This is a genomic window from Sutcliffiella halmapala (assembly GCF_050107295.1).
Lineage (GTDB): Bacteria > Bacillota > Bacilli > Bacillales > Bacillaceae_I > Sutcliffiella_A > Sutcliffiella_A halmapala_A.
On the sequence record NZ_JBNIKR010000007.1, the window covers coordinates 57,672 to 288,357 of the forward strand.

At 41.9% G+C, this 230,686-nt stretch carries 237 protein-coding genes and 1 other annotated feature (1 of these 238 running past the window's edge); of the genes, 190 read left to right on the plus strand and 47 right to left on the minus strand.

Annotated features, from left to right (window positions below; translation table 11 throughout):
• The first annotated feature begins 274 nt into the window (after positions 1 to 274).
• The gene (locus ACQCT5_RS12835; protein ID WP_499642425.1) at positions 275 to 1,219 is read left to right on the plus strand and encodes a DUF6612 family protein; all 945 of its coding nucleotides are present in this window, start codon (positions 275 to 277) and stop codon (positions 1,217 to 1,219) included.
• A 58-nt stretch (positions 1,220 to 1,277) separates the two neighbouring features.
• Here ACQCT5_RS12835 and ACQCT5_RS12840 read toward each other — a convergent pair whose 3' ends face one another.
• On the minus strand, positions 1,278 to 1,832 hold the full coding sequence (locus ACQCT5_RS12840; RefSeq protein ID WP_499642426.1) for a hypothetical protein: 555 nt from the start codon (positions 1,830 to 1,832) through the stop codon (positions 1,278 to 1,280).
• Between the two features lie 115 nt (positions 1,833 to 1,947).
• Here ACQCT5_RS12840 and ACQCT5_RS12845 point away from each other — a divergent pair, with 115 nt between their 5' ends.
• From ACQCT5_RS12845 to ACQCT5_RS12855, 3 genes are all read left to right on the plus strand, one after another.
• Positions 1,948 to 2,868, plus strand: coding sequence for a phosphatidate cytidylyltransferase (locus ACQCT5_RS12845; protein ID WP_499642427.1), 921 nt, complete (start codon positions 1,948 to 1,950; stop codon positions 2,866 to 2,868).
• Positions 2,869 to 2,927: 59 nt separating this feature from the next.
• Positions 2,928 to 3,494, plus strand: a complete 567-nt coding sequence (locus tag ACQCT5_RS12850) for a maltose acetyltransferase domain-containing protein (protein ID WP_499642428.1) — start codon at positions 2,928 to 2,930, stop codon at positions 3,492 to 3,494.
• Between the two features lie 137 nt (positions 3,495 to 3,631).
• Positions 3,632 to 4,030 carry a hypothetical protein gene (locus tag ACQCT5_RS12855; protein WP_499642429.1) on the plus strand — a complete coding sequence of 133 codons (399 nt, stop codon included), beginning with the start codon at positions 3,632 to 3,634 and terminating at the stop codon, positions 4,028 to 4,030.
• A gap of 67 nt (positions 4,031 to 4,097) precedes the next feature.
• Here the strand turns inward: ACQCT5_RS12855 and ACQCT5_RS12860 are convergent, their stop codons facing one another.
• On the minus strand, positions 4,098 to 5,240 hold the full coding sequence (locus ACQCT5_RS12860; protein WP_499642430.1) for a glycosyltransferase family 2 protein: 1,143 nt from the start codon (positions 5,238 to 5,240) through the stop codon (positions 4,098 to 4,100).
• A gap of 172 nt (positions 5,241 to 5,412) precedes the next feature.
• A complete protein-coding gene (locus ACQCT5_RS12865; RefSeq protein WP_499642431.1) occupies positions 5,413 to 5,850 on the minus strand; it encodes a cell wall hydrolase in 438 nt (145 codons plus the stop codon).
• A 210-nt stretch (positions 5,851 to 6,060) separates the two neighbouring features.
• Here ACQCT5_RS12865 and ACQCT5_RS12870 point away from each other — a divergent pair, with 210 nt between their 5' ends.
• The 11 genes from ACQCT5_RS12870 to ACQCT5_RS12920 all read left to right on the plus strand — a co-directional run bounded on the left by ACQCT5_RS12870 (position 6,061) and on the right by ACQCT5_RS12920 (position 15,061).
• Positions 6,061 to 6,978 carry an ABC transporter permease subunit gene (locus ACQCT5_RS12870; RefSeq protein ID WP_499642432.1) on the plus strand — a complete coding sequence of 306 codons (918 nt, stop codon included), beginning with the start codon at positions 6,061 to 6,063 and terminating at the stop codon, positions 6,976 to 6,978.
• Between the two features lie 8 nt (positions 6,979 to 6,986).
• Positions 6,987 to 7,880, plus strand: a complete 894-nt coding sequence (locus ACQCT5_RS12875) for an ABC transporter permease (protein ID WP_499642433.1) — start codon at positions 6,987 to 6,989, stop codon at positions 7,878 to 7,880.
• 44 nt (positions 7,881 to 7,924) lie between these two features.
• Positions 7,925 to 8,386 (plus strand): NUDIX domain-containing protein, encoded by a 462-nt coding sequence (locus ACQCT5_RS12880; RefSeq protein ID WP_499642434.1) that lies wholly within the window; start codon positions 7,925 to 7,927, stop codon positions 8,384 to 8,386.
• Positions 8,387 to 8,544: 158 nt separating this feature from the next.
• Positions 8,545 to 9,192, plus strand: a complete 648-nt coding sequence (locus tag ACQCT5_RS12885) for an SDR family oxidoreductase (RefSeq protein WP_499642435.1) — start codon at positions 8,545 to 8,547, stop codon at positions 9,190 to 9,192.
• Positions 9,193 to 9,259: 67 nt separating this feature from the next.
• The gene (locus tag ACQCT5_RS12890; protein WP_499642436.1) at positions 9,260 to 9,835 is read left to right on the plus strand and encodes a YdcF family protein; all 576 of its coding nucleotides are present in this window, start codon (positions 9,260 to 9,262) and stop codon (positions 9,833 to 9,835) included.
• Positions 9,836 to 9,926: 91 nt separating this feature from the next.
• Positions 9,927 to 10,607 carry a nuclease-related domain-containing protein gene (locus ACQCT5_RS12895; protein WP_499642437.1) on the plus strand — a complete coding sequence of 227 codons (681 nt, stop codon included), beginning with the start codon at positions 9,927 to 9,929 and terminating at the stop codon, positions 10,605 to 10,607.
• A gap of 53 nt (positions 10,608 to 10,660) precedes the next feature.
• Positions 10,661 to 11,173, plus strand: coding sequence for a threonine/serine exporter family protein (locus ACQCT5_RS12900; RefSeq protein WP_499642438.1), 513 nt, complete (start codon positions 10,661 to 10,663; stop codon positions 11,171 to 11,173).
• Positions 11,170 to 11,922, plus strand: a complete 753-nt coding sequence (locus ACQCT5_RS12905; protein ID WP_499642439.1) for a threonine/serine exporter family protein — start codon at positions 11,170 to 11,172, stop codon at positions 11,920 to 11,922. Before ACQCT5_RS12900 ends, ACQCT5_RS12905 begins: the two co-directional genes overlap by 4 nt.
• 286 nt (positions 11,923 to 12,208) lie before the next feature.
• Complete coding sequence (locus ACQCT5_RS12910) at positions 12,209 to 12,628, plus strand: nuclease-related domain-containing protein (RefSeq protein WP_499642630.1); 420 nt, start codon at positions 12,209 to 12,211, stop codon at positions 12,626 to 12,628.
• A gap of 583 nt (positions 12,629 to 13,211) precedes the next feature.
• Positions 13,212 to 13,832: a SafA/ExsA family spore coat assembly protein gene (safA, locus tag ACQCT5_RS12915; RefSeq protein WP_499642440.1), complete on the plus strand. Its 621-nt coding sequence runs from the start codon at positions 13,212 to 13,214 to the stop codon at positions 13,830 to 13,832.
• A gap of 227 nt (positions 13,833 to 14,059) precedes the next feature.
• Entirely contained in the window at positions 14,060 to 15,061 is a 1,002-nt protein-coding gene (locus ACQCT5_RS12920) for a phosphotransferase enzyme family protein (protein WP_499642441.1), read from the plus strand.
• 82 nt (positions 15,062 to 15,143) lie between these two features.
• Here ACQCT5_RS12920 and ACQCT5_RS12925 read toward each other — a convergent pair whose 3' ends face one another.
• The 4 genes from ACQCT5_RS12925 to nagA are packed head-to-tail and all read right to left on the minus strand — an operon-like array spanning position 15,144 to position 18,576.
• The gene (locus ACQCT5_RS12925; protein ID WP_499642442.1) at positions 15,144 to 15,878 is read right to left on the minus strand and encodes a sugar isomerase domain-containing protein; all 735 of its coding nucleotides are present in this window, start codon (positions 15,876 to 15,878) and stop codon (positions 15,144 to 15,146) included.
• A 15-nt stretch (positions 15,879 to 15,893) separates the two neighbouring features.
• Positions 15,894 to 16,622 (minus strand): GntR family transcriptional regulator, encoded by a 729-nt coding sequence (locus tag ACQCT5_RS12930; protein WP_499642443.1) that lies wholly within the window; start codon positions 16,620 to 16,622, stop codon positions 15,894 to 15,896.
• Between the two features lie 19 nt (positions 16,623 to 16,641).
• Complete coding sequence (gene nagB, locus ACQCT5_RS12935) at positions 16,642 to 17,379, minus strand: glucosamine-6-phosphate deaminase (protein WP_499642444.1); 738 nt, start codon at positions 17,377 to 17,379, stop codon at positions 16,642 to 16,644.
• 6 nt (positions 17,380 to 17,385) lie between these two features.
• Positions 17,386 to 18,576: an N-acetylglucosamine-6-phosphate deacetylase gene (gene nagA, locus ACQCT5_RS12940; RefSeq protein ID WP_499642445.1), complete on the minus strand. Its 1,191-nt coding sequence runs from the start codon at positions 18,574 to 18,576 to the stop codon at positions 17,386 to 17,388.
• A gap of 201 nt (positions 18,577 to 18,777) precedes the next feature.
• On the opposite strand from nagA, the gene nagE reads away from it, so the two are divergent.
• From nagE to ACQCT5_RS12960, 4 genes are all read left to right on the plus strand, one after another.
• Entirely contained in the window at positions 18,778 to 20,133 is a 1,356-nt protein-coding gene (gene nagE / locus ACQCT5_RS12945) for an N-acetylglucosamine-specific PTS transporter subunit IIBC (protein WP_499642446.1), read from the plus strand.
• Between the two features lie 104 nt (positions 20,134 to 20,237).
• Positions 20,238 to 20,747, plus strand: a complete 510-nt coding sequence (locus ACQCT5_RS12950; RefSeq protein WP_499642447.1) for a GNAT family N-acetyltransferase — start codon at positions 20,238 to 20,240, stop codon at positions 20,745 to 20,747.
• 17 nt (positions 20,748 to 20,764) lie between these two features.
• Positions 20,765 to 21,103, plus strand: a complete 339-nt coding sequence (locus ACQCT5_RS12955; RefSeq protein WP_499642448.1) for a hypothetical protein — start codon at positions 20,765 to 20,767, stop codon at positions 21,101 to 21,103.
• Between the two features lie 10 nt (positions 21,104 to 21,113).
• Entirely contained in the window at positions 21,114 to 21,665 is a 552-nt protein-coding gene (locus ACQCT5_RS12960; RefSeq protein ID WP_499642449.1) for a GNAT family N-acetyltransferase, read from the plus strand.
• Positions 21,666 to 21,761: 96 nt separating this feature from the next.
• Here the strand turns inward: ACQCT5_RS12960 and map are convergent, their stop codons facing one another.
• Positions 21,762 to 22,514, minus strand: a complete 753-nt coding sequence (map, locus tag ACQCT5_RS12965; protein WP_499642450.1) for a type I methionyl aminopeptidase — start codon at positions 22,512 to 22,514, stop codon at positions 21,762 to 21,764.
• Positions 22,515 to 22,692: 178 nt separating this feature from the next.
• Between map and ACQCT5_RS12970 the strand changes: the two genes are divergently transcribed.
• The 8 genes from ACQCT5_RS12970 to ACQCT5_RS13005 all read left to right on the plus strand — a co-directional run bounded on the left by ACQCT5_RS12970 (position 22,693) and on the right by ACQCT5_RS13005 (position 31,204).
• Positions 22,693 to 23,316, plus strand: coding sequence for a TetR/AcrR family transcriptional regulator (locus tag ACQCT5_RS12970; RefSeq protein ID WP_499642451.1), 624 nt, complete (start codon positions 22,693 to 22,695; stop codon positions 23,314 to 23,316).
• A gap of 278 nt (positions 23,317 to 23,594) precedes the next feature.
• On the plus strand, positions 23,595 to 24,485 hold the full coding sequence (locus ACQCT5_RS12975) for a GNAT family N-acetyltransferase (RefSeq protein ID WP_499642452.1): 891 nt from the start codon (positions 23,595 to 23,597) through the stop codon (positions 24,483 to 24,485).
• Position 24,486: 1 nt separating this feature from the next.
• Positions 24,487 to 25,734: a GNAT family N-acetyltransferase gene (locus tag ACQCT5_RS12980; RefSeq protein ID WP_499642453.1), complete on the plus strand. Its 1,248-nt coding sequence runs from the start codon at positions 24,487 to 24,489 to the stop codon at positions 25,732 to 25,734.
• Positions 25,735 to 25,749: 15 nt separating this feature from the next.
• A complete protein-coding gene (locus ACQCT5_RS12985) occupies positions 25,750 to 27,342 on the plus strand; it encodes a M2 family metallopeptidase (RefSeq protein WP_499642454.1) in 1,593 nt (530 codons plus the stop codon).
• Positions 27,343 to 27,547: 205 nt separating this feature from the next.
• Positions 27,548 to 28,786 carry a D-alanyl-D-alanine carboxypeptidase family protein gene (locus ACQCT5_RS12990; protein WP_499642455.1) on the plus strand — a complete coding sequence of 413 codons (1,239 nt, stop codon included), beginning with the start codon at positions 27,548 to 27,550 and terminating at the stop codon, positions 28,784 to 28,786.
• Positions 28,787 to 28,955: 169 nt separating this feature from the next.
• Entirely contained in the window at positions 28,956 to 29,402 is a 447-nt protein-coding gene (locus ACQCT5_RS12995; protein WP_499642456.1) for a PNPOx family protein, read from the plus strand.
• A 149-nt stretch (positions 29,403 to 29,551) separates the two neighbouring features.
• Positions 29,552 to 30,424: a GNAT family N-acetyltransferase gene (locus tag ACQCT5_RS13000; protein WP_499642457.1), complete on the plus strand. Its 873-nt coding sequence runs from the start codon at positions 29,552 to 29,554 to the stop codon at positions 30,422 to 30,424.
• 30 nt (positions 30,425 to 30,454) lie between these two features.
• Positions 30,455 to 31,204 (plus strand): hypothetical protein, encoded by a 750-nt coding sequence (locus ACQCT5_RS13005; protein WP_499642458.1) that lies wholly within the window; start codon positions 30,455 to 30,457, stop codon positions 31,202 to 31,204.
• A gap of 414 nt (positions 31,205 to 31,618) precedes the next feature.
• Here the strand turns inward: ACQCT5_RS13005 and ACQCT5_RS13010 are convergent, their stop codons facing one another.
• The 5 genes from ACQCT5_RS13010 to ACQCT5_RS13030 all read right to left on the minus strand — a co-directional run bounded on the left by ACQCT5_RS13010 (position 31,619) and on the right by ACQCT5_RS13030 (position 37,427).
• On the minus strand, positions 31,619 to 32,572 hold the full coding sequence (locus ACQCT5_RS13010) for an ABC transporter ATP-binding protein (RefSeq protein WP_499642459.1): 954 nt from the start codon (positions 32,570 to 32,572) through the stop codon (positions 31,619 to 31,621).
• A gap of 11 nt (positions 32,573 to 32,583) precedes the next feature.
• On the minus strand, positions 32,584 to 33,582 hold the full coding sequence (locus ACQCT5_RS13015) for an ABC transporter ATP-binding protein (protein ID WP_499642460.1): 999 nt from the start codon (positions 33,580 to 33,582) through the stop codon (positions 32,584 to 32,586).
• 14 nt (positions 33,583 to 33,596) lie between these two features.
• Positions 33,597 to 34,532 carry an ABC transporter permease gene (locus tag ACQCT5_RS13020; protein WP_499642461.1) on the minus strand — a complete coding sequence of 312 codons (936 nt, stop codon included), beginning with the start codon at positions 34,530 to 34,532 and terminating at the stop codon, positions 33,597 to 33,599.
• Positions 34,532 to 35,464 (minus strand): ABC transporter permease, encoded by a 933-nt coding sequence (locus tag ACQCT5_RS13025; protein ID WP_499642462.1) that lies wholly within the window; start codon positions 35,462 to 35,464, stop codon positions 34,532 to 34,534. The genes ACQCT5_RS13020 and ACQCT5_RS13025 overlap by 1 nt, the downstream gene beginning before the upstream one ends.
• Before the next feature lie 271 nt (positions 35,465 to 35,735).
• Complete coding sequence (locus tag ACQCT5_RS13030) at positions 35,736 to 37,427, minus strand: peptide ABC transporter substrate-binding protein (protein WP_499642463.1); 1,692 nt, start codon at positions 37,425 to 37,427, stop codon at positions 35,736 to 35,738.
• Between the two features lie 255 nt (positions 37,428 to 37,682).
• On the opposite strand from ACQCT5_RS13030, the gene ACQCT5_RS13035 reads away from it, so the two are divergent.
• The 13 genes from ACQCT5_RS13035 to treR all read left to right on the plus strand — a co-directional run bounded on the left by ACQCT5_RS13035 (position 37,683) and on the right by treR (position 53,156).
• Positions 37,683 to 38,858 carry an acyl-CoA dehydrogenase family protein gene (locus ACQCT5_RS13035; protein WP_499642464.1) on the plus strand — a complete coding sequence of 392 codons (1,176 nt, stop codon included), beginning with the start codon at positions 37,683 to 37,685 and terminating at the stop codon, positions 38,856 to 38,858.
• 21 nt (positions 38,859 to 38,879) lie between these two features.
• Positions 38,880 to 39,923 carry a GGDEF domain-containing protein gene (locus ACQCT5_RS13040; RefSeq protein ID WP_499642465.1) on the plus strand — a complete coding sequence of 348 codons (1,044 nt, stop codon included), beginning with the start codon at positions 38,880 to 38,882 and terminating at the stop codon, positions 39,921 to 39,923.
• A 75-nt stretch (positions 39,924 to 39,998) separates the two neighbouring features.
• Positions 39,999 to 40,271, plus strand: a complete 273-nt coding sequence (locus ACQCT5_RS13045) for a YhdT family protein (protein WP_499642631.1) — start codon at positions 39,999 to 40,001, stop codon at positions 40,269 to 40,271.
• The gene (panF, locus tag ACQCT5_RS13050; RefSeq protein ID WP_499642466.1) at positions 40,268 to 41,731 is read left to right on the plus strand and encodes a sodium/pantothenate symporter; all 1,464 of its coding nucleotides are present in this window, start codon (positions 40,268 to 40,270) and stop codon (positions 41,729 to 41,731) included. Before ACQCT5_RS13045 ends, panF begins: the two co-directional genes overlap by 4 nt.
• Positions 41,732 to 41,765: 34 nt before the next feature.
• Positions 41,766 to 43,997: a hypothetical protein gene (locus ACQCT5_RS13055; protein WP_499642467.1), complete on the plus strand. Its 2,232-nt coding sequence runs from the start codon at positions 41,766 to 41,768 to the stop codon at positions 43,995 to 43,997.
• Positions 43,998 to 44,092: 95 nt separating this feature from the next.
• Positions 44,093 to 45,376 carry an MBL fold metallo-hydrolase gene (locus ACQCT5_RS13060; RefSeq protein WP_499642468.1) on the plus strand — a complete coding sequence of 428 codons (1,284 nt, stop codon included), beginning with the start codon at positions 44,093 to 44,095 and terminating at the stop codon, positions 45,374 to 45,376.
• Between the two features lie 85 nt (positions 45,377 to 45,461).
• Complete coding sequence (locus ACQCT5_RS13065; protein ID WP_499642469.1) at positions 45,462 to 45,941, plus strand: hypothetical protein; 480 nt, start codon at positions 45,462 to 45,464, stop codon at positions 45,939 to 45,941.
• Between the two features lie 158 nt (positions 45,942 to 46,099).
• A complete protein-coding gene (locus ACQCT5_RS13070; protein WP_499642470.1) occupies positions 46,100 to 46,633 on the plus strand; it encodes a CBO0543 family protein in 534 nt (177 codons plus the stop codon).
• Between the two features lie 99 nt (positions 46,634 to 46,732).
• Positions 46,733 to 47,242, plus strand: a complete 510-nt coding sequence (locus ACQCT5_RS13075; RefSeq protein ID WP_499642471.1) for a PTS sugar transporter subunit IIA — start codon at positions 46,733 to 46,735, stop codon at positions 47,240 to 47,242.
• A gap of 26 nt (positions 47,243 to 47,268) precedes the next feature.
• Entirely contained in the window at positions 47,269 to 48,687 is a 1,419-nt protein-coding gene (gene treP, locus ACQCT5_RS13080) for a PTS system trehalose-specific EIIBC component (protein WP_499642472.1), read from the plus strand.
• Between the two features lie 112 nt (positions 48,688 to 48,799).
• On the plus strand, positions 48,800 to 50,482 hold the full coding sequence (locus ACQCT5_RS13085) for a glycoside hydrolase family 13 protein (RefSeq protein ID WP_499642473.1): 1,683 nt from the start codon (positions 48,800 to 48,802) through the stop codon (positions 50,480 to 50,482).
• A 47-nt stretch (positions 50,483 to 50,529) separates the two neighbouring features.
• Positions 50,530 to 52,230 (plus strand): alpha,alpha-phosphotrehalase, encoded by a 1,701-nt coding sequence (gene treC, locus ACQCT5_RS13090; protein ID WP_499642474.1) that lies wholly within the window; start codon positions 50,530 to 50,532, stop codon positions 52,228 to 52,230.
• A gap of 218 nt (positions 52,231 to 52,448) precedes the next feature.
• The gene (treR, locus tag ACQCT5_RS13095) at positions 52,449 to 53,156 is read left to right on the plus strand and encodes a trehalose operon repressor (RefSeq protein ID WP_499642475.1); all 708 of its coding nucleotides are present in this window, start codon (positions 52,449 to 52,451) and stop codon (positions 53,154 to 53,156) included.
• Positions 53,157 to 53,206: 50 nt separating this feature from the next.
• Here the strand turns inward: treR and ACQCT5_RS13100 are convergent, their stop codons facing one another.
• Entirely contained in the window at positions 53,207 to 53,863 is a 657-nt protein-coding gene (locus ACQCT5_RS13100) for an HAD family hydrolase (protein ID WP_499642632.1), read from the minus strand.
• A gap of 185 nt (positions 53,864 to 54,048) precedes the next feature.
• On the opposite strand from ACQCT5_RS13100, the gene ACQCT5_RS13105 reads away from it, so the two are divergent.
• Positions 54,049 to 54,951 carry a chemotaxis protein gene (locus ACQCT5_RS13105; protein ID WP_499642476.1) on the plus strand — a complete coding sequence of 301 codons (903 nt, stop codon included), beginning with the start codon at positions 54,049 to 54,051 and terminating at the stop codon, positions 54,949 to 54,951.
• Between the two features lie 12 nt (positions 54,952 to 54,963).
• A complete protein-coding gene (locus ACQCT5_RS13110) occupies positions 54,964 to 55,677 on the plus strand; it encodes an alpha/beta fold hydrolase (protein ID WP_499642477.1) in 714 nt (237 codons plus the stop codon).
• 38 nt (positions 55,678 to 55,715) lie between these two features.
• Here ACQCT5_RS13110 and ACQCT5_RS13115 read toward each other — a convergent pair whose 3' ends face one another.
• From ACQCT5_RS13115 to ACQCT5_RS13125, 3 genes are all read right to left on the minus strand, one after another.
• Positions 55,716 to 56,195, minus strand: coding sequence for a YkyB family protein (locus ACQCT5_RS13115; protein WP_499642478.1), 480 nt, complete (start codon positions 56,193 to 56,195; stop codon positions 55,716 to 55,718).
• A 74-nt stretch (positions 56,196 to 56,269) separates the two neighbouring features.
• Positions 56,270 to 57,793, minus strand: coding sequence for an HD-GYP domain-containing protein (locus ACQCT5_RS13120; protein ID WP_499642479.1), 1,524 nt, complete (start codon positions 57,791 to 57,793; stop codon positions 56,270 to 56,272).
• Between the two features lie 89 nt (positions 57,794 to 57,882).
• A complete protein-coding gene (locus tag ACQCT5_RS13125) occupies positions 57,883 to 58,332 on the minus strand; it encodes a L,D-transpeptidase (protein ID WP_499642633.1) in 450 nt (149 codons plus the stop codon).
• Between the two features lie 148 nt (positions 58,333 to 58,480).
• Here ACQCT5_RS13125 and ACQCT5_RS13130 point away from each other — a divergent pair, with 148 nt between their 5' ends.
• Entirely contained in the window at positions 58,481 to 59,995 is a 1,515-nt protein-coding gene (locus tag ACQCT5_RS13130) for a Ppx/GppA phosphatase family protein (protein ID WP_499642480.1), read from the plus strand.
• A 61-nt stretch (positions 59,996 to 60,056) separates the two neighbouring features.
• A complete protein-coding gene (locus tag ACQCT5_RS13135; protein ID WP_499642481.1) occupies positions 60,057 to 62,162 on the plus strand; it encodes an RNA degradosome polyphosphate kinase in 2,106 nt (701 codons plus the stop codon).
• 68 nt (positions 62,163 to 62,230) lie between these two features.
• Here ACQCT5_RS13135 and ACQCT5_RS13140 read toward each other — a convergent pair whose 3' ends face one another.
• Together ACQCT5_RS13140 and ACQCT5_RS13145 are read right to left on the minus strand one after the other, a co-directional pair.
• Entirely contained in the window at positions 62,231 to 62,422 is a 192-nt protein-coding gene (locus tag ACQCT5_RS13140; protein WP_499642482.1) for a hypothetical protein, read from the minus strand.
• 91 nt (positions 62,423 to 62,513) lie between these two features.
• Entirely contained in the window at positions 62,514 to 63,377 is an 864-nt protein-coding gene (locus ACQCT5_RS13145) for a metallophosphoesterase (RefSeq protein WP_499642483.1), read from the minus strand.
• Between the two features lie 222 nt (positions 63,378 to 63,599).
• Between ACQCT5_RS13145 and fadH the strand changes: the two genes are divergently transcribed.
• From fadH to ACQCT5_RS13170, 5 genes are all read left to right on the plus strand, one after another.
• Complete coding sequence (gene fadH / locus ACQCT5_RS13150; protein ID WP_499642484.1) at positions 63,600 to 64,370, plus strand: 2,4-dienoyl-CoA reductase; 771 nt, start codon at positions 63,600 to 63,602, stop codon at positions 64,368 to 64,370.
• A gap of 87 nt (positions 64,371 to 64,457) precedes the next feature.
• Positions 64,458 to 65,027: a LysM peptidoglycan-binding domain-containing protein gene (locus ACQCT5_RS13155; protein ID WP_499642485.1), complete on the plus strand. Its 570-nt coding sequence runs from the start codon at positions 64,458 to 64,460 to the stop codon at positions 65,025 to 65,027.
• A 113-nt stretch (positions 65,028 to 65,140) separates the two neighbouring features.
• Positions 65,141 to 66,358, plus strand: coding sequence for an EAL domain-containing protein (locus ACQCT5_RS13160; RefSeq protein WP_499642486.1), 1,218 nt, complete (start codon positions 65,141 to 65,143; stop codon positions 66,356 to 66,358).
• A 65-nt stretch (positions 66,359 to 66,423) separates the two neighbouring features.
• Positions 66,424 to 66,660: a hypothetical protein gene (locus ACQCT5_RS13165; RefSeq protein ID WP_499642487.1), complete on the plus strand. Its 237-nt coding sequence runs from the start codon at positions 66,424 to 66,426 to the stop codon at positions 66,658 to 66,660.
• Between the two features lie 263 nt (positions 66,661 to 66,923).
• Entirely contained in the window at positions 66,924 to 67,673 is a 750-nt protein-coding gene (locus tag ACQCT5_RS13170; RefSeq protein WP_499642488.1) for a DUF3993 domain-containing protein, read from the plus strand.
• A gap of 103 nt (positions 67,674 to 67,776) precedes the next feature.
• Here ACQCT5_RS13170 and ACQCT5_RS13175 read toward each other — a convergent pair whose 3' ends face one another.
• Positions 67,777 to 68,013 carry a glutaredoxin domain-containing protein gene (locus tag ACQCT5_RS13175; protein WP_499642489.1) on the minus strand — a complete coding sequence of 79 codons (237 nt, stop codon included), beginning with the start codon at positions 68,011 to 68,013 and terminating at the stop codon, positions 67,777 to 67,779.
• A gap of 194 nt (positions 68,014 to 68,207) precedes the next feature.
• Between ACQCT5_RS13175 and ACQCT5_RS13180 the strand changes: the two genes are divergently transcribed.
• The 6 genes from ACQCT5_RS13180 to ACQCT5_RS13205 all read left to right on the plus strand — a co-directional run bounded on the left by ACQCT5_RS13180 (position 68,208) and on the right by ACQCT5_RS13205 (position 72,181).
• Entirely contained in the window at positions 68,208 to 68,447 is a 240-nt protein-coding gene (locus ACQCT5_RS13180) for a YkuJ family protein (protein WP_204418601.1), read from the plus strand.
• A 62-nt stretch (positions 68,448 to 68,509) separates the two neighbouring features.
• On the plus strand, positions 68,510 to 68,899 hold the full coding sequence (locus ACQCT5_RS13185; protein WP_499642490.1) for a YueI family protein: 390 nt from the start codon (positions 68,510 to 68,512) through the stop codon (positions 68,897 to 68,899).
• Between the two features lie 305 nt (positions 68,900 to 69,204).
• On the plus strand, positions 69,205 to 69,723 hold the full coding sequence (locus ACQCT5_RS13190; RefSeq protein WP_499642491.1) for a ribonuclease H-like YkuK family protein: 519 nt from the start codon (positions 69,205 to 69,207) through the stop codon (positions 69,721 to 69,723).
• Between the two features lie 27 nt (positions 69,724 to 69,750).
• Positions 69,751 to 69,921 carry an antirepressor AbbA gene (gene abbA / locus ACQCT5_RS13195; protein ID WP_417900712.1) on the plus strand — a complete coding sequence of 57 codons (171 nt, stop codon included), beginning with the start codon at positions 69,751 to 69,753 and terminating at the stop codon, positions 69,919 to 69,921.
• A 168-nt stretch (positions 69,922 to 70,089) separates the two neighbouring features.
• Complete coding sequence (cbpB, locus tag ACQCT5_RS13200) at positions 70,090 to 70,536, plus strand: cyclic-di-AMP-binding protein CbpB (protein WP_499642492.1); 447 nt, start codon at positions 70,090 to 70,092, stop codon at positions 70,534 to 70,536.
• Positions 70,537 to 70,672: 136 nt separating this feature from the next.
• Positions 70,673 to 72,181: an MDR family MFS transporter gene (locus tag ACQCT5_RS13205; RefSeq protein WP_499642493.1), complete on the plus strand. Its 1,509-nt coding sequence runs from the start codon at positions 70,673 to 70,675 to the stop codon at positions 72,179 to 72,181.
• A 57-nt stretch (positions 72,182 to 72,238) separates the two neighbouring features.
• Here the strand turns inward: ACQCT5_RS13205 and ACQCT5_RS13210 are convergent, their stop codons facing one another.
• Positions 72,239 to 72,979, minus strand: a complete 741-nt coding sequence (locus tag ACQCT5_RS13210; RefSeq protein ID WP_499642494.1) for a sulfite exporter TauE/SafE family protein — start codon at positions 72,977 to 72,979, stop codon at positions 72,239 to 72,241.
• A gap of 130 nt (positions 72,980 to 73,109) precedes the next feature.
• Here ACQCT5_RS13210 and ccpC point away from each other — a divergent pair, with 130 nt between their 5' ends.
• The 5 genes from ccpC (at position 73,110) to ACQCT5_RS13235 (ending at position 77,330) form a co-directional block, all read left to right on the plus strand.
• Positions 73,110 to 74,003: a transcriptional regulator CcpC gene (ccpC, locus tag ACQCT5_RS13215; protein WP_499642495.1), complete on the plus strand. Its 894-nt coding sequence runs from the start codon at positions 73,110 to 73,112 to the stop codon at positions 74,001 to 74,003.
• A gap of 84 nt (positions 74,004 to 74,087) precedes the next feature.
• Entirely contained in the window at positions 74,088 to 74,918 is an 831-nt protein-coding gene (locus tag ACQCT5_RS13220; RefSeq protein WP_499642496.1) for a DUF368 domain-containing protein, read from the plus strand.
• A gap of 143 nt (positions 74,919 to 75,061) precedes the next feature.
• Positions 75,062 to 75,772 carry a 2,3,4,5-tetrahydropyridine-2,6-dicarboxylate N-acetyltransferase gene (gene dapD / locus ACQCT5_RS13225; RefSeq protein ID WP_499642497.1) on the plus strand — a complete coding sequence of 237 codons (711 nt, stop codon included), beginning with the start codon at positions 75,062 to 75,064 and terminating at the stop codon, positions 75,770 to 75,772.
• Between the two features lie 73 nt (positions 75,773 to 75,845).
• Positions 75,846 to 77,015: an N-acetyldiaminopimelate deacetylase gene (locus tag ACQCT5_RS13230; protein ID WP_499642498.1), complete on the plus strand. Its 1,170-nt coding sequence runs from the start codon at positions 75,846 to 75,848 to the stop codon at positions 77,013 to 77,015.
• 69 nt (positions 77,016 to 77,084) lie between these two features.
• Positions 77,085 to 77,330: a YkuS family protein gene (locus ACQCT5_RS13235; protein WP_204418565.1), complete on the plus strand. Its 246-nt coding sequence runs from the start codon at positions 77,085 to 77,087 to the stop codon at positions 77,328 to 77,330.
• A gap of 329 nt (positions 77,331 to 77,659) precedes the next feature.
• Here ACQCT5_RS13235 and ACQCT5_RS13240 read toward each other — a convergent pair whose 3' ends face one another.
• Positions 77,660 to 78,502, minus strand: coding sequence for a mechanosensitive ion channel family protein (locus ACQCT5_RS13240; protein WP_499642499.1), 843 nt, complete (start codon positions 78,500 to 78,502; stop codon positions 77,660 to 77,662).
• A 376-nt stretch (positions 78,503 to 78,878) separates the two neighbouring features.
• On the opposite strand from ACQCT5_RS13240, the gene ACQCT5_RS13245 reads away from it, so the two are divergent.
• The 8 genes from ACQCT5_RS13245 to ACQCT5_RS13280 all read left to right on the plus strand — a co-directional run bounded on the left by ACQCT5_RS13245 (position 78,879) and on the right by ACQCT5_RS13280 (position 87,210).
• Positions 78,879 to 79,421, plus strand: a complete 543-nt coding sequence (locus tag ACQCT5_RS13245; protein WP_499642500.1) for a peroxiredoxin — start codon at positions 78,879 to 78,881, stop codon at positions 79,419 to 79,421.
• A gap of 241 nt (positions 79,422 to 79,662) precedes the next feature.
• Positions 79,663 to 80,112 (plus strand): redoxin domain-containing protein, encoded by a 450-nt coding sequence (locus ACQCT5_RS13250; RefSeq protein WP_499642501.1) that lies wholly within the window; start codon positions 79,663 to 79,665, stop codon positions 80,110 to 80,112.
• 569 nt (positions 80,113 to 80,681) lie between these two features.
• Positions 80,682 to 82,436 carry an ABC transporter ATP-binding protein gene (locus tag ACQCT5_RS13255; protein ID WP_499642502.1) on the plus strand — a complete coding sequence of 585 codons (1,755 nt, stop codon included), beginning with the start codon at positions 80,682 to 80,684 and terminating at the stop codon, positions 82,434 to 82,436.
• 40 nt (positions 82,437 to 82,476) lie between these two features.
• Positions 82,477 to 84,300 (plus strand): ABC transporter ATP-binding protein, encoded by a 1,824-nt coding sequence (locus ACQCT5_RS13260; RefSeq protein WP_499642634.1) that lies wholly within the window; start codon positions 82,477 to 82,479, stop codon positions 84,298 to 84,300.
• Between the two features lie 93 nt (positions 84,301 to 84,393).
• Positions 84,394 to 85,332 (plus strand): DMT family transporter, encoded by a 939-nt coding sequence (locus ACQCT5_RS13265; RefSeq protein ID WP_499642503.1) that lies wholly within the window; start codon positions 84,394 to 84,396, stop codon positions 85,330 to 85,332.
• A gap of 17 nt (positions 85,333 to 85,349) precedes the next feature.
• Entirely contained in the window at positions 85,350 to 85,847 is a 498-nt protein-coding gene (locus ACQCT5_RS13270; RefSeq protein ID WP_499642504.1) for a GNAT family N-acetyltransferase, read from the plus strand.
• 88 nt (positions 85,848 to 85,935) lie between these two features.
• Positions 85,936 to 86,649 (plus strand): potassium channel family protein, encoded by a 714-nt coding sequence (locus ACQCT5_RS13275; protein WP_499642505.1) that lies wholly within the window; start codon positions 85,936 to 85,938, stop codon positions 86,647 to 86,649.
• 153 nt (positions 86,650 to 86,802) lie between these two features.
• Complete coding sequence (locus ACQCT5_RS13280; RefSeq protein WP_499642506.1) at positions 86,803 to 87,210, plus strand: hypothetical protein; 408 nt, start codon at positions 86,803 to 86,805, stop codon at positions 87,208 to 87,210.
• Positions 87,211 to 87,246: 36 nt separating this feature from the next.
• On the opposite strand, the gene rnjA is transcribed toward ACQCT5_RS13280, so the two are convergent.
• Both rnjA and ACQCT5_RS13290 read right to left on the minus strand, forming a co-directional pair.
• A complete protein-coding gene (gene rnjA, locus ACQCT5_RS13285; RefSeq protein WP_499642507.1) occupies positions 87,247 to 88,914 on the minus strand; it encodes a ribonuclease J1 in 1,668 nt (555 codons plus the stop codon).
• 6 nt (positions 88,915 to 88,920) lie between these two features.
• A complete protein-coding gene (locus tag ACQCT5_RS13290; protein ID WP_499642508.1) occupies positions 88,921 to 89,130 on the minus strand; it encodes a DNA-dependent RNA polymerase subunit epsilon in 210 nt (69 codons plus the stop codon).
• Positions 89,131 to 90,041: 911 nt separating this feature from the next.
• Here ACQCT5_RS13290 and ACQCT5_RS13295 point away from each other — a divergent pair.
• Positions 90,042 to 90,941, plus strand: coding sequence for a DMT family transporter (locus ACQCT5_RS13295; RefSeq protein WP_499642509.1), 900 nt, complete (start codon positions 90,042 to 90,044; stop codon positions 90,939 to 90,941).
• A 182-nt stretch (positions 90,942 to 91,123) separates the two neighbouring features.
• Positions 91,124 to 91,903: a Cof-type HAD-IIB family hydrolase gene (locus ACQCT5_RS13300; protein WP_499642510.1), complete on the plus strand. Its 780-nt coding sequence runs from the start codon at positions 91,124 to 91,126 to the stop codon at positions 91,901 to 91,903.
• A 34-nt stretch (positions 91,904 to 91,937) separates the two neighbouring features.
• Here the strand turns inward: ACQCT5_RS13300 and def (ACQCT5_RS13305) are convergent, their stop codons facing one another.
• Positions 91,938 to 92,492, minus strand: a complete 555-nt coding sequence (gene def, locus ACQCT5_RS13305; protein ID WP_499642511.1) for a peptide deformylase — start codon at positions 92,490 to 92,492, stop codon at positions 91,938 to 91,940.
• A gap of 250 nt (positions 92,493 to 92,742) precedes the next feature.
• On the opposite strand from def (ACQCT5_RS13305), the gene ACQCT5_RS13310 reads away from it, so the two are divergent.
• From ACQCT5_RS13310 to lpdA, 5 genes are all read left to right on the plus strand, one after another.
• A complete protein-coding gene (locus ACQCT5_RS13310; RefSeq protein ID WP_499642512.1) occupies positions 92,743 to 93,408 on the plus strand; it encodes a YkyA family protein in 666 nt (221 codons plus the stop codon).
• Between the two features lie 565 nt (positions 93,409 to 93,973).
• Entirely contained in the window at positions 93,974 to 95,089 is a 1,116-nt protein-coding gene (gene pdhA, locus ACQCT5_RS13315; RefSeq protein ID WP_417900692.1) for a pyruvate dehydrogenase (acetyl-transferring) E1 component subunit alpha, read from the plus strand.
• A 3-nt stretch (positions 95,090 to 95,092) separates the two neighbouring features.
• Positions 95,093 to 96,070: an alpha-ketoacid dehydrogenase subunit beta gene (locus ACQCT5_RS13320; RefSeq protein WP_499642513.1), complete on the plus strand. Its 978-nt coding sequence runs from the start codon at positions 95,093 to 95,095 to the stop codon at positions 96,068 to 96,070.
• Between the two features lie 162 nt (positions 96,071 to 96,232).
• On the plus strand, positions 96,233 to 97,597 hold the full coding sequence (locus ACQCT5_RS13325; RefSeq protein WP_499642514.1) for a dihydrolipoamide acetyltransferase family protein: 1,365 nt from the start codon (positions 96,233 to 96,235) through the stop codon (positions 97,595 to 97,597).
• A gap of 5 nt (positions 97,598 to 97,602) precedes the next feature.
• Complete coding sequence (gene lpdA, locus ACQCT5_RS13330) at positions 97,603 to 99,015, plus strand: dihydrolipoyl dehydrogenase (protein WP_499642515.1); 1,413 nt, start codon at positions 97,603 to 97,605, stop codon at positions 99,013 to 99,015.
• A 73-nt stretch (positions 99,016 to 99,088) separates the two neighbouring features.
• Here the strand turns inward: lpdA and ACQCT5_RS13335 are convergent, their stop codons facing one another.
• Positions 99,089 to 99,481, minus strand: a complete 393-nt coding sequence (locus ACQCT5_RS13335; RefSeq protein ID WP_499642516.1) for a YbbN family protein — start codon at positions 99,479 to 99,481, stop codon at positions 99,089 to 99,091.
• Between the two features lie 267 nt (positions 99,482 to 99,748).
• Here ACQCT5_RS13335 and ACQCT5_RS13340 point away from each other — a divergent pair, with 267 nt between their 5' ends.
• The 3 genes from ACQCT5_RS13340 to ACQCT5_RS13350 all read left to right on the plus strand — a co-directional run bounded on the left by ACQCT5_RS13340 (position 99,749) and on the right by ACQCT5_RS13350 (position 101,557).
• Positions 99,749 to 99,991 (plus strand): hypothetical protein, encoded by a 243-nt coding sequence (locus ACQCT5_RS13340; RefSeq protein WP_499642517.1) that lies wholly within the window; start codon positions 99,749 to 99,751, stop codon positions 99,989 to 99,991.
• Between the two features lie 130 nt (positions 99,992 to 100,121).
• Complete coding sequence (locus ACQCT5_RS13345; protein WP_499642518.1) at positions 100,122 to 101,024, plus strand: polysaccharide deacetylase family protein; 903 nt, start codon at positions 100,122 to 100,124, stop codon at positions 101,022 to 101,024.
• 23 nt (positions 101,025 to 101,047) lie between these two features.
• Positions 101,048 to 101,557 carry a GNAT family N-acetyltransferase gene (locus ACQCT5_RS13350; RefSeq protein WP_499642635.1) on the plus strand — a complete coding sequence of 170 codons (510 nt, stop codon included), beginning with the start codon at positions 101,048 to 101,050 and terminating at the stop codon, positions 101,555 to 101,557.
• Positions 101,558 to 101,620: 63 nt separating this feature from the next.
• Here ACQCT5_RS13350 and ACQCT5_RS13355 read toward each other — a convergent pair whose 3' ends face one another.
• Positions 101,621 to 102,046: a DUF1885 family protein gene (locus ACQCT5_RS13355; RefSeq protein WP_499642519.1), complete on the minus strand. Its 426-nt coding sequence runs from the start codon at positions 102,044 to 102,046 to the stop codon at positions 101,621 to 101,623.
• Positions 102,047 to 102,201: 155 nt separating this feature from the next.
• Here ACQCT5_RS13355 and ACQCT5_RS13360 point away from each other — a divergent pair, with 155 nt between their 5' ends.
• The gene (locus ACQCT5_RS13360; protein ID WP_386644299.1) at positions 102,202 to 102,501 is read left to right on the plus strand and encodes a DUF3055 domain-containing protein; all 300 of its coding nucleotides are present in this window, start codon (positions 102,202 to 102,204) and stop codon (positions 102,499 to 102,501) included.
• A gap of 245 nt (positions 102,502 to 102,746) precedes the next feature.
• Positions 102,747 to 102,872: a GapA-binding peptide SR1P gene (locus ACQCT5_RS13365; RefSeq protein WP_499642520.1), complete on the plus strand. Its 126-nt coding sequence runs from the start codon at positions 102,747 to 102,749 to the stop codon at positions 102,870 to 102,872.
• Positions 102,873 to 102,940: 68 nt separating this feature from the next.
• On the opposite strand, the gene ACQCT5_RS13370 is transcribed toward ACQCT5_RS13365, so the two are convergent.
• Positions 102,941 to 104,422, minus strand: coding sequence for an aminotransferase class I/II-fold pyridoxal phosphate-dependent enzyme (locus tag ACQCT5_RS13370; RefSeq protein WP_499642521.1), 1,482 nt, complete (start codon positions 104,420 to 104,422; stop codon positions 102,941 to 102,943).
• Positions 104,423 to 104,652: 230 nt separating this feature from the next.
• Here ACQCT5_RS13370 and ACQCT5_RS13375 point away from each other — a divergent pair, with 230 nt between their 5' ends.
• Entirely contained in the window at positions 104,653 to 105,612 is a 960-nt protein-coding gene (locus tag ACQCT5_RS13375) for an NAD(P)H-dependent flavin oxidoreductase (protein ID WP_499642522.1), read from the plus strand.
• Between the two features lie 55 nt (positions 105,613 to 105,667).
• On the plus strand, positions 105,668 to 105,937 hold the full coding sequence (locus ACQCT5_RS13380) for a UPF0223 family protein (protein WP_499642523.1): 270 nt from the start codon (positions 105,668 to 105,670) through the stop codon (positions 105,935 to 105,937).
• A 226-nt stretch (positions 105,938 to 106,163) separates the two neighbouring features.
• Here the strand turns inward: ACQCT5_RS13380 and ACQCT5_RS13385 are convergent, their stop codons facing one another.
• Complete coding sequence (locus ACQCT5_RS13385) at positions 106,164 to 106,811, minus strand: YktB family protein (protein ID WP_499642524.1); 648 nt, start codon at positions 106,809 to 106,811, stop codon at positions 106,164 to 106,166.
• A 257-nt stretch (positions 106,812 to 107,068) separates the two neighbouring features.
• Here ACQCT5_RS13385 and ACQCT5_RS13390 point away from each other — a divergent pair, with 257 nt between their 5' ends.
• Both ACQCT5_RS13390 and ACQCT5_RS13395 read left to right on the plus strand, forming a co-directional pair.
• The gene (locus ACQCT5_RS13390) at positions 107,069 to 107,257 is read left to right on the plus strand and encodes a YkzI domain-containing protein (protein WP_499642525.1); all 189 of its coding nucleotides are present in this window, start codon (positions 107,069 to 107,071) and stop codon (positions 107,255 to 107,257) included.
• 146 nt (positions 107,258 to 107,403) lie between these two features.
• Complete coding sequence (locus ACQCT5_RS13395; protein WP_499642526.1) at positions 107,404 to 108,210, plus strand: inositol monophosphatase family protein; 807 nt, start codon at positions 107,404 to 107,406, stop codon at positions 108,208 to 108,210.
• A gap of 392 nt (positions 108,211 to 108,602) precedes the next feature.
• Here ACQCT5_RS13395 and ACQCT5_RS13400 read toward each other — a convergent pair whose 3' ends face one another.
• On the minus strand, positions 108,603 to 108,785 hold the full coding sequence (locus tag ACQCT5_RS13400) for a YlaF family protein (protein WP_499642527.1): 183 nt from the start codon (positions 108,783 to 108,785) through the stop codon (positions 108,603 to 108,605).
• Positions 108,786 to 108,913: 128 nt separating this feature from the next.
• Here ACQCT5_RS13400 and typA point away from each other — a divergent pair, with 128 nt between their 5' ends.
• The 3 genes from typA (at position 108,914) to ACQCT5_RS13415 (ending at position 111,462) form a co-directional block, all read left to right on the plus strand.
• The gene (typA, locus tag ACQCT5_RS13405; RefSeq protein WP_499642528.1) at positions 108,914 to 110,749 is read left to right on the plus strand and encodes a translational GTPase TypA; all 1,836 of its coding nucleotides are present in this window, start codon (positions 108,914 to 108,916) and stop codon (positions 110,747 to 110,749) included.
• A 90-nt stretch (positions 110,750 to 110,839) separates the two neighbouring features.
• The gene (locus tag ACQCT5_RS13410) at positions 110,840 to 111,163 is read left to right on the plus strand and encodes a YlaH-like family protein (protein WP_204418516.1); all 324 of its coding nucleotides are present in this window, start codon (positions 110,840 to 110,842) and stop codon (positions 111,161 to 111,163) included.
• Positions 111,164 to 111,177: 14 nt separating this feature from the next.
• Positions 111,178 to 111,462, plus strand: a complete 285-nt coding sequence (locus tag ACQCT5_RS13415) for a hypothetical protein (RefSeq protein ID WP_499642529.1) — start codon at positions 111,178 to 111,180, stop codon at positions 111,460 to 111,462.
• Between the two features lie 44 nt (positions 111,463 to 111,506).
• Here ACQCT5_RS13415 and ACQCT5_RS13420 read toward each other — a convergent pair whose 3' ends face one another.
• Together ACQCT5_RS13420 and ACQCT5_RS13425 are read right to left on the minus strand one after the other, a co-directional pair.
• Positions 111,507 to 111,941, minus strand: a complete 435-nt coding sequence (locus ACQCT5_RS13420; RefSeq protein WP_499642530.1) for a hypothetical protein — start codon at positions 111,939 to 111,941, stop codon at positions 111,507 to 111,509.
• Positions 111,942 to 111,944: 3 nt separating this feature from the next.
• Positions 111,945 to 112,145 (minus strand): YlaI family protein, encoded by a 201-nt coding sequence (locus ACQCT5_RS13425; RefSeq protein WP_204418513.1) that lies wholly within the window; start codon positions 112,143 to 112,145, stop codon positions 111,945 to 111,947.
• 159 nt (positions 112,146 to 112,304) lie between these two features.
• Between ACQCT5_RS13425 and ACQCT5_RS13430 the strand changes: the two genes are divergently transcribed.
• Positions 112,305 to 112,763 (plus strand): pyridoxamine 5'-phosphate oxidase family protein, encoded by a 459-nt coding sequence (locus ACQCT5_RS13430; RefSeq protein ID WP_499642531.1) that lies wholly within the window; start codon positions 112,305 to 112,307, stop codon positions 112,761 to 112,763.
• A gap of 57 nt (positions 112,764 to 112,820) precedes the next feature.
• Here the strand turns inward: ACQCT5_RS13430 and ACQCT5_RS13435 are convergent, their stop codons facing one another.
• Positions 112,821 to 113,450: a YhcN/YlaJ family sporulation lipoprotein gene (locus ACQCT5_RS13435; protein ID WP_499642532.1), complete on the minus strand. Its 630-nt coding sequence runs from the start codon at positions 113,448 to 113,450 to the stop codon at positions 112,821 to 112,823.
• Between the two features lie 236 nt (positions 113,451 to 113,686).
• Between ACQCT5_RS13435 and ACQCT5_RS13440 the strand changes: the two genes are divergently transcribed.
• Positions 113,687 to 115,015, plus strand: a complete 1,329-nt coding sequence (locus ACQCT5_RS13440; RefSeq protein WP_499642533.1) for a PhoH family protein — start codon at positions 113,687 to 113,689, stop codon at positions 115,013 to 115,015.
• Between the two features lie 69 nt (positions 115,016 to 115,084).
• Here the strand turns inward: ACQCT5_RS13440 and ACQCT5_RS13445 are convergent, their stop codons facing one another.
• Positions 115,085 to 115,585 carry a peptidyl-prolyl cis-trans isomerase gene (locus tag ACQCT5_RS13445; RefSeq protein ID WP_499642534.1) on the minus strand — a complete coding sequence of 167 codons (501 nt, stop codon included), beginning with the start codon at positions 115,583 to 115,585 and terminating at the stop codon, positions 115,085 to 115,087.
• A gap of 205 nt (positions 115,586 to 115,790) precedes the next feature.
• On the opposite strand from ACQCT5_RS13445, the gene ACQCT5_RS13450 reads away from it, so the two are divergent.
• On the plus strand, positions 115,791 to 116,072 hold the full coding sequence (locus ACQCT5_RS13450) for an Fpa/YlaN family protein (RefSeq protein WP_204418508.1): 282 nt from the start codon (positions 115,791 to 115,793) through the stop codon (positions 116,070 to 116,072).
• Positions 116,073 to 116,272: 200 nt separating this feature from the next.
• Positions 116,273 to 119,716: a pyruvate carboxylase gene (gene pyc, locus ACQCT5_RS13455; RefSeq protein WP_499642535.1), complete on the plus strand. Its 3,444-nt coding sequence runs from the start codon at positions 116,273 to 116,275 to the stop codon at positions 119,714 to 119,716.
• A gap of 313 nt (positions 119,717 to 120,029) precedes the next feature.
• On the opposite strand, the gene ACQCT5_RS13460 is transcribed toward pyc, so the two are convergent.
• Positions 120,030 to 120,947: a COX15/CtaA family protein gene (locus tag ACQCT5_RS13460; protein WP_499642536.1), complete on the minus strand. Its 918-nt coding sequence runs from the start codon at positions 120,945 to 120,947 to the stop codon at positions 120,030 to 120,032.
• Between the two features lie 501 nt (positions 120,948 to 121,448).
• Here ACQCT5_RS13460 and cyoE point away from each other — a divergent pair.
• From cyoE to ACQCT5_RS13495, 7 genes are all read left to right on the plus strand, one after another.
• Positions 121,449 to 122,384 carry a heme o synthase gene (gene cyoE / locus ACQCT5_RS13465; RefSeq protein ID WP_499642537.1) on the plus strand — a complete coding sequence of 312 codons (936 nt, stop codon included), beginning with the start codon at positions 121,449 to 121,451 and terminating at the stop codon, positions 122,382 to 122,384.
• A gap of 404 nt (positions 122,385 to 122,788) precedes the next feature.
• The gene (coxB, locus tag ACQCT5_RS13470; RefSeq protein ID WP_499642538.1) at positions 122,789 to 123,838 is read left to right on the plus strand and encodes a cytochrome c oxidase subunit II; all 1,050 of its coding nucleotides are present in this window, start codon (positions 122,789 to 122,791) and stop codon (positions 123,836 to 123,838) included.
• 25 nt (positions 123,839 to 123,863) lie between these two features.
• Positions 123,864 to 125,735: a cytochrome c oxidase subunit I gene (gene ctaD, locus ACQCT5_RS13475; RefSeq protein WP_499642539.1), complete on the plus strand. Its 1,872-nt coding sequence runs from the start codon at positions 123,864 to 123,866 to the stop codon at positions 125,733 to 125,735.
• Positions 125,735 to 126,352 carry a cytochrome c oxidase subunit III gene (gene ctaE, locus ACQCT5_RS13480; RefSeq protein WP_499642540.1) on the plus strand — a complete coding sequence of 206 codons (618 nt, stop codon included), beginning with the start codon at positions 125,735 to 125,737 and terminating at the stop codon, positions 126,350 to 126,352. The genes ctaD and ctaE overlap by 1 nt, the downstream gene beginning before the upstream one ends.
• Positions 126,353 to 126,358: 6 nt before the next feature.
• Positions 126,359 to 126,688, plus strand: coding sequence for a cytochrome c oxidase subunit IVB (gene ctaF, locus ACQCT5_RS13485; RefSeq protein WP_204418502.1), 330 nt, complete (start codon positions 126,359 to 126,361; stop codon positions 126,686 to 126,688).
• Between the two features lie 240 nt (positions 126,689 to 126,928).
• Positions 126,929 to 127,837, plus strand: coding sequence for a cytochrome c oxidase assembly factor CtaG (ctaG, locus tag ACQCT5_RS13490; protein ID WP_499642541.1), 909 nt, complete (start codon positions 126,929 to 126,931; stop codon positions 127,835 to 127,837).
• A 154-nt stretch (positions 127,838 to 127,991) separates the two neighbouring features.
• Complete coding sequence (locus ACQCT5_RS13495; protein ID WP_499642542.1) at positions 127,992 to 128,459, plus strand: DUF420 domain-containing protein; 468 nt, start codon at positions 127,992 to 127,994, stop codon at positions 128,457 to 128,459.
• Between the two features lie 71 nt (positions 128,460 to 128,530).
• On the opposite strand, the gene ytvI is transcribed toward ACQCT5_RS13495, so the two are convergent.
• On the minus strand, positions 128,531 to 129,589 hold the full coding sequence (gene ytvI, locus ACQCT5_RS13500) for a sporulation integral membrane protein YtvI (RefSeq protein ID WP_499642543.1): 1,059 nt from the start codon (positions 129,587 to 129,589) through the stop codon (positions 128,531 to 128,533).
• A gap of 214 nt (positions 129,590 to 129,803) precedes the next feature.
• Here ytvI and ACQCT5_RS13505 point away from each other — a divergent pair, with 214 nt between their 5' ends.
• Positions 129,804 to 130,142 carry an Asp23/Gls24 family envelope stress response protein gene (locus tag ACQCT5_RS13505; protein WP_499642544.1) on the plus strand — a complete coding sequence of 113 codons (339 nt, stop codon included), beginning with the start codon at positions 129,804 to 129,806 and terminating at the stop codon, positions 130,140 to 130,142.
• 55 nt (positions 130,143 to 130,197) lie between these two features.
• Here ACQCT5_RS13505 and ACQCT5_RS13510 read toward each other — a convergent pair whose 3' ends face one another.
• On the minus strand, positions 130,198 to 130,554 hold the full coding sequence (locus ACQCT5_RS13510) for a YugN family protein (protein ID WP_499642545.1): 357 nt from the start codon (positions 130,552 to 130,554) through the stop codon (positions 130,198 to 130,200).
• A gap of 230 nt (positions 130,555 to 130,784) precedes the next feature.
• Here ACQCT5_RS13510 and ACQCT5_RS13515 point away from each other — a divergent pair, with 230 nt between their 5' ends.
• Both ACQCT5_RS13515 and ACQCT5_RS13520 read left to right on the plus strand, forming a co-directional pair.
• Positions 130,785 to 131,198, plus strand: coding sequence for a CBS domain-containing protein (locus ACQCT5_RS13515; protein ID WP_499642546.1), 414 nt, complete (start codon positions 130,785 to 130,787; stop codon positions 131,196 to 131,198).
• A gap of 208 nt (positions 131,199 to 131,406) precedes the next feature.
• Positions 131,407 to 132,483 carry a CAP domain-containing protein gene (locus tag ACQCT5_RS13520; RefSeq protein ID WP_499642636.1) on the plus strand — a complete coding sequence of 359 codons (1,077 nt, stop codon included), beginning with the start codon at positions 131,407 to 131,409 and terminating at the stop codon, positions 132,481 to 132,483.
• A gap of 33 nt (positions 132,484 to 132,516) precedes the next feature.
• Here ACQCT5_RS13520 and ACQCT5_RS13525 read toward each other — a convergent pair whose 3' ends face one another.
• Both ACQCT5_RS13525 and ACQCT5_RS13530 read right to left on the minus strand, forming a co-directional pair.
• Entirely contained in the window at positions 132,517 to 132,873 is a 357-nt protein-coding gene (locus ACQCT5_RS13525) for a hypothetical protein (RefSeq protein ID WP_499642547.1), read from the minus strand.
• Positions 132,874 to 132,886: 13 nt separating this feature from the next.
• Positions 132,887 to 133,372: a PaaI family thioesterase gene (locus tag ACQCT5_RS13530; RefSeq protein WP_499642548.1), complete on the minus strand. Its 486-nt coding sequence runs from the start codon at positions 133,370 to 133,372 to the stop codon at positions 132,887 to 132,889.
• Positions 133,373 to 133,505: 133 nt separating this feature from the next.
• On the opposite strand from ACQCT5_RS13530, the gene ACQCT5_RS13535 reads away from it, so the two are divergent.
• From ACQCT5_RS13535 to ACQCT5_RS13550, 4 genes are all read left to right on the plus strand, one after another.
• Positions 133,506 to 133,907 carry a YlbD family protein gene (locus tag ACQCT5_RS13535; RefSeq protein ID WP_499642549.1) on the plus strand — a complete coding sequence of 134 codons (402 nt, stop codon included), beginning with the start codon at positions 133,506 to 133,508 and terminating at the stop codon, positions 133,905 to 133,907.
• A 65-nt stretch (positions 133,908 to 133,972) separates the two neighbouring features.
• Entirely contained in the window at positions 133,973 to 134,212 is a 240-nt protein-coding gene (locus tag ACQCT5_RS13540; RefSeq protein WP_386644204.1) for a YlbE-like family protein, read from the plus strand.
• Positions 134,213 to 134,320: 108 nt separating this feature from the next.
• Positions 134,321 to 134,770 (plus strand): hypothetical protein, encoded by a 450-nt coding sequence (locus tag ACQCT5_RS13545; protein ID WP_499642550.1) that lies wholly within the window; start codon positions 134,321 to 134,323, stop codon positions 134,768 to 134,770.
• Between the two features lie 55 nt (positions 134,771 to 134,825).
• A complete protein-coding gene (locus tag ACQCT5_RS13550; RefSeq protein WP_499642551.1) occupies positions 134,826 to 135,275 on the plus strand; it encodes a YlbF/YmcA family competence regulator in 450 nt (149 codons plus the stop codon).
• A gap of 45 nt (positions 135,276 to 135,320) precedes the next feature.
• On the opposite strand, the gene ACQCT5_RS13555 is transcribed toward ACQCT5_RS13550, so the two are convergent.
• On the minus strand, positions 135,321 to 135,656 hold the full coding sequence (locus ACQCT5_RS13555; protein ID WP_499642552.1) for a hypothetical protein: 336 nt from the start codon (positions 135,654 to 135,656) through the stop codon (positions 135,321 to 135,323).
• A 367-nt stretch (positions 135,657 to 136,023) separates the two neighbouring features.
• Here ACQCT5_RS13555 and ACQCT5_RS13560 point away from each other — a divergent pair, with 367 nt between their 5' ends.
• Entirely contained in the window at positions 136,024 to 136,299 is a 276-nt protein-coding gene (locus ACQCT5_RS13560; RefSeq protein ID WP_386644195.1) for a YlbG family protein, read from the plus strand.
• 104 nt (positions 136,300 to 136,403) lie between these two features.
• On the opposite strand, the gene ACQCT5_RS13565 is transcribed toward ACQCT5_RS13560, so the two are convergent.
• A complete protein-coding gene (locus tag ACQCT5_RS13565) occupies positions 136,404 to 136,793 on the minus strand; it encodes a DUF7147 family protein (protein ID WP_499642553.1) in 390 nt (129 codons plus the stop codon).
• 125 nt (positions 136,794 to 136,918) lie between these two features.
• Between ACQCT5_RS13565 and ACQCT5_RS13570 the strand changes: the two genes are divergently transcribed.
• From ACQCT5_RS13570 to coaD, 3 genes are all read left to right on the plus strand, one after another.
• Entirely contained in the window at positions 136,919 to 137,242 is a 324-nt protein-coding gene (locus ACQCT5_RS13570; RefSeq protein WP_499642554.1) for a hypothetical protein, read from the plus strand.
• A gap of 303 nt (positions 137,243 to 137,545) precedes the next feature.
• A complete protein-coding gene (gene rsmD / locus ACQCT5_RS13575; protein ID WP_499642555.1) occupies positions 137,546 to 138,118 on the plus strand; it encodes a 16S rRNA (guanine(966)-N(2))-methyltransferase RsmD in 573 nt (190 codons plus the stop codon).
• Position 138,119: 1 nt separating this feature from the next.
• Complete coding sequence (coaD, locus tag ACQCT5_RS13580; RefSeq protein WP_499642556.1) at positions 138,120 to 138,605, plus strand: pantetheine-phosphate adenylyltransferase; 486 nt, start codon at positions 138,120 to 138,122, stop codon at positions 138,603 to 138,605.
• A 60-nt stretch (positions 138,606 to 138,665) separates the two neighbouring features.
• Here coaD and ylbJ read toward each other — a convergent pair whose 3' ends face one another.
• Positions 138,666 to 139,901 carry a sporulation integral membrane protein YlbJ gene (gene ylbJ / locus ACQCT5_RS13585; RefSeq protein WP_499642557.1) on the minus strand — a complete coding sequence of 412 codons (1,236 nt, stop codon included), beginning with the start codon at positions 139,899 to 139,901 and terminating at the stop codon, positions 138,666 to 138,668.
• A gap of 577 nt (positions 139,902 to 140,478) precedes the next feature.
• Here ylbJ and ACQCT5_RS13590 point away from each other — a divergent pair.
• Together ACQCT5_RS13590 and ACQCT5_RS13595 are read left to right on the plus strand one after the other, a co-directional pair.
• Entirely contained in the window at positions 140,479 to 141,273 is a 795-nt protein-coding gene (locus ACQCT5_RS13590) for a patatin-like phospholipase family protein (RefSeq protein WP_499642558.1), read from the plus strand.
• Positions 141,263 to 142,285 (plus strand): SepM family pheromone-processing serine protease, encoded by a 1,023-nt coding sequence (locus tag ACQCT5_RS13595; RefSeq protein WP_499642559.1) that lies wholly within the window; start codon positions 141,263 to 141,265, stop codon positions 142,283 to 142,285. The genes ACQCT5_RS13590 and ACQCT5_RS13595 overlap by 11 nt, the downstream gene beginning before the upstream one ends.
• Before the next feature lie 238 nt (positions 142,286 to 142,523).
• On the opposite strand, the gene ACQCT5_RS13600 is transcribed toward ACQCT5_RS13595, so the two are convergent.
• A complete protein-coding gene (locus ACQCT5_RS13600; RefSeq protein WP_499642560.1) occupies positions 142,524 to 143,768 on the minus strand; it encodes a nucleotidyltransferase in 1,245 nt (414 codons plus the stop codon).
• Between the two features lie 207 nt (positions 143,769 to 143,975).
• On the opposite strand from ACQCT5_RS13600, the gene ACQCT5_RS13605 reads away from it, so the two are divergent.
• The 5 genes from ACQCT5_RS13605 to ACQCT5_RS13625 all read left to right on the plus strand — a co-directional run bounded on the left by ACQCT5_RS13605 (position 143,976) and on the right by ACQCT5_RS13625 (position 146,853).
• Positions 143,976 to 144,491, plus strand: a complete 516-nt coding sequence (locus ACQCT5_RS13605) for a YceD family protein (RefSeq protein ID WP_204418479.1) — start codon at positions 143,976 to 143,978, stop codon at positions 144,489 to 144,491.
• A 45-nt stretch (positions 144,492 to 144,536) separates the two neighbouring features.
• Positions 144,537 to 144,710 carry a 50S ribosomal protein L32 gene (gene rpmF / locus ACQCT5_RS13610; protein WP_010193033.1) on the plus strand — a complete coding sequence of 58 codons (174 nt, stop codon included), beginning with the start codon at positions 144,537 to 144,539 and terminating at the stop codon, positions 144,708 to 144,710.
• A gap of 137 nt (positions 144,711 to 144,847) precedes the next feature.
• Positions 144,848 to 145,609, plus strand: coding sequence for an enoyl-CoA hydratase/isomerase family protein (locus ACQCT5_RS13615; protein ID WP_499642561.1), 762 nt, complete (start codon positions 144,848 to 144,850; stop codon positions 145,607 to 145,609).
• Positions 145,610 to 145,703: 94 nt separating this feature from the next.
• Positions 145,704 to 146,321, plus strand: coding sequence for an RsfA family transcriptional regulator (locus ACQCT5_RS13620; RefSeq protein ID WP_499642562.1), 618 nt, complete (start codon positions 145,704 to 145,706; stop codon positions 146,319 to 146,321).
• Between the two features lie 115 nt (positions 146,322 to 146,436).
• Positions 146,437 to 146,853, plus strand: coding sequence for a thiol-disulfide oxidoreductase DCC family protein (locus tag ACQCT5_RS13625; protein WP_499642563.1), 417 nt, complete (start codon positions 146,437 to 146,439; stop codon positions 146,851 to 146,853).
• Between the two features lie 84 nt (positions 146,854 to 146,937).
• On the opposite strand, the gene ACQCT5_RS13630 is transcribed toward ACQCT5_RS13625, so the two are convergent.
• The gene (locus ACQCT5_RS13630; RefSeq protein ID WP_499642564.1) at positions 146,938 to 147,435 is read right to left on the minus strand and encodes an N-acetyltransferase; all 498 of its coding nucleotides are present in this window, start codon (positions 147,433 to 147,435) and stop codon (positions 146,938 to 146,940) included.
• Positions 147,436 to 147,676: 241 nt separating this feature from the next.
• Here ACQCT5_RS13630 and ACQCT5_RS13635 point away from each other — a divergent pair, with 241 nt between their 5' ends.
• From ACQCT5_RS13635 to pyrE, 45 genes are all read left to right on the plus strand, one after another.
• Positions 147,677 to 149,020 (plus strand): acetyl-CoA carboxylase biotin carboxylase subunit, encoded by a 1,344-nt coding sequence (locus tag ACQCT5_RS13635; protein WP_499642565.1) that lies wholly within the window; start codon positions 147,677 to 147,679, stop codon positions 149,018 to 149,020.
• Between the two features lie 36 nt (positions 149,021 to 149,056).
• Positions 149,057 to 149,269, plus strand: a complete 213-nt coding sequence (locus ACQCT5_RS13640; RefSeq protein WP_499642566.1) for an acetyl-CoA carboxylase biotin carboxyl carrier protein subunit — start codon at positions 149,057 to 149,059, stop codon at positions 149,267 to 149,269.
• Positions 149,270 to 149,308: 39 nt separating this feature from the next.
• A complete protein-coding gene (locus tag ACQCT5_RS13645; protein ID WP_499642567.1) occupies positions 149,309 to 150,850 on the plus strand; it encodes an acyl-CoA carboxylase subunit beta in 1,542 nt (513 codons plus the stop codon).
• A 141-nt stretch (positions 150,851 to 150,991) separates the two neighbouring features.
• Entirely contained in the window at positions 150,992 to 151,912 is a 921-nt protein-coding gene (locus ACQCT5_RS13650) for a 2-dehydropantoate 2-reductase (protein ID WP_499642568.1), read from the plus strand.
• A gap of 55 nt (positions 151,913 to 151,967) precedes the next feature.
• Complete coding sequence (locus tag ACQCT5_RS13655) at positions 151,968 to 152,357, plus strand: DUF3397 domain-containing protein (protein WP_499642569.1); 390 nt, start codon at positions 151,968 to 151,970, stop codon at positions 152,355 to 152,357.
• Positions 152,358 to 152,448: 91 nt separating this feature from the next.
• Positions 152,449 to 154,077, plus strand: a complete 1,629-nt coding sequence (gene bshC / locus ACQCT5_RS13660) for a bacillithiol biosynthesis cysteine-adding enzyme BshC (RefSeq protein ID WP_499642570.1) — start codon at positions 152,449 to 152,451, stop codon at positions 154,075 to 154,077.
• A gap of 310 nt (positions 154,078 to 154,387) precedes the next feature.
• Entirely contained in the window at positions 154,388 to 154,819 is a 432-nt protein-coding gene (gene mraZ / locus ACQCT5_RS13665; RefSeq protein WP_204413469.1) for a division/cell wall cluster transcriptional repressor MraZ, read from the plus strand.
• Between the two features lie 125 nt (positions 154,820 to 154,944).
• Positions 154,945 to 155,883 carry a 16S rRNA (cytosine(1402)-N(4))-methyltransferase RsmH gene (gene rsmH, locus ACQCT5_RS13670; protein ID WP_499642571.1) on the plus strand — a complete coding sequence of 313 codons (939 nt, stop codon included), beginning with the start codon at positions 154,945 to 154,947 and terminating at the stop codon, positions 155,881 to 155,883.
• Positions 155,884 to 155,923: 40 nt separating this feature from the next.
• Complete coding sequence (ftsL, locus tag ACQCT5_RS13675; RefSeq protein WP_499642572.1) at positions 155,924 to 156,283, plus strand: cell division protein FtsL; 360 nt, start codon at positions 155,924 to 155,926, stop codon at positions 156,281 to 156,283.
• 5 nt (positions 156,284 to 156,288) lie between these two features.
• Entirely contained in the window at positions 156,289 to 158,505 is a 2,217-nt protein-coding gene (locus ACQCT5_RS13680) for a penicillin-binding transpeptidase domain-containing protein (RefSeq protein WP_499642573.1), read from the plus strand.
• 169 nt (positions 158,506 to 158,674) lie between these two features.
• Entirely contained in the window at positions 158,675 to 160,612 is a 1,938-nt protein-coding gene (locus ACQCT5_RS13685) for a stage V sporulation protein D (protein ID WP_499642574.1), read from the plus strand.
• Between the two features lie 334 nt (positions 160,613 to 160,946).
• Positions 160,947 to 162,416 (plus strand): UDP-N-acetylmuramoyl-L-alanyl-D-glutamate--2,6-diaminopimelate ligase, encoded by a 1,470-nt coding sequence (locus ACQCT5_RS13690; RefSeq protein ID WP_499642575.1) that lies wholly within the window; start codon positions 160,947 to 160,949, stop codon positions 162,414 to 162,416.
• Between the two features lie 400 nt (positions 162,417 to 162,816).
• Complete coding sequence (gene mraY, locus ACQCT5_RS13695) at positions 162,817 to 163,791, plus strand: phospho-N-acetylmuramoyl-pentapeptide-transferase (protein ID WP_499642576.1); 975 nt, start codon at positions 162,817 to 162,819, stop codon at positions 163,789 to 163,791.
• 1 nt (position 163,792) lies between these two features.
• Positions 163,793 to 165,142: a UDP-N-acetylmuramoyl-L-alanine--D-glutamate ligase gene (gene murD / locus ACQCT5_RS13700; protein ID WP_499642577.1), complete on the plus strand. Its 1,350-nt coding sequence runs from the start codon at positions 163,793 to 163,795 to the stop codon at positions 165,140 to 165,142.
• 165 nt (positions 165,143 to 165,307) lie between these two features.
• Positions 165,308 to 166,408 (plus strand): stage V sporulation protein E, encoded by a 1,101-nt coding sequence (gene spoVE, locus ACQCT5_RS13705; RefSeq protein WP_499642578.1) that lies wholly within the window; start codon positions 165,308 to 165,310, stop codon positions 166,406 to 166,408.
• A gap of 946 nt (positions 166,409 to 167,354) precedes the next feature.
• Entirely contained in the window at positions 167,355 to 168,269 is a 915-nt protein-coding gene (murB, locus tag ACQCT5_RS13710) for a UDP-N-acetylmuramate dehydrogenase (RefSeq protein ID WP_499642579.1), read from the plus strand.
• A 106-nt stretch (positions 168,270 to 168,375) separates the two neighbouring features.
• Positions 168,376 to 169,158: a cell division protein FtsQ/DivIB gene (locus tag ACQCT5_RS13715; RefSeq protein WP_499642580.1), complete on the plus strand. Its 783-nt coding sequence runs from the start codon at positions 168,376 to 168,378 to the stop codon at positions 169,156 to 169,158.
• Entirely contained in the window at positions 169,142 to 169,828 is a 687-nt protein-coding gene (locus ACQCT5_RS13720) for a DUF881 domain-containing protein (RefSeq protein ID WP_499642581.1), read from the plus strand. The genes ACQCT5_RS13715 and ACQCT5_RS13720 overlap by 17 nt, the downstream gene beginning before the upstream one ends.
• A gap of 40 nt (positions 169,829 to 169,868) precedes the next feature.
• Positions 169,869 to 170,585: a DUF881 domain-containing protein gene (locus ACQCT5_RS13725; protein WP_499642582.1), complete on the plus strand. Its 717-nt coding sequence runs from the start codon at positions 169,869 to 169,871 to the stop codon at positions 170,583 to 170,585.
• A 1-nt stretch (position 170,586) separates the two neighbouring features.
• Positions 170,587 to 170,949: a small basic family protein gene (locus tag ACQCT5_RS13730; protein WP_010193065.1), complete on the plus strand. Its 363-nt coding sequence runs from the start codon at positions 170,587 to 170,589 to the stop codon at positions 170,947 to 170,949.
• A 114-nt stretch (positions 170,950 to 171,063) separates the two neighbouring features.
• Positions 171,064 to 172,353 carry a cell division protein FtsA gene (ftsA, locus tag ACQCT5_RS13735; RefSeq protein ID WP_499642583.1) on the plus strand — a complete coding sequence of 430 codons (1,290 nt, stop codon included), beginning with the start codon at positions 171,064 to 171,066 and terminating at the stop codon, positions 172,351 to 172,353.
• A 48-nt stretch (positions 172,354 to 172,401) separates the two neighbouring features.
• Positions 172,402 to 173,559 carry a cell division protein FtsZ gene (gene ftsZ, locus ACQCT5_RS13740; RefSeq protein ID WP_499642584.1) on the plus strand — a complete coding sequence of 386 codons (1,158 nt, stop codon included), beginning with the start codon at positions 172,402 to 172,404 and terminating at the stop codon, positions 173,557 to 173,559.
• Between the two features lie 225 nt (positions 173,560 to 173,784).
• The gene (spoIIGA, locus tag ACQCT5_RS13745; RefSeq protein WP_499642585.1) at positions 173,785 to 174,717 is read left to right on the plus strand and encodes a sigma-E processing peptidase SpoIIGA; all 933 of its coding nucleotides are present in this window, start codon (positions 173,785 to 173,787) and stop codon (positions 174,715 to 174,717) included.
• A gap of 92 nt (positions 174,718 to 174,809) precedes the next feature.
• On the plus strand, positions 174,810 to 175,529 hold the full coding sequence (gene sigE / locus ACQCT5_RS13750) for an RNA polymerase sporulation sigma factor SigE (protein ID WP_386637675.1): 720 nt from the start codon (positions 174,810 to 174,812) through the stop codon (positions 175,527 to 175,529).
• 141 nt (positions 175,530 to 175,670) lie between these two features.
• Positions 175,671 to 176,450, plus strand: coding sequence for an RNA polymerase sporulation sigma factor SigG (gene sigG / locus ACQCT5_RS13755; RefSeq protein ID WP_204413496.1), 780 nt, complete (start codon positions 175,671 to 175,673; stop codon positions 176,448 to 176,450).
• Between the two features lie 669 nt (positions 176,451 to 177,119).
• Positions 177,120 to 177,380 carry a YlmC/YmxH family sporulation protein gene (locus ACQCT5_RS13760; protein ID WP_499642586.1) on the plus strand — a complete coding sequence of 87 codons (261 nt, stop codon included), beginning with the start codon at positions 177,120 to 177,122 and terminating at the stop codon, positions 177,378 to 177,380.
• Between the two features lie 109 nt (positions 177,381 to 177,489).
• The gene (gene pgeF, locus ACQCT5_RS13765) at positions 177,490 to 178,326 is read left to right on the plus strand and encodes a peptidoglycan editing factor PgeF (RefSeq protein WP_499642587.1); all 837 of its coding nucleotides are present in this window, start codon (positions 177,490 to 177,492) and stop codon (positions 178,324 to 178,326) included.
• Complete coding sequence (locus tag ACQCT5_RS13770) at positions 178,319 to 179,008, plus strand: YggS family pyridoxal phosphate-dependent enzyme (RefSeq protein WP_499642588.1); 690 nt, start codon at positions 178,319 to 178,321, stop codon at positions 179,006 to 179,008. The genes pgeF and ACQCT5_RS13770 overlap by 8 nt, the downstream gene beginning before the upstream one ends.
• A 16-nt stretch (positions 179,009 to 179,024) precedes the next feature.
• Positions 179,025 to 179,483: a cell division protein SepF gene (locus tag ACQCT5_RS13775; RefSeq protein WP_499642589.1), complete on the plus strand. Its 459-nt coding sequence runs from the start codon at positions 179,025 to 179,027 to the stop codon at positions 179,481 to 179,483.
• Between the two features lie 6 nt (positions 179,484 to 179,489).
• Positions 179,490 to 179,759 (plus strand): YggT family protein, encoded by a 270-nt coding sequence (locus tag ACQCT5_RS13780; RefSeq protein ID WP_499642590.1) that lies wholly within the window; start codon positions 179,490 to 179,492, stop codon positions 179,757 to 179,759.
• Positions 179,760 to 179,842: 83 nt separating this feature from the next.
• On the plus strand, positions 179,843 to 180,616 hold the full coding sequence (locus ACQCT5_RS13785; protein WP_499642591.1) for a YlmH family RNA-binding protein: 774 nt from the start codon (positions 179,843 to 179,845) through the stop codon (positions 180,614 to 180,616).
• Between the two features lie 79 nt (positions 180,617 to 180,695).
• Complete coding sequence (locus ACQCT5_RS13790) at positions 180,696 to 181,196, plus strand: DivIVA domain-containing protein (protein WP_204413513.1); 501 nt, start codon at positions 180,696 to 180,698, stop codon at positions 181,194 to 181,196.
• Between the two features lie 95 nt (positions 181,197 to 181,291).
• Positions 181,292 to 181,518 (plus strand) — a binding site (T-box leader).
• 56 nt (positions 181,519 to 181,574) lie between these two features.
• The gene (ileS, locus tag ACQCT5_RS13795; RefSeq protein WP_499642592.1) at positions 181,575 to 184,343 is read left to right on the plus strand and encodes an isoleucine--tRNA ligase; all 2,769 of its coding nucleotides are present in this window, start codon (positions 181,575 to 181,577) and stop codon (positions 184,341 to 184,343) included.
• Positions 184,344 to 184,917: 574 nt separating this feature from the next.
• A complete protein-coding gene (lspA, locus tag ACQCT5_RS13800) occupies positions 184,918 to 185,385 on the plus strand; it encodes a signal peptidase II (RefSeq protein ID WP_499642593.1) in 468 nt (155 codons plus the stop codon).
• Positions 185,385 to 186,299 (plus strand): RluA family pseudouridine synthase, encoded by a 915-nt coding sequence (locus ACQCT5_RS13805; protein ID WP_499642594.1) that lies wholly within the window; start codon positions 185,385 to 185,387, stop codon positions 186,297 to 186,299. Before lspA ends, ACQCT5_RS13805 begins: the two co-directional genes overlap by 1 nt.
• A 208-nt stretch (positions 186,300 to 186,507) precedes the next feature.
• Positions 186,508 to 187,050 carry a bifunctional pyr operon transcriptional regulator/uracil phosphoribosyltransferase PyrR gene (gene pyrR, locus ACQCT5_RS13810; protein WP_499642595.1) on the plus strand — a complete coding sequence of 181 codons (543 nt, stop codon included), beginning with the start codon at positions 186,508 to 186,510 and terminating at the stop codon, positions 187,048 to 187,050.
• A gap of 152 nt (positions 187,051 to 187,202) precedes the next feature.
• Positions 187,203 to 188,510 (plus strand): solute carrier family 23 protein, encoded by a 1,308-nt coding sequence (locus ACQCT5_RS13815; RefSeq protein WP_499642596.1) that lies wholly within the window; start codon positions 187,203 to 187,205, stop codon positions 188,508 to 188,510.
• A 160-nt stretch (positions 188,511 to 188,670) separates the two neighbouring features.
• The gene (locus ACQCT5_RS13820) at positions 188,671 to 189,597 is read left to right on the plus strand and encodes an aspartate carbamoyltransferase catalytic subunit (protein WP_499642597.1); all 927 of its coding nucleotides are present in this window, start codon (positions 188,671 to 188,673) and stop codon (positions 189,595 to 189,597) included.
• Positions 189,563 to 190,852 (plus strand): dihydroorotase, encoded by a 1,290-nt coding sequence (gene pyrC, locus ACQCT5_RS13825; protein ID WP_499642598.1) that lies wholly within the window; start codon positions 189,563 to 189,565, stop codon positions 190,850 to 190,852. The genes ACQCT5_RS13820 and pyrC overlap by 35 nt, the downstream gene beginning before the upstream one ends.
• Positions 190,849 to 191,946: a carbamoyl phosphate synthase small subunit gene (locus ACQCT5_RS13830; protein WP_499642599.1), complete on the plus strand. Its 1,098-nt coding sequence runs from the start codon at positions 190,849 to 190,851 to the stop codon at positions 191,944 to 191,946. Before pyrC ends, ACQCT5_RS13830 begins: the two co-directional genes overlap by 4 nt.
• Positions 191,931 to 195,146: a carbamoyl-phosphate synthase large subunit gene (carB, locus tag ACQCT5_RS13835; RefSeq protein ID WP_499642600.1), complete on the plus strand. Its 3,216-nt coding sequence runs from the start codon at positions 191,931 to 191,933 to the stop codon at positions 195,144 to 195,146. The genes ACQCT5_RS13830 and carB overlap by 16 nt, the downstream gene beginning before the upstream one ends.
• The gene (locus ACQCT5_RS13840; protein WP_499642601.1) at positions 195,146 to 195,922 is read left to right on the plus strand and encodes a dihydroorotate dehydrogenase electron transfer subunit; all 777 of its coding nucleotides are present in this window, start codon (positions 195,146 to 195,148) and stop codon (positions 195,920 to 195,922) included. The genes carB and ACQCT5_RS13840 overlap by 1 nt, the downstream gene beginning before the upstream one ends.
• Positions 195,919 to 196,860 carry a dihydroorotate dehydrogenase gene (locus ACQCT5_RS13845; protein ID WP_499642602.1) on the plus strand — a complete coding sequence of 314 codons (942 nt, stop codon included), beginning with the start codon at positions 195,919 to 195,921 and terminating at the stop codon, positions 196,858 to 196,860. The genes ACQCT5_RS13840 and ACQCT5_RS13845 overlap by 4 nt, the downstream gene beginning before the upstream one ends.
• A complete protein-coding gene (pyrF, locus tag ACQCT5_RS13850; protein ID WP_499642603.1) occupies positions 196,832 to 197,548 on the plus strand; it encodes an orotidine-5'-phosphate decarboxylase in 717 nt (238 codons plus the stop codon). Before ACQCT5_RS13845 ends, pyrF begins: the two co-directional genes overlap by 29 nt.
• Positions 197,545 to 198,177 carry an orotate phosphoribosyltransferase gene (gene pyrE / locus ACQCT5_RS13855; RefSeq protein ID WP_499642604.1) on the plus strand — a complete coding sequence of 211 codons (633 nt, stop codon included), beginning with the start codon at positions 197,545 to 197,547 and terminating at the stop codon, positions 198,175 to 198,177. Before pyrF ends, pyrE begins: the two co-directional genes overlap by 4 nt.
• 371 nt (positions 198,178 to 198,548) lie before the next feature.
• On the opposite strand, the gene ACQCT5_RS13860 is transcribed toward pyrE, so the two are convergent.
• Both ACQCT5_RS13860 and ACQCT5_RS13865 read right to left on the minus strand, forming a co-directional pair.
• A complete protein-coding gene (locus ACQCT5_RS13860) occupies positions 198,549 to 199,298 on the minus strand; it encodes a SurA N-terminal domain-containing protein (RefSeq protein ID WP_499642605.1) in 750 nt (249 codons plus the stop codon).
• A 366-nt stretch (positions 199,299 to 199,664) separates the two neighbouring features.
• Positions 199,665 to 201,374 carry an Rqc2 family fibronectin-binding protein gene (locus tag ACQCT5_RS13865; protein WP_499642606.1) on the minus strand — a complete coding sequence of 570 codons (1,710 nt, stop codon included), beginning with the start codon at positions 201,372 to 201,374 and terminating at the stop codon, positions 199,665 to 199,667.
• A 159-nt stretch (positions 201,375 to 201,533) separates the two neighbouring features.
• On the opposite strand from ACQCT5_RS13865, the gene ACQCT5_RS13870 reads away from it, so the two are divergent.
• From ACQCT5_RS13870 to spoVM, 18 genes are all read left to right on the plus strand, one after another.
• A complete protein-coding gene (locus tag ACQCT5_RS13870) occupies positions 201,534 to 204,221 on the plus strand; it encodes a cation-translocating P-type ATPase (protein ID WP_499642607.1) in 2,688 nt (895 codons plus the stop codon).
• Between the two features lie 203 nt (positions 204,222 to 204,424).
• The gene (locus tag ACQCT5_RS13875) at positions 204,425 to 205,300 is read left to right on the plus strand and encodes a YicC/YloC family endoribonuclease (protein WP_499642637.1); all 876 of its coding nucleotides are present in this window, start codon (positions 204,425 to 204,427) and stop codon (positions 205,298 to 205,300) included.
• Positions 205,301 to 205,360: 60 nt separating this feature from the next.
• On the plus strand, positions 205,361 to 205,624 hold the full coding sequence (gene remA / locus ACQCT5_RS13880; protein ID WP_204413556.1) for an extracellular matrix/biofilm regulator RemA: 264 nt from the start codon (positions 205,361 to 205,363) through the stop codon (positions 205,622 to 205,624).
• A 14-nt stretch (positions 205,625 to 205,638) separates the two neighbouring features.
• On the plus strand, positions 205,639 to 206,253 hold the full coding sequence (gene gmk / locus ACQCT5_RS13885) for a guanylate kinase (protein ID WP_499642608.1): 615 nt from the start codon (positions 205,639 to 205,641) through the stop codon (positions 206,251 to 206,253).
• 2 nt (positions 206,254 to 206,255) lie between these two features.
• Positions 206,256 to 206,489 carry a DNA-directed RNA polymerase subunit omega gene (gene rpoZ, locus ACQCT5_RS13890; RefSeq protein WP_060665844.1) on the plus strand — a complete coding sequence of 78 codons (234 nt, stop codon included), beginning with the start codon at positions 206,256 to 206,258 and terminating at the stop codon, positions 206,487 to 206,489.
• A gap of 95 nt (positions 206,490 to 206,584) precedes the next feature.
• Positions 206,585 to 207,799 carry a bifunctional phosphopantothenoylcysteine decarboxylase/phosphopantothenate--cysteine ligase CoaBC gene (gene coaBC / locus ACQCT5_RS13895; RefSeq protein WP_499642638.1) on the plus strand — a complete coding sequence of 405 codons (1,215 nt, stop codon included), beginning with the start codon at positions 206,585 to 206,587 and terminating at the stop codon, positions 207,797 to 207,799.
• Complete coding sequence (priA, locus tag ACQCT5_RS13900) at positions 207,796 to 210,204, plus strand: primosomal protein N' (RefSeq protein ID WP_499642609.1); 2,409 nt, start codon at positions 207,796 to 207,798, stop codon at positions 210,202 to 210,204. Before coaBC ends, priA begins: the two co-directional genes overlap by 4 nt.
• A gap of 20 nt (positions 210,205 to 210,224) precedes the next feature.
• Complete coding sequence (def, locus tag ACQCT5_RS13905) at positions 210,225 to 210,698, plus strand: peptide deformylase (protein ID WP_499642610.1); 474 nt, start codon at positions 210,225 to 210,227, stop codon at positions 210,696 to 210,698.
• A gap of 4 nt (positions 210,699 to 210,702) precedes the next feature.
• Positions 210,703 to 211,647: a methionyl-tRNA formyltransferase gene (gene fmt, locus ACQCT5_RS13910; protein WP_499642611.1), complete on the plus strand. Its 945-nt coding sequence runs from the start codon at positions 210,703 to 210,705 to the stop codon at positions 211,645 to 211,647.
• 1 nt (position 211,648) lies between these two features.
• A complete protein-coding gene (gene rsmB / locus ACQCT5_RS13915) occupies positions 211,649 to 212,986 on the plus strand; it encodes a 16S rRNA (cytosine(967)-C(5))-methyltransferase RsmB (protein WP_499642612.1) in 1,338 nt (445 codons plus the stop codon).
• Positions 212,987 to 212,991: 5 nt separating this feature from the next.
• The gene (rlmN, locus tag ACQCT5_RS13920) at positions 212,992 to 214,083 is read left to right on the plus strand and encodes a dual-specificity RNA methyltransferase RlmN (RefSeq protein ID WP_499642613.1); all 1,092 of its coding nucleotides are present in this window, start codon (positions 212,992 to 212,994) and stop codon (positions 214,081 to 214,083) included.
• A gap of 9 nt (positions 214,084 to 214,092) precedes the next feature.
• The gene (locus ACQCT5_RS13925) at positions 214,093 to 214,842 is read left to right on the plus strand and encodes a Stp1/IreP family PP2C-type Ser/Thr phosphatase (protein ID WP_499642614.1); all 750 of its coding nucleotides are present in this window, start codon (positions 214,093 to 214,095) and stop codon (positions 214,840 to 214,842) included.
• Positions 214,839 to 216,821 carry a Stk1 family PASTA domain-containing Ser/Thr kinase gene (gene pknB, locus ACQCT5_RS13930; RefSeq protein ID WP_499642615.1) on the plus strand — a complete coding sequence of 661 codons (1,983 nt, stop codon included), beginning with the start codon at positions 214,839 to 214,841 and terminating at the stop codon, positions 216,819 to 216,821. The genes ACQCT5_RS13925 and pknB overlap by 4 nt, the downstream gene beginning before the upstream one ends.
• Positions 216,822 to 216,839: 18 nt before the next feature.
• Positions 216,840 to 217,718, plus strand: coding sequence for a ribosome small subunit-dependent GTPase A (gene rsgA, locus ACQCT5_RS13935; protein ID WP_499642616.1), 879 nt, complete (start codon positions 216,840 to 216,842; stop codon positions 217,716 to 217,718).
• A 2-nt stretch (positions 217,719 to 217,720) separates the two neighbouring features.
• A complete protein-coding gene (gene rpe / locus ACQCT5_RS13940) occupies positions 217,721 to 218,374 on the plus strand; it encodes a ribulose-phosphate 3-epimerase (RefSeq protein WP_499642617.1) in 654 nt (217 codons plus the stop codon).
• 49 nt (positions 218,375 to 218,423) lie between these two features.
• On the plus strand, positions 218,424 to 218,600 hold the full coding sequence (locus ACQCT5_RS13945; RefSeq protein ID WP_499642618.1) for a hypothetical protein: 177 nt from the start codon (positions 218,424 to 218,426) through the stop codon (positions 218,598 to 218,600).
• Positions 218,601 to 218,794: 194 nt separating this feature from the next.
• A complete protein-coding gene (locus ACQCT5_RS13950) occupies positions 218,795 to 219,451 on the plus strand; it encodes a thiamine diphosphokinase (RefSeq protein ID WP_499642619.1) in 657 nt (218 codons plus the stop codon).
• Positions 219,452 to 219,520: 69 nt separating this feature from the next.
• Entirely contained in the window at positions 219,521 to 219,601 is an 81-nt protein-coding gene (spoVM, locus tag ACQCT5_RS13955; protein WP_060665857.1) for a stage V sporulation protein SpoVM, read from the plus strand.
• A 121-nt stretch (positions 219,602 to 219,722) separates the two neighbouring features.
• Here spoVM and rpmB read toward each other — a convergent pair whose 3' ends face one another.
• Entirely contained in the window at positions 219,723 to 219,911 is a 189-nt protein-coding gene (gene rpmB, locus ACQCT5_RS13960) for a 50S ribosomal protein L28 (RefSeq protein WP_204413591.1), read from the minus strand.
• Positions 219,912 to 220,253: 342 nt separating this feature from the next.
• Between rpmB and ACQCT5_RS13965 the strand changes: the two genes are divergently transcribed.
• From ACQCT5_RS13965 to rnc, 11 genes are all read left to right on the plus strand, one after another.
• A complete protein-coding gene (locus ACQCT5_RS13965; protein WP_386637596.1) occupies positions 220,254 to 220,616 on the plus strand; it encodes an Asp23/Gls24 family envelope stress response protein in 363 nt (120 codons plus the stop codon).
• A 16-nt stretch (positions 220,617 to 220,632) separates the two neighbouring features.
• On the plus strand, positions 220,633 to 222,315 hold the full coding sequence (locus ACQCT5_RS13970) for a DAK2 domain-containing protein (protein ID WP_499642620.1): 1,683 nt from the start codon (positions 220,633 to 220,635) through the stop codon (positions 222,313 to 222,315).
• 184 nt (positions 222,316 to 222,499) lie between these two features.
• Entirely contained in the window at positions 222,500 to 223,162 is a 663-nt protein-coding gene (gene sdaAB / locus ACQCT5_RS13975) for an L-serine ammonia-lyase, iron-sulfur-dependent subunit beta (RefSeq protein WP_499642621.1), read from the plus strand.
• 53 nt (positions 223,163 to 223,215) lie between these two features.
• The gene (gene sdaAA / locus ACQCT5_RS13980) at positions 223,216 to 224,103 is read left to right on the plus strand and encodes an L-serine ammonia-lyase, iron-sulfur-dependent, subunit alpha (protein WP_499642622.1); all 888 of its coding nucleotides are present in this window, start codon (positions 223,216 to 223,218) and stop codon (positions 224,101 to 224,103) included.
• Positions 224,096 to 226,144 carry an ATP-dependent DNA helicase RecG gene (gene recG / locus ACQCT5_RS13985; protein WP_499642623.1) on the plus strand — a complete coding sequence of 683 codons (2,049 nt, stop codon included), beginning with the start codon at positions 224,096 to 224,098 and terminating at the stop codon, positions 226,142 to 226,144. Before sdaAA ends, recG begins: the two co-directional genes overlap by 8 nt.
• A 172-nt stretch (positions 226,145 to 226,316) precedes the next feature.
• Positions 226,317 to 226,883 (plus strand): transcription factor FapR, encoded by a 567-nt coding sequence (gene fapR, locus ACQCT5_RS13990; RefSeq protein ID WP_386637585.1) that lies wholly within the window; start codon positions 226,317 to 226,319, stop codon positions 226,881 to 226,883.
• Between the two features lie 24 nt (positions 226,884 to 226,907).
• Positions 226,908 to 227,927, plus strand: coding sequence for a phosphate acyltransferase PlsX (gene plsX, locus ACQCT5_RS13995; RefSeq protein ID WP_499642624.1), 1,020 nt, complete (start codon positions 226,908 to 226,910; stop codon positions 227,925 to 227,927).
• A complete protein-coding gene (gene fabD / locus ACQCT5_RS14000; RefSeq protein ID WP_499642625.1) occupies positions 227,927 to 228,883 on the plus strand; it encodes an ACP S-malonyltransferase in 957 nt (318 codons plus the stop codon). Before plsX ends, fabD begins: the two co-directional genes overlap by 1 nt.
• Positions 228,876 to 229,616 carry a 3-oxoacyl-[acyl-carrier-protein] reductase gene (gene fabG, locus ACQCT5_RS14005; RefSeq protein ID WP_499642626.1) on the plus strand — a complete coding sequence of 247 codons (741 nt, stop codon included), beginning with the start codon at positions 228,876 to 228,878 and terminating at the stop codon, positions 229,614 to 229,616. The genes fabD and fabG overlap by 8 nt, the downstream gene beginning before the upstream one ends.
• 116 nt (positions 229,617 to 229,732) lie before the next feature.
• Positions 229,733 to 229,966 carry an acyl carrier protein gene (acpP, locus tag ACQCT5_RS14010; RefSeq protein ID WP_204413619.1) on the plus strand — a complete coding sequence of 78 codons (234 nt, stop codon included), beginning with the start codon at positions 229,733 to 229,735 and terminating at the stop codon, positions 229,964 to 229,966.
• A 266-nt stretch (positions 229,967 to 230,232) separates the two neighbouring features.
• On the plus strand, positions 230,233 to 230,686 hold the 5' portion of the coding sequence (gene rnc, locus ACQCT5_RS14015; protein WP_386637576.1) for a ribonuclease III. 287 nt of this gene lie beyond the right edge of the window; only the first 454 of its 741 coding nucleotides appear in the window; the start codon lies at positions 230,233 to 230,235; its stop codon lies beyond the right edge, outside the window.

A 230,686-nucleotide genomic window follows, 5' to 3' on the forward strand; every position in this document is an offset into this window, starting at 1 on the left:
GGTCATTTTCAAATTCGAAATTAAAACGATCAAAGCAACCATCCCTTCTAGTAATATTGTTTCCTAATATATGTCCATTTCCTACCACCTCTACCCTTTACCTTAACATAGTTCCATTTTACTAAAAATTACATTTTATGAAACCTTAGTCAAGAAGAATCGTAGATATAGTTGAATCCCTATCAATAATTATTTTGAAAAAATGTATTATTTACCCTTTTTAGGGGTAAGAAGTAGGGTGGATAAAAAAGAAATGTGAACAGGAGAGGATCAAGTGAGAGTGTTAAAGATGTGGTTGGCGGGTATTCTGTCCGTAATGATGTTGGCTGCTTGTGGAAATTCAACAACCGGAAATGGTGAACAGAATAATGCGTCATCAAACAATAAGGAAGTCAACGGTGTAACAGAGGCAGAAGAGCAGGATAATACGGAGAACGAATCCCTGACGGCGGACCAGGTTCTACAAAAATCAATAGCAGCAATGTCATCATTAAAGAGCTATTCCATGGAGATGGCTTCCGAGCAGGAAATCACGATGGAAGGGGAAGAGCCAATCAATATGGTCACCTCCACCAAGACGGACATGACACTTGATCCTGTTTCGATGTATCAAGTAAACTCCATGGAAGATGCAGAAAGCATGATGGAAGGAATGGAGACGGAGTCTTACTTTACTGCAGATGGCTTTTTTATCCTTGACCAGATGGCAGGGAAATGGTTTAAGATGCCTGATGAGTTTACTTCGGAATTGAATTCCTTATCTGACATGCAGACCAATCCTGCCCAGCAGCTTGAGATGTTGAAAGGGTATTCCGATGAAATGAAGCTGTCGGAAGAGGGGGATGTATACATACTTAACTTCTCTGGTTCCGGTGAGCAATACAATGAAATGATCTCAATGTTCGGCAGTATGATGGGCGAGGAGATGGGTGGCATGATGGAGGAGATGATGTCCATGATGTCTATCAATCAGCTGGACTATGAACTTCATATTGACAAGGAAACCTTTTACCAAATGAATATTGTCATGATGATGGATATGGAAATGGACATCGAAGGGGAAAATATAACAAGCATCCAGAACATGAATTCAACTCTATCGAACTTTGATGAGGTTGGCGATATCACCGTTCCACAGGAAGTATTGGATAGTGCTGAAGAAATGTCCCTTGAAGATATGCAACAGATGGAAAATAGCAATCAAGATGGTGGTGTGTAAGGAAAATGTATAAAGGACGAAAGCAGAAAATGGCTTTTCGTCCTTTATAATGGACCATTCATTTTAAACGTGATTTAACAGGCTCATAATCATATAGCTTTCCTTCATATATCCATTCCAATCTATCGCTTTTGCGGAAGTCATCCGGCGTGACAAGGGAAGGGAGCTTATCCCAGAGCTTGATTCCGGATCTATGCAGGACATCGGAGACAAATTGCGAACAGAAATAAGTGGAGTCGATTTCAACCGGTTCATTGATGGAAACGCCTAGTACACCTAAAAGGTTATAGAACCATTTCTTCTCCTTCTTCTGAAAGACCCCGATGATGCGCCTCATCTTCTCAACTTCCCTTCCTGTAACAGGCAGTTTATAAATAACACATGTGGTGCCGGGATAATTACGATAGGTGCCGAACTCGACATCCTCTTTTACAAATCCGCCATTCAGCGGGTTACTCGGTTTCTTGCGACCAAAACTATATAGTTCCATCAGGTCTGAATCGAAAGACAAAGAAACGTGGTTGTAGGGTGCCTTTGTGTATTTTTTTATGGAACGGGTAAACAGTGTACCGGTATCTGTCAGTAATATATAGACGTATGCTTGGTCCATCATTAATCAAACCCCAGACTTATAGAATAATAGAAAGAATTCCCTCTTTTATTATACAATTTCCCTTGACCAAAATTAACCATTAATTTCATAATAAAGGAGAGATAGGGGGAAAAACATGTTTGAAATAGAAGCGGTCATTACCTTGCTGGTCATTGCTTTAGGGCTTATTGTTTTCAGCCTTGCTTTATTGATTGTTAAAAAGAAAAATCCATCAAAGGATTTTTCGGATCTATCTGTCCGGTCCAAAACCTGGTGGGGGATGCTTGTGGTCTTCAGTATTGCCACACTCTTTCATCCTATGGTCTCATTATTTGCACTTATGTTTTTATGTTTCTTTTCACTAAAAGAGTATTTTTCCATATTAAAAACCCGTAAGGTGGATCGACAGCTTTTTCTTTGGGCATACCTTTCGATTCCCCTGCAGTTTTATTGGATTTATATTGGCTGGTATGGCATGTTTATTGTGTTTATCCCGGTATATGTTTTTCTCTTTTTGCCCCTGCCGCGAATCCTAGGGAATGGAACGGTCGGTTTTCTTCGCTCTGTAAGTTCCACGCAATGGGGATTGATGCTGATGGTGTTTGGATTGAGTCATCTTGCGTTCTATCAGACTGCATCACCAGAATACGGTGCCAACCTTGTACTCTATTTGGTGGTCCTTACACAGCTGCATGACGTGGTACAGTTCCTCGTATCCGTCTTTATTGGAAAAAGGAAGGTCGTCCCATCCTCCAACCCGAATATTACCTGGGAAGGATTTATCATTTCCACATTTGTGACGACAGGTGTCTCCTATAACCTGTATGCCTACCTGACACCTTTGGATGAGCTTTTCGGGATTTTATCCGGTTTGATTATTAGTGTTGCCTGCTTTGGAGGAAGCTTAGCAATTTCCGTATTAAAACGGGACCTTCTGATCGGAGATAACGAAAAATCCGCTGTAATAAAAAAAAGCTATCTAACGCGTGTGGACAGCCTGGCATATTCAGCACCGATCTTCTTCCATGTGATCCGATATTATTTTGACTTTATGTAGGAATCAATCATGGTATGATAGATGCATCAATTTAAGAGAGATTGAAAGGTGGGACAGGAATGTTGTTTAGTGAAAAGGAAAAAATGCTTGCGGGGGAGTTATATGAGCCATGGGATGAGCAGCTTCAGGCCGAAAGAATCGAGGCCAGAAGACTTGTAAGATTAATAAATGGAACAACGGAAACTGAAGCGGACAAAAGGGTCCAGCTATTGAAGGAGCTTTTCGGCTCCACAGGGGAACATGTATTTCTTGAGCCGAATTTCCGTTGTGATTACGGCTACAACATCCATGTTGGGGAGAACTTCTTTGCCAACTTTGACTGTTGCATACTGGATGTCTGCAAAGTCGAGTTCGGTGACAATTGCATGCTGGCGCCAGGTGTCCATATCTATACAGCTACCCATCCAATCGACCCAGTGGAAAGAAGCAAGGGACCTGAATACGGGAAGCCCGTTAAGATTGGAAACAATGTCTGGCTGGGAGGCTCTTCTGTCATCAATCCAGGTGTAACAATAGGGGACAATGTAGTGGTAGCGTCAGGTGCAGTGGTAACAAAGGACGTTCCACCAAATGTGATTGTTGGAGGGAATCCTGCAAGAATCATTAAAGAGATTGAAGTTAAATAATAGAATGTATCATGAAGCAGGGGAATCGCTGCATATAATGTAACGATTCTTCTTTTTTATGCCATTATTAGCAAAAGGATTTTCATTCCTTTTTATCGAAACATACATACTAGGAGATTTGGAGCGGGAGGGACGAGTTGTTGGAAAAAGAGGAGCATTCATTATTTGATCAGCCGATTATTGCCTTCGGTTTACCCATACTCATCATGCTTTTCGGCGTTTTTCTGCTTGTGGAAGCCCATAACTCCGGAAAGCTCAAATACATACCCGTCGTGTTCATTCTGCTTGGGCTGTCAGAAATCATTAGGGCCGTCATGAGACGCCACTACCGTCCTACGAAAAGAAAGCGTGCTGAAATCAACCAGAAAAGTGGACATGTCGCCTATATCCTGATGGCCACAAGCGTGGTTTTTTCTGTGCTTCTGTTGATCATGGAAAAGATATCGGTGGAAATGGTCCTATATGTACAGCTTTCCATGGCGATTGTAGTGTACCCGCTGTTGAAGCTGATTCTTCTTGTTCGGCATTTTGACTGAAAAAAAGAAATCCATTATGTCTGTGGGATGACTAATGGGTTTCCTTTTGTGGAAAGGGAGGCATCCTTTATTTTTTCAATTCTTTCAATGAATAAAAGGTGCCCCGCCAGACGATTCCACCCCGTATGGCTGTCAGAATCGTAGCTCTGATAATACTGTATATGAATAGGATTGCTGTGATTGGGAGGGCGATAAAGTACTTGTTGGCGCCTCTCGTCATTTTATCAGCAGTCTGGTTATAGGAAAGAAACAACAATATAATGCTAATTGCGTATAAAACTCTTGTAGAACCAATTGTCAAGAACAAGGCCAGATACGGCCAAATCTGTGATGCAAAAAGTCCGGTAATGGCGACCATGACCATCAAGTAGCTATAGAATAGGCCAGCAAATGTATTCTTTTCAAGTCCAATTAATGCGGACTTCAAGGAAGGGTACCATTCCACGGACAGGTTCTTCTGTGCCAACACAAGGTGCTGTCTTTTACCTGCCAGCTTTACCTTTTGTCCAAGAATAAGGTCATCATCCGGCCGCATTTTCAACTGTTCATGTGTACCTGCATGAAGATAGGCTTCACGAGTCAGGAGGTTGAAAGCACCGATTCCGATAGCCGTTTTACTTTTTTGATCATTGGATTTCCATGGCCTCTTGAAATAGGAAAAACCGAAAAGGAAAAAGGAGACAAAAGCGTTTGTCCAAAAGCCTTTCCCTTTAAGATTTGGAGCCATCGTCAAATGATCAAGCTTTTCTTGATACAGATATGAAAGCGCTTTGGCAATCGTATCCTTTTCATAATAGATATCCGCATCGGTAAAAAGGATGAGCTCTCCTTTGCTTGCTGAAAATCCCTGCTGAAGGGCGTGATTCTTACCAAGCCAGCCTGAAGGAAGAGAGGAAAGGTGGATCACATTCATTCTCGGTTCCGTTTCTGCTATCTGATCCAGTATGACTCCTGTTAGATCTGTTGAACGGTCATTGACGACTATCCATTCAATGTGGGGGTATGACTGTGAGAACTGGGACTGAAGACTGCCCTTAATATGTTCCTGCTCATTTCTTGCAGCAACAATGATGGAGAGCAGAGGACCATTTTTGACCGTTTTTTGGTTTATTGGAATCTGTTCCAGCTTGGTTATTTTTTTCATGCCTTTGGCCGCATCAATCCATACAACGAACCAGAATATGCAGGTGAAAGCCGCTAAGTAGATCATCCATTCACGCCCCCTTGTATACCAATCATAACAAATGAAGGAGGTGAGGAACAAAATATCAGGGTCACGATACTTCATTCTTGATCAATTTAAAAATGGGAACACCTGATGTAAACAGGACATTCCCCTTTTATATATCGCTAAAAATATATTCAAAAAAGTAAACTTAATCTCAAGAATAAACGCTGGCACACGTTCCTGGTTTTGGTTCATAAAAACAATGTAGTTTAAATTGACCAGTAAAAGGTTGATCATACCATGTTGGAGGACATGGTGCATAGGGATTAAAATACCAAAGTGCAAATTTTGCTGGATGCTGTCTCCAAGAGTCCAAATTCTTTTTTGCTAATCTTTTTTCAACCCCTCTCGCTCTGTTATAAAATACATTACCCTTTTGAACAGCTTCAAAAGAATAATTCCCTCCTTGTACATGAAAAATTACTTGTGGAATGGTTCTGATAGTTTTAAAGTCTAAACAATCAGCTACTGCACGATTAACAATTACATTTCCAACATACAACATTCCTTGCTTTCCTTCGCCTTCTGCTTCCGCACGCATCATTCTTGCCATTAAAGCCACGTCTGAATCGGTATATTTTACTCTTGCCATTTATCTCACCCCACCCATATTGTATGAAAAAAGCCTAAATTGATGTCACATTATAAAAGTGTTTTTACAATATATGCATCCAAACGGAACCGGTTAAAATAGAAACCTTATATAATGAATTGTATGCAATAAGAATTTTTTGACAATTAACGTATAATGTATAGTACAATATTCATAAAAATGGATGGATATTTCTAATGGAGGGGAATTATGGAATTAAAAAAAGAAGCCTTAAGACTGATGGCAGCCGTCCTGATTGCCATTGTGTTTTTAATTTTAATGGTGTTCTTTCCCAGAACCCAGGAAGTAATGGTATATGGATCTGCTGGGACGTTGGACTTCGGATATAGACTGGACACCAACCAGTATAAAGCGGACATCATTCAATATTTTCAACAAATTTGGAAGGAGAGAAGCTTGGGTGGGACGATGTTTCAAACGGTTAGTGTGGAAGAGGAAATTGCACGCTACTATCCTAAAAGTCTCCTTATAATAGGTATCTCCTTTCTATTAAGCATAGGTTTGGGAGTATGGAAGGGGATATTCGATTACCGGTACATGAATACGAAAAAAAATCTTCTGGGGAATGGTACTACATGGGCGTTCCAATCCATTCCTGATTTCTTTGTTGTGTTCGTATTCTTTTGTATATCCTTTTATTTTCTTCCGCATGAAAGAATTTTCAGCAATAGCAACTGGTACAGCTTTCTGGCACCCGCAATTCTTGTTTCCATCTACCCGACCATGTATGTGGCAAGGCTGACCTGTGTATCCTTGCTTAACCAGGATGGACAAGATTACATTCGGACCGCATTTTCAAAAGGGTACAAAACCAAACAGGTCATCTATAAACATATACTTAAAAATAGTTCCATAGATTTGGTGGGCAATCTGCCTACTATCATGATCGTCATCATCTCCAATCTTTTGATGGTGGAGTACCTCACAGGTTTTGAAGGAGCGGCAAACCGGCTATTTGTAGCCATGGGAGGCAGGCAGATTTCCGGCTTTACAGCTCCTATAGAAGCAGAGCTTGTTCTTGGACTGGCTTTCTGTTTTATGATCACGGTCCTAACTGTACATATTCTGAAACTGGCATTATTAGCAAAACTGGTTAAAAAGGGGTGAGGGGTACGATGCTACATAATAGATATTTAATCATAGGTACATTTTTATTGTTTATTTTACTTCTCATGGCAGTGGCCGGCCCTTTTATTCCTTATGTCAAGGAAGGTATTGAAGGCTCTAGGGTGCTTTTCCCTGAGCGCGGTGTGATTGAGACTGCACCATTCCCGCCATCTGCAGATTTTCCAACCGGTTCGGACCGTGAAGGCAGAAATCTTATCAGTGTGCTTGTTATGGGGGCAAAGGACACGCTGGTTGTCATCTTCTGCATCGCCTTTATCCGATACACCTTTGGAATATTACTAGGAACGATCGCTTCTTTCAGAGGGAAGTTCCTCTCAAATCTCCTGAATATTTGGGACCAGACATTTTCAAGCCTGCCGGTCATTTTTTTCACGATCCTGTTTCTCAATCTTCCTTTTTTGATATTTTTAGAAACAAGATTCTGGATAGTGATTACCAGTATTGCATTGGTGGAGGTTGGAAGGGTGGGAGTGCTGATCAGGGACCAGCTCATGCAGATAAAAGGAACTCCATATGTGGAGGCGGGCATAGTAGTTGGGCTCACGCCTATTGGCTTGGCGAAAAACTATTACCTTCCTAATCTGCTGCCGACACTTATCGTCAACTTCTGTTTTGATGTGGGCAGGGTTGCCTTGATTATCGGTCAGCTTGGGATTTTCTCGATATTCGTGACCCAGGAATTCGTTCAACTTGGATATGGCTCAGGAGAAATCAGGAATACAAGCTTCAATTGGCCAACCATTCTGGGAGAAGCAAGAAAGGACATCTACACAGCGATCTGGATTCCCATAAATGCCGCAGTAGCTATCATGTTTGTTGTGTTTACTTTCAACATCCTGGGTGAAGGACTGAGAAAATATTTCCATCGACTGGGTGCATAATATTAAATCTGCGTTCCCATTGGAATGTAAAAGGAGGATTGTAAATGGGGCATATCAGGGTAAGAGCGGCATCCATCATAATAAAAAATGATGCGATTTTAATGGTTGAATTTGATGATGAAAACGGTCTGCACTATAACTTACCTGGTGGCGGCGTTGAGCAGGGGGAATCGGTGAGGGATGCAGTAATTCGCGAGGCAAAGGAAGAGGCGGATGTTGATGTGGAGGTAGGGCCGTTGGCATTTGTCTATGAATATGTGCCTCTACGAGATAATTTCAAGTACGGGGAAAGATATAATCTGACCCTGTTTTTCGAATGTCAACTATTAAAAGGCACCATTGCAAAAATGCCTGAAAAAGGGGATGACCATCAAACCGGCGTCAGATGGGTCCCATTTGAGAACTTGGATGGAATTGTTCTTTATCCAAAAATGAAAAAACAGCTGGTAGAATTTGTGAAATCGAGAAATATGGAGTTTATTGAAGAAAGCCAGTTAGATCAATGAAGTTCACAAAGTATTCTCCTAGTATACACTCATGTTATTGAATGATTTCCTTCTATAGAGTAAGTATTAGAAAAGGAAAGGATCTTAAGCAGTTTTTTTGCATCTGGTTGAAATGTCTGAAATAATGGCTAATAAGTCTTGCAAGGAGTGTGATAGGGATGAGAATACTAGTAGTTGGTGCAAATGGACAGATAGGATCCAAGCTGGTAAGTATGCTTCAAGAGGATGATAGATATACCCCTGTTGCGATGGTTAGAAAAGAGGAGCAGTCGGAGAAATTCCAAAGTGAAGGCATTGACACCGTTCTTGCCGATCTGGAAGGGCCGGTTAAGGATCTCGAAAATGCAGTGAAAGGGAATGATGCCATCATATTCACCGCAGGATCGGGCGGCAGTACAGGACTCGACAAAACCTTGCTAATAGACCTTGATGGGGCAGTGAAGGTGATGGAGGCCGCAGAAAATACACATGTTAACCGGTTTATCCTCGTAAGTGCCCTGCAGGCCCACAATCGGAAAAACTGGAACGAAGAATTAAAACCATATTATGTGGCAAAGCATTATGCGGACAAAATGCTTGAAGCGAGCAATCTGGATTATACAATCGTCCGACCTGGAGGGCTTTTGAATGAACCGGGTACCGATAATATACAACTGGGATTGAACCTTGAAAGAGGCTCCATTCCACGTGAAGATGTTGCAAGGACGTTATTGGAGGTCATATCGGCTCAAAATAGCTATCGTAAAGCTTTCGATGTCATCTCAGGTGAAGTTGCCATTGAAAAAGCTGTAAAAGAAATTAATTAGAAATTTTTTGAAACCAAAGCCCCTATTCATTCGTTTAAGTAATAGACAGATGAATAGGGGTTTTTGTATGAAAAAGAAAAAATGGATAAAGTGGCTATTACCATTTGGCATTATTTTAGCCCTGTATATTTTGATTGTTCACATCTTCATCTATCAGGCTGCAAAAGAACAGCCTCCAAGCGACCTTGATTATTTGATTGTACTTGGTGCGAGGGTGAGAGGGGAACAAATGACATTGGCATTACGTTATAGAGTGGAAGCGGCTCTAAAATACCTCGAAGAAAATCCCGACACGAAGGTCATTGTCTCCGGCGGACAGGGACCAGGAGAAGATATCACAGAGGCCGAAGCAATGGAGCGATTTCTTCTGAAGAAGGGTGTAAGTCAGGAGCGGATCATCAAAGAGGGTCTTTCCACGACCACCTATGAAAACCTGAGTTATTCCAAGCAGTTTATGGAGGAAGGTTCTTCTGTTGCTATAGTAAGCAACGACTTCCATCTATTCAGGGCATCCATTATAGCCGAGCGCCTAGGTTTCCATGAGGTATATACACTTCCTGGGAAAACCCCGAAAATAGCTATTTTCAAGCTTTGGACACGGGAGTATTTTGCAGTTGCGAAGACATGGTTGGTGGATCGATAGAAGGGTGGAGTTGGGATCAGTATGATTAAATTGCTTGAGAGTTTCATGGAAAGAACTTTATCAGGTTTCGGCAATGCGAACTTGAAGGGAAATGCTGGGGAGAGAGAGGATTGTAGCAAATAGGCTGCAAAAATTAGATCCACAGCAATATGCCGTGTTTAATGATGTGCTTTTGAAAATGGAAGACGGAAAATCGTCTCAGGTGGATCATGTTGTATTATCTAGATTCGGAATAGTTGTCATAGAAACGAAAAATTATAAAGGCTGGATATATGGCAATGAGAACAGTGCATTTTGGACTCAGGTAAACTATCAAAGGAAAGACAAATTCTATAATCCTATTTGGCAGAATAAGGGGCATATAAAAGCATTACAGGAATTGTTGGGAGAAAGAGATTCACAGAAATTCCTTTCCATTATCAGTTTTACTGAACGAGCAAACCTAAAGAAAATAGATGCTAGATCAGTTACGGTGAGGATTTTATATTCCTCCCAAGTGTTGAATGAAATAGAAGCTATGAAAGAAGAAAAACTGACAAAAGCAGAGGTATTCCGCTATAGTCAGTTATTGGTGGGCAAACAATTGATGGGTAAAGAGAAAAGGGTCGAGCATGTGGAATCTGTTAAATCAAGAATCGATGAAAGCAATGCCCGGGTTTCAAAAAACATTTGCCCTAAATGTGGTTCTGCACTAAAGGAAAGAAACGGGAAGTATGGCAGGTTTCTGGGCTGCAGCGGGTACCCTTCTTGCCGATTCATACATAAAAACTAGTAGAATAGACATCAGGAGCTGTCACCTGATGTTTTTTTGGGTCTTTGCCTGATTTGCTTTATAATAGTCTTTATCAAATACGAAGAGGTGAAGCAATGGAGTATCTTCTTTCGCAGATCATTTTCAGTTTTATTGCTTCGACCGGTTTCGGAGTAATCTTTAATGCACCTAGAAATTCCTTGATTCATTGCGGGTTTGTAGGAATGGTCGGGTGGATTTCTTACATACTTTTAGCAGATTACGGAGTGGATCCTGTTATCGCTTCTTTTGTAGGGGCTTTTGCCGTTGCTTTGGTAGGCCATATCATGGCGAAAAGATTCCGGATGCCCATGATCATTTTCAGCGTGGCAGGCATCATCCCACTAGTCCCAGGAGGATTGGCTTATAATGCGATGCGACAAGTGGCGGAAAATGACTATCTTGCTTCGATTCCACTCGCTGCAAAAGCATTTATGATCTCAGGTGCAATTGCCATGGGGCTAGTGTTTGCCGAGGTTATTGTGCAAATTGTAATAAAGGCATTCAGAAAACCAAGTGTGCCTGCTGGTAATGAGGTGGGAAAATGAAAGAAATGGATGGATATAACGAAGAAAAGATACTGAAGGTATGCCTTCTAGCAGGCAGAATCATGATGGAAAGCGGCGCAGAGACATACAGGGTGGAAGATACGATGACACGTATTGCTGCAGCGTATGGCATAACTGAAGCACATAGCTTTGTTACTCCTACTGGAATAATCGTTTCCTTACAGGGGGTAAGCCCGACTCAACTGGTGAGAATCAGTAACCGGACCACAGATTTGGAAAAGGTGGCTAGAGTAAATGGAATATCGAGACAGATAGCTGGTGGAAGCCTGGACGTGGAAGAAGCTTATGATTTGTTGAAAGAATTGGAATCCGCACAGCTGTTTTTTTCGAATTGGCTTCAAATAGCGGCTGCTTCAATCGTAAGTGCATCTTTTCTTATCATGTTCAAAGGTATCTGGACAGATTTTTTTCCCGCTTTGCTTATTGGTGGAGTAGGCTACACCAGCTTATTGATCATTCAGCATTATACAAAGGTCAAATTCTTCGCAGAGTTTATTTCCTCCTTGATCATTGGACTCCTGGCGTTTCAGCTGGTCACCATTGGTGTGGGGCAAGAACTCGATAAAATCATCATAGCCTCCGTCATGCCACTTGTTCCCGGTCTACTTATCACCAATGCAGTCCGTGACCTGATGGTGGGTCACTTTGTATCAGGCCTTTCGAAGGGAGCGGAAGCATTTCTTACCGCGTTTGCGATTGGTGCGGGAGTGGCGGTTGTGTTTTTGTGAGAGGTTGTTTGGAAGGAAGCGGGAGTGCTTCCTTCTTTTGATGCGTTTTTTAATTGCTGAGTGGTGCGGAAGTTGTTGATATTTGTAAACGGCTGATAAGGCCACAATTTTGGCCGATATATGAAAAAAACAGCTAAGGAGGACTTTCCATGAAATATGAAGAAATAATCCTGTAAATCCCGGAAGGAGTGAGCAAATGATAAAAAAAGCAAGGAAAAATCAGTAAAATTACAAACGTTTGAGTCTGGATTAAAGAGAGCACCCGAAGTTCCCCAGATACGCCCATATTGTAGCGGAACCTGGTAAACAAACAGCAGGCTTCCATGGTGAAAATGCTTTAGACTACTATTTAACCTTTCTCCCACATGAAAACTACCAGGTATTCCACCGACTTCGTTTAAAAGACCACAAAAGCCGTTATTTCCAGATTGAAACTCTCCTGATAACAATATCCCATTGGCTGAGTCTGGAGTCGAAAAATATAACAGGATCATTGGAATTCAATGAAAAAACACATCAGCTTACAAGAGAGACCGATAATGCCAAAGAACCATTAGGTAATCCCATATCACAATTGGAGCGACAAAAAGCTCAACTAGAAAAATTGCTGGAACAAATAATAGGAAAAACGGTTCCTATTATTGGTCAAGTGGTTCTAACCAATAAACAGGCAACCCTTGTTAATATCACTTCATCACTCATGTAAAAAGTGAATTTTATGAACAACCTCCCCAAAAAGATCCATTCCATGAATGAAAATTTCCAAACCAATATTTTATCGAAAAAAGAACTTAAAAAAGTAGCCAGGGCGCTCATTAGCAAACACACTCCTGATACCTTCGATTTGTTGAATTATTACAACATACCGTTAACTGAAATAAAGAAAGGTGTAATCTGTCCGCAATTTTCACGCTATCCCATGATCAGGAGAAGCGCTAACTGGCATTGTATAAACTGTTGCTGCAAATCCAAAACTGCTCATATCGAAGCACTAAGAGACTATGCACTTCTAATAGGGAACACCATTACCAACAAACAAGCTAGAGAGTTTTTGGTGATTACTTCAGATTCAATCGCAAGGAAATTACTCCAATCCATGAACCTCCGCCATATAAGCACAAAAAAAGGAAGGGTTTACTTCTTAGATTAAACAGAACGGAAAATGAACCGACTATTTCACCTAGTCCAAAAATTCCCATGACAAATTAGACGCACATTTTATAAGCGTTTTCACTATTTTACAATAATTTCTTGTTTATCTTTTAGGTGTTTCATATTACTGTAAGGGTATGAAAACTTTACAGAAAGTCCTCATAACTTTGTCGATTGTCGCTATAGTCTTAGGTGGAAATACTGCAGCACTTGCCGCAACTACTCATACGGTTCAGTCCGGTGAAACGATGTGGAAGATTGCAGTTAAGTATCAGGTAGGAGTTTCGGAAGTGATCGAGGCTAATCCTGCGGTTAAAAATCCGAATCTTATCTACCCAGGTCAGAAGCTTAACATTCCAGAAATAGGAGAGGTGAAATCAGTAGAGGAACAGGTTGCAGCTCTAGTGAATCAGGAGCGCAGCAAGCATGGACTTCAGCCTTTGAAGTTGAACTGGGAGTTATCTAGAGTAGCAAGATACAAGTCTCAAGATATGATAGACAAGAATTATTTCAGCCACACATCACCAACATACGGATCTCCGTTTACGATGATTAAGAACTTTGGTATTTCTTACCGAGCAGCAGGAGAAAACATTGCTGCTGGGCAAAAAACACCACAAGAGGTCATGAATGCTTGGATGAACAGTGAAGGACATAGAAAAAATATCCTTTCTAGCCAATACACTGAAATTGGTGTAGGTTATGCGAAAGGCGGCTCTTACGGCCATTACTGGACACAGATGTTTATCTCAAAATAATTGGTCAGCCAGCGAAGCGAATGGAGCTTCGCTGCTTTTTTGTTTTGGAAAAAATTCTATGATTCTTCCAAAATATACTATAAAATAGGATTATCTTATTTGGAAGGGGTGATGACAGGATGGCAAGTTGTTTCAAAAAGCAGGGTCATGCCTTGTCCCACCAACTGTTAATTATCAGTTAGAAGCAAGTGTAAGTCCCCGCATATAACAATAAGGGGCTGTTTTTGATGATGAATTTGAGCACGATGAAAAAGGTTTTGGATACTGTAGGGGAGGATTGGCGCAGTCCTTTAGCTGAGCAGATAATGTGTAATTGGGAATATGATGCTGACGAACTGTACTACTTTCGTGCAAGTGCAAATTTTGTTTTTATTTTTCGAAAAGATGGAAAAGCACATTATTTACGTATTAATGAAACAACTGAGAAACCAGTCAGCCAACTTCAAACAGAACTGAACATTCTTCTCTACCTTAAAGATAGTCCTGTAAAGGTCGCTCAACCATTATTATCTAAGAACCATCAATATATTGAAGTGGTTGATACGGAAGTCGGGGAGTTTTCGGCAATGGTTTTTGAAGGAATTCCCGGGAAACAGATGGAAACAGCGGAATTAAAAAAGGAGCAATTTTTTTTATGGGGAAGGTCACTTGGGATGCTGCATAAAAAATTCAAGATGATTCCCGAGGGGTATATGTCCCAAAGACCCACTTATGTCGATCATCTACAATGGATCGACTCTCATCTTCCAATTGATGATCTACCTGCAAGGGAGGAGATGTTCAGAATAAAAGAATGGACCGGTTCTTTACGGAAAACTCCTGAGAATTTCGGTATCATCCATTTTGATTTTGAAGTTGACAATCTGCGCTGGAATGAGGATTTGATTGGGGCCTTTGACTTTGACGAAAGTGCAGGGTATTGGTATGTGGGAGATATTGTTTTTGCGTTACGAGATGTTCTTGCGAATAAAGAAGATATCAAGAAACCACAAGTGAAAAACTTCATAAGAGGTTATACGACGGTAACCAATCTGGATGAAAATTACGTTCAACAAATCGATGGGTTTCTAAGAATGCATCAACTGTATTCGTATACGAGAATCCTTCGTTCAATCGATATTCTTGAATCAGAAAAGCATCCTGAATGGCTGAGAAACCTTCGGGAGAAATTTGTTAAGAAGTTATCCTACTACCGTTCAATTTTTAGAACGCTTGATGATTTAGGGTAAGTTTTTCTGAATAGTTATATGAAAAAGAGCCGGAGCATGACAGTCCGGCTCTTTTCCTATTGCACCCGAAGTGGTGGTACTTTTAAAAGAATTCAATTCTCTTTCCATACTTATTTATCAATTCGTTATTGTGCTCCTCAGAACCGTCAACATTCCCGCTTTTAAATATAGGAATCTCCATTCCTTTTTTAATAAGAAGTTCAACGGAATTTACAATTATTTGATTCAGGATGGCTGCATTTATGATAGTGGAGCCTGGCCCTATACTATTGGTTGAATTAATATTATGTAATGTTATCAAGGCATCTCCTACAGGGATAAGGTTATCAAGTGCAATATCAGCTGTAGCCGCTAAATGTAAATTGGTAGAATGACGAGAAGAAAGGGAGTGGTAGGCATGAGATGATATTGTCATGACCTTCATTCCTATCTTTTTCCCAAACTGTGCAACATCTATCGGAACAGAATTTCTTCCAGATGTGGAGACAACCAATAAAACATCCTTTGGTTGGAATGGTTGGGAGGGGAGAAAAGTTTTTGCGAACAAGGGATCTTTCTCTAAATCAGAGGAACGTAGAGCGCCCTTATGCAGCATGAGATCATCCACAAATAAAGGTCTGATAGGGACAATTCCACCTGCCCTATAAAATACTTCTTCGGCGATCATGTGGGAGTGGCCGCATCCAAAAACATGCAGAATACCTTCATTTCCAAAGCAGTCAGCAAGGAGAGAGGATGCCTGCTCTATCTCCATACTGTTTTTTTGCTCCACTTTAGTCAGGAGTTGTTGAACAGCTGATAAATAACTCGTATCCATGATACCTCTCCCTTACTATTCGAATCTCTTCATTTTGATGTAGAATTTATATCGGTCTCCCCTATAGTGGGATTTTACTAGTTCTAGAGGAGTCCCGTCTTGTAGAAAAGTATTTCGCTTAATGTATAACATTGGATGATCTTTATTGATTTTTAAAAGTCTGGCATCTTCACTGGAAGCTTGTACGGATTCAATCATCTGATCTGCATGGGCAATTTCAAGGTTCAGCTTCTCTTCGATATAAGCATAGATGGAAGTGTTTACTACTTCTTCCGTTAGTCCTTTTACTAAATTGGCAGAGAGGTAATTTGTCTCAAGTGCCATCGGTTCACCATCAGCCAAACGTATCCTTTTTATCTCATATACAGGTGCATGTTCCTTGATATGAAGTTCATCAGCTATATTAATGGAGGCTGGCACTATTTCAAAATGAATCAATTCACTTGTCGGGTTCATCCCTCGTTTTTTCATATCCTCTGTAAAGGAGGTCAAGCCTTGAAGTGGCTGCTCGATTTTTTTATTTGCTACAAAAGTGCCGCTTCCTTTTTTACGATAGAGAAGCCCTTCGGTCACCAATGAATTAATGGCTTGCCTGACGGTCATCCTGCTTATTCCGTAAGCTTCGGCATATTCTCTCTCTGAAGGTATAGTATCTCCAGGAACAAGATTACCTGAGTTTATTTGATCCTTAATGAAAGATTCTAGCTGGTAATAAAATGGTATGGGGGAACTTTTATCAATCATTTACCCTGTTTATCTCCTTTCAAGCAATAATACTGGAGTTTTGAAGAACCGTATTGTCTGCAATAATTCTAACACAAGGATGCTTTTTTAGGATAGATGCAGGAAAGGAGTCTGTAAGGCTGCCATTCATTAGTTGTTCATAAGCTTTGGCTTTGTTTTTTCCAGAAACTAAAAGTAGTATTTCCTTCGCATTCATAATGGAATCTATACCCATTGTGATAGCGTGAGAGGGAACATCTTCCATCGTTTCAAAAAAACGTGCATTCGCTTTTCTAGTCGATTCTGTAAGTTTTACAACATGAGTTCTGCTGTCAAAACGGGTTCCAGGTTCATTAAAACCAATATGTCCATTTTCTCCTAGACCCAAAATCTGGATATCCATCGGACCTTTGTTATGGAGTTTTTGTTCATAATTTCTGCATTCTTTTTCAAGATCTTCTGCTTTTCCGTTCGGAATATGAGTATTTTCTATACTGACGTTGATATGTTTGAATAAGTTTCTATTCATATATTCGTAATAACTGTTTGAATCATTTTTATCTAAACCAACATATTCATCAAGATTAAAAGTAGTTATACCTTGATAGGAGGTGCCGTTTTCCTTATAGTCTTTTATCAAATATTCGTAGAGTTTTGATGGTGTGCTACCTGTTGCCATTCCTATTACAAGGTTAGGATTTTGTTTAACTTTCTTTATTATTATTTCAGCAGCTACTTGACTTAGGTCGTCATAGGTATTAGCGGTGATTATATCCATTTGGGCCTACTCTCCTTTATAAACTAATTGACCCTTACAAAAGGTCATCTTGACTTCGCAATTTTGATTCATGATTACAATATCAGCATCTTTACCAACTTCGATACTTCCTTTTCTTTCCCAAACATTGAGTCTTTTTGCAGGGGTGGTAGAAGCCATTCTGACGGCTTCTACTAGAGTACAGCCTGTAAATTCTTTCATATTTCTTAATGCTTCATTCATTTTTAGAACACTTCCTGCAAGTGTGCCATTTTCAAGTAGTGCAGTATTGTTTGCCACTGAGACTTTCTGGCCACCCAATTCATATTCTCCATCTTCCAGCCACTTTGCTCTCATGGAATCTGTTATTAAAATAATTCTATCTGCTCCCTTGGCAAGATAGGTTGCTTTTACAACAGTAGGGTGAACGTGAATACCGTCAGCTATCATTTCGACCAACAGGTCATCATGGGCAAGTCCGGCACCTACAACACCCGGTTCACGATGGTGGCTGCCGCGCATCCCGTTGTAAAAATGTGTAACGTGCTCTGCACCTGCTTCCATAGCGTCGAGCATTTCATGATAAACAGCATCAGAATGTCCGATGGATGTGATGACCTTATTTTTCGATAAATGATGGACAAATTCTATTCCGTTTGGCTGCTCGGGTGCCATGGTAACCACTTTAATTTGGTTTCCGGACTCAACCTGCCAGCTTTCAAATAGTTGGATATCTGGATTCACAATATGTTCTAATGGCTGTGCACCTGCGCGCTTTGGGGATATAAATGGACCCTCCAAATGTATTCCAAGTAATTCACTGCCTATTGATTCATTCTTCTCTATTTTTAAATAGTTATTTACTGTGCGTAAAGCTGCTTCAATATCAGACCGCTCTTGCGTAATGGTTGTAGGTAAATAGCTAGTTGTACCTTCCTGGGGCAATGTTGCTGCCATTGTTTTCAATGACTCTTCAGAAGCATCCATCGTGTCAGCTCCGTTTAAACCGTGTATATGGATGTCTATGAAGCCTGGGGCAGCATACAGATCGGAGGAAAATCGAATTTCCTGCAGATTTTCATTATTTTGATAGTGATCCATAGCTCCGATTTCGAAAATTTTTCCTTCTTTAACTTTAATAAATCCAGTTTGTTGAATTGTTTTCTCTTTTATTAGATTGACGGAAAGCAGGGAATAACTATTTAAGAAAGTACTCATGTAAGTCTCCTTTCACGATTATTATATGTTAATTCTAACAGAATAATGTATAGTTGTATATACCACTTTTGCTTTATAGATTGTTTAATATTAGATAATTTAAGTGTTTTCCAGAAATATTGGTATAGACAACTATTTGTAAGATGTGCTAGTATTACTTCGTTGCAAGCACTTACAAAAGATTAAGGAGAATTGATAAAAATGATTGGGTTTTTACAAAAAATCGGAAAGTCACTAATGTTGCCGATTGCTGTGCTTCCCGCTGCAGCAATATTATTAAGAATTGGACAAGAGGACTTATTGGATATTGAGTTTATTGCAAACGCAGGGAACGCAGTATTTGCTAATCTTGCGCTTATATTTGCTATTGGGATAGCGATCGGTTTCGCCAAAGACAATAATGGATCTGCGGCCTTGGCTGCTGCAATTGGTTACCTGGTATTAGTAAGTGGTACCCAAGCAATTAATGAAGAGATTGATATGGCCATACTAGGCGGGATAATATCAGGGGTTGTAGCAGGAGTGCTTTATAACAGGTTTCATGATATTAAAATGCCTGATTGGCTTGGTTTTTTCGCAGGAAGACGTTTTGTTCCTATTATTACCGCTACTGTGATGGTAATCTTAGCGGGAATATTTGGAGTCATTTGGGCTCCAATCCAAGAATTTATTAACAACATCGGTCAATGGATAATAGATGCAGGAGCAGTAGGAGTTGGTATCTTCGGATTCTTGAACCGTCTTCTTATTCCAATAGGTTTGCACCATGTACTCAATAGTTTAGTATGGTTTGTATTTGGAGAATATAATGGTGCAACTGGGGATTTAAATCGATTCTTTGCTGGTGACCCGACAGCTGGTATATTTATGGCCGGTTTCTTCCCTGTCATGATGTTCGGTTTGCCTGCTGCAGCGCTAGCGATGGTTGCAACAGCAAAAAAACATCGCCGTAAAGCTGTATCAGGAATGCTGATTGGTATCGCCTTTACTTCATTTTTAACTGGTATTACAGAGCCGATTGAGTTTACTTTCATGTTCCTGGCTCCGTTTTTATACGTCATACATGCATTATTAACAGCAAGTTCCATGGTTATTGTTTACTTATTGGATATTAAGCATGGTTTCGGCTTCTCTGCCGGTGCCATCGACTTTTTCCTGAATTGGGGGATAGCACAACAGCCGTTGTTACTTTTAATCATCGGTTTAGCTTATGGTGCAGTCTATTTCTTTGTTTTCTATTTTCTTATTAGGACCTTTAATTTAAAAACACCAGGTCGGGAAGATGAAGAGGATATAATAGAAGAAAAAGGAACAGGTGAAGATAAATATTCTGTAATGGCTCGCAATTTTATTGATGATATAGGTGGTAAGGAAAATATTGCTGCTGTTGATTACTGTACAACAAGACTCAGATTGACGATCAAGGATATGAGTAAAGTACAAGAAAATTCATTAAAACAACATGGGGCCAAAGGGGTTATAAAAGTAAATCAAACAAATCTGCAAATAATTGTTGGAACAGATGTCCAATTTGTAGGGGATAAAATGAAAGAATAAGACCAGTCTAGTATGGCTGGTTTTTTTTTATCTATTCAGATTTGAAATGAAATTATATACTAAATAAAAGTAGAAAGCATAGAATACTAGAAAGGTGAATCATCATGGAAAACCTACAATTAGAAATCAGAAATGCAGAGGAAAAAGACCTTCCTGCCATTGTTGCCATTTACAACTCGACCATTGGTAGCAAAATGGTTACAGCGGACACAAATGCAGTTGCAGTGGAGGACAGGCTTGCCTGGTTCCACGATCACAATGAGGTGAACAGACCATTATGGGTGGTTGTAGACAAGGAGAAGAATGAAATATGTGCATGGCTGAGTTTTCAATCCTTTTATGGGAGGCCTGCCTATCAGGCGACAGCTGAAGTCAGCATCTATCTGCATGAAAACACCAGAGGTAAAGGTCTTGGCGCATATCTGCTGAAATACGCATTGGAGGCATGCCCTGGACTTGGGATTGAAAATCTGCTAGGCTTCATTTTTGCTCACAACCTGCCAAGTATCGGCCTGTTCCAAAAATTCGGTTTTGAGAAATGGGGCAATTTACCGAATGTGGCAGAACTCGAAGGAGTAAAAAGGGATTTGGTAATCTTGGGTAGAAAAATATAGGTGTAAAGGTGATGTGAATGAAATTTAAATGGCCATTATTGATCGTTGCGGGTGTATTATTGGTGACAGGTGTGCTTCTCTCTTTTAATGAAAATGTTCGAGGTGCTGTCAAGCTTGCACTTTTGGGAAAGGAAGTTGTGACCATCTCCACTGAAAACGAGACTATGACAGTAATGGCCAGGATGGAAGAAGGGTCGGGTTTTCAGGAGGTCCTTTCCCTCATTGAAACAGATGGCTGGCTTCTGACAGATCAACTGGGCTCCACTTTCGTTTTTACCAGAGGGGATGAGAGCCTCGTTCTGATGTTGAAGATGTGGACAAACCAATATATTGTAGCGGAGATGACAGAAGGGTAGGGGAGATTAGTTGAAACCAGTACCAATGCTCAGGACAGAGCGCTTGCAGTTGCGCAGCTTATCTTTAAAGGATGCTGATATAATATACAGCTATTTTTCAAATCCGGAAATGACAAAATACTATGGGATGGAACCATTCCAATCCAGGTTGGAAGCGGATAAGTTTATCAAAGATTTCCTGGATGATTATAATATGCTATTTCGATGGGGCATTGTGGAGAAAAGCACTAATAAACTAATAGGTACTTGTGGATTCCATGCCATTTCCGAAAAGCACCTCCGGGCAGAGATCGGCTATGAAATAGAGGTGGATCACTGGGGGAAGGGATATGCGACCGAGGCAATCCATGCACTTGTGCATTATGGGTTCGACTCCATGAAGTTTCAGCGAATCGGTGCCAATGTATATCCGGAAAACGTAGGTTCCAGAAAAGTATTGGAAAAAGTGGGTTTCACCCATGAAGGAATGCTTCGCAGCTACCTGTTTCAAGGTGGAAACTTTCATGATGCAAATGTTTTCTCGATTTTGAAAAAGGAAGTGCTGGGGAATAAGGAACAGTAATCCTAGGGTTACTGTTTTTTTCATATATATATTTCGATGGAAATACAAAAGCTAGCGGCCAATAAAGATTGGCCGCTAGTATAAGCCTGAAATCTATCAATCATCCTGAGAAGTCAGAATCAATGGTCCATCCTTCGTGATGGCGATGGTATGTTCATATTGTGCTGAGAGCTTGCCATCGACGGTTCTGGCGGTCCAGCCGTTATCGTCCAACATGGAAAACCATGTTCCGATGTTGACCATGGGCTCAATCGTAATTACCATCCCCTCCTTAAGGCGAATACCCCTGCCTTTTGTTCCATAATGAAAGATTTGTGGCTCCTCATGTATGTTCCTTCCGATACCATGTCCGGTGAAGTCTCGAACAACTGAAAAGTTCCTCTCTTCTACATATTCCTGAATGGCATGCCCGATATCACCAGTCCTATTGCCAGCAATCGCTTGAGAAATGCCTATATAGAGAGCTTCCTTTGTAACACCCAGTAAGTTCTTAGCTTCTGTACTTATTTTTCCTACGGGATAGGACCAGGCAGAGTCTGCCAGCGCCCCATTCAAATTGACCACACAATCAATGCTTACGATATCCCCATCCTTTAGTGGCTCGCTTCGTGGGAATCCGTGACATATTTCATCATTTATGGAAGCGCAGGTTGAATACTTATAGCCTCTGTATCCCTTTTGCTCCGGAGTTGCCCCGTGTGCAACTAGATATTCTTCCACAAATCGATCTATCTCAAGAGTAGTAACCCCAGGTTTTATTTTTTTTCTCAGGAGCTTGTGGCACGAGGCCAGCAGTTTGCCCGCTTCGTGCATCCTTGTAATTTCACGTTCACTTTTAATCGTTATCAACCGGTTTCCTCCTCTCCTTCTTTCATTATAGATAAAAATTATTCCATAGGTTCGAATAATGAATTTGAAAAGAAAAAAGTTTTCTTTTTCTTTAGAATTTACTGTTATTTTTAAAAAGATGATGTATCATTGGAATAATAAACCGACTAGTCGTTTATATATAAGGGGGGGAATGGAAATGCCACCTACAGTTTCCGAAGAGTATAAGGAAAAGAAAAGAAAGATGATTCTCGAAAGTGCCCTGGCATGTTTTGCAGAGAAAGGTTTCCAGGTTGCGACCATTGATGATATTGTGAAACACTCCGGTATGAGTAAAGGAGCCATTTACAATTATTTCAAAAGTAAAGACGAAATTTATATAGAATTAATGAATGTTAATTCCAACCAAAGCTTTAAGGTGCTTCGGGGGAAGCTTGAAAAGCTACCGACTGCCAAGGAAAGACTCGACCATTTTTTTGAAGTGTTCCGCTCACAGGTAAAAGTGAATCCTTTCTGGGAAAATACAAGCAGGGTCCATATCGAATTTTGGCTTAGCTCGGTACGGAATGAGCTGACAAAGGATTTCATGTACAATCGATACCAGATGGTATACAAAAAGATTTTAACGGATATTATTCAATTCGGTGTCGATAAAGGAGAATTCCCAGAAAAGATTGACGTAGATTTTATTGGTAATGTGTTTTGGAGCTCCTTCGATGGAATCTGTTTCTATCAATGTGTGATGGAAAATGATGAGCTCTATGAGAGGCTGGTCAACCAGTTGGAAAGTGTCATCAACTCCATGGTTACATCCTTAGAATAGTTGGATAAAGGGAAAGGAATTTGTCGAAAAGATTAGATTGAACTTTTTGAAAATTCGTGCTTAAATGGAAATAAACTGAGTGGTCGGTTTACTCATGCCTTTTTTTACTCTCAAAATAGACTGTCTGGTCAGTTTTAAACAGAATAAAAAGGCGGGGATTGCCCATGTGGATTATCCGTATAAAAAGCTATCTAATCATTATTGAGTAACGAATAAAGCAGGCGTATGAAGAAATAAAATAGAAAATTAGCGCCTGACTGACAAAAGGGGGAAAAACATTGTTTACCATCAAAAAATTGAGTGAGTGCAAATTGGAAGAAGCGGTTGCTGCATGGAACACCGGCTTTGAAGGCTATTTTTTTGATGCGACAATGGATGTGGATCGTTTTACAACTAGACTTGGGCTTGAAAACCTATCAGCCTCATTATCCATAGTGGCATTCAACCAACAAAAGCCGATTGGGATCCTGTTAAGTGGAGTCAAAACCATCGAAGGGAAAAAAGTGGCCTGGAACGGTGGAACAGGAGTAGCAACCGATTACCGAAGTAAAGGTGTAGGGAAATTATTAATTGATAAGGCTCTGGATATTTATGAAGAAGCAAATGTGGAAGTAAGCACCCTTGAAGCAATAATAGAAAACACAAAGGCCATCAGCTTGTATGAAAAAAAGGGATATAAAATTGTGGACGAAGTGGTGCATGTACGGTGTGAGGAGGTCCCTGAATTTTATGGAGCACTGGACTACCAGGCTGTTTTCACTTCTGCACACGATGTACAGTATCTGCCCATCTATAGGCATGACACCCCATGGCAAAGCCAGTGGTTTTCCATGAGGGAGGGGCAGGCACTGCAGTTGGTGAATAACGATGGGGAAACAGTTGCATACGGGCTTTTCAAAAGAGAGTATGACGGGGACGGAACTCTGAAAGCCGTCACTGTCACACATTGTTATGTAAATGAGGGTAAAGGGAATCCGGAATACTTGATCGATTCCTTATTTTCCTATTTGTTTCCACCTTCCTCTGTCAACTATGTTTGTACCGTGGCATTCTTCGCCATCTCCAATAGAAGGGTGTATCAATTCCTGCTTGATAAGGGATTTACAAGAAGGATAGGCCAGGTCTGGATGAAAAAAGGAATAAAAGAAGGTGTTCAAGGAGGAGTCTAGCGTGGGAGGAATCAGGTCATTATCAAGGGTTGATATTCCTTCCTTTGTAGAGGTTGCCAGGAACGCCTATCCCGGTATGGGAGTGAATACCCCGGAAGATAAACAGAAACTGGTGGAAAGGTTGGAGAAGCAGACAGAATCTGATGCAAAAAATCTTTTTGGGGCATATTCGGGAAATACCCTTGTGGGGGGCATGCTTTTACATGACTTTACCATTAACTTTCTCTCTCATCAAATTGATCTGGGTGGAGTTGGTTTTGTCTGTGTCGATCTGCTTCACAAGAAAGAAAAAATCGCCAAGGAACTTATCACTTATTTTGAACAGTACTATCGAGAGAATGGAACGGCCATTGCTGCTTTATACCCTTTCCGTCCGGATTTCTACAAGAGGATGGGTTACGGCTATGGGAGCAAGATGAATCAATACCGTTTCGCACCGAAAGAATTGCCTAAAGGCCTATCAAAACAGAACATGAGGAAACTTACTGAAGAAAACGTAGTGGAGTTTCATGAATGCTATTCTCGGTTTGCTTTAAAAAACCATGGCATGATTGCCCGGTCCGCGGAAGATATGAAGAAGTTTTTCCAGAATCCCAAGAATAGGATTTTTGGCTTTTGGCAGGAAGATGAATGCAAGGGGTATTGTGTATTTTCTTTTGAAAATAGTAAGTCTGGAAATTTCATCTCCAATCATATCCTAATGAAAGAATTCGTTTGGGAAACACGGGAAGCATTATTGGAGCTTTGCACGTTTTTACACTCGCAGCAGGATCAGATTCACCAGATTATCTGGAATACTCAGCAGGAGGCAATTCATTTCCTGCTGATTGACCCAAGAAACGGCTCCGATAATCTGATGCCACATGTTTATCACGAAAGCAATGCAGCTGGTGTGGGGCTCATGTATAAGGTATTGGATGTTCGTGCATTGTTCGAGCAGACTACTGCAAATTCTTTTGGTTCGGCAAACTTGAATGTCAAATGGTGTGTGACGGATTCTTTTGCGAATCTTACACATGAAGTAATGGTCCACTTCCACGATGGGTATGCGGTTGTAAGGGAAGATAGAGAACCGGACGTTACTGTAAAGCTATCCATCAGTGAATTTTCTTCATTAATCATGGGTTCAATTAGTTTCACAAGTTTATTTCAATTTGGATTGGTACAGCTTTCTGATGAAAAATATCTCAAAGAATTACACCTGATTTTTTCAGCATTACCAAAACCAATGTGTATGACAGGCTTTTAAACGGGAGGGAATTATATGACAGTAGAGCAATTTTTAAAAGAACAGAATGAACAATTTCAGATTCTATTGAAAAAATCATCCTATGCAGGCTGGATGGCACAGACTACAGGGGAGAAAAAGTGGGCAGAGGAAGCAGGAAAAGCATCAAGTGAGTTCAGCCTTTATTACTCAGATGGTGAACGTTTTGAAAAAGTGAAGGAATTACTTTCTAAAGAAGACCTCACTGCAGAGCAGAAGCGCCAATTGGAGCTATTGGAAACGGAAATGAAAGAGAATCAAATGTCCAAGGAGACGATTGAAGAACTTGCTTCCATGTCTTCGGAGCTGAATTATCTATTTAATACGTATATGCCCGAAGTGGATGGCAGGAAGCTTTCAGCTAATGACATCCGTGATATTCTGGTGAACAGCACAAATAATGAAGAACGCGAAAAGGCGTGGAAAGCAAGCAAGGAGGTTGGGGCGGAAGTATCGACCAAACTGCTTGAGCTTGTAAAAAAGCGCAATGAAGCGGCTCGGAGCCTCGGGTATGAAAACTATTATAAGATGGCATTCGCGAATCAGGAGCTGGATTTGGAAGAGATTTTCACCATTTTCACCAATCTTGTGGAGCAGTCGGATGAAACCTTCCGTGCATTAAAAAGTGAACTGGATGCCTCCCTTGCTGAGAAATTCCAGGTGAAAGTATCTGAACTGCGTCCATGGCATTATTCCGATCCATTCTTCCAGGAAGCTCCTGCCAACAAGGAAGCAAACCTTGATCCTTTCTTCAAAGGTAAAAACTTGGAGACACTTACAGCTGAAACATTCAATTCGATGGATATGCCAATTGAGGGACTTTATGCGTCCTCAGACTTGAATCCTCGTGATGGGAAAAATCCAACTGCGTTCTGCATGGATATGGACCGTGAAGGGGACATCCGGGTATTATGCAATAATGTGGATAATACATATTGGATGGGAACGATGCTTCATGAATTCGGGCATGCCGCCTACAATAAATATACCAATCGTGATTTGCCGGCATTGCTTCGAAGTCCTGCACACATCCTGACAACCGAAGCTATTGCAATGCTCTTTGGTAAGATGACGGAGAACCGCGAATGGCTATCGAAGTTTTTGAAGCTGGATGATGCTACTTTGGATAAATTAGCTCCGAGTCTAGAAAAGCATGAACAATTAAAAATGCTTATTTCTGCAAGGTGGATCATCACTTTCGTATTCTTTGAGAGAGCGCTTTATGAAAATCCGGATCAGGACTTAAATGCATTATGGTGGGAAACGGTGGAAAAGATTCAGCTTGTCAATCCTCCAGAAAATAGCAGTAACCCTGATTGGGCAGCAAAGATTCACTTTACATTGGCACCGGTCTACTATCAGAATTACTTGCTTGGGGAGCTTACTTCCGCTCAGCTTCATCAATATATATTAACCAATATTTCGGATGAGTTCTTCACTCCGCAAGTTGGAGCCTATATCCGTGATGAATTCCTTGCGCCTGGCAGCTCCCATCATTGGAACAAGAAAATAGAAATGGTAACAGGAGAACCATTAAATCCGGCATTTTTTGTGAAGGCTTATTGTGAAAAAACACCTGTTAAAAAATAGATTAATAATGGAGAAGAAAACCAAATTCATCATTGGTTTTCTTTTTTTTTTGCATTAATATTATATTACATTTTTTACAAATGTGAAATTTACTATGAAAATAGTCATGTTTTACGTTAAACTATCCAATATGGAGTTTTTTCGAGTTTTTTTGACAAATAATAATGAAGAATACTAGACTTCTATAAGAAAGGTATGTCTTTTCATGATAAATAAATGTATAAATATAATGCTTATAGGCATTGTGCTAGTTTTAGGCTTTCCTATTCAACATACAAATGCGAAACAAAATATAGAACTATTTAGTGAATCTGCCATACTGATAGACATGGAAACTGGAGATGTTCTCTATGAGAAAGACAGAGACAGAATCATGTATCCGGCAAGTATCACCAAGATTGTGACGGCTATTATCGCCATAGAGGAAGGGAATCTGGAGGATATTGTAACAGTCAGTGAGAAGGCACGTAATCAGGATGGCTCGAGAGTTTATCTCTTGGAGGGTGAAAAGGTTACACTTCATAAACTCGTACAAGGTCTATTGATCAATTCAGGGAATGATGCAGGAACTGCCATAGCAGAGCATTTGAACGGCAGTGAAAAAGAGTTTGCCAAACGAATGACAGAGTTTGTGGAAAAAGAAATAGGTACTGAAAATACTACTTTCAAAAATCCTCATGGACTTTTTGATCCAGAACATGTCACGACAGCAGAGGATATGGGGAAAATTGCCCAATATGCCATGAAAAACGAAACGTTCCGCGAAATTGTAGGAACGAAAGAAATGGAGTGGATTGGCGAAGGCTGGGAAACTACCCTATACAACCATCATCGACTGTTATGGGATTATGAAGGTACAACCGGAGTGAAAAATGGATATGTGCCAGAATCAGGCCATACACTAGTCACAACCGCTGAGCGTAATGGAAAGGAACTGCTTGTGGTTACATTAAAAGCAGCTTCAAAATACTATTCCTATAAGGACACAATGAACCTCCTGGATTATGGATTTCACAATTTTGAAACGGTCAAAGTGCAAAAAGGTAAGATAATCAGTGATGCTGCCGGGAGAGAATTTATGCTGGCAAAGGATATACATGTTTCCAAACAGGCTGATGAAGTAATCAGGTTTGAAGTGAATGCTGCAGACCAGCTTATAGTGAAAACAGGTGAGCGGGAAAATATTAAAGAAGATGTAATTGTGGAGCATGTGAAGAATGAAATAAGTCCATTGGCGTCTACAGAAAAGCATGACAACACTGCAGCTTCCTCCCAGCCTGAAAACCAAAAAACCAGCTTCTTTTCTGTGGGCATTTTTTTAGTCATCCTTTTTGTCTTTTTATGGCTACTTGGCTGGAATCAAAAGCGCCGCAGAAGAAAAAGGAATCAGGGAAGATTTTCCGAATCCGTAAGCTATGCAAGAAGAAGTAAATACTATCATTAAATCCCAAAGGGACAGGAAAAGTCATATTTTCCTGCCCTTTTCCTTATTAGGAATATATGAGGGAGTATCCGTTTGTAAATTTCAATAATTGGGTAAGGAAAGTAATATTTGGATTCGTACCCATTCCATGTATATAATATGAATATGTAATTTAGAGGAGGTTTTCAAAATGGCAAGAGTAGAAGCAACGCTTAAACAGGAACTTATCGACTTACTTCAGGGTGAAAAAATTATATCGTTGATCACGACGGATAAGAAAACGAAGAAACCGAACCTGAGTATTGTTTCTTGGCTGGTCGCCCATCAGGATGGAAAGACCATTAAATTTGCATTGGGACATAAAGCCGAAAGTGCTTTTAACATTGATGAGAATCCTGATCTGTTATTGGGAGTAGTTGGAGCAGGAAGCTGCTATTCCATTAGCGGAAAAGGGACTGTATCTGATGTAATTGATAAAACAATGAAATATCGCATTGTCACTGTGGATGTGGAGTCTGTGGAAGATGTCATCTTCTATGGTGGACAAATCACGCAAGAGCCGGATTATGTAAAAACATATGATGCAGAGCTAGCTAAGAAATTAGATGAAGAAGTATATGAAATGTTGAAGAACTAGTTGTAGAAGGGACGTACCTTAATTGGTACGTCCCATTTTTTGTGCGGTCGAAAATTAACAAAAGCTTCTAATAATTCCCTCATTAATGATAAAATAAAGCATAGTAAAACTTGACTATATGAAGACATTGTAGAGGAGTGTTAGTTGGAATGGACATCGTTTTCACCGACCGAGTAAATCGAATTCTGAAATTGGCAACGGATAAAGTGGAGGACCAACAAGTTCTTACTCCATTTCACTTGTTTCTCGCTATGTGTGAAGAGAATAGCGGAGTATGTGAAGAATTATCCTCCTATTTAGTAAAAGGGTATGGATATCGTTTTTTGCAAGAGTTTTCTAAAAGGCTTAAACCTTTTCACTCATCTCCTATAACTCTACCGCTTTGTACAGTACCTGTCTCTCCTGAAGTGGAGAGTGTATTCAAATATGCGACAGGCAGGATGCGGCGATACAATCAGACCCGATTGAATGAAGGACATCTTATGCAGGCTCTACTTAAATTGGATCCCACTATCCACTCGATTCTAACCGAAAAGGATAGAGCTTTCGTGGAAAAAGCAGTCTGCGCATCTCGGGATTTACTGGTAGCTATGGATGACTACCAGGTGCCGAACAGTGTCGGGACATCAACCTTCATTAGAAGAGCAAACAGTACAGACCAAGCAGGTTTAATGGAGTTGGTGGAGAAGCAGTTTGGTTCAGGATGGATAGAGTCCATTAAAAATGGGTTTCAAAAAAATGAAATATCCATCTTTCTAGCTTTAGAGAAAGATAGAATTGTAGGATTTGCATGCTATGAGTCCTTTGAAAATAAAAAAGGAACCTTTGGACCAATGGGGGTTGTTGAGGGTGAGAGAAGCAAGGGACTTGGAGCACAATTGCTGCAGCATTGCTTGTCTGAGTTGAAGAAAATGAATTATCGATACGCCGTGATTGAGGGAGCCGGACCCATAGAGTTTTATGAAAAAGAGTGTCGTGCAGTCTTAATTCCAATCTATGAAACTTATAGAAACAATGGGTAGTATAAAATATTTCTGAGGGGACGAATGAATGTGGAGGCGCCAAAGAACATCCTAAAGGTTTGGAGAAAATTTGATGGTGTGGGAATGGATACCATCACCAAAGCCTATTTTTATGATAAGAGGGACAAGAAGCAGCGGTCTGTCATGGAAATGAAGGAGCATTATGAAAGATTTGGAGCAAGTGGAAACTGCTTTGATTTGGCAATCTGGCTCCTTGCTGAATTGAAGGAGGCTGGCATTGAGGCATATCCAATCGGTCATGATTTTTTTGATGAGAAGGCACATATAGCTGTGATTGCATTAGGAGAAAATGGTGAAAAGTACTATTGCGATCTTGGCGACCAATGGATCCAACCCATCCTTGTAGAGAGAAATCATGATAGATTTAGCGAAGAGAGGTTGGAGGGCTTTTTTCCAGGGGCATGTGTAAAAGTTGAAGCGGAAAAAGGGGAATTCACTATATCTTATATAAGAAATAATGGTAAAATTTCCAAACAGATATTTCCTTTAACGCCATATACCATTGAAGATTTACACATGGCAGGTGAATTGTCCCAAGCTAGGATCTGGAAAGCCTTATGTGAAAAAAGGGTTAGAAGGAAAGGGACCGATGAAATTACCCACTGGGAATTTTATAACTGGAAAAGCTTTGAAAGCAGTCTTTCCGGACTGAAGGTCGAGCAAGCGCTCTCTTCAAAAGAGGAATGGGCGGAGCGGATAGCCTTGAATATGGGGATGGATCTAGATTTTGTAAAAGAAGCACTTTCCAAGTTTGAGTAGGTAAATAGAATGTAACTAATACATATTACAAAAGTGACCATTCCTAACAGCTTTGTCCTACAAACTGAAAAGGGCTCTCTATAGTAAGCATCATTATCACCTCACATGTTATCTATTTCTATCTTAATAAACACGTGGTTATCCTTTAATAATAAATTCAGAGAACTCAGTTGATTGGAGTGGAAGGCACGGAGACTCCGGCGGGTGTTGCGTTTAGTGGAGACCCCACAGGCGCAGCCGAGGAGGCTCTCGGAAGCCCCGCGTAAAGCGCAGTGCCTGGAACGGAAATCAACGGGCTATATTATACAAGTACACAAAAACGGTAGACACCGCGTATTACCTCGACGTTGTCTACCGATTGAAAGAGCCTTATTAAAAGGTTCTTTTGCACTATAATAATAGGGTAATAAAAGTCTATTCATACAAATGGCATGCAACAAAATGTGCTGGCTTGACCTCCTGCCATTTGGGCTTCTCCACTCTGCATGTTTCCATGGCTTGCGGACATCTTGTATGGAACACACAGCCGGAAGGAGGATTCATCGGACTTGGGACATCTCCTGCCAGTACAATTCTTTCACGTCTTCCATTGGGTGAAGGAGTCGGTACTGCTGATAACAAAGCTTGTGTATAGGGATGCAATGGCTCTTTGCATAGCTCATCGCTATCTGCAAGCTCGACCATCTGACCCAGATACATAACAAGAATTCGGTCTGATATGTAGCGCACCATGGAGAGGTCATGAGCTATGAATAAATAGGTTAAATTAAATCGATCCTGTAATTCTTTTAGTAGATTGACGACCTGAGCCTGGATGGATACATCAAGAGCGGAAATAGGCTCGTCACATACAATGAATTTTGGTTGAAGGGCAAGTGCTCTTGCTATTCCGATACGCTGTCTTTGTCCTCCAGAAAATTCATGTGGAAACCTTTGCATGTGATCCTCGTTCAATCCTACAAGTCTCAGTAATTCTTTGATCCGATCCTTTCTTTCCTTGCCTTTCAATGTTTGATGGATATCAAGTGGTTCACCAATAATCGCTTCAATGGTCATCCTTGGATTGAGGGATGCATAAGGATCCTGGAATATGATTTGTACATCTTTACGTAACGCCTTCATTTCCCTCGGTGATAAAGAGAAGATATTCTTTCCTTCAAAAAGAACTTCCCCTGCAGTAGCCTCAAGTAATCGAATCGCTGTTTTACCGATGGTCGACTTCCCACAGCCGCTTTCCCCTACAAGACCCACAGTTTCCCCCTGGTGGATGGTGAGATCTACCCCATCCACCGCTTTGACGGTTCCGCCACTGATAGAAAAGTATTTTTGTAAATTCTTAATCTCTACTAAAGCATTGCTTCCTGCCATTCTCCGACCTCCTAGCTTTCCTGGTACATACGTTTGGCAATAGGGTGGTGTAACCAGCATCTGGCCAGTTGTTTGTTTTCTATTTCCAAAAGTTCCGGTGTCTCTGATTGACATATTTTCATGGCATAAGGACAACGGGCGAAGAATGCACACCCTTTTGGTGGATCCAAAAGGTCAGGAGGAGTCCCGGGTATCGGCTCCAAGGTTTGCTTTCTGTCCCGATCGATCCTTGGTATCGTTTTCAAGAGGCCTTGTGTATAAGGGTGAAGGGGATTGTTGAAAATATCCTTCACTTTCCCTGTTTCCACCACTTGTCCTGCATACATGACAACTACACGTTCACATGTTTCTGCAACAACTCCAAGGTCATGAGTAATTAGAACAAGGGAGGTCCCCAGCTTCTGCTGCAATTCTTTCAATAGCTCCAGTATTTGAGCTTGAATCGTAACATCCAACGCAGTGGTGGGTTCATCGGCAAGTAAAAGCTTGGGTTGGCAGGCTAGGGCTATTGCAATCATGGCACGCTGCCTCATTCCACCTGAAAATTCATGAGGATACTGTCTGACCCTTCTCTCCGGTTCCGGTATACCTACCATCCTCAACAGTTCAACAGCCTGTACTTCTGCTTTTTTGGATGAGATTTTGTTATGCTTCATCAGCCCTTCAGCTATCTGCTCCCCGATTTTCATGGTAGGATTCAAGGAAGTCATTGGATCCTGGAAAATCATACTCATCTCTTTTCCCCTGAATAATTGCATTTTTCTCTCAGGTAAATCTAGCAGGTTAGAGGAAGCAAAGGTTATGTTGCCTTCCTTAATATCGGTAATACCAGGGGGGAGCAGCCGCATAATCGCTTTGGCTGTCACACTTTTCCCACAGCCCGATTCACCTACTATCGCTACCGCTTCCCCTTCCTTTACAGTAAAGGAAACGCCTCTTACGGCTTGAACCTCTCCAGCGTATGTGTGAAAGGATACGTGTAAATTTTCCACCTCTAATAGGTTTGCCAAAAAAGATTCCTCCTTTATTTTCGTAAGCGAGGATCTAGCGCGTCCCGTAGACCATCTCCGAATACATTAAAAGCAAACATGGTTAAAGATATGAGGATGGCAGGGACAAGAAGCTGATAAAAATTACCTATCAGAATGCTTCCCAGTGCATCACTTGCCATTGTACCCCAGCTTGCTTTTGGTGCAGGAATACCTAAACCAAGAAAGCTGAGTGTAGCTTCAGCAAAAATGGCAGTAGGGACAGTTAATGTCATGTTGACCAATATAGGTCCCAAAGTATTAGGTATCATATGCTTTCGCAATTTCCATCCTGTTGTTGCTCCCATGGCGTTTGCAGCTTGGACGAATTCATATTCCTTCAGTTGCAGCATCTGACCCCTTACAAGCCGGGCCATCGGTATCCATCCAGTAATAGTTAAAGCGATGATGATGGATAGAAGACCCCGGTCCAAGACGACCATCATGAGAATCGCCATCAATAAAAAGGGAATTGCATAAAGGACTTCAGCTACCCTCATCATGATGTTGTCCATTTTGCCACCCTTCAAGGCGGATATCCCACCGTATAATACCCCAAATACAAAGTCGATAAGGGCAGCCATCAATCCGATAAGCAGGGAATAGCGTGCTCCGTACCACGCTCTTGTAAATAGATCACGTCCAGAAGAATCGGTGCCAAACCAATGCTCACTGTTAGGGCGGAGATTCTTTTTGGTGAAATCCTGTTCAAAATAGGAATAGCCGCTCAAGTAAGGGCCGATTATTGCCATTACAATCATCGAGATAATCAAGATAAATCCGACCATAGCCAATTTATTGTCTTTTAATCGGATCCAGGCATCCTTCCAATAGGATATACTTGGGCCGGCTATTTTTTCCTGCTCGGAGGAGGAATGTTCGACCCTTTCAAACATAGCCTCAAAATCTTTCGAATATTGTTTTTCTCCCATCACCCATTGCCTCCTGTCACCTTAATTCTTGGATCAATCCAGGTATAAGCAACATCCACAATAAATATGAGGAAAATCAAAATGGCGCTGTAGAAGATGGTGGATCCGAGAATGACAGGATAGTCACGATTAAAGATACCATTTACAAACATGTCACCCATGCCGGGAATGCCGAAGATGCTTTCCACGATGAAGCTTCCTGTTACGAGATTGGCTGCAATGATACCAATTACTGTGACGACTGGCAGAATCGCATTTCTAATAGCGTGCTTTATGACAATAGTACTCTTGGATAATCCTTTTGCAGTGGCTGTCAGTATATAGTCCTGCCCCATTACTTCGAGCATGCTCGAACGCATCAGTCTTGCTATATAGGCCATAGGCAACATCGCAAGAGATATGGAAGGAAGAATGGTATGGGCCCAGGATTTCCATGTGGCAACAGGGAGAAGTCTCCACTCCACCGCAAAATAGTTGATGAGGATGGTGGCAAGAATAAAACTTGGAACCGATACGCCAATAATGGCAAGAATCATGGCAATGTAATCCGGCCACCTGTTTCGGTTAAGGGAGGCGATAATGCCTAATATCAGACCGAAAGAAATGGCGATGATAAGAGATTGTATACCTAGATGGAAAGATACGGGAAAGCCTTTACTGATATAATCATTGACCGTCAGTGTAGAAGATTTTAAGGATGGACCAAAATCCAGGTCAATCACAACACTTTTTAAATAAAGTCCATATTGAACGATCTTCGGTTTGTCCAGATTATAATAACGATTTAGATTTTCCCTAACGGATTCAGGCATGGTGCCCTCTCTTGCAAATGGATCTCCAGGAACACTATGCATCAGGATGAAGGTAAGTGTAATGATGGCCCATAAAGTCAGGATTGCCCATCCTAATCGCTTTAACGTGTATTTCAGCATGAATCGTGACCCCCGATAACTAGCATTTTTCAGGCCTTTTTCGCATACATTGTTGCTTTTTGACGTATCCAACGTAAACACGTAAAATTACTTGCTTTCGAGCTCTTTTCCCGTGTAATAGATTTATTTTCCTTTGAATAATACAAGGATAGATGCTGTAAAAAATCCAAAAGCCGATTTTTTACGGACATAAACAACAAACGTAACGAAAAGAGCCTTTTTAAAAAAAGAAGGGAGGGACCCGAAATGGCCCTCTCTCTTCCACACATCATTACTTTATGTCAGCATACTTGAACTGTGGATAGCTGTTGATTGGGTCATAAATGCCTGTTACGGATGGCTTTAATACATACGGTTTTGTGTAGAAATAGATTGGGATGATTGGCATTTCATCCATAAGGATCTTTTCTGCCGCGTGCATTGCTTCCATGCGTTCCGCTTGATCAAGAGTAGATTTCGCTTTCGAGATAAGCCCGTCATACTCGCTGTTTTTAAAGCGGGCATCATTGTATGGTCCATCACTTACCCAAAGATCCAGGAATGTCATCGGATCTACATAATCTCCAACCCAGCCTGCACGGGAAACAGTATAGTCACCGGCTTGCTCACTGTCCAATTTGACTTGGAACTCAGCATTTTCAAGCGTAGTTTCCACACCAAGGTTTTTACGCCACATTTCCTGTACTGCCTCAGCGATGGCTTTATGTCCTTCGGATGTGTTATACAAATATACAAAGGAAGGAAGCTCATCCATACCTTCTTCTTCAAGACCTTCTGCAAGAAGCTTCTTCGCTTCCTCTGCATTTTCCTCAAATAATTTCCCTGTATTTTCCTGATAGTCACCGTTCACATCAGGAATTCCAGGAGGTACGATGGAGTATGCAGGTGTCTGGCCACCTTGTGCAACATGTTCTACAATCGTCTGACGATCGATAGCCAGGGAAAGTGCTTTTCTTATTTTAGCGTTGTTAAACGGCTTCTCTGTATTATTGATATTGAAGTAATAAACTGCCAGGTCAGGTCCGATATGGAATTCAGCGTCATCGCTCGCCATCAATTGACCCTGAACATCCTGTGGCAACGGATATACTAGATCCAGTTCATCTGCCTGGTACATTTGCCACGCTGTGTTCTCATCATCAATGATGACAAATTGAACTTCATCAAGCTTTATCATGTCTTTTTCATAATATTCATCATTCTTCTTGATTGCGATGCTTTCTTTGTGCTTCCAGTCAGCCAAGTAGAACGGACCGTTTGAAACATGCGTTTCTGCTTCCAAAGCCCAATCCTTATTCGCTTCCTGAACTTTTTTGTTTACTGGATAGTAAGTATAGAAAGATGTTAGATCCAAGAAATATGGTGTCGGTTGCGCAAGCGTTACTTCCAAAGTCTTGCTGTCAACAGCCTTTACCCCTACTTCAGCTTCCAATGCCGCAAGGTCGGCACCTTCCTCAGCAGAGTTGTATGCTTCTGCGCCTTTTAAGTAGTAGAGCTGATAGGAATACTGGGCTGCAGTAGCAGGATTCAATACATGCTTCCAAGCGTACTCGAAATCCTCTGCAGTAACAGGGTCACCGTTGGACCAGTAAACATCATCCTTCAGAGTAAACGTCCAGGTTACGCCGTCCTCCGTATTCCATTCCTTTGCCATACCGGGTTGAATATCCCCTTCTGCATTCTTCTTGGTCAATCCCTCGAATGTATGCTCAAGAATCCATGAATCGTGCGTGCCTTGAGCCAATGCTGGATGAAGGGATCCGGGCTCTGATCCATTGTTAAGTCGAAGGACCTTTGGAGATGAATCCTCTTCATCGGTGGTACCCTCTTTATCCGAATCAGTCGGACTCTCTGTTTCGTTGTTGTTATTACTATTGCTCGTGCTTTCGCTAAAGCTGCAAGCAGACAATAAAAGTGCAACAACTAACAGTAAAGCGGAAAAAAGATAAAACTTACTCTTCACAAAATTACCCCCTTGTATTTTACAAAAATAGAAATCTATGAAGATTTCATTTTTTATTGTACTACTGCAAATTGAAAAAAAACATAGCAATTAAAAAATAATTCTTTATATTTTAAATATTTGATATCTTTCGATCTTTTTCTACAAAAATCTTTTTTATAAATGATAGGGTGTATAGTGATAATGCTAAATTATGAAAGGATTTTATTGTCTTTGTGATAAAATAATAGAAATACTGGAAAAGGGGAATAAAGCATGAATAACCTTCCTACTTTTGAAACGAATGAGTCTCAGAAGGATCTACTTGAAGCTGCCAAACATCTTTCTGCCTCTTTTGCAACTCGTGCTGCAAACTATGATCAACAAGCAAAGTTTCCTTTTGAAAATTTCGATGAGATAAAGAAAGCTGGCCTTCTGGATGCCACCATACCTGAGCAATATGGCGGCAAGGGGTTTGGACTGTACGACTTTATTCTTCTTCAAGAGACGATCGCTCAAGGCGATGGTCCTACAGCTCTTTGCTTGGGCTGGCATCTGGGGATTATGATGAATGTATCAACATACCTAGCTTGGCCGGAAGAAACTTTTAAAAAGATATGCACTTCCATTATTCAAGATAAAAAGACCATCAACTCGGCTCATTCAGAGGCAGGTACAGGGAGCCCGGCAAGAGGGGGGCTTCCAGAGACGAGTGCGATTAAAACGGATGCAGGAGAATGGGTTCTTAATGGAAGGAAAACTTTCACTTCCATGGCACCAATCCTTGATTATATCATTGTCTCTGCCACCATTGCAGGTACCCATGAAGTAGGGGAGTTCCTTTTATCCAGGAATTTGAAAGGTCTCTCGATTCGCGAAACGTGGAACTCTATGAGTATGCGTGCCACAAGAAGCGATGATTTGGTCTTGGAAAATGTTAAAATTGATTCAGAAGGCCTCCTTTATATTAAGAAAGGCACAATGGAGCCAAAACCTCAAGGTTGGCTGCTGCATATACCTGCCTGCTATCTAGGGATTGCAATAGCAGCGCGAAACGAAGCTGTCCAGTTTGCGGAATCCTATCAGCCAAACAGTCTTCCACATCCGATTAGCCAGGTCGCGAAAGTTCGGGAGCGGATTGGCATCATCGATATAGAGTTAACTGCTGCGAGGCATTTTATATATAGTGTAGCCAAGAAGTGGGACGATTCATCGGCCACTCGGAATGAACTGGTGGAAGAGCTTGCAGCTGCAAAATATATCGCAACAAATACTGCATTATCCATAGTGGATGAAGCGATGAGGGTGGTAGGTGCCCAAAGCCTGCATTCGGATCATCCTCTTCAAAGGCATTATCGGGACGTCCGATCAGGCTTGCATAATCCTCCTGCAGACGACCTGACTGTAGAAATGATGGCTACAAGGGCGTTTGGTACAAATAAAGGCAAATGATATTAGTGAGGCGTGGAAAAGGTGAACCATACTATCAGAAAATCGGATCATCATTTAGAAATTAGCTTTTTTCTCTTGCGCTGGCTATTTTTAATAGTGGCGCCAATTGTTTTCTATTTTTTATATCAGGAAGCACCTTTATCCTATGATTGGCTTGGGTTTTTGGTGTTATGGGTTTTCGGATTTCTTTATATGGCAGTCACACAGGTCATTCTGCATACATCAAAGCAAGGTACTTCTCTCTATTTTTGGAATACAAAAGGAGGAGTGATCTTTGACTATGTGGCATTCATTTGGCTGATTGCCATTACAGGCGGGGTCTACTCTCCACTATTTCCCATCTCCTATCTCATCATATTGCATGTTGCAATCTACTGGGAGCTGAAGGGTGCGGTGTTGTTTTCTTTCCTATTAAGTATAGGAACGACTCTTATCACGATAACCTCAGGAACACCTTTCTCCACTAACTATTGGTTGGTGTACTCCATGAATCAATTATTCATGCTGCTTATGGGGCTATTAGGGGGCTTTCTGGTAACGAGAGAAAGAAAGCATTATTTTGAAAAGAGGGCTTTGGAAAGAGTGGCTAAAATGGACTATTTAACAAATTTGGAAAACCATCGCTCCTTTCAGGAAACCTTGCAGGATTATATACATATGAAACAGCATTTTTGGTTGGTACTTGCTGATTTGGATAGGTTCAAATGCGTCAATGATAAATACGGTCATGAAATGGGAGACCAGGTATTGGCAAAAGTAGGTTCCGTTATGGAGTATGTAGTGGAAGCAAATTCAGGTATTGCCTACCGATATGGTGGGGAAGAATTCTCGATACTTTTCAGATTGACCGATCGCGAAAATGTAGCATCTACCTTGATTGAATTAAAAGAAAAAATTAAAAATCTCCGCTTTCAGGCAAATGAAAAAGAATTCACCATAAGCATGAGTTTCGGATGTGTGGAATGTACGGAAACTGAATCTTCCAATTTAGTGAAAATGGCGGATGATAGATTGTATGAGGCAAAACGTGCCGGGCGAAACACAATAATAATGAACAGTAAATGAACAGAGACGGAGCAAAGTCCATCATAATAGAAATTGAGAAAGGAGGATCTCGTTTTGGAAAAAAATAGAGATAGAATGATAAAAAAAGACTGGCGTTATCCCATTGCGCATAAAGAGGCATGGATAGGCGTCGGGTTGGCTATATTTCATTTTATTTGGTGGTATGGTTTCGGCTATGGATTCGGATCAAGACCGGTGGATTCCTATTCCTATATCCTGGGTTTTCCGGAATGGTTTTTTTATAGCTGTATCCTCGGCTTTATCCTAATAGTTGTTATTGTGATAGTTGTTGTGAGAAATCTCTTTCAAGATCTTCCCCTTGAATCGGAGAAAGGGGACGAACGATGAAAATAGGTGTGATTCTTCCGCTTATCGTTTTTTTAATCCTTATATTTCTTATAGGAATTGCTGCATCTAGAAGTCTTTCCCGTTCCAACTCCTTCGTGCAGGACTATTTTCTTGGAGGGAGGGAGCTCGGTGGTCTGCTCTTGGCCATGACAATGGTTGCAACATATGGAAGCGCATCAAGCTTCATTGGTGGGCCGGGGATTGCTTATCATACGGGACTGGGCTGGGTCATGCTTGCGATGATCCAAGTGGTGACAGGGTATTTTGTACTGACTATTCTGGGGAAGAAGTTTGCCATCATGTCACGTAAAATGAAAGCAATCACCCTGATCGATTTCCTGAAGGAACGTTATCAGAACAAGTGGGTTGTCATTCTGTCCGCTGCAAGTATCATCATTTTTCTATTTTCCGCCATGACAGCACAGTGGATAGGCGGGGCAATCCTCATTGAATCGATTACAGGCCTTTCTTATACAACTGCGCTATTCATTTTTGCGGTCTCTGTCTTAGTCTACGTCATTATCGGAGGTTTTCGTGCGGTGGCGATAACAGATGGAATACAGGGTGTGGTGATGGTGATAGGGACGGTGATCATTTTAGCCGGGACAATCGTCGCAGGCGGGGGAGTCCCTGCCATAATGGGAGAGCTATCTGCTGAAAATCCGAACCTGATTACTCCTTTTGGGGCGGACGGCACGCTCACACCGCTTTATGTTTCCTCCTTTTGGATTTTGGTGGGAGTGGGGGTAGTGGGATTGCCTCAAGTGGCAGTAAGGGCAATGTCCTACAAGAATTCAAAGGCCATGCATACAGCTTTGATCATCGGTACTATTGTTGTCGGATTCATTATGCTAGGGATGCATTTGACAGGTGTTTTTGGGAGAGCGGTGCTCCCGGGACTTACGACACCGGACACTGTGATGCCCCTGCTGGCAATGGAGGTACTTCCTCCCTGGCTGGCTGGTATCGTATTGGCTGCTCCGATGGCTGCCATCATGTCTACAGTAGATTCCCTTCTTTTGATAGTAAGCTCATCCATTGTGAAAGACATCTACTTGAATTATGTGAGTCCCGATGCTCCGGAAAAGAAGATTCGTCAAATGAGCCTGGGAGTAACAGGAATAGTCGGTATACTTGTATTTTTTATGGCAATCAGCCCTCCTGACTTCCTCATTACTTTAAATTTATTTGCTTTTGGCGGACTTGAGGCTGCATTCATTTGGCCTGTTGTACTTGGATTGTATTGGAAAAAAGGAAATGCTTATGGGGCTCTGGGCTCGATCCTCGTAGGAGTACTATCCTACATAGTGATTGTAACATTTACGGATGGAGTGTTTGGGATGCACAGTGTAGTGCTTCCAGTCGTATTTTCTCTTTTTGCCTATATCATTTTAAGTGTACTAGGAAGAACAAGAAATAGAGAAATGCAAAAAAGGATAATAGAAAAGTATATGATTTAAAGGATTTTATACATTTTAATTTAGGGGACTATAAATGAACGCAATAAAAAGGGCACTTTTATTAGTTGGAAAAACGGTGGTTGGTTTTATCGAGCGCAATTGGAAAGCAAGTATTCTTGGATTATTTGTTTATATTCTGATGTTGGTTTTTATCATGGGCTTTTTCTTCTATACCGGAGCTGGAAAATGGTTTGATTTTTCGTTTACTCTATTTACTGCATTCCTCAGCATCGTAATAGGAACATTTATTAGTTGGATTGCTCTAAAAATATTGGTAAAATTGCCCAATTTACTGGTCGCATGCATTTTGGGTGCTGTTGCAGGGATTATTACGCTTGGGGCATACTTGGGACCGTTCTTTACGATGATGGGCTATTTTCTACTGATATTGGGTGCATGGACAGGATTTTCTATTAAACTGGTAAGAAGTGCAAGAAAACGGAGAGGCTTCACTTTAGTCGCTTTAGGGTCTGTAACTGTATTACTGCATGGTCTGTTTTTCTTTTCCATCTTTTCTGAAGGGAGAGAGGGGGCATGGAGTCTGGAGGTAGCAGACAAAGCGATGAATCCTTCTCTTGCCAATCCTGCTGTGAATGGTGATTACGACATTACTAATTTTACTTATGGTAGCGGAGAGGATCAGAGACGAGAGGAATACCGAGACGTTACATATCAGACGAACACAGTCAATATGTCTTCATTTATCGTTCATCCAAAAGGCTTCAACAAATGGTACCGTGAGTGGTTCTGGGGTTTTAATCTAAACAAAGCTCCTTTAAATGGGAGAGTATGGATGCCGGATGAATCCTCTGAAGAGCCCTTTCCTTTAGTACTCATAGTTCATGGGAATCATAATATGGCGGATTTTTCGGATGGGGGATATGAGTATCTTGGCGAACTTCTGGCGAGTAAGGGATTTATTGCCGTTTCCATAGATCAAAACTTCCTTAACTCCGGAAAGTCGGGACATATTGGCTGGGATAATGCAGGAAGGGCATGGATGTTCCTTAAGCATTTGGATCAGTGGGGGAAGTGGAATAATGATAAACAGCATCCCTTATACGGAAAAGTGGATATGGATAATATTGGGTTAATCGGTCATTCCCGTGGTGGGGAGGCTGTCAGTTTGGCTGCGCTGATGAATGATCTGGACCGATTGCCAAATAATGCGAAGGTAACCATGAATTTCGATTTTTCCATCAAAGCATTAATCGGACTTTCCCCAGGGGACGGAAGATTCAAGCTTGGTGACCAGCCCGTTGAATTGAAAGATATCAACTATTTGACTATTCAAGGGGCAAACGATACCGATCATACCAATTATTACGGTATTAGACAGTATGAAAGGGTCAGTTTCTCGGATGATTTTGATGGTTTCAAAAGCAGCATTTATCTTTATGGAGCGAATCATGGCCAATTCAATTCCGATTGGGAAGTCGACCAACCTTCCCCGTATTGGTGGTTCATGAACCGAAAAGAAATTATGGAACCCGATCTACAGCGGGAAATGACAAAGCTTTATGTAGCAGCCTTTCTCGATGCAACATTAAAAGGTAGAGAGGAATATCGGCAAATCTTTTCCAACAAGGAGACCGCCTCTTCGTGGATTCCTACCGATCCTGTCAGATTGAAATATGAAGATAACTCGTTCACACCTCTTGCAACGTACGAAGAGGATGTGGATGTAACTACCATGACGAAGGAAGCGGGAGAGCTTCATGGCCATAACCTGCAAGTCTGGAAGGAGGTTAATCTGACTTTAAGGAATAATGAGCCCCAGGGAAATGAAGTGGTAAAATTGGGCTGGCGCGGGACCACTGGAAGATATACAGTGAAACTTCCGGATGAAATCTCTGAAACCCTCGGTCCAGAGACAGTTCTAAGTTTCGATGCTGTACAACTGCACCCGAGCCGATATGACTTCTATGGAATTCGTGTTCCAGAAGGATTCGAAGAGGAGGCCATCCCCATTTCTGTCATGGTAAAACCAAAAGGTACCTTTAAGCTGGATAGCCGCATTGGAACAACAGTGCAAATCGAACCGACCTATTCCACAAAGCTATACAAATTCGACTGGTGGAATGAGAGATTCGGTAATAATTACGAGCATATGCTGCAGACATATGAGGTGCCATTGGCGTTCTTGCAGGAAAATATGGCAAGCATCAACTATCAGGATATTAATGAAATCATATTTGAATTCAATCAAACCGGAAGTGGGCTGATTTACCTCGACAACATTGGTTTGAAAGAGCTAAATAGGTAAATATTGACCGAAAAGCTTTGAGAAGAACGAATAATATAGCAGCTTCTCCCTCATAGTAACATTACGAGTGAAATGTTCTAGGGGGAGAGGTTTTCATGAAAAAGTTCATCTGTGCTTTTATTATTGCATTTGCATTTATCCATACCAATACACCCATACTTGTATTTGGTGCAGAACTATCTACCGACATTCAAATAAAACCCCATCTGTCTTCTCCCGTTTATACAAATACAATTGCAGAAACTTCGTCCGGAACCGAAAAAGCGATAGCATCATTAAAGGTGCACTACATAAATATAGGGCAAGGAGACGCCATTCTTCTTCAGACACCAAATGGCTCCCAAGTGCTTATTGACACCGGTCCGAGGGAGTCGGCACCCAAATTAATAGACTACCTAAAAAAGCTTTCCATTACCTCAATCGACTTGCTGGTCATCACTCACCCTGATTTTGACCATATTGGTGGAATTCCGGCTCTACTTGAGGAAATACCTGTAAAGAAAATTCTTGATAGTGGAAAAGCGCACTCCACATTGTCCTTCATCCAGTACAAGCAGTACGTCTGGAATAACATTGTTCCTGTGCAATATGCCAAGGAAAAAATGAAGCTTGAATTTGATCCGGATCTAAAAGTGAAGGTGCTTAATAGCGGTGTTGGTAAAAAGGAAACAAATGATGCTTCCATCGTTCTCCAGGTTGCCTACGGGGAAATAAAATTCCTCTTTATGGGAGATACAGAAGAGATGGAAGAGAAGCGGTTGAGCAGAAAATACAATCTGGAATCCACCATTCTGAAGGTTGCCCATCATGGATCCAACAGTTCCTCTACAGCTGCATTCCTAAAGGATGTAAAACCAAAAATCGCAGTCATTTCCGCCGGAAGGAACAATGATTTTGGTCATCCACACCTGCCTGTTCTAAACAGATTGATTGAAAGCGGTGCAGATATCTATAATACGGCAGAAGCAGGGGATATCGTGTTCTCGACGGATGGAACGCTGTTGTTTGTCAATGATCGACCATGGCTGTATGCAAATAGCAAGGAAAGAACCAAGACTAATACTATAACAATTACAGACCTTGACGTAAAAGAGGAAACAGTTACCTTGCAGAACCAAGGGACAGAAACAATCGACCTGACAGATTGGAAGCTTATCAGCCAGAAAGGATACCAAACATTTGATTTTCCTAAAAATTATAAGCTTGCACCAGGTGAGATGATGTATATTACTTCAGGAGCTCAAAAAAAGCATTTCAAAAAATATATCCATTGGCTAAGCGACCATTTGTGGAACAACAAAGGGGATAAAGCACAACTCTTTAATGAAAAGGGGGAGCTTGTTGATGAGATTGAAAACTTCGAAGAAACTGAAAACTAGAAATGATGTTTAAATTGGGGTGTAAGGTGATATGTAAAAGGGAAGGTATAGAGCATCAAGCTTTACAGTTGGGAGCGGTACAAGAATGAAACTACGCAAGCCATATCGAATATTACTTCCTTTTGCGATAATTTCCCTTTTATTTATTGCGTACATACACATCTCAAAAGATAAAATTGTTTCCTCGGCTATACTCGATAAAACAAATAATGCAGTGGCTGTAAACGTTCAGAATCCTTTCATTGTTCCCATTACCATCTATAATTCTAAAGTGGTGGATAAGGAAGAGAAGGAGATGCCTGCAACCGCTTATAGTATCATTTTGAATGGCTCTTACGGCAGTTCGGATGCAACTGTCGACCAAGCGGTAATTTCCCGGAAAACGGATGTGTTCGAGGAATTGAAGGAAGTGGACATTCCAGGTGCAAGCAATAGAAAAGAGAAAAACTACACTCTCTATATGAGAGAAGAAGATGAGAAATTGAGAATGGACACTGCCAGAGAAGTATCTATTTCTTTTAAAGTACTGTCCTTCCTCCCTTTCCATACAAAAGTAATACTTTGAACCGACGCTATTAAGATAGTGTCTTTTTTTTGTTGTTATGGTGGAAAGTATGCCCTTCTTAGAGTAAAAAAGGACATTAAAGGAAAAAATATCTTGAGTTGCGACAAGTTTCGACAATAAACCGAAGCTAATGGCGTTTAGGGCAGGAAAGAGAGGGAATGTACAAAGTGAAGCCACTCTACTTTTTCGATTTTTATAATTGGATATTACTTAACAATATAGCTGATCCGAGATGGTGGCTGTTATTCATTTCCATTTTTTGGCCCTGGATTGTTTGGTGGAAGCTTATTGCCAAAAAGCGCCTTTTTGAAATCCTTGCATATGGATTATTATGGGCGGCGATGGCTACATGGCTGGATCTACTTGGGACATCAAATGGCATGTGGGAGTATCCTTTCAAATTATATCACAAGGTATCCTGCCTGCTTCCCGCTGATGTTTCAGTTATACCAGTGCTTTTTATGCTTCTCTATCAGTATGGAGAAAGATGGAGAACCTTCCTTTTAGGCAGCGTGATTGTATCTACCTTGCTTTCTTTTATTTTCGAACCCATTTTTTTGAAAATGAATATGCTTAACCTAATTACATGGACTCACATCAAGTCATGGGTTTCTTTTATTTTTCTTGCACTCGTAACAAGATTAATTATTACCCTATTGAAAAAAGCACAGCGAAAGTTTTTGGTTGACTAACATGTATATACAAGTTAGACTAAAAATCTGAACATGTATATACAAGTTTGTGTTTAAATGTAAGCGTTTATCTCAGACTCTAAAACTGGAGGGAATTATATGTTTAAGAAACTTTTCGGTATGAAAGATAGAGAAGCAAAACCGACGGAGGAAGTTGTGTTTGCGCCATTAAGTGGGAAAGTGACAGAACTGACAGAAGTCCCGGACCCTACCTTTTCACAAAAAATGATGGGGGACGGACTTGCAATCATTCCAAGTGAAGGTGAGGTAGTCTCTCCGGTTGATGGGGAAATCATACAATTCTTCCATACTAAACATGCTATCGGAATTCGTTCTGTAACTGGAGCTGAAATACTTATACATGTTGGTCTTGAAACTGTTTCCATGAATGGAGAGGGCTTTGAAGGCCATGTCCGAGAAGGGGATAAAGTAAAAGCCGGGGATAGACTCATCAGCTTTGATCTGAATCTGATAAATAAAAAAGCGGCAAATACCATTACTCCTATTGTAATCACGAACGGGGAAGTGGTGGAAAGCCTTGACAAAAAGCTTACAGATAATGCTGTTAAAGGACAAACAGAACTATTCCATCTAAAAGTGAAGAGCTAACGTAGAGAAAATGGGAGGATAAGAATATGGACATTAGAAAGCAAGCAGAAGAGATTGTCCATGCCATCGGGGGAAAAGAGAACATAAGTGCAGCAACACATTGTGTGACACGTCTCCGTTTGGCATTGAATGATGAAAGTAAGGTCGACCAGGAAGCACTTGAACAAATTGAGAGTGTAAAGGGTTCCTTTTCCACAAATGGGCAATTCCAGATTGTTATTGGACAAGGCACCGTCAATAAAGTCTATAAAGAGTTTGTAGAAATAACAGGTGTAGGGGAATCATCCAAAGATGAAGTGAAAAAGGCTGCTGAGCAGAATTTGAACCCGATTCAGCGTGCAGTAAAAACACTGGCGGATATATTTATTCCAATTCTACCTGCAATCGTAACAGCAGGTCTCTTAATGGGGATCAACAACCTGCTTACGGGAACAGGGATATTTTACAATGATGCTTCCATTATCGATAAACACCCGCAATGGGCAGATATTGCAGGCATTATCAACCTGATTGCAAATACTGCATTTGTTTTCTTGCCCGGTCTTATTGGGTGGTCTGCTGCCAAAAGATTTGGCGGGAGTGAACTCTTAGGGATAGTCCTTGGTTTGATGCTGGTGCATCCGGACCTGTTGAATGCATGGGGCTATGCAGAGGCACAAAAAGAGGGAGACGTGGACACCTGGAATTTCCTTGGACTTGAAATCGAAAAGGTTGGTTACCAAGGACAAGTCTTGCCAGTTCTGGTGGCAGCTTTTGTATTAGCCAAGGTAGAGCAATTCCTGACAAAACGTGTGAGTGACGGTTTTCATTTATTGGTCGTTCCTCCAATTACATTATTACTGACTGGATTCATTACATTTGTAGCAATAGGACCTATCACATTTGCAATCGGAAACTTCCTTACGGATGGGTTTGTATCCATCTTTGATGCGGTTCCTGCCATCGGTGGTCTGATTTATGGAGGATTGTATGCGCCACTTGTTATCACTGGGATGCATCATACGTTCCTCGCTGTGGATCTGCAGCTGATATCTGCAATCGGAGGGACGTTCCTATGGCCGATGGTTGCTCTATCCAATATCGCACAAGGGTCTGCAGCATTCGCCATGATGCTTGCTACCAAGGATGAAAAACTGAAAGGATTGGCGCTGACTTCTTCCATATCCGCTTGGCTCGGTATTACGGAACCTGCGATGTTCGGAGTAAACCTGCGCTACCGTTATCCATTCTTCGCTGCAATGATTGGATCTGCCATTGCAGGTGTGACCATTACGATTGCAGGTGTAATGGCACCTTCGATCGGAGTTGGAGGGATTCCGGCATTCTTCTCCATCCTTAATGAATTCTGGCCGATATTCTTTGTAGGAATGGCAATCGTACTAATCGTACCATTCGGACTAACATTCTTGATTGCCAAAGTCAAAATGAGAAAAGACGCACAATAAATTAGGATGTATCACTGTAAAGGATTGTAAAAAGGGGTCTGGCCCCGACTTACAATCCTTTACAAATTTGAAGCGGAACAAAGAAATTTCATTTTAAAAGGAGAGATGAGAGATGCAAAAGGCTTGGTGGAAAGAAAGCGTTGTTTATCAAATCTACCCTAGAAGTTTTATGGATTCTAATGCAGACGGAATAGGTGATATACAAGGAATCATATCCAAACTTGATTACTTAAAGGAACTTGGAATCGATACCATATGGCTTTCTCCTGTATATGAATCCCCTAATGATGACAATGGCTATGATATAAGCAGCTACATGTCCATTATGAAAGAGTTCGGTACCATGAAGGATTGGGAAGAGCTTATGATGGAGGTACATAGGCGTGATATGAAGTTGATTATGGATCTTGTAGTGAACCATACTTCAGACGAACATGAATGGTTCATACAGGCAAGGACTTCAAAAGAAAATCCATATAGGGACTATTATATTTGGCGGGATCCAAAAGAGGATGGCTCCGAACCGAATAACTGGGCGTCCAATTTCGGCGGATCCTCATGGGAGTTCAATGAAAAGACGGGTGACTATTATCTACATCTTTTCTCCAAAAAACAACCAGATCTCAACTGGGTGAACAAGAAGCTGCGTGAAGAAATCTACACGATGATGAAATGGTGGCTTGATAAGGGGATTGATGGATTTCGGATGGATGTCATCAACTTCATTTCCAAAGTGGATGGACTTCCTGATGGAGAAGTGAAACTTGGAAAGTCTTATGCTTCTGGAAGCAAGTATTATCGAACAGGTCCTTATATCCATGAGTATCTGCAGGAAATGCATCGAAATGTACTCTCTCACTATGATGTCATGACAGTGGGGGAAATGCCTGGTGTAACACCTGAACAGGCCATTGATTACACAGCTGAGGAACGAAATGAATTGAATATGGTGTTCCAATTTGAACATGTAGGTCTGGATAATGGTCTGAACGGCAAATGGGATTTGAAGCCGTTGGTGCTTTCTGATTTAAAAAAGAGCTTATCCCGTTGGCAGGAAGCATTAGGTGAAAAGGGTTGGAACAGTCTATATTTTAATAATCATGACCAGCCGCGTGCCCTATCTCGCTTTGCCGATGATGGGAAATACCGGATAGAGTCTGCCAAAATGCTTGCCACACTCCTGCACATGATGAAAGGTACTCCGTATGTTTTCCAGGGAGAAGAGCTGGGCATGACCAATGTGGCTTTTGAAACTATAGAAGATTATCGAGACATTGAGTCCTTGCAGGCATATGAAGAGCTGAAAAGCCAAGGATGGAATGAAGAGATGATCATGAAGAGCATCCATGAGAAAAGCAGGGATAACGCAAGAACCCCTATGCAATGGAATGCCGATGAAAATGCAGGTTTTACCAAAGGGACCCCTTGGCTAAATGTGAACCCTAACTATTCAAAGATAAATGCTGAAAATGAGCTGAGTAATCCCGATTCGATTTTCTATTACTATCAGAAACTCATCCATTTAAGAAAGCAGAATGAAATAATTGTATATGGAAATTATCAATTGATATTGGAAGATCATCCGGAAATCTATGCTTATGTGAGAACCTATCAAGATAAAAGGCTTTTAGTAATCTGTAATTTCTATGAAAACAATCCGGTATTCGAATTGCCAAGAAACATCCATTTTATGACAAAACAGCTATTGGCAAGTAATTATGAAACGGAAGAGCAGAGCGACATTTCAAGTTTCACCATGCAGCCATATGAGGCAAGGGTGTATCTGCTGAACTAATTAGAAGAGAAGCTGGAAATTTAAAGTTAAAAAAACGAGGTGTTGAGATGAGCAAGATTGCGAAGGAACCATGGTGGAAACGATCAGTTGTGTATCAAATCTATCCGAAGAGCTTCAATGATACAACTGGAAATGGTGTTGGGGATATCCAAGGGATTATACAGAAACTGGATTACTTGAAAGAGCTCGGGGTGGACGTCATCTGGCTGACTCCGATCTACAAGTCGCCACAAAAGGATAACGGGTATGATATCAGTGACTATTTTTCGATCCATGAAGAGTATGGAACGATGGATGACTTTGACCTGCTCCTTAAGGAAGCCCATGGTAGAGATATAAAGGTGATCATGGACATCGTCGTTAATCATACTTCAACCGAGCATGAATGGTTCCAAAAGTCCATGGAAGCAAAGGAAGATAATCCTTATCGTGATTTCTACATTTGGAAGGATAGCAAAGAAGACGGAACAGAACCGACGAACTGGGAATCCAAATTCGGAGGCAACGCCTGGGCATTTGATGAAAAGACAGGACAATGGTATCTACATCTTTTCGATATAACGCAAGCCGATCTGAATTGGGAGAACGAAGAGGTGCGAAAACAAGTATTTGATATGATGACATTCTGGTTTGAAAAGGGAGTGGACGGGTTCCGCCTGGACGTTATCAACCTGATATCAAAAGATCAGCACTTTCCTGACGATGATGGTTCTGTGCCTCCTGGTGACGGACGCAAGTTCTACACAGATGGCCCGAGAGTTCACGAATATATGAATGAGATGTATGAAAAGGTCTTTTCCAAATACGATAGTATGACTGTAGGGGAAATGTCCTCCACCACGATAGACCACTGCATAAAGTATACACGTCCTGATCGTAATGAATTGAGTATGACATTTAATTTTCATCACTTGAAAGTAGATTATCCTGGCGGTGAGAAATGGTCAGTAGCGGATTTTGATTTCCAGCAGTTGAAAGATATTCTATCGACCTGGCAAATCGAAATGAATGCTGGAGGAGGTTGGAACGCTCTATTTTGGTGCAACCATGATCAGCCTCGTATCGTATCGAGATATGGAAATGACAGGGAGTACCATCAGGAGTCGGCAAAAATGCTTGCAAGCAGTATGCATATGATGCAGGGAACGCCTTATATCTATCAGGGGGAAGAATTTGGAATGACCAACCCCGGGTATGTGAAGATTTCTGATTACCGAGATGTGGAATCGTTGAATACCTATCGTCTGAAAATGGAAGAAGGAATGTCAGAGGAAGAGATTCTGGAGATTCTAAGACATAAATCCCGCGATAATTCACGCACCCCAGTTCAATGGAATGACGAAAAGCATGCCGGGTTCACTACTGGCACCCCATGGATTGGTGTAGCGGGGAACTACTCGAATATCAATGCAGAAAAAGCGCTAAGTGACAAGGGTTCCATCTTTTTTCACTATAAAAAACTGATTCAACTTCGCAAGGATTACGACATTGTGACATTTGGCGATTTTCAGCTTATTTTGGAAAGGCATCCTGACATCTTTGCGTATATCCGCAATGGAAATGATGAAAAGCTTCTTGTTGTGAGCAACTATTATGCTAAAACAACGGTCTTTACGCTACCGGCAGATGTAGATATCGATGGATATAAAGCTGAAATCTTGCTGAGCAATTATGAGGATTCTAGTGAAGCATTTGACGAAGTGACTCTCCGTCCCTATGAATCCATTATTTATCACCTGAAAAAGTAAAGCTCTTTTCGTAAAGTTTGTTGCCTATGACCGTAAAAAATCGGCCTTTGGATTTTTTACCTAGAACAACAATGTAATATTTAAAAAGTAAATTATCTAATACGCTGAAAAGAGCACGATGGTAGGTAATTTTACGTGTATATGTTGTATTCGTCCAAAGCAACAATTTCTGCGAAAACCGCCAAAAGTAATGTTAAAATGGTGATAGGTGGTTAATCATGAAAAATAACAAATTTCAGGCGATCTATCAGGAGCTTGCAAAAAAAATGGAAGAAAAAGAAATCCAGGTTGGAGAAAAGCTGCCTTCCGAGCATGAATTAATGGTACAGTTCCATACATCAAGGGAAACCATACGGAAAGCGTTAAACCTTCTGGCACAGAACGGGTATATCCAAAAAATCCGCGGCAAGGGATCAATCGTGCTCGAGCGGGCCAGATTTGATTTTCCGATTTCAGGTCTTGTCAGCTTCAAGGAGCTGGCAAGGAAAATGGGGAAACCTTGGATTACAAAGGTACACGAGCTTAAGCTGGTATTGCCTACTGATGAATTACAAGATCGATTGGGAGCGGACGAACTTTGGAAAGTGGTACGTTCTCGGCAGGTTGATGGAGAGAGTATCATTTTGGACACGGACTACTTCCAAAAAAGACATGTCCCTCTATTAACGGAAGAGATAGCTGAGCAATCCATCTATGAACATCTGGAGGAAGAATTGGAGCTTTCTATCAGCTTTGCCGATAAGGAAGTGACGGTGGAGGAAGCGACCGGATTGGATCGAGAACTGCTGGACCTCAATGGTCTATCTCATGTGGTAGTGGTCAAGAGTCTTGTCCACCTCGATGATGCGAGTCCTTTCCAATATACCGAATCGCGTCATAGGCTGGATAAGTTCCGGTTTGTGGACTTTGCAAGAAGGATGAAATGAAAACAAGCACCGCTCTCAAGTAATAGAGCAGTGCTTGTTTTTTTTTTCAATTATTTGTCCATATTGAAATCCTTCAATATATCATTTAGCTCTTTTTCCTCCATCGAAGTCAAGCGTAAATGGTAATCTTTGAACTCCATATGGGACGTTACCGGGTTTGGTACAACAATACAATGAATTCCGGCAGCCATTGCAGCATTGGAGCCATGCAGGGAATCCTCGAAAGCAATCGCATCATGTCCGTTGACACCCAAATTCTGTAATGCCTTTATGTATAGTGCAGGATCTGGTTTGACCTTTTCAACATCATCCCTGGTGACTATCGTTTCAAAATAGCCTATAATTTCAAGTTTTTGTAAATAAGCTACAACCCATTCCCTTCCTGAGCTTGATGCGAGTCCAATCTTTAATCTATTCTTTTTAGCAGCCTTCAAGTAAGCAAGGACACCAGGGCGGAGATCAGGTCGCGAAGCTTTTTCCTTATAGCATGCATTTGTCAATTCTTTCATTCTTTCCTCATCCATTTCAGGCACGGCTTGTTGAAGGAATTCATACAGAACCCTGCTGCTGGTGCCGATGCAGGTACTGTAATCCTTCATGGACAATTCGTGTTGATGCTCCTGCTTTAATATTTCCTTGAAGCTTTCATACCATATCGTTTCTGTATCGATGATCAGACCATCGAAATCAAATATCACTGCTTTTATCATTATATCTCCTCCCTCTCTTTCACCATTATAGCGCAAGAACCCTATACTATTCTTGTCTTGAGTAGTTCTATAGACAACCAATATACAGAGAGTATAAATAAAGGCAACCGCCTTAACTTTCATAAAAATTTTCCGATATTGAAGGTAGGTTAGTTATTCATTTTTGGAAGGGCGTACATGATATGGAAAATAGATCTGGCATTTTATTGGACTCTGGTACAAATGAAGTGGAATTCCTGGAGTTTCTGATGGCTGATACAAGTTTTGGAATCAATGTGTTAAAGGTGAGAGAAATAATCAATCCGGTATCCATCACCAAAATACCCCATTCGCATCCCAATGTGGAAGGAATCATCGAATTGAGAGGGGAAGTTTTACCGGTTATCTCTTTAAGAAAGGCGTTATCCATTGAGGAGGAGAGTTCCTTTCAGGAGGATAAATTCATCGTTGCAGAGTTTAACGGAATGAAGGTAATCCTTCGTGTGGATCATGTAACGCAAATTCACCGTCTGTCGTGGTCACAAATGGAGAAGCCTGCCTCACTTAATCAAGGATTTGAAGATCATGTTACAGGTGTCATCAAAAAACATGAGAAAATGATTCTGCTAGTGGATGTGGAGAAAATCCTGTTTGATATCTATCCAAATGTTGATGGAGGCATGCAAGGAATCACACAAGATATAAATCCGGCAAGAAGCGAAAAGGTTATCGTGTTGTCGGAGGATTCCCCGATGCTCCGAAAATTGTTACAGGAAACCATGCTTGCAGCGGGTTTTGAGCATTTGATCTTTTTTGAAAATGGAAAAGATGCCTGGACCTTCTTTGATGAGAAGGTTAGACATGGAGAACTGCAGGTGGACCTATTAATTACAGATATAGAAATGCCATTGATGGACGGTCATCATTTAACGAAAAAATTGAAGGACGATTCCACGCTCTCAACGATCCCGGTTATCATCTTCTCCTCATTGATTACAGATCATCTGCATCATAAAGGGGAACTAGTTGGAGCGAATGCACAAATAAGCAAACCTCAATTGGGCAAGTTGATTCAATTGATGGATGAATGGTTATTTTTGAAGTAGAGGAGGATACAGATGATTTTGCATACAGATGTTTCAGGAGCAGGACAACCATTAATTCTTATTCATTCCGGTGGCATGTCCGGTTCTTCGGAGTATGAAGAACAGAGGGACTTCTTTACAGAAAAAGGTTTCCAAGTTATCCGGCCTGATTTAAGGGGCCATGGCAAATCGGTTGGTCCTATCGATGATTATTTTGCACATTGTACAGAGGATATCATGGATACTTTGGAGCACCTGAATATTGAATCCTGTCACTTGGCTGGGGTATCACTTGGCGGTATAGCGGCACTGCTTTTTGCCAAAAAATATCCTCATAAAGTGAAAACACTCACGTTTTCCGGAATTTTTCCTGAAAGACCAGAAAACTGGGAAGAGTTGACCAACCAGGAGGCGGCACATCATGAAGTCCTTTTTAAAAGGGAAGAAGTGATAGAATATATGAAACAGATGCATGGTGAAAATGATTGGAGAGCGATGCTGGCTTCTTGGCAACAGGAAGATTTCTACCCGTTTGAGGATACCGGAGCTGTAAAAGACCTCTCGATGCCCACCATGTGTCTGGTCGGGGGCGAGTCCTCTGTGGAATTTAAAGCGGCAGAATGTTACAAACAAAGAAATGAAGCAATTCATATTTCCATCATTCCATTTGCCGGCCACCTTGTCCATAGAGATCAGTCGAATTTATACTCGGAAACATTGTATGTTTTTCTCCAGCAGCATCAATAAAAAACGCCAACCAATCATACTAGATTGGTTGGCGTTTTTTAGTAGCTTTCTCCTAGACGTTTAAATACGGGCTTTTGGTAGGTTTTTTTACCAGGCTGTTTTTTGTCTTCCGTTGGATAATAGTTTGCGTACTGCTGCAGCAGATTCTTGGCAACCGACAAGGACATGTTCGCTTTCGGATTCCGGTAATGGTCATTCAATTCTCCAAGGTGAGGCAGCTCTGAGAAGTCCTCTTTTGTTGGAGGGAGATGAAAGTAATAATCTCCGGCTGACACTAGTACATCCGACTGCTGGCGGCTATTCTTCGGATTCTTGGAAAAGTGCAGCCCCTTTTTTGTGGCCTTGCCTTCTGCAAGAAGCTTTTCAAGTGCATGGCGCTTTAAAGAGTAAAGAAATTTAGGATCTGGTGCAGTTTTCGCATGGCGATTCACCGTAAAAATGGCACGAGAGAGGTTTTCAATAGAAGATTGCAGTGGGGCTTCTGTATTTCTTTGATTTGTATAGCGTTGATTGGGCATTCGATAATAAACTCCTTTCTTTTCTCCATTATACTTATCTTTGTTAAAAAAGGGAAGGGAATGCCCATATTGTCTTAAATACTGGAAGCAATAGGGGCTTTTTCCTCTCTTTCCTTCATAATTGCCAGGAAGCAATCAACAAATTGAGGATCCCATTGAGTGCCTTTACCTGATTGTAGAATGGATAAGGCTCTTGTAGTGGACATCCCTTTCCGATAAGGTCTATCGGATGTCATGGCATCAAAAGCGTCAGCTACGGCGATAATTCTTCCAAAGAGGGGGATTTCAGTTCCTGATAGCCGGTCCGGATAGCCATAGCCATCGAATCTTTCATGATGGCTTCGTACACCTGGAATCAAATTTGACATTGCTTCTTTTGGAAGAACCTGCTCCAGAATGTTCGCTCCGAGAACAGGGTGGCGCTTTATCTGCTCAAATTCTTCATCAGAAAGTTTTCCATCCTTCAATAATACATCGTCCCTGACTCCGATTTTCCCGATATCGTGGAGAAGAGCTGTGTTTTTGAGTTGCTCCAGTTGCTCAAGTGGTAGATTGGCCTTCCTTCCGATCATGATAGATAATTCACTAACACGCAAAGAATGGCCGGCTGTATAAGGATCCCTCGCATCAAGAGCTGTAGAAAGGGTCTGATAGAAGCTTTCCAGTAGAAGTCGGTTCGTTTCATTACGTTCCTTCAAGCCTTGAACCATGGAGTTAAATCCACTGATTACATTTGAAAACTCATCCCCATAAAGCTCTTTTGCAGGTACAAGTTGATTTTCCTTCACATCCTTCATACCTTTTAATAATGTATTGATTGGATGAATGATATCCCGGAAAAGCAGAAACGCCCCGAATGAGGAAAAGATAGCTGCCACAAGTAAAATAATGATCGCCCAATTCCAAAAATCAGGTAAATTGTTCTCGAAATGCATCTCATCCAATCGGACCTGTGTCGCTAAACTGAATAGTAATACAGGAAAAATCCCGATGAATAAGGCGCTTAACAAGAATTTTGTTCGGATGGATACAAGAACGTCCCCATTGAGGGATAATGGTTGTCCATGTGCTTTTTTTGAAAAATCCTGAAGGGAGGCCAAAACAGGTTGGATGGCACGAGTTGTCAGGAAGTACTCGATAAAAGCATGCATACCTGCAATCAATAAAGCTCCTATTGAGGCATAAAGTACGTGATTTTTCGGCATTTCCAGCCATTCCAGTCTGATGCAAAGGAGTGCCAAGGTTATGGCAGGGATGGAAAGTCCAAGAAAATGTGGTCCGAGTATACGTTTTACAGTAAGCAAAGGGAATCGATGCGTATGTATGAAAGCAAGTTTACAATCCAAATATGTAGGCTTTTCAGAACATAGAGTTTTTCTGATTAGCTTTATATGTTTTCTGAAAACAATGTATTCACATATTCCCATTACCATGGCAGAGGTAAATAAAATGAGGAACATTATACGGATCTCAATGAAAGAAAGATCAAGTGTGGAAAAAATTAATATGCCTCCTACGCCTAACACTGCTATCGAGGATCCGATAAGATAGTTTAATAGAAGATGTCGGACAAAGTGGTGGTAAATGTTCTGATACAAGCAATCGCTTCCTTTATTTAATCCTTTTTCTATTCCCATTATAATCAAAAATTGGAAACGTTGCTAGTGGATTTGGGATAAAGACGGGTTTAGGGGCGAATATAGACTGCCGTCCCGTTGGGTACAATGGAGGAGAGTTCATTGACAGCCGAATTGTGCATACGGATACATCCCTTGGAAACGGCTTTACCGATGGAGCTCGGGTCGTTCGTTCCGTGTATTCCGTAGGATCTTTTGGACAAAGTGAGCCACATGGTGCCAAATGGTCCTCCTGGATTCGGTTGTCTGTTCACAATCACAAATTCCCCGACAGGTGTATGAAACAGCATCCTGCCAACAGCAATCGGGTAGATCTTTCTTACAGTTCCGTTTTCCTTGAGAGTCAAAGTGCGACTGGACACAGAGACTTCGATTGTAAATGGAATACTTTCTTTAAGAGGCAACCCTGGAATAACAATCTGCTGACCTACTAATATTATATTGGGATTGGCAAATGTGTTCACCGCCAAAAGCTGTGGTACTGTCCTGCGGTAATCCATGGCAATGGATGTTAAGGTTTCTCCTGGCCTTACTATATGAATCGCCAATCAGATCACCTCCAGATTAGTTTGAAAAGTTGCTGTCAAAGGTATAATATTTCTAACTATTCCTACATATTACAGCCACAATAAAAAAGGATGTTGTCCGATGAAAGATAAATACGGAATTATTGATATTGGATCAAACACAATGCGTCTTGTTATTTATAAAAGGGATAAAAGCGGACGTCTTAAAGAGGTGGAAAATGTTAAGTCTGTTGCAAGGCTGAGAAACTATTTAAATCATGACGAGTATTTAACGGAAAATGGCGTGCATAAATTAATAACAACCTTATCAAGCTTTCGTGCCATAACGGATTTCCATCAATTGGCTGAAGTGAAATGTGTTGCTACGGCAACCATCAGGCAAGCTGCCAACAGGGAAGAAATCCAGGAAATGGTACAAAAGGAAACGGGTTTTACCATGAGGATATTATCAGAATATGAAGAGGCATATTACGGCTATTTGGCAGTAGTGAATACTACCCCTTTTACAGAAGGAATTACTATCGATATTGGAGGGGGGAGTACAGAAATCACCTATTTCAAAAATAAAGAACTTGTGGAATACCACAGCTTCCCATTTGGAGCGCTTTCCTTAAAAAAGCAATTTGTAAAAAGTGAATTGTCCACCCAAAGTGAAAAGGAAGATATGAAGCGTTTCATAGAATCCCAGTTCCAATTACTTCCATGGCTTCGGAATAAAAGGCTTCCAATTATAGGTATCGGGGGAAGCGCAAGGAATATGGTCCAAATAGATCAGGCTATGAAAAATTACCCGTTGGCTGGCCTTCACTTATATGAAATGCCGCCCGAAGACATCCAGCTGTTAGGTTTGTATGTAAATTCTCTTTCTCTTGAAAAACTGCAAAAGCTGGAGGGGCTATCAAAGGATAGGGCTGAGTTGATGCTTCCTGCCATGATGGTGTTTGATGACCTTGTATTCATCACAAAAGCCAGCTCATTTGTACTTAGCCGTAAAGGGCTGAGGGAAGGCGTTTTTTTTGAGAGCATGAAAAACCCTGCAACCAATGATACCAATGTTCTTACAGACAGTATTGATGAATTGGCCAAAGATTTTGAGATAAATATGGAGAATGTGAACCAGGTAACAGGAATTTTGATGTCCATGTTAAATGAATTGAATAGATTGAAAGTGTTATCTGTGAACGAGTATGAACGAAAGGAGCTGAAAATAGCTGCCAACGTTTTTCACTTGGGTGAATATATTGATGCGGAATCAAGCAGTCAACATACGTTCTATTTGCTGGCAAACCGTACGATAGATGGCCTTATGCATAAAGAGCGCCTTAAGTTGGCATTGTTGGCTTCCTTCAAAAATAAGACTGTCTTCAATCAGTATGCCAATCCGTTCAGAAAATGGTTCACTGAGGAGGAGTTGAGGGCACTTCGATTGTATGGTGCCATGCTGAAGTTTTCCTATAGTTTGAACGCCACCAAAAGAAATGTAGTAGAAAAGGTGGAAGTGACACTTGAAGCGAAAGGGCTTTTATTCCATATCCAAACCCGAAAGCCCGCAGATGCGGAAGAATACCAGGCGGAAAGGCAAAAGAAACATTTGGAGAAGCTTATAAAGCATCAAATACACCTTAGATTTTACTAGGAACATGTTCAAATAAAGCTTGTCATGTTTAAGTTAGAAAAAACGGCAAAGGGTGTTCCATATGGACGCAATGAAAATACAAAAACTAGAATTAAATAATCCTCTCTATTACAACAATAGGGAACTTAGTTGGCTCGCTTTCAATAAACGGGTGCTCGAAGAGGCGTTTGACTTGACCAACCCATTATTGGAAAGATTTAAATTCCTAGGTATCTTCAGTTCTAATCTTGATGAATTCTTTATGGTCAGGGTGGCAGGGATACAAGACCAAGTGAAGGCAGGTTACAATAAGCCAGAAAATAAAGCCAGCCTGACACCGAAAGAGCAGCTTAGCAGAATATCGCGGGAAACCCACCTGCTTGTTCATCTGCTATATAGAACCCTGCTTCAATTAAACGAAGAATTAGCAAAAGAAAATGTGCGTTTTTGTCATATAGAAAGCTTAAATCCTCTTCAAAAAAAGTATTTGGAAGATTATTTCGATGAACAGATCTTCCCTGTACTTACACCTCTCGCAGTAGATGCGTACCGACCTTTTCCCATGCTTCTCAATAAGTCTATCAATTTAGCAATAACTTTGGAGGATGATGAAGAACCCGAAGAACACAAAATAAAGCGGGCTATTGTACAGGTTCCTTCAGTATTGGAGCGCTTCATCAAACTCCCGGAAAACGGAAATGGAATCAGCTATATCATGCTCGAAGATGTCATTACGTCCTTCATCCACAAATTGTTCAAAGGCTATGATGTTATCGCAGTCACGCAATTCAGGATTACCAGAAACGCTGATATGACAATTCATGAAGAAGGATCACGTGATCTATTGAAGGAAATCGAAAAAGAGCTGAAAAAACGGAAGTGGGGTGCTGCTGTACGGCTGGAGGTACGCTCCAGACAGATGGACCCTTCGATTTTAGCTTATTTAATGGAAGAACTGGAGGTTCATAGCAAGGATATTTATGAGCTGGAGGGTCCACTTGATCCAACCTACCTTTTTTCGCTTTACAAGAAACTGTCACCGATAAAGGAGCATTTAACATTTGAGACTCTCATTCCACAGCCCTCCAAGCAGTTAGGATTTCAGGAAGATATTTTTGATAAGCTTTTGGAACAGGATATATTACTGCATCACCCCTACGAATCCTTCGAGCCGGTCCTGGATTTTGTCCGGGACGCTGCCGATGACCCCGACGTTCTTGCAATCAAGCAGACTCTGTACCGTGTCAGCGGGGACTCCCCTGTTATAGAAGCTTTGAAACGGTCTGCTGAGAATGGAAAGCAAGTCACCGTACTGGTGGAATTGAAAGCCAGGTTTGATGAAGAGAATAACGTACAGTGGGCGAAAAAATTGGAGAAGGCAGGCTGTCATGTTATTTACGGAATGACACACCTGAAGACTCACAGTAAGATCACGTTGGTGGTGCGACGGAAAAATAATAGAATAGAACGATTTGTTCATTTAGGAACGGGAAACTACAATGATGCAACAGCAAAGATCTATACCGACATCGGACTATTGACAGCCAATCGGAAAATTGGAATCGACGCCACCAACTTTTTCAACTATTTAAGCGGATATACCGAAAAACCGGAGTTTCATCATTTATCTGTTGCGCCAATGGATATAAGGGAAACATTTATTAGGTTGATAGAACAGGAAATTCAATATCATCTTCAAAACGGAAATGGAAAAATCATTGCGAAAATGAATTCGTTGACAGATAAATCACTTATCATGAAACTTTATGAAGCATCAATAGCTGGTGTGAAGATTGAGCTCATTGTCAGAGGGATATGCTGTTTGCGTCCCGGTCTGAAAAAGGTAAGTGAAAATATCAGGGTTCGCAGCATCGTAGGCAGATTCCTCGAACATAGCAGAATATATTATTTTCATCATAACGGGGAAGAAAAGATATATTTGTCTTCGGCTGATATGATGACCCGAAATATGGAAAAAAGGGTGGAAATACTCTTCCCCATATTTGCGCACCCCTTAAAAAAACGGATAAAAAGTGCTCTTGCACTGGAACTTTCAGACAATGTGAAAGCACGGGAACAGGACGAAAACGGTGTCTACCATTATGTCCGCCAAGCAGATGAAGATAGGATAAACTGCCAACTGACCCTCTTTGCTCTTGCCTACCATGTAAGGGAAGACGAAGAGTAGAAAGGCACTGCAAAAAGCCGTCGCATAGAATTGCGATGGCTTTTTGCAGGTTCCTATATCATACATCCTTAACGATAGTAAGGATAAGGATACGGGTATGGTGGATATGGAGGATAGTAAGGATAAGGTGGATACGGTGGGTAATATGGTCTCGGAGCAAGCAATGAACCTACTGCCAGACCGCCCAAAAATGGAAAGAATGGGAAACCAAACCCAAACCCGCCTATTCTTCTAGCGCCATATGGATTATTTCTATACATATAGACATACGCCTCCTTTTTTAGTCGTTATATTGTATGGAAAATAAGGAGGTTGTGCGCTTGTCATCACTCCTATGTCAATGCCCATTTATTATTCGGACGTTTCAAGGGTGAAAACGGTAATTTCAGGAGGGGCAAGAAAACGATAAGGCTGCCTCGTTGTCCCGAGTCCTCGATTCACATAAAGTGTCAGATCATTTAAATGGTAGAAGCCCTCATAGTATTTTGTTCCAAGCGGCGGCGTGATCAAAGGCCCGATAAATGGAAGCTGGACCTGACCGCCGTGGGAATGGCCAGATAGCTGCAAGGAAGCATGGAACTCTTCGGAAATCTCCTTAGCAGCATCCGGTTCATGGGCAAGCAGGATAGTAAAGGCGTCCTCGGGAATGCCATCCAAGGTCGAACGGAAATCGGGCCTCCCCAGCATCAGGTCATCCACACCTGCAATGTAGATGCGGCTATTATCTATTAATTCAATAAAGGTATTTTCGTTTTTTAATACAGTGAAACCTGAGGCAACCATTATTTCCTCATAGATTTCAGTTCCATAACCTCCATGATCATGATTTCCGAAAATGGAAAACTTGCCGTGTGGTGCTTTTATTTTGTGCAAAATAGAAATAAGGTGATCGGCTTGGGGATAATTTAATGGATCATCCATTAAATCACCGGTGAAAAGAACCACATCCGGCAGTTCATCATTTATCTTTTTTACTACACCTTCCAAGTCTTTCTTTTCGAAATGATGTCCTACATGTGTATCGGAAAATTGTACCACTTTCATTCCAGAGAAGCCTTTTGGGATTTTTTTATGGGATATAATATGAGATTCTCGTTTTATCTGTTTCGGTTCTATATATCTAGCATACCAATAACCGATACCGCTCGAAATGAACGCGATAAAAGGTATGGTGAGTATACGTTTCAAGAAAAACCTTCTTGTCATTTTATTCATATGAAAATCAACCTAACTTAAAAGTTTTTAATTTCTAAATGTACACCTGCATGATTGGGTGGTGCGGATGCATTAGTTTTCATTATACCATCATCTTTCACACAGTTCCTTGGTCTATTATTCTATTTTTTATGTGTTTATTAATGGAAAAAGAACAATAAAACATTTTGAGTATTTTGATAATTAAGATAGAATAGAGAAAAAGCTATTAGGGGGATTAAAATGGAAGCGAAAAAAGTGGCAATCATTACCGGTGGATCAAGTGGCATGGGAAAATATATGGCAATCAAATTTGTCAAAGAAGGATACAATGTAGCGATTACAGGAAGAGATTTGGACAGGCTGGCTTCTGCGAAGGAAGAAATTGAAGCTCAAGGAAAAGGTGGAGTAATAACTGTTCAAATGGACGTCAGGGAACCTGAGCATGTGGAGCGTATGGTGAAAATGACTGATGAGGCATTCGGACGCATCGATGTACTTGTAAACAATGCAGCAGGCAATTTCATTTGTCCTGCAGAAAAGCTGTCGGTTAATGGATGGAAGTCGGTCATTGACATTGTATTGAATGGTACATTTTATTGTAGCTCTGCAGTAGGTAAGTATTGGATGGAAAGAAAACATCAAGGAAGCATGATAAACATGGTGGCCACATATGCATGGAATGCTGGAGCAGGTGTTGTGCATTCTGCAGCTGCAAAGGCTGGTGTCCTGTCCTTGACGCGCACATTGGCTGTGGAATGGGGTACAAAATATGGCATAAGGGTGAATGCGATAGCCCCTGGTCCCATTGAACGGACAGGCGGAGCAGATAAGCTGATGCAATCGGAGGAAGAAGCAAGGAAAGTAGCTGAAAGTGTACCACTTAAACGATTTGGAACTCCGGAAGAAATTGCGGAACTCGCTTATTTTCTAAGCTCAGATAAAGCTGCATACATCAATGGGGAATGTGTCACGATGGATGGAGGACAATGGCTTCAACCATTCCCATTTTAATTTGACCGTTAAGTATGCCGATGAATCATATCTCTTCCATTTGGATACATACTAAGAGTAATTAGTATGTATCCGGGAGGGATATGTGTGAGTTTGTTTTATAAACATGAATGGGACGGGGAAAATAAGCAATTGACTCTATTTATTAATCCTACAGAGGCTTTTTATGAATTTGCAGTGGAATTTGCCGAGCAAAAAAGCGGAGCGGAAAAAAAGGGGAGTCTGCTGGTCCTTGCTAGGCAATACTCCAAACAATTCCTTCCTCCTCAAACGAAAGTGAATAGCTACCGGGTCAAATTCCAGAACTTTTTGGTTGCCGTCATGAAGGAAAAACAAAACGAGGCGATTCTAGAATCGGATACCTCGGAATTTGGGTTCTACAAAGTTATGCCAGACGATACGTTGAAGGATATTTGTCAGCTGCTGCAAACCGAAGAGGCACTGTTGATAAGAGAAAATAACCTTCCCAGTGATACACTCTTTGTGGGAATGGAACTTAAAGTCCCAGTCTATCGGCATACGGTGGTGGCTTCTGACAGTCTTCAAAAAATTGCAGATCGCTTCGATACATCTTCATCGGCTATCCGTTCCATGAATAAACTGCAGACAGATTGCTTGTGTCCTGGAATGGAACTGAAAATACCGAGAGGCGAATAATATCCCGTTTAAAGATCTACATTAAAAGCTGCTGAGAACCAGCAGCTTTTTTGTTTTTTTCTTACTGAAACATGTTATAATTTTCGAAAATAACGGCAAAAGGGGAGAAGGGTATGGATCCACTAGATATCATGACAAACATAGAAAGGGTCATTCCCTATTATCAAGCCATATTCAGTGCAGACCAACAGGAGGTTGTGGGATATGAGGTGCTGGGAAGAATACAAATGGATGAAAAAAATGTTCTTAGTCTAGGCCCTTTTTTCCATGATAAAAATGTCCCGGACGAATACTTTCTGGAAGTGGAAAAGAAAATCATCCATCAAGCCTTGAACGATTACACTTCCGAAAAAAAATCCTTTCTTCTTTTCATCAATCAGAATGCAAGCATACTTCTGGAGGATCAGGGGGAATCATTGTTAGAGCTGTTGCTTTCCTATGTACCAAAAGGGTTGAACCTTAAAAATATTATCCTGGAAATTGATGAACATACCTATGATGGCGATGTAGAGCATCTTCAGCATCTCGTCAACTATTACAAAACCTTTGGCATACAAATTGCCGTCTCAAACATAGGGGAATCAGGTTCTGACCTTGATCGAATCGGCCGGCTATCCCCGAATATATTAAAAGTGGATCTGAAAGTACTTCGTCAAAGCCATGAGTTAAGTGCGCATCAGGATGTGCTTTTTTCACTTGCTGTATTGTCCCGGAAAATTGGTGCAACCCTGCTGTACGAGAATATGGAAGCCTCCTATCAGCTTCAATATGCTTGGCGGCATGGTGGAAGGTACTATCAGGGATATTATTTACATAAACCGGGTTCTTCATTTATCCAGGAAGATTACGCTAAAACAGTCCTCATTGATAAATTCCAGCAATTTATCCGTTATGAAAAGAGGAAGCTTGAAGCCATCCAACAATTGACCGAAATGCTCCAACATAAAATTCAGCAGTTAGTGGGTAGGAACAAAAAAATCGAGGAGCTGGATAATTGGCTGCAGGCTATTACCAAAGACTTTTCCGAAATCAGTTTCAGGATGTATGTTTGTGATGAAAATGGATTCCAGTTATCTTCCAACCTCATAAAGAAACAAGGGAAATGGGAGATTCAGCCTGAATATAAACAAAAAAACTGGAGCTGGCGTCCGTATTTTTTGGAATATGTAATGAAAATGAGAGTAGAGAAGAAAGGTCTATTATCAGATTTGTACAGCGATATTGAAACAGGCGAGACTGTTCGTACCTTCTCTTATCCAATAAATACTGGACAGTTCATCTATATAGATTTGGCATATGAATATCTATATGAAAATCAGGATTTTTTATAAAAGGAAGGTATAGAAACAGTCCGGAAGTAAACCTTAAGAGTAACAAAGCTCGCGAGGTGAGAGTAATGGGTTCTTTTGATTTGATGTTATTAATTCTAGGTTTTTTAGTAGTTGTAATTGGAAGTATATATGCTTATAGGGTAGGCAGTCGTTCAAACTCCAGTCAGACCTCTGAAATGGATTCTGCAATAAGTGAAAAGGTACAGGATCATTATGTATTAAAAAATCCAGTGTTTTTAGCCTATATAATTGCCATTTCATTAGCATTAATATTTATTGCGTATATAGCTCTATCATCATAATGAAACTGACGAGAAATTTGGTCAGTTTTTTTTTTTTAGTACATTTTAACTGATGCGCTACCCTGTGTGTTAGTTAAATAGGACCATTTTTATATTATTTGAATAATTTCGTAATAGAATTTGTTTGTGAGATTGCTTGTAGGGTAAAAGTTAGTATATCGAATTTTTTGTCAAATGGACAAGGAATTTTGCGAACGGTTACCGCCCTTTATAAAGGATAAACTTGGTAGAATTAGAGGACATAACATTAGGAGGAGAATCATTTGCTCAAAGCATATACCAGATTATCAGTTGCAGTTATCTTCATACTACTAATGGGAGTATCATATGTGGCAGCGGAAGCTCCGACTCAGAAAGAAGAAGTATTCTCTTTTTTACAGGAAGCTAAAGAGGCCCAGTTTTCATTGGGTGAAAAGCATAGGGATATGACAGAAATCCAGAACGAATTGGACCCATATTTTTCACGTGATTATCAGGCCCAGTTTTTGGATGCGCATCTTTTTAAAGAAGAGCAAGGATATATCACGTATGGAACAGACGTACCTCACTTTTACATTCCATTCTTCACTTATGGTGAGAATACCAAAATCAAACAGGATGAAGCTACCGGAAGGCTTTTTGCCTATGAGTTCTTTGATGTCGATGAATCTGAGGCTAATTTGTATCCTGATCATTATGAATATGTGGAATTGGAAAAGAATGAGCAGGGGCTTCAAGTTGTCAATTATGGGTATGAAAAGGAACAACCCGGTTTTCTAAAAGAGGATAATGATGCAAGAACAATGGAAAGTACGACAAACGAGAAGAATAAAGAGGCTACAAATATAGTGAATGAACAGCAGAAGGAGAAGGGAAAACCATTTTCGTTCTATCAACTGACCCGACCATTTGCAGGCTTTGCCTTCTTGTCGGGTACACAGAACCCGACGTTTGCGTTTTATCAGTTCCTGCCAATGTTTGCATCCCATTATTTCCTGCCTGAGGCCGAACCGAAAATGCTCGTTACAAGATAAGGCCATAAAAAGAGCTGTGTATCCAGCTCTTTTTTTATTTTTGTTAAAATGCTTTTATTCTTAAGGATTTTAATGGTATGATGTACTCTCTTGCATGGAATGGTTACTCTTCTATATGCAGGAGCTTCTGCAAGGTTTGTAAATCAAATCCTTTTACAACATGCTCATCCACTGTTACAGTTGGAGTGGAAAAGGATTGAAGGTCATAGACTAAGTATTCCTTAGCACGCGGGTCTTCAGAAATGTCGATAGATTCGAAAGGGATATCATGATGTTGTAGAAAATGCTTAACCACCTGGCAAGGTGGGCAGTCTGGCTGTGTATACACGGTAACTTTCATTTATTTACACTCCTCGTTAGAAAAAAATTCACATCTTTTTTCACTCTTTGCGATAGTTTTAGACTACAATAAGAGGGAAATAAAAATGTAGCATGAATATAAAAAAATTTCTACTTTATTTACCTGCAAAAACGAATGTTCAAGGCGATGTAGGTGAATGATATAGGTAGAAGGAATAGAAGGAGAGTTGTGACATGTCACTATTAGTAGGGATTGTAAAGAGATTGAATGACTTAAAAGAAACTTCCGAGGCTGGAAATGAGCCTGCTCAGCGTTTCTTTGAAGTAAATGGAGAAAAGGTATGCAGCGTAAAATTTTTTGATAAAACGAATACATATGAGCTTGAAGTGTTTATTAAAGGTGAAAGTCCACAAACGTATCAATTCGATAATATCGATATGATCGCAATAGAAATTTTCGATCTGATCCATTAATGGCGGAAACTCGCGTGATGCGTATTTTTTGTTAGGTTAGCCAAAACAAAAGGGAGAGTATCATGGGTAAAAATATAGATGATTATATTGACAATGGTTTAAAAGGAACTCCTGAAATAAAACCGGGTGAGAGAAAAGAGTACTTATCCCAGTTAAGGGAACGCGTTATTCTGGCGCTTACCAATGGGCAAGTGATGCAAGCGAAAGTATATGTGCCGCTTGGTGACTTGATGAAGAGATATCCTGGTTCCCGTCTTTATTTGGACGGCGACATCAATTATGCACACCTTTCCAAATATACGAAAATGGCCAACCAGTATAATGTCCCATTTACGATCGTGGATGATAAAGCTTCCTCCACTAATATCGGTCTGGTGCTTGCGAATCCCCATGCCGTGGACAAGGATGAGATTTTCGTGGATAACGGAGAGTTTAAGAAACATTTACGTTAGGAGTGGTACGAATGATGCCATTGGTTCATTGTCCAAAGTGCAACAAAGAAGAAGCGCTGGATAAGGTATTGACCGCACAATCTAATCAAAATGTAATCTTTAAATGCCCTCACTGTACTTATACTAAGCGCCAAATCCATACAAGCAAAGGCTGACCAAGCTCCTATTCAAAGGAGTTTGGTTCTTTTTTTGTCCGAATAGCTGTTCAATTGTTAATCAGCCAGTCAATGGAGTGAAAAACATTAATTTTTTCCTTCTTTTCATCATATATGTAAGTAGGAAAGTACAAAAAAGGAAGTGGCTAAATGGATAACCCCAGTAAGTTTTATAATATTACCCACGGCTACCTTACTTTTGAACAAGCTTATAAACAGTTACTTTCTTTTATCCAGAAAGATGTAAAAGCCTCCTACTTATTGTCCATTGGGACAGATTCACATGTGCATCGAACAGAAACAAGATTTATGACGGCTATTCATTTACATCGGGTGGGAAAGGGAGCCTGGGGATGTGTCAGGCCTTATATTGCTTCTAGGGCAATTCGAAGCTTGCACGAGAAGATATCACTTGAAACTGCTTTAAGCCAGGAAGTTGCGATGCTATTCTCGAATGAACGATTAGCGGCAATCCAGGATCTTATCATCCCACATTTGGAGCAAGGTGCCGATTTCCGTTTTGAAATCCACTTGGATATTGGAAAAAGGGGAGCAACAAAGGATTTCATTCAGGAAATGACAGGAAGAATTGTTGCAATGGGATTTGATGCAAAGATTAAACCGGACGCATATACTGCATTTTGCTATGCTAATCGATACACGAAATAGCCATCGGAGAATAGGGGATGAGAATGGATGGTTCATTTTAACGAAGAGGAAAAGGAATTATTGATAGAATTGTTGATATCAACAAATTTTGCCAAAGAACTTGTCGCGAGTGTAATCAATGATATGGAGATGGGAGAAAAGAAACTTGTGAGCTCCACCTATAAAAAGCTGATTGAAATTTATGATAAAGTTTCATAGGGATTAATAAAAGCTGCCGGATTGGCAGCTTTTTCTGTCGAATGAAAAGCGGAGGTTCTTGTTATATAATAGTCGAGTCCCAATAAAATTTATGCTACAATGATAATGGTCAATTATGAAAATCGTCATATACTGTTTTGAGAGTAAATATAGAGAGGAAGAACATTCATGATCAGCCTCCAAAAAGGTGAATTATTTGGAACAACCCTACCGGAATTGATAATTCCTGCAGAACGTGTGGCACATGTGCAGGTGCGTAATAACTTGGAACATGCATTGCTGGTTCTAACCAAAACCGGATATACAGCTGTACCCGTTCTGGATCCGAAATATCAATTACACGGTCTAATCAGCACAACACAAATTATGGATTCCATCCTGGGCTTGGAACGTATAGAATTCGAAAGGCTGGAAGAAATGGTTGTGGAAGATGTGATGAATAAAATAATCCCAAGATTAAATGTGAACGACAGTGTAGAGAATGGCTTGGAACTTCTTGTCGACCATCCCTTTGTTTGTATTGAAAACGATGAACACGTGTTTGAAGGGATCCTTACAAGAAGAAGTATACTGGAAAGACTTTACACTCAAATTCAAAAGCAAAGCAAACGTTAAAAAAGACCTGAAAGGGTCTTTTTTAATTGCGTCTAAATGGTTGCATAATAAAGAATGAACGCTACAATTTACATAGAGGCACGAAATAGTTTCGACGAAAATACAAATTTCAATTAGTTAGAGAGTAGGGTAGAGTATGGTAACTGCTGAAAGGGAAAGAGAAGCGATCGGGTTTGCCCAAGAAAAAAAGACGAAGCGCCCTTTTGTACTGGCGGCAATCATGCTGGCGATGTTCATGGCAGCTGTGGAGGCTACAATCGTTTCTACAGCGATGCCGGCCATCGCAGCTGACTTAGGCGGCTTTTCATTGTATAGCTGGGTATTTTCATCGTATTTGCTGATGAATGCCGTCACGGTGTTGATCTACGGCAAGCTTTCAGATCTCTTTGGAAGAAAACCGATTTTGATATTTGGAATTGTTGTGTTTCTGATTGGCTCCATACTTTGCGGTATGGCAGGATCCATCGAAATGCTGATCGTATTCCGATTTATCCAGGGGTTCGGGGCAGGTGCAGTCATGCCGATAGCCTCTACCATAGTAGGTGATATGTATACAAAAGAAGAACGGGCAAAAATACAGGGATACTTATCAAGTGTATGGGGAATTTCTGCTATTTTAGGACCGGCTATCGGGGGGTTGTTGGTACAATACGTAAGCTGGCGCTTTGTATTCTGGGTGAATGTCCCGCTTGGAATCCTTGCAATCATTGGTCTTTTGCTCTACTTGCATGAAGGTATCGAGAAGAAAAAGCATTCCATCGATTATGCAGGTGCAGGGCTGCTTTTTGTATCAGTTTCTAGTTTGATGTATGTCCTGGTTGAAGGAGGAGTGCGTTTTGAATGGACCTCGATGCCCATCATATCGTTAGTCTCCATTTCTGTCATTACCTTTGTGCTTTTCATCTTCCAGGAAAAACGTGCTGTCGATCCGATGATGCCATTTGATATCTGGAAGGAACGTTCCATATTAATTGCGAATTCTACATCTCTTACAACAGGGGTGATGCTGATTGGGATATCGAGTTTCCTCCCCGCATTTGTTCAAGGCGTCATGGAGAGGCCGCCCATCGTTGCGGGCTTTACCCTGACGACCATGTCAATCGGTTGGCCGATCGCAGCAATGATTGCTGGGAGGGTCCTCTTGAAAATCGGGTTTAGGACAACCTCGATCATTGGGGGAGTGGCCCTGATTTTAGGAAGCATCATTTTTATGACCCTCAGTCCGGACGATGGTCCGTTGTGGGCGGCATTCGGCTCCTTTATGATAGGGGTGGGTATGGGTTTTTCCACTACTTCCTTTATCGTATCCATTCAAAGCAATGTTCCGTGGCAGAAGCGTGGCGTTGCAACCGCGTCGAATATGTTTATGAGAACACTGGGGAGTACCATTGGAGCGGCCCTGCTCGGAGGGATTCTAAACTCCCGGATTCAGGGACATTTGAAGGAGAATGGGATGAATGATGAGTTTTCTCTTGATTCCACCACGCTTCTTTTAAATGAGGAACAAAGAAATCAGCTGTCGGAATCGATGAGGGCGCTACTGCAGGATGGACTGACTTCGGCATTGCAGACCGTATATATTGTGGTAGCGGCATTTGCGGTTATCAGTTTTCTCCTTATCCTTCTACTGCCTAAAAAAGAATAGAATAAATGGCCTCCAATGTCCGGCATGGACGTTCGGAGGCCTTTTATGTCTGTAATACTAAAAATAGATTTTCAACAAAAGGTAACCTATTAAAAATACAGAGAAACCAGTCAGGATATTCTTCCATGGCAATGTGGAAAGTTTAGGTGCGAGCCTGACAGCAGTTTGAGCCCCTATAAACGAGCCAATTCCAAGTAGAACTCCAACTCTCCAATCAAACAGTCCCATCGAAAAATAAACAAGGAAAGAAATAAAGCAGCTGGAAAGCGTCTGAAGCCTGGCGAGACCGATGCTGGTGATAAAAGAGTAACCGGCGTTAAGGAACGAGTGCATAAGAAGTGTCGCCTGCCCTGGACCAAAGAGGCCGTCAAATGCCCCGATAAAAATATAGGTGGGAAAGAATAGCTTCGGGACAGGCTGCTCCGAAGCCACATTCGGTCTACGGGATTTCACTATATTTAGGATAGTTGCAAATATCAAAAGGACAAGGGCAATCTTTAACAGGATTCCCTCCGTTAGATAGGATGCAAGTAAAGCCCCCGATAATCCGCCCAAAAGAGTGAAAGGAACAATCTTCAATCCTAATTTAAGGTCTACTTCCTTCCTCTTCCAAATGGTATAAAAGCTGCCTGTGGAACTGAATGTATTAGAAAACTTATTGGCGGCAATGGCAGCATGGATCGGTACTCCAAGTACAAGCATTGCAGGAAGGCTGATGAGGCCTCCCCCACCACCCAATGTCCCGATGAATGTAGCGATAAATCCAATCAAAATCAACAAGTAATAAGTAGCTTCCATACGCATCTCCGCCTTTTTGCAGAATCTTTTCTATTTCATTGTATGAATAATAAAGTCATAATGAAATATCGAAAAAATTAAGATATACTATAAGAAAAACTTATATCTTGGGATCGAGGGTGGTGGCTTCATGAATTCATCGGAATTTTACATACTATCCGTTTTGGCTAAAGAAAAGAATATGAGAAAGGCTGCTGAAAGATTATTCGTTTCGCAGCCTGCTTTATCGCAGCGTCTTCAAACCATTGAAAAGCAATGGAATACAAAGATCTTCATACGAACGCAAAAAGGGCTGCTGATCACGCCGGCAGGTGAAAAAATTGTGGAGTTCGCTGATGAGGTCCTCGCAAAGGATGCAAAAGTAAGGGAGGAAATCTCTTCTCTGGACAAGGAAGTCTATGGAACGTTAAAGATAGCAGTGGCCACAATTATTGGCCAATATTGGCTTCCGAAAATATTGAAGAAATATATTCAAAAATATCCCAATGCCAGAGTGTCCTTGGTCACAGGGTGGAGCAGTGATATTGTGAAAAGCCTATATGAGGACGAGGTGCATATCGGGATAATAAGGGGAAATCCTGAATGGAAAGGGATCAAACAGCATCTCTTGAGTGACGATCTGTACGTTGTCGATACCGAAATTGAAAGTCTTGAGGACCTTCCGCATACAGAGCGCCCTTTTATTCAATTCAAGAGCGATTCGACTTATTATCAGGAAATCCAGGTCTGGTGGCATAAACAGTTTCAGACGCCTCCGAAACGAACGATTGTTGTGGATCAGATTGAAACATGCAAGCAGATGGCATTGAATGGAATCGGGTACGCCATCCTTCCCTCGATTACGTTGCAGGAAGACTACGAACAGATTAATAAAATACCGCTTGCCAGAAATGAGGATTCCACTTTGCACAGGGATACATGGCTGATTGGATATGAATCCTCATTCAGGCTAAAACAGGTGGAAGCTTTCCTTGAGGTATTGATTGAGGAGGCAAATGGTAAAGATAATCAAAACTTCAATTAGTTTTTATTGGATTCTCAAACTTAATAATAGTATGATATAGACTTGTAAAACAAAGACTTGTATTTTTAAGGTGGAACGATAAGGATGGAATGGAAAAACATTTTTCGAGGAATGATTATGGGAGTCAGTGATGTCGTCCCAGGCGTAAGCGGAGGAACAATTGCATTCATTTTAGGAATCTATGATCGATTGATAGATGCTATCAGCGGATTCTTCAGCAAGGATTGGCTGCACCATCTGCGCTTTCTGCTGCCATTAGTGTTAGGAGTCGGCACCTCCATATTATTGTTCAGCAAGGTGATTACTTATTTTATCGACAATTATTATCAGCCGACTCAGTTTTTATTTCTAGGACTCATCATAGGAATTCTTCCCATGCTGGTCAAAGAATCCGATCTGAAAAAATCTTTTACAAAATGGGATTACTTTGCTCTAGCCATTGCGTTTATTCTGGTTGCCTCCATGGCTTTCTTAAAAGAGTCATCCATGGCTCCAATTGAAACTCTGACTGTCACTTCAGCAATCGGTTTATTCTTTGCAGGATGGATTGCCAGCATGACGATGCTGCTGCCAGGAGTCAGCGGATCTTTGATGCTTCTTATTATGGGCGTCTATTACACAGCCCTCAATGCATTGCATACATTGAACATACCGATCATCCTTGCCCTTGTGGCAGGTGGAGGTGTAGGGTTCATCGTCAGCAGCAAAGTGATAAAATTCCTGATGAATGCTTATCCTAGACTGACATTTGCTGTCATAATCGGACTGGTATTGGGTTCCACTATGGTAGTGTTTCCTGGAATATCATCAAACATATTTTTGAATGTAGCCAGTGTCATCACTTTTATTTTGGGCATTATCATTGTTCAATTTATTGGGAGAATGAACAATAAAATAGTTCAAAAAGCAAACTGATTGGAACTGAGCTGACAGAAAGCATCCTTTTGAGTGCTCTCTGTCATTTTTTTTGCATTAGAAATTTTTTCACTTGTCACTCTATTTTTTGTTTGATAGAGTAAAGGGATAAAGACAACATATGCTTTTAGGAGGAATACATAATGAAAATGATGGATGCAAATGAAATTATCTCTTTTATTCAAAATAGTACAAAATCAACACCTGTAAAGGTATACGTAAAAGGTGATTTGGAGGGTATCGATTTTGGACCTTCTTCCAAATCCTTTATAAATGGCAACAGTGGTGTCGTGTTCGGCGAGTGGACGGAACTTGAAGCGGCATTGAAAGCAAACGAAGATAAGGTCGAAGACTATGTGGTAGAAAACGACCGCCGCAATTCCGCGATTCCACTGCTTGACCTAAAAGGTATTAAAGCGCGTATCGAACCTGGCGCTATCATCCGTGACCAAGTGGAAATTGGAGACAATGCGGTCATTATGATGGGAGCTTCCATTAACATTGGAGCAGTTATCGGCGAAGGTACGATGATTGATATGAACGTTGTACTTGGTGGCCGTGCGACAGTAGGGAAGAACTGTCATATTGGTGCTGGAACAGTGCTTGCCGGTGTAATCGAGCCTCCATCCGCGAAGCCGGTTATCGTGGAAGATGATGTGGTAATCGGTGCCAATGCAGTGGTCCTTGAAGGTGTGACTGTTGGCAAAGGTGCTGTAGTTGCAGCAGGAGCTATTGTAATCGATGATGTAGCTCCGTACACAGTGGTTGCCGGAACACCTGCAAGAAAAATCAAGGATATCGATGAAAAGACCAAATCCAAAACTGAAATAAAACAAGAGCTTCGTCAGCTGTAAGCTCCAAATAATTTCCTGACAGGGAAGGCGTGGATGCAACGATCCGCGCCTTCTTTTTCAAAATATATGATCCATGGAATTTGCAACCTATGAGAAAGAGGCGAATAACGTGACAAATGTTTCAAATCCCTATATCCAAATCCGCCGGGACCTTCATCAAATACCTGAAAAGGGATTCCAGGAAAAAAGAACCCAAGGCTATCTTCTTCAGTATCTAAAGGGTCTTCCACAGGAAAACATGGAAATCAAGGAATGGGAAACCGGCATCTTTGTGCGAATCAAAGGCACGAATCCATCCAAAACAATCGGATATCGCACAGATATAGACGGACTGCCGATTACAGAAGAAACGGATCTGCCATTCCACTCCAAGCATGAAGGGATGATGCATGCTTGCGGTCATGACTTTCATATGAGTATTGCCTTGGGTGTATTGACACATTTTTCACAGCACCCATCTAATGACCATCTTTTATTCATGTTCCAGCCAGCTGAAGAGGGACCTGGTGGTGCGCAACTGATGATTCAATCCGAGATTTTTCACGAGTGGAAACCTGATATGATAGTTGCACTCCATATAGCACCGGAGTATCCGGTAGGTACCATCGCCACGAAACCTGGTCTTCTTTTTGCCAATACATCTGAGTTGTTCATCGATTTGAAAGGAAAGGGTGGCCATGCAGCCTATCCTCACCAAACAAATGATATGGTAGTGGCAGCTTGTTCACTTGTCTCCCAACTGCAGACCATCATCTCCCGGAATGTCGACCCTTTGGATAGTGCGGTCATCACCATCGGCAAAATTACTGGGGGAACGGTGCAGAACATTATTGCAGAGCGTGCAAGACTTGAGGGGACAATCCGCACATTATCGGTTGAAAGCATGATAAAGGTGAAAGAGCGAATCCGTGCGCTAGTCCAGGGTGTGGAGATCGGCTACAACTGTGAAACATCGATTGACTATGGGTGCATGTATCACCAGGTGGATAATGATGCGGAGCTTACAGAAGAGTTCATGGCATTTGTCGACAAGGAAACAGATGTCCGTGTGGTGGAATGCAGGCATGCAATGACGGGAGAGGATTACGGCTATATGATTCAAAACATACCTGGTTTTATGTTCTGGTTGGGAGTCGAATCCCCATACGGGCTGCATCATTCCAAATTAGATCCCAAGGAAGATGCAATAGGCGTTGGCATCAGCATGCTCATTTCCTACCTCACTAAAAAAGGGAACGAATAAAGTAAGAAGACCTCCTTCGCATAATTTTAATGGAAAAAGACAAATTAAGAAGGAGGAGGTGGACCAATTATGCCAAAAGTAGGTGTGGAGCAGTCTTTAACGGCTGTTCAAGAAGCGTTGCAGCAAAAAGGATATGACGTGGTTCAGCTAAACAATGAGGACGATGCAAAAGGATGCGACTGCTGTGTCGTAACCGGAATCGACAATAATGTCATGGGAATGTCCAATGCTGTTACAGCAGGAAGCGTAATAGCTGCTCATGGACTTTCTGCAGATGAAGTATGCCAGCAGGTCGAAAGCCGCTTAAATCACTAGGAGGAGCCGTTTACCGGCTTCTTTTTTTTAACACTTTTAAACACCGCTGTTGATTTCCGCACTAGGCGCAGCGACCCAAGGGGCGGTGCTGGAGCCTCCTCAGGCTTCGCCCTGCGGGGTCTCCAGCCTACCGCTACCTCCCGCAGGACAAGGAAGGCTTCGGCAGCGATACATCGCACGAAGAAAATGCTCGCATTTTCGAGGAGTCTTCGCCTATTGCTCCAATCAACAGCTAGATACATAAATAAACAATATTCATGTACCTATTTGGGAAATTGGTCATTCCATAAAAAAGAGGCGGGAGCCTTGTCCCAACCTCATATTCCTTGCTATTCCGCTGTTTTCTCAACGTTTACCTGATGTGGGTAAGGTATATCGATGCCATTAGCATCAAGGGCCTCTTTAATACCCTTTCGCAACTTTCGTTCTATTGCCCACTGCATCATGTTTTCTGTCTTCGCAATGATGCGAATGACAACATCCGAAGCGCCCAAGCCTTGGACACCAATTACATTAGGACCATCTTTTATTGCAGGATCCTCTGCTGCAATTGCATCACAGACACCCTGAATCACCTCGATGGCGTGATCGATATTATCCTCATAGGAAATTCCGATATCGACAAGGGCACGCATGTTTCCGCGAGAGTGGTTCGTCAAACTGGATATTTCCCTATTTGGCAGATAGTGAAGAGACCCGTCAAAGTCGCGGATCTTGGTAGTTCTCAACCCGACCTCTTCGACGATTCCGGAAAATCCTGCAGTAGTGACGTAATCATCTACATCCACTTGTTTTTCCAACAGGAGAAAGAACCCCGTTACAACATCACTTACAATTCCTTGTGCTCCAAAACCGATTGCCAGGCCGATAATTCCGGCACCTGCCAAGATTGCTGTTGTACGTACATCAAATACATTTTCTAGCACCATAATCACAAGGAAGAAAATCAAGGCGTATGTAAAAATATTGGTAGTTAATTTCTCAAGCGTTTTTCCCCGGCCGGCTGAAATCCCCTGTTTTTCGGTTGCCCGTTTGAATAACCGGGTAATTATTTTCGTTCCTATTGATTTGACGATGGCATATACGACAATAATGACAAGCAACTTAAGAAATATAATCCCAACTGCCGCTAAAATGGCATAAAAATCCAAATCTGAAAAGTCAATAATCATCTTTCCCTTACTCCTCTCTAGTATTGATAGAAGACCTATAGTTAGGCATTATATAGGATAGTCTCCATAAATCCAAACGATACGGCACATAAAAAGTAAATGCTAATTATTTTATTCCTATAAAAAAGAATGTTAAAATTGTTTTAGAAAATAATTCCCATATTTATTTGAGAAAGTGTAATTCCATTGAAAGTGGGGAATACCAATTAGGGATAAAAAGGCGGCACGTTCCTTTTAATGAATCCTATATTAAATTAATTATTATTTAACATTGACTAAAAATATTGTATGTTTTATAATGGATACTGTTGATTATAAAAGTAATTGAGAATGTATAAGCAATATTCTCAATAAATACAACTTGGAGGGATTTTTAATGGCAGAACGCATGGTTGGCAAACAAGCTCCTCGTTTTGAGATGGACGCTGTATTGCCGAATAAAGAATTTGGTAAAGTAAGCTTGGAAGAGAACATGAAAAACGGAAAATGGACAGTTCTTTTCTTCTACCCAATGGATTTCACGTTCGTATGCCCAACTGAAATCACTGCAATGTCTGATCGCTATGATGAGTTCGAAGACTTAGATGCAGAAATCATTGGAGTATCCACTGATACAATCCACACTCACTTGGCTTGGATTAACACTGACCGCAAAAGCAACGGTCTTGGTGAGTTAGCATATCCTTTAGCTGCAGACACTAACCACGTAGTATCCCGTGACTACGGAGTACTTATCGAAGACGAGGGCATCGCACTTCGCGGCCTATACATCATCAGCCCTGAAGGGGAACTGCAATATCAAACAGTATTCCACAACAACATCGGTCGTGACGTAGAAGAAACACTACGTGTACTTCAAGCATTGCAAACTGGTGGTCTTTGCCCAGCTAACTGGAAGCCTGGACAAGCTACATTATAATTTCATTCATTGGAGAATAAGGTCTAACGATATCGTTAGGCCTTTTCTTTCACTATATTAGTTTGTTCAAAAAGGAGGATAAAAAGAGCAAAGAATTTCGAGGAAGCGAAGTCTTGAGCACCGCAGCGTATGAATTGTATACGTTAGAGCGGAGAGGCAAGCTGACGAAGAAATTCTATAGCTTTTTTACCGGACTTTTTGAACATCCTCTATATACATATTAATGGGAGGTCTATCAATAATGAAACTACGCTCACCAATGCCAGAGCTTACTGGTGCAACGGAATGGTTAAATGGAGAAGTGACAAAAGCGGAACTGATTGGAGAAAAACCGACATTGATTCACTTTTGGTCAATCAGCTGCCACCTATGCAAAGAAGCGATGCCGCAAGTGAATGAATTCCGCGATAATTATAAGGATAAATTGAATGTCATCGCTGTACACATGCCCCGCTCCGAGGACGATCTGAACATGGATGAAATAAAAAAAGTAGCAAGTGAGCATGATATCACGCAGCCGATTTTCGTGGACAATGACCACAAGCTCACGGATGCATTTGAAAATCAATATGTACCTGCATACTATGTATTTGATGCAGAAGGTAACCTTCGCCATTTCCAAGCAGGCGGAAGTGGAATGAAAATGCTGGAGAAACGTGTGAACCGAGTATTAGGGGAAAACGAAAAATAAACTTAAAGTGAAAAAGGGGAATATACCCTTTTTCTTTTTTTTTGTTATGCTAAAAACTAATGGATTTTTAAGAATCTAGCTGTTGATTGGAGCAATAGGCGAAGACTCCTCGAAAATGCGAGCATTTTCTTCGTGCGATGTATCGCTGCCGAAGCCTTCCTTGTCCTGCGGGAAGCGGCGTTTAGTGGAGACCCCGCAGGCGAAGCCGAAGAGGCTCCACTAACGCCCCTTGGGTTGCTGCGCCTAGTGCGGAAATCAACTGCGGTATTTAATGGCTTCTTTTTATATGACAAGTCGCAAAAAAGCCATGCCTTTAAATATAATCCTTCCATCCTATTCTTAACTTTCATCATATTACATATATTCTAAAGTTATTCAATTTTTCTCCATCTAAAGATGTAGAAAACATCCGACTTCGTGTTGCTTACAAATTCATATGTCCCATATAAAATTAATAGTGTAAATAATTTTAATTTTTGTAAAAAACACTGGAAAATTATTTCGAAACTCGATATATTAGATACTATCTTATATTTTCCAGCATGAGTGAACAAAGGGAGGGAATACATGTGGAGACTTTTAAGAAATTAAAACAATTTTACTGGCCTTACCGTAAAAATTTCTATATTTCATTGATTTTTTTACTTTTGGTTACAGTTATTACTGTGATCTATCCAGTCATTTTGCAAGTGACCATAGATGAAGTAATGAAGAAACAGCAATTCCATTATGTACCGTATATTGCGCTTGGGTTCATTGGAATCATGGCTTTAAAAGGGTTGTTTACGTATTTTAACCAATACCTGGGGGATGTGTTCGGTATCCGTTCCGTTTACCGGTTGAGGAATGAGCTTTACGAAAAACTGCAATTTTTACCTTTCCGTTATTATGACAATGCCAAAACAGGGGATTTAATGTCGAGGCTGACGGCTGATGTGGAAGGATTCCGTTTCTTCCTATCATACGGATTTTCGGAATTGATCAGGTTTGCATTACTTGTAACAATCAGCTTGAGTCTGATGTTCTATTATTCAGTGGCTTTGACTTTCGTTACTTTGTTGGCAATGCCATTCCTTGCATTTGTCACCTATCGTTTCGATAAAAGGGTTCACCCTGCGTTTCGTGGAATAAGAAAATCTTTCGGAAAACTGAACACGAACGTACAGGAGAATATCAGTGGAATCAATACGGTAAAATCCTTATCACGTGAAGGCTACCAGATCGACAAATTCAATAATTCCAATGTCGATTACAAGGACAAATTTATTTCTACAGCCAATGTTTGGGCAAAGTACTTCCCACTTATGGAGTTTATCGGGAATGCCTGTGTGGTTGGGTTGCTTGGCTTTGGCGGTTATTTGGTAATAGATGGCCAATTATCGGAAGGTGCACTTGTAGCATTCTTCAGCTTGGTTTGGTACATTGTTTGGCCAATTGCAAATCTAGGATTTGTCATCAATCAGTTTTCACAAGCGAAGGCTTCCGGGGAACGTCTATTGGAGATACTCGAAGCTGAAGAGGATATTCAAGATATCCCTGGTGCAAAAGACGTACCAAACCTAAATGGGCATGTAACATTTGATAATGTGACATTCAGCTATCCGAATGAAGAAAAAGCAGCCCTTCAAAATGTGTCCTTTGATGCACCACCTGGAAAACAGATTGGCTTGATCGGGGCTACAGGTTCAGGTAAAACAAGTATTACCCAGCTAATTACAAGATTCTATGAGCCGGAAGAAGGACGTATTTTAATTGATGGAAAAGAAGTGAATAACTACACACTCCATTCACTTAGAAATCAGATAGGGTTTGTCCTGCAGGAATCGTTCCTGTTCTCCTCTTCAATCAAATCAAACATAGCATATGGCAGACCGAATGCATCCATGGACGAAATAGTCCGTGCTGCAAAGATGGCCCAAGCGCATGAATTTATTATGGAACTGCCTAATGGATACGATACTATGCTTGGTGAACGGGGAATGGGTCTTTCTGGAGGTCAGAAACAGCGTATTGCCATTGCGCGTGCATTGATTCTCGATCCGACAATCCTGGTCCTCGACGATGCTACAAGCGCGGTAGATATGCAAACGGAATTCAATATCCAGAAAGAACTGAAAGAGGCTCTGGCTGGCAGAACCACCTTTATCATCGCTCACAGGATTTCTTCATTGAAGCACGCTGATGAAATTCTTGTTTTGGATGAAGGGAAAGTGGTGGAAAGAGGTACGCACGAAGAGTTGATTCAAATGCAAGGACCGTACCGCAGAATTTATGATATTCAGTACAAGGACCAAAAAACGGTTTTGCAAGCACAGACAAATTGAAGGCAGGTGAAAAAGAGTGCGAAAGAAACAAAAAATAGATATGAACGATAACGTAAAGAAGAGATTCTATTATTCTACCGATAATGCCATTGAAAAGCCCTTCAACTGGCAGCAGATGTGGCGTCTATTTTCTTACATGAAGCCATACTCAAAGAATCTTCTCCCGCTTGCAATCATCACGATGCTGATTGCAACTGGGGTCAGACTCGCCATTCCGATCATCATCGGAAAATACATGTTTGACTTTGCCATAGGTGAGAGGGATATGGACCTGTTGGTGAACCTCGCCATTCTGATCACAGGCCTGTACGTCGTCTCTTATGTGGCAAATGCGCTGCGTATAAGATGGATGAATATGCTTGGTCAGAATGTCATTTATGATTTGCGAAAACATTTGTTTACCCATGTTCAGGGATTGTCCCACCGGTTCTTCGATCAGCGTTCTGCAGGGTCGATACTTGTGCGAATTATGAATGATATCAACTCCCTGCAGGAATTGTTTACAAACGGTGTCATCAACCTATTAATGGATTTTATACTTTTAATAGGGATTGTCGTCATTCTGTTTGCGCTTAGCCCGGAGCTTGCTACAGCGATCCTGATCATATTGCCGCTCATGTTCTTCATTTCTACAAGTCTTAGAAGAAAGATCAGAAGAGCCTGGCAGGATGTACGCATTAAACAGGCGATGCTGAATTCCCATCTAAATGAAAGCATCCAGGGGGTTCGTGTCACGCAATCCTTTACCCAGGAATGGGAGAATATCGCATTCTTCGATCGAATCAATACCGAAAACTTCGAATCTTGGAGAAATGCCACCCAACAGAATGCGATTTTCCGGCCTTTTGTTGAGATGACAAATGCGGTCGGAACAGCCATCCTGATCTGGTTTGGCGCATATCTGATTCAATCCAGTCTGCAAGGTGGAACAAGTACACTGACAATCGGAGTTTTCATTTCATTTGCTTTCTATCTGGGCATGTTCTGGGAGCCGATTTCAAGGTTAGGGCAGCTATATAATATGCTTCTCGTAGGTATGGCTTCATCTGAACGGATATTTGAATTCCTTGATGAAAAGCCGATTGTCGATGAAAAGGATAATGCAGTCAGACTGGAAGAAATTCGTGGGAAAATTGAATTCAAAGATGTAGAATTCTCTTACGACAGTAAACGAACAGCTTTAAACCGCATCTCCTTGAAGATGGAAGCAGGTCAGACAGTTGCTTTGGTTGGCCATACCGGATCAGGGAAGACGACCATTGCCAATTTGATTTCCCGCTTTTATGATGCAACCGGTGGAGTGGTGAAGATAGATGGCAATAATATTCGTGATATTTCCTTGCAGAGCTTACGATCTCAAATCAGTGTTGTTCTTCAGGATACCTTTATTTTCTCTGGAACCATCAATGACAATATCCGCTTCGGACGTCCTACAGCGACAGATGAAGAAGTGAAGGCAGCTGCAGAAGCCGTTGGTGCCAACACATTCATCGAGCGTTTGAAAAATGGCTATGAAACGGAAGTGGAAGAGAGGGGTAATGTTCTATCCGTAGGGGAGAGGCAGCTGATTTCCTTTGCCCGTGCTTTGCTGGCAGATCCAAGTATCATCATTCTGGATGAAGCTACAGCCAGTATTGACACTGAAACTGAGGTTCAAATCCAGCATGCTTTGAAAAAACTGCTTAAAGGAAGAACGGCTATCATTATCGCCCATCGATTATCTACAATCAGGGAAGCGGATAATATTTTCGTCCTTGACCATGGAAACATCATGGAACAGGGTAACCATGATCAGCTGATGGAACATAAAGGGATATACTACCATTTGGTTAAAGCCCAATTTACGATGCAGGATGCAGTATAATAGACATTATTAAAGAAGTAGGGCACCGGTGCAATCAGCCGGTGCCTTAGCTTGTATCTAGTATTATATGTGGGAATTGAGAGGATGAACCTGATGAAGGAGATAGTGATCGGCATATTTGCTTCCATGTTTTTTGCAGTAACCTTTATTCTAAATAGGTCCATGGAGCTTTCGGGAGGGAGCTGGTTGTGGAGCTCCTCTTTGCGTTTCTTCTTTATGGTCCCGTTTCTGCTTCTTATTGTTTTTATGCGTCGCAATCTTAAAGGGGTCCTCGTCGAAATGGCCAGATACCCGCTTGCATGGTTCTGCTGGAGTGTGGTGGGTTTTGTTCTATTTTATGGACCGATAACTTTCGCAGCGGCATTTGGACCTGGCTGGCTTGTTGCGGGAACGTGGCAGCTTACAATAATTGCAGGTATTCTCCTTGGTCCATTATTTTATTATACTAAGGAAACAGATTCAGGAATCATTACGGTTAGACAGAAAATACCCTATAAGGCCCTTGGTATATCGATGGTCATCTTTATTGGTGTAGTGTTGATCCAATGGGAAAAAGCCCAAGGTATCTCACTATCAGCTTTCATGTACGGAGTGGTACCGGTTGTCATAGCTGCATTCGCCTATCCCCTTGGCAATCGGAAAATGATGGAGCTTTGTGGTGGACGTCTGGATACTTTTCAGCGTATTTTCGGAATGACCATAGCAACACTACCGGTTTGGCTCCTTGTCTCCGTCGTAGGGGTTGTAAAGGTAGGTCTGCCATCTACAGACCAAGTTCTGCAAACCTTTATCGTAGCAGTTTGTTCGGGTATTATCGCTACCACATTATTCTTCTTCGCAACAGACAGGGTGAGGGATAATCATGGGAAACTTGCCTCGGTTGAAGCAACCCAATCGACACAAGTCATTTTTGTGCTGATTGGAGAGGTGGTACTGTTATCCAGTCCACTGCCAAGTAAACTTGCAACTATTGGCCTAATCATCATAATTGTAGGGATGATTCTTTACAGTACATTATCCAAAAGACTTTAAGAAAGGGAGGGGAATAGATGACATTCTATAGCCGGAAGATGAATGGAATGGATGCAGCGAAGATTTTACTATGGCGCTATGAGGCGCCCTACGATTTTTATAATATGGTAATTAGTGATGACACAATGTCGGAACTGCTGGACGGAAGTTATTATGCCGTATATTCAGGGGATGATCGTCTGTTTGGCTTCTACTGTAAGGGCAATTCTGCCCAAGTGCCGGCAGGGCATGCGAGCGGTGCTTATTTAGATGCCTGTTTAGATATCGGTCTAGGCATGAAACCGAATATGACGGGATCAGGCAGGGGAAGCTCTTTCTTCTCATTTATCTTGGATTCCTTGGATGAGGAAGAAGAAGGGCAAGCTTCGTTCAGGCTTACTGTAGCGACATTTAACAAAAGGGCTATGGCATTATACACAAAACTTGGATTCGAGAAGAAAATCAACTTTGAACAAAAGGGGGTTGAGTTTGTTACAATGGTAAAATCCACTTTAGACAGTAGGGTATATCGCTAATTTTACATAACTGAACTTTCCATTCACAATGAAGCAATCGGAAAAATTTCATGGAGAATGGCCTTGTCAGCAATGATTTCTAATAATTATGGTACAATATAAGAAATTGAAAACGTTGTTATTGGGGGAATATCCGTTGAAAAGAAAAGAGTTTGCGGTTATCGGCCTTGGCCGGTTCGGAGGAAGCATGGTAAAGGCTTTGAGTGAAGAGGGAGTAGAGGTCCTTGCCATCGATATGGATGAAGATAAAGTAAATGAATACGCTAACATAGCCTCGCATGCTGTTGTAGGTGATACGACGGATGAAGCGGTTCTGAAGAGCATTGGCATCCGAAATTTTGATCATGTCATCGTTGCAATCGGTGATAACATCCAGGCAAGCATTTTGACCACACTCATCTTGAAAGAGCTCGGTGTTAAGCATATTACAGTCAAAGCCACAAATGACTATCATGAGAAAGTGCTTAGCAGAATCGGAGCCGATCAAGTGGTTCATCCGGAACGGGATATGGGTAGAAGAATTGCGCATAACATTGTATCAAATAATGTTCTTGATTATTTGGAGCTTTCGGATGAACACAGTATCGTGGAGATTGTCGCCAGTAGAAGATTGGGTGGATACACGTTGATAGACCTTGATATCCGTGCAAAATATGGGATAAATATTGTCGCGATCAAAAGAGGAAAAAATATTATCGTTTCACCTCAGGCGAACGAGGGGATCAAACAGGGGGATATCCTGATTGTGATCGGTGCAGACAAGGATATTGATAGATTTGAAAAGAATTTGGTTGAGGAATAAGTAATAAACCTTAGTGGGATATCTGATATCCCACTATTTTTTTGTAACTTTTTCCAGGATGAATCGTATATAAAATAGACCAGCAAGAATCTTCGGCATAAATCGGATGTGGAATCATATATAACCTATAACTGGGACAGGGGAGTGATTTGGATGGGAATCATCATGTATTTCGTGTTATCGCTTTATGCCATTGGGATAGGCGCAATCGGATTGGGGATGTTCTACTTCTTGACGCAACGTGATAATAAGTTTGCCCTAAAATCTGTTTTAGTGGGAATCATACTAATCATCATAGGGTTAGTGGTGAATGATAACCGTCCGGTGGTGGAGGGGGAGGCCACTATTACAGTGGGATCTGTCAGCTTGAATGAATCAACGGATCAATATTTTTGTGATGTCGTGGATGAAGAGTCGGGTATCCGCTATAGGTTTATAGGGGCTGATAGTGGGGAAGCTACTTCATATTGTGAAAAGCTTGAAGTGGGATCGGAATACAAAATAGATTATATGTATGAAGAGGAACAGTATTACTTCAAAAACCATACTAATGTTGAATAAAAAGCCACGTGCGATAAATTGCACGTGGCTTTCTTATTAAACCTCCATAATGATAGGTAAAATCATTGGACGGCGTTTCGTTTTTTCATAAAGGAACGGAGCCAGTGTGTCTGTGATTTCATTTTTAATCTCAGACCATTGGGTTGTACGACGCTCCATAGTTTTGGACAGGTGCTTTGTGATCAAGGACTGTGCATCATTAATCAGGTCACCGGATTCTCTCATGTAAACAAATCCACGTGAGATGATGTCCGGACCAGATGCAATCTTGAAGTCCTTCATATTGATGCTTACAACTACTACAACAAGTCCTTCTTCAGAAAGGATGCGACGGTCGCGTAATACGATGTTACCGATATCTCCGATTCCGTTTCCATCAATGTATACATTGCCGGAAGGGATCTTACCTGCTACGGATGCTTCTGTTTCGGAAAGTGCCAATACTTCACCATTATCCATGATAAAGCAGTTTTCCTCCGCAACACCGCAATCGATGGCAAGCTGTTTATGAGTAATCTGCATACGGTATTCACCATGGATCGGCATGAAATACTTAGGCTTGATTAAACGAAGCATAAGCTTTTGTTCCTGCTGACCACCATGACCGGAAGTGTGGATATCACTTAATGAACCGTGAATGACATCTGCACCGGCACGGAATAGCATATTGATTGTGCGATTTACACTCAACGTGTTACCTGGGATAGGGGAAGATGAGAATACAACCGTATCGCCAGGGATGATTTGGATTTGACGGTGCGTACCGTTTGCGATTCTAGAAAGTGCAGCCATCGGTTCCCCTTGGCTTCCTGTACATAGGATCGTTACTTTGTTTGCTGGCATACGGTTAATTTGATGGGTATCAATAAACGTGTCCTTTGGAGCGCGAATATATCCCAACTCCTGCCCGATATTGATCGCAGCTTCCATACTGCGTCCAAAAACAGCAACTTTTCTTCCGTGAGCAACAGCAGCTTCCACCACTTGCTGCAGACGGTGAATGTTAGAAGCGAATGTCGCAAAAATGACACGGCCATCCACTTTACGGAAGATGTCCTGGATGCTTTCCCCAACACGGCGTTCTGACATCGTGAAATCAGGAATCTCACTGTTTGTACTGTCGGAAAGTAGGCAAAGAACGCCCTCTTTTCCGATCTCCGCCATTTTCGTCAAGTTAGCCGGTTCACCCACAGGAGTGAAGTCAAACTTGAAATCACCTGTATGCACGATATTTCCTTGAGGTGTTTTAACGACAACCCCGTATGAATCAGGAATACTATGAGTGGTACGGAAGAAAGTAACAGATGTTTTACGGAATTTGATAATATCATCTTCCTGGATTTCAATTAACTTGGCTTTGCGTAACAAACCGTGCTCTTCAAGTTTGTTTTTAATCAATCCGAGAGCAAGTTTCCCGCCATAAACAGGTACATCAATTTCGCGAAGAAGGTAAGGAATACCTCCGATGTGGTCTTCATGTCCATGAGTGACGAATAAGCCTTTGATTTTTTCTTGGTTTTTAACTAGGTATGTGTAGTCAGGAATAACATAGTCAATTCCTAAAAGTTCGTCTTCAGGAAACTTGATTCCAGCGTCGATCAGAATAATTTCATCTTGGAATTGGACTGCATAGGTGTTTTTCCCGATCTCACCTAGTCCCCCTAAAGCGAAAACCGCTGCTTGATTATTTTTTACAAATTTCATTTTCTATCATATCTCCAATACTTTAAAGTTTTCAGCTTGTTTTTCATACTCATAAAAAGCTCCATCCACTGCCTGAATGAACTCGATATTGTATGGTTTGTCCTTTAATTTCCTGCGTACCTCAAACACAGCAGAAGCTTCTACATATAATGATTCGGTATTCTCTCTTACCGGTGCTTCTGCAATGTTCTCCTGATAATACACCTTAAATAACATTCTAATCTCTCCTTAAAAAATTTCTCCTCCAGACTTTTGTCTACCGCTGAGAAATCAGCAGTTGATGAAAGGGGAAGGTATATCTATAGTTATTTTATGTTTGGCTGCATAGGCAGAAGTGTCCGACGACTCTCCGTTTTGTGCGTTTCATCTATGCATATGCAACCTTACAAAAAGACAACGCGCTAATTATCAATGCTTTCTTCATTTTCAACATAGCCGTACTTTGGCATGAAAGCCATTAATATCCTATATTATATACGAAACAATAGGATATTTCATGTTTTTCATGTAAGAGTTTACTTTCTATTTTCTCCAAATGGCAAAAAAATTAAAAGTCCGAGTCTGATATGTATAAAAAAAGACCATGATTACATGGCTGGCAGCACTGCACTTAATCCTATTATAGTGAGAGGAACTGGTCTTGTAAAATTTATTCTCGCAACATATATGTAAGAGCCCTTCAAAAATGAAGGACTCATTGATCAAAACTTCTTAAGCTATCGTTTTTCTTTTTAGGAAGTTGTTCATTCGTCGCAGTATTTTTTTTCGAAGCCTTCTAAGCATTTGCGCCTCACTCCTTGTTATCAAGGTTTGTCTGTTTGTAGTAGTGTTAGTATGCTCAAACAGGACAATTAGTTATCAGGAAAAAGAGTATTTTATTTTATCCAAGGAATGGCCAATAACTGTCAGAGGCATTTGGACTCTTTAATAAAGTAGAGACGTACTGACTTTAGCCTATCATATCTTTGCTGACTTGGGAATAAGCTTTGGCCAGTTATCTCTCTGCAGCTATATATTTTGTAAGGATTTTATGGTGAAAAATCTTATTGACAGTAAACGCTTTCCTCATGTAGGTTAAGTGTAAACTAATATTTCGTTACCCTAAGAATAACAAGGTGGTAAGAAAAATGAAGCGACTGTATATGGCATTGTTAACGTTAAGCTTGATTTGGGGAACATCATTTCTATTTATTAAATTGCTTGTTGGAGAAATTGGAGTATGGGGCGTGGTTTTCTGGAGATGCATGTTCGGTGTAGGAACACTGTTCATCTTGCTATTCTTCCAAGGGAAATTGAGGCTTCTAAAAAATCTCCCATGGATACCTCTGCTCCTAATAGCCTTATTAAATAATGCTCTTCCATGGGCCCTGATTGCTGTGAGTGAAATGTCAATAAGCAGCAGCATGGCTTCTGTTGTAAATGCAACTACGCCTATATGGACGATCCTGATTGGCTTTTCTCTTTTTTCAAGCAGAATGGAAAAAACGCAGTGGTTTGGTGTGGCTGTCGGTTTTTTTGGCATTCTTGTCCTATTAGACCTAAATATTGTGCAGCTATTCCATCATAATCTAATGGGAGTCGGGACGATGCTCGGTGCCACAATCTGCTATGGATTCGGCGCGCATCTGAGTAAAAAACACCTGAAAAATGTACCGATTACTATCATTTCCTTCAGTACCTTGGGGCTGGCGGGTATTGTTTCAGGCTTTTTTGTCCTTTTCTTTCAGCCGGAAGCATTTTTGGGAATAACAAGTATATCGACGCTTTTTTCCTTGGTTGGATTAGGTGTATTCGGTTCTGGGATTGCCTATCTTCTTTATTATTATATGGTAAAAGAGGGCAGCGCGGAATTTGCTTCGCTTGTCACCTATATCGTACCAATCACGGCCATGCTATGGGGAAGCCTCCTGTTGGATGAGCATATCAGCCTCACGATGCTTATAGGTTTAGTTCTGATTTTCAGTGGTGTATACTTATCGTCGTATAAAACAAAAAAGCAAAAATTGGCCAATAAAATTGTTGCTTAATTTCAAGATGAATCTAGCTGTTGATTGGAGCAATAGGCGAAGACTCCTGCGGGAAGCGGCGTTTAGTGGAGACCCCACAGGCGAAGCCGAGGAGGCTCCATTAACGCCCCGCGGAAAGCGCAGCCTAGTGCGGAAAGCAACAGCGGTGTTTAAAGAGTTAATAATAAAGGTGGTTTCAATTGATGGATGACAACAAGAAAATCGTATTTTTTGATATAGATGGGACATTGCTTGACCATGACAAAGAAATTCCGGCTTCAACAAAGGAAGCGATAACGAAGTTGAAGAAAAATGGTGTTTACGTTGCAATTGCAACAGGAAGAGCTCCATTCATGTTCGAAGACCTCAGAGAAGAGCTGGATATAAATTCCTTTGTAAGCTTTAATGGACAATATGTTGTCTTTGAAGGGGAGGTTATCTACAAAAATCCCCTTAACCTTGAAAAAATGAAGATATTAAGGAAGTATGCAGAAAAACAACAGCATCCACTTGTATATTTAAATCATGAAACAATGAAAGCGAATGTGGGGGACCATCCATTTATACATGAAAGCATGGGAAGCTTGAAATTTACTCATCCAGAGCATTATCCCGGTTTTCTGGAAGAAACGGAGATCTATCAGGCGCTTCTGTTTATAGAAGAGAAGGACCAGCAAACATATCTTGATGCGTACAGGGATTTTCATTTTATCCGCTGGCATTCCTATTCCACAGACATTCTGCCAAAAGGTGGTTCGAAAGCCATTGGAATCCAACGTATGCTTGAGCGCTTGCCATTTAAAAAAGAAAATGTCTTTGCATTTGGTGATGGATTAAATGATCTAGAGATGCTTGAATATGTGGGAACTGGAATCGCAATGGGAAATGCACATTCCGATTTGTTGAAGGTTGCGGACAAAGTGACAACAGATGTATCACAGGACGGCATTAAAAATGGACTGGAACTTGTTGGACTTATTTAAAGACAAAAGGTGAATCCGTGGATTCACCTTTTTTTTATCGTTCAATGGCAATGGCGTTATCGGGTACATGGAATGGATCCTGCTTGTTAATATGGTCGTAGAACATCACACCGTTCAAATGGTCTATTTCGTGCTGGAACACAATCGCCACAAGACCTTTTAATCGGAGTTTGACTTCCTCCCCATTAACTGTCGTGGCTTTGACTGTTACTCTGGCATACCTTGGGACAAAACCAGGGACATCCCTATCTACAGATAAACACCCTTCCCCTGTAGTGAGATAGCTTTTTTCCACTGAGTGACTTACTATTTTGGGGTTAAGCAGCGCATGGCTGTGCTGTTTGCCTGTTTCATCGGTAATATGAACAGCAATCATTCTTTTTTGTACATTAATTTGGGGCGCTGCGAGACCAACCCCAGGGCGAAGGTTGTATTTCATCGATGTTTCTGGATCCTGACTATTTATCAAATATTGCAACATGTCATGTAGCGTGTCTTTCTCCTCTTGTGTCGGAGGCAGATCTACTTCCTTTGCTGCAATTCTAAGTGAGGGATGACCTTCCCTAATGATTTCATTTGTCGTTAGCATAGCATTGACCACTCCAATCGGAAAACTATTTCATTATTAATCTTCACACATTAATTTAATAATTTTAACAGAAAAAGCATCAATAGGGGAAATGAAAGATTAGGACATTTTAATTTCGACCCATTCATATATTTATTATATAATGGATATGGATTATTTACGTTATTCTTCCATTGTATTCAAATAGATGTTGTCAAAATACATGATAAATTTTATAGTTAAAGGGGAAGAAATGTTAGGGGGATTTAAATTGCGTCATTGGAAAAAAACAATTGCTTCTGTTACTTTTGCAAGTGCACTGCTTTTATCCGGCTGTATGAATGGAGAAACGCCGGAGCAGGAGATATTTGAGACTCTCGAAAAGGTTGTCGATTTGGAAGAAAGCTTTGAAGCACAGCAAGAACCTTTATTGGAGTTGGAACAGAAGGAAAAGCAAATCTACGATGAAATCATCACTTTGGGAATGAAAGAATTCGATCAGATTGTCAAGCTTGCCGAAGAGGGCTCCTCATTGGTTGAACAAAGAAAAGAGGCTATGACAGCAGAAAAAGAAAGTATCGAAACAGCAAGAAAACAGTTTGAAGAAGTAAAAACCTCGATTGAATCCTTGGACGATGAAGGTCTGAAAAAAGAAGGGCAAAACTTGTATCAGTTAATGGAAAAGCGTTATGAAGCATACATGACGCTATCTAACCACTATATGGAAGCGATTGAATTGGACAAGGAGCTTTATGAACTTTTTCAAAAAGAGGATCTGACTTTGGAAGAACTGCAGCTTCAAATTAATAAAATCAACGAACTGCTAGTAAAGATCAAAGAATCAAATCAAGCATTCAATGAATTTACGGAGCAATATAATGAAGCGAAATTCACCTTCTATAAAGACGCAGGACTGAATGTGGAATACAAAAATTAATATGAGGAAGAGGTCGGCCGTGATTCGGGACGATCTCTTTTTTTGTCGAAAAATAACAGAACAAAAATATAAATTGTCTTATAACAATGAAAGGAAAATGTATTTTGAAATAGTCAATTTGCTCTAGATGATTATGTTTGTTGTGGAAAGGGAAAGGGTTAATATCCGCGATTTTGTTATGATAGTATAACTTGAAAGACAACCTGCACACTCTATATGATACAGAAAAGGAAATTGTATTAGTACAGATTATAAAAGATATAGTTAGTTTGTTTTCGTATCAACCAAAGAAATCAATAAATGCAAAGAGATTGACGGAATAATCGGCTTGGTTGTATACTTGAACTTGTTCAAAAGTTGTATTAATATATTTAATTGAAGAATTAATACAGATGAGTAGTCTTGCTTATTGATTTCAAATTGAAAAGCACAATAAAAGAGAAAAAGTACAATTTTACGTGGGATGCAGAAAAATGTCTTTTAATGTACATTTTTGGGTACCCTAATTTTGTATGTAAACTATGTATCAATCAGTTCTCTTAATAGAAAGGAAGAGGTGACGTAGATGGCTGCAAAAACTAAAAATGCCAAGTTCGATCCAAAGCAGCAGTTAGCAAAAGTGGAAGAGCAATTCCAAACGTTTCAAATCTTAAATGAAGAGGGCGAAGTAGTTAACGAAGCTGCGATGCCTGAATTAAGTGATGATCAACTAAAAGAATTAATGCGCCGCATGGTATATACTCGTGTTCTTGATCAGCGTTCCATCAGTTTAAACCGTCAAGGACGACTAGGTTTCTATGCTCCTACAGCAGGACAGGAAGCTTCACAATTGGCTTCACAGTTTGCATTGGAGAGTGAAGACTTCATCTTACCGGGATATCGTGATGTTCCTCAAATGATCTGGCATGGTCTTCCTTTATACCAAGCATTCTTATTCTCTCGTGGTCACTTCCATGGTAACCAGATGCCTGAGGGTGTTAATCTATTGCCACCTCAGATCATTATTGGTGCACAAATCATCCAAACTGCTGGTGTCGCACTTGGTTTGAAGAAAAAAGGTAAAAAATCCGTTGCAATTACATATACAGGTGACGGTGGAGCATCTCAAGGTGATTTCTACGAAGGTTTGAACTTTGCAGGGGCTTACCAGGCGCCAGCGATTTTCGTTGTACAAAACAACCGATTCGCGATTTCCACTCCTGTTGAAAAACAATCTGCAGCAGGAACTATTGCACAAAAAGCAGTAGCAGCAGGTATTCCTGGTGTTCAGGTTGATGGAATGGACGCTTTAGCTGTTTATGCAGCAACTCGTGATGCACGTGAGCGTGCAGTTAACGGAGAAGGTCCTACACTGATCGAAACACTGACATACCGTTATGGTCCACATACAATGGCTGGTGATGACCCGACTCGTTACCGTACTTCAGAGTTGGACAATGAGTGGGAAAAGAAAGATCCTTTGGTTCGTTTCCGCAAATTCCTTGAAAACAAAGGCATTTGGAGTGAAGATGAGGAGAACAAAGTGATTGAAGAAGCGAAGGAAGACATCAAAGAAGCAATCAAAAAAGCGGATGGACAGCCTAAGCAAAAAGTTACGGACTTAATCTCTTTCATGTACGAAGAGCTTCCATACAACTTAAAAGAACAAAATGAAATTTATAAAGAGAAGGAGTCGAAGTAAGCCATGGCGCAAATGACAATGATTCAGGCAATCACTGATGCGTTACGCACAGAATTGAAAAACGACGAAAACGTCTTGCTTTTCGGTGAAGACGTTGGTCAAAACGGTGGGGTTTTCCGTGCAACCGAGGGTCTTCAAGCTGAATTTGGAGAAGACCGCGTATTTGACACGCCACTAGCAGAATCAGGTATTGGTGGACTAGCAGTCGGCCTTGGCGTAACTGGATTCCGTCCTGTGATGGAAATCCAATTCTTCGGTTTCGTTTATGAAGTAATGGACTCCGTAAGTGGACAGCTTGCTCGTATGCGCTACCGTACTGGCGGACGCTGGAGTTCTCCGGTTACGATTCGTTCTCCTTTTGGCGGCGGTGTGCATACACCTGAGCTTCATGCAGACAGCTTAGAAGGACTGATGGCTCAACAGCCTGGTCTAAAGGTTGTTATTCCGGCAACTCCATATGATGCAAAAGGATTGTTGATTTCCGCGATTCGAGACAACGATCCAGTTATTTTCTTGGAGCATATGAAACTTTACCGTTCTTTCCGTCAAGAGGTTCCTGAAGAGGAATACACAATTGAACTTGGAAAAGCGGACGTAAAGCGTGAAGGTTCCGACTTAACGATGATCACATATGGCGCGATGGTACACGAATGCCTTAAAGCTGCAGATGAATTGGAAAAAGACGGTGTTAAAGCTGAGGTTATCGACTTGCGTACGATCAGCCCGCTTGATATTGAAACTATCATTGCATCTGTTGAAAAAACTGGTCGCGCAATTGTTGTACAAGAAGCCCAAAAGCAAGCAGGAATTGGTGCACAAATCGTTGCGGAAATCAACGATCGCGCAATTTTAAGCTTAGAAGCTCCTGTACTCCGTGTAGCAGCTCCTGATACTGTATTCCCGTTCTCTCAAGCAGAGAGCGTATGGTTACCGAACCATAAGGATGTATTGGAAACTGCAAAAAAAGTTCTTAATTTCTAATTGCAACTAATAATAGCCTCGTGTCTGGAATACATGAGTTCTGATTGAAGCCCATTCTTAGCTAAGCTTAGATTGGGCTCTCCAATTTACCATTATAGTAGCGGGTCATTCCCTACTTTATGCTTGGAAATAAAGCATGATTATCATAGGAGGTTGAATACTGTGGCATTCGAATTTAAACTGCCAGATATCGGTGAAGGTATCCATGAAGGTGAAATCGTTAAATGGTTTGTAAAACCAGGTGATGAGATCGAAGAAGATGCTATCTTAGCGGAAGTGCAAAATGACAAAGCGGTTGTTGAAATTCCGTCTCCTGTTAAAGGGAAAGTATTGGAATTGAAAGTGGAAGAAGGTACAGTAGCAACAGTTGGTCAAACCATCATTACATTGGATGCTCCTGGTTACGAAGACCTGAAATTCAAAGGCGACGACCACGGCCATGATGAAGAGAAAAAAGAAGAGAAAACTGAGGCTCAAGTTCAAGCTACAGCTGAGGCTGGCCAAGATGTGAAAAAAGAAGAAGCACCTAAAGAAGAACCTAAAGCTGAAACGGGTGCAGGTACTCAAGCTCAAGCTGATGTGGACCCGAACAGACGTGTTATTGCAATGCCATCCGTTCGTAAATATGCTCGTGAAAAAGGCGTGGAAATTCGCCAAGTTGCAGGTTCCGGAGACAATGGTCGTGTTCTAAAGAGCGATATCGATGCATTCCTATCCGGAGGAAACGCGAAAGCAGAAGGAACTACAACAGATTCGGCTCCAGCAGCAAAAGAAGAAGCCAAAACAGAAGCTAAGCAGGAAAAACAAGCTATCCCAGCGGGTCAATATCCAGAAACCCGCGAGAAAATGAGTGGAATGCGCCGTGCGATTGCAAAAGCAATGGTTAACTCCAAGCACACAGCTCCACACGTTACATTGATGGATGAAATTGACGTAACAGATCTTGTTGCTCACCGCAAAAAGTTCAAAAATGTTGCAGCGGACAAAGGAATTAAGTTAACATTCTTACCATACGTAGTAAAAGCACTTACATCTGCGTTACGTGAGTTCCCAGTACTTAACACATCTTTAGATGATGCTACAGACGAAATTGTACACAAGCACTATTACAACATCGGAATCGCTGCAGATACAGATAAAGGCTTACTAGTACCTGTTGTGAAAGATGCAGACAGAAAATCAATCTTCTCCATCTCTAATGAAATCAATGAACTTGCTGGAAAAGCTCGTGATGGAAAGTTAGCTTCTGATGAAATGAAAGGCGCTTCTTGCACAATTACAAACATCGGTTCTGCTGGTGGGCAATGGTTCACTCCAGTAATTAACCACCCTGAAGTAGCAATCCTGGGTATCGGACGTATCGCTGAAAAACCTGTAGTGAAAGACGGAGAAATTGTAGTGGCTCCAGTTCTTGCATTATCACTAAGCTTTGACCATCGTATGATTGATGGTGCTACTGCTCAAAATGCGCTTAACCATATCAAGCGTCTTTTGAACGATCCACAATTATTGTTAATGGAGGGTTAATTTAAATGGTAGTAGGAGATTTCGCAATTGATGTAGATACGCTTGTCATCGGTTCGGGCCCTGGCGGATATGTTGCTGCGATCCGCGCGGCTCAACTTGGACAAAAAGTAACAATCGTAGAAAAAGGTACGCTTGGTGGAGTATGTCTGAACGTAGGATGTATCCCATCCAAAGCTCTAATATCTGCAGGACACCGCTTTGAAACAGCTAAACATTCTGATGACATGGGAATTACCGCTGAGAACGTGACAGTGGATTTCACAAAGGTACAAGAATGGAAAGCTGGAGTTGTTAAAAAACTTACAGGCGGAGTAGAAGGCCTACTAAAGGGGAACAAAGTCGACATTGTTTCCGGTGAAGCATACTTCGTTGATGGCAACACGGTACGTATCATGGACGACAACTCTGCGCAAACATACAAGTTCAACAACTGTATCATTGCGACAGGTTCTCGCCCTATCGAAATCCCGACATTCAAGTACTCAAAGCGTGTACTTGATTCTACAGGTGCATTGGCACTTAAAGAAATTCCAAAGAAATTGGTTGTTATCGGTGGAGGCTACATCGGTACTGAGCTAGGAACTGCTTATGCCAACTTTGGAACGGAAGTAGTGATTGTGGAAGCTGCAGATGAGATCCTAGCTGGATTCGAAAAGCAAATGAGCTCACTTGTTAAACGTAACCTGAAGAAAAAAGGAAACGTGGAAATCTTCACAAAAGCAATGGCTAAAGGTGTGGAAGAAACGGAAGATGGCGTGAAAGTAACAATTGAAGTAAAAGGCGAAGAGCAAACAATCGACGCTGATTATGTATTGGTTACTGTCGGCCGCCGTCCTAACACAGACGAGCTTGGTCTTGACCAGGTTGGTGTAGAAATGACAGACCGAGGCGTTATCAAAATTGATAAGCAGTGCCGCACTAGCGTTTCTAACATCTATGCTATCGGTGATATCGTAGAGGGACCACCACTTGCTCATAAAGCATCTTATGAAGGTAAAATCGCTGCAGAAGCTATCTCTGGCCATCCTGCAGAAATCGACTACCTTGGAATTCCGGCAGTCGTATTCTCTGAGCCTGAATTGGCATCTGTAGGTTATACAGAAGCGCAGGCTAAAGAGGAAGGTCTAGAAGTAGTCGCTGCCAAATTCCCATTTGCAGCTAACGCACGTGCGCTTGCACTGAACGCTACTGATGGGTTCTTGAAGCTTGTTACACGTAAAGAGGATGGTTTAATCATTGGAGCTCAAATTGCTGGTTCCAGTGCATCGGACATGATCGCTGAACTTGGACTTGCAATCGAAGCTGGAATGACAGCGGAAGATATCGCAATGACAATCCATGCTCATCCAACATTGGGAGAAATCACAATGGAAGCTGCAGAAGTAGCGATGGGTAGCCCGATTCATATCGTTAAGTAATCAACTCTAAAAAGCACCCGGAATTTTTCGGGTGCTTTTTTATATGTTTATTTTGGATAGAAAAAGAAGCCTCTCAATGAAAGACTTCTTCCGATTTGCTTAATGCTTTTTGAATGGAACCGATGATGTCCTCTTTTTGGCGTGTTCCATCGATCTGTGTTACCACTTCGTTATCAAGCACTACCAGTAAGGAGGGAGTACTCTTTATATTAAACTGCTTGTATAATGTTTTTTCCTCTCTTAACGGGACGACCATCAAATTGGCGACCTCGTTCGGATACAATCCCTTTAAATCCAAAATCGCATCATAATAAGTACTTTCATCCTGTATATTGCTTTCGTCAGTAAAAAAAACAAGGGTTTTGGAATGCTCAGGAAATTTAACGTGAGTAATTGTTTTATTCTCTTGGCAGGAAGACAATATGAAAAAAGACAACGTTATCAAAATGACAGAGCCTCTAATCATGGCAATCCTCACTTTCTGTAAAAAAATAATATGTAAGCACCAAAGTTTATTTAATCAACCATTAAATAGTACTGTAAGACGAAACTCCTACTATGTAACTATACGGTGCTATTCTATCATGAAAAAATAGCGAATTATTGCTTGTCATGGAAATGTTACAAAATTGAAAAATAGAATGCTCCTTACCTGCATAATTATTACAAAGGTTTCCTATTCGGTCAAAAAGGCTATTACCATAATAGAAATATGCAGTAAGGGGCTGCTATTATGAAAAATTATGTAGTGTTTTTAATACAGAATATCCTGTTTGGTGCTTACAGTCTCATTGAATGGTTTTCCGTAAGAGATAAACTTCAGGCAAAGGTCATTCTTCTGGGTATATTTATCTATCTTTGTTATGTATTGGCACACTCGATCATTCATAAGAAAAAGCAGGCTGCCATTACTACTGTTATCAGCTTCCTTTTCTATTTTAGTTTCCAGAGTCTATTTTATTACTTCATTTTTTAATTCTAGGCATTTTATACTGTATATTATCAGTCTGATTAATGGAGAGAACCCTAAATTCAGTAAAAGCATTGCCAGGAGGTTACAAGAGCTAGTATGATAAAAGGTGAACTTTACATATGGAGGAAAGAACATGAAAAAATGGATAGTGCCTACCCTACTAATGCTCCTCCTGACCGCTTGTGCTGCTTCACCTCAAAACGAAAACGGACAAGCGAATGAAGAGGAACCTGCTGGAGCAGAAAATCAGAACGATAACAATAACAAAGATGACAAAGAGCCAGCCTCGCAGGATGAACAAGAAAATGTTCCTCGGGAAGGAGAAAGTTCGGAAGATGCTGAAGAGGCAACAACTGATACCGAATCAGCGGAGGGGAATCCTGAAGAGCCTCAATATACAATCAATCCTGCAGATTCCTCTATTAAGCCGATTGGTGAAGCAAATGCAGAAGTGGTACTTCTTACAATTGATGATGCTCCCGACCGCTACTCCATGGAGATGGCAAAGACATTGAAAGAACTTGGTGTAAAAGCTATTTTCTTTGTCAATGGACACTTCCTGCAGACGGATGAAGAAAAAGCTACATTGAAAAAAATTCATGAATTGGGTTTTCCCATTGGAAATCATACGATGAACCATAAATCTTTAAGGCAAATAACGGAAGAAGAACAATATGATGAAATTGTAGCTTTGAATGATCTAATTGAAGAGATCATTGGAGAACGTCCTAAGTTCTTCCGTGCACCTTTTGGCATCAATACGGATTATTCCGATGAGCTGGTGGCAAGTGAAGGGATGGTTCGGATGAATTGGACATACGGATATGATTGGGAACAGGATTACACAACTCCCGAAGCTATAGCGGATATCATGGTAAATGCAAAGGAATTAAGAAGCGGGGCAAACCTGCTCATGCATGACCGTGAATGGACAAACGCTGCCTTGGCAGATATCGTAAATGGCTTACAGGATAAAGGATATGAAATGCTCGATCCAGAACTGATAGATGTTCAGATGGATGACTCGGAAATTTAGAGGGAGTAAAACAAGAAGCCCTAATTGCAGGGTTTCTTTTTTCTGACAAAAGAAGGAAAAAAGAGGGGGAGTATTTAGTGGTAATATTGGAATTGGACAAGCGTCCAGATATGCTCAGAGAGGCTGCAGAATACTTTTGGAAGCAATGGGGAAGTGAAACCAACCTTCCTTTTTATCAAAACTGCGTGGAACACTCATTAGATCCCGATAATGAATTACCTAAGTTCTATGTGATGCTCGATGATAACCAAATTATTGGTACATATGCTTTGCTCAGAAACGACCTGATAAGCAGGCAGGATCTATATCCATGGTTTGCGTGTCTTTTCGTGGAACCGGAATATAGAGGCAAGCAGATAGGTTCCCAGCTTTTGGAGCATGCGAAAAAACAGGCTAATGCGAAAGGTTTCAAGAAGTTGTACTTAGCTACTTATATAGAGGGTTATTACGAAAAGTATGGGTGGAGCTATTTGGAGAAAGGCTTTGGCATTACTGGTGAACCAATTAAAATTTATAGAAGCGCTACGGAATAAAGAAGTGTTCATGGATAAATGTAAAGCCCCGTCTGATAATCTCAGACGGGGCTTTACGGTTCATCAACGCTTATAGTAGTACATGATGCTTCCGGTAAAAAGTTTTAGTTCCGCTTCAAGCTTTTTAGCTAGAAACTTACATAGTTCATTCGCTTTTCCCTTGTCTCCATGTGTACTTTGATCGTGCAGTGTCACTTGTATGTAGGATAGAGGCTCTTCTTCGTCATCATTTGCAGGTTGGGTGCCCACTCCTATCAGTATCATCTTATAGCGGTCCTCCTTGGCCTTCAGGTAGAACCATTGCCCTTGTCCCTCTGGAGTTTCCCTGATTTCATAAGGGAAAGCAGCTTGGCTGTATTCCCACCCCAATTGCTTTCCGGTTTTTTCTGTGATTTCTTTATAGTATGTGAGCAGTTCCTTAACATCTTGAATTGTAAGGGTTTTCTTCGAAGATTTTGGAACAAGGTTAATATATGCGCTGCTAGCCATTCGTTTCACTCCCAAATATGACAATCCATTTGAATATTATTCTAGCACTTGCAGAAAGTCCTTGACAATCATTAAGTTAAAATTCTTGCAATTAGCCTAAATTGTGGGATATAATAAATATCTGAATAAACAAAAAATTAAGAAGGAGGAACCGTATGAACCTATTTGACAAGCTTTATGATAACAATGAAAATGTCCCTGTCCGATTCGTAGGATTCACCACCAAGGATACCAGGTATGATTTCGGTATAGTCTATACGAATATGTTTTTTGGTAAACCTCTCGTCATCTGTATGCAAACCGGCCGCTCCACGCTCCTCGATCCCAAAGATATTACCGACCTAAATCACCTTCAACATGTATTCCGAATCGACTCTCAAGAACAGGCGGAAGATCTTGCGGAATTCTTTTCCGAAGCCATTCCTGCAATTCCTTTCCAAGAACAGTACGAATAAATCTTTCAATTGATTAAGGGCCATCATCCATTAATAGGGTGATGGCCTACTTTATTTATGAATCTTCCATTATATGAAAGAGTATGCATTATATACATACCTATTTTTAAATGTGTTATACAATTTGGTTATTGACATAACACATTTGACGGTTTATTATGAAATTAATAACAGAAAACGCTTACAATTTCTTGATACACAATCTGTTTTCCAATAAAATCTATTCTGAAAAGGGGTAAATGTGTATGGGTACAATTATTTGTCAAACTTGCAACAGTGCAGTAGATCACTTCGAGGATGAAAAAGTTACGACTTATTATGCGAAATGTGCGGAATGTAAGTGCTCTGAGAAAGCGGAAGACTTAGACTAATAGAATGTTCATTAATTGCAGTATATAAATAATACAGCAGTCGCGACTCCGACTGCTGTTTCTTTGTATTATTTGATAGCTTTATGTTCCTTGATGACCCTTAGTGTTTTGAGTTCATGGTCTTCAGGGCCTTGAACGGGAAGACCAACTTCCAATGTCTTGGAAATGTAGGACAAGTTCTCTTCTGTAATGATTTCCCCAGGTGTAAAGATCGGGATACCTGGAGGATAGACCATGATGAATTCAGCGATAATTCTTCCTGCCGACTTATCAAATGGCACGACTTCTGTTTCTGAATAGAAAGCATCACGAGGTGCAATAGCCAGTACAGGAATGTCCGGCAAAAATACCTTTACCTGGTTAGCTTGATCTTCAGCCTGGTCGCGATGCTGTTCTGCAAGCTCTCTCAATGCAGTAAGCAATATCCCTGTTTCTACCGCAGTATCCCCAGGAGTTACAATACATAAAATATTGTACAAGTCGGAAAGTTCCACTTCAATGTTATAGTTTTTACGGAGCCATTTTTCTACATCATAGCCGGTCAGGTTCAATTTCTTCACAGATATGATCAGTTTGGTCGGATCGTAATCGAAGGTTGCTTTTCTTCCCAGAATTTCAGGTCCTACACAATATAAATTGTCAATCTCATTGATTGCATCCCTTGTCTGGTTTGCAAGCTGGATTGTTTTTTCAATCAACATGTGCCCCTCTGTTGCAAGCCTTTTGCGAGCGACATCTAAGGAAGCCAATAACAGGTAAGAGGTCGAAGTTGTTGTAAGCATGCTCAGTATGGATTGAATGCGATTCACGTTCACAAGTCCTTCACGTACATTCAGAATGGAGCTTTGTGTCATGGACCCTCCAAGCTTATGCACGCTTGTCGCTGCCATGTCTGCTCCAGCCTGCATGGCGGACAGTGGAAGCTCTTCATGGAAATGAATATGAACCCCGTGTGCTTCATCCACTAATACAGGTACATTGAAGCTGTGTGCAACTTCTACAATCTGACTCAGGTCGGCTGAAATGCCGAAGTAGGTCGGATTGATGACCAGTACACCCTTTGCATCAGGATGCTGCTGTAGGGCCCGTTCGACAGAATCTGTTGTTATGCCGTGGGAGATACCAAGTTCCTTGTCAACTTCAGGGTGAATGAATATAGGTACAGCACCAGAAAAAACGATCGCTGACATGACAGACTTATGCACGTTTCTTGGAACGATTATTTTTTCGCCAGGTCCGCAAACCGCCATTACCATCGTCATGATGGCTCCGCTGGTACCCTGTACAGAGAAAAAAGTATGATCGGCACCGAAAGCCTTCGCAGCTAAATCCTGTGCATCCTTAATCATACCTTTTGGTTGGTGCAGGTCGTCAAGAGGGCCAATATTTATCAAATCGATGGACAGTGCGTTATCGCCGATGAATGCACGAAACTCAGGGTCGATGCCTGCCCCTTTTTTATGACCGGGTATATGAAATTGAACGGGATTTTTTTTTGCGTGTTCAAGCAGTCCAGTAAACAATGGTGTTTCATTTTGGGAGTTTGTCAACTTTACTAAGCACCTCTTTATATAAATTCTTTGACATTTTTATCATGTAAAATATATCTTCATCTTAACGTATCTTAAAACGCAGAACAAACTTACACTTAAAACAAGTGAATTATAGCATTTTAAACGAAGGTTGCATAGATTTTTCTTGCATTTATTTTGTAGAAAAAACAGGATTTAAGCCTTCGAAAAAGAAGATATATGGGAACGAGAGAAAGGGGCTTATACAGATGAAATGGAAAACGAGAATTACAGAGCTTTTGGATATTGAATACCCAATCATACAAGGTGGGCTGGCCTATTTGGCTTATGCTGATCTTGCTGCTGCGGTTTCTAACGCTGGTGGACTTGGGCAAATCACAGCAATGAGCCTCGATACTCCTGAAGAGCTCCGGGCTGAGATTCATAAATTGAAGAGCTTGACTGACAAGCCTTTTGGAGTGAATTACGCCATTGGTCAGCATGGGAGACCTTTTGAACATATGCTGGAAGTGGCAATTGAAGAAGAGGTTCCTGTTATATCCATGACAGGAGGGAACCCTGCACCGATTTTCAATAGGTTGGAGGGCACCACCTGTAAAAAGCTTGTACTGGTTGCAGCAAGAAGACAGGCGGAAAAGGCTGAGGAATTGGGAGCGGACGCTGTCATGGTCGTTGGCCAGGAAGGTGGAGGACATTTAGGGAAGCAGGATCTTGGCACGATGGTGCTCGTCCCTAAAGTGGTGGATGCCCTATCCATTCCTGTGATTGCTTCGGGTGGAATCGGAGACGGTAGGGGGCTGATGGCAGCATTGAGTCTTGGGGCTGATGGAATAGAGATGGGTACTCGGTTTATTGCGACGAAAGAATGCCTGCATGCACATCCCATCTATAAGGAGATGCTTGTTAAAGGTACGGAAAACGACACAGTCATTATCAAGAGAAGCATAGGTGCTCCTGCAAGGGCCATTCACAATAAATGGACGGAAGAAATACTGGTTCGTGAACAGAACGCTGAGGGGTATGAAGGATTAAAGGATTATATAAGCGGAATGGCAAATAAACGTTTCATCCATGACGGGGAAATTGAACAGGGTTTTGCCTGGGCAGGGCAGGTGATGGGCTTGATTGAAGATGTCCCCTCAGCAGGCGAGCTGATAAAGCGAATCATTTATCAAGCGGAAGAAATTCGCAAAGACTGGACAATCTAACACAAGTAAGTGCTATACTATTTAACGAAATGAGCTTACATAATGAGGTGACAGTATGGACTTTTCTTATCCCATTTCCTATGACTGGACTACAGATGAAATAGTGGATGTGATTGCTTTTTACGAAGCGGTGGAGCAGGCTTATGCCAAGGGAATTGAGCGGGATCAACTGATGTGCGTGTATCGTCGTTTCAAGGAAATAGTTCCTGGAAAAGCACAGGAGAGAAATCTTGCCAATGAATATGAAGAGTTGAGCGGTTTCTCTGCCTATCAGACGATCAAAAAAGCAAAAAGCCTAGAATCGGGAGATAAAGTGAAAATGTAAAAAACAAGAATCGGAAATAATCCGATTCTTGTTTTTTTAGGCTCTTTTCGTAAAGTTTGTTGCTCTTGTCCGTAAAAAATCGGCTTTTGAATTTTTTACAGCGATAAGAACAAAAAATCCAAATAGGAAAAAATGCTAACAAACCGGAAAAGAGCACGAAAGTAAAGGAAGTTGCGTGTGTATGTTGCATACGTCAAAAACAGCAATATATGCGAAAAGCCATTTTTTAGGATACAGCTGTTTTCTTTGTCAGATTATAAAGAGGTCGCAACGTTTGGAATGCCTCTTCTATCCTTGCAATCATTTCGTCGCCTGAGAGTGTGACCGCTTCTTCTCTAGGGATTTGAATGCCGCATAAGATTTCCGCTTTTTTTACATTCATTAATCGTAGGAAAAGTTCCTTGTGCTCGTCCTCTGACATATCACTTTGACGGATAACTTCCGGTTTTGTATGATCTTTGGACCAAACATAATCGGAGGGAATCGATTCACGAATCTGTTTTATATCCTCAAGTAGCTTCTGCCCGTATGCTTCCTTGATCGGCGCCTCGTAGATCACTGCAAACCAGACAAAAAGGTGCGTTTCCCAAAGTCCGATCTGAAAATGAGGGAGCATTTTATACCCCCGATTGCTGTTTGCGAATGCAACCCAGGAGTCCTTGGGAGGGTTGATTGTGCGTCTTGCATGCTTGGCAATGTGAAATTGCATTTCATCGCCTGTCATGGCCGTCAATGAAGGGGCAAAATGCTCTCCAAGATGCTGGAATTTCGGTTGGATCTTTTCTTGAAGAGCAGCCATTCGCTCCTCCAGACCATTAATTTTGAAGACATTAAAATCTGCTTTTTTAAAGCCGTTAAATTTTCTTGATGCCACTTTTATCACTCCATAAATATGTATTCCACTCAAAAAGATGAACAAGATGATTTTTCTTTTCAGGTGCCGCGCATACTGGATATTCTAGCATAGCCGCATGTCTTTTCAAAAAGATTGAGCTTCGTCCAGGATGGCTTTTTTCTTTCTGGGTTATTGCACATTTTAGTTACCAACTTTTAATCCCTTCATATGATATATCAACCATAAAAGTTGAGAGTATCTTGAAACCATGAACATCACTAGAGGGAGGGATTGTAATGAAGCAGGTTGTGAAGCCTTGGAAAAAGAAGAAGGAAGAAAATCAGATGGTAGTGCTGAAGCTTGAAATTGATTATGAATTGGTAACTTTGTTTGATGCGATGACGGAAAATAATACCGACATGATCAATAGCAGCAAAGTCAAATTAGAGAAATTGCGTAAGGAACTGTTGAGTTTAGAGGTTTAGTAGCAATTGCTACCTAACGAACCTGTAAGAGGTTCGTTTTTCTCTGTGCCGCATTACTTGATTTTAAAAGCCCATTTCAGTAAGCTAAAAAGAACAATTGCATAAGATAAGAAGGAATACATAGTTGTGGAAGGGCAGGAGTCGTCATGAACTGGTCACAAATTGATGAGAATGCAAAGAGATGGACAAGAGAGGCCGGGGAAAGGATACGCGCTTCCTTTAATGAAAAGCTGATGATACATACCAAAACGTCTCCGGATGATCTTGTCACGAATATCGATCGGGAAACAGAGCAATTTTTTATTGAAAAAATAAGAAGCACCTATCCGGAACATCAAATACTCGGTGAAGAGGGCTTTGGTGATAAGATAGATAAACTCGACGGAACCGTCTGGATCATTGATCCTATAGATGGAACGATGAACTTTGTACACCAGCAGAGAAATTTCGCGATTTCTGTTGCAGTGTATCATGATGGTGTCGGTAGGATTGGGTTGATCTATGATGTTGTGCATGATGAGCTTTACCATGCAAAAGCCGGTGAGGGTGCTTACCTTGATGATGTGAAATTGCCTAAGCTTGAAGAGGTGGCGGTGGAGCAGGCAGTAATCGGACTGAATGCAACGTGGATTACTGAAAATAAAAGAATCGATCCTTCCATATTGGCCCCTCTTGTCCGAAGAGTGCGAGGAACACGCTCATATGGATCTGCTGCACTGGAAATGGCCTATGTAACGACAGGACGTATTGATGCGTATATTACGCTCCGCTTATCACCTTGGGATTTTGCTGCCGGGCTTATTCTGGTTAATGAAGTTGGCGGGAAAGTGACGACCTTATATGGGGAAGAGCTGAACCTCCTCGGTCAGAACAGTGTCTTTGTCTGCAAGCCTGGCCTGCATGAAGCCATCAGCAAAGAGTATTTGTCGAAACTTGAGAAAAAGTCAAAGTAGCATGGTAAAAGAGGCTGGGACAAAAGTGTTTTAGTCTAAAAAAACCCGAACTAATTTGAATTTTAAAATCAAATTAGTTCGGGTCTTTTTTTGAAGTATTCGATTAGTTTTAGGTTACACCAGCGGTTGATTGGAGTGCAAGACGAAGCCTCCTACGGGAGAAGTGGCCAAAGTGAGACCCCGCAGGCGAAGCCGAGGAGGCTCACGGGTCACCCGCGGAAAGCGAAGTCTTGCACGGAAATCAATAGCGGTATTTAGAGCCGGTAACTATATTGTTCGTCTTTTATGAGCAATTTTTAGTTTTGTCCCAGCTTCTTCTTCAGCTAAAAAATAAGAAAATTTCGGCCAAAAGGCAAAATAGAAAATCATCCCTAAAACAGCAAAAACTCATTTTAGTGGTCATTTTCCTTCATGCTGCGTTTCTTTTTGAATCCGAAACCCATTATTATAAATAATAAAATAATTGCAAATACTATACCTGTTAAGCTTCTTTCTGCTATTGCTATACCAATCAACCCCATGGAGGAAGCCGCTAAACAAGCGAAAAGTACGAAGATCCATTGAATGTTTTTCATGATTTAACCTCCTTTTTGATAACGCATTCAACACTTAACACATATTTTACAGAAGTCTCTTCGTCTTTTCTACTATGTTTGTGGTATAATACTAAAGTTATCAAGTTGTAAATTAGGGAGATGAAATAGTGAACATCCGCAATGATATTAGAAACATCGCAATTATTGCTCACGTTGACCATGGTAAAACAACGTTAGTAGACAAATTGCTACACCAAGCTGGTACGTTCAGAACGAACGAGCAGGTAGCAGAACGTGCCATGGACTCAAACGATCTAGAAAGAGAACGTGGGATTACCATATTGGCAAAAAATACGGCAATTAACTATAAAGATACACGCATTAACATCATGGACACACCAGGACATGCCGACTTTGGTGGAGAAGTGGAACGTATCATGAAAATGGTAGACGGTGTACTTTTAGTGGTTGATGCTTATGAAGGCTGTATGCCTCAGACGCGCTTCGTATTGAAGAAGGCGTTAGAGCAGAACTTGACACCAATTGTTGTAGTCAACAAAATCGACCGTGATTTTGCCCGACCTACTGAAGTAGTGGACGAAGTAATCGATTTGTTCATCGAGCTTGATGCAACAGAAGAGCAATTGGAATTCCCGGTAGTTTATGCTTCTGCCATCAATGGTACTGCAAGCACAAACCCGGAAAAGCAAGATGAGAACATGGAAGCAATTTATGAGTCCATCATCGAGCATATCCCAGCTCCAATCGACAACAGTGAAGAGCCGCTTCAATTCCAGGTTGCCCTTCTTGACTACAACGACTATGTTGGACGTATCGGGGTTGGCCGTATTTTCCGCGGTACAATGAAGGTTGGACAACAGGTTGCATTGATGAAGCTTGACGGTTCTGTGAAGCAATTCCGTGTATCAAAGCTGTTCGGTTTCATCGGTCTTAAGCGTGTCGAAATCGAAGAAGCAAAAGCCGGAGATCTTGTTGCCGTTTCCGGAATGGAAGATATCAACGTCGGGGAAACAGTATGCCCGGTTGACCATCAGGAAGCTCTACCGGTACTTCGTATCGATGAGCCGACATTACAAATGACTTTCCTTGTAAACAACAGTCCGTTTGCAGGTAAAGAAGGTAAATTTGTCACTTCCCGTAAAATCGAAGAGCGTCTGGAAGCGCAATTGGAAACGGACGTAAGTCTACGTGTAGATCCAACTGATTCCCCTGATGCATGGGTTGTATCAGGACGTGGAGAGCTTCATTTGTCCATCCTGATTGAAAACATGCGCCGTGAAGGTTTCGAGCTTCAAGTATCCAAGCCTGAAGTAATCATCAAAAACGTTGATGGCAAGAAATCAGAGCCGGTAGAGCGCGTTCAAATCGATGTTCCAGAGGATTACACTGGAGCCGTTATGGAATCCATTGGTGCCCGTAAAGGTGAAATGGTTGACATGATCAATAACGGTAATGGTCAAGTTCGCCTTATTTTCATGGTTCCTTCCCGTGGATTAATCGGTTATACAACCGAATTCCTTTCCTTGACTCGTGGATATGGTATCATCAACCACACATTTGACAGCTACCAGCCAATGGCTGCAGGTCAAGTTGGTGGACGCCGCCAGGGTGTACTTGTTTCCATGGAAGCAGGAAAAGCATCAACTTACGGCATCATGGGTATTGAAGACCGCGGTGTTATCTTCGTGGAGCCAGGTACGGAAGTTTACGAAGGAATGATCGTGGGAGAGCATAACCGTGAAAATGACCTTGTAGTAAATGTATGTAAAATGAAGCAGGCTACTAACGTTCGTTCTGCAACAAAAGACCAGACTGTTAGTATGAAAAAGCCTCGCCTTATGACGCTTGAGGAATCTTTGGAATACTTGAACGATGATGAGTACTGTGAAATCACTCCTCAGTCCATTCGTTTACGCAAGAAGATTTTAGACAAGAACGAGCGTGAAAGAACAGCAAAGAAAAAGAAATACGCAGAAGCATAATTTGCAAATGAATAGGGGAAGCGAGGATGGACTAACAGGTCTATCTTTGCTCCCCTTTTTCTAAATTTATGAAGGGAAGGTGAGAAGCCAGTGAGTGAAGAAAAAGTACCAGAATATCTTTCTTTCTTTGCCAGCCTCTACAACGTGGTTGAAAACCCTGTATTAGGTATGTGGTTGCTATACCTAACTATTTTGGCACTATCCATATTAGTGTACAAGCTAGGATTTGCTTTAAAGCTGCCAATCTTAAAGTCTGCTATTATTTATCTTTTCCTGGCACTGGGTGGGACCGTACTAACATTTTTAGGTATCTTCCTGCCGGTTGCAGAAGGGTTGGTTGTTGCAGCTTTGATTCTGATTATCTATAAAATACGTTTGCGCCGTCATAAGCAAGAAGAAGGCACAGAATCATAAAGGGAGGTCTCGTGATGAGGTCCTTGCAAGATACGCTTTATAATTGGCTGACTATCAAAGTGGTCGCTGCAGCCCGGCCGGATGATAAATCTGCACAGGATACGATGAAATTGTTCGAATCGATACTGACTGAGGACCATAAGTTAACGGAGATATCGGTAACGAAGGAAGACCCGATGTACTATGTATCGTACATAAAGGATGGGGAAGCCCAGAAAAACCGCTTTCCGATTGAATTGATCGATGTCATGCTCGAGCAGATCAAGAATGAACCGGAAAAATATCATAATTATGAGTAAATGAAAAAGAGGATCACTCACTAGTGCAAAGCACACCATCTGAGTCATCCTCTTTGTTTTTGTCTAGGCAAATAAAAGATAGGGATTAAAATTGCGAAAAGTATATGACCGATTGTCCATAAGGAAAAACTGATAAGGTCGTCCACAGGGGGAGTATCCTTTTTTGCAAGAATGGTCAATGGAAAGTAAAGGAATACGGTGGGCAAAGTTAAAAGGAAAGACCAAAAATAAGGGCTGGTTTTTGAGTTTGCCTTTCTTTCCATCAACCAGGCAAAAATAATCCCAATAAAGACGGCTATTAGAACATGTAACAAAAATTCCACAATCTCCGGTAAATTCCGGCTGCCGATAAAAGGGATGAAATCAACATTCAGTAATAAGATATAGATTTTCTTGGAGAAAATGGCCTCCAAGCCTTTCATCGCAAGCCCCATGATCGAACCGCTAATAAAACCTGTAAGTGCCCCTCTCACTATCATCCATTACCACTCATCCTGATTCTGCTTCTGTTCATAAAGACGGAAGTTACCAGTGGCAATTCTTTCGTTTGTTCTTTTTTCGATTCTTGCGCTGCAATCATCACACATATAGGTGTGGATAGGTCTGTTTCGAAGTCTTTTAGCTATCAGGGATTCATCATTTATACTTTCAATTTTATCGCAAATTACACACTTGACTCTCATGGTCCACCTCATCTACTCCAACATTACGTATAGTATAGCATAAAGGAGAGGGAACAGAATAACAAAAGAAGGCCCGTTTAAATTCATATAATAGTATCACGCCCCAAAGAACGGTTGTGGTATGATAATAGAAAATCCAAATTGAAGGGGGTAATATGTATGCCAAATCTGGTGGAATCTACACTTGTCGAATCGCTGTTGTCAGCTTTACAGGAAGAGCAGCTTGTTTCCATTAGCACAGTGGATTTTGAAACAGGTGGTCCAAATGTCAGCGCTTTGTCCTGGATCTATGCCAGTGACGAGACAACCATCAATCTTGCAGTCACCGCCAAGAGCCGGATTGTCCAGAATATCGAAAACAATAACCATGTTGTGGTTACGTTGTATGCCAATGAATCAGTCTATTCCATCCATACCACAGCAAATGTTCAAGAAAAAGAGGCAAATGAGCTCCCTCTAAAGCTTGCACTCATCACCCTGAAAATAAAAGAGGTGCGTGACGTGATGTTCTATGGTGCTAAAATATGCGTTGAACCTCGTTTCGAGAAAACATATGACAAGGAAGCAGCAAAAAAACTTGATCAGCAAGTAATGGAACTCCTCAGGAATTTAAGTTGAACACATGAAGAAAGTGCCGAACACACATGGGGAAGATTGTGGTTCTGGCACTTTTTTTTAATCCTGTTCTACCTTTTTATTTCGGTCTTCATCCTTTTGGTTATTGGACTGTTCCTGCTGTTTTTCTTCTAATTCTCTTTCCTGGCCTTTTGGAAGTTGGGAATTGTTCTGCTCTGTCGGATTCGGAGCAGTAGGTTCTTTCAGATCAATCGGAATCTCAGGCATGACACGTCCCACTATTTCGGCAAGCTCCTCCAGGATACCAGCAAGTGGCCTCCCGCGCTGAATGTCCCTCCCCATTTCTTCTAGGCGGACAAAGGAGTCTGCATCTGCAATAATTACAGCTGTTGCACCATAAGGATCGTTTTTCAGACTTTCTGCCACAGAGTATTTGATGGTGCTTACTCTTGCACGATCCAGATCAGAATTGACATCTATACCAACCACAGCATATGGTCCCAATACTACGGCAGTTGCATCATTGACATTCGGTACGCGTGTAGCCAATTCAACAAGATGAGCGGAAACTTCTTGTCCCGTTTTTCTATCCACGTGTATATCAGCAGAGTCTTTGACATGGATAATCTGTGATTTATCATCTTCTTCCCGGGATATATTTCGTGGCTGATTATTACAGCCTGAAACAGCCAGTATTACTATAAATAACACAAATAGTCGTTTTTTCATTCTACTCACTCCTTTAACGTACTTTGACCAATTTTTCATGTCGCTTGATTTTATTGTTTATTTGTTCTTCTATCTTTATTCATTTTGACATATATTTTATCAACGGTCCGTCCCTTAATATGGTCAAGCAAAAGGACTCGCAATACAGTGGGGCCATAAATTCTGAAGGTGATGGATGCCTTGATTCACTCCCGAAAGAAAATAAGAATATAGAGCCAGGAGTAGGAGGCGGCAGGTTGAATAAAATTTATGTCTTAGATACAAATGTATTGTTACAGGATCCATATTCCATCTATTCTTTTTCTGATAATGAAGTGGTCATTCCAGCAGTGGTCTTGGAGGAAGTGGATTCGAAAAAACGATATATGGATGAAATAGGAAGAAACGCAAGACAAGTGTCAAAAATTATCGATTCATTAAGGGAAACAGGCAAGCTGCACGAAAAAATCCCTCTGCACAATGGAGGCGCCCTGCGGATTGAATTAAATCACCGGAGCTTCCACCAGCTCCAGGAAATTTTTGTGGAAAAAACGAATGATAATCGGATACTTGCAGTAGCCAAAAACCTTTCATTGGAAGAGCAGACAAAAGAGGAAGGAAGAGCTGTGATCCTAGTCAGCAAAGACGCACTTGTTAGGGTAAAAGCAGATGCAATCGGCCTTACTTCCGAGGATTTCCTCAATGATCGAGTGGTGGAAGTGGATCACATTTATAAAGGGTTTTTGGAGGTCTATGTTGCGACAGATAAAATGAACCTCTTTTATGAAAAGGGGGAAATGAATGTATCGGAGCTTGCAAATCATCCCTTTTACGCAAACCAGTTTATCATTATGAAAGATGCTTTGGGAGGGTCTGCATCAGCGCTGGGTCTTGTTGATTCCACGGGAAAAAAGGTAAAGAAGCTGGTGTTTGAACAGGATCACATCTGGGGAATCAGACCAAGAAATGTACAACAGACAATGGCATTTGAAATGCTACTACGGGCTGACATTCCGCTTGTTACCCTGACTGGAAAAGCTGGCACCGGAAAAACGCTCTTGGCATTGGCTGCAGGTCTCCTGCAGACGGAAGACTTAAATCGCTATAAAAAACTGTTGGTTGCAAGGCCCATTGTACCCGTTGGCAAAGATATCGGATTTCTACCAGGCGAAAAACAGGAAAAACTCAGGCCATGGATGCAGCCTATTTTTGATAATCTGGAGTATCTGTTCAATACAAAGAAACCAGGTGAACTGGATGCCATATTGGCAGGTATGGGGTCTATTGAAGTGGAGGCTTTGACCTATATAAGAGGAAGAAGCATTCCTGAACAATTTATCATCATTGATGAAGCCCAGAACCTTACAAAGCATGAGGTGAAAACGATACTTACGAGGGTAGGGGAACGAAGTAAAATAGTCCTGATGGGAGATCCTGAACAAATCGACCACCCGTATCTTGATGAATATAATAATGGTCTGACATATGTAGTGGAACGATTTAAGGATCAAAAGCTGGCAGGTCATATCAAGCTAATCAAAGGGGAGAGGTCCATGCTGGCAAAATTGGCAGCAGATCTCCTATAGAGCTGAAATATTATGCTGCAAAAGCAAGGGTCTGAGATGTTTCCTCTCAGACCCAATAGCGGCGCAGGTTCACTTTACGATTATTCTATTTACACTCTTTAAAGGAGTAAGCTGGTTGGATCCGTCTCCAAAGTAAACATGGACAGGTCCATCCTCTTTTAAGGGTTTGCCCTTGTTGGAAAAACCAAAGATAATATCCTGTGCTTGGTCGAGGGCAACTTCCACTTCTTGTCCGCCACTGACAAAGACGATAGAGGAAGCATCCTCATGCGGCTCAGCATTTTGCAGGAATGGAGCGAATTTAATGCCGAACGAGCCTGTCAACAACTGCTCTTTTTTAAATCTTCGCTCTGTTTTTAATGTTGGTGGCTGGATGGCACCCTCGCTTATTTCTCGTTCCCACTGTTTTGATGCAGCCTTCGTGTAGGCCTCCAGTTCGTCAAGTTCATCCTGCTTTTGTTCTGAGAAATATGTATCCAAATCCAAACGGCGGTCGTCAAAAATCCACACTCCAGGATCTAATGTTATGGAGAATTGCACCTTTCCTTCAATTCTGATGATTGATTCCATGTTGTCCCCCTTGAAATTGTAGTCTTTTCATCATTATAATGCTTAGAATAATTTTTGTCATGTCCATAGAAGCCCTGACCAAATTGACTCTTCCTTTATTCACCCGAGGAATCCAATCTTTTCACACGAAGCTTGCAATTTTTCCAGAATAACGATAATATTTATAGATAAGATAGGTATTTGTTCGTAAACGGAGGGATCGATATTGGCATCAGATATCGTGGTCGATCATCGTGATAAAGCTATTTCGCTTTTAAAGGCTGATTCAGATAAAATTTTGAAATTGATTCAAGTACAAATGGATAATTTGACTATGCCTCAATGTCCACTTTACGAAGAGGTCCTGGATACCCAAATGTTTGGATTGTCCAGGGAAATGGACTTCGCTGTTCGCTTAGGGCTGATTTCCGAAAAGGAAGGCAAAGACATCCTTTCCAAACTCGAGAGGGAATTGTCTGCTTTACATGAAGCCTGGGAGAAAAATTGAATGAATAGAACGCTCAATCTACAAACAAAATTGTTGATTGAGCGTTTTTATTAATCAAAAAAGATAAGCAAATATTTACATTTTTCCAAATCCGATGTGAAAAGAAGGAAAAATTTAAATACATAAGGTATAATTGCAAGTATAATTGAATAAAAATTCTAAACTTTTCTGGAGAGAAGTAGCTACTAGGGGGAGACAAAATGACGAAAAAAATCCAAAAGATACTTGTTGCCAACCGCGGCGAGATTGCAATTCGTGTTTTTCGAGCTTGTACAGAATTAAATATTCGAACGGTTGCTATTTACTCAAATGAAGATATTGGGTCCTTTCACCGATATAAAGCGGATGAAGCCTATTTAGTGGGAGAAGGGAAGAAGCCGATCGATGCCTATCTGGATATTGAGGGCATCATTGAAATAGCGAAAGTCAATGATGTGGATGCCATTCATCCAGGGTATGGGTTCTTATCGGAAAACATTCATTTTGCTAGAAAATGTGAAGAAGAGGGCATCATTTTTATTGGCCCAACCTCCAAGCATCTCGATATGTTCGGAGACAAAGTAAAAGCTCGCAGCCAAGCACAGCTGGCAAACATTCCGGTTATTCCCGGAACGGACGGGCCGGTCCATTCGCTCGATGAGGTCATGGATTTTGCCGCAACTTATGGCTACCCGCTGATGATCAAGGCCGCTTTAGGTGGCGGTGGACGCGGAATGCGTATTGTCCGTAGCAAATCAGAACTGAAAGAGGCTTTTGAACGTGCAAAATCGGAGGCAAAAGCTGCATTTGGCAACGATGATGTATACATAGAAAAGCTGATAGAGAACCCGAAGCATATTGAAGTGCAGATTTTGGGGGACCAGCATGGAGAAATCATTCACTTATTCGAACGTGACTGCTCCATTCAACGCCGTCATCAAAAGGTAGTCGAGATCGCTCCAAGTGTCTCCATCCCGGATGAGTTGCGTGACCGTATCTGCAATGCTGCAGTGGAACTGATGAAGAATGTGGATTATATTAATGCCGGGACAGTGGAGTTCCTTGTGGCAGGAGATGAATACTACTTTATTGAAGTAAACCCGCGCGTGCAGGTCGAGCATACCATTACAGAGATGGTGACCGGCATCGATATTGTTCAATCACAAATCATGATTGCAGAAGGACATGCCCTGCATGGAAGCAGGCTTGGTATCCCGAAACAAGAAGATATTCGCGTTCATGGTTTTGCCATTCAATCCCGCGTAACAACCGAGGATCCGTTAAATGGCTTCATGCCTGATACAGGAAAGATTATGGCATACCGATCAGGTGGAGGATTTGGTGTCCGATTGGATGCGGGTAACGGATATCAGGGGGCAGTGATAACCCCTTACTACGATTCCTTGCTCGTAAAGCTTTCCACTTGGGCATTGACCTTTGAGCAGGCAGCTAACAAGATGGAGCGGAATTTAAAGGAGTTTCGTATTCGTGGAATTAAAACGAATATTCCTTTTCTGGAAAATGTTGTGCGTCATCCGAAATTTATGAATGGTGAATATGATACATCATTCATAGATACGACACCTGAATTGTTCGTGTTTCCAAAGCGAAAAGACCGCGGAACGAAAATGCTTAGCTATATCGGGAACGTTACCGTTAATGGATTCCCGGGAGTGGAAAAGCGAAAGAAACCAATCTTCCCAAATCCTAGAATGCCGCAAATGAAAGGCATGGAGACGGTTCCAAGCGGCACAAAGCAGATTTTGGATGAACGAGGTGCAGACGGACTTGTCAAATGGATCGGTGAACAAAACGAAGTGCTCTTAACTGACACAACCTTCCGTGATGCGCATCAGTCTCTGCTTGCTACTCGCTTGCGTACACACGATATCAAGCAGATTGCAGAACCGACCGCAAAACTCTTGCCTAACCTCTTTTCGATGGAAATGTGGGGGGGAGCTACCTTTGATGTTGCCTATCGCTTCTTAAGCGAAGATCCTTGGGACCGTCTTTTGACCCTGCGTGAGAAGGCACCTAACGTGCTTTTCCAAATGCTGTTGCGGGCTTCCAATGCAGTAGGCTACAAAAACTATCCGGATAACCTGATAAAAGAATTTGTGGAAAAATCAGCTTATGCCGGGGTGGATGTGTTCCGGATCTTTGATAGCTTGAATTGGGTCAAAGGGATGACTTTAGCTATTGATGCAGTCAGGGATAGCGGTAAAATCGCAGAGGCTGCCATCTGTTACACAGGCGATATCAATGATCCTGTCAGAACGAAATATGACTTGAGCTATTACTGCAACCTTGCTAGGGAATTGGAAGCAAGCGGTGCTCATATTCTGGCTATAAAAGATATGGCAGGGCTTCTGAAACCGCAGGCTGCCTACCGACTTATTTCCACACTCAAGGAAACGATTGATATTCCGATTCACCTTCATACCCATGATACAAGCGGGAATGGAATATATATGTACGCAAAAGCAATTGAAGCCGGTGTTGATATTGTCGATGTGGCTATCAGCTCGATGGCAGGATTGACCTCACAGCCAAGCGCAAACTCTTTGTATTACGCCTTGGAGGAAACGGAGCGCAAACCTGACGTGTCTGTGAAAGCGTTGGAGCAACTATCTCATTATTGGGAGGATGTCCGAAGATATTACAGCGATTTTGAAAGCGGCATGATGAGTCCTCACTCTGAAGTATATATGCATGAAATGCCTGGAGGCCAATACAGTAATCTTCAACAGCAAGCGAAAGCCGTGGGGCTTGGTGCGCGCTGGGAAGAAGTAAAAGAGATGTACCGCCGGGTAAATGATATGTTCGGGGATATCGTCAAGGTAACACCTTCTTCCAAAGTGGTGGGGGATATGGCCTTGTTTATGGTTCAAAACAATCTTACAGAAGAAGATGTAATAGAAAAAGGAGAATCCATTGATTTCCCTGATTCCGTCATCGAACTTTTTGAAGGCTACCTGGGGCAACCGCATGGCGGATTCCCGAGAGAGCTGCAGAAGGTTATTCTGAAAGGCAAATCACCGATTACAGTCAGACCTGGTGAATTATTGGACGATGTGGACTTTGATGAAATCCGCCAGAAATTGTTTGATACACTTAACCGTCAGGTGACAAGCCATGAGATGATTGCTTATGCGCTATATCCGAAAGTATTTCTCGATTACCAGAAGAAGCAGGAGGAATACGGTAATGTTTCTGTGATTGATACTCCAACCTTCTTCTTTGGAATGAGGCTTGGAGAAGAGATTCAAGTGGAAATTGAACAAGGGAAAACATTGATGGTGAAGCTTGTTTCAATTGGACAACCTCAAAAGGACGGAACGAGAGTGGTCTACTTTGAATTGAATGGACAGCCTCGTGAAGTGAATATCAAGGACGAAAGCGTGAAGTCGGCTGTTGTGACCAAACCGAAAATGGATGGCAGTAATCCGACTCATATTGGAGCAACCATGCCGGGGACCGTTATTAAGGTGCTTGTTGAAAAAGGGGAGAAGGTCTCCAAGGGTGACCACCTTATGATCACGGAAGCCATGAAAATGGAAACCACCGTTCAGGCTCCTTTCAGCGGCACTGTCAAGGAAATCCATGCAAACGCCGGTGAAGGCATTGCCACAGGCGACTTATTAATAGAAGTGGAACAAATCTAACCCGCTGCGAATAGTAAAAAGCCCCAAAAATAAACTTTTGGGGCTTTTTTATGTTTAAGTAACCAGGATCTAAAAAAGATCAAAGCTATGTTAATGTATATTGAGATTTATAAGAATCTAGCTGTTGATTGGAGCAATAGGCGAAGACTCCTGCGTGAGGAAGCGATTAGTGGAGACCCCACAGGCGAAGCCGAGGAGGCTCCACAATCCCCCCGCGGAAAGCGCAGCCTATTGCGGAAATCAATAGCGGTGTTTTATAGGTGTAAGGCTAAATGAAAAAGAGCGAGGGATCTGCTAGTTGATCCGCTCGCTTTTATTGTTGTTTTTGCATATTCACTTTATTTCTTGTCACTAGCATCAGTAGATAGCTAAGTACCCCAAAGAGACAGGAAATGATCAGGGCATGTAAAAGTGAAACAAAAATATTCAATTTAGTAAATACGACTAATGCACCTGTAGTAGCCTGCATCAAAACTAGTACTGCACAAACCATCCAACCTTTATATATGACTGGTTGATGCTTGTACTTCCTGAAGGCGAGTAGTGCTACATACAAGATCCAGACTACGATGAGTCCGGCAGCAGCCCGGTGCCCCATTTGAATCCATTCATGCATTTGTGTAGGGAGGCCAAGTCCATTACGGGTACATGTCGGCCATGTAGGGCATGCTAAGCTTGCACCGACGTGCCGGACCAAAGCGCCAGAATAGACAACCATATAACAATAGGTGATGATTCCAATGATGTGAATGGACATACGGCGGTCAATAATCAATGTTTCTGCATCAAAACGCTTGTCCGCTTCAAAGATTAGTAACGTCAAAAGAAAGACAGATGCAAACGATACTAGTGAAATTCCGAAATGTAGCGCTAATACAGCTGATGACTGTCCCCAAATTACGGCAGCTGCCCCGATAAGAGCCTGTAGCATGAGAACGGCAAATGAAAGCAAAGCAAGGAACTTCGTTTCTCTTTTATGACCGATTACCCTCCAGGCCCAAATTGAAAGGACCAATACCACAATGGCAGCCAGGCCTGAAACAATACGATGGCTCAGCTCGACAACCAGTGCAAAATCGATATTGCTAGGTATTAATTCGCCGTGGCATAGTGGCCATGATCTTCCGCAACCCATGCCTGATCCGGTTTTTGTGACTAGTGCTCCCCCAATAAGTACAAAAAGCATGATAATAGAAGTACAAACGGCGAACCATTTCAATAATCTATACAACAGATTCACCTTCTAACAAAGAATTTATTTCTCCCATATATATTAAAACAAGTAGAAATGGTAAAATAGTAAACGTCCTCCCAATACTACACAATGTAACGGGAATTGACAATATCCAACCTATAGCTACAAAAGCAGATTTATTATCGTGAAAAAGGTTGAATAATGGTGAGGAGTTTGCTAGAAATATATATGGGACATGTTGAAATGATAGCTGTCCAATCGACAATATGGTCAACAAACCCTATTATATACTGATTTAGAGAGTGTAGGTAATATTCTGTGTAGGTGACACAAATTAGTCATATTTTCTTCAAATATAATTCACAATGTTTTAGGCAAATATGATTTAATATACAGAGAGAATGTTACTTAACATCCTTGTGTTTTCGTGTGTTTTACACTATCTCAAAGTTCCTTAGTGGAAACGGATTCAATCCTGAATGTACGGGATATAATGTGTTTATCATGTATGCACCAAGGTTCAAAGGAGGAATACAAATGGCAAAATTGAGGACTTTGGATCAAGCATCTGCTTCTTTGTCAGGTGACCGTCCTCAAGATAAAGAAGTGAATTCTGTTTGGAAGGACTTCTTAGCGCTTATTAAAATAGGAATTGTCAATTCTAATTTTATCACTACTTTTACTGGGCTTTGGTTAGCATTATTTTTTACCCAAAAAAGTTTTATAGCCAATATAGATGTTGTTCTACTCACAATCATCGGTTCTTCACTGGTTGTAGCCGGTTCTTGCAGTCTTAATAACTATATAGATCGCGATATCGATCATCTGATGAAGAGAACCAAAAACCGTCCTACTGTAACAGGTCGAATGAATCCAGTAGGTGCACTTTATCTTGGTCTGGCTTTAACAGTAATCGGAACTATCCTTTTAGCCCTGACAACATATACTGCAGCCATTATTGGTTTGATAGGAGCCTTCACTTATGTGGTCCTCTATTCTATGTGGTCCAAAAGAAGGAATACTCTAAATACAGTGATCGGTAGTATCTCTGGTGCAGTGCCACCGCTAATTGGCTGGGCAGCAGTGGATCCGGGCCTATCATTGATTGCTTGGATGCTGTTTTTCATCATGTTCCTTTGGCAGATTCCACATTTCCTGGCAATCGCGATTCGTCGCTGTGAAGAATATCGGAGTGCCGGTATCCCGATGCTCCCGGTCGTACATGGATTCAACATAACCAGACGACAAATGCTCGTATGGGTGGCATGTCTATTGCCAATGCCATTCTATATGTTTGACCTGGGGCTTGCTTTTGTCATATTGGCAACCCTACTGAATCTGGGCTGGCTTGCATTAAGCCTTGCAGGATTTAGAATGAAGGATGAAATGAAGTGGGCGACATTGATGTTCGTCTATTCCCTGAATTATCTTACTATCCTTTTTGTTTCCATGATTATTGTAACCATTTTTTAAAACAAGACAGTATGAGTCCAGCTCTATAAAACAATGACTGTCTTTTTTAAACGGAAACTTGAAAGATGAAGGGTGAAAGAGTGCAAGCTGTGGTATAGTAACAACTAGAGGCAAAATTTTCATCAAATGAAGAAAGAGTGTGTGTTGGACCTCGACACCATAAGTCATTTTCCGGCAGATGTTGTTGTTAACCTCTGTCGGAAAATGCCTTATGCTTGTCGAGGCTACATAAAAGCGAAGAGAACTGCCTGCAGCTACCGAGCATCGTTCGTTTAGGCTCTCACATTGCAAACAGCACTTCTCGCTTTCCAAATTATGATTTAATTCTTTCTCTTCGATTGGAAGGAATTTATCAATACATTCTACTTCACTTACTAAATATGAAAGAGGGGTTTGATTAAGCTATGAAGAAATGGCTACCAAATTGGCGAATTCTATCGCTTTTTAGTGTAATGACGCTATTCTTAGCAGGCTGTGGTAAACCATTCTTATCTGCACTTCAGCCGGTTGGTGAGGTAGCAGATATGCAAAAATCACTGATCTTGTTAAGTTCAGCAATTATGATTCTTGTAGTAGTGGTTGTTTCCATTATCTTCGTTTACGTTGTAGTTAAGTTCCGTCAACGTGATGGAGAAGAAGAGCGCATTCCTAAACAAGTAGAAGGAAGCCACAAATTAGAAATTACCTGGACTGTTATTCCGATTTTACTATTATTGATCCTAGCAGTTCCAACTGTTTCCTACACATTCCAATTGGCTGATGTGAAGGAAATGGAGAAAGAAGAGACTGACGCACTTGTTGTTAATGTTACTGCACATTTGTACTGGTGGGAGTTTGAATATCCTAACCAAGAGGTTGTAACAAGTCAGGACCTATACGTACCAACAGATGAGAAGGTTTACTTCAACCTTAAAGCAAGCGATGTAAAGCACTCTTTCTGGATTCCTTCTGCTGGTGGGAAAATGGATACGAATACAGATAATGAAAACAAATTCTGGCTGGAGTTCGACTCCAAGCGAGTCGGTCAGGCACCTGAAGAATTTTTCTTTGGAAAATGTGCCGAGCTTTGCGGACCTTCACATGCATTGATGGACTTCAAAGTAAAAACACTTCCACGCGACGAGTTCGATCAATGGATTGAAAACATGAAAAATGCTGAGCCAACTGCAGAAACTGAACTTGCGCAAGCAGGGGAAGAAATCTTCGAACAAAGCTGTATCACCTGTCACGCGGTTTCTGCTGATCAAAAGGGTGTTGCACCTAACTTGACTAACTTCGGCAGCAGGGAAATGGTTGCTGGTCATGAAGCGAACACTCCGGAAAACCTGGCTGATTGGCTGGAAGATCCAGAGACCTTCAAACCAGGAAACAAAATGACTGGTGCTTACGACGAACTTAACCCAAATGAAATTGAAGCACTTGTAGAATATTTATCAGGACTAAAAGTAGAATAGATTTTCACGAAAAGGAGGTTACATTGTGAGTACGTTAGCACAGAAAAAGGGATTTGGCGCAACTCTATGGGATTACCTGACAACGGTTGACCATAAGAAAATTGCCATCCTTTACTTAATTGCCGGCGGATTCTTCTTTGTCGTCGGTGGGATTGAAGCGATGCTTATCCGTATCCAACTGGCAGTGCCGGATAGCGGCTTCATTGCAGCTGGATTATATAATGAAATACTTACAATGCATGGTACAACCATGATATTCCTGGCAGCGATGCCATTATTGTTTGCATTTATGAACGCTGCTGTCCCGTTGCAGATCGGTGCACGTGACGTAGCATTCCCATTCATCAATGCACTCGGATTCTGGTTGTTCCTATTTGGTGGAATCTTCCTTAACCTTAGCTGGTTCCTAGGAGGAGCACCTGATGCAGGTTGGACGTCATATGCGTCTCTTTCACTTGCATCACCTGGTCATGGCATTGACTTTTATGCACTTGGTCTTCAAATCTCAGGTATCGGTACGTTAATTGGTGGTATCAACTTCCTTGTTACCATTATCAATATGCGTGCACCTGGTATGACTTATATGCGTATGCCACTTTTCACATGGTCTACGTTTGTAGCATCTGCACTTATTCTTTTCGCTTTCCCTCCATTAACGGTTGGATTGGCACTTATGATGTTAGACCGTTTATTCGGATCGGCATTCTTTGACCCAGCATTGGGTGGTAACACGGTTATCTGGGAGCATTTATTCTGGATTTTCGGACATCCTGAGGTATACATCCTTGTATTACCTGCTTTCGGTATTTTCTCGGATGTATTCTCTACATTCTCTAAAAAACGTCTATTCGGTTACTCATCCATGGTATTTGCTACCGTTCTAATCGGTTTCCTAGGATTCATGGTTTGGGCTCACCATATGTTTACAACAGGTCTTGGACCGATCGCTAATGCGATTTTCGCAGTAGCAACAATGGCGATTGCCGTACCAACAGGTATCAAAATCTTCAACTGGATGTTCACAATGTGGGGCGGACAGTTGAAAATCAATACTGCAATGCTTTGGTCTGTAGCCTTCATCCCTACGTTCGTACTTGGTGGGGTAACAGGAGTCATGCTAGCATCAGCAGCTGCTGACTATCAGTATCATGACTCCTACTTTGTAGTAGCTCACTTCCACTATGTAATTGTTGGGGGAGTAGTATTTGGTCTTTTCGCTGGTCTACACTACTGGTGGCCGAAAATGTTTGGTAAGATTTTGGATGAAAAATTAGGAAAGATCACTTTCTGGTTGTTCTTCTTTGGTTTCCATCTAACATTCTTCATCCAGCATTTCCTTGGACTGATGGGTATGCCTCGTCGTGTATTCACTTTCAAAGCGGATCAAGGTTGGGATCTTTCCAACTTGATCAGTTCAATCGGAGCTGCTTTCATGGCTATAGCTACGATTGTATTAGTAATTAACATTGTTAAGACAGCATTAAGCAAGCAGACAGTCGCTGGCGATGCTTGGGGTTATGGACGTACTTTGGAATGGTCCATCCCATCACCACCGCCTGAATATAACTTCAAGCAAACTCCACTTGTTCGTGGATTGGATCCACTATGGGTTGAGAAAATGGAAGGCAAGAAGGGTATGACACCAGCCGAGCCTGTTGGTGATATCCATATGCCTAATGGTTCCATTCTTCCATTCATCATTTCTTTCGGTCTATTTGTAGCCGCATTTGGTGTAATGTACAGATTGGATTACGCATGGGGATTACCTGTGATGATTCTTGGATTGGTAATTACATTCGGCGCAATGTTCTTCCGTTCAGTCATCGACGATCATGGGTATCATATTCATAAGGAAGATCTATTGGCTGAAGATGATGACAAGGGGGCGAAGTTATAATGCATACAGAAGAAAAATTAACTGCAGAAACTTTTCCGGCATCGCCTGAAAAAGCGACCCTTGAAGGTAAAAACAAATTTTTAGGCTTCTGGCTCTTCCTTGGGGGAGAAACAGTTCTATTTGCATCTTTGTTTGCAACATATCTTGCATTGAATGATTCAACTGCTGGCGGTAAAACAACCAAGGAACTATTTGACTTACCACTAGTATTTGCGGCAACCATGATTCTTTTAACAAGTTCTTTAACAAGTGTGTACGCTATGTATCACATGAAGAACTTCAATTTCAAGAAAATGCAATTGTGGATGGGGATTACTTGGTTACTTGGATTAGCGTTCCTAATCCTTGAAATTTACGAATTCAACCACTACATTCATTTGGGACACACATTTACTAGCAGTGCATTCGGTTCCGCGTTCTATACATTAGTTGGTACTCACGGTGCCCACGTATTCTTTGGTCTTTTATGGATCGGTACTTTATTGATCCGTAACATGAAGCGTGGTCTTGACCTGTACAATGCTCCAAAGTTCTATGTAGCTTCTTTATACTGGCACTTTATCGACGTTGTATGGTTGTTCATCTTTACTGTAGTATACTTAATGGGAATGGTGTGATGACATATGGCAAATCAAACTAATACTGGAAATCCAAAAGTAGATTTAGCATATCGTCGTAAAAAGAGCAAGGAAGAAATGAAATACCAAGTAGTATCATTTGTATTGATGATCTTCCTTACGCTTCTTGCATTTCTGGCAGTAGGAGCGGAAATGTCTAAATTGTTCATTGTACCGGTAATCATATTAATGGCAGTGGTACAATGTATTTTCCAACTATACTATTTCATGCATATGAACCATAAAGGTCATGAAGTGCCTTCATTGTTCCTATTCTCTGGATTAGCAGTTGGATTGATCACAATCTTAGCGTTTACGACAATTATTTGGTGGTAATAAATAAAAGCGGAGACCGGTCAACTGGTTCTCCGCTTTTTTGTATGGTTCCTTGAATACCCTGTTGATTTCCGTTCCAGGCATTTGTTACCTCAACCATATGTCAGATTCATGACAATTGCTTGGACATACTTCTCCACGCTTCCCCCTCACATTGAAGGGGACAGGGGGCTGTAGTATAATGGTCGTATGGATATAAGTGTCCTTGGTGGCACTATTAAAATTGAGGTGACTTCTTTCATGTTAGGCAACTTGGATATGTTTGGCTTTCAGGCACTCTGGAGCCCGTTTTTACTTGTCACGACGATTGCAATCATTGCTTTGTATATTTATATAACAGGAAGCGGACGGAAGCATTTTAAGGATTCAGAAGCAATTACGAATAAGCAAAGATCCTTTTTCATTGTCAGCTTAATCATGTTTTATCTTGTCAAAGGGTCACCTGTCGATCTATTGAGCCACTTGATGTTAAGCGCTCATATGACGCAGATGGCAGTACTTTACCTTGTGCTCCCACCGCTTTTGTTGATGGGTACGCCGGCATGGCTTCTGCGAAAAGCAATCAATCTGCCAGTAGTTAAGCCTGTTTTCAGGTTTTTCTCCAAGCCTTTGATTGCATTGATCGTATTTAATGCCATTTTCTCGATCTATCACATTCCAGTTATTTTTGACATTGTGAAAGTGGATATGACTTTGCATACGACTTACACCGCAGTGATGTTTTTGGCTGCTTTCATCATGTGGTGGCCGCTTGTAAATCCTCTTCCAGAAGAACAGAGACTTTCAGGTATTCTGAAAATCGGCTACATCATGGGAGATGGGATACTGTTGACACCCGCATGTGCATTGATCATTTTCGCAGATCAACCGCTTTATGCGACTTATTCGGAATTGACTGCATGGCTGGCAGCACTTGAGCTCTGTGTACCTGCTGGAACATTGGCGGGCTTGGATCTGGGTGGACCGGAGCTCTTCAATGCTCTTCCGCTTGTAGAAGATCAGAAGCTTGGCGGAGTTATAATGAAAATCATTCAAGAAATCATGTACGGAAGCATTTTGGCTTATGTATTCTTCCAATGGGCTCGCCGTGAAAGAGAAAAAGAAGAGATGGAATTATCACAATCGATGAATCCAAAAGTAGTGGAGTAGCAACAGCTTCGACAGCAACCATGCAACGTTGCTGTTTTTTATTGAGGTCAGTGAATTTTACAATATCATGAACGCTCTACATTCATATTGCAAGATTTATGGGAGTTCACTTAAAATAGTCTTGAGTAGAGCATAAGTGTGAGAGGAGAAACACATGGATTATTCAATTCCTATCCTACCAACCATCAGTACTTTTTTTATTGTACTAAGTGCTATTTTTGTCGGTATCGGTTGGTATTTAATCAGTAAAAGAAAGATTGAGGCACACAAGAGAACCATGCTGCTTGCAGCTGTATTTGCGATCATCTTTTTCATTATTTATGCCTCAAGAACGATATTTGTCGGTAATACCAGCTTTGGCGGACCGGATAATATTAAGATTTACTATACATTGTTCCTGCTGTTCCACATAACATTGGCTACGATAGGAGCAGTAATGGGTATCATCACATTATGGACAGGATATAAAAACAACCTATCCAAGCATAGAAAGCTTGGACCAATCACAAGTATTATCTGGTTTTCTACGGGTATTACAGGAGTGGCGGTCTACCTGCTTCTTTATGTGATTTATCAGGGTGGAGAAACGACATCTGTCTTTAAAGCCATTTTGGGATTATAATTTCATCACCTCCACGATTAACAATAAACATGAAAAAAGGTGTTCGGGTTAAATTCCGAGCACCTTTTTTATCATATTTTAAAATTAGTCTTGATGATCCCGGCTTCACGAGCGGAATTAAATGCAATCAGGATCAGAGGCCCTACAATGAAACCCAGGATCCCGAGAAGCTTCAGGCCTAAATACATCGCAATCAATGTGGCAAGTGGGGACAAGCCTATATGTGTTCCCATTACTTTCGGCTCCACCGTTCTTCTTATGATAAGAAGAACAATTGCAAGAACTGTAAGTTGAGTGCCAAGACTGATATCACCTGTTATCAGATGGAATAGTGCCCAAGGGCCAAGGATGACAATAGAGCCGATAATCGGGATGAAGTCAATCAGCCAGATGATCAGGGACATGATTAAAGCCGTTTCCGGTGCAATGATCCATAGTCCGACCAGTGAAACGAAAAAAATGATGACACTGACCAAAAACTGGGCTTTAAAGAAGCCAAATACAACATAGGATAGTCTAGAGGTCATAAATTTGACCTTATTGGCAGTCGACTCTTTTAAATGTGAATAGAATCCTATCTTTAATCGCGGCATATCCATGAGGAAGAGGAAAAGGGCGATTAGATAAACGAGAAAACTGACTAGATAATTAGGAATATCCGTAAAGAGGCTACTGATATTTTGGATATTCAAGAAATCCGTCAAAAATATTCTAAGATCATACAGAAAAGATTCCACCTGGTCACTTATTGCATCCACTACTTCAGGTGGCAGGTCTTCAGAGGCATTATGAAGATCTACTTGAAAATCTCGCCAAACTTTATTCACTTCATTTATGTAGGATGGAGCATTTTCCACAAGATTGATTGCTTCTGTAATGACTTTTGTTGTAATAAAATAGCCAACTGCACCAATGGAAGCCATAAAGAGAAGAAATACAATCATCACGGAAAGGTTTCTTTTCAAGTTAACGCGGTGCTGCAGTAGTTTCACAATTGGTTCTAAAAAGAAGGAGGTTACAAGCGCTAATATGATCGGTACGGAGACCGGTAAAATGAAATAACCTACCACACAGATTGCGGCAATGATAATAACAATTAATAACGTTTTTTTCGAAAACAAAGAGGACAATGGATGACTCCTTTCTAAACACATACTTCTCTAATATAGATTATAGTATGGATTTTACTGAAATAATAGTATGTAGAAAAATAAATATGCATAGTAAGTCAAAATATCATAATCATTGCAGTCTTAAGGGAAATAAAAAGCTATCCACAATAGCAGTACATTTCCTATACCACAATCATGATTTGGTGTGAAGACAAAATATTAGGAGGCTTTTATGGAAATCAATAAAGTGCAGATTGAGATAAGTACGTTACTGCTCCAAACGATCACTTCCATATGTGTTTCTGACATTGATGGCATCAAACAGATTGCGCCACGGCTACTCGGCAAGGTATATTCCTTCTTGCAGCAAGAACAGAAGCAAGCGGCCATTATTCATTTGGAAAAAGAGAATTTGGTTACGATAGATGTATTTATTGCAGTAGCTTTTAACACAAGCATCCCAGATGTATGCATTAGATTACAGCAGCATATCAAGAATGAGATAGAGGTAATGACAGGTTATCAGGTAAAATCGGTCCGTGTTTTTGTAGGGGAGGTCTTTAGAAACTAAAAGAAGGTGGAATGCCCGTGCCAAGCACGAACAAACTCACCCTCTGTCCCGAAAATTATTTCATTTGATCCATTCTTTCTTTTGATTGAACCAGTAGAGACTTGGATGTCTCTACAACATTTGCGGGAAAAGTTTCTCCTTCTCCGTATTCCACGCCATGAGGATAGTAATGCTTACCTAAAAGAGGAGTCATCAGTTTGACCATTGCATGAGATCCACCAACATCTCCTTCAACAGCAAAGCCTTGGACACGCAAGTAATATACGTCACCTTTATTTTCGAATTTACGATCAAATGTAACGCGCTCGTAATCCCATTGTCCAGCAAGTACGAACCCTAAGTCTTCCATAATATCCGTTAAACGGGATAATTCCACTACTTCATTTTCAATTCCAGTGTTTTCAATTCTCATGTATGTACACTCCCTTTCGATCCTTACAAAAAAAGTACGCTCCTTGTTAATAATAGTACGAATAAGGATAACTTTCAATAAAGGAATAGTCGAACTCGCCTTTTCGTCGCACTTTTTTAGAAAAAGTCATGATTTTGTAGAAAATGGTCAAACTATCTACGAGGGAGGAGGTTACATTCCTCCTCTACTATGTATCCTATCCAATTTATTAGAAAATTAGAGGTGACACGATGAAAACAGTTCGAGAAGTAATGACGACGAATGTAGATGTATGCACACCATTAGACAATGTATATGAAGTTGCATTGAAAATGAAGGATTTGAATGTGGGGGCAATCCCTATTGTGGAAAATAATCAGCTTGTAGGAATGATAACAGACCGAGACCTTGTAGTCAGAGGAATTGCTGAAAAGCATGCAGGTTCCAATCCTGTCACCAATGTGATGAGTGATCACCTGGTAACCATAACACCAGAAGCATCTGTAGAAGAAGCCGCCCATCTGATGGCCCAGCATCAAGTCAGAAGGCTTCCTGTAGTTGAGCATGGACAATTGATTGGAATATTGGCTCTAGGAGATCTTGCTGTAAATCAAATGTCAGATGACAGTGCTGGAGATGCTTTAAGCGAAATTTCGGAAAGATAATAGGTAGACTGCAGTTATCATAAAAAGCTGCAGTCTTTTATTTTGTCCTTCCACTCCCAAATCTTTTATAATGAAGTAAATATGGAAAAATGCGTATTCATTCATCAGAAGTTGGGTATAAAAATGATAAAGATTAAAACTCTACCATTTTGTGTACATATTTAGAATGTAAAGGAAGTCTATCAAATATATTAATAGAAAAGGAGGGATCGACCGGAAAATGAGAGGACTATTTATATTATTGTTTGTTGCTTTCTGCCTTTACCTCTTTGTTAATGTAGAGCCCGCTCAGCTGGAAGAACTGTTGGGCAAACAGCCTCAAACAGAACAGGTTGAATTGGGTGATTCCAAAAATGAGGAAGAGCAGGCAGTGATACAGTCTAAAATCCAATCATCCGACACAGTGGAAGGAATAGCATCATTTATAGGAAAAACCGAAAAGGAACTATTGCACACTTACGGCGAACCGGTTAGAAAAGATCTTTCCGCCTATGACTATGAATGGTATATCTATCATATTTATCCGGAAGAATATGTTCAATTCGGAGTGGAAAACGGGAAAGTGGTAACTGCTTTCAGCACAGGGGCAAAGAGTGAAAACAGTCCTTTCCAAATTGGTCAAGCATATGATTCCCTTGACGAGGAATGGTCCTTTGCGGATTCAGTCACTGTTTTATACGAAGAGGGATCATATCGTTTCGAAATGAAAGAAGAGGAGCTACAGACTCGTCCCTTAGTCCTGTTGGGCGATGTATATGTACAATTATACTTTGACAGCTTTGATAAAAAGCTCTCGAGTATACGGTATTTGAATGCCGAGACTCTTATCAAGCAGCGGCCGTATGAGCTGGTTTACAGAGGGCCATTGCTCGACCCAAAGGAGCTGAACAGTGAAGAATGGAAAGCGGTGGAAGCAGGGGCAGAACAACAGATCATCGATTTTACCAATATGATCAGGCACCGATTTGAGCTTGCTCCTGTAGAGTGGCATGACGAAACTGCAAATGTTGCATTTCTGCACAGTAAGGATATGAAAGACGCCGATTATTTTTCCCATACGTCTCCTACTTCCGGAAGTCTCTCTGACAGGTTGACAACCGGTAATGTCCCATTTCAATACGCAGGGGAAAATATTGCGGCACAGTATGTAGATGGAATAGCTGCCGTCGAGGGCTGGCTCAATAGTGAAGGACACCGAAAAACCTTGCTCAATGAACGTTTTACCCATTTGGGGGTAGGGGTGAATGAAAAATATTATACCCAGAATTTCATTGAAACATGGTAAACAAAGCTGAACATCAGGGGAAACTCGCGATGTTCAGCTTTCTTTTATGCTTCCAGCAATAAAAATGTCGTCTTTTTCCCATTGTCCTTCCAGCAATACTGCGTTGCCTGGTTGAAGGTTCATCTCTTTCCAATCCTGAGTAAATGGCTGCCGAAACACCACAGTAACGGTCCGGTCGTTGCTTTGCAGCCGAATGGTGGTTACCATCATGTACATTTCATGGTAATAGCGCTTTTTCACAATACTCAATTCGGTGATGGTGCCTTGTATACGCGCCTCCTGCCTTACATGGTCGAGCATTTCCCATTTCCTACGTTGCTTTGCTTTCTCTTTTTTTGTAATCAGATAAAAATACAGGATTAAAATAGGAATGACTATTGCTGTTACCATACAAACAACCTCTTTACTCTTTTTTAGGGATAATGAAGAAGCTACCGGTAGCATGAGCAATCAATGTATGGTCGTCCCTGAAAACTTTCCCTTCCATTACCAGAAGCTTGGAGCCTTTATGTATAACATTTGCCACGCAAGTATATTCATTTCCGACGCCTTTTGCTACATAGTTGATTTTCATCTCAGTGGTAACAGCTGCTTTATCTTCCGGCAGTAATCGGAAAGCCAATGTGCCCATTGCTGAATCTAGAAGTGTGGCAGTCAGTCCGCCATGCAAAATATCTAATGAATTCTGCAGAATCTCCGTATTTGGAATGGTCATTGTCAATTTATCAGGCTCATGGAATTCACTTTTAATCCCCATTAGCGCCCCGATATGTGTCCCATTCTTACCCGACCTTTTCCGCTTTAGGCTATCAAGGTATAAAGAGGCAACCTCGCGCTCCTCCAATGTGGCATCTATTAAAAAATCGTTCCATTGCTGTGTTAAGTCCATTTCTGTTCCTCTTTTCTAAGCAGTCTCCTCTCATTTTAACAATTAATGGCATGTAATGAAAAGAAAAATAGGCGAACGCTTTTTCATTTTTTCAATAAAATACACTAGGCATATAGAGGAGAGAGGTGAGAGAATGGCAACGAAAGAAAAGCACCCAAGTATTGAAAAGTTCAAAGCGTTTGTCAAAAAGCATCCGAAACTTGCTCAGGAAGTGAAAGGCAACAAAAAGACCTGGCAGGAGCTTTTTGAAGAATGGTATTTGCTTGGGGAGGAGGATGAAAGCTGGAAAAGCTTCCGGGATCCCAACCTTCCAGAGGAAGAGAAGAGTTCCAAGGAGTCAAAATCAGATGTTATTCCTCAAATATTACAATCTTTAAAGAAAATGGATATGAACCAGATGCAATACCATTTAACCAATGTAAATTCTGCAATAGGTAATATCCAACAGCTTATCCAACAGTTTATCCCAAACTCGTCCAAGGGAAGTTCACCGTCCCAAGGCGCCAAAAACCCTTTTTCGTTTCGAAAAGATTAAGCTCTTTTCTTAAAACATGTAAGAATCAATGTGAAACAGCAAAAGATTAGGAATGGATGAAGATCATGAGAAAAGATGTGTACGAATATATCCAAAAGAAAAAAACATTAAAGTCCTATTTGCGTGAACAGCCATCCTGGTATCGAACACTGACGAGAAACCCTGAAAAGCTAAATGATTTTGAGTTATCTTCCATGCACTATTACAAACAGACCATTCCCCACAAAGTAGAAAAATTCCAGAATTCCGTCCAGATGGCGTCCATGATGGTGCATATGTTTCAGACCATGAAGAATATGGATTGAACAGAATAAATTGATTTTGATGGAGCTAACGGATAGCTCCATTTTACATATCCAGGTATAGAAACACTTCCAGTTTCTCAAACTAAGGAAAAATTGGGAGGAGCAACCATGATGAATAAGTTTTTTATTACCTTTACCTGCTTCACTCTTGTGCTTCTATCAGGCTGCAAGGAAGAAAAACGCAAAGAGCCCGAAGTGATGAACAATGTAAATGAACTGGCAACTGAAGTATCATTGATGTCTTCTCAGGTAAAGAAACCATCCGGTAGATCTTTATCGATGACCATTCATCACCACATCAAGGGTCAGCATGTATACATGGAATGCATCGTTGGTCCGAATTTTCATTTTACCGACGATAGCAGAAAAAGAAAGCAGGGAGAAGGACGCCTCCATGTTTATGTAGATGGGAAACTATTGGAAACCAAGTCCCAAGGAGCCTTTATTCTGAAAGGGATGCCGACTGGAAAACACACTATAACCGTCAAGCTGATGCACAATGACCAGACGGAATATGGAATTTCGGAGTCTTTTGAAGTAGAGATAAATGAGGGGTAGGTATTATACTTCCTTTAGATTTCATGGTATGATGGAATTGGAGGTGTATCCCAATATGATCGCTACTTTTGAGCATGTTCAAATGGTAGAAAAAGCAGAAGAATTGGCGAAGATGATTTGGCAGTCAGAGCTTGCCGAAGACTATCATCGCTGTCTATATAATGTACATCAGGATAAAGAGGCACAGGAATTGATCCGTGCTTTTCAACATATGAAAGACCGTTATGAGGAAGTACAGCGTTTTGGGAAGTACCATCCCGATTACCGGAAAGTCACCCTCGAAACAAGGGAGCTTAAGAGAAAAGTAGATCTGCATGAGACCATTCATGCGTTCAAGCAGGCAGAGGATGCCATTCAAAAAACACTTGATGAAATCAGTGTCATGATAGGCCAATCCGTCTCTGTCAATGTAAAGGTACCAACAGGAAATCCATTTTTCGATTCCCTATCAAGCTGCGGCGGAGGCTGTGGATCTGGTGGAGGATGCGGCTGTAAAGCAAGTTGATATCCAGTTTGACTAGAAAAAGAGACTAATCCGTTAGTCTCTTTTTTATGAATTTTTTCTTAAACGGATACAATCCTCACATAGATTTCCACAACAGAACATTTTCTCCTGTGGAACAAAAAAACGGTGTCTGTAAACATATTGGTGGTGAGCTTCCCGGACAAAATGAGTTTCCACCGTTACCTTTTTGCGGAACATCGCTTTTTTAGCACAGGCAGCTATGATTACAGATCCTTTGGCTTCCCACTCTGACACTTTTTCCGCGGAAACATGTACATAGAGAAAAGGTATTCCGGTGATGTTTTTTCGGAAGCACCCCTCCACCAGCTCATCTTCTTTCAATTCATTCAAAAAAGTAGACCAGATTTGTTCAAGTTCCATGGTTGGTGCCTCCTAACCTATTTTATGATCTTAGTTAGAGTCTAGTGTAGATACTTCAGAATCTAGCTGGTGATTGGAACAATAGGCGAAGACTCCCGCGGGTGTTGCGTTTAGTGGAGACCCCACAGGCGAAGCCGAGGAGGCTCTCGCAAGCCCCTTGGGTCGCTGCGCCTAGTGCGGAAATCGACAGCGGTGTTCAATAGTGCTTAATCATAAAGGAAAGTAATGAATTTTCACATATATTAGGGTGTTTATGTGTGTCATCTTCCATGCATCCGTGATAAAATAATAAAAGGTCGAAAGAATATGATAATATAGGGATATTATAGATATCGGCAAGCTAGAATGATAAAAGGGGCAAAAACATATGCTGACACAAAGACAAGGCATTGTAGTATGGCTACATTCGTTAAAGCAAGCAAAGCTGCTGCGACGTTATGGCAATGTCATTTATATATCAAAAAAATTGAAATATGTTCTATTCTACTGTAATAGTGAAGATACCGACACTTTGGTCGAAAAGCTGAACAAGCAATCCTATGTGAAGAAAGTGGAAGTATCCCACAAGCCATCCATCAAAACCCATTACGAAAATTCCAGACCGGATAAGGCAAAGGAATATGATTATAAGATGGGACTATAAGAAAAAGCAGTACAAACTTTGACATCAAGTTGGGTTTGTACTGCTTTTTGTCTTTAATTGCCTTTTTCTACCTTAATTAAACACTTTTGAAGCAGGATGATCATTTATCTTAAAGGCGGAATATAATGGTTTAATCGTAATATTCCTATAATGTATTGATAGAATAGTGCCTTTTCTGCAAAGGTGGTGGATGGCTTGATATCCATCTGTATGATTACCTTGTCCAGGCTTGCAGCCAATTCCTCAAATAATGCCACACGTTTATTTTGCAGATGATTTGGATTGGGTATCCCTTCTAAACATATGTAAATGGCCTGAAAGTCTCCAGGGATTGTCGGTTTCATGACGACTGCCAAAGAAGTGACCTTTTTTCCATTCTTTTCAGTGTGGAACATCATGAGATGCTGCAGCCGTTCCTTGTTGCACCTTCCCAATTCCAATAGCTCATAAATATCGGAATAACCTTCCCCTAATTCTATAAATCGTTGAATCATTTTTTAAAAACTCCTCTCCAAGAACGTGTTCATTTAAACAACTATCATTATCCCGGTTTTACTTTAACACTTTCCGCATAAAAATAGAAGTACAGCCCAAAGACCATTGAAAGGGAGGAAAGCTTATGTTATTGGTTTTCTTAAGTTTATTGGGTGTTTTACTAGTTGTTTATGGAAAAGATCACTTCACCATCACGAAATCTTCACAAGAGAACCACGATATACCCTTAAAGGGAATTCTCGCCACTGGAATAGTATTCTACCTGCTGTCGAGAGGACTGATAAATGACGATCAGAAGGATTTGCTTGAATCGAAGACCTTAGAAGAACTGGAAGGGTATATTCTAAGCAAAAATATTTTAACAGAACAAGAATGGGCGAATGTTTGCTTCACGGAATTCGACTCCACCACTCTAAGTGACTTTGACATGGATATGCCGGTGCTATAAAAAAAAACCCTGCAAGGATACCCATGCAGGGTCCTTCCATTCCTTGAAAAATTTCAAGGTTAAGAAGGCAAAGGGAGAGGAGAAACCGGAGGAAGAACTTATGGGGAAACGTAAGTCTTCTCCGCGGTTGGCAACAACATCACACGAATAGATGTTGTTATAGGTAAGTATGAACCAAATAAAGGAAAGCTATACACGCAAGTTACAACTATCCTCCATCCTGATAAATACTTTTGAATTTTATGTCGAATATGATAGGATATTGGTAATTGAGTTTATAGAAATAAAAGTTGTGGTGAGAAGATGAGAGTAGTGTCAGGAAAATTTAAAGGTAGACAGTTGAAAGCGGTACCAGGGATGAATACCCGGCCCACGACCGATAAAGTAAAAGAATCAATTTTTAATATCATCGGACCATATTTTGACGGCGGTTCGGCTTTAGATCTTTTTGGCGGCAGCGGCTCACTTGGAATCGAAGCTCTCAGCCGGGGAATCAATCAAGTGATTTTCGTTGATAAAGATGGGAAAGCGATTCAGACTATTAAACAAAATGTTGAAACCTTTGAATTGGAGTCCCAGGTGGAAATCTATCGCAACGATGCAATGAGAGCATTGAATGCGTTGAATAAAAGGGAGATTTCATTTGATTTGATTTTATTGGATCCTCCATATAAGAGGCATCACCTGGAAGATCTTATACATAAAATAAGTGATTTTCATTTACTGTCCGAAACTGGCCTTATCATGGCAGAGCATAGCAACGAGGTTGAATTGCCTATCATTCTTGGAAGCTTCAAACGGACAAGGCAGGAGCATTACGGGCTGACCGTGATTTCAGTATATAAATTTGCATCGGGTGATGAAGGAGGAAATTAAGTTGGCAAGTATTGCAGTTTGTCCAGGTAGCTTTGATCCGGTTACCTTTGGTCATATGGATATAATCAAAAGAGCATCCAAGGTGTTTGATAAGGTATATGTGTGTGTCTTGAATAACACCTCCAAAAAGCCATTGTTTACTGTGGAAGAAAGGGTTGCGCTTCTTCAGGAGGTCACAAACGAATTTGGAAATGTGGAAGTGGAAGAGTTCCATGGCTTATTGATTGATTACGCACGCAGCAAAAATGCAAGCTCCATTGTCAGAGGCTTAAGAGCGGTTTCCGACTTTGAATATGAAATGCAGATCACATCGATGAACAGGGTGCTCGACGAAAGCATTGAAACCTTGTTTATGATGACCAATAATCAATATTCCTTCTTAAGTTCAAGTATTGTAAAAGAAGTCGCAAAATACAGCGGCTCCGTTTCGGAACTGGTACCGCCGGTTGTAGAGGAAGCGCTGAAAAAGAAATTCGAAAGTAATTAAGTAATACATAGGTAGTGCCAGCACTTGGTAGACAGGGTGCTGGTTTTTTATTTGGAGAATCTATGATTTTACGTCTTGTCTGCTTCGGCTCAGCAAGATAATCAAATATACCCATAGAACTGCCAAAGTAAATAAGGGGCCGTATACTTCCAAGTTTGACAGCAGTTTCTCCCAGAAACCTGCGGGCAGATAAGGAGCAAAAACAGGAATATCCACGCTCGCATTTTCCAGGCCGTTCAATTTTTTATCAATCGGTTTCCAAAGAAGGAAGGTAATTAGTGCAGCAAAGCAGCCATGCATGATTCTGGCCAAAAAGAAAGGCTTGAATCGGATATCGGATTCAGCAAGGATGCTTGCAACCTGTGCCTGGACGGACAAACCACTGAATGCGAGGAAAAAGCTTGTAATAATAATCTGATCCATCAGGGAAACATGCATCACTTCACTTGTTAATTTACCTCCTAAAGTGATTTCAAAAATGCCGGATATCAGTGGTACGCTCAGTTCTGTTGAGATTTGGAATAGCGGAAGTAATAGCCCGAGCATACCTGCCAGCAATGCGGTGACCCCAATAAGGGCAAGCATGCTGTTCAGAACGGAAAATAGGATGAGGAAGCCACCAACCATCAACAGGGTCTGGACAGATGTCAGTACTGCATCTCCCAAGAGTTTTCCAAGGGGTTTTTGATTTTTAAGGCGTGTTTGGTGAAGCTCGCTGAAGGCCCTTCTCAAGGATATTTTCTTCACGGCGGAGTGGCGCTCCAATTTTTTACCTTTGTAGTAAGGTCCATGAAAACGCATCACCAACCCAACACAAATGTTGCCAAGATAATGTGCTAAAGCAAGAATGATCCCCACCTTTGCATTATGGAAAAATCCGACTGCAATAGCGCCGAATATAAAGAGTGGATTAGATGAATTCGTAAAAGATACAAGTCTTTCCGCTTCATATGCCGTTATCTGGTTATCCTTCCGGAGCCTTACCGTCAGCTTCGCTCCGGAAGGATAGCCGGAGGCCATACCCATTGCCCAAACGAATCCCCCCACGCCTGGCACCCGGAACAATGGCCGCATCAACGGCTCCAGCAATACCCCAATAAAGGCGACCACCCCGAACCCTATTAACAGTTCGCTGATAATCAAAAATGGGAGCAGGGAAGGAAAGACGATCTCCCACCACATTTTCAGGCCCCTTAAGCTTGCTTCAAAGGAAGCCTGAGGATTAAGTATAAGTGATAGTGCTAGTAGGGAAATAATAAAAGCAAAGAATAATGTTTTTATTTTGGATAAGTTCACTTGTTTAGCCTCCTAGCCAACTTTGGGGATGAAAGGGTTCCAGAGCGAGCGCCCTCCGCTTTTCTTTGTCTAGCTCCGCCGGCTAGCCCCTCGAGTCATAAGCCATGTTTCCTGTGGAGGTAAAACCCAACCTCCTCCGGAAACCTGTCTTATACTTGTCGGGGCTGCCCAAGCCAGCTCCGCTTTTCTTTGTCTAGCTGCGGGCGCTTGGGACTATCAAACTTCCCTCACTTCCCTACGATAAGTCAACATCGAATCGCTAACGCTCTTCGTGTTTCCTATATCTCAGGAAGCTCAGTCCAGTTTGTACGTCCCAGAGCGAGCGCCCTCCGCTTTTCTTTTTAGTACAAGAATGATTGGGTTTTTGTTAGAATATTAATAATTACCTATGAATGGTGGGATGGTTTGTCCATCTTACCTTTCAATATACGAGGGAAGGGTAGGGATTTAGAACAAAAATTGACCCAAGTCTCTACTGTTTGCTCACCATATAAATACAAGAAGCGTACAATGAATATGAAGAAAATAGCAGGTTTAATGGGCTTTTAGGTGGCTGTTAAAGCTTGGGGTGATGTGTATGGAACCTAAAATTGGAGTCGCACTGGGGTCTGGTGGTGCAAGGGGGTTTGCCCATCTTGGTGTGCTGAAAGTGTTGCAGGATGAAAATATTCCGATTGACCTGATAGCCGGGAGCAGTATGGGGGCATTAGTCGGCAGCTTCTTTGCGATGGGGCATGATATGGACCGCTTATACAAAATTGCTACTGCATTCAAACGGAAGTATTATCTGGATTTCACGGTTCCGAAGATGGGCTTTATCAGTGGCAATCGAGTGAAGGATCTGTTCAGGATGTTTACCCAAAATAAAAACATTGAGGATCTGGCTATACCGCTTTCTATCGTAACGACTGATCTGGAGAAGGCCGAGAAGGTTGTTTTGACAACAGGATCCATTGCAGATGCTGTCAGGGCAAGCATTTCCATTCCGGGTATTTTTGTGCCTGAAAAGCTGAATGGGCGTCTCCTGGTGGATGGAGGAGTGGTAGACCGTGTACCAGTCAGTGTGGCAAAAGAGATGGGAGCGGACCTGGTAATAGCCATCGATGTCTCCCATGTGAAAACGAACGAACCGGTGGATTCGATTTTCGATGTTATTCTGCAGACCATTGATATCATGCAAAATGAACTGGTGAAGCGCAGTGAGCTGGAGTCTGATATTATGATACGGCCACCTGTTGCACACTACAGTTCACGTGCGTTCACCAATATAGAAGAGATTATCCGGATAGGGGAAGAAGAGACAAAAAGGCATATTCCTCTCATTCGGAAAAGGATTGAGGAGTGGAAGGGGAATAAACAGGATGAAGAGTAAAATGTATAGAAATTCCTTGATAATCGGGGTCATTATTGCTGTAGTATTGAATTTTGTCACACTGCCCTATTATGTGACCAGGCCGGGATCAGCAGAAGAGCTTGCACCACTGGTTTCTGTGGAAGGGGGAGATAAGGATGATGCGGGTCGCTTTATGCTGACAACGGTTAAAATGGGGAAAGCGAATGTCTTTACCTATGCCTTTGCAAAATTCAGCGATTACCAAAATATCTACCCGATCAATCAGATTCGCAGGGAAGATGAATCAGATGAGGAGTACTCCTACCGTCAGCTTCATATGATGGAAAACTCCAAAGAGACGGCCATCAAAGTTGCTTATGAGAAGGCAGATAAGAGAGTAGAACTGATTTCACGAGGTGTTTATGTTTTCTCGGTGCTTGAAGGAATGCCCGCAGAAGGCAAATTGGCAATCGGGGATAGAATCACCCATATCAACGGGGAGGAAACTCCGACTTCAGAGATTTTCATGGAAAAGGTAAGTACCAAAGAGATTGGCGAAACGATTGAAGTTACATACGAACGTAAGAAGAATGAGGAAACTGCCAGTATTAAATTAGGTGAACATCCGGAAAAAGAAGGAAGTCCAGGGATAGGAATCAGTTTACTAACTGATTATGAGATTACAACCGATCCAGAAATCACTATCGATACAGCCCAAATCGGTGGACCATCTGCTGGTCTGATGTTTACACTCGAAGTTTACAATCAGCTAATGGAGGAAGACATATCAAAGGGTTATAATATAGCGGGTACCGGGGCAATCAACGAAAAAGGTGAAGTATTGCGTATCGGAGGAATTTCGCAAAAAATTGTCGCTGCTGACAACGCAGGTGTAGATATTTTCTTTGCTCCCAACGAAAACGGGGCTGAAAATTCCAATTACCAGGAAGCGCTTGTAGCTGCGAAAGACATTAAGACAAAAATGAAAATTGTTCCAGTTAATACCTTTGATGATGCAATCTCATATCTTGAAGAGCTTAATGAGAAATGAGATGAATAGGCTCTTTTCGTAAAGTTTGTTGCTTATGACAGTAAAAAATCGGCTTTTGGATTTTTCACCGTGATAAACTATGTATTATTTATTTCGTAAATTAACTAATAGACCGAAAAGAGCACGATGTTGGATAAATTTACGTGTTTATATTATATTCGTCAAAAGCAACAATTTCTGCGAATACAGCAAATGAATAACAAGACAGCGCCCAACAATAATGATGGGCGCTGTTTTTTCAATTCAAGAATGTGTTTTTTTCTTCGTTATATCTTATCGGCGGCCTTGAATACTCAAGCTGCATCCACTCGCTGCGGGCAGGCTCAGGGAATTTCATGGCATAGGTGTTGGTGGCCCTGATATCCATATCAAGCATCATACTTTCCAGAGAGGAAACCTTGGATACTAAAGGAAGGTTAGTGTCTTTTTTGATATTTTTTAGATAGCTTTGCCCTTTCTTGGACATGCCAAGCAATCGTATGTACTCACTCTTTTTTGTGGATGTGATTCGCTGCATCGCTTCTTTTTTGGTGTTTGTCAAAAGGTGGGTACACATCCTTTGTAATCTCGTCCATGTGTATCGCTTAGTTTTAAGCTTTTTCATGAACTCTTCAAAGGAATGGCTTTCTTTCATGGTCTGCTGCAGCCTGTGCTCAAGTCCCTCCTCCACCTCATAGATTTCAGCAAGCTCAGAAGGGGTGCTGCAAAGAATACGATACTTCAGAAGATGAAAATAATCCTCCCAACGATGAAATCCACCAGCCTGCCGTTGATAATGGGCAAGGAAATGGTAGGTACCCTCAGGAACATATTGTTGTACATTCTCAATTTGGCCGCCATGATTAAACAAGGCCCTGCGGATACTTGTGGCACTCGCAATGGTAGAAGTGTTGAAATCCGGGTCATGATAGCCGGCATTTGTTCGTTCAATGGTGAATGCCTGCAGTGGGCTATTCTGGTCGCGAATGGCCTTTACATAGTGATAGCCAAGAATATTGTTTGGCTGAGTCAAATCAAGGACCATCTCATTTTTTGTAATCTCCGTAAATGCCATGGAAGACGCTTTCGGGAAACTGTAGCCCTCTTGACTGTAAGCCTGTACAAGCAGATCATACTCCTGCTTTTTGGTTTCCATGATGGTCAAGGTTCGCTCGAAATCTCCGATATTTCCTTGCTCGCTTCCAAAACAGAGAGTCTCACAATGCATGCCAGATAATATGGATATGGATCCGCTTGCAAAGACCTCCGCTTTTTGGGTGGCAAAAGAATACGGCAATTCCACGACAATATCGATACCGTTGATAAGAGCCATTTTCGTCCTGGTCCACTTTGAAACGAGAGCAGGTTCCCCGCGCTGCAGAAACTGCCCGCTCATGACGGCGATGACAACTTCAGCCCCGGTTGCTTTCTTGGATTGCTCCAGATGAAATTTATGTCCGTTGTGAAAAGGGTTGTATTCAACAATTACGCCTAAAGATTTCATTTTCAGACCCCTTATAGCAGACAAATATGAACCTTTTCACATTGTCTGATGGTAATATTATTTAATCGACTGTTTTTTTAGCTATTTTTGTTAAGTACTTGTTCAAATCATAAGATTATGTCTATAATTATAGTGTAAAGAAAAAATATTGACAAATATATCGGTGAAAGCTATAATTACTTTTGTTGCCTTGAGGTGAATATCTTGTTGAAATGGACATTATTCCAGTTAAATCAGTTACAACATAAAGGTTTAGAAATCGATGAAACAGTTGATGTAAGTGAAATTACGACACATAGTGATATTCGATCTATTGAAGCCGTTCACGTAACTGGTAGAGCTGATTTAAGTTCGAAAAAAGCTACGTTTCATTTAACTGTGGAAGGTAGAATGGTTTTACCATGTTCACGTACATTGGTTGATGTGGACTATCCTTTTACGATAAAAACAACTGAAACTTATCTTTTTCAGCCTGCTGAGTATGAAAGTGATGAAGAAGAGCTGCACACGGTTGAAGGTGATGTGGTCGACTTAATGCCAATCATTAAGGAGGCAATCATTCTCGAGGTGCCGATGCAGATTTTCTCAGACTCTCCCGATAAGGAAGAGGCCGCTCCCCAATCTGGTAAAGACTGGGGCGTCATTACAGACGAGGATCAAGAGAAAAAGGTTGATCCAAGGCTTGCAGGACTGGCTAAGTTTTTTGAGAAAGACCAAGAGTAGAGATTACGCTTGTAATGGAAACTCGTTTTTAAGGAGGTGGGAAGAATGGCTGTACCTTTCAGAAGAACGTCTAAAACTGTAAAAAGAAAGCGTCGTACACACTTTAAACTACAAGTTCCTGGTATGGTAGAATGCCCAAGCTGCGGTGAACAGAAATTATCACACCGTGTATGCCCAGCATGTGGTACTTACAAAGGAAAAGAAGTAGTAAATAAATAATGGAAAAAGCACAGGGTCCGTCCCTAGTGCTTTTTTTATTTGTTCCTGTTTATATATGAATATCTTACGTAAAGCATTACAAGCACTCGGAAATCAGTTAATATGATATTAAAATCCTAAAAAGGAGCAGCTCAGACATGCAAACTTCAAAAACTGTAAGTTACATAGATGAACATGAGTTATTCTGGTTCCAAATAAACCGCCCCGACAAAAGAAATGCGGTCGATTATGATGTGATGAATGAACTGGAGCAGGCGTTAAAAGAAGTAAAAGGGAATCCGGCCATTAGAGCTTTCATTATTACAGGAACAGGAGAGCATTCGTTCTGTTCTGGAGGCGATCTCTCCGTTTTTCATGCCCTGCACACAAAAGAAGAGGCTTACTCCATGCTTTCTAAAATGGGGGAAATCCTATATAGCCTCATGACACTTCCTGTCCCCACTTATGCACTAATAAATGGCATAGCCATTGGAGGGGGCTGCGAAATTGCTTCTGCCTGTGATCAGAGGTGGGCATTGCCTCATGCCAAATTGGGGTTTGTACAAGGAAAGCTTGGAATTACAACCGGATGGGGAGGGGCGAGTATGCTATTTGAGAAAATCCCTTTACCTCAAGCTTTGCAAATGTTGAATTCCGCCACTATTTATCCAGCTGAGGTGGCAGAAAAACTCGGTTATGTCCAGAAAATAGTAACTTTCAATGAAACGCACACCCTGCATGAAGGCCTTGTACAATCTTCGGGAGTGCTAAGAAGCTATAAACAGGCACTGGTCAAAAAATGGGAGCAGACAAACCTGAAAGAGAGAATGCTAGCAGAAATAGAGCAATGTGCATATTTATGGGAACAGGATGAGCATCATAACGCTGTGGCGAGGTTTCTTCAAAGCAAGAAAAAATAAAGGTGCCGCTTCATTTTGGTACTTCATTTAGTCTATCTTTTCTATTACACGCATATGTATAGGAATAAAAAAGTGTGTTAGGGGGATAGCGCCTATGTCTACTGTTCGTCAAGATGCATGGACTCAAGATGAAGATCTATTGTTGGCGGAAGTGGTGTTACGATATATAAGAGATGGTGGCACGCAACTTACAGCCTTCGAGGAAGTCGGAAAAAAACTCTCTCGAACATCTGCAGCATGTGGCTTCAGGTGGAATTCATATGTCAGAAAGCAATATAAATCTGGAATCGAACTTGCCAAAAAGCAACGAAAAGAAATCAAAAGGGAACACGCAGCAAAAATTCCCGATCCTGAAGTGACGGAATTCAACAGTATCAATGAAAAATTATATGTATCAGATAACCTCACCATTTCTGCTGTCATAAGCTATCTGAACCATTTGGAGCAATTGGAGAACGAGTACACGAAGCTAAAAGATGAAAACCTTCAGCTCAAAAGGAAGGTTGATAAGCTTGAAGGGGAAGTCCAGCTATTGGGGGAATCGAAATTGGAGCTTGAAACATCGATGAATCTTGTCGAGGAGGACTATCGTGCCCTCATTGAAATAATGGAGCGCGCACGAAAGATGGTCGTGCTGCAGGATGATGAGAAGAATAAAAAGGTAAAGTTTCAAATGGATCGCAACGGCAATTTGGAAAGAATGGAAAAGTAAGATTCTATCATTGTGACCACCCATAACCCGGTGGTTTTTTTATTTGGCTTAAAACCACCTTCTTCCAGACAATAGAGGTATAATAGTAGCATACAAAGAAAAGCGAGGTTTTCTTATGCCTAGCAAAAAGGAAAAGGATATTCAACCCGTTCTATTATTTGATGGAGTTTGCAATATGTGCAATTCCTTGGTTATTTTTGTGATCAGGAATGATAAAAAGGGAAGATTCAAATTTGCATCTTTGCAATCAGTGCAAGGTCAACAGCTATTAAAAAACTTTTCCCTTTCTACAAATGAATTCGATACCTTCTATTTCATCCAAGGTAACAGATACTACACGAAATCATCGGCTGGGTTAAATGTGCTTAAAGGATTGGATGGGCCATGGAAGCTTCTTTATCCTCTAATTTTAGTGCCTAAGCCCCTTAGAGATTCCTTATATAGCTTTGTGGCTAAAAATCGCTACAAATGGTTCGGTAAGAAGGAAGCGTGCATGCTGCCAAGCCCCGAGATGAAAAAACGTTTTCTATAAAAAAAAGAACTCTTAGTAAAGCGAATGGGCGTTAAAGGCTAAAAATACCAAAGGGAAATTGCAGCGATGCAATTTCCCTTTGGTTTATTCTGCAGTATCAAGCGTTCCTGGTTGGGTTCTTTCCTGGGCGGATACCCCTTTCGGGTACCATACTAGCGGATTTTCTCCCAAATCGCGCTCCACGTCATAGTTAACGGAAGTGAAGCCCATTCGATTCCAGAAGTCTGCTGATTTTACACGTGGATTTGTTTTGATCGGTAAACCGAAGCTCTTAGCAAATTCAACGAGTTCTTTGCCGAAGCCTTTTCTCTGATAGGCAGACAATACTTCCAGTTTCCATAGCTCCAGGTAGTCCTGAGCTGGTTCAAAGTATTTATCCAATTCCTTGGAAACTCTGTATAGACTCATACGGGCTACTAATTTTTCCCCAAAGTAAATTCCGTAGAAAGGTGATTCGCTGTCATTTTCAATCATATTTGCCTGAAGGTCTTCTAGCATGGAAAGCTCCTGAATTCCATATTCTCTGAACTGCTTGAATTCTTCTAGTGTTTTATAGTTAATCGATAGTTTTTTTACAGTCATACCTTTTTCCCCCTCAAGTCTCTCTGGTCAGCCAACTGATAAAGCGCTTTCCTTTTATCTTATTAATTGGAAAGCATATATTTAATATTAATTATATAACAAAATAACAAAAAATTCTGCAATAATTTTAGAAAGCGTTTGCAATTTTAGAAGGAAATGAAGGGATTATGTAGAATTAATAGTATGTTAGAGGATTTTTTGCTTAGTATTCAGGTAATTTCTAGTGAAGGGAGACAGCTCTATGCAAAAGATACTTATTGCCAACCGGGGAGAAATAGCGGAACGGATCATCCGCACATGCAATCGGTTGGGTATTGAAACTGTTGCAGTATATTCAGAGGCTGATAAAGATTTGCCTTACGTCCATTCAGCAACTATTGCAAGACATATAGGAGAAGCCCCACCTCAGAAATCCTATTTGAATGTGGACCTTTTGATTGAAATTGCAAAAGAAGAAAATGTGGATGCCGTACATCCGGGATATGGATTTTTATCGGAAAACGGAGAATTCAGTGAGAGGCTGCAAGAGGAAGGGCTGATATTTATCGGTCCGTCTGTCGATGTTATCAAACTGATGGGGGATAAGCTCTCATCAAGAAGAACCATGATCGAAGCTGGCGTTCCTGTTGTACCTGGATCCGAACAGCCAGTGGAAAGCCTGGAAGCAGCTTGTCAGCTTGCTGCTGAGATCGGCTACCCCGTTATGCTGAAAGCGAGTGGAGGCGGTGGAGGCATCGGGATGCACCGATGTGAGAACCAACGGGATATAGAGAATACATTTGAACAGACAAAGAAAAGAGCTAAAGCATATTTTAAGAATGAAGATATGTTTATTGAAAAATACGTTGGAAACGCTAGACACATTGAAGTGCAGGTATTTGGAGACAGTCACGGAAATATTGTACATATGTATGAGAGAAACTGCTCTGTTCAGCGTCGAAATCAAAAAGTGATCGAAGAGGCGCAAAGCCCTGCAATCAGTGAGAACGCAAGAATGAAGATTTGTGAAGCTGCTGTTCTTGCTGCCAAGCAAGTCAATTACTCTAATGCAGGTACAGTGGAATTCATTATGGATGACAAGGAGAATTTCTATTTCCTTGAAATGAATACAAGACTACAGGTGGAACATCCGATTACTGAATCCATCACCGGACTTGACCTTGTTGAGTGGCAGCTTCTTGTTGCTGCTGGGAATCCCCTTCCATTAAAGCAGGAGGAGATCGCAAGTCAAGGACATGCCATCGAATTCAGGGTATATGCCGAGGATCCGGTTACGTTCTTTCCGTCGCCCGGACAGATTACAAAATGGCACATGCCGCTGCAGGAAGGAATTAGAATCGATAGTGGATATGGTCCGGACCTGAAAGTTACACCATTCTATGATCCTATGATAGCCAAAATTATCATAAGTGCACAAACTCGCAAAGAAACAATCGATCGTGCCAGGGAGTATCTGGATCAAGTGAAAGTGGAAGGGATAAAGACCAATCTGCCGTTTTTAAGGCATGCGCTACAAACAGATGAATTCATAATAGGGGATTACCATACCGGCTTCATTCAATCCATGAAGCCGATCACAAACTGATGTTGCACACACCATGAATCTTAGGAGGAAAACACAATGAAAAAAATTGAAGCATCAATGGCAGGAACTATTTGGAAAATATTAGTTGAAGCAGGAGACGAAGTCACTGCAGGTCAGACGGTTATCATCCTGGAAAGCATGAAAATGGAAATTCCTCTCGAAGCAACTGTTGATGGGAAGGTATCATCCATTAATGCTGCAGAGGGTGACTTTGTAAATGACGGAGATGTACTTCTCGAACTGGAATAGCCGATATTGTCAACTTAGAGGTAGAATGGAGGGCTCTGAATGATTAAAACAAGTGATCTGGATCAACAGTTTCAGGAAAACGTAGATAAGATTAAACGTGGTGGAAGTGAAAAATACCATGAAAAGCTGAAAGAGCAGAACAAACTGTTCGTAAGGGACCGTTTGGGGCTGTTATTTGATAATGGTCAATATGAAGAAGATGGGATTTTTGCAAACAATCAAGCAAAGGGACTTCCTGCAGATGGTGTCGTCACGGCAATCGGGAAAATTCATGGTCAGACTGTCTGTGTCATGGCAAACGACTCAACCGTAAAAGCGGGTTCCTGGGGTGCAAGGACTGTCGAGAAGATCATCAGGATACAGGAAACTGCTGAAAAGCTGATGGTCCCAATCCTTTATCTGGTAGACTCTGCCGGTGCGAGAATAACCGATCAGCTGGATATGTTTCCAAATAGACGTGGTGCAGGAAAAATCTTTTACAACCAGGTGAAACTCTCCGGGATGGTACCGCAAGTATGTCTATTGTTTGGGCCATCCGCAGCAGGTGGAGCCTATATTCCGGCTTTCTGTGACATTGTGGTAATGGTGGATGGAAATGCATCCATGTATTTGGGATCGCCAAGAATGGCTGAAAAGGTTATTGGGGAGAAGGTTACCCTTGAGGAAATGGGCGGAGCAAGAATGCATTGTTCTGTGAGTGGCTGCGGGGATGTGCTTGCCTCTTCTGAAGAGGAAGCGATCAGCCTTGCACGTAAATATATGACTTATTTTCCGAGCAGTTACCAAACCAAAACTTCCGAGGTTGATCCGGTAACTCCAAAAGAGGGGAGAAACCTGGCTGACATCATTCCTGTCAATCAGAATGCTCCTTTTGATATGTATGAGGCAATTGATCAGTTGATTGATGCAGACAGTTTTTTTGAAATTAAGAAACTGTTTGCCCCAGAACTTATCACCGGCTTAGCAAGGATAGATGGCAAGGTGGTTGGGATCATCGCCAACCAGCCAAAGGTGAAGGGTGGAGTCCTTTTTGTGGATTCTGCAGATAAGGGAGCAAAGTTTATCCAGCTTTGTGATGCTTATCATATTCCATTACTTTTCCTGGCTGATGTTCCAGGATTTATGATCGGTACCAAAGTGGAAAGGGCGGGCATTATCCGCCACGGCGCAAAATTAATAGCAGCAATGAGCTCCGCAACCGTTCCCAAAATCTCCGTTGTGGTTCGAAAAGCATATGGAGCAGGTCTGTATGCGATGGCTGGTCCGGCCTTTGAACCGGATTGCTGCATTGCGCTTCCTACTGCCCAAATTGCCGTTATGGGACCGGAAGCGGCGGTTAATGCCGTCTATTCCAATAAAATAAATGAGATTGAAGATCCAAAAGAGCGAATGGCATATGTTCAGGAAAAACACCAGGAATATAAAGAGCACATTGATATCTACAAGCTGGCATCTGAACTGATTGTCGATACAATAGTTCCGGCAAAGGAACTTCGAAATGTATTAATAAGCCGTTTCCAATATTATTCAAGTAAGCAAATGAATTTTAGTCACCGCAAACATCCAGTATATCCTGTATAATTTTCAGAGAGGGCCTACTCATTTATACCTGAGTGGGCCCTCATTTTTTAAAACATTTATATAGGTTTATAGATATTTTACTGTAGATTATCCTTCATATATTGGTACAATAAGAAGAAATAGGTAAAAAGGTGGAGGGACATGATGAACATTGGAATTATTGGAGCTGGTGCGATAGGTCTTTTATATGCGTACCATTTTTCAGCTCTATTTCCTGTCACACTCTACACAAAACGCCCGGAACAGTGTAAGGAGCTGAAAGACAAGGGAATAACCTTGGTGGAGGAAAATCTCCCTGTTGGAAACAGAAGGGTAACGGTAAAGAAACTTTCTGCGAAATCAAAGCTTGATGAGGAAATCATCATTGTAGCCGTTAAGCAATATGCACTGCAAGATATTATGCAGTATTTACTAAAATTGAGTAAAGATCAATGTGTGCTCTTCCTTCAGAATGGGATGGCTCATGTGAAGCAGGCGGAAAAAATAGAAAATGCACACCTTTTAATCGGCGTAGTGGAGCATGGTGTGAAAAAGCTGGATGACGTAACCGTCAATTGGACAGGTAAAGGTTTGACAAAAGTTGCATCATTTCGAAGTGATTCCTCTGACTCCCGCTTCCTGAACATGTGGGAAAAGGGTTTATCCGAGATCTTTCGATTACAAAAAAGTGATAGCTATCAAAACATACTCGTGGAGAAATTGGTGGTTAATGCCATAATCAATCCGCTGACAACTCTATATCGCGTAAAAAATGGGCAACTGGTACATAATCGATTCTACAAAGAAACCATGTTTGACCTGTACAGGGAAATATCGTTTTTAATAGAAATAGAGGATAGAGAAAAGATGTGGGATCATGTTTTGAAAATATGCAGCAATACAGCGGAAAACCGGTCTTCCATGCAACAGGATGTCGAACTTGGGAGACGGACCGAGGTGGATGCGATATTAGGATATCTCATCTTTTTAGCTGAAGAACAAGGAAAAAAAGTGCCTCTTACAGAATTTATTTATAGGAGCATCAAAGGATTGGAAGAGGATAATTTGGATGAAAAACAGTGATGATCTAAAAGCCATTCTGTTAACAATAAGGTTCGAGGAAGTGAGGTAGAGAGCGATGTCCAATATCATTACTGTCTTTTTTGCAACAATCGTTACGGCCCCGATATTTGCCTTGTTTCTTTTTTATGTATTTGCAAGGTATTTCACGAAGAATAATAAAAGGTCCTTTCATGCTGCCGTAGATTCCTCCACCTTATTTTTTATTCTTGCCGTCCATTTCCTGGTTGTCATCATATGGGAGCGTTCTTATTTATGGATTATCATGATGGTTCTTGTATCGATTGCCATGATCATGGTTATTACGCATTATAAAATCAAACAGGAAATACAATTCAAGAAAGTGTTCAAAGGATTTTGGCGCTTCAATTTTCTCTTGTTTTTCTTTGCCTATTTCCTCCTTGCCCTGTTTGGTGTAATGAAAAGAATATATGAAAATTTCGCATGAATTTTTTGAAGCAATTTTTTTTGATTCGAAACAAATCAATGCTATACTCATGGAGATATGGATATTTGATCGATTAGAAAGGACGTACTTTATGAATATAGTAGAACTTGCGCTTCCTACTATCAATAAGTTCGCATCAGCTTATTTATCAGAAGAGGAAAGCTTACATCGTTTTTTTACATATAATCCGTTTTCAACAAATTCATTTGAAGACAGAAAAAATGCTCTCAAAGATCGTACCTACCTAAGAGAGGAAATTGCGGATCATTTATTAAGCTATAATACTAACTACCATGCCGATGAAAAAACCTTACATAATATTGAAAGACTGCGGTCTGAAGAATCAATGGTCGTAATCGCTGGGCAGCAGGCCGGATTATTGACTGGCCCCCTATATACAATCTCCAAGATTATCAGCATCATTAAACTTGCCCAAGAGCAGGAAAAGAAGCTAGGAGTACCTGTGTTGCCGGTCTTTTGGATTGCTGGGGAGGATCATGACTACCATGAAATCAATCATGTGAATATCCCGGAGGACAATTCTGTTGAAAAAATTTCCCTACCAATGAAGTCAGCTGGAAAGAAAATGGTTTCTGAGCTTGAGCTTGATAAGATAAAACTTAGGGAATGGATGCTCAAAATTGTGAATTCCTTTGGGGAAACGGCGTTTACGAATGATATAAAAGCACTTTTGGAAAGGTCCTTGCAATCTGCAGATAATATTGTCGATTTCTTCGCTGAGCTAATTGCCACTCTTTTCAAGGGAACGGGTTTGATACTTGTTAATGCATCAGACCCCGATCTCAGAAAAATAGAGGTTCCATTCTTTCAGCGTATCATCAACAACCATAAAAGTATTACTTCAGAAGTAATATCATCCCAAGCAGATCTAGAAAAAATCGGGTACAGTCAGATGCTTGAGGTTCAGGAAAACTCCATGAATTTCTTCTTTCATATACAAGGGGAACGGGAATTGCTGTATTGGGATGAGGAATCACAGGCAGCCTGTACAAAAAATGGGAAAACAGTGCTGACTTGGGGACAGCTCAAGGAAGAAATCCAAGCCAATCCCCACCACTTTTCAAACAATGTGGTGACACGCCCTATGATGCAAGAGCTGCTTTTTCCAACTCTTGCCTTCATTGGTGGTCCTGGAGAAATCAGCTATTGGGCAGAATTGAAAGGTGCTTTCGAAGCGTTAGATCTAGAAATGCCGCCTGTGGTACCACGTATCGGATTGACAATTGTGGAGCGGCATATTGAATCCACGGTCAACGAACTGGGTGAAAGCATGGAAGACATTTTGACCTATGGTTTGGAGGAAAAAAGGCAAACTTGGTTAAAAAATCAGGAGCTAGCGGAACTTGAGATTCGCCTCGATTACTACCAGAAGGAATATGAGCAGGTTCATCATAAGTTCAGGGAAGTTGGCAAGGATGTCTTGCCTCATCTGGAGTCCGTTTTTGAAAAAAATTGGAACTTGATTGACAGGCAATTCTCATATATGAAACGGCTGATGGAACGGTCTTCCTATGAGAAACATGCAAATGTCATGAAAAAGTACCATCGTGCAGAGCTTTCGCTCGTTCCGAACTCACTGCCACAAGAGAGGGTATGGAATATATACTACTATTTGAATCAATACGGTCTGGACCTCGTACAACGGATCTGTGAACTGCCACTGGAACATAACGGCAAACATAAACTGATTTATATCTAATAGAAGCAATGAAAAAAGCAACCAATTCCGGTTGCTTTTTTTGTTTTTATTTTCTGACAATTCACTGAGATAAAATAGGTCGTAAACATAAAATTGTTGAAGAATGATAGCGCATCTTGTTTTTGCGAAGTCAAATTCAGTCAAGTTCATCCTTCATTCATCCTTTTGTCAAAAAATGTTGTAAAAAGATGAAAAACGAAAAAATTTTAGGCTTAAAGGATTTTCTTTTAGGGAAGAGAATAGTACAATAAAGTAAGTGGAGATAAGTGGGGGATTGTGGTGTGAAGTAGAGGAAAGGTGGGGAAGCCGAATGTTCATGGGGGAATATCATCATACTATTGATATAAAAGGGCGTATGATTGTTCCGGCTAAATTCCGTGATCACTTAGGCGAAGCCTTTGTTCTTACAAGAGGACTTGATAAATGTCTTTTTGGGTACCCGCTCTCTGAATGGAAAACTGTCGAGGATAAATTGAAGCAGTTGCCACTTACAAAAAAGGATGCACGTGCCTTTACGCGATTTTTCTTTTCCGGAGCAACTGAATGTGAACTTGATAAGCAAGGCAGAGTGAACATCGCTTCACCACTTGTGCAATATGCCCAATTGGAAAAAGAATGTGTCGTAATCGGTGTATCCAACAGAATAGAAATTTGGAGCAAAGAGAACTGGAATTCATTTGTGGAAGACTCGGAAGATTCCTTCGCAGAGATTGCAGAAAACCTCGTAGACTTTGACTTATAAAAGGGAAATATTACAAATCATCAGCAAGAGCAGTTTGGATAAAAGCCCTAAACCGTGGAAAAATATTTGGGAATGAAGCACACTAACCAGATGGAAACAGCTAAGAGCTAGAAAGGCGGTGGAAGATGTTTCACCATGTAACAGTACTTTTGAATGAAGCAGTGGAAGGTCTTAACATTAAAGAAGATGGTATCTATGTCGATTGCACGCTAGGTGGGGCAGGACATAGCTCTGAAATTGTAAAAAGGCTTTCAGGAAAAGGAAGGCTGGTTGCATTTGATCAGGATGACAGTGCCCTAGAGCACGCGAAGCACGTTTTACATAACTACCTGGATCGTGTCATCTTCATCAAAAGCAATTTCAAATTCCTAAAAGAAAAATTGTATGAGCAGGGAATCACCAAAGTAGATGGCGTATTATTCGATTTAGGTGTTTCCTCTCCACAGCTGGATACGCCTGAAAGAGGCTTCAGCTACCACCATGAGGCTCCGCTTGATATGAGGATGGACAAGGATAGTCCCCTTAGCGCTTATGATGTGGTGAATGAATGGCCTTATGAAAAACTAGTTCGTATATTCTTCCAATATGGAGAAGAGAAATTTTCCAAGCAGATTGCGAGAAAAATTGAAGAATATCGCAAGCATAAACCGGTTGAAACAACTTTGGAGCTTGTAGAAATCATTAAAGATGGCATTCCTGCTCCTGCAAGAAGAACTGGAGGTCACCCTGCTAAGCGTGTGTTCCAGGCCATCCGCATCGCTGTAAATGATGAACTGGGAGTCTTCGAGGATGCAATCCACCAAGCTATCGATGTGCTGAACCCCGGTGGGAGAGTCAGTGTCATCACCTTCCATTCGCTTGAGGACAGAATGTGTAAAGTTGCTTTCAAGGAAAAGAGTCAACTGCCGCAATTGCCTCCAGGATTGCCGATCATTCCGGAAGAATTTGAACCAGTGCTAAAGTTGGTTACAAGAAAGCCCATTTTACCTAGTGAAGATGAACTTGAGGCTAACAATCGTGCCAGATCTGCAAAACTAAGAGTTGCCGAAAAAGTTAAAGACTAATGAGATACAGATAAAAAACTAATGATTTGGGGGAAGGGAAATGAGTAACTTAGCTCATAAAATTCAGAGACAACACGAAGAACGTCAGCAGCAAGCTCCGAAAAAGAATCTAGTAGTCAAAAAACGTGCCAAGATCACACTCGGGGAAAAAGTGATGGGCTATATGTTCATCGGACTCCTGGCTTTTGGATCTATTCATATCATTTCTAACAACAATACGATCTATCAGGTTAACAGTGAAATTCAAACACTTGAAGGTACGGTAGCCACCCAAATCAATAAAAACCGTGAATTGGAGCTACAGGTGGCAGAGGAAAGCAGCTATGAGCGCATCCTGGAAAAAGCAAAGAATCTTGGGCTTTCATTAAACGAAAATAACGTGAAGAATGTTCGGGACTAAATGCTATGCCAAATATTGTTCATAAAAAAAGAATTCATTTAGGAGCCGCATTTTTACTTGTAATATTTGCGTTGCTCTTTTTTCTATTAATCGGACGCTTTTTATATCTGCAGGCTACTGGAGAAGTTAAGGGCCATAACATGTCTGCAGAGGCGGCAAAATACTATAATGTAGATAAGAACATCCAGGCTGACAGAGGGGCAATCCTTGATAGAAGTGGAGATCCGATTGCAGAAGATACACCATCCTTCAACCTCGTCGCAGTATTGGATGAATCTCTTTCAACCGAAAAGGTTAAACGTCATGTTGTAGATCCAAACGAAACGGCAAGCAAGCTTGCGCCTCTGCTTGAAGCGGATGAAAGAGAGATACTTGAGAAATTGGAGCAGGATCGGAAACAAGTTGAGTTCGGGGCTATCGGGCGCGACATCTCTCCTTCAGTCAAGAATAAAATAGAGGAGCTGGAGCTTCCCGGAATAGCTTTTATAGAAGGAAAGAAACGTTACTATTGGAACGGTGTGTTTGCAAGCCATGTTATAGGTTTTGCTAGGCCGGATGAAAATGGTCAGGTAAAGGGTGCAATTGGATTGGAGAAAATGCTGGAGGAAGAATTGAAAGAACAGGACGGCAACTACACAATCAAGACTGATAACAAAGGCACCATTTTACCGAAAGATGCCAATGTTTCCTTTATGCCGGCAATAAACGGAAAGAATGTACACCTGACTCTGGACAAGACGATTCAGACGTTCCTTGAGGAAGCGATGAATGAAGTGGAAGAAAAATATGAGCCGGAGAAAATAATGGCCATAGTTGCCGACCCTAAAACCGGACAGATATTGGCGATGGGCTCTAGGCCGACCTTTGATTTAAACACTCGCGCGGGACTTACGGACAATTGGAATAACGATGCCATTTCCTACCGTTATGAACCTGGTTCTACGATGAAGATCTTTTCCTTGGCTGCCGCAATTGAAGAAGGCGTCTATAACGGTTCAGCGCTTTATGAATCGGGTACGTACATGCTGCCAAAAGATCCGATTCCGGTAAGAGATCATAATGGTGGAGTAGGCTGGGGTACGATTACCTTTGATGAGGGTGTTCAACGCTCCTCCAACGTTGCCTTTGCCTTGCTGGCGGACAAAATGGGGACAGATACACTCCTGGAATATATTAAAGCATTCGGTATGGACAAACCGACAGGGATTGACCTACCGGATGAAACCACAAGTAACATAAACTATCATTACAACCGTGACCGTATTTCCACAGCTTTTGGCCAAGCATCAGCTTTTACACCAATTCAGCAGATTCAAGCGGCAACAGCGATAGCGAATGATGGGAAAATGATGCAGCCATACGTGATTGACAAAATTGTCGACCCGAATACAAATGAAGTGGTTCTGCAAAATAAGCCAAAGCAAAAAGGCGAACCGATCTCTGAAGAAACTGCCAATAAAGTACTCTCTGTCCTTGAATCGGTTGTAAGTGCTGAAAATGGAACTGGCCGTCCCTATGCGATTGACGGTTACAGTGTCGCAGCCAAGACTGGAACAGCCCAGATGCCGGGTCCTGACGGAAAGTATTTGTATGGACATGGGGAATACATCTATAGCATTACAGGTATGGCACCAGCGGATAATCCCGAGATTCTCATGTATGTAGCGGTGCAAAAGCCGAAAATTGAGAAGCATGAAAATGGAGCTGGACCGGTATCCGGGGTATTCAATAGCGTGATGAGAAGAAGCTTGCAGTATTTGAGCATACAGCCTGACGAGAAGGTGCAAAGTGCTCCGAAGAAAAAGCAGACAGGCCTTAAGGTTCCAGATCTGGTTGGTGGAAATGTTAAAAATGCCATAAACGGAAGTCAGGATGCCGAATCGCCGGAATATGTCGTGCTTGGGGATGGAGCCAAGGTACTTAAGCAGATCCCGGAAGCAGGCCAATCGGTAATCAAAGCTGAACGGGTCCTTCTTCTTACGGAAAAAGAACCTCCGATGCCGGATATGACAGGCTGGAGCCTGAGAGATGTCAGGAAACTGACGAATCTGTTGGGAATAAAACCGAATATCGTCGGCAACGGTTATGTTCACAAGCAGAATATTGCTCCCGGAACAGTTCTGAAAAGTGGTGATCACCTCATCATTGAATTGAAATCCAACAGGCCTCTCCCTGAAAGTGAAAATGAGGAGGAAGAGGAAGAAAGGGACGCAGTGAGCTGAGCTAAAAAAAGGCTATAGGGCATGGAGGAAATCCTCCGCTCTATAGCCTTTTTTCTGTTTTATCAACTATTTCATGAAAGCATGTTCAGTATTCTTCGTCTCTCAACATGTTCTATCCCCCTTGGTACAAGCATATATTACAACGAATATTAAAGGAGGTTCATGTGTTATGCGAGTATCTCATGTTACGGTACGGAGAAGATTGACTGTGGTATTACTGGTAGGCATACTTCTATTTACAATTATCGACCTGCGCTTAGGCTATGTACAATTTGCTCTAGGAAATATGTTGACGGACCGCGCTAAGGACTCTTGGAGCCGTAACATCCCTTTTGAACCGGAGCGGGGCGATATTCTGGATCGAAACGGAGTACCCTTAGCCACAAATATGAGTGCACCTTCTGTGTTAGTGGTACCAAGACAAATACAGGATCCAAATCAAACAGCTGAAAAATTGGCAGCTGTCTTAAATATGTCCAAAGAGAAGTTGTACAAGCAGATTACCAAAAACTCTTCCATGGAAAGAATCAATCCCGAAGGAAGGAAAATTTCTCATGAAAAGGCAAAGGAAGTTCGTGCATTAGATCTTAAAGGTGTGTATATTGCCGAAGATTCCAAAAGACATTATCCTTTTGGCAGTTACCTCTCTCATGTCCTTGGATTTGCCGGGATCGACAATCAGGGATTGATGGGATTGGAGTTGTATTATGATGAACAACTCAAAGGGAATAAAGGGCATGTTCAGTTCTATTCGGATGCTAAAGGCCGAAGAATGCCTGATATTCCAGATGATTATGTAGCTCCTGTGGATGGCCTTGACCTCAGGCTCACGATAGATTCCAAGGTGCAGACAATCATGGAGAATCAACTGGATCTTGCCTATGAACAATATAATCCTGATGGAATCATTGCCATAGCGATGGATCCAAACACTGGCGAAATACTGGCTATGTCGAGCAGGCCAGATTTTGATCCTGCTGAGTTCCAAAAGGTCCCGCCAGAAATCTATAATCGAAATCTGCCTGTTTGGAGTACGTATGAGCCGGGATCAACATTTAAAATAATTACATTGGCTGCAGCTTTGGAAGAAAATAAAGTCAACCTGGCAAAAGACACCTTCAATGATGACGGCGCTGCGGAAGTGGCGGGTGCGAGACTGCGCTGCTGGAAAAAGGGCGGACATGGCCATCAGACATTTTTGGAAGTCGTTCAAAATTCCTGTAACCCGGGATTCGTGGAATTGGGACAACGCCTTGGTACGGATACATTATTTGATTACATTAAATCATTCGGATTTGGGGAGAAAACCGGAATTGACCTTCAAGGTGAGGGGAAAGGGATTCTCTTTAAGCCAGAACGTATCGGCCCTGTAGAACTTGCGACCACCGCATTTGGCCAGGGTGTTTCCGTGACACCCATCCAGCAGGTGGCTGCAGTGTCTGCAGCAATAAACGGCGGCATACTCTATACCCCTTATATCGCGAAGGAGTTTATCGACCCGGTATCAGGTGACGTTGTTTCAAGGAACACACCTGTAGAAAAGAGAAGGGTCATTTCGGAAGAAACCTCCAACCAAGTTCGATATGCATTGGAAAGTGTCGTTGCACAAGGAACAGGAAGGAATGCATTTGTGGAAGGATATCGGGTGGGAGGGAAAACAGGAACCGCCCAAAAAGTGCTGAACGGCCGATATATGGAAAACAATCATATCGTCTCCTTTATTGGATTCGCTCCTGCAGACGACCCGCAGATTGTTGTCTATCTGGCAATTGATAATCCAAAAGGCACTGTTCAGTTCGGTGGAGTAGTAGCAGCGCCAGTCGTCGGGAATATAATGGAGGAAAGCCTAAGCGCGCTTGGTGTGGAGAAGAGAAAAGGACAAATAGAAAAGGAACTGCAATGGCCGGATGTCCCTCTGGTAGAAGTGCCGGATTTGAAAGGCATGTCCCGCAAAGAACTCGTTCAGCAGTTGATCACATTGAAGCTTGATATCAGTGGGGACGGAGATATAGTAGTAGAACAGGCACCAAAACCGGGAACAAAAGTTAAAGAGGGTTCCACCATTCGAGTATACATGTCCGGCTCAGATAAAAGTGATAAAGACTAAGTCTCTGTGAACAATGGGTTAATTTAAATTACCTAGCTGCTGATTGGAGCAATAGGCGAAGACTCCTGCGGGAAGCGGCGTTCAGTGGAGACCCCACAGGCGAAGCCGAGGAGGCTCACGCTAGCCCCTTGGGTCACTGCGCCTAGTGCGGAAATCAGCAGCGGTTTTCAACAGGCCATGACAAAAAAACCAAGGGCCCAATAGCGGGCTCTTGGTTTAATTTCCCTAAATAGGATAGAATGGAGATAGGATAAAAATTCTACCTGTCCATTAACAGCCTAACCTACACTTTCAAGCGTCCTTGAGCAATTCCAAGTAGAGGGGAATGATTCCTATGATGCTTCAAGACTTAATTCAATATTTACACCGATATCAGGTATCTTCTGCTTTAAATCCAGCAATAGATTCGATCGTGATGGATTCCCGGTTGGCTAGTAAGGGGAGTTTATTTTTTTGTATAAAGGGGTATACGGTAGATGGTCATATTTATGCAGAAGAAGCGATCAGAAATGGTGCGGTCGCCATTATTTCCGAAAAAGTGTTGGATGTGCCTGTACCTGTGATAGTCGTTCCGGATTCCAAAAGGGCAATGGCAATTTTAGCTGATATTTTTTATGGTCAGCCTACTCACAAATTGCATCTCATCGGAATTACGGGAACCAATGGGAAAACTACGACAACGCATATCATCGAATCCATCTTCCAAAAACATCGGCAGAAAACAGGGTTGATTGGGACCATCAATATGAAAATCGGTAATAGGTCCTTTCCTGTGAAAAATACAACACCAGATGCGCTGACACTTCAGGAATCTTTTCATCAAATGGTGAATAATGGAGTTCAGACCGTTGTGATGGAGGTTTCTTCCCATGCCCTGCATATGGGCAGGGTCTATGGATGTGATTTTGATGTAGCGGTATTTACGAATCTCACTCAGGACCATCTTGATTATCACAAAACGATGGAAGAATACCAGTTTGCCAAATCTCTGCTTTTTTCCTCCCTAGGGAATGCCTATAATCTACAAAAACCCAAATTCGCCGTTTTGAATGCAGATGACGAGGCAAGTGAGTGTTTCGCCCGGTCAACAGCTGCCCAGGTTATTACGTATGGAATAAAAAAGAACAGTGATATTATGGCTTCCAATATTAAAATATCAGGGAAAGGTACTATGTTTGACTTAGTATACGACAACAGGGTGGTTCCTATTCAGTTGCAATTGGTGGGACAGTTCAGTGTCTACAACGTATTGGCTGCAATTGCCGCGTCTTATGTTTCCGATATACCAATGGAAACGATTATTAAGGTTGTAGAGGAAATGAAAGGAGTACCTGGCAGGTTCGAGGTCATCGAGGAAGGTCAGGACTTTACTGTGATAGTGGACTATGCACACACCCCCGACAGCCTGGAAAATGTATTAAGGACAGCAAAACAACTATCCGAGAAAAAAATTATCTGTGTGGTTGGATGTGGCGGTGACCGTGATCGTTCAAAAAGGCCATTAATGGCAAAGGCGGCTATAAGCCATGCGCAAAAAGTAATATTCACGCTTGATAATCCACGTACTGAGAATCCTGCACAGATATTTAAGGATATGGAGGCAGGTTTAGAGGGTCAGTCTTATGAGATTATTGAGGATCGGAGAATGGCCATCTCAAAAGCAGTGAACGTAGCAAGTTCCGGAGATGTCATTTTGATAGCTGGAAAGGGGCATGAAACATATCAGCTGATTGGTGACAAAGTGCTGGAATTTGATGATAGAAAAGTGGCTCGGGAAGCCATACATGCACGAGGTTTATCATAGACTATGTAGGGTATGGGAAAATACGCTAATCATCATTTCGAAATATCCATGCTAAAAGTCACTGTTAACCCCATAAAATGAATAGAAATTAAAGAAAAAGGTTCAATTCCTAAAGAAAAAGTAAAAACATGAAAAAAAGTATTTGCAGAAGAGGGAAAAACAGATAAAATTTAGTTTTGGTACATCTAATCTCTTTTTGAATGGTTTGCCGAAAAGCAAGTTAAACGTTATTCAGAAACTTGTACATGGTGTTTGAAACCATAGGTATGTCCCGCATTTTTGTCGAAAAAGGGTTGAAACGAATCATAGATAGAGTCGCAGAACCTAATGAATCATAATGTTGAAGAATGCTTATGGTGATAATACCTCTACTCATATTACTAGAGAGGAGGGAATAACGATGCAACAACAGGTTGTATTATTTGCCATCGTTATATCTTTTTTAATTACCGTTCTATTATCACCAATTTTTATTCCCTTCCTACGGAGATTGAAGTTTGGTCAAAGCATCCGGGAAGAAGGGCCGCAGTCACACATGAAGAAGACTGGAACCCCTACAATGGGCGGCCTGATGATTTTGCTTTCTGTAGTCGTTACTACACTGATCATCACAGGCAGATTTGCTGAGGCATCCGTTGAAACCTACCTGCTGCTTTTTGTTACCGTTGGATACGGCCTGCTGGGTTTTTTGGATGACTTCATCAAAGTCGTATTAAAAAGAAACCTCGGGTTGACCTCCCTTCAAAAGCTGGTTGGGCAAATCGTCATCGCTGTGGTCTTTTATTTTGTATTCACACAATTCGAGTTCTCTACAGCTGTTTCCATCCCCGGAACGGATCTGTCATTTGAATTGGGTATTTTCTATGTAGTTTTCCTGATTTTCTGGCTGGTTGGTTTTTCCAATGCAGTCAATCTGACAGATGGTCTTGACGGCCTTGTGTCAGGTACAGCAGCCATAGCGTTTGGAGCATTCGCTGTTTTAGCTTGGAATCAATCACAGTACGAAGTTTCCATCTTCTCTGTTGCAGTTGTCGGTGCATTACTCGGGTTTCTTGTATTCAATGCCCATCCGGCAAAAGTGTTTATGGGAGATACAGGATCATTGGCTCTAGGTGGAGCCATTGCAACTGTTGCAGTCCTTTTAAAACTAGAAATCATCCTTATCATTATTGGGGGCGTATTCGTCCTTGAAACACTTTCGGTTATTATCCAAGTAATTTCATTCAAAACAACTGGACGCAGAATCTTCAAGATGAGTCCGCTTCACCACCATTATGAGCTGGTGGGATGGTCGGAATGGCGTGTTGTAGTATCCTTTTGGACAGTTGGCCTATTATGTGCAGTCCTAGGAATCTATTTAGAGGTGTGGATCTGATATGAAGCATATTGACCTTTACAAAGGAAAGAATGTACTTGTACTTGGACTAGCAAAAAGTGGTACAGCAACCGCAAACCTACTACATAAACTGGGTGCAAATGTTATTGTGAATGATCGTAGTCCAATTGAGGGGAACGAGCAGGCATTAGAGCTGCAATCAAAAGGATTCGAAGTCATATGTGGTGGACATCCATTAAGTATATTTGATCAAAACATTGATGTTGTATTTAAAAATCCTGGTATTCCATATTCCAATCCTTTAGTGTTACTGGCGGTTGAAAAAGGAATTCCGGTTCTCACCGAGATAGAGCTTGCCTATCAAATAAGCGAGGCTAGCTTTATCGGTATTACGGGATCTAATGGAAAAACAACCACCACTACTCTTATAGACGAAATGCTCTTAGAGGACAAAAAAGAACCTCTTATTGCAGGGAATATTGGAAAAGTAGCGGTGGAGGTTGCACAGAATGCAACCGCATCTAATATTATGGTAACAGAGCTCTCTTCCTTTCAATTAATGGGAATCCAAACATTCAGGCCAAAAGTAGCCGTATTGGTTAATGTTTTTGAGGCGCATCTAGATTATCACGGAAATATTGAAGAATATGCTCGAGCGAAAGCAGCTATTTTTCGCAATCAAACAGAAGAAGATTATGCTGTTATTAATGCAGATAATCAAGTTGTTGCAGGTCTAGTTCATGACATTAAAGCTATGCTTGTTCCATTTTCTGTAACAAAAAGAGTGGATGGTGCGTATCTTGCTGATGGCTCGATTTATTTTAAAGGTGAAAAAATTATTAAGACGAAAGATATCGTCTTACCAGGAAAACATAGTTTAGAAAATATATTGGCGGCTGTTGCAACAGTTAAACTAATAGGAGTATCTAATGAATCTATTACAAAGGTGCTTACTACTTTTACAGGTGTAAAACATCGTTTTCAATATATCGATTCTATTCATGGGCGAAAATTTTATAATGATTCGAAAGCGACTAATATACTAGCAACACAAGGAGCGCTTTCTGCATTTAAAAATAATGTGATTTTACTTGCAGGGGGATTAGATAGAGGAAATGATTTTGACGACCTCATTCCTTATTTGAAAAGTGTAAAAGCGATCATAACTTTCGGTGAAACCGCTAGTAAGCTAGAAAAAACTGCGAAAGAAGCAGGAATAAAAGAGATAAAACGTGTCGATAATGTGGAAAAAGCCGTACCGGTAGCTTATGAAATGTCCCATGTCGGTGATATTATCCTTTTATCTCCAGCGTGTGCAAGTTGGGATCAATACAAAACATTTGAACAACGAGGAGACATTTTTATAGAGGCCGTGCATAAGCTTAAGTAAGGGCTTGGCCATAGAAATGAGGCTTTGTTCTGATAGTTGCCCACTTCCGGGATATAAGGGAAGTGCAACATACGGACAAAGCCTTTTTTTTGGCTAATTAGAAGGAAAAAAGAAGGCTGGTTCCTTATCTATTTGCTCTAAAAAATGCTCGAGAGGTGTTTTCAGTTGGCGACAAAGCGTTCTACTCCCGATTTAATTCTAATCATAACAACACTGACTTTACTTGCGATCGGTCTAATCATGGTCTACAGTGCAAGTGCAGTCTGGGCGGATTATAAGTTCCAGGACACCTTCTTCTTCGCAAAGCGGCAGCTGCTGTTTGCAGGCCTTGGGGTTGTGGCGATGTTCTTTATCATGAATGTCGATTATTGGACATGGAGGACATGGGCAAAGCTGATTATTATTGTGTGTTTTATTCTTTTGGTAGCCGTATTGATTCCTGGTATCGGGATGGAACGGAATGGATCTAGGAGCTGGATAGGAGTCGGAGCATTTTCGGTACAACCGTCAGAATTCATGAAAATTGCCATGATTGCATTCTTGGCAAAGTACTTAAGCGAAAACCAAAAGAAAATCACTTCGTTTAAAAAGGGATTAGTGCCAAGCCTAGGGTTAGTTTTCCTGGCCTTTGGCATGATCATGTTGCAGCCGGATCTGGGTACAGGGACCGTAATGGTTGGGACCTGCATTGTCATGATCTATGTGGCTGGCGCAAGAATCAGCCATTTCGTGGGACTTGGACTGATAGGCGTGGCAGGATTTGTCGGGCTGGTCCTCTCTGCCCCTTATCGAATAAAGCGTATCACTTCCTTCCTTGATCCGTGGGAAGACCCATTAAACAGCGGATTTCAGATTATCCAGTCCCTGTATGCAATCGGTCCCGGTGGTCTTCTGGGATTAGGATTGGGTCAAAGCAGGCAAAAATTCTTTTACCTGCCAGAACCACAAACTGATTTCATTTTTGCTATTTTGGCAGAAGAACTGGGCTTTATTGGGGGATCTTTTGTCGTCTTGCTTTTTGCGCTCCTCCTATGGAGAGGCATACGTATTGCACTCGGGGCACCTGACCTGTATGGAAGCTTCCTGGCAGTAGGCATTATCGCTATGGTAGCCATCCAAGTTATCATCAATGTCGGGGTTGTGACAGGATTGATGCCGGTAACCGGAATCACCTTGCCGTTTTTAAGCTATGGAGGATCCTCATTGACCTTGATGCTTATGGCAGTGGGAATACTGCTCAATATAAGCCGATATGCAAAATATTAAAATAAAAAGCCAGAAACTCAGTGCAAACTGACTTTCTGGCTTTTTTAATGGGCTACCCTGAAAATATTAGTGTATTCCCTTTGACTCCTTGTTGATTTCCGTTCCAAGTGGCAGCGATAGCGGGGCGGTGCTTGAGCCTCCTCGGCATGCTTGCATGGTCTCAAGTCTACCGCTATCTCCCCCAGTAGTCTCACACCTTACACTACAATCAACAGGGGTGTCAGGTGATGCGTAACGTCCTCACTATATTCTTATTTCTCATGGTGTAAATCTTTTACATGAGGGTCTTGTCTGTTAGTGTCTAGTTTTGAGTATTTTAAAATCTAGCTGTTGATTGGAGCAATAGGCGAAGACTCCGGCGGGTGTTGCGTTTGGTGGAGACCCCACAGGCGAAGCCGAGGAGGCTCTCGCAAGCCCCGCGGAAAGCGAAGCCTAGTGCGGAAATCAACAGCGGTGTATAACGGGGCCTTTTTATTTGAGGTTATATAAATGTACAAATGAAGAACCAGGAATGTTGGAATGAGTAGTTAGACCTGTGACTAGAGTCATCTGAATTTCGGTAGTATGACAAAAAATAAAATTTTGGTTACAAAATCTGATTTTGATTGCACAACTCCAACAAGGGATATAGTATATAGATATTATGCGTGCAAAGTGATGAGCCAAATTTATTATTTGACGTTTAGATCAACGGAAAATATGCTAGGATGAATTAAAGGGGTTTATCCTTATAGTACGATGGGTATATAACTATCGTTCGATTTTTTCATTTATACATATATAGACTCATCCCATCCCTTTACGTTGCATTAGGCTGATGTACCTTCTTTTTTTATATTGCATAGAATAACAAAAAAGATTAAGTACACGGCAATAAAAACGATTTACACTCTTTCATTATAAAATTAACTAAATGATTGACGGAACGTGTATGTAGGAGGAATTTATGGAACAGTTACAGTTGGTTAGTGAGCTGCAGGAACTAAATGTAGGCAAGGTTCTGCCAGATGAACCATTGGCAAATCATACAACAATGAAGATTGGCGGCCCTGCTGATGTATTGGTAGAACCGAGTAATCTTGAAATGCTGCAGGAGACAATGAAAATTATTCATAGGCATGATGCGAAATGGACTGCTATCGGACGCGGGTCCAATCTGTTGGTGTCCGATCTTGGAATAGAAGGTGTAGTCATAAAGCTTGGAAACGGCATGGATCATCTGGAAGTGAGCGGAAATGAAGTGAAAGTGGGCGGTGGATACTCCCTGATCAAGCTTGTAACCATCATCAGTAAACAGGGATTGACAGGTCTTGAGTTTGCCGCTGGCATCCCAGGGACAGTCGGAGGTGCCGTGTATATGAATGCTGGTGCGCACGGATCGGATATGTCCAAAGTGCTGAAAGTGGCACATGTATTATTTGAAGATGGCGAGATGGCTTGGTTGACAGCAGAGGAAATGAATTTTTCTTATCGCACATCATTGCTTCAGAAAGAACGTCCTGGAATCTGTCTTGAAGCCGTTCTGAATGTGGAAGAGGGCAACAGGGAAGATGTGGTTGCTACACTTCAAAAGAACAAAGATTACAGACGGAATACCCAACCGTTCAATTATCCTTGTGCAGGAAGCATATTCAGAAATCCGCTCCCGGAATATGCAGGTGCATTGATCGAAAAAGCAGGCCTGAAAGGATACACAATCGGTGGTGCAAAAGTTTCTGAAATGCATGCGAATTTCATTGTAAATGATAACGGGGCTAAAGCTCAGGATGTACTGGACCTTATCGCTCATATCAAAAAAACAGTACTTGAATCATTCAACGTACAACTAGAGACCGAAGTTGAAATAATAGGAAGAAAATAGTATTCTTTATCCTTTTTTTCACCCCACATGTGATATAATTATGCTAGAAAATCAATGCATAATATATTCTTGGAATATGCCGTGCGGTGGGGTGAAAACGTACTACATGGAAAAAGGGAAAGTAGTTACTTTGGAAGATCGGGTTCCTAAATTAAAAGAGCAGCGAAAACACAAGGCTAACCGGAGACTGATTCTCTATTTATCCTTATTTTTTATCCTGTTGTCTCTCATTATTTACTCACAATCTTCCCTAAGCAAGGTTTCGGCTATTAAAGTAAGCGGTGATCGCCATTTGACGGAAGCGGAGATTGTAGACTTAAGCGGAATTTCCCTTAAGACAAGCATCTGGAGAGTTAATGAGGAAGAAGCATCCAATAAAATCCTTCAGCATAAAGAGATAAAGGAAGCCCACGTGTTCAGGAAACTTCCTAATACTGTAGAAATAGACGTTAAGGAATATAATCGAATCGCTTATATATATGACGAAGGGAATTACTTTCCTGTTATCGAAAACGGGAAAATTTTAGCTGCAATTGAATCGGACTCGCTGCCAGATGATGCTCCGCTTATGATGAACTGGAATCAGGGAGATTCCGTGGAAGAATTTATCGGTGAACTGATGAAGCTGCCAGAATCCATCATCTATGCCATTTCAGAAATTCATCATACGCCATCTGAAGTAGATCCTTATCATATTACACTATTTATGAATGATGGATTCGAAGTTAGTGCAACTGTAAGAGACTTTTCAAATAAGATGTCAGCTTATCCCTCCATTGTCGCACAGCTTGATCCGAATAAAAAAGGTGTGATTAATATAGAGGTAGGGACATTTTTCAAACCTTATGAATCAGTTGGAGATGAAGATCAGGATGAAGGTGAACGGTAAACATGTCGTCCTATCCTTTGTTTGTTTAGTACTTGGTTTCATCATTTCCTATTCGTATCAATTAACACAAGAGGAAGACAACAAAGGAACAGACAGACAATGGGAACGCGACTTTGCAATTCGTGATTCCTTGATAAAGACGGAAGAACGAAACTTGCAATTGCAAAAAGAATTATTGGACAAGCAGGAAGAACTCAGAAAAATTGAGGAAAGTCTGGCAACAGGAGAACAACTTCTTTTCAATCTAGTGGAAGATGCTGAGAATCTTCGAATGTACAATGGAAACGTAAAAGTACAGGGTAAAGGTGTGGAAATAACGCTTTCCGATGCCTCTTATGTGCCTTCCGAGGAAAATGTGAATAATTATATCGTCCATGAAGGACATGTTTTCAAAGTAATGAACGAGTTATTCATCTCGGGTGCAGCTGCAGTTTCCGTCAATGGTCAACGAATTACGAAGAACTCTTATATCGTTTGCAACGGTCCCGTCATCACAATTGATGGAAACCAGTACCCTGCCCCTTTTAAAATAAGTGCAATTGGAGATCCAAATGTGCTAATTCCTGCACTTAATATCCTTGGTGGTGTGAAGGACCAATTAGTTGCAGATAACATTACGATAAAAATGATGGAAAAAGACAGTATTGTAATAGACCCTGTCATTCAATAGATTAATTGGGCTGCATGCTTGGTAAGGTTAGGTGTTCTAGGTGGTCAATCGGAAATTAAGTTTTACCATTATTACAATTATTGTTGGCCTGATGGTTGCCGTTCAATTTCAAACAGTACAACAACCGGATGTTCGCGATACACGTGATACTTGGGAATTGAGAAGCGATTTGAAAAAAGAACAGGAAATTCAATCGCAAATCATCCAAGAGATTCGGAAATATGAAGCTACAATTCAGGAATATACAAAAGAACAAAAACAATCCACAGAAGCTGCTTTAAGAGATACGCTTGAGGAATTAAAAAAGGATGCAGGTTTGACTGAAGTGAGCGGACCGGGTATCAGAATGACTGTCAAACCACTTTTCGGGGAGGATATCCTTGGAGAAGTGGAGGAAAATATATCAGCAGAACTATTGCGTCGATTTGTCAATGAGTTGAATTCATATGAAAGTGATGAAATCTCCATTGCAGGTCAGCGTATCGTCAATAACACGGTGATCCGTGAAATCAATGGAAGAACAAAAGTGAATAATGCATGGATTCCTAACGCGAATTTTGAAATTGTTGTTATTACAGACGACCCGACCAAGTTGTATAACCGTCTCCAGGTATCACGTGCCATGGACGAGTTTGCGATTGAAAATCTTTTGTTGGAAGTTTCCACTCCCATTAATCATGTAACCGTACCGGCATATGACGAAGCAATCAGAGTGAAATACATGGAGCCGGTGAAGGCAGAGAAGGAGGGGAATTAATATGTGGCTTCCGCTCCTTGGGCTGATAGTTGGAATTGTGTTGGGGCTGTATTCTGAAATCAGAGTACCGGATGAGTATTCGAATTACTTATCCATCGCAGTTCTGGCTGCACTTGATACTTTATTCGGTGGAATAAGGGCTCACCTGCAAAACAATTATGATGATAAAGTATTTGTTTCCGGATTTTTCTTTAATATCCTATTGGCAGCAAGTTTAGCTTTTCTCGGTGTCCATCTTGGTGTAGACTTGTATTTAGCTGCAGTTTTCGCATTTGGAGTCAGGTTGTTCCAGAATATTGCAGTGATAAGAAGGATTTTATTATCCAAATGGTCACTTTCTAAAGAAAAAAACGAAAAAAAATGATTTTTAAAAAGGGAAAACACCATGAATGTGGAATACTTTCTAGTATAATATGTTTTTCCGCTTGTTGTTCTATATAATTGGTTGTTTTTTAGTAGTAGAAGGAGGTGCCATAGAATGAACAGCAATGAAATTTACGTAAGTTTGGACATCGGTACATCCAGTGTTAAAGTAATCATTGGAGAAATGGTAAATGATACTTTAAATATAATTGGAGTCGGTAATGTAAAATCAACTGGTTTACGAAAAGGATCAATAGTAGACATAGATGAGACGGTTCATTCCATCAAAAAGGCAGTGGAGCAGGCAGAAAGAATGGTAGGCCTGCCGATCAACCGAGTGGTGGTAGGAGTAACCGGAAATCATGTGCAATTGCAGGATTGCCATGGTGTAGTAGCAGTATCAAGCGAAAATAGGGAAATTGCGGATGAGGATATCGCACGAGTGATTGACGCAGCTCAAGTATTCTCCATTCCACCTGAGCGTGAAATAATCGATTGCATTCCAAAGCAGTTTATTGTGGATGGATTGGATGAAATTAATGATCCTCGTGGAATGCTTGGAGTACGCCTGGAAATGGAAGGTACCCTCATCACAGGTTCTAAAACAGTTCTACATAATTTATTGCGTTGTGTGGAGAAAGCAGGATTGGAAATAACCGATATCTGTTTGCAGCCTCTAGCAACCGGCTCCATCGCCCTATCTAAGGATGAACGAAACCTTGGTGTTGCATTGGTGGACATAGGTGGGGGTTCTACTACCATCGCAGTCTACCAAGATGGATTTTTAAAGGCTACAAGCGTGGTTCCTATAGGTGGGGAATATATTACGAAGGATATATCCATCGGTTTACGCACATCTACGGAAGATGCAGAGAAAATCAAAATCAAGCATGGACATGCATTCTATGATCATGCTTCTGATGAAGAGGTCTTCAGTGTTCCAATTATCGGCAGTGATCAGCATCAACAATTCAGCCAACTTGAAATCTCTGATATTATTGAAGCTAGAATGGAAGAAATTTTCGAACTGGTTCAACATGAGATTAAGAGATTGGGTGTAAGAGATGTACCAGGTGGCTTCGTGCTGACAGGTGGTGTCGTAACAATGCCTGGTGTGTTGGAGCTGGCACAGTTGATCTTGAATAACAATGTACGCAAAGCTGTTCCAGATTATATCGGTGTAAGAGAGCCGCAGTATACAACTGGAGTGGGCCTGATACAATTTGCTTATAAAAATGCAAAGCTTCAAGGAAGAAAAATCGAGTCTACATCCTCATCTGTAGAACATGTAGAAAAGCGCAGTGGCAAACCAACACAACAAAAAGGAAAGCAAATGAAACAAGTGAATGAAGAAGAAAAGGTTGGTACAAAAGTGAAGAAATTCTTCGGTCTTTTCTTTGAATAAACATTTGATGAGCTTGTTAGTACTTTCTTAGAATTAGGAGGAACAGTTATGTTAGATTTTGATACTAATATCGATCAATTAGCTACCATTAAAGTAATCGGAGTCGGTGGAGGCGGAAATAACGCTGTAAACCGTATGATAGAGCATGGTGTACAAGGTGTGGAATTCATTGCTGTAAACACGGACGCTCAAGCACTAAACTTATCCAAGGCAGAAGTAAAAATGCAAATCGGCGGTAAATTGACCCGAGGACTTGGTGCGGGAGCCAATCCTGAAGTTGGGAAAAAAGCTGCAGAAGAAAGCAAAGAGCAGTTGGAAGAAGTATTAAAAGGTGCAGATATGGTATTTGTAACAGCTGGAATGGGTGGAGGTACCGGTACAGGTGCAGCACCTGTCATCGCTCAGATCGCACGTGACCTAGGAGCATTGACAGTTGGTGTTGTTACAAGACCATTCACATTTGAAGGCCGTAAGCGTGCTACTCAAGCAGCTGGCGGTATTGCTTCCATGAAAGAAGCAGTCGATACACTGATTGTAATCCCTAATGATCGTCTACTTGAAATCGTTGATAAAAACACGCCGATGCTTGAAGCATTCCGTGAAGCGGATAATGTATTGCGTCAGGGTGTGCAGGGTATCTCTGACCTTATTGCCACTCCTGGTTTGATTAACCTTGACTTTGCCGATGTAAAGACAATCATGTCCAACAAAGGTTCCGCATTAATGGGTATTGGTGTAGCAACAGGTGAAAACCGTGCAGCAGAAGCTGCGAAAAAAGCAGTATCCTCTCCACTACTTGAAACTTCCATCGATGGAGCGCAAGGGGTTCTGATGAACATTACTGGTGGAACAAACCTTAGTCTTTATGAAGTCCAAGAGGCGGCTGATATTGTTGCTTCTGCTTCTGACCAAGAGGTAAATATGATTTTCGGATCTGTTATCAATGAGAATCTGAAAGATGAGATTGTTGTTACAGTTATCGCTACCGGATTCAGTGAAGCGGAAATCAACCATACGAAACAAGGTGCCCGCCCTGTATTTGGTGCACAAAAATCACCTGTTCAAAAGCGTGAAGTGAAGCGTGAGGAACAAGTGCAACAGCAGCACCAGGAGCCTGTTCGTCAGCAACAGCCTTCACAGCCACAACAGCAGGAGGAAACTTTGGACATTCCGACGTTCCTTCGTAACAGAAACCGTCGCAGATAATAAGAATTGAAATCCAGCTTCTTTTAGGAGCCAATTTAAAAGCGCAAACTCCGTACTAATACGGGTTTTGCGCTTTTTTTGCTCTTCACCAGTTATCACCACCGACAAATTAGCAAAAAATCCTTCAAAAATTGTATTCTACTATCGGCATAAACTGACAGACTTTCCGGGAGTCAGTAATATATACTAGGTTCAAATACAAAAAGGTATAAATGAGGGACTAATTTGACCGTTTATTTAGATGCCATCTGGCTACTAAACTTTGGTTTTGATTTTCTTCTTTTAAGAATGACCGCCTTCATTTTAAAACGTCAGGTTGCTACTTGGAGAATGGTGATAGGTGCACTCATTGGATCTGTGATTGTTGTTTTAATGTTTACGCCACTGCAGTATATTGTAACCCATGTTGCAGTAAAACTGATTTTTTCTGTATGTATGATTCTCGTTACCTTTGGTTTCCATCGAGCCCGGACTTTTGTAGAAAATCTGGTGGTATTCTACATCACTACTTTTGCTGTTGGCGGGGGAATGTTTGCTACCCATTATTTTTTGAGGGTCGATCATCAATTTGCAAATGATACGATTCAAACTTTGACAACAGGTCTTGGTGACCCTGTATCCTGGATGTTTGTGATTGTTGGATTTCCAATCCTATTATATCTCACGAAGAAACAGTTCAGCACCGTTGAAACCAGAAAATACCGCTATGATCAATTGGCCACTATTACCATTAATCTTGAAAAGGATGTGATTGAATTATCAGGTTTGGTTGATAGTGGAAATCAGCTCCAGGACCCCATCACTAAAACCCCTGTGATGATTGTGGAAGTGGACCGTCTTCAAGAAATCATACCGGAAGAAATTGTACATGCCATGAGTTCCATCGAAAATACACAAGGCTGGCCTACATTTTCCGACGAGACGAAATGGGTGGAGAGAATTAGGATCATCCCTTATCGGGCAGTGGGAAAAGAGACCACCTTGATGCTGGCAATTAAACCGGATAGGGCAATTATTCTACATGATAATAAACAATATGAAACAACCAAATTCCTCATAGGGCTGACACGAACGAAACTTTCCTCAGAAGGTGATTACGCATGTATCCTTCATCCGAAAATGCTACAGGGCGAAACTGCGGTAGAGCATGTCTCCTGAGCATAGGCTGTTTAAACAATGATTCTACTTTTCTGTGAGTTTTTTCTATATATAAATACGCATTTTCTTCATAAATAGAAGGAGGAGTTCAGTTGGGAAAGCTAAAAATTAAAATCACCTATTTATGGTATAAACTACTCATTAAGCTGGGAATAAAAACAGATGAAATATACTACATAGGTGGAAGCGAGGCGTTGCCACCGCCATTATCGAAAGAAGAAGAGGCTCTTCTATTAGTTAAGCTTCCAGTTGGAGATCAAGCAGCACGATCCATCCTTATCGAAAGGAACTTGAGACTGGTCGTATACATTGCCCGAAAATTCGAGAATACCGGGATCAACATTGAAGATCTAATCAGTATTGGAACTATCGGCCTTATAAAAGCAGTTAATACTTTTAATCCCGAAAAGAAAATCAAGCTTGCCACCTACGCATCCAGATGTATTGAAAATGAGATTTTGATGTACCTGAGACGAAACAATAAGGTTCGTTCTGAAGTTTCCTTTGACGAACCGCTGAATATTGATTGGGATGGAAACGAGCTTCTGCTTTCAGATGTCCTCGGTACCGATGAGGATATCATTACCAAAGATCTAGAGGCAAATGTGGACCGGAAGCTGCTTTTAAAAGCTCTGGAGCAATTGAATGACAGGGAAAAACAGATCATGGAACTCAGGTTCGGTCTGATTGGCGGCGAGGAAAAAACGCAGAAGGATGTAGCGGATATGCTTGGGATTTCGCAATCATACATTTCCCGACTGGAAAAAAGAATCATTAAAAGGTTAAGAAAAGAATTCAACAAAATGGTGTAAAAAAATTTATTGAGATTTTTTCCAGATTTCATAAGGGCTAGATTTATTTGTCAGAATAGACAGATTATAGCTTGTGCATATTTTTCCCTCCAGAGGAGATACTTAACTCTGAAACAGCAACTCCTGTTAGGAGGGGAAAGAATGACACGTAATAAAGTAGAAATCTGCGGAGTAGATACCTCCAAGCTTCCTGTTTTGAAGAATGAAGAAATGCGGAAGTTATTTCGTGAAATGCAAGGCGGAGAACTTTCTGCAAGAGAAAAGCTTGTGAATGGGAACCTAAGGCTCGTTCTAAGTGTTATTCAACGGTTTAACAACCGTGGTGAATTTGTAGATGACTTATTTCAAGTAGGCTGCATCGGTTTAATGAAGTCGATTGATAATTTTGACTTGGGTCAGAATGTTAAGTTTTCTACATATGCAGTACCAATGATAATCGGGGAGATAAGGCGCTATCTTCGAGATAATAATCCGATCAGGGTTTCTCGCTCACTGCGTGATATAGCCTACAAGGCCTTGCAGGTCAGGGAAAGGCTTATGAGTGAAACATCGAGGGAGCCTACCGCAGAAGAAATTTCAAAAGTACTAGAAGTGCCGCATGAGGAGATTGTTTTTGCTTTAGATGCTATTCAGGATCCCGTGTCTTTATTTGAGCCTATCTATAATGATGGTGGAGATCCGATTTATGTATTGGATCAGATCAGTGACGAAAAGAACAAAGATATCCAATGGATAGAAGAAATAGCACTAAAAGAAGGAATGAGACGCCTAAATGACAGGGAAAAGCTCATTTTAAGAAAAAGGTTTTTTCAAGGAAAAACGCAAATGGAAGTTGCTGATGAAATCGGGATATCGCAAGCACAAGTGTCACGACTTGAAAAGGCTGCGATCAAACAGATGAATAAAAATATTCAGAGCTAAACGCATGTAGTGATACAATGCCGTAATAAAACAAGCACCGATCCTTCTATTCACCGAAGAGGATCGGTGTTTTTATTTGGTTGGATACGCATGTATTGTGTTGTTAATTAGATAAAATGTACGCTACAAATGTAGCCCGTTGACTTCCGCTACGGACACAAGATTCCCCGGGGACGGATGAAAGCCTCCTCGGCTTCGCCTGTGGGGTCTCCCATGCCCTCTACTCTCCCGCAGGAGTCAAGTGTCCTCCGCTACAATCAACTCAGTTTTTATACCATTATTTGCTATACTGAAGTAAAAAAAAGACAAAGTTCAAATCTAAAAAATTCAGGAAAGCAAATTGTATACTATGAGTCACCCCTGTTGGTTGGAGTGCAAGGCGTGAGACTCTTGCGGGAACAGCGTGTCAAGGGAGACCCCGCAGGTGAGCAACACCAAGGAGGCTCCCGAGACCGCCCGCGGAAAGCGAACGTCTGGAACGGAAACCAACAGGGTGTTTATTGTGCAAATCTTATCTTTTGTCAAGCCCTATTCTTAATACAACAACTTTTACGAAAGAGCCTTTTATTAGATTCAAGAATTTTCGCCGATTAATTTGAAATACCCTTCATGAATACTGAGACCATAATCATATATTTAATTATGATGCAATTATATGGAGGAATGTATATGGTGAAAATATCTGAATTCCAGATGAAGGATGTTGTGAGTGTGTCGGACGGAAAGAAGCTTGGGAATATTGGGGATATTGATATTAATCTATCCAACGGGAAAATAGAGGCAATCATTATCAGCGGCGGGGGAAGAATGTTAGGTTTCTTCGGGAAGGATGAAGAGTTTGTCATTCCATGGAGAAACATCGTAAAAATTGGATCGGATGTCATACTTGTCAGGTACCAGACTTCTGTGGAAACGAAGTACGAGGAATAGGAAAACGCGAAAATTCGTGTCGAAAGTGACTTATTCATTCTTTTTTTGAAGAAAAATGTGGTACAATGTGAAGTAATATATGTGTAAACAAGCAAAGAAGGTGTCTAGCATGCGAGAGCCTTTTATTCAACAATCAGAACAATATTTGTCGATACCAGGTTGGGAAGTGTCCAACTCCAATCTTGTTGTAGGCTTTACGACGAAAACAGGTGGAGTAAGCAAAGGTCCTTTTACTTCCTTTAATATGGGATTGCATGTGTTCGATCAGGATGAGGCAGTACAAGAGAACAAAGAAATCCTTGCCCGGTCCATACATTTCCCTCTTTCTAACTGGGTGGGATGTGATCAGGTGCATGATGCCCAGATTGAAAAGATTGATGAATCATCCATCGGTAGAGGGGTAACAAGCTATGATACAGCGATACCTAAGACAGATGGGATTTATACAGATAAGGAAGATATTCTACTAACTTTGTGCTTTGCAGATTGCGTACCACTGTATTTCCATTCACCCAATCATTCTCTCATAGGCTTGGCACATGCAGGCTGGAAAGGGACCGTTCTGGACATTGGGAGAAAAATGATACAACGTTGGATAGAGGAGGGAGTTTCTCCAAATGAGATACAAATTGCAATTGGACCCTCCATCTCCTCAAACGCTTATATTGTGGATGACTACGTTCTTGGCCAAGTAAAAAGCATATTGCCAAAAGAAATCTTTCCGACTGTTTATAAAGAGGTTTCCCGAGGTCAATACAGCTTAGATCTAAAACGGATTAATCTGGAATTGCTTTTGCTTGCGGGAGTACCAAGAGAGAACATCTGCTGTAGCTCCTATTGTACAAGCACCCACGATAGGCTTTTCTTCTCCCACAGGAGAGATAAAGGAAAGACTGGGAGAATGATGAGTTTTATTGGGATGAAAGGGGTACAGAACAATGAATGAGCGCATTTCTGTTCAGCGGAATCTGACTACCATCAAGGAAAATATTCATCAGGCATGCCTTCGTTCCAATAGAAATCCTGTTGAGATCAAGGTAGTGGCAGTAACGAAATACGTATCGGTCGAAAGAACGGAAGAGGCCATATCATGCGGAATCGTCCATTTTGGGGAGAACCGGGACGATGGGCTGTTGGAAAAGTGGGACCACATGTCTGATAAGGCTGTCTGGCATTTCATCGGTTCACTGCAAACAAAGAAAGTGAAGAAAATAATTGATAAGGTTTCATATATTCACTCATTGGACCGAATATCTTTGGCTGAGGAAATACATAAACGAGCAACCCGACCTGTAAAATGTTTTATTCAAGTAAATGTATCCGGTGAAGAATCCAAGCATGGACTCCAGCCGGGTGAAGTAGCGGGATTTGTGAAGGATTTATCACCTTTTACAAATATTGAATTAGTAGGCTTAATGACGATGGCACCTTACACCGAGGATGAAAAGCTTTTAAGAACATGCTTTCGTGACCTGAAGGACCTGCAGGAAAAAATCAAATCCATGAATCTATCTTATGCACCGTGCATGGAGCTTAGCATGGGAATGTCCAATGATTACATGATTGCTATAGAAGAAGGGGCTACTTTCATTAGAATTGGCAGTGCTCTTGTCGGGAGCGAACAATAATTTGGAGGTGTAAGGAATGACAATTAAATCAAAATTCAAAAGCTTTTTTGCTCTAGAGGATGAATATGAATACAAAGAACAAGAAGAATATGAAGAGGAAATGGTGGAAGAGACAAGGAAAACCAGGTCTGCAACGCATCAGCCTAAACAAAATGTGGTAAGCTTGCAAAGTGTCCAGAAATCCTCCTCTTCCAAAGTGGTCCTTTTTGAGCCCAGGTCCTACTCGGAAGCACAGGATATTGCAGACCATCTGAAGGGACGCCGCGCCATTATTGTGAATCTGCAACGGATTGACCATGATCAGGCAAAGCGTATCGTTGATTTTCTTAGTGGAACCGTATATGCATTGGGCGGCGACATTCAGCGAATAGGGCAAAACATATTCCTATGCACGCCTGACAATGTGGATGTTTCCGGTTCCATTTCGGAGATTATGCATCAAGAGCAGGAAGACTTTAGCGATAAAAGGTGGTAGAAGTTTATGGGATTAGTATTAAATATAATTCAGCAGCTGGTCGGCTTTTATATGATCGCACTGATCATCTATATTTTCATGTCCTGGTTCCCAGGTGCCAGGGAGTCTTCCATTGGAAGGATATTGGCCAGAATCTGTGAACCGTATTTGGAAATGTTCCGCAGGTTCATTCCGCCGCTGGGTATGATTGACATTTCCCCGATTGTGGCGATCCTGGTACTGCGCTTCGCAAACCAAGGGCTTCAACAGCTGTTCATTATGCTTGGATTAGTTTAGAAATCATTTAGGGAATCCATCAGGGTTCCTATTTATATTTTTGTGAAGTTGAGCTTATAGTAACCTATGTGATGGTGATCAGATTGAGTATTTATATGCATTTCCGCCAGGAAGAACATGAATTTATCGATCAGGTTCTGGAATGGAAGGATACGGTCAATGAGCAGTATGCTCCAAAGCTGACAGATTTTCTTGACCCCCGTGAGCAGGAGATCGTCCAAAGTATCATCGGATCGAACGATGATGTCAAGATCAGGCTTTTTGGTGGAGCAGAAGGTGCAGAACGGAAAAGGGCGTTTTTGTATCCTTCTTACTATTCTCCCAGCATCGATGATTTCCAACTAAAAGCATACGAGATTTCTTATCCTGAAAAATTTGTCCAAATCGAGCATCGACAGATTCTTGGTTCTTTGATGGGAATCGGATTGAAGCGGAGCAAGTTTGGAGACATCTATTTCCAAGATAAGAAAGTGCAGCTGGTAATCGGTAAAGAGGTCAGTTCGTATGTGGAATTGCAGCTACTGGAAGTGGGCAGGGTGAAAGTGTCCTTACAGGATATCCCATTATCAGATCTAGTGAGCCCGGACGTCGTCTGGGAAGAATCCTCCACTACAGCCGCTTCGCTGCGTCTGGATGTTATGCTTGCATCCATCTATAACCTCTCCAGGCAAAAGGCTCAAATGCTCATTGGGGCAAAAAAAGTCAAGGTCAATTGGAAAGTGGTGGAGCAGTCATCTTTCGAATGCAGGGAAGGAGACATCCTTTCAGCGAGAGGCTTTGGTAGAAGTAAGCTGCTGACAATTGATGGAAAGACAAAAAAGGATAAGTGGAGAATTATTGTAGGAAAGCAAAAATAATTCAACTACCAGCAGGAATTTAAGCGAGGCTGTCGAATTATGTTTATTAATAATAGAGATTTTAATGGAGGTGGCATCTATGCCCTTAACACCGCTTGATATTCATAATAAAGAGTTTAACAAGGCTTTCAGAGGCTATGATGAAGACGAAGTAAACGAGTTTCTGGATCAAGTAATTAAAGATTATGAATTGGTCATCCGTGAAAAGAAGGATTTCGAAGAGAAGGTCAAAGAACTTAACAGCCGCTTGACCCACTTCAATACAATTGAGGAAACTTTGAATAAATCCATCCTTATCGCGCAGGAATCTGCAGAAGATGTCAGACGAAATGCACAGAAGGAAGCAAAGCTGATCATCAAGGAAGCTGAAAAAAATGCAGATCGCATCATTAATGAATCCCTATTAAAATCAAGAAAGCTTCAAGTCGAGATTGATGAGTTGAAGAAGCAATCCAAGATCTTCCGAAATCGTTTCAAAATGCTGGTTGAGGCACAGTTGGAACTGATTGATAACGATGATTGGGATCATCTGATGGAATATGAGGAAAAAGAGAAAGAATTAGAAGAAAATAGAGTATAACCTTGACTAATTAAGGCTATATTCAGTATAATAACGAAACAAATTATTGTTTTTACCATAAGCTATTTATATATGTGAACTTATCATACTTATAAAACAAAACGTTGAAAGGGATAGTAGTTTCTTCACACACTTTTACAAGCGACTCGGGGATGGTGGAAGCCCGTGAAAAGCGAAGAAGCGAAAATCACCCTGGAGTATCGGACTGAACGCGACCTGCCTCTAAGTTCGATCGGTTTATCCACGTTAAGGATACTAAAGCGGACTTATTTTTTGCTAAGTCAATTTAGGGTGGTACCACGGGAGTTCTCTCGTCCCTTTTAGGGATGAGGGGACTTTTTTATTTTTTTATAAATAAGATTTGTTGGAGGAAAGACAATGGAGTATAAAGATACGTTATTGATGCCAAAAACCGATTTCCCGATGAGAGGGAATTTACCTAACCGCGAACCACAGATTCAACAGAACTGGGATGAAATGAAGATCTATGAAAAAGTGCAGGAGCGCACAAAAGGCCGCCCTATGTATGTCCTTCATGATGGACCTCCATATGCGAATGGCGACATCCACATGGGTCATGCCCTGAATAAAGTATTAAAGGATTTTATCGTCCGCTACAAGTCGATGAGCGGATACAATGCGCCATATGTTCCAGGTTGGGATACACACGGTCTGCCGATTGAAACGGCTTTGACAAAAAACAAAAAAGTGAAGCGCAAGGAAATGTCAGTGGCTGACTTCCGTAAGCTTTGTGAAGAATATGCTTATGAACAGGTTGATCGCCAACGTGAACAGTTTATGAGACTTGGTGTACGTGGAGACTGGTTCAACCCTTATATTACGCTTAAACCGGAATACGAAGCTCAGCAAATCAAGGTATTTGGTGATATGGCGAAAAACGGCCTGATCTACAAGGGATTAAAGCCTGTTTATTGGTCCCCTTCCAGTGAGTCTGCCCTAGCAGAAGCAGAAATCGAGTATCAGGATAAGCGTTCTCCATCCATTTATGTTGCATTCAAAGTTACAGATGGAAAAGGCGTATTGGAAGATAACGAGCAATTTATCATCTGGACTACTACTCCATGGACGATCCCTGCAAACCTAGGGATTGCCGTACATCCTGAATTGGAATATAGCGTTGTGGAAGTGGAAGGAAGCAGATATGTAATCGCATCTGAGCTTGTAGAGTCCGTTTCCAAGACAATGGAGTGGGAAACAGCTCATGTTGTCAAAACAGTGAAAGGTGCCGAGCTTGAGCATATCGTGGCAAAACACCCATTGTATGACCGCGAATCACTTGTTATGCTTGGCGATCATGTTACTACTGATGCCGGTACAGGATGTGTTCATACTGCACCAGGACATGGGGAAGACGATTTTGTCATCGGTAAAAAATACGGCTTAAATGTGCTATGTCCGGTTGATTCCAGAGGGAATATGACGGAGGAAGCGCCAGGATTCGAAGGCTTGTTCTATGATGAGGCAAACAAGCCGATCACGGAAAAACTTCAGGAAGCTGGAGCATTGCTGAAGCTGAACTTCATCACTCACTCCTATCCGCACGACTGGCGCACGAAGAAGCCAACCATTTTCCGTGCCACAGCACAGTGGTTTGCATCCATCGATAAAATCAGAGATCAACTCCTACAAGCGGTAGCGGAAACGAAATGGGTACCTGCTTGGGGAGAAACCCGCCTGTATAACATGGTCCGCGACCGTGGAGACTGGTGTATTTCCCGCCAGCGTGCATGGGGAGTACCGATTCCGGTATTCTATGCGGAGAATGGCCAGGAAATCATCACGGATGAAACGATTGATCATGTATCCGCACTATTCAGAGAGCATGGGTCCAACATCTGGTTTGAAAGAGAAGCGAAAGAACTTTTACCGGAGGGCTTCACACATGAAGGGAGCCCAAATGGAACCTTCTCTAAAGAAATGGATATCATGGATGTCTGGTTTGACTCCGGATCTTCTCATCAATCTGTTCTCGAGGAAAGAGATGACCTGCAACGCCCAGCAGACCTTTATCTTGAAGGCTCTGACCAGTACCGCGGCTGGTTTAACTCTTCCTTGACGACAGGAGTGGCAGTTACAGGAAAAGCGCCTTACAAAGGAATCCTTAGCCACGGGTTTGCTCTTGATGGAGACGGACGCAAAATGAGTAAATCCCTTGGGAACGTTGTATTGCCTTCCAAGGTAATGAATCAATTGGGAGCGGATATTCTTCGTCTATGGGTAGCTTCCGTTGACTATCAATCGGATGTTCGCGTTTCAGATAACATTTTAAAACAGGTTGCAGAAGTGTACCGCAAGATCCGCAATACATTCCGATTCCTGCTTGGAAACCTGGCTGACTTTGATCCAACAGTTGATGCAGTTGATGTGAAGGATCTCCGTGAAGTGGACCGTTACATGGTCGTAAAGCTGAACAACCTGATCACCAAAGTGAAAAAGTCCTATGAAGACTATGAGTTTGCCGGAATCTATCATGCAGTCCATAACTTCTGCACGATTGAACTTAGCTCGTTCTATCTTGACTTTGCCAAGGATATCCTTTATATCGAAGGAAAAGACCAGCATGACCGCCGTTCCATCCAAACAGTTCTTTATGAGACACTGCTTGCACTTACGAAGCTTGTTACACCTATTCTTCCGCACACTGCAGATGAGGTTTGGTCACATATTGAATTCGTGAAAGAGGAAAGCGTACAGCTGGTTGATATGCCGGATGTATTGTCAGTGGACAATGCTGCTGCAATCGAAGAGAAGTGGGATAACTTCATGACACTACGTGATGATGTGCTTAAGGCCCTTGAGATTGCCCGTAACGAAAAAGTAATCGGGAAGTCCTTGGCAGCTAAAATCACGTTATACCCTAACGCTGAAACAAAAGCTTTGCTTGGATCAATCGAGGAAAATGTACAGCAGCTGTTCATCGTTTCTGGGCTTGAGATTTCTGATTCCAAAGAACAAGCACCAGCAGAAGCACAAAGCTTCGAAAATGTAGCCATTGTTGTTACACCAGCAGAAGGGGAAACATGCGATCGTTGCTGGGTTGTCACACCAGAGGTAGGGCAGGATTCCGATCACCCGTCCCTATGCCTGCGTTGTGCATCAGTTGTGAAGGACAATTATACTGCTTGATTTGTATGACCCCGCCTGGGCTTTGCCGGCGGGGTTTTTATATGAGGATTATTGGGAGTTACGAGAGAATAAATGCGAGTTACATAAGCATAGGATGGAGTTGAGTGAGAATAACAGCTAGTTACGTGAAGATAGATGGATTACGCCATTGAAAAGACTAGAAAACTTGCTTAGAGACGCATGCTAGAACTGGATTTTTATTAATGTAGGTAAATATCCACGCGTGCTGGCGTCATAAACTTGCGTAGATTCAGGGAAAGCAGGGATTTTCATGTTAAAAATGGAAGTGTGAGGATTATTGGTGCTTACGTGAAGATAGGACGGACTTACGTGAGAATAAGACGGAGTTACGTGAGGATAGAACAGAGTCGCGTGAGAATAAACCCAGTTAAGTGAAGACAGCACAACTCTTACCAACAATACCCCATAATTAATGTGACAAATACCCGCAAGTAAGCCAGATCCGCCCACACAACTCTTCCAACACCTCCATCCCATCAACAACCAGCTTTATTTACCATCCCTTATTTGCTATAATTCAAAGGTACATATAATAGGGCTGGGGGTACCATTGGTGATATATTATTTAATTGCACTTTTTATCATAATAGTGGATCAAGTAACAAAATATCTGGTTGTACAATACATGGAACTAGGGGAGAATATCCCAATAATCGAAAACTTTCTTTATTTATCCTCCCATCGCAATCAGGGAGCTGCCTGGGGTATCCTGCAGGGACAGATGTATTTCTTTTACATCATTACCATGGCGGTTGTGATTGGATTGATCATCTATCTGCAGAAGCTGCCGAATGATCAGAAATGGATGAAGTTTGCCTTAAGTCTCATGCTTGGAGGCGCTGTCGGAAATTTTATCGATCGCCTGCTTCATCAGGAAGTGATAGATTTCATCAACACGTTTATTTTCTCGTACGATTTCCCGATCTTCAATGTAGCGGATTCTGCATTGGTGATTGGTGTTGGAATAATTTTAGTGTTAACCTTACTGGAAGGTAAGAAAGAGAAGGAGCTATCAAATTAATGGAAGAAACATTACAGATACACATCGATGAAACACAGAAGAATGATCGGATCGACAAGGCGATTTCCACTCAACATGATGAATGGTCAAGGTCACAGGTTCAGCAATGGATCAAAGAGGGACATGTTCTTGTAAATGGTGAAAAAACGAAACCGAATTATAAATGCAGCGTGGGAGACACGATTACTGTAATTATTCCAGAACCGGAAGCATTGGATGTTGTTCCCGAAGAAATGGACCTGGATATCTATTTTGAAGACTCCGATGTAATTGTTGTAAACAAGCCTAGAGGTATGGTGGTACATCCGGCTGTTGGCCATGCTTCAGGAACGCTTGTGAACGGGCTTATGGCTCATTGCAAGGACCTTTCCGGCATTAACGGAGTTTTGCGCCCTGGAATCGTGCATCGAATCGATAAGGATACAAGTGGCCTTTTGATGGTGGCAAAGAATGATTTTGCTCATGAAAAATTGGTAAATCAGCTTGTAGCCAAATCCGTGACCAGAAAATACGAAGCGATAGTCCATGGAGTGATCTCCCATGATGTCGGAACGATTGATGCACCTATCGGCCGTGACAAAAAAGATCGTCAAGCCATGACAGTAACGGATGAAAATAGCAGAAATGCCGTTACTCATTTCAGAGTTCTGGAACGGTTCAAGGATTTCACCCATGTGGAATGCCAACTTGAAACCGGCAGAACGCATCAAATCCGTGTACACATGAAATATATCGGCTATCCATTAGCAGGTGATCCGAAATACGGGCCGAAAAAGACATTGGATATTGAGGGCCAGGCCCTTCATGCAGGTGTATTGGGTTTCGATCATCCCCGTACGGGAGAATACATCGAATTTCAGGCGCCGATTCCAGCAGATTTCGAGCATATTCTTAAAATGTTAAAAAACCGTTGACAGCCTAAAGTTATTTTGAGATAATCATTACAGTTGAATAAGACCTTTAAACGACAGTCCCGTGAGGCTGAGAAGGTAACGGATATACGAAAATTGGATGAGTTCTATACTATCCCTCTATTTTCGTGTACAAAAACCTCTCATCATACGGTGAGAGGTTTTTTGTACGAGTCGTTACGAAAACACTGATAAAAGAGGAGGGCTTAGAATGTCGGAAAAAGCGATAATTTTAGATGAACAAGCCATTCGAAGAGCCTTGACCCGCATTGCACACGAAATCATTGAACGCAACAAAGGTGTAGAAGATTCGGTCCTGGTTGGAATAAAAACAAGGGGAATTCATCTCGCCAAACGATTGGCTTCGAGAATCAATGAAATAGAGGAGAAGGAAATTCCGGTCGGTGAACTGGATATCACATTATACCGTGATGACCTTACCACAAAGACACAAGATAATGAGCCTTTGGTAAAGGGATCGGACATTCCGGTTTCCATCACCAATAAGAAAGTGATTCTTGTGGATGACGTGCTTTTCACTGGCAGAACGGTTCGTGCAGGGATGGATGCCCTGATGGATTTTGGAAGACCTTCTCAAATCCAGCTTGCTGTTCTTGTGGACAGAGGACACCGGGAACTGCCGATCAGAGCGGATTTTGTTGGAAAGAACATTCCAACATCTAGCTCGGAAAAAATTGTCGTCGAATTATCTGAAATAGACAATAACGATCAAGTAAGTATACATGATAAATAACAGACCCTTTTAAATGCAGTCCCGTGAGGCCGCAAAGGGGTAAATTGGCTCTAGACACGCTTGCACGCAGGCGTTTAGGGACCTCTCTACCTCTTTGTGCTTAAGGATTGCGCAAAGAGTTTTTTTATGAAAAAAATTGGAGGTCCTACCCTATGAGAGAAAAACCTGTTTTAGACATACATGAAGTTCCAAGTAAACCGAAGTGGCTGATTCTGAGCCTGCAGCATCTGTTCGCCATGTTCGGTGCGACGATTTTAGTACCGATGCTTGTAGGGTTGAGCCCTGCAGTGGCCTTGATGTCAAGCGGATTGGGGACGCTCGCCTATCTATTGATTACAAAAGGGCAAATCCCGGCATATCTGGGGTCCTCATTCGCCTTTATCGCTCCAATAATTCTTGTATCGCAGTTACATGGCCCGGGTGCAGCGATGATCGGAAGCTTCATGGCTGGACTTGCATATGGAGTCGTTGCCCTTCTTATTAAAAAGCTCGGACATCAATGGATATTGAAGTTGTTGCCACCTGTAGTTGTCGGACCTATCATCATCGTTATCGGATTGGGCCTGGCAGGAGTGGCAGTTGACATGGCAATGTACGAAAATCCAGGGGCACCTGAAGCGGAATTGATCTATAGTGTGAAGCATCTGATGGTTGCTTTGACAACCTTGGCCATAACGATTGGCTGTACCATCTTTTTAAGAGGGATTTTCAGTCTCATCCCGATTCTGATCGGGATTGTCGGGGGATATATCACCGCATATTTTGCAGGGCTGGTTGATTTGAGTGTTGTAAAAGCAGCGAGTTGGATTCAAGCACCAGACTTCCTGATACCTTTTGTCAGCTATTCACCAAGCTTCAATCTTTCCATCCTGTTCATCATGGTGCCGGTTGCAATTGTGACCCTATCTGAACATATTGGACACCAGATGGTATTAAGCAAAGTAGTAGGGAGACCTTTTGTAGAGAAGCCTGGCCTGCACCGGTCAATTCTTGGAGATGGGGTTGCGACGATGATTGCTTCCTTGATCGGAGGACCTCCAAATACAACATACGGTGAGAACATCGGAGTACTTGCAATCACGAGAGTGTTCAGTGTCTTCGTTATCGGAGGCGCGGCGGTCATCGCCATCCTGTTCGGATTTATCGGCAAAATTTCGGCATTGATCAGTACCGTTCCGAGCGCTGTAATGGGAGGCGTTTCCATCCTACTCTTCGGAATCATCGCTTCAAGTGGTCTTCGTATGCTGATTGATAATAAAGTGGATTTCAGCATCAATAGAAACCTGATCATCTCATCTGTCATCACAGTAATCGGTGTAGGGGGAGCGTTTGTGAAAATCGAAGACTTCCAGATTGCAGGCATGGCATTAGCTGCCATCATCGGGGTAGCATTAAACCTGATCCTGCCTGAGCAAAAAGCTGTAAAAGAAGCAAATGATAAGCAAAATAAAGTAGCTTGACCTTTTAAAAGAAGTCCAGAGAGGCTGAGAAGGGTGAACGGCTAAAAGCAAAGGCACAAGGGGATGTACATCTGCATCCATCACTTGTAGATTTGCGCATGCCAAAAACACCCTTCCGACCCAGGACAGGGTGTTTTTTTTATCAATGGGAGGGTGGAGAATGAGACATTTACGTACAATGGGTGATCTAAGAAATGAAGAGATTTTTGAGCTTATAGAAGATGCGATCTTGTTTCAACAAGGTAAGCAGTGGACACCTGAAAAGCAGACTTTCGTTGCCAACCTGTTCTATGAATCCAGTACCAGGACAAAATGCAGCTTTGAAGTGGCGGAAAGAAAACTTGGATTACAAGTACTACCTTTTGAAGTGGGCACATCAAGTGTCAATAAGGGGGAAAGCTTGTATGATACCGCCAAGACCCTGCAGTCCCTTGGGGTGAATGCACTTGTCATCCGACATCCGTCTGAGGCGTATTTTGAACAATTACATACCATTGATGCCGTAATCATAAACGGTGGAGATGGCTGTGGGCACCATCCGACCCAATCCTTGCTTGACCTGATGACGATCTATCAGGAATTCGGAACATTCCATGGATTGAAAGTAAGCATCATAGGAGATATCCGCCATAGCCGGGTAGCCCGCTCCAATGCGGAGGTGCTGGAAAGATTGGGCACTGTAGTAAAGTTTGTCGCACCTCAGGAATGGAAAGATAAAAGCTTTCCTGATGAGGCCTACATCACAATGGAAGAAGCGATTGAAACAAGTGATGTCGTCATGCTACTTAGAATTCAGCATGAAAGGCACCTCGCCAAAGAAAACGTAGTGGATGAGTATCACCAGCAATACGGATTGACATTAGAGCGAGAAAAGAGAATGAAATCGACAAGCATCATCATGCATCCGGCTCCAATAAACCGTGGAGTGGAAATTGCGACAGAACTGGTAGAATGTGAGCGTTCAAGAATCTTCAAGCAGATGGAAAATGGTCTGTATATGAGAATGGCAGTTTTAAAGAGAGCCCTGACAAAAATAGAAGGAGGAAATAAACATGACAACATTACTAAAGAATGGGAAATGGCTTAATTCCAAAGGAGAAATGGAAAAGGTGGATGTCCTGATTCAAAACGGTAGAATATCCAACATCTCCTCCTATATTGAAGCAAATGGGACAGAACAAGTGATAGAGCTTGATGGTAACCTGGTTTCGGCAGGGTTCATTGATGTGCATGTACATCTGAGAGAACCGGGCGGCGAAAAGAAGGAAACAATTGAAACCGGAACGATGGCGGCGGCAAAGGGCGGTTTTACAACAATCTGCGCAATGCCAAATACAAGACCAACACCAGATACGAAAGAGCAGCTGGAATGGCTGAACAATAGAATCGCAGAAACTGCAAATGTACGGGTGCTTCCATACGCTTGCATCACGACAAGACAACTTGGGGAAGAGCTTACCAACTTTGAAGAGTTGAAAAAATCTGGGGCATTTGCTTTTACCGACGACGGAGTGGGAGTACAGGATGCATCCAAAATGCTTGCAGCCATGCAAAGAGCAGCAGCACTGAACATGGCGATTGTCGCCCACTGTGAAGAAAACACACTGATCAACAAGGGTGCGGTACATGAAGGGAAATTTTCAAAGGAACATGGATTGAACGGTATTCCATCAGTATGTGAATCCGTGCATATCGCAAGGGACATTCTCCTTGCCGAAGCAGCAGGCTGCCACTATCATGTGTGCCATATCAGCACAAAAGAATCGGTCCGGGTGGTCCGGGATGCAAAAAAAGCGGGAATCAAAGTAACAGCCGAGGTAAGTCCTCATCATCTGCTTCTTTCAGAGGAAGATATTCCAGGTCTTGATTCCAACTTCAAAATGAATCCTCCATTAAGAGGAAAACAGGATCAGGAGGCACTGATTGAAGGTCTGCTTGATGGGACAATCGATTTCATTGCAACAGACCATGCGCCGCATACATCAGAAGAAAAAGCCGAGGGAATGGAAAAAGCACCATTTGGCATAGTTGGACTGGAAACAGCCTTCCCATTACTGTATACAAATTTTGTGGAAAAAGGGACGTTTACACTTAAGCAACTACTGAACTGGTTGACAGTAAAGCCTGCAGAAGTATTCCAGCTTCCGTATGGAAAACTGGAAGCAGGGGCACCGGCTGACCTGACTGTTATCGAACTGAACAGAAAGTCGGCAATCGATCCGGACAGCTTCCTTTCAAAAGGGAAAAACACTCCTTTTGCAGGATGGGAATGCAAAGGATGGCCAGTTATGACAATAGTAGATGGAAAACTAGTTTGGCAGAAAGGTAGTGTTCAAGTATGAATCGACAACTAATCTTAGAAGATGGTACTTTCTTTGTAGGAAAGGCATTTGGCAGCAAAAAGGACTCTATTGGCGAAGTGGTTTTTAATACGGGCATGACAGGTTATCAGGAAATCTTATCCGATCCCTCCTATTGCGGACAGCTTGTGACATTAACTTATCCGCTGGTCGGCAACTACGGAATCAATCGTGATGATTTTGAATCCATCCACCCTGCCATCCATGGCTTCATTGTAAAAGAGGTGAGCGATTACCCATCCAACTTCCGTAACCAATGGACATTGGACGAATTTTTCAATGCGAAGGATATACCGGGTATCGCAGGGATTGATACAAGAAAGTTGACACGAATCATCCGCCAATACGGAACACTGAAAGGTGCGCTATGCGGACTGGACGTGGACAGGGATGAAATGATCGAAAAGCTTCGAGCGACTACGCTTGCAACCAATCAGGTGGAGCAGGTTTCCACAAAAACAGCATACCCAAGTCCAGGACGCGGCTACAGGGTCGTGCTAGTAGACTTCGGTATGAAGCATGGAATACTGCGCGAACTGAACAAAAGGGGTTGTGATGTAGTAGTGGTTCCTTACAATATTACAGCGGAAGAAATCATGAGGCTGAGCCCGGATGGCGTGATGCTGTCAAACGGACCTGGAGATCCAAAGGATGTTCCAGAAGCAATCACCATGATTCAAGGGCTGTTCGGCAAGGTTCCGGTCTTCGGGATATGCCTCGGTCACCAGTTGTTTGCTCTGGCAAGCGGTGCAGACACAGAAAAAATGAAATTCGGCCACAGAGGATCGAACCATCCTGTCAAGGATCTTCGTACAGGCAAGGTTGCACTCACCTCCCAGAACCATGGTTACACAGTAACTGAAGAGTCAATTGCCAATACGCGACTAGAAGTGACTCATTTAGCATTAAACGATGGCACCGTGGAAGGTGTGAAGCATAAAGACTATCCAGTATTCACTGTACAATATCATCCGGAGGCAAGCCCTGGTCCAGAGGATGCCAATTATCTGTTCGATCAATTCATGGAACTCATCAAAGAAGCGAAGAAGGGGGAACTAGCATGCCAAAACGTCTAGACATTCAAACCATCCTAGTAATCGGCTCGGGCCCAATCGTTATCGGCCAAGCTGCAGAATTTGACTATGCAGGTACACAAGCATGTATCGCGTTAAGAGAAGAAGGCTACCGTGTTATACTCGTAAACTCCAATCCTGCCACCATCATGACGGACCAGGAAATGGCTGATAAAGTATACATGGAGCCCCTGACAGTGGAATTTGTCAGCCGTATTATCCGTAAGGAACGCCCGGATGCCCTCCTTCCGACGCTAGGCGGGCAAACAGGTCTAAACTTGGCAGTGGAACTAGCAGAAGCGGGTGTTCTGGAGGAGTGTAACGTCCAAATTCTAGGAACAAAGCTTTCCGCCATCCAAAAAGCGGAAGACCGCGACCTATTCCGCACATTGATGAATGAACTCGGTGAGCCGGTTCCGGACAGTGACATTATCACAAACCTTGACGAAGCATATCAATTCGTGGATAGGGTCGGTTATCCAGTCATCGTAAGACCCGCTTATACGCTCGGAGGAACAGGCGGGGGAATCTGCAACGATAAAGAAGAATTGGATGAAATTGTGACAAGCGGCCTGAAAAACAGTCCGGTGACGCAATGCCTATTAGAGAAAAGCATCGCCGGATTCAAGGAAATCGAGTACGAAGTGATGCGTGACTGCAATGACAACGCAATTGTCGTTTGCAACATGGAAAACATCGATCCAGTTGGCGTGCATACAGGCGATTCGATCGTAGTGGCACCGAGTCAGACTTTAAGCGACAGAGAATATCAGCTCTTGCGCAATGTGTCCTTGAAAATAATCCGTGCCCTGGAAATTGAAGGTGGCTGCAACGTTCAGCTGGCACTAGACCCTCATAGCTTCAACTACTACATCATTGAAGTAAATCCAAGGGTAAGCCGCTCATCGGCATTAGCTTCCAAGGCGACGGGTTACCCGATTGCGAAACTGGCTGCAAAAATTGCAGTGGGTCTGACGCTTGATGAAATGATGAACCCGGTAACAGGAAAAACTTATGCTTGCTTTGAGCCGGCATTGGATTATATTGTAACGAAGATTCCAAGATTCCCTTTCGATAAATTTGAATCTGCCAATCGCAGGCTGGGTACACAAATGAAGGCTACTGGTGAAGTGATGGCTATCGGACGAACATTTGAAGAATCGATATTAAAGGCGGTCCGTTCACTTGAGTCGAATATCAGTTACCTGGAGCTTGAAGCAAGCGAAGGGTTCTCTGACGAACTGGTGGAAAAACGCATCAGGAAAGCAGGGGATGAAAGACTATTCTACATTGCAGAAGCAATACGCCGTGGAGTTACCATCCAGACTATCCATGAATGGTGTGAAATAGATCTGTTCTTCCTGCAGAAATTGCACAAGATCCTTGCGATGGAAGAGTTTATCACAAGTAACAAAGGATGTCTCTCCACTCTGATTGAAGCAAAGCAAATGGGCTTCAGTGATGAGACCATTGCAAAGCTATGGGCCACAAGCGAGAGGGACATATACGAGCTTCGCCTGCAGGAAGAGATCGCACCAGTCTATAAAATGGTCGATACATGCGCTGCGGAGTTTGAATCGGGTACGCCATACTATTACGGGACATATGAAGACGAAAACGAATCGATTGTAACTGAAAAAGAAAGCATTGTGGTGCTTGGGTCAGGCCCGATCAGGATCGGACAGGGTATCGAGTTTGACTACGCAACGGTCCATTCCGTATGGGCAATCAAAGAGGCGGGATATGAGGCGATCATCATCAACAACAACCCGGAAACAGTCTCAACGGATTTCAGTATCTCTGACAAACTTTATTTTGAACCTCTGACGATTGAAGATGTCATGAATATTATCAATCTTGAAAAACCAAAAGGAGTAGTCGTACAGTTTGGAGGTCAGACAGCGATCAACCTTGCAGCGGAACTTGAAGCAAGAGGTGTGAAAATCCTTGGTACCACTCTGGAGGATCTGGACCGGGCAGAGAACCGCGATAAGTTTGAACAAACCTTAACAAACCTTGGCATCCCGCAGCCAAAGGGCAAAACGGCCATCTCGATTCCAGAGGCGATTGAAATTGCGGAATCGATAGGCTATCCGGTCCTTGTTCGCCCATCCTATGTGCTTGGTGGCCGTGCAATGGAGATTGTCTACAAATCTGAAGAGCTACTTCATTATATGAAGAACGCAGTGAAAATCAATCCGGAACACCCGGTACTGATTGATAAATACATGATTGGAAAAGAAATAGAGGTAGATGCGATTTCGGATGGAAAGGATGTGTTCATCCCAGGCATCATGGAGCATATTGAGCGGGCAGGTGTTCACTCTGGAGACTCCATCGCCGTCTATCCGCCGCAGACACTGAGCCAAGATATCAAGCAACAGATTATCGACTATACAACCAGATTGGCAAAAGGCTTAAACATTATCGGATTGCTGAACATTCAATTTGTCATCTACAAGAACGAAGTATATGTAATCGAAGTGAATCCTAGATCAAGCCGTACTGTGCCTTTCTTAAGCAAAATCACGCATGTACCGATGGCGAAGGTGGCAACCAAGATCATACTTGGTGAAAGCTTGGCAACGCAAGGCTATGGCTCCGGACTGCAACCAGAAACGAAAGGCGTATTTGTAAAAGTCCCTGTCTTCTCTTTTGCTAAACTAAGAAATGTCGATATCACCCTTGGACCTGAAATGAAGTCCACCGGGGAAGTGATGGGAAAAGATATCACTCTGGAAAAAGCGCTATATAAAGGACTTGTCGCATCAGGAATATCCATAAAAACTTACGGTTCCGTGCTTTTCACCATTGCTGATAAAGATAAAGAGGAAGCATTGCAGCTTGCAAAAAGATTCCATCGAATCGGTTATAAAATCTTGGCCACAGCCGGTACAGCAGGATTTTTCGGTGAAGAGAACATCCCGGTCACGGTAGTAAATAAAATTGGTGGCGAATCACCGAATCTGATCGATGTTATCCGAAAAGGCCAGGCACAATTTGTCATCAACACGCTGACGAAAGGGAAACAGCCTGCACGTGACGGATTCAGAATTCGCAGGGAATCAGTAGAAAATGGCATTCCATGCTTGACCTCCCTGGATACGGCTAAGGCTATCTTGAGAGTATTGGAATCTATGACCTTCTCGATTGAATCCATTGAGGCTTTGGAAAGCAAAGAAAATGAGGCGGTGTACAGCTAATGAAAAAAGCATGGATGAAAGTAATCTCTCAAAAGAACATTGCACGTAATATTTACGAAATGACACTCGAAGGGGAGCTCGTCGATTTGATGAGTTCTCCTGGACAGTTCGTTCATATCCGTGTAGGTGAAGGGCTTGATCCACTTCTTAGAAGACCGATCAGCATCGCCTGCATCGATGATGTTAAGCGACAATGTAAAATTACCTATCGGGCTGAGGGAAAAGGCACCATGCTTTTAGCAAAGAAACTGCCTGGAGATCTTGTGGATGTGCTAGGGCCACTCGGTAACGGATTTCCGCTGCATGAATTGCAAAGAGGGGACCATGCCCTGATTGTCGGTGGAGGCATCGGGGTGCCCCCACTCCTTGAACTGACAAAGCAGTTAAACCGGAATGGGGTTCGAACGACACATGTCCTTGGATTTCAGTCGAAGGAAGATGTTTTTTATAAAAATGACTTCGCATATTTCGGGGACACCTATATCGCTACGGTAGATGGATCTTACGGAACACAGGGCTTTGTCACAAACGTTCTGGATGAAATCACGCCTAGCTTTCACACTCTGTATTCATGTGGACCGACTCCTATGTTGAAAGCTCTGGAAAATCTCTATCCTGAGGGAAATGTGTATCTATCCTTGGAAGAACGGATGGGTTGCGGAATAGGTGCCTGCTTCGCCTGCGTCTGTCACCTCCAGAATGATCCGGATGGATATTCCTATAAAAAAGTATGTACAGATGGACCGGTATTCCGTGCAAGGGAGGTTGTATTATGAGTTGTCTGAATGTCAAATTGCCAGGACTGGACTTAAAAAATCCGATCATGCCAGCATCAGGCTGTTTTGGTTTTGGTAGAGAATATGCAAAGCTATATGACCTAAACCTTTTAGGAGCAATCATGATCAAAGCCACGACGCTTGAACCAAGGTTTGGAAATCCCACTCCAAGGGTGGCAGAAACCAATGCTGGAATGCTGAATGCAATCGGTCTGCAAAACCCGGGATTGGAGAAGGTTCTATCAGAGGAGCTGCCATTTCTGGCAAACTATGACGTCCCAGTTATTGCGAATGTAGCAGGTTCTAAGATTGAAGACTATGTATGGGTTGCCAATGAGATCTCGAAGGCTCCGAATGTCCATGCCCTGGAGCTGAACATCTCGTGTCCGAATGTAAAGACGGGCGGAATTGCATTTGGAACAGATCCTGCAGTCGCATTTGAAGTGACGAAGGCTGTTAAAGAGGTTTCTGATGTGCCGGTGTATGTCAAATTGTCACCAAATGTCTCCAATATAGTGGATATTGCTATGGCAATTGAGAAAGCTGGAGCGGACGGCTTGACGATGATTAACACGCTCCTTGGGATGCGCATCGACCTGAAGACGGGACGGCCCATTTTAGCAAACGGCTCAGGTGGATTATCAGGACCGGCCATCAAACCAGTTGCCATTCGTATGATACATGAAGTGAGTCAAAAGGTGACGATTCCGATAATCGGAATGGGAGGCGTACAGACTGCTGAGGATGTCCTGGAATACTTTTTCGCAGGCGCGAGTGCGGTAGCAGTGGGAACTGCAAATTTCGTGGACCCGTTCATTTGCCCTACAATTATCGAGGAACTGCCATATAAACTGCATGAACTTGGTTTTGAACATATCTCTGAGTGTACCGGAAGGAGCTGGAATCAGCATGCGAAAATCGCTTATAGTCGCGCTTGATTTTCCGAACAGGGAAGAGGTATCCACGTTCCTTGCCAATTTCAAAGGTGAACAGTTATACGTCAAAGTGGGGATGGAGTTATTCTATCAGGAGGGACCTGAAATCATCAGGTTTCTACAGGATCATGGCCATGACATATTCCTGGATTTGAAGCTTCATGATATTCCACATACCGTCCATCATGCTATGCGTGGATTGGCGAAGCTAGGTGTAACGATGACAAATGTGCATGCAGCCGGCGGAAAAGAAATGATGCGTGCAGCAATGGAAGGTCTAGAAGAAGGTTGCGGTTCAGATGGTAGGCCGGCACTAATCGCTGTGACGCAGCTGACCAGTACATCCGAGGCAAGAATGAGAGAGGAACTCCTGGTAGAGCGGCCTCTTAATGATGTTGTGCTACATTATGCAACAAACGCGAAGGAGAGCGGTTTGGATGGTGTGGTTTGTTCCTCACTCGAAGCTCCTCTATTAACACAGAAGCTTGGAAGCACCTTCAAGAAAGTAACCCCTGGCATCCGCATGAAAGAGGATGATAAAGCTGACCAAAGCAGAATCGTGACACCAAAGGACGCAGGTAAGTTAGGGGCCACAGAAATAGTAGTTGGAAGAAGCATCACAAGAGCAGCAGATCCGAAACAGGCATATCAAAAGATTCTACAACAATGGCAAGGAGTGGAGACAATATGAATACAACAGTAGCAGAGGATCTTCTAAGAATAAAAGCGGTTTTTTTCCAGCCAAGTGATCCATTCACATGGTCATCCGGAATTAAATCACCCATCTATTGTGATAACCGTTTAACTATTTCCTATCCTGATGTGAGAAATAATATTGCGACATCTCTAGCGGAACTTGTAAAGACAAGGTATCCTGAAGCGGATGTGATTGCAGGGACCGCTACAGCAGGTATTCCTCATGCAGCCTTTGTGAGCGAAAAGCTGAACCTTCCGATGTGCTATGTCAGAAGCAAGCCGAAGGAGCATGGAAAAGGAAAGCAGATTGAAGGCAGGGTGCAGGAAGGTCAGAAGGTGGTTGTAGTAGAGGATCTCATATCCACTGGAGGCAGTTCCATCAATGCGGTAGAAGCGCTGCGGGAGGCCGGCTGTGTGGTGCTGGGGGTTGTGGCAATCTTTACATATGGATTGGAAGTGGCAAAGGATAATCTGACTACCCATCAGATTCAAGCGGACGCCATCTGTGATTATCAGACATTGATGGATGTCGCAATTGATAAAGGCTATCTGCAGGAGTCAGACCGATTGAAGCTCGGGAAATGGCTCGAGAATCCGACGAGTGAGACGTGGATGAGGTTTTAATCTAAGGTTCATTCCGTAAGTTTGCAACTGGAAAAGTGAACATTTAAATAGAGGCTGGGACATAACTAGAAATTGCTAATAAAAGACGAACAATATAGGTACCGGCTCTAAATACCGCTATTGATTTCCGTGCAAGACTCGCTTTCCGCGGGTGACCCGTGAGCCTCCTCGGCTTCGCCTGCGGGGTCTCACTTTGGCCACTTCTCCCGCAGGAGTCTTCGTCTTGCACTCCAATCAACCGCTGGTGTAACCTAAAACTAATCGAATACTTCAAAAAAAGACCCGAACTAATTTGATTTTAAAATTCAAATTAGTTCGGGTTTTATTAGGACTAAAACACTTTTGTCCCAGCCTCTTTTCGTATATTGAGTTTAGATCAATTTTTCGATATCGCCTTTTTTCTTCAGGTCTTCTACAATAGCCTGAAGCTTTTGGGAAGTTTCCTGCTGTTCCAATTGACCTTTGATATCTTCTTTCACATCAGCAAGCTCTGGGAATGGCTGCTGCTGTTTCTTTTCCTCTTCGGACAGTTCTTTTAATTGTGCATCGTTTTGTGCTTTGGCTTGATCATAATATTCTTGGATCTGCTCATCGGTCACTTCCGTTTTGCCGACTTCCTTTTCCAGATATTTTTCTAAAGCCAGTTCATCTGCAATCTGCTTTTTAAGTGTATCCATTGTAAGAGGGCTGCTTTCTAGAGCCTCTTCAAATTTCTCTTCACTTTCATAGCTTGCTTTGATTTCTGCCAGGTAGTCTTCCACTTCCTGTTCAGAAGCCTTGTAGCCTTTGTTTGCTACTTCCTGTGATAATAGCTTTTGTTCGATTAAAGAGTTTAAAGTCTGCTCTTTAATCGCTTCAGGATCAGTACCTTGTCCAAATTGCATCATCATCATGGAAGTCTGCTGCATCATTGTGTTATATTCTTCACCTTTGATTTCTTCGCCATTTACTTTCACTACGACTTTCTTGGGGTCGACTTCTTCAGCCTGAGCCTGTTCAGTTGGTTCCTCTTCATTTTTCTTTGCATCCTTGTCAGCTGCTTTGTCATCATTTCCGCCACAAGCTGCCAGAAGGAGAGTGGACAATAGAGTGATGAACAAGATTGTAAGTTTATTTTTCATGTTGAAACCTCCATTAGAAACATTAAAAACTATTTTTCCATTTAAACATGGTTTTTATAAGGAAGCAAATGATATCCCTTATTCTTCTTAATTTTCATGAAAAGGTTGAATGTTATATCTTAATTTGTATTGGGGGATTTTATGCTTCTGATTAAAGACCGCTGTTGATTTCCGCACTAGGCGCAGCGACCCAAGGGGCGGTGCTTGAGCCTCCTCGGGGTTTGCCCTGTGGGGTCTCAAGCCTACCGCTGCCTCCCACAGGAGTCTTCGCCTATTGCTCCAATCAACAGCTAGATTCCTAAATTCGATAGTTTTCTTTTGTAATGCTTAAGAATAGAACTTTTTTAAACAGTATCCATATGTTACTTACTTTTTCAACGCAATGATCATTTCTTCGTTAGGTGTGACGTAGATGGTTTGTTGCTGTTCGTAGATGACAAAGCCGGGTTTTGCGCCTGATGGTTTTTTGACGTTTCTGACTTTTGTAAAGTCTACAGGTACGGAGCCGGAATGGCGGGCTTTGCTGAAGTAGGCTGCTATGGTTGCAGCCTCTGTGATGGTTTCTTCCGTCGGCTCGGTACTGCGGATTACGACATGTGAACCTGGAATATCCTTTGTATGGAGCCACACATCATCGCGTCTTGCTATCTTATTTGTCAAAAAGTCGTTTTGCTTGTTGTTTTTACCGACCAGAATCTCGGTGCCATCTGTTGATTGATAAACTTCCAAAACCGGTTTTTGAGGCTTTAGCTTCTTTTGATTCCGTTTTTGCTTCATTTTCATATAGCCTTCTTCGGCCAACTCTTCACGAATTTCCTGTATGTCTTTAGGGGAGGCTGTTTCCACCTGCTGAAGAATCAAACTGAAATAGTTGATTTCCTCTTCAGCTTTTGAAATCTGCTCCTCGACAATAGCCAAGGAATTTTTTGCTTTTTGATATTTCTGGAAGTACCTTTGTGAATTCCCCGAAGGGCTGCGCTGCGGGTCCAAAGGAATGGTTATTTTCTCCGCGTCTTCACTATAGTAGTTAAGCACTTCCACCTCTTTGTCACCACGGGCTATCTGATAGAGGTTTGCTGTCAGCAGCTCGCCATACAATTGGAACACTTCCGCATTTTTAGCATCGACCAATGTATTTTCAAGTTTGATGATTTTCTTTTTGTTTTTCTCGATTTCATTGGAAATGAATCTTTCCAGGTCATTTGCCTGCTGTTTGACTCTGTCTCTTGAAGCTTTCCCAAAATAAAAGCGGTCCAGCAGTTCACTTAACGTGGAGAACGTTTTCTTTTCTCCTCTAAGATGTGTCAAAGGAAGGAGGTAGAATATCTCCTTGCTATCAGCCGTTATGATCTGCGGCTCAAGGGAACCAGACTTGACATCTTCAATGAGACTGACAAAGCTTGGTGGGAGCGTCTGCCTGTTTGCAAGACCGGCCCTGTAAACCGCCTCTTTCGCGAAAAGGGGAGAGATGCCGGCAAAGGTATTGACGAGCTGCTTATCGAGCTTTCCTGCGATATAGTCAATCTTCCTCTGAACCAAATCCTCTGTTGCTTCAAAAGGATGAATTTTATTCTGCTCTGGCGGCAGTACATAAGGCTGTCCTGGTGAAAGGCTACGGTGCCTGTTCTGTGACATGGAGACATGCTTGATGCTGTCTAGGATCATTCCCCGTTCCTTATCTATGAAAATGATATTGGAATGTCGTCCCATGATCTCCACAATTACCTGTTTGTATGAAACATCGCCGATTTCATTCCGGGCCTTCACATCTAAAACAATGATTCGGTCCATCCCGATTTGGTGGATATCTGTAATGATGCTACCCTCTAAATGTTTACGGAGGAGCATGCAGAACATCGGTGGTTCACTTGGGTTATCGTAGCTTTCTTCTGTCAGATGAATGCGAGCGTAGCTTGGGTGGGCAGAAATCAGCAGCTTATGGTTGCTTCTGCCAGAACGTATCGTCAGCACCAGTTCATTCTTATAAGGCTGATAAATCTTCGTAATCCGTCCACTTTCCAATTTATCCTTCAGTTCTCTGACCATTGCATATGTAAAAATACCATCAAACGACATTTATATTACTTCCCTTCCATACCAATCCGAATTTCTTGAGAGCTAAATCAATTATATACAAGCAATCTTCAGAAGTCCTAAAAAGTATATCATTTTTTTGGACGAGTCTGAATAAGCTTTGTTAGATAGATTTTGTGCAAAGGTTGTGAGGTGAAACAGATGAAATGGCATGAGATGAGAACAGAAGAGGTTGTAGAAAAAATCAATTCAAATGTAAAAAGTGGATTAAGTGAATCAGAAGCAAAAAATCGTCTGTTGCAGTTTGGGACGAATGAGCTTCAAGAGGCTGAGCGTCCCAACGCCTTTTTAGTATTTTTGGAGCAATTTAAAGACTTTATGGTAGTTGTCCTTTTGGCCGCCACTTTAATATCGGGTCTGCTTGGTGAATATATCGATGCGGTTGCCATCATTGCAATTGTCATTATCAACGGGGTTTTGGGCTTCTTTCAGGAGCGTAAGGCGGAGCGATCCCTTCAGGCGCTGAAGGAACTTTCAGCACCTCAGGTCTCCGTTTTGCGGGATAAAGAATGGCGAAAGGTTGCCTCCCGCGAAATAGTGGCAGGTGATGTGGTTAAATTCTCCAGCGGGGACCGTATAGGCGCAGACATGAGAATCGTTCAGGCGAGTTCTTTGGAAATAGAGGAATCTGCTTTGACTGGTGAGTCTGTACCTGCTGTGAAAAGGGACACACCAGTACAAGGCGGCGATATTTCTATCGGAGATCAGGAGAATATGGCTTTTATGGGTACGCTTGTCACAAGGGGTTCAGGCGTGGGGATTGTCGTTGCAACAGGAATGAATACGGCAATGGGGCAAATTGCCGATCTACTTCAATCTGCAGAAACAACAATCACTCCGCTTCAACGGAAACTTGAGCAGCTTGGGAAAATCCTCATTATCGTTGCCCTATTCCTTACATTGCTTGTGGTAATCCTTGGGGTGATCCAGGGACATGATATGTACGAGATGTTCCTTGCCGGAGTATCATTGGCGGTTGCAGCTATACCGGAAGGGCTTCCTGCAATCGTAACAGTGGCACTTTCGCTCGGTGTACAGCGGATGATCAAGCAGAAATCCATCGTCAGGAAACTTCCAGCAGTCGAAACCCTTGGATGCGCTTCGGTCATTTGTTCAGATAAGACAGGAACATTGACGCAAAACAAGATGACGGTGACGCATGCCTGGTCAGGGGGAAAAACCTGGACTGTTACCGGAAACGGATATGATCCTGCAGGTGAGTTCATTGCAAATGATGCCAAGGATCCCACCCAGAACAAATCCCTGCAGCAGCTTTTGACATTCGGGCTGATCTGTAACCATGCCAATATTCTCGAAAAGAATAATCAATTTGTCCTGGATGGGGACCCGACAGAAGGAGCCCTGGCAGTTGCGGCAATGAAAGCCGGCTATACAAAGGAAGGTCTACTGAATGAATTCGCAATTGTAAAGGAATACCCATTCGATTCCGAAAGAAAAATGATGAGTATGGTAGTGGAAGATAAACAGGGGAAGTTGTTCCTGATCACAAAGGGTGCACCTGACGTCATCAGTGGGGTCAGTGAATTTATTCTATGGGAGGGCAAAAAGCAACTATTTACAGCCAAATATGAATCCATTGTAAAGGATACAGTCCATGTGCTGGCATCACAAGCACTCAGAAACATAGCAGTTGCCTTTAAACCGCTAAATCACTATCACCATAACATGACAGAAAAAGATGTGGAAAAAGAGTTGACACTGATAGGAATACAAGGAATGATCGATCCGCCTCGACCGGAAGTGAAACAAGCTGTCAAAGAATGCAAGGAAGCAGGCATCAAAACAGTCATGATAACCGGCGATCACATTGTAACGGCCAAAGCGATTGCAGCAGACATCGGCATACTTCCGATGGGCGGAAAGGTTCTTGAGGGGAAAGAGCTTCAGAAGATGACACAGGAAGAGCTCGAGGAAATGGTGGATGATGTTTATGTGTTCGCAAGGGTGTCTCCTAAAGCCAAGCTTTCCATTGTAAAAGCGTTGCAGAAAAAAGGGCATATCGTCGCCATGACAGGGGATGGAGTCAATGATGCCCCAGCCATCAAAGCTTCCGATATAGGTATTGCCATGGGTATAACAGGGACTGACGTGGCAAAAGAGGCTTCATCTCTTGTATTATTGGATGACAACTTCGCAACCATTAAATCTGCCATCAAAGAGGGAAGAAACATCTATGAAAATATCAGAAAGTTCATCAGATACCTGCTTGCCTCCAATGTCGGTGAAATCCTGGTGATGCTTTTTGCCATGCTGCTTGCCTTGCCATTGCCGCTCGTACCAATCCAGATTCTATGGGTGAATCTGGTTACAGATGGACTGCCTGCCATGGCACTTGGATTGGATCAGGCGGAAAGCAATGTCATGAAGCGCAGGCCAAGGCATCCGAAAGAGGGAGTTTTTGCTAGAGGACTTTGGTGGAAAATCATCAGCAGGGGCTTCCTGATAGGACTCGTGACCTTGATTGCCTTCATCATCGTATATAGGCAGCATCCAGACGAGCTGATTTATGCCCAGACGGTGGCTTTTGCAACCTTGGTTATGGCCCAGCTGATACATGTATTCGACTGTAGAAGTGAGCGGTCCATTTTTCATCGTAATCCGTTCCAGAACCTATACTTGGTAGGAGCTGTCATTTCAAGTGTCATCCTGATGCTCATTGTCATCTACTACCCGCCGTTGCAAACAATTTTCCATACAGTTTCTCTTGCACCGGAGGAATGGCTGTTAATTATGGGCTTGGCCTCGCTTCCAACTTTTTTACTGGTGGGAACGCTTTTCACAGGAAAAACGAAGAAAAATATGGTATAGTATAAAAAAGGTAGTAGAGGTAAACTCTATTACCTTTTCGTTTGGTTTTATATTGTAATGAAATATCTTCTTTTAAAAAAGGTGAAACAATGCTAATATAGTGTTTGCTTAGCATCGAAACAAGCCACTACGAGGCTCTTATTTCATTTAAATGGAGTACTTGAAAAGAGCCATTCTATACTTAGGGAACGGACGTGAGTATGATGGTAAAGAGTATGACAGGTTTTGGTCGGGCAGAAACGAATGCTGAAACCTATCGGATCCTGGTGGAGATGAAATCGGTGAATCATCGTTTTTGTGAAATTAATATAAGGATGCCTAAGCAGTTTCTTTCGCTTGAGGATAAGATTAAACGCGTGATTGCCTCCACCATCCTGCGGGGAAGAGTGGAAGTCTTTATTACAATAGAAGGACAAGGGCTTGCCGAAAAGCAAGTGAATGTAGATTGGTCTCTGCTATCGGGATATATGCAATCCCTGCAGCAGGTGAAAGATACATATCAAATTTCTAGTTCCATACAAATAAGTGATATACTACAATTAGAGAATGTGTTTTCTGTTACGGAAGAAGAAACGATCCACCATGAATTGGAAGACTCACTGTTAGAAAATGTACATAAGGCAACCAAGCAATTGGTAACAATGCGTTCCATTGAAGGGGAGCAACTGCAAAAAGACATCATCGAACATGTTTCCCATATCGAAAAAACCGCGATTGAACTTCATTCATATGCCCCTATGGTAGTAGAAGCCTATCGACAACGCCTGGAGAAAAGATTGAAAGAATATGTGGGATCGGTAATTGATGAACAGAGACTTGTCACAGAGGCTGCTATTTTCTCGGATAAGGTGGACATCAATGAAGAACTAAAACGGATTCATAGTCATCTTGCGCAATTCACGCTCTCTCTGCAGAGTGGAGAAGCCATCGGCAGAAAACTGGATTTCCTTGTGCAGGAATTGAACCGGGAAGTCAACACCATCGGTTCAAAGGCGAATGATGCCAAAATAGCGAATCTTGTGGTGGAAATGAAAGCTTGCATCGAGAAAATCAAAGAGCAAGTGCAAAACATCGAATAATCTTTGATTACTAACCTCTTAAAGGGGTTAGAATATAGTTGGTAACTAGAGGTGGAAACTATGAGTATTAAGTTGATTAACATTGGCTTTGGCAACATTGTTTCAGCAAACCGGATCATATCTATTGTAAGCCCTGAATCTGCACCGATCAAAAGGATCATCCAAGACGCAAGGGATCAAGGAATGCTTATAGATGCAACCTATGGAAGACGAACCAGGGCGGTGGTCATCATGGACAGCGATCATGTAATCTTGTCAGCTGTCCAGCCTGAAACCGTTGCTCAACGACTTGTAAATAAAGATGATATGTCTGATGAAGGGTAGGTATTTATTAATAAATGAGAGATAGAGGATTATTAATCGTTCTTTCCGGTCCATCTGGAGTTGGAAAGGGAACTGTCAGAAAAGCGCTATTTTCAAAAGATGATGTAAGTCTGCATTATTCCATCTCGATGACAACAAGAAATCCCCGAGCTGGAGAGTTGCATGGTACGGACTATTTCTTCCATACTAGAGAGGAATTCGAAGAACTGATTGAACAAGACAAATTCATCGAATGGGCAGAATACGTAGGGAACTACTACGGCACACCGGTTGATTATGTGGAAAAATGTCTGTCAGAAGGCAAGGATGTTTTCCTCGAAATCGAAGTGCAGGGTGCCATCCAGGTGAAAACTAAATTCCCTGAGGGAGTCTTCATCTTCCTGATGCCTCCAAGTCTTTCGGAGTTGAAAAACAGAATTACAACAAGAGGTACAGAAACAGAAGACCTCATCAATAATAGAATGACGGTTGCAAAAGAGGAAATCGAAATGATGGATGCTTATGATTATGTGGTGGAGAATGATCAAGTAGATCTGGCATGCGATCGAATTCAGGCCATCGTACAAGCGGAACATTGCAAAAGAACAAGATTACGCGAAAAATACAAACAAATGCTGGAGGCTGAATAATTATGCTATACCCATCTATTGATTCATTGATGCAAAAACTGGATTCAAAATATACACTTGTAACGGTTTCGGCAAGACGCGCTCGCGAATTGCAGCAAGTTAACGACCAAATGATCGAAAAGACGGTTTCCCACAAGTTTGTAGGAAAAGCTTTGGAAGAAATCGATGCTGGTCTGCTTTCTGCCAAGACGATTAAAACAGCAGAAAGAAGCGAAGGAATTCTAAACCACAAATAATGCCAATCGTTTTCCAACAGTCTGAAATAACAACCTAGCGATAGGTTGTTATTTTTTTAGACACGTAAAATTTCTTATCGGGGGATAGAAAAATGCTGTTAACAAATAAGAAAATACTTTTATGTGTAACTGGCGGCATCGCCGTATATAAAGCTGTTGCTCTTACTAGCAAGCTTGTTCAGCAGGGTGCAGAGGTAAAGGTCATCATGAGCCAGTCCGCCTGCAAGTTTGTCACACCGCTATCTTTTCAGGCTTTATCAAGAAATGAAGTGTTCACCGATACGTTTGAAGAAAAAAACCCTTCTGTGATTTCCCATATTGACCTCGCTGATTGGGCCGATCTGATACTGGTAGCGCCCGCAACCGCAAATACAATAGGCAAGATGGCAAACGGATTGGCGGATGACATGGTCACCACCACCCTGCTTGCTGCAACTGCTCCAATCTGGGTTGCACCTGCCATGAATGTGCATATGTACGACCATCCCGCTGTAAAAGAAAATATGAAACGCTTAGCGGCATTTGGATACCGCTTTATTGAACCTGGTGAAGGATTTCTGGCTTGCGGCTATGTAGGCAAGGGGCGTTTGGAGGAGCCTGAATCCATCGTGCAAGCCGTAATAGATTATTTTACTACTGATTTTCTTAAGGCTTCTCCACTCCGAGGAAAGAAAATCCTGGTAACCGCAGGGCCGACTTTGGAGAAGATTGATCCGGTCCGGTTCATTTCGAACCGATCTACCGGAAAAATGGGTTATCGGATTGCTGAGGTAGCGGCTGATCTAGGTGCAGAGGTTACTTTGGTGTCCGGACCGACTGTACTTTCTGATCCCCCGAATGTCCATACCATCAGGGTGGAGTCTGCAGAACAGATGTATGAAACAGTCCTTGCTCACTACGACCGGACCGATGTGGTCATCAAATCTGCCGCAGTGTCCGATTATCGCCCAAAGCATATAGCAGATACGAAAATGAAAAAACAGGCTGGGGATAGTGTACTGGAAATGGAACGGACGAAAGATATTTTAAAAGCACTCGGTGAAAGAAAGAACCACCAGATTCTAGTAGGTTTTGCAGCAGAAACCAATAATGTGGAAGAATATGCAGTAGGAAAACTCGAGAGAAAAAACCTCGATTATATCGTGGCCAATAATGTCACGATGGATGGAGCGGGATTTGGTACAGACACGAATATTGTCACGATCTATCGTAAAGACGGCTCACACCTATCCCTGCCACTAATGTCCAAGAAAGAAGTCGCAGCCTCCCTATTAGAAGAGATAGCCTCCAATTTCGAGGGAAAAGCATGACATATGCAAGTGTCATAGTAGATGTTCCGGCAAAACAGACAGACAGAGCGTTTGATTATGAAATCCCTGAAAAGTGGGATGGTTTTATCCAGCCTGGCATGAGAGTGGTAGTTCCTTTTGGCCCACGCCAAATACAGGGGTTTGTTGTAGGTCTGAAAGAAACAACGTCTGTAAAGAAGACGAGGCCCATTTCGAACCTGATAGATATCAGCCCAATTTTGACTGAGGAGCTCCTGCACCTCGCCGAATGGCTTAGAGACCATACATTATGCTTTACCATTTCAGCATTTCAAGCGATGCTCCCTGCTGCGCTGAAAGCTAAATATGAAAAATGGATCATTCTAAAGGACAGGATTAAGCTTCCTCCACATTTGGAACTGTTTTTCGATTCGTCCAACAGGGCCCGTTTCGAAGATTTTGAAGGTACAGGCCATTACAGACTGATTAAACAACTAATTGAAGATGAGGTTTTGGAAGTCTATTATGAAGTCAAAGACAAACTTTCCAAGAAAACGGTAAAAGTCATTGTGCTGACTGCCACAAAAGAGGAATTAAAGGAAGTTAAGAACAAAGTGTCCACCCGCGCACAAGCCCAGCACCGTCTGTTGGATTTCTTTTTGGAAACAGGACAGGAAAGAATAGAAAAAAAACAGCTGCTTGAAGACCTCCAGATAGGAACAAGTGCGGTTGGAGCATTGGTGAAACTGGATATTCTGCAGGAAGTGGATGATGAAAGATACAGGGACCCTTATGCGAACAGGGAATTTGCTAAGTCTGAGCCTTTAATACTTACTTCCCAGCAGCAGCAAGCGATATCACCAATCCTTTCTTCAATCGAAAGTGAAGAACATGAAGGATATGTCATGTTCGGGGTAACAGGAAGCGGGAAAACGGAAGTGTATATGCAGGCAGTGGATGCCGTATTGAAAAAAGGTAAAGAGGCAATCGTACTTGTACCTGAGATTTCCCTCACACCACAGATGGTGAATCGCTTCAAATCACGCTTTGGCTCCGATGTGGCTGTTATGCATAGTGGGCTTGGCATGGGGGAGAAGTATGATGAATGGCGAAAAATACACCGCAAAGAAGTGAAGGTGGTAGTCGGTGCACGCTCTGCAATTTTTGCACCTTTTGAAAATGTCGGAATCATCATAATAGATGAAGAGCATGAAACGAGCTATAAACAGGAGGATACACCTCGTTATCACGCACGTGACATCGCGATGGAGAGAGGGAGATTTCATCAGTGTCCAGTTGTATTGGGGAGTGCTACACCAACACTTGAAACCTTCGCGAGAGCTTCCAAAGGTGTCTATCAGCTGCTGACGATGGATAAAAGAATGAGCGACCAGGGAATGCCGACTGTAGAAATAGTGGACATGAGAGAGGAATTAAGGGAAGGAAACCGTTCCATGTTCTCAAGGGACCTACTGGAAAAGCTGCAGATCCGGCTTGACCGTGGGGAACAATCCGTATTGTTTTTGAACAAAAGAGGGTATTCCTCCTTTGTTATGTGTCGAGACTGTGGCTATGTAGTGGAATGTCCTCATTGCGACATTTCCTTGACCTATCACCGAATCAACAATCAGTTGAAGTGCCATTATTGCGGGTATGAAGAGCAAGTCCATTCAACTTGTCCTAGTTGTGAAAGTGACCATTTCCGCTTCTTTGGAACCGGAACGCAAAAAGTGGAAGAAGAGCTGACAAAATTGCTACCGAGTGCAAGGGTCATAAGAATGGATGTAGACACAACAAGTAGAAAAGGATCTCATGAAAAACTCCTTCAGCAGTTCGGGGACAGGAAAGCGGATATTTTGCTCGGGACACAAATGATTGCGAAGGGACTGGACTTTCCACAAGTGACATTGGTAGGGGTCTTAACAGCAGATACGATGTTGAACATCCCTGATTTTCGTTCATCGGAGAAAACCTTCCAGCTTCTGACCCAGGTAAGCGGACGTGCTGGAAGACATCTACTTCCCGGCGAAGTGGTCATTCAGACTTACAGCCCGGAGCATTATAGTGTAGAATTAGCAAGTACACATGACTATCTCGGCTTTTATCAGAAAGAAATGCACCTGAGAAAAAACCATCAGTACCCTCCTTTCTACTACCTTGCCCTTGTTACGGTCACTCATCAGGAGCTGACAAAGGTTGTCACGGTAACAGAAAGGATTACTAGCTACCTTGGCGGACAGCTTTCCAGGGAAGCGGTCATTCTAGGGCCGGTTTCTTCCCCGATTGCAAGAATTAAAGACAGATATCGATATCAATGCATCATTAAATATAAAAGAGAACCAAATCTGCATCACGCCTTAAAGAGTGTTGTGGAAAAATACCAATCACAAATGGACCAGGAAAAATTGGCGATCCATATCGATTTAAATCCTTACATGTTAATGTAATTTTTGGAGGAAGAAAAATAGTGGCAATTTTAAAGATAGTGGAATATCCAGCGGCAGTGCTGGAGCAGAAATGTGAACCTGTGACGACATTTGACAAGCGCCTGATTCGCCTGCTGAACAATATGTATGATACGATGCTAGAGGCGGATGGTGTAGGACTTGCTGCGCCACAAATCGGCATTGCAAAACAAATTGCAATCGTGGAAACGGATGAGCAGGCAGGAAAAATAGAGCTCATAAATCCTGAAATCATCTCTTCTGAAGGAGAACAGGTGGGACCTGAAGGATGTTTGAGCTTTCCAGGTCTTTTTGGGGAGGTCAGCCGCTCCAACTATATTAAAGTGAAAGCGCAGAACCGCAAGGGGAAATGGTATGAGTTAGAAGCGAAAGGCTTCTTGGCGCGAGCTATTCAGCATGAAATAGACCATTTGTATGGAGTTCTTTTTACGAGTAAGGTAATCAGATATTTTGAAGAACAAGAGTTAGAAGGGTGATTAGATGAAACGTATCGTATTTATGGGAACACCGGACTTTGCCGTTCCGGTTCTACAGCAAATACTCAAGGATGGCTATGAGGTGGTCGCGGTCGTTACCCAACCGGATCGTCCAAAAGGCAGAAAGAAAGTCCTGACTCCTCCCCCTGTTAAAGTGGAGGCGGAAAAGCATGGCATTCCTGTATTTCAACCTGAAAAAATCAGATTGTCTGAAGAGTATGAAAAGATTACTAGGTTGGAACCAGATCTGATTGTAACAGCGGCATTCGGTCAGATACTTCCAAAGGCATTACTGCATGCGCCAAAATACGGATGCATCAATGTACATGCCTCCCTTTTACCAAAACTTAGAGGCGGTGCACCAATCCACTATAGCATCCTTCTTGGAGAAAAGAAGACAGGAGTGACCATCATGTATATGGTGGAGAAGCTTGATGCAGGGGATATCCTGACTCAAGTGGAAGTCAGCATTACGGAAAAGGATCATGTAGGTACGCTCCACAATAAATTGAGTGAGGCCGGCTCCTTGCTGCTATCCCAAACCATGCCACTCCTCTTTGAAGGAAAGTTGACACCAATCAAACAAAACGATGAAGAGGCAACGTTCGCTTCCAATATCAAAAGGGAACAGGAAAGAATCGATTGGTCCCGTACAGGCGAGGAAATCTATAATCATATAAGAGGTTTGCACCCTTGGCCTGTCGCATACACAACAATTGAAGGGCAAGTCATGAAAGTATGGTGGGGAGAAAAGGTGGAAACAAGCAGTATGGAAACACCTGGTACGATAATCGGAAAAGAAGAAGATGGATTCATTGTGAAAACTGGTAATACTATTAGTATCAAAATAACTGACCTTCAACTTGCAGGGAAAAAACGAATGACCGGGATGCAATATTTAAACGGTGCAGGAGCGTCGTTAACAGAGGGCATACAGCTAGGAGAATAAAATGAAAAACGTGAGAGAGCTTGCATTGGAAGCACTGGTAAATGTGGAAAAAAAGCAGGCATACAGTAATTTGCTGGTTAACAACTATTTGGATTCAGGCAAGCTGAACAAAAAAGATGCTGGGTTATTTACGGAAATTGTGTACGGGACGATTCAGCGGACGATGACAATCGACTATTATTTGACTCCTTATATAGAAAAGCAGAAGAAACTTGAGGATTGGGTCAAGGTGCTGTTGCGTCTTACCTTGTATCAAATGCTCTACCTGGATAAAGTTCCTGAAAGAGCAGCAATTTACGAAGCGGTTGAAATCGCAAAAAAGAAAGGGCACAAAGGCGTGGCATCTGTCGTTAACGGCGTTCTAAGATCCATACAGCGCCAAGGTGTTCCCAATTTGGAAACGATGAAAAATGATGTGGACAGAATTTCCATTGCTACCAGCCATCCTCGCTGGATGGTGGAAAAGTGGGTAACGCAATATGGTGTAGAAAATACCGAAAGATTGTGTGAAATGAACTTGGTGCCCCCTAGCCAGACTGCTCGGGTAAATACAGCTAAAGCTTCTGTCGAGGAAGTTATCTCTATGTTGAAGGCTCAGGGATTTGATGTGGAAAAAGGCGAGGTTGCACAAGAGAGCATTGTGTCCAATAAAGGAAACCTGGCTTATTCCAATGCCTTTAAAAACGGCTTTATCACCATTCAGGATGAAAGCTCGATGCTTGTTGCCAGAACACTAGATGTAGAACCTGGACAGACTGTTTATGATTCCTGTGCAGCCCCTGGTGGGAAAACGACCCATATCGCGGAATTGATGAAGGGGACAGGTACTGTCATTTCGACAGACCTTCATGAGCACAAGGTAAAGCTGATCAAAGAGCAGGCTGACCGATTGGGCCTTACTAATATCGAAGTAAAGGCAATGGATAGCCGAAAAGCACAAGAGGTATTCCAAAATGAAATGTTTGACAAAATCCTGGTGGATGCACCTTGCTCCGGTTTTGGCGTAATAAGAAGAAAGCCGGATCTGAAATATACGAAGACCATGCAGGATGTCAAACAGCTGGCAACCATTCAATCTGCTATATTAAATGAGGTTGCTCCACTTGTAAAAAAAGGTGGAACTTTAGTATATAGTACATGTACAATTGATAAAGAAGAAAATACAGAAGTTGTAAAAGCTTTCTTGGAGAACAACCAGGATTTCGAGATAGATATGTCCATCAAAGATTTAGTACCGCATAAGCTTGAAACATACATCCAGGACGGCATGCTCCAACTTTTGCCGCACTATTTCGGAACTGATGGATTCTTTATAGTAAGACTAAAAAGGCAGGTGTAAGGAAGATGGAACAAAAAACAACGAACATCAAGAAAAAAGAAGAAGCAACACATAAACCGTCCATCTATTCACTCCAATTGCACGAACTTGAAGAATGGTTAGTGACGAATGGAGAAAAGAAATTCAGAACAAAACAGATTTTTGAATGGCTCTATAAAAAAAGAGTGACGTCCTTTGAGGACATGTCAAACCTATCGAAGGATCTGCGCGAAAAGTTGGAGGGGCACTTCACCCTGACTACGCTCAAGACAATTGTGCAGCAAACATCCTCGGATGGAACGATGAAGTTTCTTTTTGAACTACATGACGGCTACTCCATTGAAACAGTATTGATGAGACATGAATACGGCAACTCGGTCTGCGTCACTACCCAGGTAGGCTGTCGCATCGGTTGTACGTTCTGTGCTTCTACGCTAGGAGGACTGAAAAGAAATCTGGAAGCAGGAGAAATCGTTGCCCAGGTCGTAAAAGTACAACAAGCGGTCGATGAATTGGAGGAACGTGTCAGCCATGTGGTAATCATGGGAATCGGTGAACCATTTGACAACTATGACGAAATGCTGAGCTTCCTTAAAATTATCAATCATGATGAAGCACTGAACATCGGTGCCCGGCATATTACGGTATCCACTAGTGGGATCATACCGAAAATCTATAAATTCGCAGATGAAAACATGCAGATCAACTTTGCTATTTCCCTTCATGCGCCTAATACGGAAATCCGTTCCCGTCTGATGCCGATCAACAAAGCGTATAAACTGCCTGACCTGATGGAAGCTGTACACTATTATATCGAGAAGACAGGACGCAGGGTCAGCTTTGAATACGGCTTATTCGGTGGGGTCAATGACCAGGTGGAGCATGCTGAGGAATTGGCTAAGCTTGTGAAAGGGATCAAGTGTCATATCAATCTTATCCCTGTTAACTATGTACCAGAGCGTGACTATGTAAGAACGCCGAAGGAACAGATCAATCTTTTTGAGAAAACATTGAAAAATCTAGGTGTAAATGTAACAGTTCGTCGTGAGCAGGGCCATGATATCGATGCTGCGTGTGGCCAGCTACGTGCGAAGGAGCGAAAAGAAGAGACGAGGTGACGATTGTTAATGGTCTTTTTAACAGATAAAGGGAGAGTTCGTTCGCATAATGAAGATAACGGGGGAATTTTTGTTAATAAAGACGGAACCATTTTAGCAGTTGTTTGTGATGGAATGGGGGGTCATCAAGCAGGTGATGTGGCAAGCCAGAAAGCGGTGGACCATATCAGGGAATTGTGGGAGGAGTCTATCAATGTCTCTTCTCCTGAACCTGCTGAAATTTGGTTTAAAACATATATAGGTCAAATCAATCAATTCTTATTTGACTATGCAAACAGGCATGAAGAGTGTCATGGAATGGGAACAACCATCGTTGCGGCAATTATTGGGGATTCCTTTTTCACTATTGCTCATGTTGGTGACAGCAGGGTATATCTTGTATCAAATGGTCAGGCGAAACAGTTGACAGAGGACCAGACATTTGTGAATGAATTGGTGAAAAGAGGCCAGATCTCCAAAGAGGATGCAGAGCATCATCCGCGAAAAAATGTTATACTACAAGCTTTAGGGACAGAAAAAACCGTGAAAATTGATTTAAAAACTATTACATATGATGACCCTGGCTATCTTTTGCTTTGCTCAGATGGTTTGAGCAATAAAGTGAATGCTAAGGAGCTGGTGGAAGTTCTAAAAAATGAACAACATTCTCTGGAAAGTAAAGCCGAGAAACTGATACTCCTTGCCAATCAAAATGGCGGAGAAGATAACATAACCGTAGCCATAGTCGAATTATCTGTCACCGAAGAGGGAAGTGGGTGATATCTTTGTTAATTGGAAAAAGATTAAATGATCGCTATAAAATAATGGAAGTCATTGGCGGCGGGGGTATGGCCAATGTTTACCTTGCCCATGACATGATTCTTGACCGGGATGTAGCCGTAAAGGTACTACGCTTAGATTTTGCCAATGATGAAGAATTTATTCGAAGATTTCGCAGAGAAGCACAGTCTGCGACAAGCCTCGATCATCCTAATATCGTGAGCATCTATGATATCGGAGAAGAAGATGATATCTACTATATCGTCATGGAACACGTTTCGGGCAAAACCCTAAAGCAGTACATCCAGCAATTTGCACCGATTGAACAGTACAATACAGTAGAAATCATGAAACAACTCACATCAGCGATTTCACATGCACATGAAAATGGAATCATCCATCGTGATATTAAACCGCAGAATATACTCATAGATGATTACGGTACAATAAAAGTGACTGACTTCGGGATTGCAATGGCGCTTAGCTCCACTACCATAACGCAGACAAATTCCTTGTTGGGGTCCGTTCATTATTTATCACCTGAGCAGGCCAGGGGAAGCCTTGCTACCAAGAAATCTGATGTCTATGCCCTTGGAATTGTCATGTTTGAAATGCTTACAGGAAGATTGCCTTTTTCAGGTGAATCTGCCGTTTCCATTGCGTTGAAGCATCTACAATCCGAGACGCCATCACCAAAAAGATGGAATCCTGCCATACCACAAAGCCTGGAGAATGTAGTGTTGAAGTCTATGGCCAAGGACCCGAATCACCGTTACGGTTCGGTGGAGGCAATGCTTGAGGATTTGACTTCAGTATTGGAATCAAACCGAGTGAATGAACCCAAGTTCTACATTCCAAATGACGACGATGAAGCGACAAAGGCGATCCCAGTTATTAAAGGTGACCTATCCAAGCATCTATTGAACAATCATGAAACCAAGGTGGTCTCTACAGACACCATCGCTCCACCGCCTAAGGAAGGTAAGCCTCCCAAAAAGAAGAAAAAGAAAAAGTGGATGATGTTTTTTCTTATTTTTCTTTTGCTATTGGGAGTAGGTTCTGTTGCCGCTTTTACCCTCCTACCATCCATTCTTCTTCCAAAGGATATCGTCGTTCCTGATGTGTCCAACATGGAGTATGAGGATGCAAGGGATGAACTCTTGGATGAGGGCTTTGTCATTAAAGCAACAGAGGATGAGCAGAGTGATGAGATAGAAGAAGGATTTGTTACAAGAACATCCCCTGAAGCCGGTAAAACAAGAAAAGAAGGATCTGAAATAACTATTTACCGCAGTGCAGGCAAAGAAAAAGTGGAAGTGGATGATTATACAACCCTGCAGGTTGATGATGCGATACGCAGAATTAAACTGGTGGAACCGAAATATAAGGATTATACGGTAGAAGAAGTGTTTTCCGAGGAAGCGGAAGAAGGGACGGTCATTCGTCAAACTCCTGTTCCAGGTGAATTGGTCATCCCTGAAGATGAGGTAGTGAAGCTCGTCGTATCCAAAGGTGCAAGCCCGATCATCCTTGATGATTACCAGGGCTCATCAATCGAATTTGCCCAAAGGCATCTGGCGACTCTGCTGCTTGAGCCGGTCATTCAAGAAGAATTCCATGCTGAGGTTTCTGCCGGAAATATCATCAAGCAGGATCCCGCTCCGGAATCTCAGGTGAAAAAAGGCGATAAAATCGAGCTGATTGTTTCAAAAGGCCCTGAGCCGGAAGATAAGTCCACCGACATTCCGCTTGAAATCAAGTATAATCCTTCTGAAGAAGGTAAAGAACAAAAGGTGGAACTGTTTGTAGAAGATTTAAACACAACGATGGAAAAGCCAAAGGAAACATATTTTATTACAGATGATCTCATTACAAGCTTCACGATAACCGTTGCATACAAGCAAAAAGCTAAATATGAGGTCTTTGTGGATGGGGAGAAAGTTCAATCCGTGACAGTGGAATATGATGATATCGAGTAATCTTGAAGGAGTGAGTGTATGCCAGAAGGCAAGATTGTCAAGGCGCTAAGCGGATTTTACTACGTTTTGACAGCAGATGGCCATATAACCCAATGCAGGGGTCGAGGGGTTTTCCGCAAAAATAAGATCACCCCTCTCGTTGGGGATATGGTGGTTTTCCAAGCGGACAACGCTCAGGAAGGGTATATCCTTGAGGTTCTGCCCCGCAAGAATGAAATGGTGAGACCTCCCATTGCGAATATCGATCAGGCCATCCTGGTTTTTTCTGCCATGGAGCCCGAGTTCAGTACAGTACTTTTGGACAGATTCCTTGTGCTGATTGAGTCGAAAGAAGTGAAACCACTTATTTGCATATCCAAGATGGACCTGCTTGAAGAAGATGAAAAGCTGATGGGATTTGCCAACTATTATCGGGAAATCGGATATGAAGTGGTCCTGACGTCAACTAAGGAGCCGGAACAATTAAAACAGATTCTTCCGTACCTAAAAGATAAGACGTCCGTCATAGCGGGCCAGTCCGGAGTGGGAAAATCCTCCCTTCTAAATGTTCTTCGTCCTGAACTGGAATTGAAAACAGACGACATATCCTCGCATCTTGGCCGCGGGAAGCATACAACCAGACATGTGGAACTGATGGAAATCAATGATGGTTTTGTAGCAGATACACCAGGATTCAGTTCGCTTGAATTTCTGGAAATGGCGGCAGAGGAAGTGAAGGAGTGCTTTCCTGAATTTGTCAGTGTAAGCAATCAATGCAAGTTCAGGGAATGCACCCATCTGAAAGAACCGAAATGTGCGGTGAAAGCAGCCGTGGAAGCGGAAGAAATTGCATCTTTCCGCTACAAGCATTATGTATCCTTTGTGGAAGAAATAAAAGACAGAAAGCCGAGGTACTAAATATGATAAAAATCGCCCCCTCAATCCTGAGCGCAGACTTTGCCAATTTGCAAAAAGACATACAAGATGTGGAGCAAGGCGGAGCCGACTATATTCATATTGATGTGATGGATGGTCACTTTGTACCGAATATCACGATTGGTCCACTTGTTGTGGAAGCAATCCGTCCGATAACAAAACTTCCTTTGGACGTTCACTTGATGATTGAAAATCCTGACACATATATCCCTGCTTTTGCAAAAGCTGGAGCTGACATCATTTCGGTACATGTGGAGGCTTGCCGTCATCTTCATCGTACAGTTCAGCTGATCAAGGCTGAAGGAGTGAAAGCTGGAGTTGTCATCAATCCCGCAACCCCTGTGGAAAGCATCGTCCCCATCCTGAATGATGTGGATCTCGTTCTGCTTATGACGGTCAATCCGGGCTTTGGCGGACAAGCATTCATTAAGGATGTATTGAAAAAAATTAGTCACGTAAGGTCTCTCATAACGGAAAGGGGATTATCGGTTGAAGTGGAGGTAGACGGTGGTGTCAATCCCGAAACCGCTGCACTTTGCGTCGAAGCCGGAGCGGATGTACTTGTAGCAGGATCGGCCATCTATCAACAAACAGACCGTAAAAAAGCCATTTCATCCATCCGTGGAAACATGACATAAACCTAAAACTTGAGTGGAATGCTAAAGCAAATGAATGGAGGTCTTTTTCATGAACATTTCCAAAGACGAAGCAGCAATACTTGAACAGGCACTTCAATTTGCTTTGGCTAACAGTACCGACTATCAGGAGATAGGCATGTATGAACAGGTACTCGAAAAATTCCATAAAAAGAATCAAACGCAGATGGACGGCTTTCGCTACGACTACGATGATTCATCGATTTAAAAGGTCTTCTTTTAGAAGGCTTTTTTTATTATTGAATATTTATAAGCAAATGAATAAGACGTTTTTGTCTTAGTTTTATGTTAGAGAGGGTTAAAAAATGTTGAACTCTCCCCCTGGAGCGGAAACCAACAGGGGTGTTGGGAGCGCACATTAGTCTTTGCGGAAATTGCACATGAATAAAGGAGAAAAAGAAAATGATTATTAAAATTGTGGCCGGTGGACCACTGGAATATATCCCGGACTTAAAAGCTAACACTTCAGAATCCATCACTTGGGTCGGGGTGGATAGGGGTGTCCACTACTTATTGGAACAGACTATCATCCCGCAGAAAGCCTTCGGGGATTTTGACTCTGTAACAGCTGCAGAACTGGACGAAATGAAAAGGAAAATATCTGACCTTGACATGTTTCCAAGTGAAAAGGACGAAACGGATACAGAGCTTGCCATCAACTGGGCAATGGCGCAAAAACCTACTTCCATTACCATGTTTGGTGTGACTGGAGGAAGGCTGGACCATTTTCTCGGCAATGTGCAGCTCATGCTAAAAGGGATCCAGAACGGTATCACCATTGAAATCCAGGATAAACAGAATATCCTTACCTTGGTCAATCCCGGCCAATATTCAATCAGAAAGGATGAGAACCTCCCATTTATTTCATTCCTTCCCATAACCCCTACAGTAAGTGGAATCACGCTGGATGGATTTAAATATCCCCTAAAAAATAGGAATATAAAATGGGGCGACACACTATGTATAAGTAATGAACTAGATACTGAAAATGGTACTTTTTCATTTAAGGATGGCATATTAATGATGATAAGGAGCCGTGATTCATCCCATTTTATGTGACGGCATACTACATCTGCACGTATTCATTCATATCTACTATGGTTAAAAAGTTCCGGGGAGGGAAATGGAATGAAATTTTATACGATAAAGTTGCCGAGGTTTTTAGGTGGTATAATCCGTGCCATGCTGGGATCGTTTAAAAAAGAGTAGAGCACCTTTATGAGGTGCTTTTTTGATAGATATTCCAATAATAATATTATGTCAACTAAAAGAAAACAAGTAAAAAGCGACAGGGGATACTCCCTGTCGCTTTTGCATGTGCGCATATATATTATACGCGCTCAACTTTACCTGATTTTAAAGCTCTTGCAGATACGTATACACGCTTTGGCTTACCATCTACTAAGATACGAACTTTTTGAAGGTTTGCACCCCAAGTACGTCTTGAAGAGTTCATTGCGTGAGAACGTGAGTTACCAGAACCAGTCTTTTTGCCAGTGATTACACATTTACGTGCCATGTTTAATTCCCTCCTAACTACAAAGAAACATCAATCAATATTTTCATTTAGTGTCAGAAAAACGATGCACAAGACCTCCGTCAATAGGAAGCAGGTCCATACAGTGTCTTTCTTTTCATAGATAAAACAGTTGAAAATACTTATATAATTTAACATACAACCCCGCACAATGCAATAGTTCTGAAGAAAGCTTTCAAGAAAAAAGCCTTGACATACATGTTTCTAGCATTCAGTATAATAATAGTATTATTACAATAGTATTCGTCTGCTTTCAAAAACCTTTCTTTTATAGTAAAATAACGAGTAGACAAGGTGAATAAACCAATCGAAGGGGGAACCTTTATGTCAATCGAACTAAAAACATCTTATGGTCAAATAGATATTTCTAATGATGTAATTGCAACAATCGCAGGTGGAGCAGCTGTAGACTGCTATGGCATCGTAGGAATGGCTTCCAAAAGCCAGCTTAAAGATGGGTTGTCAGAAATACTTCGAAAAGAAAACTTTACAAAGGGCGTTATCGTACGCCAGGAAGAAGATCGACTACATATTGATATGTACATCATTGTAAGCTATGGAACGAAAATTTCAGAAGTGGCGCATAATGTACAGACTAAAGTAAAATATACCCTTAATCAAATGCTCGGTCTTTCCGTTGATTCATTAAACATTTATGTACAGGGAGTTCGAGTTACGAACCCGTAATAAGGAGGAAAATTTAGTGTCAGTAAAAGTTCTAAATGGGAAACGTTTTGCACAGATGATCATCCAGGGTGCAAATCATTTATCTAACAACGCCAAGACTGTGGATGCGTTGAATGTGTTTCCGGTTCCGGATGGAGATACAGGTACGAACATGAACCTTTCCATCACATCAGGAGCAAAGGAAGTAAAAAACAATGTTTCCGAGCATATAGGTAGTGTTGGTTCTGCTCTGGCTAAAGGCCTGCTTATGGGGGCAAGAGGTAACTCGGGGGTTATTCTTTCTCAGCTATTCCGTGGATTCTCCAAGCATATCGAATCAAAGGAAACAATCACAAGTAAGGATTTTGCACAAGCGCTTGAAGCAGGCGTTCAAACGGCCTATAAAGCAGTTATGAAGCCTGTGGAAGGAACCATTTTAACCGTTGCGAAAGATGCAGCCAAAAAGGCGGTCGCTGTTGCAAAGAACGAAGACGATATCATTGTTCTAATGGAAGAAACGCTAAAGGAAGCGAATGCATCTTTGAAGCGTACTCCTGACCTACTGCCAGTTCTTAAAGAAGTTGGCGTGGTAGACAGTGGTGGTCAAGGTCTCGTTTATATTTATGAGGGCTTCTTGGCTGAATTGAAAGGCCAAAGAATTGAAGATATCGTACCAACCACTTCGATGAACCAATTGGTTAGTGCGGAGCATCATAAGAATGTGCATGCTGCCATCAATACAGAGGATATAGAGTTCGGATACTGTACAGAATTCATGGTTAAATTCGAAGAGGATAAATTGAAGGCAAATCCTTTTACAGAAGATAAATTCCGCAATGACTTGTCTCAACATGGAGATTCTTTACTGGTCATCGCGGACGATGAAATTGTAAAAGTTCATATCCATGCAGAGCAGCCTGGCGATGTGTTGACTTACGGTCAGCGCTACGGCAGTCTTATCAACATGAAGATTGAAAACATGCGTGAGCAGCATAGCAACCTGCTCTTTGAAGAAGATGAATATGCGGCACCTACTGTTGCACCACAAGCGAACAAAAAGCGTGAGAAGTTTGGGATCATCACCGTTGCAATGGGAGAGGGTATTGCTGAGCTATTTAAGAGCATCGGAGCAAAGGCTGTTATTGAAGGCGGCCAAACGATGAATCCGAGTACAGAGGATATCTTAAAGGCAATTGAGGAAGTAAATGCCGACAACGTCATTATCCTTCCTAACAACAGTAATATCATCATGGCTGCTAAGCAGGCTGCTGAAGTTGCCGATCAGCATGTTGCGGTTATTGAGAGCAAAACGGTTCCTCAGGGAATGGCTGCGATTCTTGCTTTCAATCCTACAGGTGAGCTGGCAGACAACGAAGAGACAATGAAAGAGGCTTTAACATCTGTTAAAACCGGTCAGGTTACATTTGCTGTAAGAGACACCAACATCGATGGCATTGAAATCCAAAAAAATGATTTCATGGGAATCGCTGACGGTAAAATTGTCATCACAAGCAAAGATAAAAAGCAGGCTGCCAAGGACCTGCTTGATACGATGATGGATGAAGATGCAGAAATCCTGACTGTCATTTATGGTGAAGATGTTTCCCAGGAAGAAGTAGACGAATTGGTGGAAGAACTTGAGCTGACTTATCCGGATGCTGAAGTAGAAGTCCACAACGGAAAACAACCGTTATATTCCTACATCTTCTCTATTGAATAAGCTCATATAATCAGGAAAATGAATCAATACAAAAGAAGGGGGTAAATACCCTTCTTTTGTATGTTTTTTTATCAACCAAGGTGTTGGATATCTCTGTTGATTTTATGTGCGTAGTGCGGAAATCAACAGCGGTATTTAAAGAGTAATATCCAATATCCTATTGTCATTGAGGGGGAGTGGGGAAATGAAATATAAAAGTGTCTTTGATATTATTGGTCCTGTAATGATTGGTCCATCAAGTTCTCATACAGCGGGAGCTGCCAGAATTGGTCGTGTTGCGAGAAGTCTGTTTGGCAGACAGCCTGAATGGGCAAGCATCTCCTTTTATGGCTCTTTTGCAAAAACATATAAAGGTCACGGGACGGACGTTGCGATTGTCGGCGGTCTTCTGGACTTTGATACATTTGATGAACGAATTAAAACTTCCCTATCCATTGCTGACTCATTGAGCATGAAAGTTGAATTCATAGAGGAAGAAGCAATAACGGATCATCCTAACACTGCAAAAGTTAGGATTGGGGACGAGCAGGGAGAACTGGAGCTTGTAGGCATCTCCATCGGTGGAGGGAAGATTGAAATCACAGAGCTAAATGGCTTTGAATTGAGACTTTCTGGGAACCATCCGGCCCTCTTGGTTGTGCATAATGACCGATATGGTGCAATCGCTGGAGTTGCTAATGTACTTGCGAAATTTGCCATCAATGTCGGACATATGGAAGTTTCACGTAAAGAAAAAGGGAAACAGGCATTGATGACAATAGAGGTGGATCAGAATATTGATGATGCGGTAATCATTGAGCTGTCTGCGTTGCCTCACATTACTCAAGTAACGAAAATAGTGGATTAACTTTCAGAATAATAATGTCAGCGCTTTCAAATAGAGGGAAGGGGGAACTTAGTATGTTTCGGAATGTAGCAGAATTAATCGAGATTGCCGAAAGCACAAATAAGAAAATATCCCAGATCATGATCGAGCAGGAAATGGAGTTCACCGGTAAGAGCAAGGAGGACATCATTTCGCAGATGGATCGAAATCTAGAGGTAATGGAACATGCGGTGGAAAGAGGGCTGCAAGGGGTGCAATCCGTTTCAGGTCTTACTGGGGGAGATGCAGTCCTATTACAGAAGTATATTGAATCCGGTAAGTCTTTGACTGGTAAAAATATTCTGGATGCGGTTAGTAAAGCTGTTGCAACCAATGAAGTGAATGCAGCAATGGGAACGATCTGTGCTACTCCGACTGCAGGATCTGCAGGAGTAGTTCCTGGGACACTATTTGCTGTAAAGAATGTGTTAAACCCAACACGTGAGGAAATGATCAATTTCCTGTTCACTTCTGGAGCATTCGGGTTTGTTGTAGCAAACAATGCCTCTATTTCAGGTGCAGCAGGTGGATGTCAGGCTGAAGTTGGCTCAGCTTCCGGTATGGCTGCTGCCGCAATCGTGGAAATGGCAGGGGGCACACCAGATCAATGTGCCCAAGCAATGGCCATTACACTGAAAAACATGTTAGGATTAGTATGCGACCCTGTAGCTGGCTTGGTGGAGGTCCCTTGTGTCAAGAGAAATGCAATGGGAGCGGCCAATGCCATGGTGGCAGCAGATATGGCACTTGCAGGAATTACAAGTAGAATTCCTTGCGATGAAGTGATTGACGCGATGTACAAAATCGGTCAAACGATGCCGACTGCACTAAAAGAAACAGCGCAAGGAGGGTTGGCGGCAACACCAACTGGACGTGAGCTAGAAGCGAAAATATTTGGTGTTACCTTACAAAAAGGTGAGTAAACTATCTGAAACTTCGATAACAAATGTTAAAGGTATTGGGGAAGAGACAGCCAATTCCCTTCATAGCATGGGAATTGAATCTGTAGAGGATCTTCTCATGCATCTCCCATACCGATATGAAGACTATCGCTTGCGGGATATTTCCGAAGTGAAACATGATGAGAAAATAACAGTGGAAGGGAAGGTTCATGGTGAGCCTTCTCTTATGTATTATGGGAAGAAGAAATCAAGACTGACTTTTCGCGTATTTGTGGGAAGCTTTCTAGTGAAGGCAGTCTGTTTCAACCGACCGTTCTATAAAAACAAACTGGCAATCAATGATACCATCACCATTACAGGAAAGTGGGACCAGCACAGACAAACCATAACGGTTCTGGAAATACATTTCGGTCCTTTTTCAGGGGAGCGGGAAGTGGAGCCGGTATATTCTGTGAAGGGGAACATTACGGTCAAGCAGATGAGAAAGTTCATCCATTCTGCCCTAAAAGAATATGGCGACCGAATCGATAATTCGTTGCCACCTGTTCTGCTGCAAAAGTATAAGCTGCCATCCAAGAAGGATTCCATTTCAGCCTTACATAATCCTGCCAATCAAGAAATGCTTAAAGGAGCCAGACGCTATCTCGTTTATGAGGAGTTTCTGATGTTTCAGCTAAAAATACAGGCACTGCGAAAATATCAACGAGAGCATTCCAAAGGCATCACTCAAAAATTTGCTGAGAAGAGCTTGAATGAATTTATCCAGTGTCTCCCTTTTCCTCTGACAGGTGCTCAAACTCGCGTGTTGAAAGAAATTCTGGGAGACATGGCTTCTCCTTACAGAATGAACCGCTTGCTCCAGGGGGATGTTGGATCAGGGAAAACAGTTGTGGCAGCAATCGGCCTGTATGCATCCTATCTTTCCGGCTATCAGGGAGCGTTGATGGTCCCGACTGAAATCCTTGCAGAACAGCATGCACAATCCCTGACAGGGCTGTTTGCATCAACTCCTTTAAGGGTTGAACTATTGACGAGTTCTGTAAAAGGAAAGAGAAGAAGAGAGCTTCTGGAGCAATTGAAAAATGGGAAAATAGATATTCTGATAGGAACACATGCACTGATACAGGACGAAGTGGATTTTTCCAGATTAGGTCTGGTCATCACGGATGAACAGCATCGTTTTGGCGTAGGGCAAAGGAGGATTTTGAGAGAAAAAGGGGAGAGTCCTGATGTACTGTTCATGACTGCCACCCCTATTCCAAGAACTCTTGCCATTACTGCCTTCGGTGAGATGGATGTCTCCATCATAGATGAAATGCCTGCAGGAAGAAAAGCGATAGAAACGTATTGGGCTAAACACCAGATGATCGATAGAGTACTGACCTTTGTGGAAAAGGAATTGGTGAAAGGAAGACAGGCCTATGTGATCTGCCCCCTCATAGAAGAATCTGAAAAACTCGATGTACAAAATGCCATAGATGTCCATGATATGCTGACCCACTACTACCGGGGAAAATGGAAAATTGGTCTGATGCACGGCCGCCTCAACTCCGATGAGAAAGAAAAAGTGATGCAGGAATTCAGCGACAACAAGGCACAGGTATTGGTTTCCACTACTGTAGTAGAGGTAGGAGTCAACGTCCCAAATGCTACGATGATGGTGATCTACGATGCAGAGCGGTTTGGCTTATCACAACTCCATCAATTAAGAGGACGTGTAGGGCGCGGCTCCGAGCAATCTTACTGTATTTTGCTCGCAGATCCTAAATCTGAAGTAGGGAAAGAACGGATGAAAATCATGACAGAAACGAATGATGGATTCGTCCTATCTGAAAAAGATCTCGAACTCAGAGGGCCTGGTGACTTTTTTGGAAGAAAACAGAGCGGTGTTCCTGAGTTTAAAGTGGCCGACATGGTTCATGATTACCGCGCCTTAGAAGTTGCCAGACAGGATGCCTATGATCTTCTTCATTCGCAAAGTTTTTGGGAAGAAGGCCAATACGAGGGTTTAAGAACCGTGATTGAGGAATCAGGCGTGTTGGATGGCGAAAAACTGGATTGATTCCACCACATAATCTCGGAAGCTAGCAGAATCTGCTAGCTTCCATTTTTGGTTGAAAGCATGGTTTTGAGTGGAAATTGACTACACATAAAGATTTTTTCTTGCAATATAAAGGACTCCTATATATACTACTATTAGTACCTAGTCATAATAGTTCGGATGGTGTAAATAGATGAGAAGAAATAAAAAGGAGCGCCAATTATCGTTAAAAGACAAGATTAAAGAGAATCCTTTTATTACGGATGAAGAATTGGCGGAATTTTTTCAAGTGAGCATTCAAACGATCCGATTGGATCGACTGGAACTAAGTATTCCTGAATTAAGGGAAAGAATAAAAAATGTAGCGGCCCGTACGTTGGAAAAAGAAGTCCGCTCCTTGCCGATTGAAGAGATAATCGGGGAGATCATTGATCTGGAGCTGGATCAAACCGCCATCTCCATCTTTGACGTTCAGAGCGAGCATGTATTTAAAAGAAATAATATCACACGTGGCCATCACCTATTTGCACAGGCAAACTCGTTGGCCGTTGCGGTCATCAATGACGAATTGGCACTGACAGCTAAAGCGACCATCCGTTTTACGAGACCCGTAAAGCTTGGGGAACGCATCGTAGCCAAAGCGGTGGTCAGTAAAGTAGATAAGGAAAAGGGCAGAACAACCGTTGAAGTGAAAAGTACCGTTGGCAGTGAAAAGGTGTTTCACGGGGAATTTGAAATGTTCCGGTCTACAAGTTTTTAATCTAGCAAAGGCAGGTAGTAAAACATGAAAATTGCAATAGATGCAATGGGCGGGGATCATGCACCGAAGTCCATGGTGGAAGGAACAATGAAAGCGGTCGAGGCTTATCCTGATCTAACGTTCACTTTAGTTGGCGACGAGCAGAAAATACGACCATACTTAACACAAGATAAGAATATAAGCATTATACATACAACAGAAGCGATTTCAGGTGACGAAGAACCAGTAAAGGCGGTCCGCAAAAAGAAAAACTCCTCTTTGGTTCTGATGGCCAAGGAAGTAAAAGAAGGACGAGCGGATGCTTGCATTTCTGCAGGAAACACAGGAGCCCTGATGACTGCCGGTCTGTTGGTGGTCGGAAGAATCAAAGGAATCGCGCGCCCGGCACTTTCACCCACATTTCCCACCATCGGAGGAGAAGGGTTTGTGATGCTTGATGTGGGAGCGAACGTGGATGCAAAGCCGGAGCACCTCTTCCAATATGCGCTCATGGGTTCCATCTATGCCGAAAAAGTCAGAGGGATTAAAGCGCCTCGTGTGGGATTATTGAATGTGGGTACCGAGGAAAAAAAAGGGAACGAACTGACCAAAGCCGCATTTGAACTGATTAAAGAGTCCGGTGCTGTACATTTTATCGGCAATGTGGAATCACGCGATCTATTGAATGGTGTAGCGGATGTAGTGGTGACGGACGGCTTCACAGGTAACATTGCATTAAAGACAATTGAAGGTACGGCACTTTCGGTATTTGCCATGATGAAGGAAGCGTTGACCAGTGATTTGAAAAGCAAGCTTGCAGCAGCGGTGTTGAAACCGAAACTAAAAACTTTGAAAAATAAAATGGACTATTCGGAGTATGGAGGGGCCGCATTATTCGGATTAAAGGCTCCTGTTGTCAAAGCGCACGGATCTTCGGATGCCAATGCCTTTTACAATGCGATACGACAGACACGCAATATGCTGGAGTCCAACATGGTTGGCGTGATAACAGAAACGATTGAAAAAACGGAATTTGTTACAAAAGAGGAGAACGGGGGAGAATAATGGGTAAAGTAGCATTTGTTTTTCCAGGCCAAGGTTCACAGACTGTCGGAATGGGGCAGGAGCTTTCCAGTCATTTTGCGGTAGTGGACAACATCATCAAAAAAGCGGATGAAAAACTAAGGTTTAGCTTATCCTCCCTTATGTTTGAAGGGCCGCAGGAGGAATTGACATTAACATACAATGCGCAGCCTGCCCTGTTAACAACGAGTATTGCTATACTTGAAAAATTGAAGGAAGCAGGAGTAAGGGCCGATTATGTTGCCGGCCATAGTCTGGGGGAGTATTCTGCACTTGTTGCTGCCGGCTCCATCAGTTTTGAGGATGCGGTGCATACAGTTCACCTGCGTGGAAAGTTCATGGAAGAGGCAGTACCAGCAGGGGAAGGCACGATGGCCGCAGTCCTGGGGTTGGATGAAGCGGTTCTCTTGGAGGTTACCGAGCAAGTGACAAGCACCAGTGCTTCAGTCCAGCTTGCCAACCTCAACTGTCCAGGGCAGATTGTCATCTCGGGCTCCACTGACGGTGTTCAGGCAGCTTCTGAGCTAGCGAAGGAAAAAGGCGCAAAGCGCGTCATCCCATTAGTGGTGAGCGGCCCTTTCCACTCCAGTCTCATGCAGCCTGCAGCAGAGAAGCTTGCAGCTGCATTGAAAACAATAGAAGTGAAGAATACCGAAATCCCTGTTATTGCCAATGTGGATGCACATGAAATGCAAAATGCTGAGGAAATCAATGAAAAGCTCGTCCAGCAATTATACTCCCCTGTAAGATGGGAGCAATCGGTCGAACGAATGATCGAACTAGGAGTAGATACATTTGTCGAAGTTGGACCTGGTAAAGTGTTATCAGGCCTGATCAAAAAAATAAACCGCCGGGTAACAACCATCCCTGTCTATGACATGGAAACGTTGCAAAAAGCGTTAGATCACTTTCAAGGGGAGGATTCATCAAATGCTTAAAGGTAAAACAGCAGTCATCACAGGAGCGTCACGCGGTATTGGTCGCGCCATCGCTTTAGATTTGGCGGAACAGGGTGCAAATATCGTGGTCAACTATTCCGGCAGTGAGGCAAAGGCCTATGAAGTGGTGGAAGAAATCAAACAAATGGGTGGGAACGCAATAGTGGTTCGCGCTAATGTGGCAAATATGGAAGAGGTTCAGGCGATGATGAAAGAGAGCCTGGAACAATTCGGGTCTATCGATATTCTTGTGAACAATGCGGGGATTACAAGGGATAACCTGCTAATGCGCATGAAGGAAGACGAGTGGGATGATGTAATCAACATCAACCTCAAAGGCGTTTTCAATGCAACCAAAGCGGTGACAAGGCAAATGATGAAGCAGCGCTCAGGCAGAATCATCAATATCGCTTCAATTGTTGGTGTAAGCGGAAACCCTGGACAAGCAAATTATGTGGCCGCCAAAGCAGGTGTCATCGGTCTTACCAAAACGACAGCCCGTGAATTGGCATCACGTCACATTACCGTAAATGCGATTGCCCCAGGATTCATTACAACCGACATGACAGATAAATTGACCGAAGAAGTTAAAGCTGAAATGCTGAAGCAGATTCCGTTAGCCCGTTTCGGTGAAGCGAAGGACATTGCTTCCGTAGTTTCCTTCCTTGCAAGTGAAAAGAGTGCGTATATCACTGGCCAGACACTTCACGTGGACGGCGGAATGGTGATGTAACAAGGCTGTTCGTGCAGGACCGCCAATCAAGTCGAACAATATTCTTGTGAAATACTGTAGACAATCTGGTTTTTTTCGCAAATTTTAACTATAATACTTGAGGGGAGGTGAAAGTTATGGCAGAGGTTTTAGAGCGTGTAACAAAGATCATTGTTGATCGTTTAGGTGTGGACGAGTCCGAAGTTAATCTTGATTCTAAATTCAAAGATGATTTAGGTGCAGATTCTTTAGATGTAGTTGAATTGGTAATGGAGCTTGAGGATGAGTTTGAATTGGAAATTTCAGACGATGAAGCAGAAAACATTACTACAGTTGCAGATGTGGTCAACTACATAAAAGCAAACACATAATTGCTTCACCTTGAAAGTCCCACTTTATAAGTGGGACTCTTATTTATTTTCCGGGGTACATTCAGCTTTTTCATTCAAACGATACCCGACTGTATTTCTGCTCAAATCTATGCTAACATAAGTTTTTTACATAAAAATGAGCAAATGGTGTAAGATGCTATTTGTAACCTGTAAATAATTTGTTAAAATAGTCATGTTATACATCTTTCGTCACATGATTTTATAGTCAGCATAGGGAAAGAAGAATGTATGTTGGAGGCACCTTTATGACAAGAAATAAAAGTCGAATAAATGAAAAGAAAAGTGAAGCGATCTCAAAGAAGTTCCAAACGCTTCAAGAAGACTTGGGCATCGATTTTCAAAATGATAAATTACTGTATCAGGCATTTACACATTCATCGTATGTGAATGAGCATCGGAGAAAGCCATATGAGGATAATGAACGATTGGAGTTTTTGGGGGACGCAGTGCTCGAATTGACGGTCTCTCAATTCTTATATAAGAAATTTCCGATGATGAGTGAAGGTCAGCTGACGAAACTGCGTGCATCTATCGTGTGCGAGCCATCACTTGTTTCTTTTGCAAATGAGCTTTCCTTCGGTTCTTACGTATTACTCGGGAAAGGGGAGGAATTGACAGGTGGACGAGCCAGACCTGCCTTGCTTGCGGATGTGTTTGAATCCTTTATTGGGGCACTGTACCTGGATCTTGGACTGCCAG

What these genes read in the sequence shown, in the direction of transcription:
- ACQCT5_RS12840 (WP_499642426.1), bottom strand. Translation starts at nt 1,832, where the DNA reads ATGATGGACCAAGCATACGTCTATATATTACTGACAGATACCGGTACA.
- ACQCT5_RS12845 (WP_499642427.1), top strand. Translation starts at nt 1,948, where the DNA reads ATGTTTGAAATAGAAGCGGTCATTACCTTGCTGGTCATTGCTTTAGGG.
- ACQCT5_RS12850 (WP_499642428.1), top strand. Translation starts at nt 2,928, where the DNA reads ATGTTGTTTAGTGAAAAGGAAAAAATGCTTGCGGGGGAGTTATATGAG.
- ACQCT5_RS12860 (WP_499642430.1), bottom strand. Translation starts at nt 5,240, where the DNA reads ATGATCTACTTAGCGGCTTTCACCTGCATATTCTGGTTCGTTGTATGG.
- ACQCT5_RS12865 (WP_499642431.1), bottom strand. Translation starts at nt 5,850, where the DNA reads ATGGCAAGAGTAAAATATACCGATTCAGACGTGGCTTTAATGGCAAGA.
- ACQCT5_RS12870 (WP_499642432.1), top strand. Translation starts at nt 6,061, where the DNA reads ATGGAATTAAAAAAAGAAGCCTTAAGACTGATGGCAGCCGTCCTGATT.
- ACQCT5_RS12875 (WP_499642433.1), top strand. Translation starts at nt 6,987, where the DNA reads ATGCTACATAATAGATATTTAATCATAGGTACATTTTTATTGTTTATT.
- ACQCT5_RS12880 (WP_499642434.1), top strand. Translation starts at nt 7,925, where the DNA reads ATGGGGCATATCAGGGTAAGAGCGGCATCCATCATAATAAAAAATGAT.
- ACQCT5_RS12885 (WP_499642435.1), top strand. Translation starts at nt 8,545, where the DNA reads ATGAGAATACTAGTAGTTGGTGCAAATGGACAGATAGGATCCAAGCTG.
- ACQCT5_RS12890 (WP_499642436.1), top strand. Translation starts at nt 9,260, where the DNA reads ATGAAAAAGAAAAAATGGATAAAGTGGCTATTACCATTTGGCATTATT.
- ACQCT5_RS12895 (WP_499642437.1), top strand. Translation starts at nt 9,927, where the DNA reads ATGCTGGGGAGAGAGAGGATTGTAGCAAATAGGCTGCAAAAATTAGAT.
- ACQCT5_RS12905 (WP_499642439.1), top strand. Translation starts at nt 11,170, where the DNA reads ATGAAAGAAATGGATGGATATAACGAAGAAAAGATACTGAAGGTATGC.
- safA (WP_499642440.1), top strand. Translation starts at nt 13,212, where the DNA reads ATGAAAACTTTACAGAAAGTCCTCATAACTTTGTCGATTGTCGCTATA.
- ACQCT5_RS12920 (WP_499642441.1), top strand. Translation starts at nt 14,060, where the DNA reads ATGATGAATTTGAGCACGATGAAAAAGGTTTTGGATACTGTAGGGGAG.
- ACQCT5_RS12925 (WP_499642442.1), bottom strand. Translation starts at nt 15,878, where the DNA reads ATGGATACGAGTTATTTATCAGCTGTTCAACAACTCCTGACTAAAGTG.
- ACQCT5_RS12930 (WP_499642443.1), bottom strand. Translation starts at nt 16,622, where the DNA reads ATGATTGATAAAAGTTCCCCCATACCATTTTATTACCAGCTAGAATCT.
- nagB (WP_499642444.1), bottom strand. Translation starts at nt 17,379, where the DNA reads ATGGATATAATCACCGCTAATACCTATGACGACCTAAGTCAAGTAGCT.
- nagA (WP_499642445.1), bottom strand. Translation starts at nt 18,576, where the DNA reads ATGAGTACTTTCTTAAATAGTTATTCCCTGCTTTCCGTCAATCTAATA.
- nagE (WP_499642446.1), top strand. Translation starts at nt 18,778, where the DNA reads ATGATTGGGTTTTTACAAAAAATCGGAAAGTCACTAATGTTGCCGATT.
- ACQCT5_RS12950 (WP_499642447.1), top strand. Translation starts at nt 20,238, where the DNA reads ATGGAAAACCTACAATTAGAAATCAGAAATGCAGAGGAAAAAGACCTT.
- ACQCT5_RS12955 (WP_499642448.1), top strand. Translation starts at nt 20,765, where the DNA reads ATGAAATTTAAATGGCCATTATTGATCGTTGCGGGTGTATTATTGGTG.
- ACQCT5_RS12970 (WP_499642451.1), top strand. Translation starts at nt 22,693, where the DNA reads ATGCCACCTACAGTTTCCGAAGAGTATAAGGAAAAGAAAAGAAAGATG.
- ACQCT5_RS12985 (WP_499642454.1), top strand. Translation starts at nt 25,750, where the DNA reads ATGACAGTAGAGCAATTTTTAAAAGAACAGAATGAACAATTTCAGATT.
- ACQCT5_RS12990 (WP_499642455.1), top strand. Translation starts at nt 27,548, where the DNA reads ATGATAAATAAATGTATAAATATAATGCTTATAGGCATTGTGCTAGTT.
- ACQCT5_RS12995 (WP_499642456.1), top strand. Translation starts at nt 28,956, where the DNA reads ATGGCAAGAGTAGAAGCAACGCTTAAACAGGAACTTATCGACTTACTT.
- ACQCT5_RS13000 (WP_499642457.1), top strand. Translation starts at nt 29,552, where the DNA reads ATGGACATCGTTTTCACCGACCGAGTAAATCGAATTCTGAAATTGGCA.
- ACQCT5_RS13010 (WP_499642459.1), bottom strand. Translation starts at nt 32,572, where the DNA reads ATGGCAGGAAGCAATGCTTTAGTAGAGATTAAGAATTTACAAAAATAC.
- ACQCT5_RS13020 (WP_499642461.1), bottom strand. Translation starts at nt 34,532, where the DNA reads ATGGGAGAAAAACAATATTCGAAAGATTTTGAGGCTATGTTTGAAAGG.
- ACQCT5_RS13025 (WP_499642462.1), bottom strand. Translation starts at nt 35,464, where the DNA reads ATGCTGAAATACACGTTAAAGCGATTAGGATGGGCAATCCTGACTTTA.
- ACQCT5_RS13035 (WP_499642464.1), top strand. Translation starts at nt 37,683, where the DNA reads ATGAATAACCTTCCTACTTTTGAAACGAATGAGTCTCAGAAGGATCTA.
- ACQCT5_RS13045 (WP_499642631.1), top strand. Translation starts at nt 39,999, where the DNA reads ATGATAAAAAAAGACTGGCGTTATCCCATTGCGCATAAAGAGGCATGG.
- panF (WP_499642466.1), top strand. Translation starts at nt 40,268, where the DNA reads ATGAAAATAGGTGTGATTCTTCCGCTTATCGTTTTTTTAATCCTTATA.
- ACQCT5_RS13055 (WP_499642467.1), top strand. Translation starts at nt 41,766, where the DNA reads ATGAACGCAATAAAAAGGGCACTTTTATTAGTTGGAAAAACGGTGGTT.
- ACQCT5_RS13060 (WP_499642468.1), top strand. Translation starts at nt 44,093, where the DNA reads ATGAAAAAGTTCATCTGTGCTTTTATTATTGCATTTGCATTTATCCAT.
- ACQCT5_RS13065 (WP_499642469.1), top strand. Translation starts at nt 45,462, where the DNA reads ATGAAACTACGCAAGCCATATCGAATATTACTTCCTTTTGCGATAATT.
- ACQCT5_RS13070 (WP_499642470.1), top strand. Translation starts at nt 46,100, where the DNA reads ATGTACAAAGTGAAGCCACTCTACTTTTTCGATTTTTATAATTGGATA.
- ACQCT5_RS13075 (WP_499642471.1), top strand. Translation starts at nt 46,733, where the DNA reads ATGTTTAAGAAACTTTTCGGTATGAAAGATAGAGAAGCAAAACCGACG.
- treP (WP_499642472.1), top strand. Translation starts at nt 47,269, where the DNA reads ATGGACATTAGAAAGCAAGCAGAAGAGATTGTCCATGCCATCGGGGGA.
- ACQCT5_RS13085 (WP_499642473.1), top strand. Translation starts at nt 48,800, where the DNA reads ATGCAAAAGGCTTGGTGGAAAGAAAGCGTTGTTTATCAAATCTACCCT.
- treC (WP_499642474.1), top strand. Translation starts at nt 50,530, where the DNA reads ATGAGCAAGATTGCGAAGGAACCATGGTGGAAACGATCAGTTGTGTAT.
- treR (WP_499642475.1), top strand. Translation starts at nt 52,449, where the DNA reads ATGAAAAATAACAAATTTCAGGCGATCTATCAGGAGCTTGCAAAAAAA.
- ACQCT5_RS13105 (WP_499642476.1), top strand. Translation starts at nt 54,049, where the DNA reads ATGGAAAATAGATCTGGCATTTTATTGGACTCTGGTACAAATGAAGTG.
- ACQCT5_RS13110 (WP_499642477.1), top strand. Translation starts at nt 54,964, where the DNA reads ATGATTTTGCATACAGATGTTTCAGGAGCAGGACAACCATTAATTCTT.
- ACQCT5_RS13115 (WP_499642478.1), bottom strand. Translation starts at nt 56,195, where the DNA reads ATGCCCAATCAACGCTATACAAATCAAAGAAATACAGAAGCCCCACTG.
- ACQCT5_RS13125 (WP_499642633.1), bottom strand. Translation starts at nt 58,332, where the DNA reads ATGGATTACCGCAGGACAGTACCACAGCTTTTGGCGGTGAACACATTT.
- ACQCT5_RS13130 (WP_499642480.1), top strand. Translation starts at nt 58,481, where the DNA reads ATGAAAGATAAATACGGAATTATTGATATTGGATCAAACACAATGCGT.
- ACQCT5_RS13135 (WP_499642481.1), top strand. Translation starts at nt 60,057, where the DNA reads ATGGACGCAATGAAAATACAAAAACTAGAATTAAATAATCCTCTCTAT.
- ACQCT5_RS13140 (WP_499642482.1), bottom strand. Translation starts at nt 62,422, where the DNA reads ATGTATAGAAATAATCCATATGGCGCTAGAAGAATAGGCGGGTTTGGG.
- ACQCT5_RS13145 (WP_499642483.1), bottom strand. Translation starts at nt 63,377, where the DNA reads ATGAATAAAATGACAAGAAGGTTTTTCTTGAAACGTATACTCACCATA.
- fadH (WP_499642484.1), top strand. Translation starts at nt 63,600, where the DNA reads ATGGAAGCGAAAAAAGTGGCAATCATTACCGGTGGATCAAGTGGCATG.
- ACQCT5_RS13160 (WP_499642486.1), top strand. Translation starts at nt 65,141, where the DNA reads ATGGATCCACTAGATATCATGACAAACATAGAAAGGGTCATTCCCTAT.
- ACQCT5_RS13165 (WP_499642487.1), top strand. Translation starts at nt 66,424, where the DNA reads ATGGGTTCTTTTGATTTGATGTTATTAATTCTAGGTTTTTTAGTAGTT.
- ACQCT5_RS13175 (WP_499642489.1), bottom strand. Translation starts at nt 68,013, where the DNA reads ATGAAAGTTACCGTGTATACACAGCCAGACTGCCCACCTTGCCAGGTG.
- ACQCT5_RS13180 (WP_204418601.1), top strand. Translation starts at nt 68,208, where the DNA reads ATGTCACTATTAGTAGGGATTGTAAAGAGATTGAATGACTTAAAAGAA.
- ACQCT5_RS13185 (WP_499642490.1), top strand. Translation starts at nt 68,510, where the DNA reads ATGGGTAAAAATATAGATGATTATATTGACAATGGTTTAAAAGGAACT.
- ACQCT5_RS13190 (WP_499642491.1), top strand. Translation starts at nt 69,205, where the DNA reads ATGGATAACCCCAGTAAGTTTTATAATATTACCCACGGCTACCTTACT.
- abbA (WP_417900712.1), top strand. Translation starts at nt 69,751, where the DNA reads ATGGTTCATTTTAACGAAGAGGAAAAGGAATTATTGATAGAATTGTTG.
- cbpB (WP_499642492.1), top strand. Translation starts at nt 70,090, where the DNA reads ATGATCAGCCTCCAAAAAGGTGAATTATTTGGAACAACCCTACCGGAA.
- ACQCT5_RS13205 (WP_499642493.1), top strand. Translation starts at nt 70,673, where the DNA reads ATGGTAACTGCTGAAAGGGAAAGAGAAGCGATCGGGTTTGCCCAAGAA.
- ACQCT5_RS13210 (WP_499642494.1), bottom strand. Translation starts at nt 72,979, where the DNA reads ATGGAAGCTACTTATTACTTGTTGATTTTGATTGGATTTATCGCTACA.
- ccpC (WP_499642495.1), top strand. Translation starts at nt 73,110, where the DNA reads ATGAATTCATCGGAATTTTACATACTATCCGTTTTGGCTAAAGAAAAG.
- ACQCT5_RS13220 (WP_499642496.1), top strand. Translation starts at nt 74,088, where the DNA reads ATGGAATGGAAAAACATTTTTCGAGGAATGATTATGGGAGTCAGTGAT.
- dapD (WP_499642497.1), top strand. Translation starts at nt 75,062, where the DNA reads ATGAAAATGATGGATGCAAATGAAATTATCTCTTTTATTCAAAATAGT.
- ACQCT5_RS13230 (WP_499642498.1), top strand. Translation starts at nt 75,846, where the DNA reads ATGGAATTTGCAACCTATGAGAAAGAGGCGAATAACGTGACAAATGTT.
- ACQCT5_RS13235 (WP_204418565.1), top strand. Translation starts at nt 77,085, where the DNA reads ATGCCAAAAGTAGGTGTGGAGCAGTCTTTAACGGCTGTTCAAGAAGCG.
- ACQCT5_RS13240 (WP_499642499.1), bottom strand. Translation starts at nt 78,502, where the DNA reads ATGATTATTGACTTTTCAGATTTGGATTTTTATGCCATTTTAGCGGCA.
- ACQCT5_RS13245 (WP_499642500.1), top strand. Translation starts at nt 78,879, where the DNA reads ATGGCAGAACGCATGGTTGGCAAACAAGCTCCTCGTTTTGAGATGGAC.
- ACQCT5_RS13250 (WP_499642501.1), top strand. Translation starts at nt 79,663, where the DNA reads ATGAAACTACGCTCACCAATGCCAGAGCTTACTGGTGCAACGGAATGG.
- ACQCT5_RS13260 (WP_499642634.1), top strand. Translation starts at nt 82,477, where the DNA reads ATGAACGATAACGTAAAGAAGAGATTCTATTATTCTACCGATAATGCC.
- ACQCT5_RS13265 (WP_499642503.1), top strand. Translation starts at nt 84,394, where the DNA reads ATGAAGGAGATAGTGATCGGCATATTTGCTTCCATGTTTTTTGCAGTA.
- ACQCT5_RS13270 (WP_499642504.1), top strand. Translation starts at nt 85,350, where the DNA reads ATGACATTCTATAGCCGGAAGATGAATGGAATGGATGCAGCGAAGATT.
- ACQCT5_RS13275 (WP_499642505.1), top strand. Translation starts at nt 85,936, where the DNA reads ATGGTACAATATAAGAAATTGAAAACGTTGTTATTGGGGGAATATCCG.
- ACQCT5_RS13280 (WP_499642506.1), top strand. Translation starts at nt 86,803, where the DNA reads ATGGGAATCATCATGTATTTCGTGTTATCGCTTTATGCCATTGGGATA.
- rnjA (WP_499642507.1), bottom strand. Translation starts at nt 88,914, where the DNA reads ATGAAATTTGTAAAAAATAATCAAGCAGCGGTTTTCGCTTTAGGGGGA.
- ACQCT5_RS13290 (WP_499642508.1), bottom strand. Translation starts at nt 89,130, where the DNA reads ATGTTATTTAAGGTGTATTATCAGGAGAACATTGCAGAAGCACCGGTA.
- ACQCT5_RS13295 (WP_499642509.1), top strand. Translation starts at nt 90,042, where the DNA reads ATGAAGCGACTGTATATGGCATTGTTAACGTTAAGCTTGATTTGGGGA.
- ACQCT5_RS13300 (WP_499642510.1), top strand. Translation starts at nt 91,124, where the DNA reads ATGGATGACAACAAGAAAATCGTATTTTTTGATATAGATGGGACATTG.
- def (WP_499642511.1), bottom strand. Translation starts at nt 92,492, where the DNA reads ATGCTAACGACAAATGAAATCATTAGGGAAGGTCATCCCTCACTTAGA.
- pdhA (WP_417900692.1), top strand. Translation starts at nt 93,974, where the DNA reads ATGGCTGCAAAAACTAAAAATGCCAAGTTCGATCCAAAGCAGCAGTTA.
- ACQCT5_RS13320 (WP_499642513.1), top strand. Translation starts at nt 95,093, where the DNA reads ATGGCGCAAATGACAATGATTCAGGCAATCACTGATGCGTTACGCACA.
- lpdA (WP_499642515.1), top strand. Translation starts at nt 97,603, where the DNA reads ATGGTAGTAGGAGATTTCGCAATTGATGTAGATACGCTTGTCATCGGT.
- ACQCT5_RS13335 (WP_499642516.1), bottom strand. Translation starts at nt 99,481, where the DNA reads ATGATTAGAGGCTCTGTCATTTTGATAACGTTGTCTTTTTTCATATTG.
- ACQCT5_RS13340 (WP_499642517.1), top strand. Translation starts at nt 99,749, where the DNA reads ATGAAAAATTATGTAGTGTTTTTAATACAGAATATCCTGTTTGGTGCT.
- ACQCT5_RS13345 (WP_499642518.1), top strand. Translation starts at nt 100,122, where the DNA reads ATGAAAAAATGGATAGTGCCTACCCTACTAATGCTCCTCCTGACCGCT.
- ACQCT5_RS13355 (WP_499642519.1), bottom strand. Translation starts at nt 102,046, where the DNA reads ATGGCTAGCAGCGCATATATTAACCTTGTTCCAAAATCTTCGAAGAAA.
- ACQCT5_RS13360 (WP_386644299.1), top strand. Translation starts at nt 102,202, where the DNA reads ATGAACCTATTTGACAAGCTTTATGATAACAATGAAAATGTCCCTGTC.
- ACQCT5_RS13365 (WP_499642520.1), top strand. Translation starts at nt 102,747, where the DNA reads ATGGGTACAATTATTTGTCAAACTTGCAACAGTGCAGTAGATCACTTC.
- ACQCT5_RS13375 (WP_499642522.1), top strand. Translation starts at nt 104,653, where the DNA reads ATGAAATGGAAAACGAGAATTACAGAGCTTTTGGATATTGAATACCCA.
- ACQCT5_RS13380 (WP_499642523.1), top strand. Translation starts at nt 105,668, where the DNA reads ATGGACTTTTCTTATCCCATTTCCTATGACTGGACTACAGATGAAATA.
- ACQCT5_RS13390 (WP_499642525.1), top strand. Translation starts at nt 107,069, where the DNA reads ATGAAGCAGGTTGTGAAGCCTTGGAAAAAGAAGAAGGAAGAAAATCAG.
- ACQCT5_RS13395 (WP_499642526.1), top strand. Translation starts at nt 107,404, where the DNA reads ATGAACTGGTCACAAATTGATGAGAATGCAAAGAGATGGACAAGAGAG.
- ACQCT5_RS13400 (WP_499642527.1), bottom strand. Translation starts at nt 108,785, where the DNA reads ATGAAAAACATTCAATGGATCTTCGTACTTTTCGCTTGTTTAGCGGCT.
- ACQCT5_RS13415 (WP_499642529.1), top strand. Translation starts at nt 111,178, where the DNA reads ATGAGGTCCTTGCAAGATACGCTTTATAATTGGCTGACTATCAAAGTG.
- ACQCT5_RS13420 (WP_499642530.1), bottom strand. Translation starts at nt 111,941, where the DNA reads ATGATAGTGAGAGGGGCACTTACAGGTTTTATTAGCGGTTCGATCATG.
- ACQCT5_RS13425 (WP_204418513.1), bottom strand. Translation starts at nt 112,145, where the DNA reads ATGAGAGTCAAGTGTGTAATTTGCGATAAAATTGAAAGTATAAATGAT.
- ACQCT5_RS13430 (WP_499642531.1), top strand. Translation starts at nt 112,305, where the DNA reads ATGCCAAATCTGGTGGAATCTACACTTGTCGAATCGCTGTTGTCAGCT.
- ACQCT5_RS13435 (WP_499642532.1), bottom strand. Translation starts at nt 113,450, where the DNA reads ATGAAAAAACGACTATTTGTGTTATTTATAGTAATACTGGCTGTTTCA.
- ACQCT5_RS13445 (WP_499642534.1), bottom strand. Translation starts at nt 115,585, where the DNA reads ATGGAATCAATCATCAGAATTGAAGGAAAGGTGCAATTCTCCATAACA.
- pyc (WP_499642535.1), top strand. Translation starts at nt 116,273, where the DNA reads ATGACGAAAAAAATCCAAAAGATACTTGTTGCCAACCGCGGCGAGATT.
- cyoE (WP_499642537.1), top strand. Translation starts at nt 121,449, where the DNA reads ATGGCAAAATTGAGGACTTTGGATCAAGCATCTGCTTCTTTGTCAGGT.
- coxB (WP_499642538.1), top strand. Translation starts at nt 122,789, where the DNA reads ATGAAGAAATGGCTACCAAATTGGCGAATTCTATCGCTTTTTAGTGTA.
- ctaE (WP_499642540.1), top strand. Translation starts at nt 125,735, where the DNA reads ATGCATACAGAAGAAAAATTAACTGCAGAAACTTTTCCGGCATCGCCT.
- ctaF (WP_204418502.1), top strand. Translation starts at nt 126,359, where the DNA reads ATGGCAAATCAAACTAATACTGGAAATCCAAAAGTAGATTTAGCATAT.
- ctaG (WP_499642541.1), top strand. Translation starts at nt 126,929, where the DNA reads ATGTTAGGCAACTTGGATATGTTTGGCTTTCAGGCACTCTGGAGCCCG.
- ACQCT5_RS13495 (WP_499642542.1), top strand. Translation starts at nt 127,992, where the DNA reads ATGGATTATTCAATTCCTATCCTACCAACCATCAGTACTTTTTTTATT.
- ACQCT5_RS13505 (WP_499642544.1), top strand. Translation starts at nt 129,804, where the DNA reads ATGGAAATCAATAAAGTGCAGATTGAGATAAGTACGTTACTGCTCCAA.
- ACQCT5_RS13510 (WP_499642545.1), bottom strand. Translation starts at nt 130,554, where the DNA reads ATGAGAATTGAAAACACTGGAATTGAAAATGAAGTAGTGGAATTATCC.
- ACQCT5_RS13515 (WP_499642546.1), top strand. Translation starts at nt 130,785, where the DNA reads ATGAAAACAGTTCGAGAAGTAATGACGACGAATGTAGATGTATGCACA.
- ACQCT5_RS13525 (WP_499642547.1), bottom strand. Translation starts at nt 132,873, where the DNA reads ATGGTAACAGCAATAGTCATTCCTATTTTAATCCTGTATTTTTATCTG.
- ACQCT5_RS13530 (WP_499642548.1), bottom strand. Translation starts at nt 133,372, where the DNA reads ATGGACTTAACACAGCAATGGAACGATTTTTTAATAGATGCCACATTG.
- ACQCT5_RS13535 (WP_499642549.1), top strand. Translation starts at nt 133,506, where the DNA reads ATGGCAACGAAAGAAAAGCACCCAAGTATTGAAAAGTTCAAAGCGTTT.
- ACQCT5_RS13540 (WP_386644204.1), top strand. Translation starts at nt 133,973, where the DNA reads ATGAGAAAAGATGTGTACGAATATATCCAAAAGAAAAAAACATTAAAG.
- ACQCT5_RS13545 (WP_499642550.1), top strand. Translation starts at nt 134,321, where the DNA reads ATGATGAATAAGTTTTTTATTACCTTTACCTGCTTCACTCTTGTGCTT.
- ACQCT5_RS13550 (WP_499642551.1), top strand. Translation starts at nt 134,826, where the DNA reads ATGATCGCTACTTTTGAGCATGTTCAAATGGTAGAAAAAGCAGAAGAA.
- ACQCT5_RS13555 (WP_499642552.1), bottom strand. Translation starts at nt 135,656, where the DNA reads ATGGAACTTGAACAAATCTGGTCTACTTTTTTGAATGAATTGAAAGAA.
- ACQCT5_RS13560 (WP_386644195.1), top strand. Translation starts at nt 136,024, where the DNA reads ATGCTGACACAAAGACAAGGCATTGTAGTATGGCTACATTCGTTAAAG.
- ACQCT5_RS13565 (WP_499642553.1), bottom strand. Translation starts at nt 136,793, where the DNA reads ATGATTCAACGATTTATAGAATTAGGGGAAGGTTATTCCGATATTTAT.
- ACQCT5_RS13570 (WP_499642554.1), top strand. Translation starts at nt 136,919, where the DNA reads ATGTTATTGGTTTTCTTAAGTTTATTGGGTGTTTTACTAGTTGTTTAT.
- rsmD (WP_499642555.1), top strand. Translation starts at nt 137,546, where the DNA reads ATGAGAGTAGTGTCAGGAAAATTTAAAGGTAGACAGTTGAAAGCGGTA.
- ACQCT5_RS13590 (WP_499642558.1), top strand. Translation starts at nt 140,479, where the DNA reads ATGGAACCTAAAATTGGAGTCGCACTGGGGTCTGGTGGTGCAAGGGGG.
- ACQCT5_RS13595 (WP_499642559.1), top strand. Translation starts at nt 141,263, where the DNA reads ATGAAGAGTAAAATGTATAGAAATTCCTTGATAATCGGGGTCATTATT.
- ACQCT5_RS13600 (WP_499642560.1), bottom strand. Translation starts at nt 143,768, where the DNA reads ATGAAATCTTTAGGCGTAATTGTTGAATACAACCCTTTTCACAACGGA.
- rpmF (WP_010193033.1), top strand. Translation starts at nt 144,537, where the DNA reads ATGGCTGTACCTTTCAGAAGAACGTCTAAAACTGTAAAAAGAAAGCGT.
- ACQCT5_RS13615 (WP_499642561.1), top strand. Translation starts at nt 144,848, where the DNA reads ATGCAAACTTCAAAAACTGTAAGTTACATAGATGAACATGAGTTATTC.
- ACQCT5_RS13620 (WP_499642562.1), top strand. Translation starts at nt 145,704, where the DNA reads ATGTCTACTGTTCGTCAAGATGCATGGACTCAAGATGAAGATCTATTG.
- ACQCT5_RS13625 (WP_499642563.1), top strand. Translation starts at nt 146,437, where the DNA reads ATGCCTAGCAAAAAGGAAAAGGATATTCAACCCGTTCTATTATTTGAT.
- ACQCT5_RS13630 (WP_499642564.1), bottom strand. Translation starts at nt 147,435, where the DNA reads ATGACTGTAAAAAAACTATCGATTAACTATAAAACACTAGAAGAATTC.
- ACQCT5_RS13635 (WP_499642565.1), top strand. Translation starts at nt 147,677, where the DNA reads ATGCAAAAGATACTTATTGCCAACCGGGGAGAAATAGCGGAACGGATC.
- ACQCT5_RS13640 (WP_499642566.1), top strand. Translation starts at nt 149,057, where the DNA reads ATGAAAAAAATTGAAGCATCAATGGCAGGAACTATTTGGAAAATATTA.
- ACQCT5_RS13645 (WP_499642567.1), top strand. Translation starts at nt 149,309, where the DNA reads ATGATTAAAACAAGTGATCTGGATCAACAGTTTCAGGAAAACGTAGAT.
- ACQCT5_RS13650 (WP_499642568.1), top strand. Translation starts at nt 150,992, where the DNA reads ATGATGAACATTGGAATTATTGGAGCTGGTGCGATAGGTCTTTTATAT.
- ACQCT5_RS13655 (WP_499642569.1), top strand. Translation starts at nt 151,968, where the DNA reads ATGTCCAATATCATTACTGTCTTTTTTGCAACAATCGTTACGGCCCCG.
- bshC (WP_499642570.1), top strand. Translation starts at nt 152,449, where the DNA reads ATGAATATAGTAGAACTTGCGCTTCCTACTATCAATAAGTTCGCATCA.
- mraZ (WP_204413469.1), top strand. Translation starts at nt 154,388, where the DNA reads ATGTTCATGGGGGAATATCATCATACTATTGATATAAAAGGGCGTATG.
- rsmH (WP_499642571.1), top strand. Translation starts at nt 154,945, where the DNA reads ATGTTTCACCATGTAACAGTACTTTTGAATGAAGCAGTGGAAGGTCTT.
- ftsL (WP_499642572.1), top strand. Translation starts at nt 155,924, where the DNA reads ATGAGTAACTTAGCTCATAAAATTCAGAGACAACACGAAGAACGTCAG.
- ACQCT5_RS13680 (WP_499642573.1), top strand. Translation starts at nt 156,289, where the DNA reads ATGCCAAATATTGTTCATAAAAAAAGAATTCATTTAGGAGCCGCATTT.
- ACQCT5_RS13685 (WP_499642574.1), top strand. Translation starts at nt 158,675, where the DNA reads ATGCGAGTATCTCATGTTACGGTACGGAGAAGATTGACTGTGGTATTA.
- ACQCT5_RS13690 (WP_499642575.1), top strand. Translation starts at nt 160,947, where the DNA reads ATGATGCTTCAAGACTTAATTCAATATTTACACCGATATCAGGTATCT.
- mraY (WP_499642576.1), top strand. Translation starts at nt 162,817, where the DNA reads ATGCAACAACAGGTTGTATTATTTGCCATCGTTATATCTTTTTTAATT.
- murD (WP_499642577.1), top strand. Translation starts at nt 163,793, where the DNA reads ATGAAGCATATTGACCTTTACAAAGGAAAGAATGTACTTGTACTTGGA.
- murB (WP_499642579.1), top strand. Translation starts at nt 167,355, where the DNA reads ATGGAACAGTTACAGTTGGTTAGTGAGCTGCAGGAACTAAATGTAGGC.
- ACQCT5_RS13715 (WP_499642580.1), top strand. Translation starts at nt 168,376, where the DNA reads ATGGAAAAAGGGAAAGTAGTTACTTTGGAAGATCGGGTTCCTAAATTA.
- ACQCT5_RS13720 (WP_499642581.1), top strand. Translation starts at nt 169,142, where the DNA reads ATGAAGGTGAACGGTAAACATGTCGTCCTATCCTTTGTTTGTTTAGTA.
- ACQCT5_RS13730 (WP_010193065.1), top strand. Translation starts at nt 170,587, where the DNA reads ATGTGGCTTCCGCTCCTTGGGCTGATAGTTGGAATTGTGTTGGGGCTG.
- ftsA (WP_499642583.1), top strand. Translation starts at nt 171,064, where the DNA reads ATGAACAGCAATGAAATTTACGTAAGTTTGGACATCGGTACATCCAGT.
- ftsZ (WP_499642584.1), top strand. Translation starts at nt 172,402, where the DNA reads ATGTTAGATTTTGATACTAATATCGATCAATTAGCTACCATTAAAGTA.
- sigG (WP_204413496.1), top strand. Translation starts at nt 175,671, where the DNA reads ATGACACGTAATAAAGTAGAAATCTGCGGAGTAGATACCTCCAAGCTT.
- ACQCT5_RS13760 (WP_499642586.1), top strand. Translation starts at nt 177,120, where the DNA reads ATGGTGAAAATATCTGAATTCCAGATGAAGGATGTTGTGAGTGTGTCG.
- pgeF (WP_499642587.1), top strand. Translation starts at nt 177,490, where the DNA reads ATGCGAGAGCCTTTTATTCAACAATCAGAACAATATTTGTCGATACCA.
- ACQCT5_RS13770 (WP_499642588.1), top strand. Translation starts at nt 178,319, where the DNA reads ATGAATGAGCGCATTTCTGTTCAGCGGAATCTGACTACCATCAAGGAA.
- ACQCT5_RS13775 (WP_499642589.1), top strand. Translation starts at nt 179,025, where the DNA reads ATGACAATTAAATCAAAATTCAAAAGCTTTTTTGCTCTAGAGGATGAA.
- ACQCT5_RS13780 (WP_499642590.1), top strand. Translation starts at nt 179,490, where the DNA reads ATGGGATTAGTATTAAATATAATTCAGCAGCTGGTCGGCTTTTATATG.
- ACQCT5_RS13790 (WP_204413513.1), top strand. Translation starts at nt 180,696, where the DNA reads ATGCCCTTAACACCGCTTGATATTCATAATAAAGAGTTTAACAAGGCT.
- ileS (WP_499642592.1), top strand. Translation starts at nt 181,575, where the DNA reads ATGGAGTATAAAGATACGTTATTGATGCCAAAAACCGATTTCCCGATG.
- ACQCT5_RS13805 (WP_499642594.1), top strand. Translation starts at nt 185,385, where the DNA reads ATGGAAGAAACATTACAGATACACATCGATGAAACACAGAAGAATGAT.
- pyrR (WP_499642595.1), top strand. Translation starts at nt 186,508, where the DNA reads ATGTCGGAAAAAGCGATAATTTTAGATGAACAAGCCATTCGAAGAGCC.
- ACQCT5_RS13815 (WP_499642596.1), top strand. Translation starts at nt 187,203, where the DNA reads ATGAGAGAAAAACCTGTTTTAGACATACATGAAGTTCCAAGTAAACCG.
- ACQCT5_RS13820 (WP_499642597.1), top strand. Translation starts at nt 188,671, where the DNA reads ATGAGACATTTACGTACAATGGGTGATCTAAGAAATGAAGAGATTTTT.
- pyrC (WP_499642598.1), top strand. Translation starts at nt 189,563, where the DNA reads ATGACAACATTACTAAAGAATGGGAAATGGCTTAATTCCAAAGGAGAA.
- ACQCT5_RS13830 (WP_499642599.1), top strand. Translation starts at nt 190,849, where the DNA reads ATGAATCGACAACTAATCTTAGAAGATGGTACTTTCTTTGTAGGAAAG.
- carB (WP_499642600.1), top strand. Translation starts at nt 191,931, where the DNA reads ATGCCAAAACGTCTAGACATTCAAACCATCCTAGTAATCGGCTCGGGC.
- ACQCT5_RS13840 (WP_499642601.1), top strand. Translation starts at nt 195,146, where the DNA reads ATGAAAAAAGCATGGATGAAAGTAATCTCTCAAAAGAACATTGCACGT.
- ACQCT5_RS13845 (WP_499642602.1), top strand. Translation starts at nt 195,919, where the DNA reads ATGAGTTGTCTGAATGTCAAATTGCCAGGACTGGACTTAAAAAATCCG.
- pyrF (WP_499642603.1), top strand. Translation starts at nt 196,832, where the DNA reads ATGCGAAAATCGCTTATAGTCGCGCTTGATTTTCCGAACAGGGAAGAG.
- pyrE (WP_499642604.1), top strand. Translation starts at nt 197,545, where the DNA reads ATGAATACAACAGTAGCAGAGGATCTTCTAAGAATAAAAGCGGTTTTT.
- ACQCT5_RS13860 (WP_499642605.1), bottom strand. Translation starts at nt 199,298, where the DNA reads ATGAAAAATAAACTTACAATCTTGTTCATCACTCTATTGTCCACTCTC.
- ACQCT5_RS13865 (WP_499642606.1), bottom strand. Translation starts at nt 201,374, where the DNA reads ATGTCGTTTGATGGTATTTTTACATATGCAATGGTCAGAGAACTGAAG.
- ACQCT5_RS13870 (WP_499642607.1), top strand. Translation starts at nt 201,534, where the DNA reads ATGAAATGGCATGAGATGAGAACAGAAGAGGTTGTAGAAAAAATCAAT.
- ACQCT5_RS13875 (WP_499642637.1), top strand. Translation starts at nt 204,425, where the DNA reads ATGGTAAAGAGTATGACAGGTTTTGGTCGGGCAGAAACGAATGCTGAA.
- remA (WP_204413556.1), top strand. Translation starts at nt 205,361, where the DNA reads ATGAGTATTAAGTTGATTAACATTGGCTTTGGCAACATTGTTTCAGCA.
- gmk (WP_499642608.1), top strand. Translation starts at nt 205,639, where the DNA reads ATGAGAGATAGAGGATTATTAATCGTTCTTTCCGGTCCATCTGGAGTT.
- rpoZ (WP_060665844.1), top strand. Translation starts at nt 206,256, where the DNA reads ATGCTATACCCATCTATTGATTCATTGATGCAAAAACTGGATTCAAAA.
- priA (WP_499642609.1), top strand. Translation starts at nt 207,796, where the DNA reads ATGACATATGCAAGTGTCATAGTAGATGTTCCGGCAAAACAGACAGAC.
- fmt (WP_499642611.1), top strand. Translation starts at nt 210,703, where the DNA reads ATGAAACGTATCGTATTTATGGGAACACCGGACTTTGCCGTTCCGGTT.
- rsmB (WP_499642612.1), top strand. Translation starts at nt 211,649, where the DNA reads ATGAAAAACGTGAGAGAGCTTGCATTGGAAGCACTGGTAAATGTGGAA.
- rlmN (WP_499642613.1), top strand. Translation starts at nt 212,992, where the DNA reads ATGGAACAAAAAACAACGAACATCAAGAAAAAAGAAGAAGCAACACAT.
- ACQCT5_RS13925 (WP_499642614.1), top strand. Translation starts at nt 214,093, where the DNA reads ATGGTCTTTTTAACAGATAAAGGGAGAGTTCGTTCGCATAATGAAGAT.
- rsgA (WP_499642616.1), top strand. Translation starts at nt 216,840, where the DNA reads ATGCCAGAAGGCAAGATTGTCAAGGCGCTAAGCGGATTTTACTACGTT.
- rpe (WP_499642617.1), top strand. Translation starts at nt 217,721, where the DNA reads ATGATAAAAATCGCCCCCTCAATCCTGAGCGCAGACTTTGCCAATTTG.
- ACQCT5_RS13945 (WP_499642618.1), top strand. Translation starts at nt 218,424, where the DNA reads ATGAACATTTCCAAAGACGAAGCAGCAATACTTGAACAGGCACTTCAA.
- ACQCT5_RS13950 (WP_499642619.1), top strand. Translation starts at nt 218,795, where the DNA reads ATGATTATTAAAATTGTGGCCGGTGGACCACTGGAATATATCCCGGAC.
- spoVM (WP_060665857.1), top strand. Translation starts at nt 219,521, where the DNA reads ATGAAATTTTATACGATAAAGTTGCCGAGGTTTTTAGGTGGTATAATC.
- rpmB (WP_204413591.1), bottom strand. Translation starts at nt 219,911, where the DNA reads ATGGCACGTAAATGTGTAATCACTGGCAAAAAGACTGGTTCTGGTAAC.
- ACQCT5_RS13965 (WP_386637596.1), top strand. Translation starts at nt 220,254, where the DNA reads ATGTCAATCGAACTAAAAACATCTTATGGTCAAATAGATATTTCTAAT.
- sdaAB (WP_499642621.1), top strand. Translation starts at nt 222,500, where the DNA reads ATGAAATATAAAAGTGTCTTTGATATTATTGGTCCTGTAATGATTGGT.
- sdaAA (WP_499642622.1), top strand. Translation starts at nt 223,216, where the DNA reads ATGTTTCGGAATGTAGCAGAATTAATCGAGATTGCCGAAAGCACAAAT.
- fapR (WP_386637585.1), top strand. Translation starts at nt 226,317, where the DNA reads ATGAGAAGAAATAAAAAGGAGCGCCAATTATCGTTAAAAGACAAGATT.
- plsX (WP_499642624.1), top strand. Translation starts at nt 226,908, where the DNA reads ATGAAAATTGCAATAGATGCAATGGGCGGGGATCATGCACCGAAGTCC.
- fabD (WP_499642625.1), top strand. Translation starts at nt 227,927, where the DNA reads ATGGGTAAAGTAGCATTTGTTTTTCCAGGCCAAGGTTCACAGACTGTC.
- fabG (WP_499642626.1), top strand. Translation starts at nt 228,876, where the DNA reads ATGCTTAAAGGTAAAACAGCAGTCATCACAGGAGCGTCACGCGGTATT.
- acpP (WP_204413619.1), top strand. Translation starts at nt 229,733, where the DNA reads ATGGCAGAGGTTTTAGAGCGTGTAACAAAGATCATTGTTGATCGTTTA.